The organism is Vibrio sinensis (genome assembly GCF_003605645.1).
In the GTDB taxonomy this organism is placed as follows: domain Bacteria; phylum Pseudomonadota; class Gammaproteobacteria; order Enterobacterales; family Vibrionaceae; genus Vibrio; species Vibrio sinensis.
Genome location: NZ_QVMU01000002.1, coordinates 1 through 230,686 on the forward strand (window position 1 = coordinate 1; position 230,686 = coordinate 230,686).

The following is a 230,686-nucleotide window of genomic DNA, read 5'->3' on the forward strand; positions in this document are numbered from 1 at the left end:
GAGTTGAGGGACAATGGCAAACGGCTAATACTTCCTAAAAAGAGAAAAAGAAAGCCTTACCCCAGAGCTGTGCTAAAAAAAGCGCAAAAATACCCCTCACGCTCTAGAGATAAAAATGCCACTCGCTCTTAAGCGAGTGGCATTAGTCAAATGACAAGCCTTTTTAGTTCAACCTAGTCGATTACCAACCTGTAATCTCACGTAGACCTGCACCGATATCAGCCAGTGATTTCACTGTCTTAACACCCGCTGCTTCTAGTGCTGCAAATTTATCTTCAGCAGTACCTTTACCACCAGAGATAATTGCACCAGCATGGCCCATACGCTTACCAGGGGGCGCAGTAACACCAGCGATATAAGATACAACTGGTTTCGTCACATTTTCTTTGATGAATGCGGCAGCTTCTTCTTCTGCTGTACCACCAATTTCGCCAATCATTACGATAGCTTCAGTTTCTGGATCTTCTTGGAATAGTTTCAAAATGTCGATAAAGTTTGAACCCGGAATAGGGTCACCACCGATACCAACACAAGTCGACTGACCAAAACCTTCGTCCGTTGTTTGTTTAACGGCTTCATACGTCAACGTACCTGAGCGAGAAACAATACCAACTTTACCTTTCTTATGAATGTGACCCGGCATGATGCCAATCTTACATTCATCAGGAGTGATAACACCCGGACAGTTAGGGCCAATCATACGAACGCCCGTTTCTTCCAGCTTCACTTTCACATCGATCATATCGATAGTTGGAATGCCTTCAGTAATGGTAACAATCAACTCGATACCAGCATCGATCGCTTCCAAAATAGCGTCTTTACAAAACGGAGCTGGCACGTAAATAACCGTAGCCGTTGCACCGGTAACTTCCACGGCTTCACGAACAGTGTTAAACACAGGAAGACCTAAATGTGTTTGACCACCTTTGCCAGGGGATACACCACCGACCATATTAGTGCCGTATGCAATCGCCTGCTCTGAGTGGAATGTACCCTGACCGCCAGTAAAACCTTGGCAAATAACTTTCGTATCTTTATTAATTAGTACAGACATTATTTGCCCTCCGCAGCTGCAACAACTTTTTGAGCAGCGTCTGTTAGAGACTCAGCTGCAATGATATCTAGACCAGAATTTGCTAATACACCGCGGCCTAAATCAGCGTTTGTTCCCTCTAGGCGAACAACGACTGGGACAGTAACACCGACTTCTTTAACTGCGCCGATAATCCCCTCAGCAATCATGTCACAACGTACTATGCCACCAAAGATATTAACTAAAACGGCTTTAACATTGTCATCTGACAAAATGATCTTAAAGGCTTCAGCAACTCGTTCTTTTGTCGCGCCACCACCTACATCCAGGAAGTTTGCAGGCTTGCCACCATGAAGATTTACGATATCCATGGTACCCATAGCAAGACCAGCACCGTTAACCATACAGCCCACGTTGCCATCAAGAGCAACATAGTTTAGTTCCCACTGCGCAGCATGTGCTTCACGCTCATCTTCTTGAGATGCATCGTGCATTTCGCGTAGTTTTGGTTGGCGATATAGGGCGTTAGAATCAATATTGATTTTACCGTCTAGGCACAACAAGTTGCCTTCGCCGGTAACCACAAGTGGGTTAATTTCGAGTAGTGCCAAATCATACTGAGCGAACATCGTTGCTAGACCCATAAAGATCTTAACGAACTGCTTAATTTGGTCACCTTGAAGACCAAGCTTAAACGCCAACTCACGACCTTGGTAAGCTTGAGGGCCAACAAGAGGATCGATCGCAGCTTTGTGGATTAGCTCAGGAGTTTCTTCTGCCACTTTTTCAATTTCCACACCGCCTTCTGTCGACGCCATGAAAACAATCTTACGTGTTGCGCGGTCAACAACCGCACCTAGATACAGCTCATTAGCGATGTTAGACGCTTCTTCAACAAGCACTTTTGTAACTGGTTGTCCGTTTGCATCGGTTTGGTAAGTCACTAGATTTTTACCTAGCCACTTTTGTGCAAACTCTTTGACACCTTCTTTTGTCTCATGAAGTTCTACACCGCCCGCTTTACCACGGCCACCTGCGTGAACTTGACATTTAACGACTTTTTTAACGGTAGTAATACGGCCCGCAGCTTCAAATGCCTCTTGTGGAGTGTTACATGCGTAACCCTCTGGTACAGGCAAACCGAACTCTGCAAACAGCTGTTTGGCTTGGTATTCATGCAAATTCATTGTGATATTCCGTTTGTTCTTCCCTGATGGGATTTATAATTTCCATAACGTTGCAGATTGATACTGCTTCCGTCTGTAGGGGGTTCTCAAATAAACCAGCTTGCACATAAACCAAATTGGTTTAGTTGAAGGCTAGACGTGAGCATATCCAGCCTTTAAAAAGCGAATGCCCAGATATAACCAAATATCTGGGCATCTTGCTTTAAACTTCTAAAAGTAAACGAGCAGGATCTTCTAGTAACTCTTTGATCGTCACTAGGAAACCTACTGATTCTCTACCGTCAATCAAACGATGATCGTAAGAGAGAGCGAGATACATCATTGGTAGAATTTCAACTTTGCCATCAACCGCCATTGGACGATCTTGGATTTTATGCATTCCAAGAATTGCCGCTTGTGGTGGGTTAATGATTGGTGTTGACATCAGTGAACCAAATACACCGCCATTAGTGATTGTGAAGTTCCCCCCCATCAATTCATCGACAGTGAGTTTTCCATCACGACCTTTAACTGCTAGATCTTTAATGCCTTTTTCAATATCAGCAAAGCCTAGTGTATCGCAATCTTTTAGAACAGGAGTGACCAGACCACGAGGTGTTGACACTGCCATACTAATATCAAAGTAGTTGTGGTAAACGATGTCATCGCCATCAATAGAAGCGTTCACTTCTGGATAACGTTTTAGAGCTTCCGTCACCGCTTTTACATAAAACGACATGAAACCAAGACGAATACCATGACGCTTTTCGAAGTGCTCTTGGTATTGTTTACGAAGATCCATAATTGGCTTCATATTCACTTCATTAAACGTAGTCAGCATCGCTGTGCTGTTCTTCGCTTGAAGTAGACGGTTAGCTACGGTCTTACGTAGACGAGTCATTGGAACACGTTTTTCACTGCGCGCAGTCGCAAGTGCTGGTACAGCTTCTGCTTCTACAGGCGTTGCTTTAGCATTGTCCAAGTGAGCTTGAATATCTTCACGAGTAATACGACCACCAACACCAGTACCTTTAACTTGATTCGCTTCTAAACCATGTTCAGCAAGAAGGCGACGTACCGCTGGGCTAAGTGCATCGTTTGACTCTTCAGTCAATGCTGCTTTGTGGCGCTTATCTGGAGATGCTTCTGAAGCTACTGTCGTATCAGCCGTAGGTTCACCAGCAACGGCACCCGGTTTTAATTTAGCAATCAACTGTTTTGATAGTACTGTCGCCCCCTCTTCTTCAAGAATGCCTTCCAAGATACCCGCTTCTGGGGCCGGAACTTCAAGTACTACTTTATCCGTTTCGATATCCACCAAAACTTCATCACGCTGAACCATGTCGCCTGGTTTCTTATGCCATGTCGCAACTGTCGCATCTGCAACGGATTCAGGTAGATCTGGAACCAGAATTTCAATCGTCATTTTATCTTTTCCTTATGCTTCTAGTTCTTAATTTGCTTCGTTAGAAACTAGAGTCAGAGCGTCTTCAACTAACGCTTTTTGCTGTTTCAAGTGCACCGACATGTAGCCAACTGCTGGTGAAGCAGAGGCAGGGCGACCCGCGTAATAAAGATCGGCACCATTAGGAATAGCCGCTCTGAAATTATGCTGGCTAGAGTACCAAGCACCTTGGTTCTGTGGCTCTTCCTGACACCATACAAAATCAACCACGTTTGTATATTGAGCAATCGCTTCTTTCACTTCTTCCACTGGGAATGGGTAAAGCTGCTCAATACGAACAATCGCAACGTCTTCTTGCTCATTATTACGGCGCTGTTCAAGTAGGTCGTAATAAACTTTACCGGAACAGAACACAACGCGTTTCACTTTGCTCACTTCCAAATTGTCGATTTCTGGAATCGCGGCTAAGAATGTGCCTTGCGACAAATCTTCTAGCGAAGAAGTACAAAGTGGATGACGTAGTAATGACTTCGGAGACATAACAATCAATGGTCGACGCATCGGTCGTACTACTTGACGACGAATCATGTGATAAACCTGTGCAGGAGTCGATGGAACAACGACTTGCATATTTTGTTCAGCACATAATTGAAGATAACGTTCTAAACGAGCCGATGAGTGCTCTGGGCCTTGACCTTCATAACCATGAGGTAGCAACATGGTTAAACCACATAAACGTGCCCATTTTTGCTCACCAGAAGAGATGAATTGGTCAATAACAACTTGAGCACCGTTGGCGAAATCACCAAACTGAGCTTCCCAAATAGTTAGGCCACCAGGCTCTGCTGTAGCGTAACCATATTCAAATGCCAACACAGCTTCTTCTGATAAAACAGAGTCAAACACTTGGAATGGCCCTTGTTTATCATGAATGTTCGCTAATGGAATATAGGTACTCGCATCGCTTTGGTTGTGTAATACCGAGTGACGGTGGAAAAACGTACCACGGCCTGAATCTTGACCTGAAAGACGAATACGCTTGCCATCATCAACAAGAGTCGCATACGCTAACGTTTCAGCCATACCCCAATCGATCGCTTTCTCACCAGACATCATCGCCGTACGATCATTATAAAGTTTGTTTACACGACTTTGCAGCTTATGACTTTCTGGGTATTGGCAAAGGCGATTGCCGAGTTCAACTAAACGTTTCATCTCATATTGGCTATTCCACTCAACGTCCCAGTCATGACCAAGATAAGGAGACCAGTCTACGGAATGCATCGCCATTGGACGCCACTCTTTAACGACCACTTCACCTTTGTCCAGTGCATCACGGTATTCATTAACGAGTTGTGTCGCCGTTTCGATGTCTGATTCATTCTTATCAATCAATACATCAGCATAAAGTTTACGCGGCGTCGGGTGCTTTTTGATTTTCTGGTACATCAAAGGCTGAGTCGCGTTTGGTTCATCGGCTTCATTATGACCATGACGACGATAACAAACCAAATCAATCACCACATCACGTTTAAATTCATTACGGTAATCAAGTGCAATACGCGTAACGAATGCAACCGCTTCAGGATCATCCGCATTAACGTGGAAGATTGGAGCCTGAACCATTTTTGCGATATCAGTACAATACATGGTTGAACGTGTATCGGTCGGATTAGATGTTGTAAAACCAACTTGGTTATTGACGACAATACGTACCGTTCCGCCCACTTTGAAACCGCGAGCTTGAGACATGTTAAACGTCTCTTGCACAACCCCTTGACCTGCAATAGCAGAGTCACCATGAATCGTAATTGGTAATACTGAACTACCGTCTTTATCATTCAAGCGATCTTGACGAGCTCGCACAGAACCAATAACTACCGGATTTACAATCTCAAGATGTGATGGGTTGAATGCAAGAACTAGGTGAACATCCCCACCTGGAGTGGCAAAATCCGCAGAGAAACCTTGGTGATACTTAACGTCACCAGTTCCCCAAGTATCGTCATGTCGACCAGCAAACTCATCAAATAGATCTTGTGGCTTCTTACCTAATACGTTGACGAGCATGTTCAGACGGCCACGGTGTGCCATTCCGATCACAACTTCACGCATATCGCTGTTACCCGCATGACGAATCATTTCTTTCATCATAGGGATAAGAGCATCACCGCCCTCTAGCGAAAATCGTTTAGCGCCAGGGAACTTCGCACCAAGGTAACGTTCAAGCCCCTCAGCTGCGGTCAGTTCTTCAAGAAAAGTGCGCTTTTCATCTTTATTGAAAGATGGTTGGCCAGTTACTGACTCCAAACGCTGTTGAATCCAACGCTTTTGCTCGGTATCAATAATGTGCATATATTCTGCACCAATCGAACCGCAATAGGTTTTTTTCAGAGCCGAGTAGATATCTTTCAACAGCATAGTTTCTTGGCCAATGGCAAAGGAACCTACGTTAAATGATTCTTCAAAGTCTTCTTCGGTAAGGTTATGAAATGAGGGTTCTAGCTCAGCCACGAATGGGCGTTGCCACAGACCGAGTGGGTCTAATTCAGCTGCTTCATGACCGCGAAAACGGTACGCATTAATAAGCTGAAGTACTTTTACTTGCTTAGCATCGACATCTGGATCACTAACTTGGACATTGTAATGCTTTGTTTCTTGAGCGAGACGACGGAAGTAATCACGGACGCGTGAGTGTGGCTGATCGGCCACTTCTTTTGAGTGCTTAGGCAACTCATCAAATACACGAATCCATTCCTCACTTACCAGATCGGGATCACTTAGATACAGTTCGTAGATATCTTCTACGTATGTTGCATTGGCGCCAGCCAAGTGTGAAGACTCGAGCCATGCCTTCATCACGCCGTTTTGCATATTTTCCCTTAACCAGTAGTTTCACATTAGCTACGGTCTAAGCCGAGCTATAAATAGCCGACCAATAATTTGGCCGGCAATTCTAGTTATTAATTTAAACCGAGCGGTTCACCAACATGGTCTTAATATGACCGATGGCTTTCGTTGGGTTTAGTCCCTTAGGACAAACACTGACACAGTTCATGATTCCGTGACAACGGAAAACACTGAATGCGTCGTCAAGGTTTGATAAACGTTCATCAGTTGCCGTATCGCGGCTATCAATAAGCCAGCGATAGGCTGCAAGCAATCCTGCAGGGCCAATAAATTTATCCGGATTCCACCAAAAAGATGGGCATGAAGTGGTACAACATGCACACATGATACATTCATAAAGACCATCAAGATGGGCACGCTCGTCAGGAGACTGTAAATTCTCACGTGATGGCGGTTGAGCCCCATCTGCAATTAGGAATGGCTTAACTTTCTCATAGTTATCATAGAACTGAGTCATGTCAACGATAAGATCACGTACTACAGGTAAACCAGGCAGCGGACGGATGATAATTTGGTCACCCACCAATGCTGATAACGGAGTAATACACGCTAATCCATTTTTGCCGTTCATGTTTAGGCCATCAGAACCACAAACCCCTTCACGGCAAGAACGACGGAATGCGATTGTCGGATCTTGTTCCTTTAACAGGATCAAAGCATCCAACAGCATCATATCTGAGCCTTCATCTACCTCTAGAATGTAATCCTTCATGTACGGCTTTTGGTCGACATCTGGATTATAACGGTACAAAGAGAAATTCAGTTTCATTGTCTTATCCTCTCCTTAGTACGTACGTGCTTTAGGTGGAAACGCTTCGCGATACACAGGTTCCATATTTACACCACGCTTAGACATGTTTTCTGTCTCAGGGTTGTAAATGGAATGGCATAGCCACTGTTCATCATCACGATCTGGGAAGTCAAAACGGGCATGTGCTCCACGACTTTCTGTACGGTAGTTTGCCGCGACAGCTGTCGCATAAGCCGTTTCCATCAAGTTTTCTAGCTCTAAACACTCGATACGCTGAGTATTAAACTCAGTAGACTTATCCGATAGATGCGCATTCTTTAGACGCTCACGAATCACTTTCAACTCTTCAAGACCTTTAGCCATTGCATCGCCTTCTCTAAATACCGAGAAGTTGTTTTGCATACATTGCTGTAAGTCTTTACGAATTTGAACCGGATCTTCGCCACCAGTACTATTTTCCCAGCGATTATAACGTTCCAGTGAACGTTCAATATCAGCTTCTGTCGCTGGCTTCGCTTCTGCTTGTTTGTTTAGTGTCTCACCAAGGTGTAAACCTGTCGCGCGACCAAAAACAACTAAATCAAGTAGAGAGTTACCGCCTAAACGGTTGGCGCCATGAACGGACACTGAAGCAATCTCACCACAGGCGAACAAGCCCTGAATCTCAACATCGTTGCCGGCATCATCTTGCTTAATCGCTTGACCGGAAACTTGAGTAGGTACACCACCCATCATATAGTGACAAGTTGGAATAACTGGAATTGGTTCTTTAACTGGATCGACGTGAGCAAAGGTACGAGATAACTCACAAACCCCTGGTAAGCGAGATTCTAATGTCTCTTTACCTAGGTGATCTAGTTTCAATTTAATGTGTGGACCCCATGGGCCATCACAACCACGACCTTCACGGATTTCGATCATCATTGAACGAGCAACAACATCACGACCAGCCAAGTCTTTCGCATTAGGAGCATAACGTTCCATGAAACGTTCGCCGTCTTTATTGAGAAGGTAGCCCCCCTCACCACGACAACCTTCCGTCACCAATACGCCAGCTCCGGCAATACCTGTTGGGTGGAACTGCCACATTTCAATGTCTTGCATTGGCACGCCTGCACGAATCGCCATACCGACGCCATCACCAGTATTGATGTGAGCGTTAGTTGTTGAGGCATAAATTCGTCCTGCACCACCCGTTGCTAGAATCGTCGCTTTCGACTTGAAATAGCAAACCTCACCGGTTTCCATGCACAATGCCGTACAGCCTAAAATAGCGCCGTCTTCATTTTTAACTAAATCTAAGGCGTACCATTCAGAGAAAATGGTTGTCTTGTGTTTAATATTTTGCTGATACAGAGTATGTAGCAACGCATGACCTGTACGGTCAGCAGCTGCCGCAGTACGAGCCGCTTGCTCACCGCCAAAATTCTTAGATTGGCCGCCGAATGGACGCTGATAAATTGTGCCATTATCGAAACGAGAAAAAGGCAAGCCCATCTTCTCAAGCTCAATTACAGATTCTGGACCGTTCTTACACATGTATTCAATCGCGTCTTGGTCACCGATATAATCGGAACCTTTAACGGTATCGTACATGTGCTGTTCCCAATGATCTTCATGCGCGTTACCAAGCGCAACTGTAATGCCACCTTGAGCTGATACAGTATGAGAGCGAGTTGGGAAAACTTTTGATAGCAAAGCACATGAAAGGCCTTGCTCTGAGATTTGCAATGCAGCGCGCATACCCGCACCACCAGCACCGATTACTACGGCATCAAATTCGCGAACTGGAATAGACACTTATGCACCCCACAGAATAAATAGACCAGAGAAGAAGTACCCTAGAAGAATAGCGACAACACCAAGTTGTAGACCTGCACGTAATGCAGAGCACTTAATGTAATCGGTTAGCACTTGCCACAAACCAATCCACGCATGGATTAATACTGAAACGAGAGCCAACATAGTGAACACTTTAGTAAATGTGCCACCAAAAAATTGGGTCCAAGATGCATATGAGATATCTGAAAAAGCACAAAAGCTAATCAGATAAATGGTATAAAGCGTCATAATAATCGCTGTGGCACGAATCAATAAAAAGTCATGCACACCATTACGACCAAATGATGAGATATTCTTTACCATACTAAAACCCCCGCCATTAACGACAAGACTGCAGTGGCTGCAAAGGCGACCTTGGCGCTCATTGCACCAGATTCCAGCTCTTCAAAATGACCAAGATCCATCAGCAAATGGCGGATGCCGCCAGCAATATGGTAGGCCAAAGCAGTTAAAATCCCCCACAGAATGAATTTCACGAAGAACCCATCGACGATATCGACAGCTTGTGAAAAACCAAGGGGAGAGGATAGGGATATAGATAGTAACCAAAGCAAAATACCGATCGATACAAACGTAATCACTCCTGATACACGATGCAGGATGGATGCGATTGCAGTGATCGGAAAGCTTATGGTCTGTAAATCTAAATTAACAGGTCTTAACTTTCTTTCTTTCACGGGCTTGCTCACTCAGCTCCATAGAGCATTTATAGTTATCATCGGAATTTGGTAGCAAACCATCTAAAAGTTAACATTTAGTTAACAAATAACTCGTGATTACTCATTTTTATTTGTAAACAACTTGTTAACAACAAGAATTCAAAGGATACCTCAAAATTCTTTCAAACCTTGATTTTAAAGGCTTTTACCAAATTTCACAGCTACACTATACGTCTGGTAACATTCCAATACAATTGATGTAACAATTTTTGCTACACAGACCAGACTTTTAGCGCTAGTTACTCGAAAAATAATAACAAGTGCACACATCAGAGTAGAATAATTGACTTTGTTAACGAACCAACGTACAAAAATGGCACATAAACATCCTGGATGGATTAATAATAAACAAAGGAGATTGTTATGGCAGATAAGAATGCAACCCTTCATATTGAAGGTAAAGCACCGATCGAACTGCCGATTATGGGGGGCAGTATTGGCCCTGAAGTAATCGATGTTCGTAAGCTGGGAGCAAACGGGTTTTTCACTTTTGATCCTGGTTTTCTCGCCACTGCATCCTGTGAATCTCAAATTACCTACATTGATGGTGGTAAAGGCGTGCTATTGCATCGCGGTTTCCCTATCGATCAATTGGCTAATAATGCTGATTACTTAGAAGTTTGTTACATTCTTCTTTATGGTGAAGCCCCTACTCGTGAGCAATACGAAAGATTTAAAACCACAGTAACTCGTCACACTATGGTGCACGAGCAAATTGCGAGCTTCTTCCACGGTTTCCGTCGAGATGCGCACCCAATGGCAGTAATGTGTGGTGTGGTTGGCGCGCTAGCCGCGTTCTATCATGATTCACTTGATATTAATAACGATGTTCACCGTGAGATTGCGGCGTATCGTCTAATATCTAAAATGCCGACACTGGCGGCAATGTGTTACAAATACTCGATCGGCCAGCCGTTCATCTACCCTCGTAACGACCTAAATTACGCAGAAAACTTCCTTCACATGATGTTTGCTAACCCGTGTGAAGAATACGAAGTAAACCCTGTTGTTGCGCGAGCGATGGATAAGATCTTCACTCTACATGCTGACCACGAACAAAATGCATCGACCTCGACTGTGCGTCTTGCAGGCTCATCGGGTGCTAACCCATTTGCATGTATTGCGGCGGGTATCGCATCTTTATGGGGGCCGGCTCATGGTGGCGCCAATGAAGCTTGTTTGCGTATGCTTGAAGAAATCGGCAGTGTCGACAATATTGAAGAGTACGTTGCTAAAGCAAAAGATAAGGATGATCCATTCCGCCTGATGGGCTTTGGTCACCGTGTTTACAAAAATTACGATCCACGCGCAACGGTTATGCGTGAAGCATGTCATGAAGTTTTAACAGAGCTAAACATTCAAGATCCACTATTGGATGTGGCGATGGAACTTGAACGAATTGCGCTCTCAGATGAGTACTTTGTTGAGAAGAAACTCTACCCTAACGTCGACTTCTACTCGGGTATTATTCTAAAAGCGATTGGTATTCCAGTTTCTATGTTTACGGTTATCTTTGCGATGTCTCGTACTATTGGTTGGATCGCTCATTGGAACGAAATGCACAGTGATCCAGACAACCGTATTGGTCGTCCTCGTCAGCTATACACTGGTGAACAGTTACGTGAGTTTAAACCACTGCACGAACGTGAATAACATTAACTAGTTAATGTTTAGATATGAAAAAGGCTTACCACTGGTAAGCCTTTTTAGTTCATTTTTCATGCAGATCATCTATGTTAGACAGGATTGTCGATATCGATGAATGTAACCTCTAGACCATACTCTTGAGCTAACCACTCACCAAGAGCTTTAATGCCATAGCGTTCAGTTGCATGATGGCCAGCAGAAAAGTAGTGAATTCCTAACTCTCGAGCACTATAAGTCGTGCGCTCTGAAATCTCTCCGGAGACAAAGGCATCCAATCCATGCTGCGCCGCCAGTTCAATATAATCTTGACCACCACCGGTACACCAGCCAATCGTTTCAATCATCTTATCAGCTTGATTCGGTGCAATATGCAATGGCTGACGGTCTAATACTTTATTTATGCGATCAGCAAAATCAACACCACTCATTGGCTGAGCTAATCGACCAAACATCGCCACCGATTGTGGATTCCCCTCAAGGCCACCTTCCACATTAATTTCAAGTAAACGAGCTAGCTCAGCGTTATTCCCTAATTCAGGATGAATATCGAGTGGCAGATGGTAACCATAGAGGTTGATATCATTTTTAATCAAAGTACGGATACGCTGACCTTTCATACCGCGAATAGCTTCAGGTTCACCTTTCCAGAAGTATCCGTGGTGAACTAAGATCGCATCAGCGTTTAGTTCGACCGCTTTATCAATCAGATCTTGAGATGCCGTCACTCCAGTGATAATACGTTGAATCTCTTTTTTGCCCTCAACTTGCATACCATTTGGGCAATAATCTTTGATCAGTTGTGGCGATAGTTTTTGATTAAGAACCACTTCCAGTTGTAAATTATTCATTTTGCTAGCTACTCCCAATTTATTGTCAAAGTGTATACCTAACCTCTACGACAATTCCAGTGTAAAGCGGAATTACGCTACAATGAACACAAGCAAAAAAAGGACAATAAATGAATCAGTTGCAACGTTTTTACCAATGGATCGCGACGACACCGTTACTCTTCGAGAACCAAGAACCTTTTGCGTCCATTGCACACTTGCCTACAACGCCTTTAGTCGCCTCAGATGACTATTCGGGTAATCCACGGCTCGGTTTTCTTTATCAATACCTGTGCACAAAATTATTCGAAACAAGTAGTCAGTATGATGTCGTCATCGAAGAAGCGCAGGTAAATGATCATACGGGGAAAACTCTCGGTGCCATCGACCTAATTTTAAAAAACAACCAAACCATGCGGTACGAACATTGGGAAGTCGCCATTAAATTTTACCTGTTACATCAAGGAGTTTGGTACGGACCTAACGCGCATGATCAGTTGGACAAGAAACTTGACCGCATGCTTACCCATCAATTAAAAATGAGTAAAACATCCGAATTTCTCTCCCGTTTCCCTGATTTTAAGGACGTTTCCGAACACCTTTTGCTGCAAGGTCGACTATACATCAACCCATTTATAGACGAAGCAATACCGAATCAATGTTTAGGTTACACTCTCAACCCAAGCCAAATTAGCGGACATTGGTGCTTTCAAAGTCAATTCAACCTGATCAATGAACCCTTATATCCATTAGATAAAACCCATTGGGCCACTGGGCTCACTGCCTTTGATGAACCTCTCACTCAACCAGCCAATAGATTCGTCCATGCTCAAACCAAACAAGGGAAATTCTGGTTCATTGTTCCTGATAGTTGGCCTGCATCAAGCGTCTCTTAATCAAGTCTCTCTTAAATGGCTAAAACTTGGGTTAAATGCTGACATGACATATTATTTTCAATAAAAAAGGCGACCGAATGGCCGCCTCTCTTTCACTACTTCTTGCTGAACATTATAAACCAGCTTGCGCAAACACCTGATTCACGATCTCTTGTGCTTCCACTTCAATCTGCTTCAAATGCTCTTCACCTTTAAAGCTTTCACAATAAATTTTGTAAACATCTTCAGTACCCGATGGGCGAGCTGCAAACCAACCATTATCAGTCGTCACTTTTAAACCACCGATCGCCGCACCATTACCTGGAGCATGAGTTAAACGCGCTGTAATTTCGTCACCAGCTAGTGTCGTTGCCGCAACCATTTCTGGAGATAGCTTTTTCAGTACCTCTTTTTGAGGGCCATTTGCTACCGCTTGAATACGGTTATACTTCGATTCACCATGCTTAGCAGCCAGCTCTTCGTAATACTCTTGAGGGTTTTTACCCGTAACCGCTGTAATCTCAGCCGCTAACAGACACAACAAGATGCCGTCTTTATCCGTTGCCCATGGTGTACCATCTTTGCGAAGGAACGATGCCCCTGCACTTTCTTCACCACCGAAGCCAAAGGTACCGTTATAAAGGCCATCTACAAACCATTTGAATCCTACCGGAACTTCACAAAGCTCACGGCCTAAATCGGCAACCACACGGTCAATTAACGCACTTGATACTAAGGTTTTGCCTACTGCGACTTCCTTAGCCCAACCCTCACGGTGGCGATATAAATAATCAATACAAACAGCAAGGAAGTGGTTCGGATTCATCAGGCCTTTTGGTGTCACAATACCATGACGGTCAAAGTCAGGATCGTTACCAAATGCCAAGTCATATTCGTCTTTTAATGCTAGCAATCCTGCCATCGCATAAGGCGATGAACAGTCCATGCGCACTGCACCATCTTTATCTAATGACATGAACTGGAACGTTGGATCAATCGCTTCGCTAACTAGCGTTAAATTCAATTCATACGTGTTACCAATTTGACGCCAGTATTCAATACCACTGCCACCTAGCGGATCAACCCCTATCTTTAAATTCGACTTTTGAATTGCTTCCATATCGACAACATTAACCAGGTCATCGATATAAGGTTTCACTAAATCTTGTTCAACAAAAAGCTCAGATGCTTTTGCGTGAGCGAGCGGCATACGTTTTACGCCTTGCAGCGCTTCCGCAATAAAGCCATTGGCACGATCTTCAATCGCTTGCGTCACTTCAGCTTCAGCAGGTCCACCATGTGGTGGATTATATTTAATTCCGCCATCCTGTGGTGGGTTATGTGATGGTGTGATAACAATACCATCTGCTTTATCTTGATTCGCAATGTTGTAAGTTAAAATGGCATGAGAAATGCCCGGTGTTGGTGTATAGCCATTATCTTGTTGAACAATGACTTTAACGCCATTAGCGATTAATACTTCCAATACAGTAGAAAAAGCAGGCTCCGACAAAGCGTGTGTATCTTTACCGATAAATAACGGCCCTGTAATACCTTTTTCTGCACGAACGTCAGCAACAGCTTGTGCAATCGCTAATATATGATGCTCATTGAACGTCGACTTGTCAGCAGTACCACGATGACCAGATGTACCAAATTCTACTTTATGTGCAGAGTTGCTTGCGTCGGGTTGGAGTAGGAAATAGTTGGAAACTAGCGCGGGGATATTATGTAAGTCCTGTTGTTGAGCTTTTTGTCCCGCTCGTGGGTGCATAGCCATTTTGACATCCTTTTTAAAATCATGAAAAAATAAAAAACCCCATAGAGCTCGATTAATTGAGAATATGGGGCTTAGCGGAAACTTAGATCGAGTTTGTCACTTTTTCTACAAGATCCGCTGGAAATCCCATCCGACCCATCAATTGATCAACCATTTGACGTTTGCGGCTAGTATTTGAATTCGTGATTACCCAAAACGGAGAAGCTGGAATCGCTTTTGGTTTTGTTGTCGTACCACTTGCTAATAACGTTTGCTCATTATCAGCAAAGTAAACACGCTTACGGCCTTTCACCTGAGTAGCCTCTGAGAAGCTATTCGGGTCAATACGGTGCAAGGTTGACAGTACTAGCATGAATCGATCAATCGCTTTTTTTAGCCCTGCAAATTCATCAGAAATAAGCAGTGAACGCATTTCTTTTACGCTATCGAACTTTTCTTCTTTTACCGCATCTTTGCTAACAATAATGCCTTTAGGCTCAATAATAACTTCCTGTGGTGCTACATAGCTTTTTTGAGCATCAACACTTAGAAGACGACGCAATATGTCTGAAGCACTTTCACCGATATGCTGGGTTTGACTTGCGATGTAACGGTATAGATCCTCATCAACCTCAATTGTTTTCATTCGCTTTTCACAATCTCTATGTTTAAACTCTGGGGGATTATAGCGAGATCTTCTCTGAGACTCTACGTTAAACCAGTCACGAATAAGATAAAATGTCATATCAGCTCAACTACAAACTAGAAGGTGAGGGTCACACCATTGTTCTGATCCACGGCTTGTTCGGTAATCTCGATAATCTCGGAATACTTGCTCGAACATTAAAAGAAGATTATCAGGTACTTAGCGTTGATCTAAGAAATCATGGTCTCTCATTCCATTCGAATTGCCATAACTACGAATCACTCGCTCAAGATGTCGCTGATCTACTGAAAAACCTCAACATCCAGCAGGTCAGTATTGTCGGTCACTCAATGGGTGGCAAGGTTGCAGTTAAATTGAGCGAAATCATCGAAGATCAAGTGGAACGATTGATCGTACTCGATATGGCACCGGTGAAATACCATCAAAATCGACATGACAACGTGTTCGCCGGCTTAAAAGCGGTTGAACAACAAAAACCAGCAAATCGAAAACAAGCGATGGAGATATTGAGTCACCACATTGAGCTTGAAGGGGTTCGTCAATTCCTCGGCAAGTCGTTATATAGTGAGGGGGACTATGTGGCATGGAGATTCAGTGTCACGAACTTGTTCAACAACTACCAAAATATCTTAGACTGGCAGCCAATTAGACGTATTGCTACCCCGACCCTGTTTATTAAAGGTGGTGAGTCCGATTACCTAACAGCCGAACATCAAGCTGATATTCAAAAGCAATTCAGTCAGGCAAAAGCCCATGTCATCGCAAATACAGGGCATTGGTTACATGCAGAAAAACCAGCAGAAGTACTGCGAGCAATTAAAAAGTTCCTGTAATTTATCGGTAGATAAACGCAGTACAGAATGCGATCTCAATAGCGACTCACGCATTAACTTTATCAAATAACAATGGTATAGTTCTGCGCAAGTGATTAGGCATAAAGGGAACATATGCTATACGACTATATGAACACGCTCGAGTCCATTGGTCTCGACTTACTTTTTGCTGCTATCTTCTTCTTAATAGGGATGGCAATAAAAGATGTACTAAAAGCCGGTAATGTACCTGTATTTGGTCGCCGTATCGTATGGTTAGTGCTCTTCTTAGGTTGTGCTGGTTTTATTGCAAAAGGCATTATTCAGCTAACTTGGGAAGGCGGTTTAAGCTGATTCCCTAACACAAAATAAACATCATTAAAGGTAACGAATCTATGGCAAGTGTAGGTATCTTCTTTGGAAGCGACACAGGTAACACTGAAGCTATTGCAAAGATGGTTCAAAAGCAACTAGGTAAAGAGCTAGTTCATGTACAAGATATTGCGAAAAGCAGCAAAGAAGACATCGATAACTTCGATTTATTGCTACTAGGCATCCCAACTTGGTACTACGGTGAAGCACAATGTGATTGGGATGACTTCTTCCCTGAGCTTGAGCAAATCGACTTCTCTGGCAAACTTGTTGCTATCTTCGGCTGCGGCGATCAGGAAGACTACGCGGAATACTTCTGTGATGCGATGGGTACTGTACGTGACATCGTTGAAGAAAAAGGTGCAACGATTCTTGGCCAAACTTCAACAGAAGGCTACGAATTTGAAGCATCTAAAGCACTTGTTGAAGGCGATGATAGCCAATTTATCGGTTTATGCATTGACGAAGACCGTCAGCCTGAACTAACAGAGCAACGTGTAACTAATTGGTGTAAGCAAATTCACGAAGAAATGTGCTTAGCGGAATTAGAAGGCTAATTGCTCTCTATTAAAAAACCTCCAATCGGAGGTTTTTTTATGACTCTCGTTCAACCAAGTCGTCATCATTAACGATATCACGATACTGCGGTTTTTTCCGTACATACAACTTACGTTGTACCTCAGAAACAACCTCACCCTTAGCATTCTTCACATAAATCACAAACTCAGGGAAGCTCTTATCACCATTCATGGTTTCTTGATAAATGGTATCCAGTTGTTGCTGAGTTAAGATAAAATCTGCATATAACTCACTTGTTCCCGGCTTGATAAAATTAATACTTGCCTCTTTATCCCACACATAAAACTGCTCACCTAACACCCCCATCAGCATCAAAGAATAGACAGGATCAGTCAAAGAGAAAATGCTACCGCCATACTGGGTTCGATTTGCATTTTTGTTCCACCAGCGCAGTTTTAACTTCACTTTTACTTCGAGAAAATCATCACTGATCGATTCAATTCGAATACCGGATCCCCAAAAAGGAGGCCACAAATTCAAGGCTCGTCGTACATAATTGGGGCGATAGATCTTCGCTAACCACTGTTCCATATGGGATATTCTCACTTTCTTCAATGTTAACAAATTGTAACTGGTAAGATCTGTTTTATCCGTGACACCCCACAAGTTTATTAAATTTTGAGTAACCCTTTGAAGTTCGGGTTTATTGTTATTCCCTTGTACCCTATAATGAGGACAATATTGAATTCTGTTATTTACTGCAGATCATCAACGGGAAAGTATATGTCAGACAATAACCAAGCATTAAAGGATGCTGGTCTTAAGGTTACCCTACCTAGACTGAAGATTTTAGAAGTATTACAGCAACCAGAATGCCAACACATCAGTGCTGAAGAACTGTACAAAAAATTGATTGATCTTGGTGAAGAGATTGGTCTTGCTACCGTTTACCGTGTACTTAACCAATTTGATGATGCCGGTATTGTGACTCGACACCACTTCGAAGGCGGAAAATCTGTATTCGAATTATCGACTCAACACCACCATGACCACCTAGTCTGTCTTGATTGCGGCGAAGTCATCGAGTTTTCAGACAATGTTATCGAACAGCGCCAAAAAGAGATCGCTGAGAAATACAACGTGACATTGACTAATCACAGCCTTTATCTCTACGGTAAATGTGGTGATGGCAGCTGTAAAAATAATCCAGATGCCCACAAAGCAAAATAAAAAAACGCCCTGCTCAGGGCGTTTTTTTTACTTTGTTCCTGACATAAAAAAGCCAGTCATTCGACTGGCTTTTTACATCACTTGCAAATCGTTAACTCACATGACTACTCAGCGTCGTTTTTAGCCCAAGTATCACGTAAACCAACAGTACGGTTAAATACTAGCGCATCTGCTTTCGAGTCGATGTCAGCACAGAAGTAACCCATACGCTCGAATTGGTAGCCTTGCTCAGCTTGAGCTGATGCTAAGCTTGCTTCAACAAAACCATTGAGTACAACCAGTGACTCAGGGTTAATTGTTTCAGCGAAGTTATCCGCAGCAGCAGGATTTGCTACAGTGAACAAACGGTCGTATAGACGAATTTCAGCGGGAACACCTTTATCAGCTGATACCCAATGAATTACGCCTTTAACTTTACGGCCATCAGCTGGGTTTTTACCTAGCGTATCTGCATCATATGTACAGTAAATAGTCGTAATGTTGCCGTTTTCATCTTTTTCGATGCGCTCAGCTTGGATAACGTAAGCACCGCGTAGACGAACTTCTTTACCAAGTACAAGACGCTTGTACTTTTTGTTTGCTTCTTCACGGAAGTCTTCACGCTCAATCCAAACTTCACGAGTGAATGGAACTTCACGCGCACCCATTTCTGGTTTGTTTGGATGATTTGCAACAGTCAATGTTTCAACTTTGTCTGCGTCAAAGTTCTCAATCACAATCTTAACTGGATCTAAAACAGCCATTGCACGTGGCGCATTTTCATTTAGGTCATCACGAATACAAGACTCAAGAGAGCCGAACTCAATCATGTTGTCTTGTTTCGTCACACCAATGCGCTTACAGAATTCACGGATAGACGCTGAAGTGAAACCACGACGACGTAAACCTGAAATTGTAGGCATACGTGGATCATCCCAACCATTAACTAATTTCTCAGTGACAAGTTGGTTTAGCTTACGCTTAGACATCACTGTGTACTCAAGATTCAAACGGCTGAACTCATACTGATGAGGACGACAGTCGATCGTGATGTTTTCCAATACCCAATCGTAAAGACGACGGTTATCCATAAACTCAAGCGTACAAATTGAATGCGTAATGCCTTCAAGTGCATCTGAAATACAGTGTGTGAAGTCGTACATTGGGTAAATGCACCACTTATCACCCGTTTGGTGGTGAGAAGCAAAACGCACACGGTAAAGTACAGGATCGCGCATAACCATAAATGATGATGCCATATCGATCTTCGCACGAAGACACGCTTTACCTTCTTCAAAACCGCCTGCACGCATTTTTTCAAATAACGCTAGGTTTTCTTCAACACTGCGATCACGGAACGGGCTCAGTTTTCCTGGCTCAGTCAACGTACCACGGTATTCACGAATCTGCTCTGGACTTAGCTCTTCAACATACGCCAAGCCTTTATTAATCAATTCAATTGCATATTCGTAAAGCTTGTCAAAGTAATCTGATGAATAACAAACTTCACCATCCCACTCAAAGCCTAACCAGCTTACATCTGTCTTGATAGACTCAACGTATTCGATGTCTTCTTTTTCAGGGTTAGTATCGTCGAAACGTAGATTACATTTACCCTGATAGTCCTGAGCAATACCAAAGTTCAAACAGATAGATTTTGCATGTCCGATGTGCAGGTAACCATTTGGTTCCGGCGGGAATCGAGTATGCACACTAGTGTGTTTGCCATCCGCTAGATCTTTATCAATGATCTGGCGAATAAAGTTTGATGGACGAGCATCTGCTTCACTCATCTAAAGCACCTCAAATATTAGTATTGTCAGAGAAAAAAAGTGCTCTACGAACTTTTTAATGTTAGTAGAGCAGAATAGTTCTAATAATCCACAATTATCAGGGAATACACAACTAGAACTCCTACTTTATTGCGAATTTATTTCGCCTAGGTACGTTATTCCGACAATTCTTGATTTTACTTGTCACAAAACGAAAGAAAGCCTCCAAAAGGAGGCTTTCTATAACTTCGTTCTAACTATTCGTTATTGAGGAAGTTTTACGTCAGATAGGTCTTCACCTGCACCGATTGCTTTCATTTCACCAGCAACGATTTCAGCTAGAGGGCCTAAGATAACTTGAAGGTTGTTTTCACCAAGTTTAACCACACCTTTTGCACCTAATTTCTTAAGAACAACTTCATCTGCCACTGTACGGTCTTTCAATGTAAGACGTAGACGAGTGATACATGCGTCGATAGACGTTAGGTTATCGTGGCCACCTAGTGCTTTAAGGTATTGACGAGCAAGCTCACCACTCTTCGCTTCACCAGCTGGAGCTGCTGCTACCGCTTCGTCATCATCTTCACGACCTGGCGACTTCAAGTTGAAAGCGCGGATTGCAAAGCTGAATGTTACGAAGTATAGAGCACCGAAACTTAAACCAATCAGTAGAAGAACAAATGGCTTAGTTGCTAGGCCCCAGTTTAGAATGAAGTCAATAAGACCCGCTGAGAAACCAAAGCCGTGTAGCGTACCAAAGTAGTTAGCAACCACTAGAGATAGACCAGTGAACACTGCGTGCATTGCATATAGAGCAGGAGCAAGGAACACGAACATGAATTCTAGAGGCTCTGTAATACCAGTTAGGAATGAACAGAATGCTACTGAGAATAATGCACCACCAACTTGGCTACGTTTTTCAACAGGAGCAGCTAGGTACATTGCTAGTGCTGCACCTGGCAGACCAAACATCATTACAGGGAAGAAACCATTCATGAATACGCCAGCGCCTTTATCGCCACCGAAGTAACGGTGTAGGTCACCAGATTTCAGAGTTTCTGTCACTTCTTTAACAGTTGCTGTGATTTCAGGTGTTACTGAGTTAGCGAATTCAAATGTGTGGCTTTGACCAGCAACAAGAGTTTTAGCAAGCGCAGGGTCTACACAAAGCTGTTGTAGTGATGGTAAAGCTTGACCAGCAGCCTGAGCACCCGTTACAAGCACTTCTTGACACGTACCCATACCGAACCAGAAGTATGAGTTAAGAACGTGGTGAAGACCAACAGGGATAAGCGCACGGTTAAGAGTACCGTATACGAACTGGCCGATGTAACCAGAAGTAGAAACAGCGTGTGCTAGAGCATCTAGACCGCTTTGGATAACTGGCCATACAACACCAGAAACCGCACCAGCAACAAGAGCAAATAGACCAGCCATAATTGGTACTAGACGCTTACCAGCGAAGAATGCTAACCACTCTGGTAGACGGGTCATATGAAAAGCGTTGTACGAGTGACCAGCGATAATACCAGCAATGATACCACCGAAGAATGACATGTTTACGTCAGCATTGATTGTTGCTGCTGTTGCTGTAAGTACAAAGTAAGCGACTGCACCAGCTAGACCAGCAGCACCTTGACCGTCTTTTGAAAGACCAATCGCGATACCTAGACCAAACAATAGTGGCAGTTGACTAAAGATTGCGTTACCAGCAGATGCCATAAATGCAATATCTAGTAGGTCAGGCTGACCTAAACGTAGTAAAAGTGCCGCAACGGGAAGCGTTGCGATAGGTAGCATAAGAGCTTTACCTAGCTTTTGCGCATATCCAAGAATATTCACCTTAAGTTCCCCCTATAGGATTCTGTATTTTTTTTGAACAACTTTTTTTGGTTGCTCAATTTAGTCCTCCTCAGTTTATGATATTAATTTTGCTCCGCAAATTAAAACCTTATCATTTGTGATCATAATCACCAGAAAAGGCCATAAGCCAAGGTTTTTGCTAGCGAGATCATAAAACTTATTTTACAATTAAAAAAAATGCCTTTTTGCGAGTAAAATACAAGGTATTATAAGCTCACGTTAAATTCGATGAACTCTTTCCTATAAAGGCTTGTCTCGTTTTTTAGAGCATCTAAATATTTACGGCCCCTAGAAGCTATCGTTCATCTGTTTTAGGGGATAAGAACGTACTTTTTGTTCGTTTGTTAAACATATTTCACGACCTAATTGAAGCCCACAAATAAAGTCCACAAAAGTGGTCAATAATGCTCCGTTAGGCGGATAAAGATTAAAGACTTTGACTATAAGGATTGGCTAAATCATGTATGCGCTAACTAACTGTAAAATCTACACCGGTAATGACGTACTCGTTAATCACGCCGTTATCATTAAAAACGATCTGATTGAATCTGTATGTCCAATGACTGAGCTTCCAGAGGGTATCGAGACTCGTGATCTCAACGGTGCCAACCTAAGTCCTGGTTTTATCGATTTACAGTTAAACGGCTGTGGCGGAGTGATGTTAAATGACGAAATCACCGCAGACACAATGCAAATCATGCACCTTGCCAACCTAAAATCAGGCTGTACCAGCTTCCTGCCAACCCTGATCACATCATCTGATCAAGATATGCGCCAAGCCGTAGCTGCAGCTCGTGAATACCAAGCGAAATATGATAACCAATCACTAGGCTTACACCTAGAAGGCCCATATTTAAATGTCGCAAAAAAAGGGATTCACAGCGTTGATTACATTCGTCCATCGGATGACAGCATGATCGATTTCATGTGTGACAATGCTGACGTGATTGCTAAAGTAACACTCGCACCAGAACACAACGATGCGGCACACATTACCCGTCTAAAAGAAGCAGGTATCGTAGTTTCAATCGGCCACACTAATGCAACGTACGCTGAAGCTCGTCAAAGTTTTGAAGCGGGCATCACATTCGCTACGCACCTGTTCAATGCCATGACACCAATGGTCGGTCGTGAGCCAGGTGTTGTTGGTGCAATCTATGATACTTCAGATGTTTACGCTGGTATTATTGCTGACGGCTTCCATGTTGATTATGCAAACATCCGAATCGCCCACAAAATTAAAGGTGAAAAATTAGTATTAGTGACGGACGCCACAGCTCCAGCAGGTGCTGAGATGGAATACTTTATTTTTGTTGGTAAGAAAGTATATTACCGTGATGGCAAGTGTGTTGACGAAAATGGCACACTTGGAGGCTCAGCACTTACTATGATTGAAGCAGTACAAAATACTGTTGAGCACGTTGGTATCGCACTGGATGAAGCACTACGCATGGCAACTTTATACCCAGCAAAAGCGATTGGAGTAGACAATAAACTAGGCCGAGTAAAACAAGGCATGGTTGCAAACTTGACTGCTTTCGATCGTGACTTCAACATCCTAGCGAATGTTGTTAATGGACATTACGAGCACATCTAATCATGAATGGCGGACAAATAGGTAACGTAGATTTAGTTAAACAACTAAATGGGGCAGCAGTATATAGACTTATTGATCAGCAAGGTCCTATCTCTAGGATCCAAGTTGCTGACGTAAGCCAACTGGCTCCAGCCAGTGTTACTAAAATCACCCGCCAACTTCTAGAGCGCGGCTTAATTAAAGAAGTCGCGCAACAAGCTTCGACCGGTGGTCGACGCGCTATATCACTCACTACCGAAGTCGAACCTTTCCACTCAGTGGCAGTTCGACTTGGCCGTGATTATATCCAATTCAGCCTTTACGATTTAGGCGGCAAAGAGCTTGCTAGCCAATATCACGAATTTTATTACACCACTCAAGGTGAATTGGTTGATGGCTTACTGACTTTCTTAAAAGGTTTCATCCAAGAAAATCAAAATATTATCAACCAATTAATCGCTATTGGCATCGCCCTACCTGGACTGGTCAACCCAGAGCATGGTGTGGTTGAATACATGCCAAATATCAATGTTGATAACCTCGCTCTCGGAGATCTAATTACCAATACATTCCACGTCGAGTGCTTTGTTGGTAATGACATTCGTGGCATGGCTTTAGCTGAACATTATTTTGGTGCTAGTCGTGATTGCCAAGATTCGATTTTGGTCAGCGTACACCGTGGTACAGGTGCAGGTATCATTGTTAATGGCCAAGTTTTTCTCGGTTACAACCGTAATGTTGGGGAAATCGGTCATATTCAGATTGATCCGCTTGGTGAACAATGTCAGTGCGGTAATTTTGGCTGTCTTGAAACCATCGCTGCGAACCCAGCAATCATTGAACGGGTTAAAAAACTCATCTCGCAAGGTTACGAATCAAGTCTCAGCCGACTTGATAGCATTACTATTCATGATGTGTGTGAGCATGCTAATCTCGGTGATGAGCTTGCTCAACAAAGTTTGATTCGCGTTGGTAATCAGCTAGGTAAAGCCATTGCGATAACCGTTAACCTGTTTAACCCACAAAAAGTGATCATCGCTGGTGACGTGACTCGTAGTGAAGAGATCCTCTTCCCTGCTATCCGTCGAAATGTTGAAAATCAATCTTTGCCAACATTCCATAGCGATCTTCCTATCGTAGCGTCAGAAATGGATAAACGACCAACGATGGGCGCCTTTGCAATGATCAAACGAGCGATGTTAAACGGTGTCCTGTTACAAAAACTGTTAGAAGATTGATCGCTTAATGCGGCAATTGCGTTAATATAACGGGCTATGTGTTTGACACATGGCCCGTTTTAGTAGGAAGAAGCAACCCTCGTATGGAATTAATATTGATCTCAACCGCTTTTCTAGCGGGTTTTATCGCACTAAAGTGCAACCTCCCTCCTCTCGTTGGCTTCTTGCTAGCGGGCTTTGGTCTCAACGCTATGGGTTACGAAAGCAACGAATCTATCGTTTTACTCGCCGACCTTGGGGTCACATTACTGCTATTTTCAATCGGTTTGAAGCTCGATATCAAAACCCTACTTTCAAAAGAAATTTGGGCTGGCGCAACAATACATAACCTCCTTTCAACCGCTATTTTTAGTGTTGCTTTGCTCTGTTTCAAGGTCCTAGGCATCAGTTCACTCGCTGCCATGTCTATCGATCAAATTCTCTTGCTTGGCTTTGCTCTCTCTTTCTCTAGCACTGTATTCGCGGTTAAATCTCTACAAGAAAAAGGGGAATTAAACGCGACGTATGGCACGATTGCGATTGGTATCCTCGTCATGCAGGATATTTTCGCTGTCGTTTTCCTAACCGCATCGACCGGAAAGTTACCTGAATGGTATGCCATCGCACTTTTTGCCCTGCCATTACTTCGACCTTTGTTCTACAAATTACTCGACTGGGTTGGCCATGGAGAAATGCTGGTTCTCTTCGGCATTTTCTTCGCGCTCGTTGTCGGCGCTGGGTTATTTGAATTCGTCGGTATGAAGCCTGATTTGGGCGCTCTTATTCTTGGAATGTTGCTCGCCGGCCATAAAAAAGCCTCTGAGTTATCCAAAGCGTTATTTAATCTAAAGGAGCTATTCTTAGTCTGCTTCTTCTTAAATATCGGTTTGTTAGAGCAGCCAACGATCGCCGGATTTGCTTTAGCTATTTTGTTCTTACTGTTACTTCCGCTAAAAGGCATTCTGTACTTTTTAGTATTAAATACTTTCAAATTCCGTGTACGTACTTCGTTACTAACGACGTTAAGCCTCTTCAATTATAGTGAATTTGGTTTAATCGTCGGTGGCCTCGCATTCAAAATGGGCTGGATGAGTGGGGATATATTGGTCGCACTTGCAATGGCCGTATCCATTTCATTTGTTCTCGCCTCGCCTATCAACAACAAAGGACACGATTTATATCGTCGCTCCAGTCGATGGCTAAAAGAACATGCAGCAGAAAAGCTCAATATTCGCGATCAACTTATCAATCCTGGCAATGCTCAGATCTTAATCCTAGGTATGGGTCGGATCGGCACTGGTGCTTACGATGAACTGAGAACGCGCTATGGCAAAGTAAGCTTAGGGATTGAAGTAAGAGAAGAAGCCGCATTAAAGCATCGAGAACAAGGTAGAAACGTTATCTGCGGTGATGCAACTGACTCAGACTTTTGGGAACGTATTCTTGATACTGATAACGTAAAACTCGTATTGCTTGCGATGCCACACCACCAAGGAAACCAAATTGCCCTTGATCAGTTAAAACAACGTCAATTTAAAGGACAAATAGCGGCCATTGCTGAATATCCTGACCAATTAGAAGCACTTTATCAACTAGGTGTTGATGCTGCATTTAATATCTACAGCGAAGCCGGTAGTGGTTTTGCTCGAAACGTTTGCGATCATTTGCAACCGGAGTTTACTCCGATAAACAATGAGCACGACATAGCTCAATTTGTTGAAACATCGACCAGGATGAACAAAATATAAGCTAAACATGGATTTTATTCACCTAAATGCTAATTTAATTAGATGGCATTCACCAATACATACTATTTGTGATTTTTTTTATCGAGAACTGTTGATTTTTTTAATCATACTGGCAAATTTAAGTTATTGAGTGAGTATAAATATTTAAAAGGAAGTTGTATGTGTTCAGTATTTGGTATTTTAGAGATTAAAAGTGACGCAGCGGCTTTGCGCCCGATTGCATTGGAAATGTCTAAAAAGCTACGCCATCGTGGACCGGACTGGTCTGGAATTTACGCTTCAGACAAAGCGATTTTAGCCCATGAGCGTCTAGCTATTGTTGGTCTAAATAGTGGCGCACAACCTATTTATAGCCCTGATGGCAAACTTGTTCTTGCGGTCAACGGTGAGATTTATAATCACAAAGAAATTCGAGCTCGTTACGAGGGCCGATACGACTTTCAAACCGATTCTGATTGTGAAGTCATTCTTGCGCTTTACCAAGAGTTCGGCGCTGATCTTCTAGAAGAATTGAACGGCATTTTTGCTTTCATTCTTTATGATGAAGAAAAAGATCAATATCTAATCGGTCGTGACCATATTGGGATCATCCCCCTTTATCAAGGTTACGATGAGCATGGTAACTACTATGTTGCTTCGGAAATGAAAGCACTGGTTCCAGTATGTAAAACTGTGAGCGAATTCCCTCCAGGCAGTTACTATGGTTCTGAAGATGCGGAGCCTCAACGTTACTATATTCGCGATTGGAATGAATATGCTGCGGTTAAAGACAACCACAGCAGTAAAGAGGAACTCACAGCAGCATTAGAAGCCGCCATTAAACGTCAGTTGATGACAGACGTACCTTATGGGGTTCTGTTGTCTGGTGGTTTAGATTCTTCTATTACTTCTGCGGTTGCCAAACGCTACGCGGCAATGCGAATTGAAGATGACGAAAAGTCAGCAGCATGGTGGCCTCAGTTACACTCTTTCGCTATTGGCCTTGACGGTGCACCTGATTTAAAAGCCGCTCGTGAAGTTGCTGCTCAAATTGGTACTGTTCACCATGAAATGACCTATACCATCCAAGAGGGTCTCGATGCGATTCGTGATGTTATCTATCACATTGAAACTTATGACGTCACCACGATTCGTGCTTCGACTCCAATGTTCCTATTAGGTCGTAAGATCAAAGCAATGGGCATTAAAATGGTGTTGTCTGGTGAGGGGGCTGATGAAATATTTGGCGGTTACCTTTACTTCCATAAAGCACCAAATGCACAAGAATTTCATGAAGAAACGGTACGTAAACTACTCGCTCTTAACATGTTTGACTGCGCTCGCGCCAACAAATCGCTTGCAGCTTGGGGTGTTGAAGGTCGCGTTCCATTCCTAGATAAAGAGTTTATCGACGTTGCAATGCGCTTGAACCCTGCTGATAAAATGTGTGGCAACGGTAAGATGGAGAAGCATATTCTTCGTGAATGTTTTGAACACTATCTACCGGAATCAATTGCATGGCGTCAAAAAGAGCAGTTCTCAGATGGGGTTGGTTACAGCTGGATTGATACTTTAAAAGCCGTTGCAGAAGAAAAAGTAACGGCTCAGCAAATGGAAACAGCGCAGTTCCGCTTCCCGTATAACACGCCAAGTACTAAAGAAGGCTACGTATACCGCGAGATTTTTGAAGAGCTGTTCCCACTGCCATCAGCTGCTGAATGTGTTCCTGGTGGTCCATCGGTTGCTTGTTCATCAGCAAAAGCTATTGAGTGGGATGAGTCATTTAAAAATTGTGTTGACCCATCAGGCCGTGCGGTTCAAAACGTTCACAACGATTCATATCAGTAGAGTGCGTGTATTTTGATTTAATGTGATTTAACGCAACTGCTTAATCGATATTAAATCCTAGTTCGAATCAGAAATGACATTCAAAGACCAATAAAAAGGGGCATCGAAATCGATGCCCCTTTTCTATTCTTAATCTAAGACTTATTTCAAGTCACGGATAAGTTGTGCGATTGCTTCCCAATCACCTTTGTCCATTAGATCTGTTGGAACCATCCAAGTACCACCACAAGCAACTACAGATTTAATTGCTAGGTACTCTTCAACATTCGCAAGGCTTACACCGCCTGTTGGCATGAAGTTTACTGGGTAAACAGCTGTCAACGCTTTAAGCATTGCAACGCCGCCTGATGGCTCTGCTGGGAAGAACTTCAGCATACGCAAACCCATTTCCATCGCTTGTTCAACCAAACTTGGGTTGTTCACACCCGGTACGATTGGCATATTGCGTTGTTGGCAGTATTTTACTGTCGTAGGGTTAAAACCTGGGCTAACAATGAAATCAACACCTGCATCAATAGCAATGTCTACTTGTTCAGAGGTTAACACCGTACCAGCACCAATCAATAGCTCTGGGTATGCTTGACGCATAACACGAATCGACTCAGCAGCTGCTTCTGTGCGGAATGTAACTTCTGCACATGGCAAACCATTTTCTACCAATACTTTAGCTAATGGCAAAGCTTGAGCGACATCGTTGATAGCGATAACAGGGACGATTTTGATTTCTCTTAATCGTTGTTCAATGGTGTTCATAAATAACCTCTAAAGGAAAAAGCTTAGTGTAGCAACAATGATAAATGCGATACCGCCTAGTAACGTTTCCATTACAGTCCAAGTTTTTAGGGTTGTTTTCTCATCCATATCAAGTAGACGAGAAACTAACCAGAAACCAGAGTCATTGAAGTGAGATAGTACTGTTGCACCACCCGCAATCGCAATTACGATGAAACAAAGGTCTAGTTCACTTAGGCCTGTTGCTGTCGCTACAACTGGAGCAATCAAAGCAGCTGTTGTTGTAAGAGCTACCGTTGCAGAACCTTGAGCAACACGTAGACATGTAGAAATAACAAATGCAGCAACGATGATTGGCATACCTGTATCTGTTAACACACCAGCAAGTGCATCACCAATACCGCTCGCACGTAGAACGCCACCGAACATGCCGCCCGCACCTGTTACTAGAATAACGCCACAGATTGGAGCCAAAGAATCGCCACAAAGCTTCTCAAGCTTCGCCATGCCGTAATCTTTTGCAAAAACCATCAGACACACAAGCAGAGTAATCAGTAGTGCTACTGGTGTTTTACCTAACATACGTAGGAACTCAACTAACGCTGTCTTACCATCAATAACACCAGCAACCGCTAGAGTATTTAGGCCTGTATCTAAACAGATCAAAACAACAGGTAGTACGAGAATCGTCATTACTGTGCTGAATTTTGGTAGCTTCGCTTCGTCAATTACAGTGTCGCTGTTGAAAAATGCTTTAGAAAGAGGAACATCAAATTTCTTACCAGCATACAGACCGAACAAGTATGCACCGAAGTACCATGTTGGGATTGCAACAAGAATACCTACCACTAGTAGAAGACCGATATTTGCGCCTAAGAACTCAGCAGCAGCAACAGGACCAGGGTGTGGAGGAACGAAACCGTGCATTACCGCAAAAGCACCAGCTGATGGCAATGCGTATTTAATTGGAGAGCCACCAAAACGAGCTGCAACACTTAAAATGATTGGCATCATTACTACTAGGCCCGCATCAAAGAAGATAGGGAAACCAAATAGAAGTGATGCTACACCCAGTGCAAATGGTGCACGTTCTTTACCAAAACGGCCGATTAGTGTATCAGCCAGTACTTTAGCACCGCCTGTTACTTCTAAAATTTTACCGATCATGGCACCTAGGCCAACAAGTAGTGCTACCGATGCCAATGTGCCACCGAAGCCGTTCATCATGGTTGGTACAACTTGATCAGACGTAACGCCTGTCGCAATAGCAGTACCTAAACTTACAATAGTTAGAGATGCAAATGCATGAACTTTTAACTTAATAATAAGAACAAGTAACGCGACAATTGCGAGGACCGCAATAGTTAACAAATAGGTCGGGTCAGAAGCTTGGGCTAACTGTTCCATAGATTCACCTTCAATTTTAGTTTGTGTTATAGATCACATTTATTTAAGTTACCGGTAACATGTTACCGATAACACCAATAAGATAAACACATATTTTAAAGTGAATTCCAAAATTGGGATCGTGCGCAAATTTACTAATGAGGATTGGTTATGGCGGGTAGTAGTGTCATCGTTATGGGTGTATGTGCTTGTGGAAAAAGCACGATTGGCGAGCAATTAGCAAAAAAGCTTGGTCGCAAATTTATTGATGGTGATGATCTCCATCCAAGAGCTAACATTCAAAAAATGTCCTCAGGACAGCCGCTCAATGACGAAGACCGCAAGCCATGGCTAGAACGAATTCGAGACGCCTCATACAGCTTAGAAAGCAAAAATGAACACGGCATTATTGTTTGTTCAGCGTTGAAAAAAGTGTATCGCGATCAAATCCGTGAGGGAAATGAGAACGTGACATTCCTATTCCTAGATGGTGACAAACAGCTGATCCTTGATCGCATGAGTAAACGTCAAGGCCACTTCATGAAAGAAAACATGGTTAACAGCCAGTTCGAAACGTTAGAGCGCCCAGATGCTGAACCTCAAACTATTGTGGTGAGCATTGACACAACAATCGAAAATATTATTGAAGAAGCAGCTCAAAAACTGATTGCGCAAAATGAGGCGGTACTATGACCCATCCTATTATTCTAGATGTAACACAACGACTCACCGAGCGTAGTTTAGCGACTCGCAACGAGTTTTTAGCACGCACTCAAGCGCAAGCTGAAATGGGCAAAGGCCGAGCTAACCTGACTTGTGGCAACCTTGCTCACGCAGTAGCGGCTTCTTGTTCAACTGAAAAACAGAACATTCTCGACTTCACTCATTCAAATGTGGCTTTGATCAGTGCATACAATGATATGTTGAGTGCTCACCATCCTTATCAAACCTACCCTGCGCAAATTAAACAAACACTTGCTCAGTATGGTCATACTTCACAAGTTGCTGGTTGTGTTCCGGCGATGTGTGATGGTGTAACTCAAGGCCAAGCGGGTATGGATATGTCTCTGTTCTCCCGTGACCTTATTGCACAATCAACTGCACTGTCATTGAGTCATAACGTATTTGATGCAACGCTACTGCTTGGTATTTGCGATAAAATCGCACCAGGCCAGCTAATGGGCGCACTTGCTTATGCTCACTTGCCGACAGCGTTTGTTCCTGCAGGCTTAATGTCGACGGGTATTAGCAACGATGAAAAAGTCGATGTACGCCAAAAATTTGCTGCTGGTGAAGTCGGCAAAGACGCACTTTTAGATATGGAATGCCGCGCATATCACTCATCTGGTACATGTACATTCTATGGTACAGCGAATACCAACCAGCTTGTTTTCGAAGCGATGGGCTTAATGCTACCGGGTTCGGCATTTATTCACCCTTACTCAGAATTGCGTACAGCATTAACTGATTATGCATCGGTGAAAATCGCATCAATGACGAGTGGTTCAGCAAACTTCCGTCCACTGTCTGAAGTTGTGACAGAAAAGAGCTTAATTAACGGCATTATCGCACTATTGGCTTCGGGTGGTAGTACTAACCACTCAATCCACATGTTAGCGGTCGCACGCGCTGCCGGTATCATGTTGACTTGGCAAGACATCAGCGATCTCTCTGAAGTTGTGCCGCTATTGGCTCGTGTTTATCCAAATGGCCCTGCGGATATGAACGCTTTCCAAGAGGCCGGTGGCGTACCTGCATTACTACATCGCCTTAACGAAGCTGAGTTACTACACCGCGACGTTACACCTGCATTCGGCGAGTTTGCAGACCAAATGACCTTACCAGTTCTAAACCAGGGTCAACTAGAATGGGCTGCATGCAACGGTTCACTTGATAAAGAAGTCATTTCTGATGCTGGTAATGTATTCCAAAGCACGGGTGGTACTCGCATGCTCAAAGGCAACCTAGGTAACGCGGTTGTCAAAGTATCAGCAGTAAAAGAAGACCAACGCATCGTTGAAGCACCTGCTGTGGTGTTCCAATGTCAGCATGAAGTAGAAGCGGCTTATAAACGCGGTGAACTCAACAAAGATTGTATCGTTGTTGTAACTCACAATGGCCCAGCTGCGAATGGTATGCCTGAACTGCACAAACTAATGCCGATTCTAGGTAACATTCAAAAAGCAGGCTTTAAAGTAGCTCTAGTTACTGATGGTCGTCTATCTGGCGCTTCCGGTAAAATTCCATCTGCTATCCACCTTTCACCAGAAGCATTACGTGGTGGTGCGATTGGTTTAGTTCGCGATGGCGATATCATCCGTCTTGACTGTCAAACCGGTGAGTTGAACAATCTAAATGATATGGCTGACCGTCAAGCTATCGATTTTGATACTGAAATTGGCCAGCAAACGTGGGGACGCGGTCTATTTAAAGTCATGCGCCAAAGTGTTTCAAGCGCAGAAGAAGGCGCGAGCTTTATCGTATAACGAAAGCAGAACCATATAACTAAGACGTATACTTAAGACATATAACTAATTGAAAGGTGAGACATTTAAATAAAATGGCTCACCTTTTTTATTTCTCGCTGATATTTTGTTCTAAATTTATTGATATCACTGCGTGTGATCATATTTTGATTACGCAAATATTTCTTCGCTTGTGATAAGAACCATGATTGTTGATACTGTTACACGTAACATTAACAATAATAATCATAATCATGACCTCGAATAATAAAAAGAGTCGCTCGACATTGCAGGATGTCGCAGACCAAGTTGGCGTAACAAAAATGACCGTATCACGCTATATGCGTAATCCGGATTCCGTAGCAGCGAAAACTCGAGAAAAAATTGCTGCTGTGATTGAAGAGATGGGTTACATAGAGAACCGTGCTCCTGCCATGCTCTCTAAGTCGTCCAGTAATGCTATTGGCATCCTACTTCCATCCCTATCTAACCAAATTTTTGCTTCTTTTGTTCAAGGAATAGAGACGGTTACCAATGCTCATGGCTACGAAACATTACTCGCTCACTTTAGCTATGACGAACACGAAGAAGAGCGCAAAATTGCATCATTACTTTCTTATCAAGTGGATGGATTAATCTTAACTGAAAGTCACCACACTCCGCGTACACTGCAGATGATCAAAAACGCAGGCATCCCTGTCGTTGAAACGATGGAGCTTCCTAAAAACCCAATTGATATGGCCGTCGGTCTTAACCATATTGATGCATCGTATGATGTCGTTAAACGCATCATCGCCGCGGGAAAAACCACCATCGCCTATTTTGGTGCGCGTTTAGATACTCGTACACGATTAAGGATGGAGGGGTATGACAAAGCAATGTTAGATGCTGGCCTAGAGCCAATTCATATCCTGACCGGTGAACACTCCAGTTTCTCATTAGCTTCAGACCTACTTGAACGAGCCCTAAATGAATATCCTGATTTAGATGGCATATTCTGTACTAATGATGATATTGCGATTGGTACCCTGCTAGATGCCCAACGTCGTGGTATTAAAGTTCCTCAGCAACTTTCTATCGTCGGTTACAATGCTTTGGATATCGGCCAAACTATCACCCCGAAACTCACCAGTGTGGATACACCTCGTTTTGAGATTGGCGAAAAAAGTGCTCAGCTGCTTATCGCGCGCTTAAAAGGTGAAAAAACAACGCAAAACCTTGTTGATATGGGATACAACATCACTGAAGGTGAGAGTATTTAAGGATAAATCGCGATCGTTAAACGAAAAGCGCATTCCAAAAACTTAATGACGAGAAATCAAAAAATAAAAAGCCGCTTCCTTATATGTACTTATAAAGGAAGCGGCTTCTTTTGATCGATAAAAAACTAAAAACTAGAAACTAGAAACTAGAAACTAAAGGCTAGTTCAAACCTAAATCTTTGTTATCTATACTCATAGGAACATGACGACTGATCATGTTGACCAATAAGATAGAGCGAGTTTCGCCATCTGGTTCTTGATAAATGGCATCAATACCAGCAAATTGACCACTTGCTACACGCAAGATCTGCCCTTTCTCTGGTAAAACAACCTCACTTTTCGGTTCAATCTGAGCTTCGAGCTGTTTTAGGGTAAATATCAAATCACCCTCTATTGGCTGCGGATAGCTACCTTGACGAATAAAATCCACGACACCTCGTGTCGAGCGGATCGTCGTAAAAGATGGCCCCTGTTCATAATCAAACCGAACAAACATATAAGATGGGAATAGCGGCTCTAACTTTTTATGGCGCTTTCCACGCAAGATTTTTTCTACTTCAATTTGAGGATAGTAGCTCTCAACACCTTGGTTCTCTAAGTGCTGTTTTGCTCGCTGCTGTTCCCCTCGTTTACAGTAAAGTAAATACCACTGTTTCATATGCCACTTCAGCCAACTTTTTTTTCCATCCTATCATTAAGTATATCGGCATAAAATTAGAAATATAAAAACGCGAACTTAGATGATTAAAAAACCGCACAACTTGTTGTTTTTTAATCGAAGCACTAAAATTCCCGCACATATATACTTATCACAACAAGGATCTGTGAACGATGAGAACGCTTTCTATCTTCCTCACGTTATTCACCATTCAGCTGTCTACGATTCAACTAGCAAACGCTGAACCTCTCTATTGGAGTGCACAGAAAGGGGCACTCAAACTAATGATTGTCGGTTCTATCCATGTTGGAGATGTTTCTATGTATCCGCTTCCAGCGGAGATCACAGACACACTTGCGCAATCAAATGGTTTAATTGTGGAAGCTGACATACGAAACAATAGTTCACTGACATTCCCCAAACATCAAACCACCACAGAGCAAGAACTCAATAGCCATCAGAGAAAAGAGCTAGCGGGTATCGCCTCACTACTCAATTTAAATATTGATGAGCTATTTCGCATGCCGCCTTGGTCTAGCGCGCTCGCCATACAAATGCGCCAACTCGAATATTTAGGCTATAAGGCTCAAGATGGCGTCGATATGTGGTTACTTATGCAGGCAGCTCGACAAGGAAAACCAATATATGGTCTGGAAACCACACAATTTCAAATTAATCTTCTGACCAGCCAACCGCAGGGCGGAAAAGAGTTACTAGTAAGTGCGCTTGAAGAGTTTGACCATTCAGAAAATGCGATGAATTGTCTAATAAAAAGCTGGAAATCTGGTGATATTAATAAACTCAATGAATTTGCTCAGTTAACCGAAATGTCAGCGGAACTTGAACAACGTTTTCTATTCGATCGGAATCATGATTGGGCAAAGAAACTATCCGATAGGCAGTTTCTACCTAAACAGAGAGGAGAATATGTCGTTGTGGTTGGGACATTACATCTTATTGGACCAGATAATTTAATCAATTTACTGCAATCAAAAGGATTTTCGATTCGTCAATTATCTAAAAGTACCGCGGCTAACTGTGAGTTTAAATATTAGTTTAAAACTCCTGCCAGTTTTTTCTGTACTCATTCGATAGCACTGCAATAGTGCTTCAACTTTAAAAAATACACATACAAAAAAGCCGTAGCATTTCTGCTACGGCTTTCTCTAAGATGGTCGGTGAAGAGGGATTCGAACCCCCGACCCTCTGGTCCCAAACCAGATGCGCTACCAAGCTGCGCTATTCACCGAGATGTTTCATAAGGCTTATTGCCCGTCAACGAGAGCGTATATTACGGATTCTCCGCCTTAACGCAAGCGCTTTTCTACAACTTTTACCTTATTTCACTCCAACCGCTCAAAAGACCATCAATAATGAGTCTCGCACGATCTGGCGCACACAATAACAAACAATTATTACACTAAATATATACAATTGATCCAGATCAGTGATGTTTTGTTATCCATATTTTAACGTAGATAAGTCATCAGAACTTGAGAGGATAAGAATATGGACTTTTGGCTCGACCTTCTATTTGGTAATGCAGTTGGACTATCGTCTATGCTCGTTATATTCAGCGCTCTTGGTCTGATGCTGTTTTACGGCGGCTTCATCCTTTATAAAGTGATGAATGACAAATCTCCTCACTAACATCGCATAGCTCACTATTCGACGAGTCAAGATATACGATTAGGAAAATGCTACGCACCGAAGTAGATAACTTTGTCTGCTTCGGTTTTTTATTGGTTTTTTTTTGTGATGGCACGATTTTTATAAAGAAGCTATTTAACAGAGAAACCATTTTGTAGCGAAACAGCTTTATAACGAAGCTGTTTTATAAAGAAGCAATGTGCACCCATCGATAACTTCAGTATATAATCTTTTCATTGATTGATTTCTCTGAGATGCAGCTATGTCTCAAGACGACGACCTATCCCTCTTCCAAGCGATGATGGGAGATGTAACACCACTTCATAACGATACGGCGACACACAAGAAGCAGCACCAAGTCACCCAAGCGCAATTAGCAAAGCGTGAAGCTGCCATCTGGCTCGGTGATGATAATCCCGAACACCTCTCAATCGACAACGCTCCGATGCTCAAACCCGATGATATTATTGAGTTCAAACGTGATGGGGTCCAAGATGGTGTCTATCGTAAACTTCGCCTCGGTAAATACCCACTTCAAGCACGATTAGACTTACACAAAAGAACGCTCAAAGAAGGGCGTGATGAAGTTGTTAAGTTCCTAAAACAATGTATGAAAATGGATGTGCGCACCGTCATCATCATTCATGGCCGTGGAGAGCGTTCGAATCCACCAGCATTAATGAAAAGCTATGTTGCCCAATGGCTGTCACAGATCAACGATGTACAATGCGCTCATAGTGCGCAGCGTTTTCATGGCGGGACGGGCGCTGTTTACGTGCTATTGAAAAAGAGCCCAGCTAAAAAACATGAAAACTGGGAAAGACACCAAAAACGATTGGGTTAGATTGGTATCGAATGGTACTATTCGCGCCCGCAATTTTTCCTGCGATGGCAAATCAGTTACAAAAGAAACCGGGAACAACCTATATCGTTATTCCATAACTCGATTCCTGCAACTGCCGTTGTGAAACGTTAAGAGAACAAAACAATGACACAAGACTGCGCAAAACGCTTAAATAAATACATTAGTGAAACTGGCTACTGCTCTCGTCGAGAAGCCGACAAACTGATTGATCAAGGACGCGTGACCATCAATGGTCAAATCCCAGAAATGGGTACAAAGGTCCTTCCTGGCGATGATGTTTCTATCGACGGTAAACCTGTCAAAGAAAAAGAAAAACCGATATACATCGCGTTGAACAAGCCGACAGGTATCACATGTACAACAGAAAGAGATATTCCTGGCAATATTGTTGATTTCATCGGGTTGAGGCAGCGTATCTTCCCTATTGGCCGTCTTGATAAACCATCTGATGGTTTAATCTTTTTGACCAATGACGGTGATATCGTGAATAAAATTTTGCGTGCCGGCAATAATCACGAAAAAGAGTACGTTGTTCGCGTCGATAAACCGATCACTGATGAATTCATTCGTCAAATGGGCTCAGGGGTTTCTATTTTAGATACGGTTACCCTGCCTTGTACTGTCACTAAAGAAACCAAGTTCTCTTTTCGCATCGTATTAACACAAGGTTTGAACCGTCAGATCCGCCGTATGTGTGAAGCACTCGGTTACGAAGTCTTTAAACTCCGTCGCGTACGTATTATGAACATTAGCCTTGATGGAATTCCTAATGGTCGATGGCGTTATCTCTCTGATGAAGAAATCACAACGATTCTATCAATGTGTGAAACATCAACGAACTCAGAAAATGCCTCAAAATTAGATCAACAAGGCCGTCAAATTCGCAAAGCAACTGATGCGAAGCTATTCGATAGCCGTGAAGAAAATCAAACATCGACAGCGCGTCGCAACCAAAAGCAACGCACATTTAAAGGCCGCAATGCCGATGAATTCCGTCACGCGCCAAGCTCGAAGAAAGGACGCAGTGGTCAAGCATCAAATAGTAATGGCCGTTCAGAAAACGCCTCTAAGTTCAGTCGTGATCGCTCAGCACCACGCCCAGCAAGCAAACCACGCAGTGGTGGCACTCTCAGCCTAAAAAAATAATCGCGGTTGAATTACGTTGATATTAACTAGGTAACAAAAAAGGGAAGCTAAGCTTCCCTTTTTATATTCTCTTTTAGTCACCAGTCTGCAAACCTCTCGTATTCACGACCGATAAACTAAAATTGGATATTATTTAGTACCGAAGATCTTGTCACCAGCATCACCAAGACCTGGGACGATGTAGCCTTTGTCATTCAGTTTTTCATCGATAGCAGCAGTGTAAAGCTCAACTTCAGGGTGTGCTCTTTCTAGTGCCGCGATACCCTCAGGAGCCGCAACCAATACTAGAACTTTGATTTGCTGACAACCTTTCTCTTTAAGAAGATCGATTGTTGCAATCATAGAACCGCCTGTTGCTAGCATTGGGTCTACAACTAATGCAATACGCTCATCGATATTTGAAGCTAACTTGTTGAAGTAAGGTACTGGCTCAAGTGTTTCTTCATCGCGGTAAATACCAACAACACTGATACGTGCACTTGGCATATGCTCTAGCACACCATCCATCATGCCAAGGCCAGCACGTAGAATAGGCACTACTGTTACTTTTTTACCTTTAATCTGGTCAACTTCAACTGGACCATTCCAACCGTCAATCGTTACTTTCTCTGTCTCAAAGTCCGCGGTTGCTTCATAAGTCAGTAGGCTACCGACTTCAGTTGCTAACTCACGAAAGCGCTTAGTGCTAATGTCACCTTCTCGCATTAGACCAATTTTATGTTTAACAAGAGGGTGTTTCACTTCAACAACTTTCATTTCCATCTCCGGCAATAGGCAATTTTCAAATAAACCCTCAGAGTATAATCGACTTCTCGTTGAAGATCTTGCCATAGATATCATCATCATGTCCGATAGCGCGGAATTTAAGCACTCACCCATGAACGCCAACATTTGACAGCCCAAGGTGATACATCTTAGTTACACAATCAAAACCAGAGTGCTATGTGCCCTACATCACTTTCATCTTTTGCCATTTTGAACAGTCTAAGTTCGCGATTTGTTGTTGTTCATTCACCTTGAAACATTCAGAGACGAAATTAATTTTAGAGCGTGAGATAAAAAGTTACGCAAACGTTTGCTCTTTGCGTTTATCCACTGGTAGAATAGCGCCGTTTTCATATCCAACTAACTAGACTGAGGACTTCCCGTGAGTAGCAATAACACTTCTCTAAGCTATAAAGACGCTGGTGTTGATATCGATGCAGGCAATGCACTGGTTGATCGAATCAAAGGTGCTGTAAAGCGTACTCGTCGCCCTGAAGTTATGGGTGGCATTGGTGGCTTCGGTGCTCTTTGCGAACTACCAACAAAATACAAACAACCCGTTCTCGTTTCTGGTACTGATGGTGTCGGTACTAAGTTACGTTTAGCTCTGGATATGAAAAAGCATGACACTATTGGTATCGACCTCGTCGCCATGTGTGTCAACGACCTAATTGTACAAGGCGCCGAACCTCTTTTCTTCCTAGATTACTACGCAACAGGCAAGCTAGATGTTGATACAGCCGCTGATGTAGTCTCTGGTATTGCTGATGGCTGCGTTCAAGCTGGATGTGCTCTGATCGGCGGTGAAACCGCTGAAATGCCAGGTATGTACGAAGGTGAAGACTATGATGTCGCTGGTTTCTGTGTCGGTGTTGTCGAAAAAGAAGACATTATTGACGGAACCAAAGTAGCGGCAGGTAACGCGTTAATCGCTGTCGGTTCAAGCGGACCTCACTCAAACGGTTACTCTCTCGTACGTAAAATACTTGAAGTGTCTGGCGCAGATAAAAACGAAGAACTTCAAGGCCGTACCATTGGCGAACATTTACTAGAACCAACAAAAATCTACATTAAATCTGCACTAAAAATGATCGAGCAACATGACATTCATGCTATCTCGCACATTACTGGTGGCGGCTTCTGGGAAAACATTCCACGCGTATTGCCGCAAGGAACAAAAGCTGTGATTGATGGCAGTAGTTGGGAATGGCCAATTATCTTTAAGTGGCTTCAAGAAAAAGGCAATGTTACGACACACGAGATGTACCGTACATTTAACTGTGGCGTTGGTCTAATCATTGCTCTTCCACAAGAGCAAGCCGATGCAGCGGTCAAACTACTACAACAAGAAGGCGAAAACGCATGGGTAATCGGTCAGATTGCACTAGCTCAAGCCGAAGAAGAACAAGTAGAGATAAAATAAGTATGAAGAGTATTGTCGTTTTAGTTTCAGGAAATGGAACCAATTTACAGGCCATTATCGATGCTTGTGAAACCAACATCAGCAACGGAAAAGTCACAGCTGTGTTTTCAAACAAAGCGGAGGCTTTTGCCCTAGAGCGTGCGAAAAAAGCTGGTGCCGCAGGTATATTTCTAGATCCTAACGACTTCGATACTCGTGATGCTTTCGATCAAGAGCTAATGCGTCAAATTGATGAGTATGAGCCAACCTTGCTCATTTTAGCCGGCTATATGCGTATTTTAAGTGGCGAATTTGTTCGCCACTATATGGGGCGAATGATCAATATCCACCCATCGCTACTACCAAAGTACCCTGGGTTAAATACTTATCAACGTGCTATCCATGCAGGTGACGAAGAACATGGAACCAGTGTCCATTTCGTCACTGAACAACTCGATGGTGGCCCAGTGATCTTACAAGCTAAAGTACCCATCTTCGATGAAGATACGGTCGAGACTCTTACTCAACGCGTGCAAACTCAAGAGCACCTTATCTACCCTATGGTGACTAAGTGGTTTGTTGAGGGGCGTTTAGAAATGCGAGATGGAAAGAGCGCCTACCTCGATGGTACTTTGCTTAGCATGTATGGCTACGCTGAAGAATAAAGAAAGCATAAATAGTGATGTTTAAAACGAGCCAATTGGCTCGTTTTTTATTTCTCATCGTCCATTAATCCTCTGTTCATCCCCTACTGGCTACACTAGCCAAAAAATAAGGAGATAACGATGGACCTTAAAACACTGCTTAATCAAGCACTCAATTCCGACCTTGTTCGTCAAGGTAAAGAACAGCTAAAACAACACTCAAACAAGACCAGCCACGCTTCTTCAAGCAAGAAGAATCAAAGTGCTCATTCTTTCGGTAATGGTGCTTTAGGAGCGAGTGCATTGGGGGGCGGTCTCATTGGTTTACTCATGGGCTCAAAAAAAAGCAAAGGTATGGGCAAAACCGCACTGAAAGCGGGAGGAGTTGCTGCACTCGGGGCCTTAGCTTACAAAGTTTATAATGACTGGCAGCAATCACAGTCAAACATGACAGCCCAAGCACCAAGTACTTTCAATGAACATGATTCAATCCATAGTGAATTAATCTTCAAAGCAATGATTGCAGCGGCCAAAGCTGATGGGCATGTCGATCCCCAAGAAATGAGTCATATTGAACAAGCGATACAAAAAGCGGGCGCAGATTCACAGCTTCAGCAAATGCTTCATCAAGAACTTAATAAACCATTAGACCCAACGCAAATAGCCAGACTTGCCACAACGCCGCAACAAGCTTCGGAAATTTATTTGGCGTCATTGCTGGTCATCGATGAACAAAACTTCATGGAGAAAGCTTACTTACAAGAACTCGCTAAGCAAATGCAACTCTCACCACAAGTCACTGAACAGTTAGCCAAACAGCTCCACTAGACAAGTTGTTTAAAAATCGACCATGCTATTCATTGGGTTGAGCCAGAACAAACTTACGCCTTTGAGTTTACAATGTGACAGAGGTATAGTTGAGAACAGTTATCAAATTGGAATATTGACATGCAAGTATATGGTTGTTGTGATTTAGTTCGTGAATTTTATGCTCAAATTGGTAGTGGCGATCAAGGCTACATACCTAAAGCGATTTCTTGTGTTGTTAAAACCTTAAACGAGATTGCAGCTGACGAGTCTTTATCAAAAGAGACTCGCGAAAAAGCGGCATTTGCTGCAGCAAATCTACTCATCTCAGATTTCGAGGATAAGGAATGAACTTAACCAATTTTGAGAGTATGGACACCATCATGCTGATGAGCATCGTCAACTTAAAGCTACGTGATGATTTCAACGGTGACCTAAACGAACTCGCTGTATTTTTTGATATTGATAAAGCCGCTTTAGAAAGCAAGCTTGCAACCGCAGGATTTGAGTTTTTACCTGAAGTCGGGCAATTTCGCTAAGCAAACGACATCTTTGCTCAGATAGATATTCAAAACATCGAAATACAAAAAAACCGCCAGTAGGCGGTTTTTTTAAATCTCAGTGCAGTAATTACTCTGCATCATCTTCGAATTCTTCTTCAGCTTCAGCTGCTGCTTCGTAACGAGCACGTCTTTCAGCTGCTTCACGAGCTTGACGCTCTTCGCGTTCTTGGCGCTCTTGACGTTGCTGTCCTTTACGCTCGTTGCGTACAACTTGGTTTTGTACGAAACCTGCTAGCTCTTTTTCAGCCCAAGCTTGTGCCAATTCTGCACTTTCGAAGCCTGCTTCACGCTTTGAAACTACTGTTTTACGAGAAGTAACTTGACGAGTGATTTCTGCTGTCCAAGCGTTACGTTTTTCAGTTACGCGAATAGCAAATTTTTTATTTTTAGACATTTCTAATGTTCCTAAGGGATTACTATACCAATTTAGATAAGTATTTAATTATTGTCGCCAATTAAAGTCGCTTTATCAGTATTGGAGATATTCGATTTAAGCCCATTAGTGACTTGTTCTCCGCCATGATTACCGCGATTTTCTGAATAACACCCTAACTACAGCTTATCCATATTGGTATTAAGGGATAGGTCAACGTGCGTTGAGGATTGTATGCCATCCCTTGGCAAGCGCGGTATTAGAGCACAAATGAATCATTTTTGCTGTACTTTTTTTAGCGAAAATGAGGTTTTTTATTTATGGCTGTAAAACAAAAACCGCCCAAACGTTAGCTCAGGCGGCTTATCTCACTTCGACTCACCTATCGGCAAATATCATGAGGTGTTATCGTTTGACTAACCGAGATGTTTACGCGCATTTTGGAACATACGCATCCAAGGGCCATTTTCCCCCCAACCTTCAGGAGCCCATGAGTTCGCAACCGTACGGAACACTCGTTCTGGATGCGGCATCATGATAGTAACGCGACCATCAGTGGTCGTTAAACCGGTAATGGCATTTGGCGAACCATTTGGGTTGTTCGGGTATTGCTGAGTCGGATTACCTTGGTTATCAACATAACGCAATGCGACAGTACCTGATGCTTCAATCGCATTAAGGTGTTCACTATTGCGTACTTCCACTCGGCCTTCACCGTGAGAAACGGCGATAGGCATACGTGAACCTTGCATACCATTGAAGAAAACCGAATCCGATTTTTGAACTTCAACCAAGCTAAAACGCGCCTCAAAACGTTCAGATTCGTTGCGCACGAATCGTGGCCAATATTCTGCACCAGGGATGAGTTCTCGCAGATTCGACAGCATCTGGCAACCGTTACACACACCTAAAGAGAACGTATCTTGACGTTTAAAGAAACCTTCAAACTGGTCACGTGCTTGTTCGTTGAACAGAATAGACTTCGCCCACCCCTCACCGGCACCTAGCACGTCTCCGTAAGAGAAGCCGCCACAAGCGACAAGGCCGTTATACTCTTCTAACACTGCTTGACCCGTTAAAATATCGCTCATATGGATATCTGTCGCTTCAAAACCAGCTCGGTCAAATGCAGCTGCCATTTCAACATGAGAGTTAACACCTTGCTCACGTAAGATAGCCATCTTAGGTTTCGCGCCAGTGTTTACCATCGCTGCAGCGATGTAAGGCGCCGCAATGTCTTCATGAACATCAAAGCTTAATTTAGCGTTTAAGCCCGGATCTGAGTTATCCGCTTTTGCTTGATGCTCTTGATCAGCACATGCTGGGTTATCACGCAGAGATTGCATCTTATGCGTTGTTTCAGCCCAAATCGTACGTAACTCAGTACGGTTACGCTCTAGCACTACTGTATCACCGGATTTAATGATGATTTCATTGGAATCTTCAACTCTACCTATGACATGCGAACATGCTTCAAGACCATTGACTGCAAGTGTTGACAGTACCGCATCTAAATCTTCATTTCGTACCTGAATCACCGCGCCCAACTCTTCATTAAATAGCGCAGCTAATGAGCCGTTACCATTATCAGAAGAAATCAATTCAGCAATATCGGCATGAACACCACAGTGACCAGCAAATGCCATCTCTGCCAGCGTGACAAATAGGCCGCCATCGCCTTTATCGTGGTAAGCAATCACTTGGTCCTTAGCCACTAGGGTTTGAATCGATTCATAGAAGCCTTTTAACTGCTCTGGACTGTCGACATCCGCCGGCTTATCACCAAGCTGTTTGTAAACTTGAGCTAGAGCTGTCGCACCTAGGCGATTCTTACCATTACCTAGATCGATAAGAACAAGGCTAGTGTCCCCTTTATCAGTTCTTAGCTGAGGCGTCACTGTCTTACGAACATCCTCAATACGAGCAAATGCCGTAATAACAAGAGAGAGCGGCGAAGTCACTTCTTTTTGTTCACCATTCTCTTCCCATTTGGTTTTCATCGACATGGAGTCTTTACCAACTGGGATTGTTAGCCCTAGAGCTGGACATAGCTCTTCACCGACGGCTTTTACTGCTTCATAAAGGCCAGCATCTTCACCGGGGTGACCGGCAGGAGACATCCAGTTCGCCGAGAGTTTGATATGTTTAATATCACCAATGTTTGTTGCAGCAATGTTCGTGATGGCTTCACCAACCGCTAAACGCGCCGATGCACCAAAATCAAGCAGAGCCACTGGGGTGCGTTCGCCCATCGACATAGCTTCACCATGATAAGTATCATAGCTAGCCGCAGTTACCGCACAGTTAGCGACTGGCACCTGCCATGGACCTACCATTTGGTCACGAGCAACAAGACCTGTCACAGAACGATCACCGATGGTGATAAGGAATGTTTTTTCTGCAACCGTTGGCAGACGCAATACGCGCTCAATAGCATCGTTTAGTTCAATGCCACTGCAATCCATTGCTGGGTTATTAACTTTTAACGTCGTTGCATCGCGGTGCATCTTCGGTGTTTTACCTAATAAGATATCCATCGGCATATCAATAGGCGTATTGTCGAAATGTGAATCTTGTAGTTTCAATTCGCGTTCTTCTGTAGCGACACCAACTACAGCATACGGTGCTCGTTCACGCTTACAAATTGCATCAAATGTCGCCATATGTTCTGGCGCAACGGCCATAACATAACGCTCTTGCGACTCATTACACCATATTTCAAGAGGGCTCATGCCCGGCTCATCATTAGGTACGTCACGTAACTGGAAAATACCACCACGTTCGCCATCATCAACAAGTTCAGGAAGCGCATTAGAGATACCACCCGCACCCACATCGTGGATAAATGCAATTGGGTTTGCATCACCTAATTGCCAGCAACGGTCTATAACTTCCTGACAACGACGCTCCATCTCTGGGTTTTCACGTTGAACTGAAGCGAAATCTAAATCTTCAGCTGATTGTCCAGAAGCCATTGAAGAAGCGGCACCGCCACCCAGGCCGATATTCATCGCTGGCCCACCAAGAACGATTAGGCTAGCACCAACTGGGATCTCTTTCTTTTGAACGTGTTCATCACGAATATTCCCCATACCACCAGCAATCATTATTGGCTTGTGGTAACCACGAACTTCTTCACCTGCGTGAGAATTCACTTTCTCTTCGTACGTACGGAAATAACCCAATAAATTTGGACGACCGAATTCATTATTAAATGCAGCGCCACCTAATGGACCATCTAACATAATATCAAGTGCGGTAACGATACGACCTGGTTTACCAAAATCGGTTTCCCAAGGTTGCTCAAAACCAGGAATACGTAAGTTTGATGTTGTAAAACCGACAAGACCCGCTTTTGGTTTACCACCAATACCCGTTGCACCCTCATCTCGGATCTCACCACCAGAACCCGTTGAAGCACCTGGCCATGGAGAAATAGCCGTTGGATGGTTGTGCGTTTCGACTTTCATCAGAATGTGCGTTTTTTCTTGGCTGTAACCATACTGACGAGTTTCAGGATTAGGGAAGAAACGCCCCACCTCAGAACCAACCATCACCGCTGCGTTGTCTTTATAAGCTGACAACACATGATCTGGCGTAACTTCAAAGGTGTTTTTAATCATTTTAAACAATGACTTATCTTGCTTGATGCCATCAATAGTCCAATCAGCATTGAAAATTTTGTGGCGGCAGTGCTCTGAGTTCGCTTGAGCAAACATCATCAATTCAATATCAGTTGGATTGCGTTCAAGCTTAGTAACAAAGCTTTCTAGTAGGTAATCAATCTCATCTTCAGCCAAAGCAAGGCCTAGGGTAACGTTTGCTTTTTCAAGCGCTTTTCGTCCACCAGCAAGAAGATCGACATCTGCAACAGGAGCAGGTTCAGCGACATTAAACAATGCAGAAGCAGTCTCAACATCAGTTATCACAACTTCCATCATGCGATCATGGATTAGAGCTTTCAGTAAGACTAACTGTTCAGACGTTAACTCCGAAGCCAGTTCAACGTAATACGCCGTACCACGCTCTAAGCGCTTCACTTTGTCTAGACCACAGTTTTTTGCGATATCAGTTGATTTAGAAGACCAAGGCGAGATCGTACCCGGGCGTGGCGTCACTAGCAGAAGCAAGCCTTCTGGCTTATGCTCTTCAATGGTTGGGCCGTAAGTCAGCAGTTTCTCTAACTTTTCAAGCTCTAGAGCATCTAGCTCCGACTTAAGATCAGCAAAGTGCATGAACTCAGCGTAAACACCTTTAACAGGCAAATGTTGTTCACGGCAAAGTTCAAGTAGTTTGTTAGTACGAAACTCTGATAGAGCTGGGGAGCCACGCAAAATTCTCATGTGCTTAGGTCTCTTCTGCAATTGGTTAAGGTAATATTGCAATAAATTCAAATGTTTAATTAAAAAACATCAAACTCATACCAATCTTACCTCCTTGCTTTGAGCGCATTATAAAGCATTTATTTTTGTGATGTAACAGCAAATGCAAACGTTTGCGTCATTTTTTTCGTCAAATTTGAAATACAGCAACAATGTGAAAAAATCTATGTGGTAGTCGCGTTGATTTTATTGTGATCTTGCCTTGTCACCTCACTCTGTTATAAATGCCGTACAGATGCATGAGACTCTTAAACATGAATAACTATTATCTCAACCGATTCAAATCCTTTTTCCTACTGCTGACGACCTCTTTTTTATTGTTGGGTTGTCAAATTGAGTCAGAGCCAAAAAGCGATTTAGAACAAATCCGCGAGCGCGGAGTGCTACGTGTTGGCACGTTGAACAACCAACTCTCCTACTATATTGGTCCTGATGGACCAGCAGGGTTGGACTATGAGATTGCGCGCGAATTTGCCGATCAACTCGGCGTACGCTTAGAAATGAAGCCAGCTTATCGTATTTCAAGCCTCTATCCTGCCTTAGAAAAGGGAGAGATTGATATTATTGCGGCGGGGTTAACTCAATCCGCAGAGCGCGTTCGCCGATTCCGAGCAGGGCCAGCTTACTATTATGTAAGCCAACAAATGGTGTATAAAAAAGGACAATGGCGCCCTAGAAACGTAAAACAGCTAGTCGACAGAGAAGCTGAATTGATCAAAGAGAATGATGGTAAGCCCGTTGTAACTATCGTCAGTGATTCACATATCACACAAACTCTGAGAAACATCCAAAATCAATACCCTGAGTTTCAATACAGCGTAGAAGATGATGCCGATGTCCACGATCTGCTGAAGTTGGTTTCTGAGGGAAAAGTGCGCTTTACAGTCGCTGACTCGATTGAAGTATCCCTATCTCAACGCGTCTACCCTGATATTGCTTTAGCGTTTGAATTAACCGAAGACCAACCTATTTCATGGTTCCTTCGCCAATCTGAAGATGAAAGCCTTTACGCTTTAGTGATTGAATTTTTTGGCAACCTAAAACAGTCTGGGCAATTAGCGTCACTTGAGGAAAAATATATTGGTCACATTGGCAGCTTTGATTATGTTGATACCCGCGCATTTATCCGTGCACTCGATAGCAAGCTACCAAAATGGTCTCCTTTATTTAAAGAGTACTCAGAAGAGTTTGACTGGCGTTTGGTGGCCGCTTTAGGTTACCAAGAATCTCACTGGAATCCTTATGCTAAATCACCAACCGGTGTACGTGGCATGATGATGCTAACACTGCCAACCGCAAAAAGTGTTGGCGTAACCAATCGTCTCGACCCTGAACAGTCGGTCAAAGGTGGGGTTGAGTATTTACGACGCATGGTGGCTCGAATTCCAGACTCTGTCGATGAGCATGAGAAGATTTGGTTTGCGCTGGCTTCATATAATGTCGGTTACGGACATTTAATGGATGCGCGCCGTTTAACCAAGAAACAAGGGGCGAACCCAGATTCTTGGGCTGATGTTAAAGATCGCCTTCCTTTACTGCGCCAGAAAAAATACTACTCACAAACTCGCTACGGGTATGCCCGAGGTGATGAAGCGAAAAATTACGTTGAAAACATACGTCGCTATTATCAAAGTATCATTGGCCATGTTGAGCAACAAGCGCCAGACGAGGGTGAAGTCAATATAGAAGAATTGACGGTTATCCAAGTACCTGAAGCGTTATCAGGAGCTGCATCATCGGCTCTACCGACAACACAATCAGGCGCAAAACCAAGTGAGGAAAAAGCTTCTGCTGCAGTTTCAAGTTCTGCGACTACGCAACCTTAAACTTAACCAATCCGAATAAGAAAATTACCTGATGGTAATGAAAAGGAGCACCTACGATAGGAGCTCCTTTTGCTTTCTAGGTGCTCATAATTAGCACTCATAAAAGAAAACAGTGCTGTCGATCAAATATTACAGAATACCATCTTATTAAGCGCACTATTCCCCTTGAAAATATTGTGTACAACCCATATATATTGAACCACTAAGATTTGTTTCATCACACTATTTGTCATCATTCGTATATTCATAAAAATTGCGATCATTGACCAACATCGCGCATGATTTTTACATGCTGATGGGCTCATGGATTCAGTAATATCTTTGCTGACACTAATACCTCGCACTTTTCACTTTTTGTAAAAGAGTCAATTGCCATTGGGCGGTGCACTGTCGCGCTCGAGGTAAAAATAGCGAGATGAGATTTATGGTAGTGGCAGTTTTGCCATAGGTATTTTTCGTATAATTGGAGGTTATTTTATGCGAAGACGTCGATTACAATCTAAACGCTTAACAAAAACGGTTTCAGCGAACCGACGCAAGCGTAAGATCTATAACAATAAGAAAAAAGTGATGGGTCGCCATCGAGCATTCACTCAGTTACATAATTCTGCTAATTAATGCTACATAAGTTCTGAATGAGCAAACATCTGACTATACAGATGTTTGCTAGCAATCTGCGCTGAAAATTAGACCGCCTAAACTCGTCGATCATTTTCCTATCAGCTTATCGCTTCTCTTGAGCGGCAGTGTTCAAATCCCTTTGTGCTTTTATCTCTTTACGACGGCGTTTAAAAAACGCTTGTAGCTGAGTTCGACATTCATCAACCAACAAACCACTCTCTATCACCGCATAGTGATAAGAAGCTTGGCTATCAAATAAATTCAGTACCGTTCCTGCTGCTCCAGCCTTTAAATCTGGGGCGCCATAAACAACACGTTTTACACGGCTATGCAATAAAGCCCCTGCACACATTGGACAAGGCTCAAGGGTGACATATAAGGTCGTATCGAGTAATCGATAGTTCTCTAATTCTTGCCCTGCTTTACGTAACGTCTGAATTTCAGCGTGAGCTGTCGCATCATGTTGACCAATTGATTGATTCCACCCCTCAGCAATAATATGGCCATCTTTGACCAAAACAGCACCAACGGGGACTTCCCCCTCTTGTTCAGCCTGTTCTGCCAACGCCATCGCGCGGCGCATGAATATTTCATCTTGTTCAGTAAATTGAGACTGGGGATGAGACAAGGTTCGCTCCTAAACAAAAAGCAAAAAAATAGGTATGCAGCGAAGCATACCTAATCTTAACCAAAATGAACAACACGCCGTAGGTTACTCGCTGAGTTCCTGCACGATTGGAGTTGCTTTAACACTGACGATGCGGTTATTTTCGACCGAAATAACTTCAAAATGCCACTGCTGACAGTCAATACTTTCACCCTCTTCAGGCAAACGCCCCATTGACCATGTCACCCAACCATTTAAAGTTTGAAAGCCTTCACTTTCCCCATCCATTTCAGAAAGCTCCAAGCGATTTTTCAGTTCACTGATTGGGATTAAACCATCAATAACCAAGCCATCTTCTACTTCTTCAGCCCATAATTCGTTCGGGTTATTCGATAGTTCACCAGCAATCGCTTCCAACACATCGTAATGGGTAACAAGCCCCTGCACATCACCATATTCATCGACGATAAACGCCATCTCGGTTCCTGATTCTTTGAAGTACGTCAGTAACCGTAAACCTTTCATCGATTCGGGGATATAAACCGGCGCTTTAGACAACCCCATAATCACTTGCATACTGAGATTGTTCGCTTGGTTCAAAAGCGCTTTGGCCGATACTGTACCGACAATCTTATTCATGTGCCCTTGGCAAAGTGGGAAGACACTGTGCTTAGTTGAGCGAATGCGTTTTAGAAAGTGCTCAATTGGTTGGTCGATATCCAGAAAATCGATATCACGGCGTGGCGTCATTAAAGAACCAACCAAGCGATCATCAAGTTGCAAAATGTTGCGGATCATCTCTTGTTCACCGCGCTCAATCACACCTGACTCAGAGCCCTCTTTGACTAAGGCATGAATATCATCTTCCGTCACACTATCTTCATGATTACCACGTCCAAGCAATTTTAAAATGCCTTCCGTTGATGCCGAAAGTGCAAAGACGAATGGTGTCGTAATCTTTGAAAGCCAGTAAATAGGCAACGCGACTAAGACTGCGATCGTTTCAGCTTGTGATTGAGCAAATCGTTTAGGCACAAGCTCGCCAATAACAATGGCAAAATAGGTAATACCCACCACCACAACTGCGGTAGAGAGAATATTTGCTTGAGTGGCATCTAAGCCCCAAACTTCCAATTGCGCAGCAAGAGGAACGGATAACGTTGCTTCACCAACAATGCCGCTTAGTAGACCAATAACGGTAATACCAATTTGAATGGTAGAGAGGAAACGAGTGGGATTTTCTTTAAGTTCTAGTGCAACTTGAGCGGCACGATGCTTTTCAGCTAAGCGTTTAAGTCGACTATTTTTGGCTGCGACTAATGCGATTTCAGACATCGCAAATAGACCGTTTAAAACAATTAACCCTACTAAAAGCAGAATTTTCATAGATGGTTATTTTTTCCTAATTGATTACGGTAACAATACAACCGCTGGGCAGAGTGTAATACGTGTCGCAAATAAAAAAAAGCCTACCCAATAGGGTAGGCTTGTAAGCATTTGTATCTATTACATCTAGTCGTTACTTACATTGAGTAAGTGTATGGCGCTTGGATACCTAGAGGAATACCAATCATCCAGTATGCGATTAGGAAGATTGACCAACCAATTAGCATTGCGATAGAGAATGGCATCATCATTGATGCTAGCGTACCGATACCAGTCGACTTAACGTAACGTTGACAGTAAACCACAACAAGTGGGAAGAATACCATCAGTGGAGAAATGATGTTCGATACCGAGTCACCTACACGGTAAGCTGCTTGAGATAGCTCAGGAGAGATACCAACAGCCATTAGCATAGGAACTAGGATAGGACCAATCAGAGCCCATTTCGCTGAAGAAGAACCGATTAGAAGGTTTACAGATGCTGTTAGTAGAATCATACCAACGATCGTTGCTTCACCTGGTAGGTTCATCGCTTTCAGACCTTCAGCACCGTACAGCGCAAGCATAGTACCGATGTTTGACTGAGCAAATACCGATAGGAACTGTGCACAGAAGAACGACATTACAATGTAAGCGCCCATGGTCGACATTGTTGTCGCCATTGCTTTAATGATGTCGTTGCTTGTTTTAAACGTGCCAGCAACTTTACCGTATACGTAACCTGGGATAATGAACAAGATGAAGATCAGCGGAACAATCGACTTCATTACTGGTGCATTAAATGATGTAATTTCACCCTCAGGAGAACGCAATGCTGACGTTTCTGGAATCAGAGCCGCAACCAATAGTGCGATACCCGCTACCATCGCCCAACCCGCAGCGCGGAATGCTTTTGATTCAATCTCAGTAAATGTACCTAGATCTGGTGCACTTTCTGCGTCTGCATCAACAGGCATGTTCGCTAGACGTGGTTCAATGATTTTCTCAGTCACGTACCAACCGATACAGATGATTACTGCTGAAGACAAACCAGTGAAGTAAATGTTCGCTAGTGGGTTAACAATGTACTCTGGATCTAAAACTTGAGCGGCAGATTGCGTGAAGCTTGCCAATAATGGGTCGATACCAGATGGGATAAAGTTTGCAGAGAAACCACCAGATACACCAGCAAATGCTGCTGCAATACCCGCAAGAGGGTGACGACCCGCTGCGTGGAAGATGATACCACCAAGAGGGATTACCAATACGTAACCCGCATCAGCTGCTGTGTGTGATACGATCGCAACCAGAATCAGCATTGGCGTTAATAGTTTCGCAGGTGTGAAGTTCAGCATTTTCTTAAGGCCAGTAGTAATAAAGCCTGAAGAATCCGCTACACCAACACCTAGCATCGCAACCAATACGATACCTAGTGGAGCAAAACCTGTGAACGTTGTTACCATATTCGCTAGAAAGCTAGCTAGAGCTTCACCGGTCAAAAGGTTAGTCACAGAAAGTGCTTCACCGGTGCGAGGGTTAACAAGGTCGAACGATACGTTAGATAAAAGCGCAGATAGCACCCAAGTAATAACGAGAGCCCAGAAGAACAAAATTGCTGGATCTGGAATTTTGTTGCCGGCGCGTTCAATAGCGTTTAAGAAACGATCCATACCACTCGGCTTAGTGGGAGGCGTCTGTTTGACAGCTTGGTTACTCATAGGTAACTCCATAATGTGATGTTGTTGTCGTGGACCAAGTTTAATAATTATAAGGGTCCATATTCGACTGAGCATTTTATTCAAAAGCGAATGGGAAAGCACAACATTCTGCATGAATTTGCATTGTTAGTGACATATTTTGCAAAACCACCAATGAGTAATAACAAAAAACCAACAGAACAGATCTACTAATAAAAACAATTAATACACCTAAATGAAACCTACCCTCAAATTGGCATCGAACGGACAAAGCGTCCTTTATATACTGAGTTAGATATCAAACTCGCTGAAAGCAGAAAGCATGGTCTTCAACCCCACTTCCTGTTCAACATTCAATCGGTCAAGCCAGTACGCTTTAATTTCAATCGCAGCAAGAGAATGGGAAGAAAAAAGCAGCGCCGTACAGGTCAATTGAATCGCTCGTGTAATAGGCTGCTTAATCATTGCATTACAATCTGTATGGACATTAACTAAGAGGTACGGATAAGTAGGAGAAGAGAATCCTCGCTGGCGAAACCATTCGAGTTGAGACTCAGCCAGGTGCAACGCCTCAATGCTCTTTTGAGCAAAATCCGCTTTCTGCTCTACATAGGTTTGTAGCTTAATTAAACTCAAAGCCGCTACCCCAAGAATCACAAAAGCCACCATAACTTCAATCAACGCGATTCCTCGTTGCTTATTGATCATTCCACGATCCTTGCTTCCATTTTATATTTAAGCTTGGAGAGCGTGGATTCGTCACACCACCACCTCCCCCAATTAAAAACTCAATTTCTTTGGTGATTTTGACCGAGCCTGATGTTGCTTGCAGTACATTGGGCTCAGATGGGCTTTCTCCCAATGACTGTAATTCTAACCACTGACAAGCCGTATTCAGGTTGTTCGGAATGACGCTTTCATGGTTATTAACCATAAAACTAAAACCACACTCCAACCCACCCTCTGCTTGCCAATGATCTTGCCTCGCTTGTATCTCATTTTTCGCCACTTTAATTTGATAGAAAACGCCTCGGTAAGCACTGAGTGAATACGCCAATGACACCACGAGTAAAATGGTACTCATCGTCAAAACGGCGAATCCCTCAGGTTTCCGTTCATATCGATACATTGCCTTATGAATCGGCGAGTTTCTTGCCCTACTCACTGCCAGTTCCTTTGCTTAACACTCATTGAAACCGAATGATTAAAACGACCATCACGCAATTCTGCTTCTAAGTAGAAATGAATCATCGCACTTTGAGCTGAGCTGCTAGATAAAGGGACGGTGGATACAGCAAAAGAGGGAACAACAAGCATGTTTTGATCAAACAGATGATGGCAACGAGATAAGCTTGAAAATGACTGGATGGCTGCCGATTTTTTTTCGCAGGTGTAAAGTTGATTACCTAACAGTTTGTATTTCACATGCTGAAACAAAGCTGAATGAGGATCAAAATAGACAAATCCAATACTCGATCCACTGACAGCGATTATTTCACTTTCATCTAGTAGCGTTAAGGAATGACCTAGCCCTCCAGAATAACCTGCCCTTTGAATATCAGATCGCATCATTTGCGTGGTTATCGTTAAATTTTGCAATGTCAGCAGTTCTAAAGTTCGGTTACTGGCTATCCGATAACCTGATAGAAAAATACCAACGATCATTCCAATCACGGTCAAACCCAGTACCGATGCGATCAGAACCTCAACTAACATTGCTCCACCTTGAAAGCGAGGCAGGTTAACACCTTTTATAGCCATACAATGCCTTCTGCGACCCGCAAATCTTAACTCTCCCTGGAGGGTTAGATGTTCTCAACTCCAATTTTTTACTGCTATTTCCTGAGGGGAAAAAGTGGAATGATCCCGACTTAGCCCGCCCACGAACGCCATCGAAAGAAATCTGATCCGATGTATAGGAGTGCCGAACAGTCACGTTCTCAAAACTACTCCCAGTCAAGACACTGATTGTCTTTCCCATTCCAACAACATCTGAATCCGTTAAAGTAATGATCCAATCTGACTTGGTATAATCTATATCTTTCAAAAACGTAAGGTGGGCATACAATGTCTGATTATTTTGCACCGCTTGCGACTTGGCGTAGCTAATAAATCCCTTTATTTCCGTTGCTAACCGCTTCATCTCACCGGTTTCAATGACTCGAATAAAACTTGGAATCACGGCAAGAAACACCCCAACCAACACAGAAAAAGTGACTACCAATTCAAGTAATGAAAACCCACGAAGTGTTTCCCACTTTTTCATGTAATACCCCCTCACGCGCTAAATCAAACTTGCCAGAATGCTAACACCTACCAAAAATGAGTGGAGTATTAAGAAAGGAACAACTCGTTATGATTCGAAGATTTAAATGTAACCGAAAAAATAAAAGCGTATTTGGTATGACGTTAATCGAATTATTACTTGTTACTGTGCTAATTACGCTATTAACTCTTTTCTCTTACCCAAACATCACTCAATACATTTTAAGATCTCACCGAACTGTCGCTCAAACGGATATGTTAAAGCTGCAACTTCAGCTTGAGCACAACTACCATCGTCGTTATGACTGGAATACTCTTGTCTCAGCCGGCATTTGCACTATCTGTGATTCAGACAGAGAAAGGTTCTCTTTTTCTATTTCAAGTTCGGCGCATATGGCTTACAAAATTACCGTCACCGCCCTTCCCAACAAGGCGCAAAGCGAGGACACTTGCTTAGAGCAAGACAAAAAAATGACGCTCAATGTCCACAACGAGACTTCCCCAAGCCCATGCTGGAATTAAAAAGATACCCACGAACCTTAAGCGATCATTCGTTTCCAGATAACTAAGATCTAAAATTTTAAGTCACTGCGATCTAAACAACTAATCTCTAACTAAACAACTAATCTCTAAGCTCTAAGCTCTAAGAAGTCCTAATAAACAAAAAAGCCTGCATAAATGCAGGCTTTCAAAATCAAACGTCAGATTAAAGTGGACGATATTAACTTGTTAAGTCGTCGAAGAATTTTTTAACGCCATTGAAGAAACCTTCAGATTTCGGCTTATGCTTCGTTGCCGCATCACCACCGCATGACTCTTCAAATTCTTTTAGTAACTCTTTTTGGCGAGAGCTCAAGTTAACTGGAGTTTCAACCACCAATTTAACGATCAAGTCACCAACACCACCGCCACGAACACCTTTTACGCCTTTACCGCGCATACGGAACATACGACCAGTTTGCGTTTCTGATGGTACTTTCAAGCTAACGCGACCGTCTAATGTCGGAACTTCAACTTCACCACCCAGTGCCGCCATCGCGAAGCTTACTGGTACTTCACAGTATAGGTTGTTGCCTTCACGTTCAAAGATATGGTGCTCTTTAACATGAACTTGAACATAAAGATCACCTGCTGGTGCCCCCATATCACCCGCTTCGCCTTCCCCAGATAGACGGATACGATCGCCCGTATCAACACCCGCAGGGATTTTAACGTTAAGCGTTTTATTCTTCTGCTTACGACCTTGACCATGACAAGAGTTACATGGTTCTTTAATGATCTTCCCTTTACCATGACAGGTAGGACAAGCTTGCTGAACAGCAAAGAAACCTTGGCGCATTTGAACTTGGCCATGGCCATGACAAGTACCACAAGTATCTGCTGATGTTCCTTTCTTCGCACCGCTGCCATCACAGCTATCACAGTGGACTAAAGTTGGAATTTCAATTTCTTTAGAAACGCCGCGAACGGCTTCTTCTAACGTTAATTCCATGTTGTAGCGTAGATCGGCACCACGTTGTGCACGTTGACCGCCACCACGACGACCACCACCAAAGATATCGCCAAAAACATCACCGAAAATATCGCCAAAGTCAGCACCGCCGCCGCCAAAGCCACCGCCGAAACCGCCACCACCTTGTTCAAAGGCTGCATGACCATATTGGTCATAAGCGGCTTTCTTTTGCGAATCAGTTAATACTTCGTACGCTTCTTTTACTTCTTTAAACTTGTCCGCTGCCGATTCATCACCTTGATTTCGGTCTGGGTGAAATTTCATTGCTAGACGCTTATACGCCTTCTTGATATCGCGCTCAGAGGCATCGCGGCCAACGCCTAATACTTCGTAAAAATCACGTTTTGACATGTTCTAGGTCACCAAAATAATTGCTACTACCGAATGATCGCATCAGTAGTCTGTGTATCAATCTAGATAAAAGTTCTGCCGGTTCGAATACCGAATAAAGCTATTATCTAGATTGACAAGTCTAAATACAAATTTACGGGCGTAAGAGTTACCTCTGACGCCCGTATATTTAGAAATCGAAAAACGACTTTTCTAAGCTAAAACACGTTAGTTCAAGGAGAAAGCACGGAGCTTACGGATGTAAGTGAGCACTTTCGACGTAGAAATCACGTGTTATAGCGACGAAAAATTATTTTTTGTCGTCTTTAACTTCTTCGAACTCTGCGTCTACCACATCGTCGTCTTGCTTAGGTTGTTCGCCAGCTTCACCGCCCTGTTGAGCTTGTGCTTGCTGTTGAGCGATTTCCATTAGCTTTTGAGCTGCAGTCATTAGAGCTTGAACTTTCGCATCAATCGCTTCTTTATCGTCACCTTTGCGAGCAACTTCAAGTTCAGAGATCGCTGCTTCAATCTTCTCTTTCTCGTCTGCTGGAAGCGCTTCACCCGCTTCTTCAATTTGCTTACGAGTACCGTGAATCATTTGGTCAGCTTGGTTACGTGCAGTTGCTAGCTCTTCGAACTTTTTGTCCGCTTCTTTGTTAGCTTCTGCTTCTTGAACCATTTTCTCGATGTCTTCATCGCTTAGACCGCCTGAAGCTTGGATTGTGATCTTCTGCTCTTTACCAGTCTGCTTGTCTTTCGCTGAAACGTGTAGGATACCATCCGCATCTAGGTCGAAAGTTACTTCGATTTGTGGCATACCACGTGGTGCAGCTTGGATGCCTTCTAGGTTAAATTGACCTAGAGACTTGTTGTAAGACGCTTGCTTACGCTCACCTTGTAGAACGTGGATAGTTACCGCGTTTTGGTTATCTTCTGCTGTAGAGAAAACTTGGTTCGCTTTAGTTGGGATAGTCGTATTCTTCTCAACTAGCTTAGTCATTACGCCGCCCATAGTCTCGATACCTAGAGACAGAGGAGTAACGTCTAGTAGTAGAACGTCTTTTACTTCACCAGCTAGTACGCCACCTTGAACTGCAGCACCCATTGCTACTGCTTCATCAGGGTTTACGTCGCGACGAGCTTCTTTACCGAAGAATTCAGCTACTTTAGCTTGAACCATTGGCATACGAGTTTGGCCACCAACTAGGATAACGTCGTTGATGTCGCTTACAGAAAGATCAGCATCTGCTAGAGCAACTTTTAGTGGCTCAAGAGAACGTTGAACTAGATCTTCAACTAGAGATTCCAATTTAGCACGAGTCACTTTGATGTTCATGTGCTTAGGACCAGTTGCATCTGCAGTTACGTAAGGTAGGTTTACGTCTGTTTGAGTAGTAGAAGAAAGCTCAATCTTCGCTTTTTCTGCTGCTTCTTTTACACGCTGCATTGCTAGTGGATCAGTTTTAAGGTTGATACCTTGCTCTTTTTTGAACTCATCTACTAGGTAGTTAATTAGACGGCTATCAAAGTCTTCACCACCAAGGTGAGTATCACCATTAGTTGCTAGAACTTCGAATGTTTTCTCGCCTTCAACTTCATCGATTTCGATGATAGAGATATCGAATGTACCACCACCAAGGTCGTATACTGCGATAGTGCGATCGCCGCCTTTCTTATCAAGACCGTAAGCTAGCGCAGCTGCTGTTGGTTCGTTGATAATACGTTTTACTTCTAGACCTGCGATACGACCAGCATCTTTTGTTGCTTGGCGTTGTGCATCATTAAAGTAAGCAGGAACTGTGATAACTGCACCAGTTACTTCCTCACCTAGGAAGTCTTCTGCAGTTTTCTTCATTTTTTTCAAGATTTCAGCTGAAACCTGAGGAGCTGCCATTTTTTGGCCTTTCGCTTCTACCCAAGCATCACCGTTGTCTGCTTTAACAATTTTGTAAGGCATGATTTCGATATCACGCTGAACTTCTTCGTCTTCAAAGCGACGACCAATAAGACGCTTAATTGCATATAGCGTGTTAGTTGGGTTTGTTACTGCTTGACGTTTCGCTGGTTGACCAACCAATGTTTCACCGTCTGTGTAAGCAATAACTGATGCTGTTGTACGTTCACCCTCAGCATTCTCGATTACGCGAGGTTTGTCACCGTCTAATACAGCAACACATGAGTTAGTAGTACCTAAGTCAATACCAATGATTCTACCCATCAGGCTATCTCCGAATAAATTCTAATTTCGTTTGGTTATACCCACTATGTGGGGGTGGAGAATAGGGATTCAACCCTTGCTTACAAACTAAAATAATCAATGTTTGCTTCTCGTATGCCCCTTAGATAAGGGCGTCAAATGACTTTTCAAGGGGAAAATCAAAAAAAAACCGTTTTTTCCGTATTTCGACGTCATAAATTAGAAAACGAGACCCAAAGGTCTCGCTTTAACATACTTTTATTCTGTTTTAGAACCTAACTCGTTGTTTGTACTAAGTCACGATCGTATCCCTGCTCTCCTTGGGCCAATTCCCCCTCGGATTTCGCCACTATCGTATTCACTGCAGTATCCCCTACTACATTCGAAGATGTACAAAACATATCGTTAATACGGTCAACAGCGGCAACAATCGCTAAGCCCTCTGGTGGCAAGCCAAGTTGGTGAAGTATCACTCCCACCATAACCACACCTCCGCCAGGAACACCACCAGCACCGATAGAAAGAAGCAGAACCGTAAAGCCTAGCGTCACTAACTCCGTCACAGCGATAGGTTGGCCAAATGCGTTGGCACAAAAAACCGCTGCGATCGCAATGTAGATGGAAGCACCGGCCATGTTCATCGTGGCGCCCAGCGGCACACCAAAACCAGCAACGGATTTTGAAACGCCTATTTTGTCTGTCAGCGTACGCATCGTGACAGGAATAGTCGCATTTGAACTGGCGGTTGAAAGAGAGAAAAGAACCTGCTCACGAGTCTTACGCGAAAACTCTCGAGCTGAAATCCCAGTAAATAACTGCACTGCGATTGGATAAACCACAAAAATCCAGAAAACCAGCATCGAAACGACCAACGCAACATAACCCGCGACTGACGCTAGTGTGCCCGCATTGAGTGTCGCACCCAATTGAATCATAAGAGCAAAAACACCATATGGAGCCAAACTCATCACCAAGCCTATCAGCTTCATCATGATTTCGTTGGCCACTTTAAAAGTACGAATCGCCGGCCCGCCTTTAGAATCAAGAGCCTGAATGGCAAGTCCTGTTAAAATCGCCATAAAAATGATTTGCAACATATCGCCGTTAGCAAAGGCTTGAACCGGATTACTCGGGACAATGTTCACCACCATGTCGAAGATATTCGGTGTCTCTGTAGACTTTAACGTAATGGACTCTGAGATCGTCCCCGCTAAGTTAGCACCTGCACCGGGTTGAAGAATCATCGCTACAGTTAGAGCTGCAACAATCGCTATGACGGTATTGAAAATGTATAACGCAAAAGTTTTTCCGCCTAAACGACCAAATGATCGAATGTCTTTCAGTTCGACAATGCCACACACGATAGAAACGTAAACCAATGGCACAACTAACAGTTTAATCAGAGAAACAAACATTCCGCCTGCCCCCTCTGCTGCCCCTAACAGATAAACATCAAATATCGCGATGCCACTAAACAAGTACTGAATTGAAGTTCCTAACAACAAACCAGCAAACAAACCTATAAATATCTTACTTGAGAGTGATTTATCCATCTCATAACTCCAAATTTTGTGTATCACATTCACTTTCACACCAACTTATTCACCAAATAAATTAGCGAACGAAGCAAATAATACACATTTCATTTACATTTTCGAGTTCTTATTTATAGAATTGTTAATTATAATCGAATGGAATTTTCACCTAACAAAGCGTGAATTAGAAGAATAACCCGCCAAATCATTTAGATTACAAATCCTTGGCGTAAAATAGATAGGAGAGATAGTGGGACAAATATAGAGGTGACATAATGGAAAAAAATCGCTGGATATTTCGCGCCCTCAGTGAGGCATACACAACGTTATGAGTATGATTTTCGTAGCAGTAGATTCAAATTCAGTACAAAAAAACGCCCACCTAAATTGGCGAGCGTTACTTTACGAATTGAGTTCAACGATTATTTAGCAACCATAACCATTGCTGGGCGAATAACACGTCCATTTAACTCGTAACCTTTCTGCATCACAAACATAACTGTGTTTGAGTCGTGATCAGCACTTTCTTGAATAGACATCGCTTGATGGAATTCAGGATTAAACTGCTCACCTTCCGGGTTAATTTCTTTTAGACCGAACTTAGAAACCGCACCAACAAATGTTTTGTGCGTCAGTTCTACACCTTCAATGATTGGCTTGATCACTTCATTGTCTACATCTGCAGACTGAATCGCACGCTCTAAGTTATCAATCACTGGCAGCAACTCTTCAGCAAACTTGTTCAGAGCGTATTTACGCGCTTTATCAATTTCACTTTCAGTACGACGGCGCATGTTCTCTACTTCTGCTTTCGCACGTAGAACCGCATCTTGCTGGTCTTTGATTTTAGCTTCGCTTGAAAGCAGAGCTGCTTCTAGTTGAGCAATTTTCGCTTCTTGCTCATCTAGAGCGTTCTCTTCATTCCATTCGATATCAGCATCAGTACCAACCGCTTCAACGTCTTGCTCGACAGTTTCAGGCTGCTGTTTTTGCTCTTCATCTTTGATCTTGTTTTCTTCGTTGTTCATGATATCTCCTGAATTCAACTCAAAATACCTCCGACGAATCACGCTTATAGGTGACCGCAGACATAAAAATTCGCATAAATTACTAACTTGCCATTATTATGGGGATGAAGATTATTGATTCAAGCCTATTTCGTGCGGAAAAACTATGAAAAAACCTTTTGAAGTGATCGCCATCATCGGTAAACCCCGAGATCAACAAGCCATTCAGACCCACAAAGAGCTGTATGTTTGGTTGATGGAACAAGGCTATCGGGTTTTCATTGATGATCGTTTACGTGACATATTGTCCGATATTCCAGATGACCATTTCGCCAGCTTAGTCTCACTAGGGCAACATGCCGATCTCGCCATTGTTGTGGGAGGTGATGGAAACATGCTCGGTGCCGCACGTATTTTGTCCAGATTCAATATCTTTGTCATTGGTGTCAATCGAGGCAACCTTGGGTTCTTAACCGATCTCAATCCAGAAGATTTTAAAACCTCTCTGCAAGCCGTATTAAATGGCGAATACATCGAAGAAGAACGATTTTTGCTTGAGGCTGAAATTCACCGACATGGCCAAATTAAAAGCCACAATGCCGCGCTAAACGAAGCCGTTCTTCACCCTGGGCAGGTCGCCCACATGATCGAATTTGAAGTTTATATCGACGAAAGTTTCGCATTTTCACAGCGTTCTGACGGACTTATTGTTGCGACCCCTACCGGTTCAACTGCCTATTCACTTTCTGGCGGTGGGCCGATTCTTTCGCCAAGCCTAAATGCAATTTCAATCGTACCCATGTTTCCACACACACTTTCAAGCCGCCCTTTAGTGGTGGACAGTAAGCGAAAAATTAAATTAGTCGTTTCGCCAGATAACCGTGGAACACAAGAAGTCAGTTGCGATGGTCAGGTTTCTCTTCCTGTCTCACCTGGCGACGAAATCCACATTTATCAAAGCCCGAATGTGCTCAAACTGATCCACCCAAAAGATTATAGCTACTATCATGTACTTAGAAATAAACTCGGATGGTCAAGCAAACTGTTTTGATTCTGCTCACAAATCAATCTGTTGAATAAAATAATTTACCTGTGCAACTTTACTGTATATCGAAACAGTATATACTGACTACATATACAGTATTGTTCATTTAAACAGGTATCTAAAAATGCTGGCTCATCTAAGCGTTAATAATTTTGCGATTGTTAAATCTTTACAGTTGGAGCTTGCCAAAGGCATGACCACTATCACCGGTGAAACAGGCGCCGGTAAATCGATAGCGATAGATGCACTCGGTCTATGCTTAGGCGGCCGTGCAGAAGCCAGCATGGTAAGACAAGGAGAAGAGAAAACCGAAGTTAGTGCGGCTTTCTCACTCGAAAACAATATTCATGCAACCCGTTGGTTGGAAGATAACGAATTACTCGACAACAACGAGTGTATTTTACGTCGTACCATCGGCAAAGATGGTCGCTCACGCGCTTTTATCAATGGTAGTCCAGTTCCCTTATCTCAGCTTAAAAACCTTGGGCAACTTTTGATCAACATCCACGGTCAGCACGCTCATCACCAACTGATGAAAAGTGACTATCAGATGGCAATGCTTGATCAGTATGCCGGGCATTTAAACTTATTAAAAAATACTCGTCATGCATACCAAGAATGGCGACAATCGGATAATGCCTTAAAGCAACTTCGTGAAAACAGCTCCCAAAATCAAGCTCAAAAACAACTTCTTGAATACCAAATCAAAGAACTAAACGATCTTGCATTAGGGGAAGATGAATTTGAAGAGCTAGATCAAGAACACAAACGCTTATCCAATAGCGGTGAACTAGCACAAACCTGCCAGCACGCTATCGAACTCATTTATGAGGGCGAAGACGTTAATGCACTTGGAATTTTACAATCCGCAAGCCAATCTCTAATTCAACTCGCTGAGCTTGATGATAAATTAGCTGAACTACCGAATATGCTAACTGAAGCCATTATTCAAATTGAAGAAGCCAATAGCGAACTACGTAACTACCTCGACAATATCGATGTCGACCCTGCTCGTATGAACTATGTTGAAGAACGGTTTTCGAAAGTCATGTCGACCGCACGAAAGCATCATGTAATACCCAATGACCTATACCAACACCATCAAGATCTATTGGCGCAGGTTGAAGCTCTAGATTGTTCTGATGAGCGCCTCGACGAGATAGCGCAAGAGGTCGAAGTGAAATACCAACAATTTATCACTCGCTCAGAAAAACTCAGCAAATCGCGCAATCGATACGCAAAAGAGCTGAATAAATTAATCACAGACAGCATGCATGAACTCAGTATGGAAAAAGCGCAATTTTGTATTGAAATCAACAACCAAAATAGCCACCCATCGCCACTGGGTATGGATACGGTTTGTTTCGTGGTTTCAACCAACCCGGGTCAACCAATGCAGCCAATCGCAAAAGTTGCTTCAGGTGGTGAACTTTCACGAATTTCATTAGCTATTCAAGTGATCACCGCTCAAAAAATTGATACTCCGAGTCTTATTTTCGATGAAGTCGACGTCGGCATCAGTGGACCAACGGCCGCTGTTGTCGGAAAAATGCTGCGTAAGTTGGGAGAATCAACCCAAGTGATGTGCGTGACACACTTACCTCAAGTCGCCGGATGTGGGCACCAACAATTGTTCGTTGCTAAACAAACTAAAAATGGAAAAACAGAGACACAAATGCATACGCTTGATAAAGAACAGCGCGTCTCTGAACTTGCTCGTCTTCTTGGCGGCAGTGAAATCACAGAGTCAACCCGTGCTAACGCTCGTGAATTGCTGATAGCTGCTTAAAATCACTCAGCCCAAACTGACCCAGTCAATGCGTTTTGCAGAAAAATAAATTTAGGGTACGAAAATTTGGCTCGACTTTGCAACCAAACTCAAAAATAACGGTCTGAACTAATTCAAAAGGAGATGAGCTTTTTACATTAGCCTCAAGCTTGTTTATTATCAGCCCAGTTTAACAATAAACAGTTACAAGAATTTAAAGTATGCAATTAAGAAAGTGGCTAGTCGCAGTACCACTCGCATTGACGATGCTGACAGGGTGTTCACTGTTAGAGAAATTGGTATACCGCATCGATATCAACCAAGGTAACTATGTTGAGCAAAGTGCAGTGAACCAATTGAAGTTTGGTATGACCAAGGAACAGGTGCGATTCGTACTCGGTTCACCGATGTTAATCGAGAATGGATACCCGAATACGTGGTATTACATCTATTACCACACGGAAGGGCACAATGCTCCGATCCAAAAGAATCTATTCGCTGACTTTAACGATCAAGGTCGTTTAGTGAAAATTACTGGTGACTTCCCTGCCAGTTCTGATTTTTTTGAAGGTATTAACTAAGGTTAATACTGCAAAATAACAGGCAGAAAAAAAGCTCGCAGTGCGAGCTTTTTTATTGTTCTTATCTAACGAACAGACCTTAATCTTTTCTCATCAGATTAGGTTTTCCACCCGTCACCGGATCAGCAACTCCTGATGCTTTAGCCTGCTCTGCACGCTTACGGCGGATTTCTTTTGGATCGGCAAGCAATGGACGATAAATCTCGATACGATCTTTATCTCTGACCGTCGCATCAAGTTTTACATTTCGGCTAAACACACCTACCTTGTTTTTCGCAAGATCGATTTCAGGGTATAGCTCTAACACGCCAGACTGTTTAATAATATCTTCAACGGTCATGCTCTCGTTTACCACTAAAGTAAACACTCTTTGCTCAAGAGGCAGTGCGTAGACCACCTCAACGTGAATCATCGTCGATTCAATACTCATAGCACGTATACACCTGTTTTGCTCGCTTGGTAAACGCATTAACCATGTTACTGGTTAACTCATTAAAAACTTTACCAAAAGCCATTTCTATCATTTTACTTGAGAACTCAAATTCCAATTTAAGTTCAACTTTACATGCCTGCTCGTCTAACACGGTAAAAAACCAGCCGCCTTTCAATGTTTTGAATGGGCCATCTACCAGATGCATCAAAATAGCTTCACCATGATGAAGCTCATTTGATGTCGTAAACGTTTTACTAATACCCGCTTTAGAAACATCGACCGAAGCAATCATGCCAGACTTTGTTGACTCAATGACACGAGAGCCGGAACACCCTGGTAAAAATTCTGGGTAGCGCGCGACATCATTCACTAAATCAAACATCTGTTCTGCACTAAATGACACCAACGCAGAACGGCTTACTTGCTTCATACACACTCCTAAGCTTTTATGGTTTTTATAACAAGGCGCACGACAATTTTACTTTTATTCGCAAAATGCGCAAATAAAAGGATTTCCTATCCGAAAAGGTCGCCGTATAATGGCTCCATTATGGTAAAGAAAAAATCAAAACAAAAAGCGGGTAGCAATACCATTGCGCTTAATAAGAAAGCTCGCCACGAATACTTCATCGATGATGAAATTGAAGCCGGCATGGAGCTACAGGGCTGGGAAGTGAAAGCACTTCGCCAAGGCAAAGCCAATATCGCAGAGAGCTATGTGTTCATGCGAGACGGAGAAGCCTTTGTCAGCGGAATGACGATTACTCCTCTTAATCAGGCATCAACACACGTTGTCGCGAACCCTACACGCGTGCGTAAGCTACTAATGAGCCGCCGCGAACTCGACAACCTAACTGGCAGAATCAACCGTGAAGGTATGACTTTGGCTGCACTAGCGCTTTACTGGTCTCACTCTTGGGTGAAGATTAAGATCGGCGTAGCTAAAGGTAAAAAACTTCATGACAAACGTACTGATCTTAAAGAAAAAGATTGGGCACGTGAAAAAGCGCGCGTAATGAAGAGCTCATTGCGTTAAACTTGACCACTTAGACGCAGAGTACTAGACAGGCCTCGCTTTTCTGTTACTATGCATCAAACACTTGGGGCTGATTTAGGATTCGACGGGAATTCAGAAGTCTGAGGTGCATGCCGAGGTGCGGTAGGCCTCGTTAATAAACCGCAAAAAAATAGTCGCAAACGACGAAAACTACGCACTAGCAGCTTAATAACCTGCCAAGAGCCTCTTTGCCCTAGCTTCCGCTTGTAAGACGGGGAACAACAAAGAGTCAAACCCAAACTAGCTAGATCGGATTCTCCCGCCTGAGAGATGAAGTTCGAATTATAATTCAGGATAGTCATTTACTAGCGTGTCGGTTCGCAGGTGGATGGTGAATTTAAAGATCGACTAAGCATGTAGTACCAATGATGAAAGGTTTTCGGACGCGGGTTCAACTCCCGCCAGCTCCACCAAACGTTTGGAAAGGGCCAACTCGCAAGAGTTGGCCCTTTTTGTATCTATATACCTAGGTTTCGACTATTTGGGTCAAATATAAGCACCAAAAACCGAAATCAACGCTTCTGTTACCAAATCTCCGTTCTTCTCTCTATAAAAGAGAACGACACTCCTTGTTAGCGAAAACTCCAAGCTCACTACATTTATGTTCCTAAACTCCAGCCTCCTGTGCTCAGACTAGGGACAACTATCATAAAAATTAAATTGATAAGAAGAGCTGAATTAAATTCATGTGAAAACGCCTCTATACAAACATTGTCATAGAGGCGATACAAATACATCTTATGCTGGTTGATCGGTTGGCATTACCTGAGGCTTACCACTTGCCAGAGCCAAAATAACACCAAGAGCAACGCCTAAACTTGCCGCAAACACCACTTGGAAAGCAGATGGTAACAAAAAGGTAATGGTATGTGCTGGAATCCAGAACAGTGGAATGGTCTTTTTGAATACAAAACCGTACTGAACATTCCAATCAATTTGGTTAAATTTCTGAGCCATATCGATTGGCTTTAGCAAAGCCATCATCGAACCATTGTGATCAGCAATATGCAAATCGGTAATTTTATGTAACGTCATAAATATTGGCGCAAAAATCAAGTTTAACCCTAGGCTAATAGATAACGCAGTTAGAACCGGTCCTGCTTCTGGTAAAAACTTACTCAATACCACAGGATCACCGACAGCAAACACCACGAAAGCCGCTTTAATCATAACGCCTAATACATACCACACAATCATCTTAGGTATAACGCCAAACCCTTTGATTGACCAAGAACCGGTTCGAATTCGTTGCCCTAATACCTCGCCGAACGTGGCTAAAATCGCGAATTTAACGCCCGACATAGCGAACCCATGTTGATCGGTGACGGTGATAAATGTCTGATAAACTGAGTCAAAAATAAAAAAAGGGCTGAGAAAAGCCAGCACTCCAGCAAGGACTGCTTTATCCATTGTATTCATATTATGTTTCCTTAAGGGTAATGTTTAGGTTGGTCTATGTGTTGGTCATGTCTAAGCTCGCGGTACTTGTTGCCAAACAGTAAAACAACACCGACTGAAGCCGTCATGGCCGCTACTAAAGGGATAGAACTCATGCCAAAAGACGCCGTTACCATGGAGTTAACTACGCCTGAGAGGAAGTTACCGATACCAGCAATCGCCATGAAAATGGTCAATGCCATCGATTTCGAACATTCACCAGAAAGCTGTGCTGCTTGAATTTGTGAACTGGCCATCATAAAGGGCCATGTGCAACGGTTAACAAACACCATACTCAGCACAACAAAGACAAGTTCAGGGTGGTAATCGAACGCACAATAGGCCAATACAATAAAAACCAGTGTTTTGACGGCACTCGAACTTATCAGCACATTATCGGCCCCGAATCGCTCGGTTAATTTACCCACAATAGGGTAGAAACTGAGTGCGATAATCCCACTAATGCTCACAACAAAACTCGAATATTCTGGTGCTATTTGAAAAACTTCACGCATCAATACTGGAAATGGTAAAAATAGAATTTGAGCAGAGAAACACAGTAACCCCCACCCTAACGCCATAATGCCAAACGGAGACAATAGTAGCTTTCTGACTTGTTGAGACTGTTGTTCTTGGTTGCGCTTACGTATGAAAGAACTGTTAAAGTCAGGCACGAGTAACAGTGCGAGTGCACTTGTGATAACCATAACAACGCTCGCACCTACAAATCCCGCACCCGGTGACTCAATGCGTCCGGCAATACCAAAACCAATGACTTCACCAATGATAAATGCCGCGATTAACATGCCCGTTCGTCCATGCCACTCTTTTTCTTCATAGCGTCGCACTATGAGCAAATTAAGAATGGAATAACCAATTGCGTATATCAGCCCTTGAATAAACATGTTGATAAACAAACTCAACACACTGTGTGAGTACTGAACACCAAATGCCAAACATGCATTGATAAGAAATAACCCAGAAAGCCAAGTTTTAGGTGTTCCCCACTTATCAATGTATTTTGAAAACCAAGGCCCAATAAGTGGACCTGCCGTCCAAGCGGCCATAATCAAACCAATTTTAGCGAGGCCTGAATCAAAAGAGGCCACCACAAACTGGGGAACAAGCATGATGCAGAACCCGACGTTAAATGCGCCAAGTACCACCATAAAAAGATACCAAGGTTCTATCTGTCGCCATGATGCACGTAATGTATCCATAACGTAAAACGGGAAGGCATTTCGCCTCCCCGCCTCCCTGCATTAGTTTAAGAAAATATCGTCACCGCCAATGACTGTTCCGACAATACGGATATCTTTCAGGGTTTCGCGTTTCTCTTCCGTTGCTTCTTCTGCCAAGATGGTAAAGTCTGCCCATTTACCCACTTCGATAGAGCCACGAACGTCTTCTTGATGTGCAAGCCATGCATGGTTGTAAGTAATAACGCGCATTGCTTCAGCAACGGTTAGACATTGATCTTCTCCGTAAACCTTGCCACTCAAAGAGCGACGATTTACCGCGCACCATGCAGAGAATAGTGGGCTCACTTCCGTCACCATGTCGTCTGAGTGAACGCCGTGCATTAATCCGTGATTAGTTGCTGAACGACAAGCATCCATGCGTCTTACACCGTGCTCACCCACAGTATATTTCGCATGCACATCGCCCCAGTAGTACAAGTGATTGGTAAATAGGTTTGGTGTAATACCCACTTGTTTCATTCGGTAGAACTGGTTTTCTGTCGCCAATTGGCAGTGCTCTAATGAGTGGCGGAAGCCAAAATTAGGCTTGGTTTTACGAATTTCTTCAATTGCTTGAATTGCGACTTCTGTTGCGCCATTACCATTGGTGTGAATAGAACAAGACATGCCGTGTGATTCACCAATCGAGATCTGTTCAATCAGCTTCTCTTTTGACATCAATAAATGGCCATTTGGCTTACCCTCAGTCACATAGTTTTGACCTGGAAGTAGGTGAGCTGTAAATCCTTGAATAGAACCATCCGTTAGCATTTTGAAGTTGCCAACTGACAAGTATGGGTTTTTCTCGTCACGGATAGCATGAACCGCATCCCAACCCTCTTTGTCGCCGTAAACCCAGCGATCGATCGATGCAAACCAAGGTTCCATATTGACGCGAGTATAAAGACGACCTTGCTCTTGTGCTTTCAACCACCCCTCAGCAGCAACATTGCCCGGAGTTAGTGGGAAGTTCGTGCCTTTATCCGTTACGCTGGTACAACCGTTAATACGTGCAACTTTCGTCGCTAATTCACCTGCGTGGATAATGCCCTCTTCAGAAAAGTCCATTCTTGCCGCACCTTTTGCAAATGCAAATTGCATCATCGCTGGCTCTGCAACGGTGCCGTTTACTTGGCCATTTTCATAACGGAACAAGTTTGGATCTTCCGCCATATTCTCGTAGCCACACAATTCAATCGCGACTGAGTTGATATTGATGACGTGACCAGAAGCGTGGCCCAAACAGATAGGGAATTCTTTGCTTACCTCATCTAAAACATTACGTGTAACATCAGCACCCGCAAGCAATAGTGGATCAAAGCCCCAGCAGTTTAGCCATTGCTCTGAATCTGACTCTAAACGTGCTCGGTCTTTTTCAATCAAGCTTTTCAGATGTTCTGTTAACTGCTCAACTGATTGAATGCCTTTCATCACTGAACCGTCTGCTGCTTTACGATCTACGTAGCCGACGTAATGTGAATCTTTTAAATAAGCGCCCAATACATGTGGGTGCATGTGGTGTTCTGCAAAGCCCGCGTAAATATAGTTTTGCTCAAACGTTTCATTAAATTGCGCTTCAATACGATGAGCACTTAATAGAGAACGAATCGCCTCTAACGTACCAACACCAACAATCACACCATTTTGAACAGCAACCGCTTCCGCTTCTGGTTGTTCAGGATTCATTGTGATCACTTTTTGTGCGGTAAAAACTGTCACAGGTTGTTTAATATCGATTAGACGCATGCATAGAGCTTGATAATTCATAAAATAATCTCTTGTTATTAATTTGTAGGGTTTGCCCTGCTCTTCTGTTTGAAGATGAAATGCGATGAAGAGCAGGGCTGTAGATTTAAATCAGACGATTATGGTTTTTGAGTCCAACCTTGCGTTGGGATCCCCATAAAACCTGGAACATGAAGCAATACAAACAGTGCTAACGCCCAGAATGCATACTGTGCAGATTCGATACGAACCTCTTTGTAGATAGAAAGCGCCGCTTCAGCTTGAGGCATGTCTGCACCAGCTTGCGTTAATTTCTCGAGCAAAGCTTGGTTAGACATAAAGCCATGGACAGGAGTGTCAGCTACATACGTTTTTACGATAGGAGCAACATCACTTTGTTCAATTGATGATTTGTATAGCGATGTAGAGCTAAAGAGTAGTACCGCACCGATGATAGCAACGCCAGCTGCTTGCCAAACGTTACGAGTCGAACATTGAATACCACCTGATTGAGCCGCATCACGAGGGTTAAGAGCTGAAGCAACGATCATGGCTGATTGAGAAGCGTAACCACCTTGACCACAACCTAGTAGCAATAGACCTACATACATAAACATTGGGTCGAAGCCGTCAGCTTGTAGTGAATAAGCCATTGAAAGAGCACCTGTACACACAGCCGCTGTTGAAGCCAATATCACCATACGAGGAGACCAATAGCTGTACTTCTTCGGAATACCCAAAGAGAAAACAATCATTGGAGCAGCCATCGTAGCCATTGCGACACCTGTCGCTGCACCACCTAGTCCTGCTACCACCATAATCCATGATAGTGTTACGAAGAATGCGGATCCAAAGACGGCAAAAATCAGACCGGTTACATATAAACCATTGCGTACTTGGCGAGTTTTAATAAATGATTGTGGAATCAGTGCCGCGCCATGTTTCTTCTCGATCTTCTTTTCGACAATCATAGTCACAACCATGATCGCAATACCAAGAATCGCAAGCGGTAATGCCGGTGACATCCCCATCACAGTAAATGGTGCTGACATTGGCTCAATCAGTCCCCATTCAGAAACTTTTGAACAACCGATAATGAACGCTAGCAGACCAAGCGATGCCATGACCGTACCGACGTAGTCAACGCGCATTTGAGCCGGTTTAATCTCTGGAATAATTCTCCAAGCCGCTACAAATACTAATACAAACCAACCTGACATGGTTGAAAATGCAGCTTGATAACCAGAAGCATCCATAATAATACCAGCGCCAATTGGCATCACGACAGCAGCAACACCTGTCGCCGCACCTACGCCACCAAAAGCAACTGCACGCTCTTTGCCCTCATAAAGAGAAACAATAATACCAAGTACTGATGGAATCATTAGCGCAGCACCGAACCCAGTTAGGGAACGCGCACCCCAGATCAGAATGTCCATATTCGGTGAAATAACTGCCAATGCTTCACCAGCGGCACAAAGTGCAGCACCCGCCATAAAGACTTGTTTAAAGCCTTTCGCAATACCTAGCATGCCACCGAACACCATCAAAGCCCCAGCCAACAAGCTATAAACGATATTAGCTAATTGCACTTGGTTCATCGTTGCGTTCAATTGGAAGATAAATTCGTTGGTTGACATCGATAGCACCGAGTTATCACCCGATGTACCGACCTGTGCGAAACAAACGACGAGTAATGGAAACCACATAGCCATTCCCGTTTTCTTTTGGTTGTTAATTGCTGCATCCATGATTTTTTTCCTTCTAGTATTCTAGAAATATTGAGGGTATTCAGAGAAGAAATAGATAATGCCGATTGACCAAGCATCACCGTAGAACAGACTGTTTTCAGTTGAGTCATGATCAATTCGATATTCAGAGTAGATAGCGAGTTTTTTATCGAAATTTTTAACCACACCAAGGTTAGTAAACTCTGTCGTATAAGCATCTGTTTCTGTGGTCAAACGGTTATAGCCAACAAAGCCTTTCCAACTTTCAGAGAATCGATAGTGTGCGAAAAATTCAATACCATCAGAATCAACGAGATCCGAGGCAACAGGCGCTGCGCCAAATTCTTTTTGGTTATTTCTGCCAAAGGTATAGTTTCCACCTAGCATCCATTTTTCATTGTTATAGAACGCGCCTAAAATCGTCGCGCTGATGACATCATCACCGTCGCTTAACCCGTCTGCATTCGCAGCTTGATGGGCAACACCAAACTGGAATCCACCTTGTGCGTAACGGAGTGAGCCACCATAAGTGGTTCCTACTGTGACGGTTTCGGTAATTTTTTGGTCACTCTGGTCGCCTACAATAGCGCCAAGTAAAACTTTGCCCTCTCCTAAGCCAAACTGGTTGTAGTACTTCACAGAGTTATCAGCACGACCAAACCCTGCCACTTCTGAAGCTGGCGTAAAGAAAGCACCGGTTGCCGTATCTTTATTGCTAAATACGGTGTCTGAATACATGGCGATATCATAAAAAGGAGACCAGACTTTACCGGCTTCAATCGAGCCATATTTCGTGCGCATTCCGATATAACCCAAACGAGTATTGAACTCGGTATCTGTCATATCACTAAATGCAACGGCATATTCCAGTTTGCCAAATGCCGTAATGTCATCATTAATCTTGTTCTCGCCAGCAAAGAACAGACGAGAAGCATTGGAGTTAAAACCAAGATCGTAAGGACTATCGTCAAAGTTGTGACTGTATTCAGTAGCAATCCAACCACCAAATTCCAATGTTGCCGTATCGTATTTGGCAATCTCTATGGCCATACTCGGCGAAGCCAACAAAAGAGCACTAACGGTAAGTAAGTATCGATTTGTTTTCATTTTCTATCTCCGAAAACAACAAATTCGTTGGGCAAAGGCACAAGCTCAACGATGTAATGGCATGAAGCCGATAGAGATAGAATGCGGGGTTAGCGAATAATAGACCTCAAAAAAACCTCAATTTGATGTTTTTATTCTTCCAATCAAGAGAATATTGGTGAATATATCTGAATATTAAAGCTACAAATTCTGTTTTTTATCAAAAATATCTCAAGGTCAAAGTTATTGTGAAGCTTGGCAACGCCTCGCTTTTCGATACCTCGTAAAATAGCGTCGAGATTAATTGAACAGATTGGTTGATAGATGAATTTAGTTTTGCAGAGCGATCATTATCGGTTTGACGGGTTTAGCTACTCGCCGACAGAAGGGGTAATAGTTAGAAGCAACGAACGTATTGTCTTGAAAGCCCGTGAAAACGAATTACTCCATATCCTTATCAAACAACACCCACTGCCAGCAACGCGTGATGCTATTCAGAATGCATTATGGAGTAACTCATACGCCACTGACTCGACGATTAATCAAGCGGTGAAAACGCTAAGAGATGATTTAGTCGATAGCGACAGAACCCTGATTCGCACGATACCAAAAACTGGATATATATTAGGTGCAAGTCCTAAGTTTGTGCAGTACCAAGCAGAACAGTCTAGCCCTGAGGCTAAAATTTCGTTTTATTATCTCCCTCATTTTGTTTTTTGGCTCATTTTTGGACTGTTTTTTCTTGTGGTGGGTTATCAGTTTGGCGCACCCTCTGTAAAAGAGATAACGCACATCAGTCAGCAAACACATTACCTTTTTGAACCCAATGGCGTCGAAAAAGCACGCTTTTCAACCAACACTCCTAATACCGTTCTATTTATAGAAAGAACCAAGAAAGGCTATAGGCTTTGTGAACTAGAACAGGAGAAGATGCTATGCAAAAACGTCATGTAATAACCGTCATCACATTATTAACGACATCATTAGTATTTTTCTGGGCTGGGCATGAGCTCCATAATAGACTGTCAACGCCCATACAAAGTATGGCAGGTGTATGGACCGGACATTCTAAGTTAGAAACCAATACGGGTTCGATCAATTACGAAGTTAATGCGCTCATCCAGAATGAATCAATTACATTGTCATTAGTCGCTCATGCGCAAGACAATACTAAGTTTGCCTTTCGGCTCGATCTGAAATATGAGGAACACACAGGAAGTGAGTACCTCTTTACAGTGAGAGATAGAACCACAACTTGGTTAGAACAGATTAGATCTCAAGAAAAATTAGATATTCCCGTTATTGGGCATTTTCTCGCTGCAACGCTTGTTAAAAAAGGTGATGATCAATTTTTCTTTGCATTCGATTTGGGAGCAGAGTATGTATTCGGCACATTGTTTGAAAAAGGGATTTAGTTCACTCATAGTAAAGGGGTAACATTCAGACAATACGCGATTGTAGTAAGGAATAGCGCGTGTACATTATAAATGGGATTAATTTCAACAGCTTAGAACAAACCATCAGCTACGATGACAAGAGTATTTTACTCAACCCAAAAGCGAATCAGCTGCTACTTTTTATGGTGCAACACCCAAAACAAACACTCTCAAGAGAAGAGATTCTCACTTCGGTTTGGAGTAGAGATTTTGTTAGTGATCACTCACTAACACAAGCAGTCAGCGACTTAAGAAAAGCACTTGCAGAGCTTGGCCAAGAATATAAATCACTCATTGTTACTCGCCCGAAAGCTGGCTATGTCTTTGAAGCGACTGTGACAATACTTCCTCAGCCAGCCACAGTCGGTGATGACTCATCAACGCTCCTAGTTCAACCACGCTCTCATATCAAAGGGCTATTAGGGATCTGCGCTGTTGCGTTCATTGCCGCTATCGTATGTACAACATGGTGGCTAACTCAACGCACTGCTGTTAACAAAAGATCCATTGACCCATATAATATGGTTTTTGTTACTTTTAAAGCAGAGCCTGAATATGAACACCTTGCATTTGGTCTAAGTGACTTAATCAATTATCGAGTTAATCAACAAGGTCGTTACCGCTCATCTTTAGTTTATGAAAAAAGTAGCGAATTATCCGATAGGGCCGCACTGGTTATGTCTGGAGAGATTGATGAAGACAATAACAAGCTAGCTTTAATTTTTTATATTTATGATAACTTGTCGAATAGAAAGGTCTTTCAACAAAAATATGCATTAACGGATGATGTTATCTCAACAGTACCAACCACGATCCTCTCAGATATTGAAAATGCGCTTGAAGTACCATTCGATCATGACATCATCACAAAACTAGATCGTCAATATCCAAAAGATCCCGATATGTTTAATTTAATACATCAAGCTCACTATGCATCAAACATTATTACCGTCCGTTCATTATATTCGGCAATAAAACTCTATGATCAGGTCTTAACTAAAGAGCCAACATTGGAGATTGCAGCAGCTGAGCGTTTTATTTCTGCAACGATTCTAAACTCCATTCAACCCAATGCCATTTTAGAGCCAGAAATGAATCGTTTGTTCGATAGTTTGATGGGGATCGATGATGAACTGCATGCTCCTATTTACTATGAAGCATTGGCTATTCATGCTTTTTTATTAGGTGCCCCTCCAAAGGCCAAAGAATATTTATCTCTTGCACTAGCTACTCGAGAATCATGGACTAGTAATATAATTGCAGGAAAAATATCTCAAGCTGAAAAAAAAGACTATCAAGCTGCAATTTCATATAAACGAGCTTATTCGATGAAACCTGATGAATCGACACTTAAAGTAATAAGTAGCCTATTTTATGCAACCGACCTGAAAAAATTTGGTATGCAGTGACAAATTTCAGAAGTTATCTTCCTTAAGGTTTCAAAATCTCTTCGCCCCCCTACTTTATGGTTATGGTGTGTCCTTTTAATTTCGTTTAATTTGAATGATGTTAATTTCAACCCACGATATCCGATAAGGTTAAGAAGAATGACTAAAAAAACTATTGCGATCATTGGTGCTGGAATTATCGGTGTAACAACAGCCTATTTACTAAAAAGAGCTGGCTATCGCATCATCTTGATCGATGCTGAAGATGGACCCGCTTTAAAGACAAGCTTTGCTAACGGATGCCAACTGAGTTACTCGTACATTGACGCAATATCATCACCAAGTCTGATAAAAAAATTACCCAAGATAATAGCGGGAATGGATCCTGCTTTTCGCATTAAACTTTCACCAGATCCAAATCTAGTGACTTGGGGGAGCCAGTTTGTAATCAATGCCCAGAATCATAAAGAAGAGTTCAATACGCAAACTCTTTTGAGATTGTCACTTTATTCAAGAAGCGTTCTACATTCATTACTAGCAGAGTCTAACTTTGAGTTTGCACATCGCGCTTCTGGAAAATTACTTATTTATACGAACCAAGAAGAGCTAAATAAAGCGACGATACGCGTCAACCAGAAGGCCGAATGGGGTTGCAAACAAGAAGTTCTCAATGATAGCCAATGTCTAGATTTAGAGCCTAGTTTACAGCAATTGTCACAGCCGATAGTCGGTGGCATATATTCATCCATTGATGAAATAGGAAATCCCCATCGTTTATCCTGCGAACTTCTCGAGATAATGAAGGGTGATAAGGAGTTTGAAGCTCATTTTAACTGCCGTGTAAATCGAATTGTAAAACGTGGATATTCTATTCAGAGCCTTGAAACCTCCAATGGCGCTATCCATGCCGATGCTTATGTGTTGGCGACAGGGCCTGAAAGTCTTAATCTTGCCCGCGAAATTGGAATTAAGCTGCCAATTTATCCCATAAAGGGTTACAGCATTACGGTTCCAGCCACTGAGTTTGCCCCCGAAGTTTGCGTGACTGACGTTGATAACAAAGTAGTTATAAGCCGCATTGGCAACCAACTGCGGATAGCAGGTTGCGCCGATATCGTTGGTTATAAGAGCAACATAGATGAAAGTCGCATTGAACATTTGCTCAATATTTGTAAGAAGAACTTTCCCAAAGCAGGTGTTTATAGCGACATAATACATACGTGGACAGGTCTTCGTCCCGTCACCCCCAGTAGTGTGCCTATTATAGGTAAAACAGGTGTAGATAATCTTTTCTTAAACGTTGGTCATGGGGCACTTGGCTGGACATTGGCTTTAGGTTCTGCATCTTTACTAACAGCAATAATCGACCAACAACCCCCTCCTATAGACACAACAGGAATGAGCCCCAAAGATCACGGTATTAGTTAACGCATCCAACAAATACAACTATTGGTAAAAATGGGTTCAAGTCACAAAGGAATGTCACCATCCTCTAAGATTTAGTGCTCTTTCGTTTAAACTGATTCAAATGTAGAACGCTGATTAAAAATCCACTCTATACAGAATGCCACACGCTAAGTATTTGAGGGTAGCCGAAGCATTGTATATCTTGATTCTCAAGTAATACTCAAATAGGCTCAAGCATAGCCACTTTATGTTTATAGAGAAACCGATGAAAATCATCTACTTCGACACGTTTAGTCTACTGTATTCTCACCAATACGTTGCTGCCAATGAAAGTGTTGCATGTGCTATTGAAGCGCATCGATTTAAGCCCGCTCAACTCTTCATACAAAATGTGCAGCCAGATCTAGAGGCAGCGAAAAAGTTAGAAGCATCAGCTTTAAAAAGTGGTTGCTTACTTTTCCCAACTGGAAACTATTACACTAAAGATTTGTTTATCGAAAATAACATATTTTCTGAACAATCCTTCGCTCCAGAAGTTGATTTGAGTCGACGAGTAAAACTCGATGATAGTAACTCTGTTCGACGTTTAATTGCCCATGCTCACCTTTTAGAAGCTGAGTGGTTTGTCTGTGGTGATATCGGCTTCGAGGAGTTACTGTCCGCTTTCCCTCACCGATATTTACGAAGCAAATTTGGTGAGGGGGTTTCCGCAGAGCTTCTTGAAAAAATAGACCAGCTCAAAGATATCTAAATGAATAAAATGAACTGAACCTCCACAGGCAAGTAAAGTCCGAGCGAGTATTAAAGCGTAATCAGTCATAACGAGCCTCCTCGCCTACTCTCTTTTGTCCCCTTTACCAGATGCTTAAAGTGAATTGGTAAAATATTAATCAATTAAACGCGATGTCATCATTTTTGTTGTACATCGCCGATTAACTTCTGTTACTATCCTTAGCACAATATGGAGGGGTTCCCGAGTGGCCAAAGGGAGCAGACTGTAAATCTGCCGGCACTGCCTTCGATGGTTCGAATCCGTCCCCCTCCACCATATTTAGAAGCCAGCTTTTTAGCTGGCTTTTTTCATTCTATACCACTCCAAAAACCCACAAAAAAAAATATATTAATTAAAAACATACGGTTAACTTTAACTGTATTTTCTTTCCTTCTATTATTTTTACGTTGTGGTAGAGTGTGCGGTCAAGAAATGGGGAAATCATATGTTAACTTACGTTAGTTTATTTAGTTCTGCTGGCGTCGGCTGCTTTGGCTTAAAAGAAATTGGTTTTAAGTGTATAGCTACAGCTGAACTTTTAGAAAAACGCATTAAAATTCAACAATATAACCAGAAATGTGAGTACGATTCTGGCTATATATGCGGTGATCTAACTGAGCACAAAACACATGATACCTTGTACAGTGAAATTGCATCTTTCAAAGCCAAAAAGAAAATCAAGGATATAGACCTTGTTGTTGCGACGCCGCCTTGCCAAGGTATGAGTGTGGCAAACCATAAAAAAAACCAAGAGCTTGGAAGAAATTCACTGGTTGTTGAGTCATTACGCATCGTAAAAGACCAACAACCTAAGTTCTTTATCTTTGAGAATGTGAGTGCATTCTTAAAGTCTATCTGTACTGATCTCGATGGTGTTGATAAACCAATCCGAGAAGCGATCCATTCTAACTTGGCACCTGACTATTTGATTGAAAGTAAGGTGATCAATTTAAAAAACTATGGTGCTAATTCTAGTCGAACTCGCACACTTGTTATTGGTGTTCGTCGTGATCAAAAAGGCGTAACTCCACTCGATCTTTACCCAGATTTCCGCCCTGAAAAAACACTGCATGAAGTGATCGGTCACCTACCATCACTAAAAACCATGGGCGAATTTTGTGAAGATGATATCTTCCACTCTTTCCGTCCTTATAAAGAGGATATGTATCCTTGGATTAAGGCTACCCCATATGGCAAAAGCGCCTTTGACAACCCAGAAGACCACTTAAAACCTCACAAAGTCGTGGATGGTGAAATCGTCGTTAACCAAAGTAAAAATGGGGACAAATACCAGCGTCAAGTCTGGGAAAAAGTTGCGCCTTGTATCCATACTCGTAATGATTGTCTGCCAAGCCAAAATACCGTTCACCCGATCGATGATCGCGCGTTTAGTATTAGAGAGCTCATGTTGATGATGTCTATCCCATCAACATTCCAATGGCTACCGAATAGCATGGTGCCAGCAAACTCAGCGGATTATGAGACCAAATTTCAGTTCAGAAAAAAGACCGAATTTACTATTCGTCAATGTTTAGGCGAAGCAGTTCCGACAGCGGTTTTTGGTGAAATTGGTCAGAAAATTCAACAAATTGATGCGCCGAAACTATCGAAAAAACAAATCGATCAGACGATTAAACAACATCACCTTGAACAAATTGATCACCTCTGTGAATTCATTGAATTGAATTGGCGCAATTACACCCGCCAAGACATGTTCAAAATTTGCGAACTCGCTAATGCAGAAAGATTGCATACTGCTGCTTATTACACTGATCAAGAAATCTGTTTCTCGGCCATTTCACCATTGCCTGATATTTCAGCTGAAGAGGTTCGTATTTTAGAACCCTCGGTAGGAGTGGGTAACTTCCTGCATCAGATCGTGAAAAAGTATCAAGGCAAACGTCTCATCATTGATTGTGTCGATATTAATAAAGATTCAATCAAACTGTGCCAACTGCTTGTCGAGAAGTACTTGCCAAGCGATAGCGTGACGTTCAATTTCTATCACGAAGATTTTCTTCTTTGGGATACAAAGAAAAAATATGATGTTGTTATCGGCAACCCGCCATACATGAAAATCAAAGATAGTGAATTACTGTCAATGTATAGACGTGGTTTGTCTAACCAAAATACCAATAACATTTTCTCTTTCTTTATCGAGAAATGTAGCCAATTGGCTAAGCATGTCTCGCTAATTGTACCGAAAGCTCTGTTGAACGCGCCTGAGTATATCAAGACACGAAACCTACTTGAGTCCTACACGTTACTGCACATTAATGATTACAATGAAAAAGCATTCGATGTAAAAATCGAGACAGTATCGATTACTTTTAGCACGATCAAATCGAAGAAAGATAAGAAAGTGACGGTTTATTCTTACCTGAACAAACAGTTTTTCTCACTGGATCAAGAGTACCTAACTCACACGTTCTTCAATAGTTGGCTTTTGTACCGAAATGATTGGTTTGATGAAATCTTCGAAACATTGACGTTTGGAAAATTCAAAGTATTCCGAGACCGCCAGATTACTAAACAACATACGAAAGCCAGTGGTAAATACCGCGTGATAAAATCTCGTAATATTGGTAATGGTGAAATCAAAAATATTGAAGATTACGATTGCTATGTGGATGATATCGGCGATTTTGCTGTTAAGAAATACTTAGATTCTGATGTTATCTTGGTACCTAACTTAACTTACAACCCTCGCGCAGCTCGTTTACCCAAAGGTAGCATCGCAGATGGTTCAGCCGCGATTTTGTATTCGATTGATAAAGTGAGAGATGAAGATATCGAGTACTTTTCAAGTAGCGAGTTTAATCACTTCTATCGTATTGCTCGAAACTACGGAACACGCTCAATGAACATTGACAGCGTCTCTGTAAACTACTTTGGTGTGAAAATATAACAAAATAGGCCGGTTCTACCGGCCTATTTTTTATCGGTATGCGTTTAACTGAGCAATGCTACGTAGGCTCGACGTTCTCACTGGCGCACCTGGTGATGGATAAGATTTGCCGTATGGGGTGATCGTCGTTGGCCGATAATTATCTTGTATATACTTGCCTTCAACAAAGCCGACTGGGAACCATATCTCTGGGTTTTCTCTAATGATCAAACCAAAGACAACCAAGTCATACTTTTCGAGCAAATTAAACTGCCCCTCACTGTACAAACGTCGACCGTATGGTTGATCGTCTCTAATAGTTCTATTTAATATTCTCTCAAAAAACACTTTAGGAACGGTTTCGGTTTTCACATCAATGGATAAGTTATTGAGCTTGAAATCACAATCATCAATGGTTAAGTAGTTTTCTCTGATGTTACTTCGCCAATCAACGCCCATTAATTGGCAAAAAGCAAACTCGCCTAAGAACCCGATATGATTACGTTCCTCAGATGTGAGGTGTTTAACTTCAAAGTGATGCTTAATATACTTCTCTCTCTTTTGCGACTCTCTGGTAGCCGCATCTCTCATCTCTTGTGTAAAACGAACTCCGTCCATGTTGTTTTCCTTTTTAACTGACGTACTCAGTGGCCAAAATGTTTTTCATATCCTGAAAAGACATATTGTTTTTTAGCAGCTCTTTTTCTAAACCCGTATTTACAACATTGACAAATTTACTCTTACTATAAAAGTCATCTTCCCAATATTCAGACTCTTCAATCGAGTCAATCTTACTTAAAAGACAAACAAGCTGATATGGCTTGCTAATTCGTTGAGTATTACCGCCTAAATGTGCATAGGAATAGTGCTGAGATGGCGTTAGTAGAATCAGGTTTTCTAACGTATCTGATAACTCACGAAACTCGCTCTTCATAAAAATATGATGGGCATGAATAGCTGGCTCATGCAGGAATCGATGCGTTTCACTTTTCTGTTTGTGATGTTTTTTAATCTGGCGTTTAGCCTTTTCAACTTGATAAGTTTCAGAGGTTGATTCTTCACCAAGATCGATTAGATAAGCTTTTCTTGGCTGATCTTTTGGCTTTTGTACATCACGAAAGTTAACTCGGTTATAAAACAGTTCCGAGTATTGAATAACACTTTTGGAAATCCGCCCTTTTGACGTACCAAAACTCTTACGGCTAAAAGCCAATGGATTAATGATTTTGGTAAAAATCCGAGAGGTTTCTGTCTCTCCATTAATTGGTGTGTTATCAATAATGAATTGAATGTATTTCTCTTTCAGATTGGCAAAGGAATCTTTGCTTGGCGCATGGAAAAAACCATCAAATAACGCTTTTAAACCACTCGCTTCAATGATGCTTTCTAAATAATTAATTAAAAACTTTAACGCTTTATCATCACTGACTGAGATATATTCAAGCACTTCTCGGTTATTCAGTTGGAACAGCGCGCCTCGATCTCTGGTGCCGATTTCCGAAATAATGCCTGCATAATCAAGTAGCTTGATCGGCTGGGAAAAAACCTTATCGTATTCGCTTCGCGATCCAACATCCGTTGGCGACGGTTTTTGGAATTTATTCACCATCACATCAATAGCAAATTCGCTATTCCAAATCTCTCTAATCGTGAAATCTTGCTTTTGTTCAGTATCAAGATACTCAAGAATCGATTCAGCAACAGAGGAAAGTACGTCTGGGGTACATTTTTGATCAATGAATCTCGCATTGTTGGTTTTCCTAATATCGAGCTCTTGATTCGACAAATGGGTATTAATCGTTGTTATAATATTTTTTAGCATCGTGATACTACTGACCGTTGATTGATAGTGGATTATCGGTTGGCTGTTTTATGTGTCGCTTCTTATATCATTTTGACTAAGTGCTTCTCACTTTAGTCAAGAGCAAGCGTTTCGATAACAAACTAGCATAAAATCCTAGCGGAACCGCACTTCTCTATAGCCATACTCTAACCGCGACCAGCACTTATTGGAACTCCCTCTTTCAAACTCTGTATTTCAAAATACCATTACAAGGTCAACGCAACAGTTCGTCGAAATCCCTTTAGAATCAAACGTTCAACAAACGAAAATTGGAGTATGATTATAGGGAGGAACTTTTGAGGGTAAGATTTTGTTAGAGCACCATATTCGCAATTACATTTCACATAAGCTAACCACCGTAGGCATTAATAGCGATCCCTATGGCATAGAGCTAACCAGTGTGTTTTTAGTCGCAAGCCTCGCTACAGCCGGCATTAGCTATTTGATCGTCCATCATCTAATTGTTCGTTCGGTAAAAAATGTTCTACAAAAAACCAATAAACCACTCTCCGAGAGTTTAGCCAAATACGATTTACTCGGGAAAATATCCTTACTTGTCCCGATCATGATTCTGGATGTTTTGGTTCCAATATCCGTTGGACACTATAGCTTGCTCGCCAATATCCTAGACCGACTATTAAGCATTCTAATTTTGTTTATGATTGTTTGGGTGATATTCGCTCTTTTAGATGCTCTCAACGATATCGCTACATTCAAAGGCATTACACGGAAAATGCCTATCAAGAGTTTCGTACAGCTCATTAAGTTGTTTACCTTTTTCGTTGGCGTGGTGATCTTCATCTCTATTCTCGCTAACGAATCACCGCTGATTTTCTTATCCGGCCTTGGGGTAGCTACCGGTTTTGTCATGTTGGTATTTAAAGACACCATACTTGGGTTTGTGGCGGGCATTCAGCTTTCAGCTAACCGTATGATCAGCCTAAATGACTGGATTCAAATGAGTGCTTATGGCGCAAATGGTACTGTTGAAGAGATATCATTAACGACCGTGAAAGTACGTAACTTTGATAACACCGTTAGCATGTTGCCAGCCTATGCCTTAGTACAAAATGCATTTATTAACTGGCAAGGAATGTCTGACTCCGGTGGTCGACGCATTGAACGCTCCGTCAATATTGATGTCACATCAATCCGTTTTATGAGTGACGATGAGATCGAATCGATGAAAAAAATTCGGATTTTACGCCAATATATCTATGAGAAAATGCGCGAAATTAGTGATTACAATGATGAACTAGACGCAGAGGATCATGGAACGGGCAATCTTCGCCAGATGACAAATCTCGGCCTATTTAGAGCCTATGTGAATGCCTACCTACGTTCAAATAAAGACATTCATCAATATATGTTGATTATGGTTCGCCAACTCCAACCCACGCCAGAGGGGATCCCACTTCAAGTTTATGCTTTTTGTAATAGTGTCGACTGGGCAGTTTATGAGGGAGTACAAGCAGACCTCTTTGATCATATTTATTCGATTATGCCCATGTTTGGCCTACGTCCTTACCAAGCTATCACCAGTAACGACGCAGCGAGTATAGGCATACGACAAATTACCTAGCGTCCTTAGTTATTCTGTCATAGTGGATAAATAATACTCATGATGTCGCGATAAGATGGCAACCTAAGGTTGCCATCTTTTTCACTCTTAACAAGCTCGATTTTGTCATGAGATGGCAAATTAGGATGAATCCAGACCTAAATTAGGATCAAACTTTAACCATATAAAATCAGTTTTATCATTAACACATCTACTCATGAAATATCTATCTGTTCTCACTGAAGTTTCAATAATAAATAGAGGTTAAAGTCACACTTTAGGCCTAATCTCAGGAAAACCTAGTATATGAAACTTATCTTTTATCTTAAGATTGAACGCAATATTACAGTTTGTCGTACGGTTTTTTTGTCACTAAACCGTTTAATAAAGAGATTGAAACAAGGCGAGTAGGATGAACAATCATATAGATTATTATGATGATGAAGTTAATGATTTGCATGATATTTCATATCTATTAGGCCATGCCAAATCTCAAGATGAGATGTTCAAAATTGCTATCGAGCAATCCATTCTTAAATTAAACATTGATCGAATGGCAATATTTTTGATTACCGGCGAGGATTCCGTACAAGGGACATATGGCACAGATACAGAAGGTAATGTCGTCAACGAAAGTTACTTTACTTCAACCATCAAAGAACATGCTTTTGCATGGGAAATGATTCAAGATCGTACCTATATTGGCTTCAATAAGAACACGACTTTACTTCATGACTTTGAACACGTAGGCATTGGCTGGAATGGTTATGTTACGCTCTGGGATGGTAGTGATCCTATCGGGTGGATTGCTTGTGATAATTTACTTTCCAAAGCTCCTTTAACAAACAAACAAGTCAATACATTGAAAATGCTTGGTTTTGTTGTATCGCAACATGTAGTGCGAAGCCGATACCAAGAGAAGCTGATCCGGATTAATGTTGAGTTAGAAGTCAAAACCAAACAGCTGGAATATTTAACCAGTGAATTAGAAGCAATGGCCTTTATCGATCCTTTAACTTTGGTCAAGAACCGACGTGCTCTCGATCTTTATTTAAGAGAAATATGGATTAAATCAAGCACTGAAAATAAACCCGTTTCTGTATTAATGATTGATATTGATAATTTCAAGCTACTCAATGATAGCCATGGCCACCTCGCTGGTGACCGATGCCTACAGACGATCGCGAATTTATTAAATAACCTCGTTTCTGAAAATGATCGTATTTTAGCTCGCTATGGCGGTGAGGAATTTGTTTTTGCTTTTCTCGATATCAATAAAGAAAGGCTGATTGAAATAGCCGCTCTTATTTTAGACAAAGTCAGAGATCTAAAAATCCCCCACCCTTACAACATGATTAATGACTATGTGACTGTGAGCGTTGGTGGAGCATTAATGCAACCAACACCAAACAGACAGTATCTAGAACTAGTCAAAAATGCGGATGTTGCGCTCTATAAAGCCAAAGAAGATGGTAAAAATAGATACTCTATCTTCCCTGAAAGTGATTCGTTTTAACTCCATTGAAAAGATAAACTACGAAAAAAAACTCACACAAGGTGAGCTCTTTATCCTAAATAGCATTTGCTAAGCTTGTCATCGTGTTTTTCTATCAAAGATCACTCGATTAAACCCACTTCACGGTAATACTTCTCTGCGCCAGGGTGCAAGGGTGCAGATAGACCATCTTTAATCATTTCTTCTTTTTTCAAATTAGCAAAGGCTGGGTGAAGCTTCTTAAATGTATCAAAATTCTCAAATACCGATTTAACTATCGCATACACCACATCATCAGGCACTTCGGTTGAAGAAACAAAAGTAGCACCGACACCAAATGTCGCCACATCTTCATCACTACCACGATACATACCTCCGGGAACTGTCGCTGTACGGTAATAACTATTGTCATCTACTAGTTTATCAACCGTTGGCCCTGCTACCGTGATGATTTCGCTGTCACATGAAGTCGTCGCTTCTTTTATCGCACCGCTTGGGTGGCCAACCACATAAACCATGGCATCAATATTGTTATCACAAAGTGCTTTTGATTGCTCGGATGCCTTTAACTCAGAGACCAATTTAAAATCGTCAACAGTCCAGCCATATCGATCCATGAGAACTTCCATCGTTCCTCGCTGACCAGAACCAGGGTTACCGATATTGACTCGTTTTCCTTTGAGATCTTCAAAAGTTTTAATACCGGAATCAGCTCTAGCAACAACGGTAAACGGTTCCGGGTGAATAGAGAATACGGCGCGCATCTCTTTGAATGGGCCGGCTTTCTCAAATTTACTGGTTCCATTGTAACCATGATATTGCCAATCCGACTGCGCAATACCTAAGTCCAATTCACCAGCACGAATCGTGTTGATGTTATAGATAGAACCACCAGTACTTTCTACTGAGCATCGAATGCCATGTTCATCTTTATTTTTATTCACTAAGCGGCAAATCGCCCCTCCTGTGGGATAATAAACTCCAGTAACACCACCGGTTCCTATAGTAACAAACCGATCTTGAGCTGATGCTGCTAATGGAATCCCGATTAAGGTCGCGATGGTAGCGGCCATCAATAAACTCTTTAAACGTATCATGCTTATTCCTTTTCGTTCATGCTGTGTGTCCATTATTAAAAAAGCTAAAATTACCGTAGCTAAATTATATTGGCTGAATTTGGCGTAACCCAAATGAGCTTAACTTGCTCTTATTCAATCAAGTCATGAGTTAACGCTAAGCGAAAACTCGCTGCGTCATGCCACTGAATATTAAGCCGTTCACTGACATCCTTAAGACGAGACACTTGCTCTGCGTTACTTTGCGCCAAGTGTCCGTAACTATTAAGAAGATTATTTTCAAAACCAACTCGAACATCGATACCTAAAAGCATCGCACTCACTAAACACGCTTGCTCTTGCTCTCCAAAAGCGCACATCGCACATCGCACTCGTTCATTAACAAAACGTTCAAGTTGGACATCACGTAAGTTCCAAGGCGAGGGGAGAGAGTGCTCTTGATAACGTCCAAGAACCATCAACGCATGTTGCATTTCTTTAGGCAGCACTTGCTCATGACGTAGGCGGAAATACCGTTGCACATCATGTTGGTCGTACAAAATAATTTGGCTAATGATGTTTTCTTCCACCAGCCAGTGAAAAAAGTCTCTTGCTGATTGATAGCCACTGTCATAGGGAATCAGTTCTCGCAAAGAAAATGACGCCGCTTCAGGGCGGGTTTCTCGAATCAAGCTCATTTGTTCTGTGGCTGTGTATTTCCCAACAGCTTCTGTTGTTAGTTGAACAATAATGCTATCGCCGACCGCCGCTGTTACCGCTTCCAGTAACTGTAAATTGTCATCAATAGCTAGAGTGTGTTGCCCATTTCCATCCCGTGCATGTAAATGAACCATGGCGGCTCCAGCATCACGACATGCGATCACTTCCTCTATAATTTCATGCTCACTAATAGGTAAATGAGGATGATCGTCCTTGGTTTTTCGTGCACCATTTGGCGCAACAATAACGGCCACTTTCGAATCAGATGGAAGAATTAGTGCCATGACAAAGCGGCCTCCTCTAGAGTCAGGGTGAGCTTTGTGACGAGTTCATCAATATGATGAGCTTGAATCGTAAAAGGTGGTGCGAGCAAAATGTGGTGGCCTAAAGTGCCATCTATCGTTCCAGCCATGGGATAGCACATCAATCCATTTCGCATCGCAATCTGTTTTACTTGCTTCGCAGCGAGTGTTTCAATCGCTAGTGGTTGTTTGGTTTCACGATTTTTTACCAATTCCAACCCGAGAAATAAACCTTTTCCGCGGATATCGCCAAGGTAAGGAAACTCTGCTAATGATTCACTCAGTTGCTGCTGCAATTGCCGGCCATACTGCTCAACAGCAAAGAGAAGTTGTTCATTTTCGATAGCTTGTAAAGTCGCCAATCCTGCCGCACAAGCGACAGGATGAGCCATAAAGGTATGTCCGTGTTGAAAGAAACCACTCCCTTGAGCAATAACGTTATATACATCATCACTTACAGCTAAAGCACCAATAGGTTGATAACCTGCCGCTAGCCCTTTTGCCATACAGACTAAATCAGGTTCAATTTGTTCTTGTTCAAAGGCAAACATGGTGCCGCTTCGACCAATGCCACACATCACTTCATCAAGAATCAGTAGTACATTGTATTGAGTACATATCTCTCGAATCCGTCGGAAATACCCTAATGTTGCGGGGACAGCCCCTGCCGTCGCACCCACAATCGGTTCTGCAATAAACGCCATGACGTTTTCTGCACCTAATTGCAGAATTTTCTGTTCGAGTTGATTTGCCGTTCGTAAAGAATAATCGAGTTCACTTTCATCACTAGTTTGGTCACGATAGGCATAGCATGGATCAATATGATGTGAATGAGTCAACAATGGATAATAAGGCGCTCGACGCCACTCATTCCCACCAACAGATAAAGCCCCCAACGTATTACCATGATAGCTTTGTCGACGGGCGATAAATTGCGTTTTCTGCCCTACCCCTTGTTCAACAAAATATTGTCTCGCCATTTTTAAAGCAGATTCCACAGCCTCTGAACCGCCGCTAACAAAATAAATATGGTTGAACTGAGTGGGCAAAGTGGCGCAGATTTTTTCCGCTAGCTGCTCACTCGCTGTATTAGTAAAAAAACCAGTATGAGCAAAAGGTACTTGGCTTATTTGCTCGAGCATGGCTTTTTTTACACCTTGATGATCATGACCAAGATTTGAAACTGCTGCACCACCACAGGCATCAAGGTATGTTTTTCCTGATGTATCGAACAAGTACACGCCCTCTCCCCGAGCAATTGTCGGGAGCGTTTCATGACAATGACGATGGAAGACGTTTGACATTCAAAATAAACTCGATAGCTAACACAATACCCTAATGATAGTCATCGATTTGAGTCATGTTGATATTTTAATCAATTTCAGAATCTCCCCGCTGCTGTATATACAGGTTTTCTGTTGTACTCAGATTTTCTGTTACGCTGAGATAAAACCAATAACGACGGTTTACGCTTGTGAGGGGTGAGGCGCTTAACAAACTCATACTCGCACAGTAAATTAGACATTTAGACGTCTAGACGTTGACATGGCTTATCAATGCGATTAGTCTGCTCATCATTCTTATTTTCTGTGTTATTGATCACATGTCAGATACCAAAAAAACCTCAGCTCCTATCACACCATCAGCATTGGCTCTGCTGCCATTGTTTGTCTTTCTAACATTGTTTATTGGTGTAGGTACTTATCTGACACTTCAAGGCGTCGATTTCGCTTTCTATCAGTTACCTGCACCTATCGCAGCATTACCTGCGGTTGTTGTTGCCATTTTGCTAAGTAAAGACTCGCTAAATCGCTCCATTGAACACTTTATGCGTGGTGTTGGACACCCTGACATTATCGCTATGTGTATGATTTATTTGCTTGCTGGAGCATTTGCTGCGGTCGCTAAAGCGTCTGGTGGCGTTGATGCTACGGTAAACCTAGGCCTAGCGGCTATTCCAACCAGCATGATTTTGCCGGGGATCTTTCTTATCTCGGCGTTTATCGCAACCGCAATGGGTACCTCAATGGGTACCATCGCAGCCGTTGCGCCTGTCGCTCTAGGTATTGCTGAGTCAGCGGGAATGAGCTTACCTTTGACAGCGGGTGTGGTACTAAGTGGTGCGATGTTTGGTGACAACCTTTCTATCATCTCAGATACAACCATTGCTGCTACGCGCTCTCAAGGCTGCGAGATGAAAGATAAATTCCGTGAAAACGTACGTATCGCCATTCCTGCCGCACTATTTGCATTAGTGATCTTTGCATTCAATAGTACGGCGACTCAAATGCCTGAAACAGGACCGATTGAGTGGTTAAAAGTACTTCCTTACGTAACGATTTTGATCCTTGCGGTTTCAGGGATGAATGTATTTGTTGTGCTCTCTATCGGTATTCTTCTAGCAGGCGGAGTGAGCTTAACCTCAATCGACAACTATGCTTTAACCGATTTTGGTAAAGACATTTACGCAGGTTTTGGCAACATGCAAGAAATCTTCTTATTATCAATGCTGATTGGTGGTTTGAGTGAATTGATGCGTCGCCAAGGTGGCCTAGTCTTTTTGACGAATTTGGTCAGCCGTATTATTCGTATTTTCAGTTCAACGCATTCTAAACAAGCAAATGGTCGCGCAAGTGAACTAGGCATTGCTAGCTTAGTCACCATGGTGAACGCTTGTACGGCAAACAACACGGTCGCGATTATTGTTTCAGGTAGTGTCGCTCGTGAAATCGCCGAAGAAAACAGTGTGACGCCACGTCGTTCTGCAAGCTTGCTGGATATTTTCTCTTGTGTCATTCAAGGTACATTACCTTATGGTGCGCAGGTGCTCTTGCTTGGTTCAGTCTTCAATCTGTCACCACTCGATGTGGTTGCGAACTCTTACTACTGTTTCTCGTTGGCGATTGCAGCGATTGTTGCTGTGTTCTTAAAGCACCCAACACGTAAAGCTACCCCACAAACGGATGCCGCACTGTAATTAAACCATTGTAAAAGAAAGTTGAATCGCTATAAAAAAATCGCGATTCATCCATCGTTCTAAAGGAGTTCAATCATGAGCTCCTTTTAATTTTTCACCGCACCTTACAAAGGCCTATCACAACTCGATTCCATCAAAGGGCTCATCTTGATCAGCATTTATCTAGCTGAAAACGAGGATTACTGCACATAAATTCCACAAACCATAACTGGCTTAGCTACAATATTGAAAATAGAATCACTATGATGAGGCATTCAATTAGACCGTTTTCTCCTAAAGTTGAAACTATGGAAGACGCTAAATTCAGCCTCTTGAAGTCACTTGGATATAACTTCGAATTTCAATCCATTCACATCAAGTTGACAAATATTAGCTCAGTGTCATTTTTCACCTATCTAAGCACAGTTGAATTGACGCTTAATGGGAAGAGGTGTATCTAAAACCTCTCATTCAAAGCTTGCTCGAGGAACCCCTTTTGCAACACATCAATCATTTACTCACTGCGATGACACCGCTACTGGAACAGTACGGCTACCTTGCTCTCGTTATTAGTATTTTTCTCGAAGGCATTGGTGTACCCATGCCTGGTCAATCTTTGATGATCGCAGCGTCTATTCTCTCTTCTCAACATGTAATGAATCTAAGTATGGTGATGTTGGCATCATGGTTAGCCTGCTTTATTGGCAATACATGTGGTTACTTGATTGGCTACCACTTTGAAGGCTGGCTCGATAAGAAAGGCTATGTCTCCGGTTCAAAGATGCAAAAACTACAAACGACCATTCAGAAATATGGCCCCGCATGTTTAATCGTTAGCCGCTTCGTTGAGGGGATGAAACAATTTATGCCACTGGCATGTGGCATAGCCAAAATGCCACGAAATGAATTTCTGATTGGCAATGCTCTTGCGACGACCATTTGGGTTTTAGTTTTTAGCCTACTCACCAACTTTGCGTTCGAGCATCTTCATCAGTTAAGTACTTTCTATACTCACCATCAACTTGGTATATGGTTAGTTGCCGCAATGCTTTTTACCGTGTTCCTATTTGCTTTCGTCTGGAAGAGAAAGAGCACTTCCAAAAGCAGCTAGTCGATTTCCAAATGACGAGTGCGTCCAAACATTCGGCTCTTCTTAGTAGGTAACGTACTGATATGACTTGAGAGTGATATGGTATCGCGACCACACTATTTATTACTGTTAGTGCATGAAGATAAGATTCTGCGATAATATGCGAGTGAAGCGTGCTTTGCTTTAAGTAAAAGCTAAGCACTCTCCCCCATTTTAGTAGCATAGTTTCAGCGACATCGTTCCAGTAAAATTTTACCCAGATGCTTAAATGCCCAGATACTTAGATACTTAGATACTTAGATACTTAGATAAGGACTGTTCGTGCAGTACGTAAAAATAAAAGACGCGATTGTCGAACAAATAGAAACCGGGATGTTGTCACCGAGACAGAAGCTCCCTGCCGAACGTAAACTCGCAGAGTCATTTGATACTACACGTGTCACACTACGCGAAGCTTTGTCACTTTTAGAGGCTGATGGGCGCATTTATCGTGAAGATCGCCGAGGATGGTTCATTTCCCCAACACCTTTATGCTATGACCCGAGTCTCCCGTTAAACTTTGCCACCATGGCAACCACGCAAAATCGAAAACCACAGACACAACTGCTCGCCGCGAAAAATACGATTGCAAATAAGCAAGCCACTCAACAACTTCAGTTGCCGCCCTTTTCCGATGTCATACGTATTGACCGAGTTCGCTATCTAGAAGAAAGACCGGTTGCTTACGTTACTCACTACGTACGTCCAACCGTGTGCCCAAATTTACTCGATTTCGATCTTAATGGTTCACTGACCGATATCTACCGAGACCACTTTGGTGTGCAATATCAAAAAGTACACTATCGGATGAGTACCAGTTCAATACTCGGTGAAACGGCTCAAGCCCTGCGAGCAACGTCAGGAACTCCTGCAATGATGATCGAACGAATTACCTATGATGACAATAATGAACGAATTGACTACAGCGTCGAGTGCTGGCGTCACGATGCCATTCGTGTGGAATCCATGGTCGAGTTGCGTAATGCCGATCCTGCCTCCAGATAACTTCGTCTATTTCGCGGAATTCACACATACTTTTGATAAAACTTTGCGATAAAAAAACAGTTTTAATAACTAAATGCTATTTGAAAATTCAAATTTATTGCTCATATCACTTTCATATCCACATTAAACAGCCGAAATAATACGGAATTTAAGCTAAGCAATATTTATTCCTAATAATATTTAAATAAGTAAACAGCCTTTCATTAAAAATCATCATGAAATATTAAAGCACTCTTGATGGTCTCTATTTTTACCTAATCTATCATTACCCTGATTAATATTTACACCATTCGATATTTATACCCAGTAACCTCAAGGTGCTAGGGTATAGGTAAACAAGGAGAACATTATGAAACGTATTATTTCACTGATTAGCTTAACGCTACTTACGACTGTCATGAGTACTGCTTCTTTTGCCGGGTTGTACCAATGGAATAAGGACAACACTAAGATCCATGGTGATATTGTTAGCAGTAAAGAAGCTGCTTATTTGATGGGGCATAATATGATCAAAGAATATAGGGATATGAGCAGTGACCAGCTCACTTCCGAACTGATTCATGCGTACCATCGTACCGATCGTGAATCGGTTTCCATCACCAATACCAAAGTGGTGGTCGATGAATTCCTACAAAGTAATGGTACTATTGCATATCAACCCGTTTTAAATGTGAGTTATAAATATCGTATTCAACAACGCAATGGTCGTTAATTAATTATTAACAGAACGTTACATCCTGTTCTATTCACATAAAATATTAGAGCCTTACTTATATTTCAACACCTATAAGTACTATTTTATTTACCCAATTAGCTGGAATAATAATTTAGCACCTATAAAAAAGGAGGATAATAATATCCTCCTTATATTTCTCTACATTCTCTAGATACGTTTATATCTCTTTTCTATGCGCTCAATGCTTGTTCTAGATCCGCCAGAATATCATCGATGTGCTCGATACCCACTGACAGACGAATCATTTCAGGACTAACTCCTGCACGTTTTTGTTCTTCATCGCTTAACTGACGGTGCGTCGTTGAAGCTGGGTGACAAGCAAGAGATTTCGCATCGCCAATGTTGACCAAGCGTTTAAATATTTGTAATGCATCATAAAAGCGTACACCAGCGTCATAGCCATCTTTCAAACCAAAAGATAGAATTGCCGATGGCTTACCTTGCATGTATTTCTCTGCCAACGGGTAATGTGGTGAAGTAGGCAAACCTGCATAACTCACCCAGCTCACTTGTTCATGTTGATTGAGAAACTCAGCCACTTTCAGCGCATTCTCAGTATGGCGCTCCATTCGAAGAGAAAGCGTTTCTAACCCTTGCATCAGCATAAACGCGTTCATTGGTGACAACGCAGAACCGGTATTACGCAATGGTACCGTACGTGCTCGACCAATAAATGCCGCATCGCCAAAGGCTTCGGTATAAACCACACCATGGTAAGACGCTTCTGGCTGATTGAATACTGGGAAGCGGTCTTTATGCTGAGCCCATGGGAACTTGCCCGAATCAACAATCACACCACCGAGTGTCGTACCATGTCCACCCACGTATTTTGTTAATGAATGCACAACGATATCTGCGCCAAACTCAATCGGCTTACACAAAACAGGCGTCGCAACCGTATTATCAACAATGACAGGCACACCCTGTGCATGAGCAAGTTCAGCAACACGTTCTAGGTCTATGATGTTCCCTGCCGGATTACCGATACTTTCGCAGTAAACCGCTTTGGTTTTTTCATCAATTAACTCCGCTAGGCTTTCTGGTTTATCATCTTTTGCAAAGCGTACTTCAATGCCTTGATTTGGCAACATATGAGCAAATAACGTGTATGTACCACCATACAGCTGAGGGGTAGAGACGATATTATCACCGATACCCGCCAAGGTTTGAATGGCATAATTGATTGCAGCACTACCCGCGCTAACTACTAAACCAGCAATCCCGCCCTCAAGAGCTGCCATACGTTTTTCTAAAACGTCATTGGTCGGATTCATGATTCGAGTATAAATATTACCGGGAACCGCAAGGTTAAAGAGATCTGCACCATGTTGAGCATCATCAAACTCGTAAGCGACGGTTTGATAAATCGGTGTAGCTACTGATTTAGTGGTTGGATCGGTTTCGTAGCCGAAGTGAATCGATAAGGTTTCATCTTTCATAAATCATCCGTGATGTTGTGAGTATACCGCTATGATAATGCCGATTTTTCCCCGGCGAAGAAACCACCAACTGCAAGAGATTTGAAATTCATCAGAGAAGTCGATTTAGGACAAGATATCTTACTGGCCCAAATATTAGTTTTTCCTTGCAGTGATAATGCCTTAACCTTTCGCATTACTTGCGGCGATTTCACTAATCAACCAACAACGAAACGCTTCTGTGCTCTCACTGGGTTCTTGTACTAACAGAAAGTAACCCGCCTGTGCTTCAATCGCATCAAATGGAGCAATGAGCTTTCCATTTTGTATCTCATCAGCAACTAAAGCTTTCCTAGCGAGAGCAATACCGACACCCGCTTCTGCGGCAGACATCGACATGTCAGTACGATTAAAAAAATGGCCATCAGCACTGTTAACTAAAACGCCATTCTGGCGTGCCCAGTATGCCCACTCATGATCCTGTGAGGCATGCTTCCAAGGCATCGCATCATGTAATAAGGTCATCGCGTTCCAATTGCTGGGAAGTGTTTTGTTCATCAACCAAGGATGCTGCTCAACATAGTGCGGACTAGCAACAGCGATCAACTGCTCGGTCATTAATAGCTCCGCCTTCTGATTAGAATAAGTCAGTGGTCCATAATCGATCGCAATATCAAAATCGCCTTTGTCACTATCGACCAAGGCGCCCTCAGCAAATGTTTGAATCTGAATATCAGGATGTAAGCGTTGAAACTGATCGAGCCTAGGCACTAACCATTTAAAAGCAAATGATGGGGTTAACTTCAAACGAATCGATTGTGTCGATGAAGAAGCACAATGCTGCTCGACTACATTTGAAATTGAAGTAAATAATGGCGAAAGTTCAGAAACTAACTGCTGCCCACGTTGTGTTAAGCGGATCCCACGGGAGTGGCGTTCAAATACACTAAAGCCTAACTGCTGCTCGGTAGCTAACAACTGCTGGCTCAATGCGCCTGTTGTCAGGTGTAAAGAACGGGAGGCTCGGCTCAGACTCGTATAGTTACTGAGTAAACAAATCAGTTTTAAACCTGACAACATCGAGTTATTCATCTTATTCCTAGCTAAAAAATACTCATCCACACCCGCGCACTATCGCTTTGCGGTTTTAGTTTTACTAAACGCTGCTATCAATTTAAATCGATTGTTAACCACATGTAAATGAAATTATTCTTGGCGACTCTAAAAGTGAGAGGCGTTCAAATGAAAATAGCAGTATTAGGAAGTGGAGTTATTGGGGTGACATCCGCTTGGTATCTTTCTCAACTAGGCCATGATGTGACTGTCATTGATCGGCAACATCAGGTCGCTGAAGAAACCAGTTTTGCTAATGCTGGGCAAATATCCTATGGCTATTCCTCCCCTTGGGCTGCGCCGGGCATTCCAACCAAAGCCCTCGGTTGGTTGTTTTCCAAGCATGCACCACTAAAAATAAAACCCTCTCTTAGCCCAGAGCTACTTAGCTGGGTGTCTAAGATGTTGGTTAACTGTCAAGCGACACATTATAAGAACAATAAATCACGTATGTTACGACTTGCGATGCATAGCCAGCAGTGCTTAAGTGAGCTTCGCAATACACTCCCTCTTGATTATCAAGGCCGACAGAAAGGCACTTTACAATTATTTCGTACCCCGCAGCAGCTCAAGGCGATAGAAAAAGATCTGCGTTTATTAGAGCAAAGTGGTACACGCCACCAAATGTTAGACGTGGCTCAATGTATCAAGCAAGAGCCGGGTTTATTGCCCGTCGAAGACAAAATAATTGGCGGACTGCATCTACCGGAAGATGAAACTGGCGACTGTTATTTATTTACCCAACAACTCGCACAACATGCTAAGCGGGCCGGCGTTAAATTCATGTTCAATACCCATATTCAAGGGTTAAAGCATCATGACGACACAATTTACGCAGTACAGACGGATCAAGGCGATGTTGAAGCGGACGCATTTGTTGTTGCTCTTGGAAGCTACTCACCCCAATTACTGCGCCCCTTAAATCTCGATCTTCCGATTTATCCAGTGAAAGGTTACTCACTCACCTTACCGATTATTAACCCAGATTTTGCACCTCAATCAACGATTATGGATGAAACCTATAAGGTCGCTCTCACTCGTTTCGACGACCGTATTCGCGTCGCGGGTACTGCCGAATTAGCTGGATTTGATCACTCTTTACCCGATAAACGCTTAGCAACCATCAAACACGTCGTTCAGGATTTATTTCCCAACGGTGTTAACTTTGAACAAGCCGAATATTGGACTGGCTTTCGTCCTATGACCCCCGATGGGACACCGATTGTAGGCAAAACATCGTTTTCAAATCTTTATACGAATACGGGACATGGCACCTTGGGGTGGACAATGGCGTGTGGCTCTGCGCAGTTGCTAGCGGATGTGGTAACGCAGTGTCAGCCCGTCGTAACCCAACATGATGAATTTAATCTGTCACGTTACACACACTGATCCACCTCCCAACAACATTTTATATGGTGGTATCCCGTTCATACAGAGAACTTACCACCTTTATTAGTTTGAATTTAAATGCATTACTCATGAATTAATTGATCATTTTCGTTTAAAACACCAAATGAAATTAATTTAATAAACATTTAAACCAGTGCAATTAAAAACAACAGCATTTTGTGCTCACCATCACGACATTTGAACTCAAAAGATACTTTATTTAACAATTAACTTACATAAAGGTTAATATTTCACCCACATTACAAACACAACAACAGCAACAGGGAAAAACGCTTATGCAGTCTTTCGTTGATTTTATGAATGGAATCATTTGGAGCCCAGCGCTCATCTACCTATGTTTAGGTGCAGGTTTGTTCTATTCCATCACGACTCGATTCGTTCAAATCCGTCACTTTTTCGAAATGTGGCGCCTACTTTTATCTGGAAAAAGCTCGAGCAAGGGTATTTCCTCGTTCCAAGCACTTGCCGTTTCTCTATCTGGCCGTGTAGGTACAGGTAATATCGCTGGTGTTGCTGCCGCAATCGGATTTGGTGGCCCTGGTGCTATTTTCTGGATGTGGACCGTCGCATTTTTCGGTGCGGCTACGGCGTATGCTGAATCAACTCTGGCTCAAATCTACAAAGAAGAAGATGACGGCCAATTCCGCGGTGGTCCAGCTTATTACATTGAAAAAGCGATGGGACAAAAGTGGTATGCGTGGATATTTGCTATCGCGACAATCTTTGCATGTGGTGTCTTACTTCCTGGCGTTCAGTCCAATAGTATCGGTAATGCGGTTGAAGCTGCATTTGGTACTGGCGATATGATCGAAACGGCTATCGGTACATTCAGTTTTGCTAAAATCCTTACCGGTACCGTTATTTGTATTATCCTAGCCTTTATCATTTTTGGTGGTGTAAAGCGTATTGCTAGCTTTACTCAGGTTGTCGTGCCTTTCATGGCTCTAGCTTACATCATTACTGCGTTTATCATCATCCTACTGAATATCGGTGAAATACCACGTATCATCGGAATGATCCTCGATGACGCATTCACGCCTATGGCTGGATTTGGTGCCGCGATTGGTTGGGGTGTGAAACGTGGAGTCTACTCAAATGAAGCGGGTCAAGGTACAGGTCCACATGCAGCTGCAGCAGCTAATGTGGATCACCCAGCCCAGCAAGGCCTCGTACAATCTTTTTCTATCTATATCGATACATTACTCGTTTGTTCTGCGACAGCATTTATGATTTTAATCACAGGTGCATACAATGTTCAGGGAGTAATGGAAGGTGCATTCTTGGTTCAAAACCTGCCACCTGAAATCGGTGCGAATGGCCCTGTATTTACACAGCTTGCGATTGAAAGTGCCCTACCTGGTGTCGGTAAACCATTTATCGCCCTAGCACTATTCTTCTTCTCATTTACCACTATTTTGGCTTACTACTACATTGCTGAAACTAACATTGCGTACATTCGCCGTACATTCAAAGTGAATGGCATGATGTTTATTCTTAAGCTCGTGTTGATTTCAGCCGTCTTTTACGGCGCAGTAAAAACAGCTGATTTAGCTTGGGCAATGGGTGATGTTGGTGTGGGCTTGATGGCTTGGCTAAACATCGTCGGTATCCTAATTATTTTCTTCATGTCGAAGCCTGCACTAAAAGCACTAGCTGATTACGAAGAACAACAAAAACGTGGTGTGACGGAGTTTATTTTCAACCCGGTAAAACTAGGGATTAAAGGTGCGGATTACTGGGAACAGAAATACAAACGTAAGACCGGTAACGAACCTAAAGAAGAAGAAGAAAAAACCAACATCGTCGAACAGCCATCCGCTTAAATAATAAAGCAGTGGTTCTAATGTCTAATTTAGATTTCAACGATTAGGCACAAAGATAAAGAAAAGGGTTAGCTATTGGCTAACCCTTTTCTTTTCATCGTATAACGAACAATAGAGCGATTAAGCTGCTACTTGTTCAGCTGCAACGATTGGCTTGATACGCTTTTCGCCAACAGGCAGTACTACGCGACCGAATTCATTGTTAAGAACTTGAGCCATTGCGAAGTAGATTGCACTTGCGCCACAGAAGATACCTTCGATACCAGCAATAGTACCGATTACAGTGCTACCAGTGAAATCGCGAGCAGCTAGCAGGAAGAATAGGATAGTTAGAGAACCAAACACTACTTGCTTCGCTGTTGGGTAGCATAGTGAACCAATGAACATGAAACCAGTGAAGATACCCCATAATGTTAGGTACCAACCCATGAAGCTGTGTGGGCTTGGTTCTAGACCCATTTTAGGCATTACTAGCAAACCAACAAGAGTTAGCCAGAATAGACCGTAGGAGGTAAACGCTGTTGTACCAAACGTATCACCACGCTTAAAGCACATCATACCTACAAGCACTTGACCTAGGCCACCGTAGAAGATGCCCATAGCCAGAATCATAGAGTCAATTGGGAAAAAGCCTGCGTTATGGATGTTTAGCAGGATGGTTGTCATACCGAAGCCCATTAGACCTAATGGTGCTGGGTTAGCCAGTTTTGTAGACATTGGGGTGTACCTTTTCAAAAAATGTGATAAAAATTACGCGCAGATTTTAAGGGTGGTCAGAATAAACACAACAGCAATTGACTGAAAACTTATATTACATAAATAAACACTTAGTCATATAGACAGGAAAGTGTCGACATTTTTCACGAAAAGCCAATAAACCAACAAGAAAAACCCAGTAAAATTTCAACCTCCCACCCCAGCATTTGCGCGTAAAAACAGCAACTTCCACCCAAATTGCTAACAAAATATACAAAAAAACCAGCCCGAAGGCTGGCTTTACTATTTTAATTTTTACGTCAAATACGCAAACTCATTCCCAAAATAGTTGGAGTTGCAACTAGGCGACAAGCCATTTCAGCCCAATGAGCATAGGTTTACTATGTGATTAGGATGAAATGGATAAATCAACAACGTTGCTACTTCAAATATGACAGGAATATTATTCCCATTCGATCGTCGCTGGTGGCTTACCTGAAATATCGTAAACCACACGTGAGATACCGTTAACTTCGTTAATGATACGGTTAGAAACCTTACCTAGGAAGTCGTATGGTAGGTGCGCCCAGTGAGCAGTCATAAAGTCGATAGTTTCTACCGCACGTAGCGATACAACCCAATCGTATTTACGGCCATCACCCATTACGCCTACAGAGCGTACTGGTAGGAACACGGTGAATGCTTGTGATACTTTGTTGTAAAGATCTGCAGCATGAAGCTCTTCAATGAAGATAGCATCAGCGCGACGTAGCAAGTCACAGTATTCTTTTTTCACTTCACCAAGAACACGAACGCCAAGGCCTGGTCCTGGGAATGGGTGGCGGTAAAGCATGTTGTAAGGTAGGCCAAGTTCTAGACCAATCTTACGTACTTCATCTTTAAATAGCTCACGTAGTGGCTCAACCAAGCCCATTTCCATATCGTCTGGCAATCCGCCTACGTTATGGTGAGATTTGATCACATGTGCTTTGCCTGTTTTAGACGCAGCTGATTCGATAACGTCTGGGTAGATCGTACCTTGTGCTAACCATTTAGCGTTAGTCAGTTTCTTCGACTCTTCATCAAAGATATCTACGAATACGTGACCGATGATCTTACGTTTCGTTTCAGGATCTGACTCGCCTTCTAGCGCTTTAAGGAAGCGCTCTTCTGCGTCAACTTTGATGATGTTTAGACCAAATTGGTCACCAAACATTTCCATCACTTGTTGGCCTTCGTTTAAACGAAGTAGACCGTTATCAACAAATACGCACGTTAGTTTGTCGCCGATTGCACGGTGTGCAAGCATTGCAACAACAGAAGAGTCAACACCGCCAGATAGACCAAGGATTACTTCGTCATCGCCCACTTGCTCTTTAATACGAGCAACAGCATCTTCAATGATAGATTCAGAAGTCCATAGACGCTCACAACCACATACATTTAGTACGAAGTTTTCTAGCATTTTAAGGCCGTTTTTAGTGTGCGTTACTTCTGGGTGGAACTGAACGCCGTAGTATTTTTTCTCTTCATTCGCCATCGCTGCGTACGGACAAGTATCCGTTTGAGCAATTTTGGTAAAATCGGCTGGAATTTCAACGACTTTATCGCCGTGACTCATCCAAACATCTTGTGTAACTTCAAGGTCTGCAAAAAGTGCTGATTCACCTGTCAATTTCACTGCTGCGTAGCCGAATTCACGCTCATCAGAACCAGCAACTTTACCACCTAGTTGCTCAGCCATGGTTTGCATGCCGTAACATACACCGAAGACTGGAACACCTGAATCAAATACATATTGAGGTGCACGTGGAGAATTCGCTTCAGTTACACTTTCAGGGCCACCAGAAAGGATGATGCCGTCTGGATTGAATTCACGAATATCCGCTTCTTCTACATCCCAGCTCCAAAGTTCACAGTAAACGCCAATTTCGCGTACACGGCGTGCTACTAACTGAGTGTATTGAGAACCGAAGTCCAGAATCAGAATACGTTGGTCATGAATATTTTTAGTCATTTTAGGCAATCTTATCGTTAACCTCAGCTAAGCGGTATCGCTTGAGAAGACCCACATTATATGGATGTTCTATCCTGAGCTAAGGTTATAGGTTATGAAATCGAGGCGAGTTTACCCGCCTCTTATCAATGCTTCAAGGAAAAAAGCAAACGTTTACGTCATGGTTCTTTGGCTAAGTAAAGATTAACCGCGACGGTAGTTTGGTGCTTCCTTAGTGATCTGAACGTCGTGTACGTGTGATTCAGCCATGCCCGCACCAGAGATACGAACAAATTCTGCTTTAGTACGCATAACTTCGATCGTTGCTGAGCCAGTTAGACCCATGCTTGAACGAAGACCCCCCATTTGTTGGTGAACGATCTCTTTCAGGTGACCTTTGTATGCGATACGACCTTCAATACCCTCTGGAACCAGCTTGTCTGCTGCGTTGTCAGATTGGAAGTAACGATCTGAAGAACCTTGAGACATTGCACCTAATGAGCCCATGCCACGGTAAGATTTGTATGAACGACCATTGAAAAGAATCACTTCGCCCGGTGCTTCTTCAGTACCTGCGAACATTGAACCAACCATCACACATGATGCGCCAGCTGCGATTGCTTTACAGATATCGCCAGAGAAACGGATACCACCATCAGCGATAACTGGGATACCGTATTGATCTGCTACTTCAACCGCATCAGCAATAGCAGTAACTTGTGGAACACCTACGCCAGTTACGATACGAGTAGTACAGATTGAACCAGGGCCGATACCCACTTTTACAGCGCTTACACCAGCTTCGATAAGAGCTTTAGCGCCCGCACCAGTTGCTACGTTGCCGCCAATGATGTCTAGATCAGGGAATGCTGCGCGCGTTTCGCGAATACGGTTAAGAACACCCTCAGAATGACCGTGAGAAGAGTCGATAAGTAGTACGTCCACACCCGCTTCAACAAGTGCTCTAACACGCTCTTCGTTACCAGCACCTGCACCAACTGCGGCACCAACACGTAAGCGACCTTGCGCATCTTTACACGCGTTTGGTTTCGTTTCTGCTTTATGGAAATCTTTTGCTGTAATCATACCAGTCAGTTGGAACTCATCGTTCACGACCAATACTTTTTCAACACGTGCACTGTGCATCTTCTCTTGAACTTCTTCACGAGATGCACCCTCTTTTACTGAAGCTAAGCGCTCTTTAGGCGTCATAACTGCATTAACTTTCTTAGTTAAGTCAGTTACAAAACGTACGTCACGACCAGTGATGATACCAACAAGCTCATTGCTTTCAGTAACAACTGGGAAACCAGCAAAGCCATGTTTCTTAGTTAATTCAACAACATCAGCAATCGTTGCATCAGGATGTACAGTAACAGGAGCTGAAACCACACCAGCTTCAAAGATTTTCACTAAGTGAACTTGCTCTGCTTGCTGTTCGATAGACATATTCTTGTGGATGAAACCAATGCCGCCTTCTTGTGCAAGTGCAATTGCAAGGCGCGCTTCAGTTACTGTGTCCATAGACGCAGAAATCATTGGGATGTTCAGAGAAATGTTTTTCGTCAGCTGGGTGCGAAGATCAGCTGTATTTGGGAGAACAGTGGAGTGAGCTGGCACGAGTAGTACGTCATCGAATGTCAGCGCTTCTTTGGCAATTCTTAGCATTTGCAATATCTCACAATTAGAGGAGTAAAAAAAAGTAATCCGGTCTCATCGTTTCGCATAATGAGGGTAGCGAGTTGTTTAAACTAAGCTACATTTGGATTAGATATTGCGGTGGGATTATACGGTCAACAGATACGCTTGACCACAAATTTTTTTAATTTTTTTCTTGCATTTACCCCCTTGCTATGTATTATATTGCCGCTAACTTCCATACTCACGCCCACGGAAATTAGCTGTGTCATCTCTGACCAATCAAAACATCTTCACCGTTTCTCGTCTCAATGCAGAAGTTCGCTTATTACTCGAAAACGAAATGGGGATTGTTTGGCTCATGGGTGAGATTTCAAACTTCTCTGCCCCTGTCTCCGGACACTGGTATCTCACGCTAAAAGATTCCCGCGCTCAAGTTAAATGTGCCATGTTCCGTGGCAATAATCATCGTGTTACGTTCAAGCCTCAAAATGGCAATCAAGTGTTAGTTAAAGCTCGTCTATCACTTTATGAACCACGCGGTGACTATCAATTAATCATTGAAAGTATGCAACCTGAGGGTGATGGTCGACTTCAGCAACAGTTTGACGAACTGAAAATGAAGTTAGCTGGAGAGGGACTATTTGCTCAAACCAACAAGAAATTGTTACCGGAGCACCCAAAGTGTGTCGGAGTCATTACCTCTAAAACAGGCGCTGCTCTATTTGATATTCTTGATGTCCTGAAACGACGTGACCCATCATTGCCAGTCATCATCTACCCTACTTTGGTTCAAGGTGAAGATGCGGCAATTCAAATTGCGCAAGCAATTGGCCGAGCAAACACTCGAAATGAGTGTGATGTTCTGATTGTTGGTCGTGGCGGTGGTTCATTAGAAGACTTATGGTGCTTCAACAATGAAATCGTTGCTCGCACTATTGCCGCGAGTCAAATTCCGATTATTAGTGCTGTCGGTCATGAGATCGACGTGACGATCGCCGATTTTGTTGCGGATATGCGTGCACCAACCCCTTCCGCGGCTGCTGAATTGGTCAGCCGTGATAACAGCCATAAAGCGCAATCTATTGGTCACTACCAGCAGAAATTATTTAGTGCTATTCGCTATTATCTTGCAGAGCAGAAACAACACAACGTCGCGCTTTTGCACCGACTAGAACGTCACCATCCTCGCCATCAATTGCAGCGTCAAAATCAACAACTCGATGAATTACAATTGAATCTCGAACGAGCGATGAACCGCTATGTGGCTCGCCATCAACAAAAGTTAGAGCGCCAGCAGTATAAACTTCAGCTCCATTCCCCGGTCAGCAAACTAGCTGAGCGTAAGGTAAGCCTATCTCGCTTAGAGCAGAAGTTACTTGATGCAATGGATCGAAAATTACTCAAGACTCGTCATCAGTTGGCACTTGCCGCTGAGAAACTGGATACGGTCAGTCCGTTAGCGACTCTTAAACGTGGTTATTCAATTAGCCAGACAGAGCAAGGCAAGATCATCACTAACGCTTCTGAGGTAAAAACGGGCGATACCATGATCACCCGCTTATCAACTGGCGAAGTTCACTCCACCGTTCTCTAAATATACGAGCACCATCACCTAGTGATGGTTCATTTCAGTCACTATGCCTGTTTTTGAAATTCAAAACGTACTTTTGACTTTGATTTAAGTTCATTGCAGTGGTTACAGAAATAGTTAGCTGCACCACAAGCTTGTAGCTTTTCAAGCTCAGCCTCACAATCAGGACAATATCCTGTTTTCTTGTAATCTACATTACAATCTTCGCAATGATAGTGTCCATTCCAAATCAACTCGTTTCCACAGCTTGGACATGAGTTTTCGTTCATTTTTCTCTCGTCACTCCATTTATCGTTATCATATTCATGATGACCCATTAAATTTTCGAGTATGTTACTCAATCCACACTGAGCAGTATTGATCTTTATCACAACGCTGCTACGTGATATTCCTATGTTCAATGCTTTCCGATAGCATGATTAAAAGGCAAAAGATCAACTGCGGATCTTCCGCTAAATCCAATTTGATCAGCGATCAGCCTATAAAAGAATATTTATATCACCACACACCGAAAGCATAAGTTACATATGCTGTATATGGATTTTAAACAGATTAATATTCTTACATTAAGCATTAAAATCAGAATTTTCAGCATTTAATGAAAATCTACAAGTGCAACTATGCTCGATTTACATGCGTGTGCATTTCAATGTTCTGTTCATCTACAGCAATCAACGTCATTTCTATATTTTGATATTCAAGCAGTGATGACACATGCGTTCCACCACATGGGATCTCCGCTATCTGCTCCTCTTGTAAATCACATTGCCAGTATCGTGAATCGGTTAATGCCGTACCATGGCAGGAGACTTTAACTTCTGAGCCCAATTGCAGCCATTGGGTTAGCTGCTGATTGACTAATGATGAAATACCGGTCAAGTCGCTCAACATATCGGCACTATTTAAGCCTCGCTTGCGTAAGGTCTTACCTAACCGGTAAGTATCGACGCATTTATCCTCTGTAACAAAACTGGTTACTTGAGCGTAACTATTGAAATCGGCATTCCCATGCGGATCCTGACGATCGGCTGACTTGCGCCAATAGCCTTGATCCACCAGTACCTTATTTAAAGCTAAGTATGCAAGATGGCCAGCACTATGCCCTCGGCTAAGTGCAAGTTGATACTCTTTATCAACGCTAAGCTCAATATTCATACCTACTTCAATATCAACACTAGAATCGGTGAGGCAATGGACGACAACAAAAGCCCAACCTGACTCATCTCGTTTAACTGGAATGGCTTTATCGACATACAAGGTATGACTCGCCAACTCAACAGCTCCAACAAGACAGTTCTCAACAGCGTAAGTTTTACCATTGACGGTTAACGTACCTCGGTCAGCTGGATGATCGGGCCAAATATGACTGACTGGATGAAAAGGCGTCGCTTCAGTCAAGATATAAGTCTGATCGTTGTTGCGACTAACATGCTGTACAACGCTATTTAACGTCCAAATTCCATGACAGAAATGAACATGCGTTGGTGTAATTTGCATAATAATTTCCTTTATTACAGATACAAAAAAGCGCCTTACAATGAAGGCGCTTTAATCAAACTAAATTATATACTACTTTCTACGGTTTTTAACCATACCCATCAAACGCTTACGTTGACGCTCTTGAGAAAGAGTCATCTTATTCGTTTTAGTTTCAAACGGGTTTTCGCTATTTTGGAATTGGATTCGGATTGGTGTACCCATAATTTCCAACGCCTTGCGGTAGTAGTTCATCAAGAATCGCTTGTATGAATCTGGCAATTCTCTCACCTGGTTACCGTGGATCACGATAATTGGTGGGTTATAACCACCTGCGTGCGCATACTTAAGTTTCACACGACGGCCACGGACCATTGGTGGTTGGTGATCATCTGTTGCCATCTTCATAATACGAGTCAGTACAGAGGTACTTACACGCGTTGTTGCTGACTTGTATGCTTCTTGAACAGATTCAAACAAGTGACCAACACCAGTACCATGCAATGCAGAAATAAAGTGAATGCGAGCGAAGTCAACAAAGCCTAGACGACGGTCTAGTTCTTTCTTCACTTGTTCCTTCACATCATTGTCCAAACCATCCCACTTGTTTACAGCAAGTACGATAGAGCGACCAGCGTTTAACGCAAAACCTAGTAGGCTTAGATCTTGATCTGAGATGTTCTCACGAGCATCAACAACCAATAAAATAACGTTTGCATCTTCAATCGCTTTTAGCGTTTTAACTACTGAGAATTTCTCAACAGTTTCGTTAATGCGACGACGACGACGAACACCCGCCGTATCAATCAGTACGTATTCACGACCATCACGTTCCATTGGAATGTAGATTGAGTCGCGTGTTGTTCCTGGCATATCGTAAACAACAACACGTTCTTCACCTAAAATACGGTTAGTTAGTGTTGATTTACCTACGTTAGGACGACCGATAATTGCTAATTTGATTGGCTGATCTTGAAGGCGTTTGAATTCATTTTCCGCTTCTTCTTCGGTAAATTCTACTTGCTCTTCTTCTTGATCAATAAAGTCCGTTAGGTCTTCGATTTCACCTTCGGTTTCTTTTTGCATTTCTTCAGCAATTGGCATTAATGCGCGATCAATCAATGCACTTACACCACGGCCATGCGCCGCAGCAATTTGGTACATATCATCAACGCCCAACTGCCAAAATTCAGCACTTGCTGCATCAGCATCAATGCCGTCAATTTTGTTCACAACTAACATCGCAGTTTTTTCAATACGACGTAAGTGTTGTGCAATTGCTTCATCAGCAACAGTAAGACCAGCACGGCCATCTACAAGGAATAAAACCACATCCGCTTCATCAATCGCTGCAAGCGACTGTTGAGCCATTTTAGTTTCAACACCTTCTTCGCTACCATCAATACCACCGGTATCGATAACGATAAATTCATGCTCACCCAGTTTTGCATGACCGTATTTACGGTCACGAGTTAAACCAGGAAAATCCGCAACTAATGCGTCGCGAGTACGAGTCAATTGGTTGAACAACGTAGACTTACCTACGTTCGGACGTCCAACTAATGCAACAACAGGTACCATAACAACCTCTACAATCTTCTTTTGTTATGTAGTTATAGGTAATGACTTGCCATATCGACAGTTTAGCCAGTGCTTACCTATAACTACAACAATAAACGTTAAACACAAAACGGCTCCTAGCTGTCACCAACCAGGAGCCGAATGTGAATTATATCACGATAATTTAGGGTGTGTTGAGCTTTCGAAACTGTTTTTACCATCACTTACCTATGGGTAAGGGGTAAATGCTAGTGAAAACTCAACCAGACCTACTCAATCACCAGTTTCTTTACATCGCCATCACGCGTAATAACAACATAACCGTCTGGCAAAGCAACAGGTCCAACAGCAAATCCACTGCTGTCTACCTCTTGTTGAGCAACAAATTCACCCGTGTCACGGTCTAACCAATGCATATAACCTTGGCTATCTGCCACAACAAGGTAGCCGGCTATAATCACTGGTGCAGTTAACAAACGGTTTTCGAGCTGTTTGTTGTTCCACAACTCTGTACCACTACGGGCGTCAACCGCCGCTAAATGATCGTTGTCGGTCACAACAAACAAACGGCTACCATCGGTCGCCATATCGCTAGAAGAGGAATATTTACGCTTCCAAGCTGGTTTGCCAGAGCGTAAATCAATTGCCGTTAACTGGCCGTTATAACCTACGATATATAGGTTCGATCCAAGGATTATTGGAGACGCATCCACATCAACTAGTCGATCAATCTCAGTTGCACCTTGCGGGGTTCCGATTGGCTGTTGCCAAATCAATTGACCAGGCTCAACCATTGCTGCCGCTAAACGACCGTTTGCTGTGCCCCAGAAAATACCGCCAGAAATGGTGGCTGGTTTACTCGTACCGCGTAAAGTTAGGTTTGGAACTTCAGTACTGATCTCCCAACTAACTTCACCCGTTGATTGGTCCAGAGCGATCAAAACACCTTTACTGGTATGAACGATCACAAAGTTGCTGTCTGTCACTGGCGTTGATAAAACTTCGCCATTCACATTAGCAGCCCAGTTAAGCTCACCTGTTTCTTGGTTTAGTGCATAAACGTCGCCATTTTCACTACCAACAAAAACTTGGTCATACGCTGCAGAGATACCACCAGAAAGAAGTGCAGATGTATCTTGTTCTAAATCCGTTTCCCAAAGTGTTTTACCATCTTCTGGGTTTAACGCTTTAACAACACCATCACGACTCGCCACAAACAGTTTTTCATAAGCGTATTCAGGAGTTAGCTTCGAGAAGTATTGCCCAACGCCATTACCTACCGAAGTATTCCATTGACTGCTTGGTGTGAACTGATCAGTTACTTGAGGTAACGGAGCCATAATGACTGTGTCATCTTCACTCGCACAACCTGCTAACGCGCCAATAACGACTGCAGTAACTAGTGCTTTATTCAGCATTTTCTTCATGCGCGATCGCCCTTACTTGGCCAAATCATCCAATTTCATTTGTAGCGTTTGACTTGCATCATTCGCCTGTTGCGCTTCTGTATATGCTGCGTAAGCACCCGCTGAATCGCCTTTACGAAGTAGTATGTCACCTTTAAGCTCAGCAACTCGACCAGCCCAACTTGCGTCTTTGATCGTGCTCAACTCAGTAATTGCCGCGTCAAATTGACCAAGCTCTGCTTGTAAACGAGCGATACGGTAAGAGATGAGTGTAGAAAGTGCCGCATCTTTGCTGATTGCTTTTGCGCCCTCAAGTTGCTTCAAAGCGTCTTCAATTTTACCCGCTTCTACTTGAACTTTAGCCAATTGCATTGCAGCTAAAACTGAGTATTCAGTGTCTTTGTTAGTATCAATAAATGACTGTACATCAGTCTGAGCATCGACACCGTTCTGTGCTAATACTTGAACAGTTTGAGTGTACGTTTCAGATGCAGCTTCCTGACCAGCAGTCACTGTATCTTGATAGTAACGCCAACCAAATAAACCACCTAAACCAATGACCGCACCAAAGATCACTGCTTTACCGTTCTCTTTCCACCAATCTTTGATCGCTTCTACTTGTTGTTCTTCAGTATCGTAGAGTTCCACTTCCTGTCCTCTTAAATCATAAAAGTGGTGGCTACTGCCACCACTTAGAAAACATCAATTGATTAAATTAGCTCTGCCAGTTTAGCGGCAACATCCGATTGAGCGTAAGTTTCTTGAGTGCCACCTAGTAGATCTTTTAGTACTACAGTACCATCAGCTACTTCGTTCTCACCCAATACTAGTGCTGCAGCAGCACCCACTTTATCAGCACGCTTAAATTGTTTCTTAAAGTTACCACCACCGAAGTGACTCATCACTCGCAGGCCAGGAACTTGTTCACGCAATTGCTCAGCCAGTTTCATACCAGCCATCATGGTACCCTCACCCGCAGTTACGACGTACACGTCAACGCTGCGGCGAACTTCCGTTAGCTCTAATGTTTCAAGCATTAGAACTAAACGCTCAAGTCCCATCGCAAAACCAACTGCTGGAGTTGGTTTACCACCAAGCTGTTCAACTAGGCCATCGTAGCGACCACCACCACAAACGGTACCTTGAGAGCCCAAGCTTTCAGTGATCCATTCAAATACAGTGCGGTTGTAGTAATCAAGACCACGAACCAGACGCTCGTTAACTTTGTATTCGATACCAGCCGCGTCAAGAAGTTCACACAAGCCCGCAAAATGTTGCGTAGATTCTTCACCTAAGTACTCAGAAAGACGAGGGGCATCACCTAAAATAGCCTGAACGTCAGGGTTCTTCGTATCCAGAACACGCAGTGGGTTAGTGTGCATGCGACGTTTACAATCTTCGTCTAGGACATCGATATGTTGCTCAAGGAATGCAACCAATGCCGTACGGTATTCTGCGCGATCTTCTTGAGAACCGATAGAGTTAAGCTCAAGACGAACATGTTCATTGATACCCAGCTCACGCCATAGACGTGCTGTCATCATAATAAGCTCAGCATCAACATCTGGACCATTTAGGCCAAACACCTCAACACCACACTGGTGGAATTGACGGTAACGACCTTTTTGTGGACGCTCATGGCGGAACATAGGTCCCATGTACCACAGACGCTGTTCGTCACGGTTGATCAGGCTGTTTTGAATACACGCACGTACACAACCTGCAGTACCTTCAGGGCGAAGTGTTAGGCTATCGCCGTTACGATCATCAAAGGTGTACATTTCTTTTGAAACAACGTCTGTCTCTTCACCAACAGCGCGGCTGAATAGGTTTGTTTCTTCAACGATTGGCATACGCACTTCGTTGTAACCGTATGCGCTAACAACATGTTTCACTGTGCCTTCTAGTTTTTGCCACAGTGGAGATTGAGTTGGGAGACAATCGTTCATGCCTCGAATTGCTTGAATAGTTTTTGCCACAATAGTTACCGTAACTGTTATTACTTACCGTAATATTAACCGTAAGGTTCGTTGAGATTAGTCTTGTACTTTAATATCGATACGGTTTTCCGCATCTAATATTGCCGCTTTCGCTCGAATTCTAGCTTCTAGCTGGCTAACGAGATCATCGTTGTCAAAACGCTCTTTTTGACGCTTTCCATCTTCGTAGAACGCACTTTTCTTGTTGCTACCCGCCAAGCCTAAGTGTGAAACTTCTGCTTCACCTGGGCCATTTACGACACAACCGATAATCGATACATCCATTGGCGTAATGATATCTTCAAGGCGTTCTTCAAGTGCATTAACTGTGCTGATGACATCAAATTCTTGACGTGAACAACTTGGGCATGCAATGAAGTTGATACCTCGAGAGCGAATACGCAGTGATTTTAGAATATCAAAGCCAACTTTGATTTCTTCTACTGGGTTCGCAGCTAAAGAGATACGCAATGTATCACCAATGCCTTCCGCAAGTAGCATACCAAGGCCAACTGATGACTTCACAGCACCAGCGCGTGCGCCGCCTGCTTCAGTAATACCAAGGTGTAACGGTTGATCAATTTTGCTCGCCAATAGACGGTAAGAATCTACCGCTAAAAATACGTCAGATGCTTTTACACTGACTTTAAATTGGTCAAAGTTCAGACGATCTAGAATATCGACATGACGCATAGCCGACTCAACCAGCGCTGCTGGTGTAGGCTCGCCATATTTCATCTGGATTTCTTTTTCCAGAGAACCGCCATTAACACCAATGCGAATTGGGATGTTTTTATCGCGGGCGCAATCAACAACAGAACGAATACGCTCTTCGTTACCAATATTGCCAGGGTTAATGCGTAAGCAATCAACGCCATACTCAGCAACTTTAAGCGCAATGCGGTAATCGAAATGAATATCCGCAACAAGAGGAACATTCACTTGTTGTTTGATCAACTTAAACGCTTCTGCAGCGTCCATGGTTGGAACAGACACTCGTACAATGTCTGCACCTACTTTTTCTAATGCTCTGATTTGAGCAACAGTCGCTTCCACGTCTGTTGTTCTGGTGTTTGTCATGGACTGCACAGCAATCGGTGCGCCATCACCAATAGGCACATCACCCACGTAAATACGAGTCGATGGGCGACGTTTAATAGGAGATTCGTATTGCATAGTCATTTCTAAGGTAAGGTGAATCGTGCAACTTTGCCTGAAGTATACCGAGAAAGGTCGACAGGTTCACTTGCTAATGTCATTGAAACGTTTTCTGGAGCGCCCAAAATAACTTTATAAGGCGCGGTTCCCGCTAATTGTAGAGACTCGCCACCTTTTTTAATACCAGTCGCTAGAGTTTTACCCGTTGCATCTTTAACCTGAATCCAGCAATCATCGTTAAATGACATTTCAAGTAAGTTAGCAACTACTGGCTTCTCTACTACTTCAGACGCAATCACCTCTGCCGCAGGTGTTTCTGCGGTAGCTTCAGTCGTTGCAGGAGTGTCTGTTGTATCAGTGGCGGCATTATCTGTTTCTGCTGGCAAAGCTTCTGTGATATTCGCATCAACAGCGAGCTCTGGCTCATTAGAACTGACGGCATCAGATACAGTATCCATATCTGCGGGTTCTTGCACTTCTGTTACTACTTCAGCCACAGTTGAGTCAGCCGGAACGGCAAATTCATCTAAACCGTTTTCTTGGTTCTGCCACCACCACACAGATGAAATCGCGAGGATAACGGCGAAAATGCCCCAAGTAAGAACCATAATTCGATTATCGTGTCGTTCACGTTTGGTTTTTCCAGAAAAGCTCTGCATTGGTTGCTCTTCTAATTGAGCATCGCCACAATCTTCCAACGCACAAAGAACCTCCGCTTCAGGAACACCAACCACTTTTGCGTATGAGCGTAAATAACCGCGCGTAAACGTCGCAACTTGATCACTTTCAAATTGATTATTTTCGATATTCTCAATCATCGATACACGTAAGCGTAAGCGATCGGCAACTTGCTTTTGAGTTAACCCTAATTCAATACGTTTGTTCTTTAAAATGGTGCCCGCAGCTTCAATAGTGGAATGGTCGACGGTGGTGGTTTGCTTTTCTTCACTCATAATCTGATTACTTCTCTCGTTGGGAGTTTTACTCTGCAATTCACTTTTATTGTTTTTCTTTAGTAGCAAATATTGAGGCTAAAACAATTTGGTTCTTCGGAATTTACCCTGCCTAACGTTTGTCGTAGTTTGCACCACGCTACTCACTAGACACATATAATACGTGTGGTAAGAGGTTTAACTATTAATTCTAATAGATATCAAGGATGAAACAACATAGTAAACGTGCATAAATTACAGACAGGTCAACATTTTTCCTGATTTTGACATTACTCATCACTATTTTGCCTCATTTATTCAGACAAAAAAGCCAGAGCAATGCTCTGGCTTCGAAAATTAACAGTCTGAATTTAAACTGCTTTCACATCAATCGTGTCACCTTTTGACGCTTTTAGCATTGCGGTACGCTTAGTTCTATCAATTACGTCACCAACAAGTTGCCCACAAGCAGCATCGATATCATCGCCACGAGTCTTACGAACCGTTACTGTATGATCGTACTTCATCAAGGTTTTTTGGAATCGATCAATACGCGAATTACTTGGTTTTTTGTACGGTGAACCCGGGTATGGGTTAAACGGAATTAAGTTAAACTTACACGGTGTGTCTTTCATCAGAATCGCTAATTCTTCAGCATGTTCTGTACCATCATTTACATGATCTAGCAGTACGTATTCAACGGTTACTTTGCCACGGTTCGCGTTCGATTTCTCGATATAGCGACGAACCCCAGCTAAGAAATCTTGGATATTCCAACGATCGTTAATTGGCATGATTTGGCTGCGCAATTCATCGTTTGGCGCATGCAAAGAGATTGCCAATGCGACATCAATGTTGCCTGTCATCTGATCAAGACCAGAAACAACACCAGATGTTGAAACCGTCACACGACGCTTAGATAGACCAAAACCTAAGTCATCTAGCATGATCTCTAAGGCTGGTAACAGGTTTTTCATGTTCAGTAGCGGCTCACCCATGCCCATCATCACTACGTTAGTGATTGGACGGCGACCGGTTTCTTTTTCCAAACCGACTTCACGTGCTGCACGCCAAACTTGACCGATGATCTCTGACACTTTCAAGTTGCGGTTGAAACCTTGTTGCGCTGTCGAACAGAATTTACATTCTAATGCACAACCTACCTGAGAAGAAACGCACAAGGTCGCACGGTCATCTTCAGGGATATAAACCGTTTCAACGTCTTGATCACCAACACGCATTGCCCATTTGATGGTGCCATCAGAAGAGTGTTGAGCTGCCGATACAATCGGTGCTTTAATTTCGCAACGATCTAACAATTTTGCGCGAAGCACTTTGTTAATGTTGGTCATATTTTCGAAGTTATCAACACCGAAATGGTAGATCCACTTCATTACTTGATCCGCGCGGAATGCCTTTTCTCCTAGTTCTTCAGCGAAGAACTCACGCATACCTTTGCGATCAAAGTCGAGTAGATTGATTTTTTCAGTGCTCATGTGGCCTCTCAAAAGACGGAACATTAATTAAGGGCGCGAATTGTACAGCCTTTACGCAGCTTCAACAAGAGTCTCAAAACCCTGATTTTGCTAAGGCATTAAATTAGCGATGGTTAAATATCAAACAATCCACCAGCCCTTACAAAACATAGGGCTGATGGTTATAATTTCGATTAAGCAGTCAGTTGCTTAATTTGTTCGACAATCGCTTTTAGGCCATTGCCGCGAGAAGGGCTTAGGTGAGCAATCAAACCTAATTGATTGAAGTAGTCATCAATGTCGAATGCTTGAATCTGTTCGCTGGTTTTCCCATCGTATGCCGCCATCACTAACGCAATTAAACCACGTACGATACGAGCATCAGAATCGGCGCAGAAGAACCACACCCCCTCTTTTTGCTCGCTAACCAACCATACCAAACTCTCACATCCTGATACTGTGACCAGTTCCGATTTTAGCTCATCTGGCATAATAGGTAATTTCTTACCCCATTGAATAACCTGACGGTACTTATCTTCCCAGCCACGAAATGCTTGCATCGTCGCAATCATGTCGCTAGTAGTGATCTCTTGCCCAAAAGGACTTTGTGGAAACGCCGACATGTGAAATTCCTACTTACGGTGTTTTTGAATGATTTTTTCAACGATACGTGCAACAGCGACAAAACCAAATGTTGCCGTCACGACGGTTGCTGCGCCAAAACCGCTCGCACAATCCATTCGCTTAGGCCCCTCAGCCGTTGATTTAACCGCACACACCGAGCCATCGGCTTGAGGATATTTCAATTGTTCCGTTGAAAAGACACAATCGATACCAAACTTACGCTGTGGGTTTTTCGGAAAATTATGATGACGACGTAACGTGTCTTTAATTTTCTTTGCTAGAGGATCTTGGATCGTTTTGGTTAAGTCCGCCACTTGGATTTGGGTTGGATCAACCTGACCACCCGCACCGCCTGTCGTAATGACTTTTATTTTATTGCTACGACAATAAGCCAATAGTGCTGCTTTTGCTTTCACACTATCAATCGCATCTAACACATAATCGTAATCTTTTGATAGGTATTCGTGTTGATTATCTGGCGTAATAAAGTCATCAATCAAATTAACCTTACATTCAGGGTTAATTAACTTAACGCGTTCCGCCATCACTTCAATTTTGCTTTTACCTACGGTACCTGTCATGGCGTGAATTTGACGGTTAATATTCGTCACACACACATCATCCATGTCGATCAGCGTAAGCTCACCCACACCCGTTCGAGCCAATGCTTCAACCGCCCATGAACCTACACCACCAATGCCAATAACGCACACATGCGCTGCACGCAAAATATCAACTTCGCTATTGCCGTATAAGCGGCGAGTGCCACCAAAACGTTGGTTATAATTATCTGATGCTGGTGTATCTAATTCACGCATAACTCAAAACCCGTAAATCGGTAGAAAAACAAAGAGTGCGATTTATACGCACTCTTCATTAAAAAGTCTAGACTCGCTCGAACGCGAAACGTATTCGCTGTTATAGCTTTTCTGGTGGTCTAGCCCAAGGAGATTGGGTCGTAGAATTCTCCAAGCCTAACTTCCATACTCGACCAAAGTGCTTGTAGTGACCAGCCTCTAGGCCAGCTCTTGGCCCCATGCCATGATACAAGTCTAAGTGGTTTTGTTTTACGGCACCACCTGTGTCCAACACGACCAATAGGCGTAATTGATGCGCACCACTCCAACTACCATCTGCATTCAGCAAAGGGACTTCCGCCAGAATCGGCGTTCCCATAGGAAAAATAGAGCGATCACCCGCTACTGAAGCCATAGCTAACAGAGGAATACCCGCCGATCCGGTAACGGGAGCGTCTTGTCTAGGAGCAAAGAAGACGTAAGATGGGTTTTGTTCTAACACATCACGAACAGTCGCTTCGTCATTGGCCAATACCCAATCTTTAATCGCTTTCATCGACATTTTTTCACGGGTGACTTCACCGCGCTCAATCAAAACCTTGCCGATGCTCACGTAAGCTTTGTTATTTTTACCACCGTAAGCGAAATACTCTAGTGAATCATCATCTTCAAAATGAACAAAGCCACTACCTTGCACTTCCATCAAAAACGGGTCGATCATATTCATTGCATAGCCAAGTTCCAAGCCTTTGCCATTTAAAGCACCTGAATAAATCTCCGCTCGTGTTGGGCAATTGCTATCACAATCTGGTTTAGCGTAAACCGGGTATTTGAAAGTTTCATTTGCTTGATGACGCAGTTCGATCACTGGTGAAAAATATCCAGTGAAAAGCACGTTACCTTGCTTATCACCACCACCAAGCTGCGCAGTTTGAATACCAAACTGTGATAAATCTGCTGGGTCACCGCTTTGTAAAACCCACTCGTTCAATTTTTCGTAAAGGGGTTGGTAGGTCTTAGCCATCGATGGCGAGTTTGCGATCACTTGCTCGGTTTGTTTGTGAAACTCAGTAAAATCTCTTGGTTTATCCGATGTCACCACATTGACTTCATTCAATGTCGCTGGAAATTCACCATCAAGGTACTGCTGAGCTCGCTCAGTCGGTTGTGCACAGCCAAATAAAATAGAAGCGGCTGCTAAAGGCAGGTATTTTTTAATCACTAATAGAGTCCTCTCACGCAATGGAGTGAGCATGACAAACTCAACGATATTGCGCAATAAAAGAGACGTTAACGGATGTTATTTTGAAACTTTTCTGACATTTGAAAGACGGGTTGGTAACCGGATGACAGTAACATCTTCATTTCGGTTAGATCTTTATTGAGAAATTTAAAACGGCGTAACGTGTCCCCATGTTGGTATTCCAAATATTTACCATCAAAATAAAAATTGGTATCGATAACCCCACCTTCAAAAACAACTCCATCTTGGGTAAAAATAAGCTGCTCTGCGGCGTAAGGAGCCACATCTTTTTCTTGCCACACGCCATAAACTTCTGAATCTGGATGTTGGTTTTCTTGATACGTTTTAGCCAAAAGCGTGGTTACTTTTAACATGCCAACGAATAGCACGATGATAATCAGCCACATAAAAATCTCTTTGATGCTCAATTTATTCCGCGATCTAAAACGGGAGCGAGGCTTTGTCTGACTATTTACTTTTGAAACCATTAAAAAAATCTTACCTAGAACAGAGGCTGATGATACACCCCGCTTCTATACCATTTAGCCAATAGCCCGACAATGTTCTCTTTCAGGATCTTGATGTTGTTTCCAAAAAAACACTTGCCCAATAAAGAATAAAATTGCAATATTTAAACATATAAATTCACTTACATGGATGTTGCTGTGAAAATACGTAGTACTGCTCTCGTCAAAGGTTTTAGGCAATCTGCCCCCTATGTTAATGCACACCGAGGTAGCACCATGGTTGTGATGCTAGGTGGTGAAGCTGTTGCTGATAGCAATTTTACCAACATCATTAGCGATCTCGCGCTCTTACATAGCTTAGGGGTAAAGATCGTTTTAGTGCATGGCGCTCGGCCACAAATTAATACTATTGTGGAACAAAACCAGCACTCAACGGCATACCATAAAGGCATTCGGGTTACTGATGAACGAACGCTTAGCTTAGTTATGCAAGCGGCTGGGCAACTTCAACTTGCTATTACAGCACAGCTTTCGATGAGTTTGAGAAATACACCAATGGCAGGCACTCAATTGAATGTAGTGAGCGGTAACTTTGTCATTTCTCAACCCCTAGGCGTCGATGATGGCGTTGATTACTGTCATAGCGGAAAAATACGTCGTATTGATATCGAGGGAATAAATCGTTCCCTTGATCAAGGTTCGATTGTGCTGTTGGGACCTATCGCGAGCTCAGTAACCGGAGAGTCGTTTAACCTACTTTCAGAAGAAGTCGCCACTCAAGTCGCGATTCGCTTGAAAGCTGACAAATTAATCGGATTTTGTAGCGAGCAGGGCATCATCAATCCCTCTGGAAATGTCATTGCTGAATTAGTCCCTAAAGAAGCGGAAGATATTCTACAAAAACTCGAGCTTGATAACGATCTCGCCAGTGATAATGCCTCAGGAAGCCTGCGATTCTTACGCGCAGCGATTACTGCGTGTCGAGCTGGTGTTCCACGTAGCCACTTGGTTAGCTACAAGGTCGATGGCGCATTAATCCAAGAACTATTTTCTCTTGATGGTATTGGTACTCAAGTCGTACGAGCGATTTCCGAACAAGTTAGAAATGCAAAAATTGATGACATCGGCGGTATTCTTGAACTGATCCGTCCTTTAGAAGAACAGGGCGTTTTAGTTCGTCGTTCAAGAGAACAGCTTGAACAAGAAATCCATCAATTCACTATTATTGAAAAAGATAACCTGATCATCGGCTGCGCTGCGCTCTACCCCTACCTTGAAGAAAGAATGGCTGAGATGGCCTGTGTTGCGATTCACCCAGAGTACCGAGATGGTAACCGTGGATTACAACTGCTTAACTATATGAAAGCGGAATCAAGAGCTCGCAGTATTGATCAGATATTCGTTCTAACAACACATAGCTTGCACTGGTTCCGTGAGCACGGGTTCCATGAAGTCGATGTCGACTCTCTACCCTCACACAAACAAAATCTATACAACTATCAAAGGAATTCAAAAATTTTAGCTGTGAGTTGTCGGTAAACTAGGGTTGACCAAAACGAATTATCAAATATTTAAAGCAAAAACAAAGTCTCAAAAGTGAGACTTTGTTTCATTAATTTACACCAAATACTCGCTTTATTTCATAAAACTTTTTGGTTAATATTTGCGCGCTCCAATTAAAATGGAGGAATGGATTCAGTCACTATTTAGCTTAACTGCGGTATTTGTTTGGCTAAACAGCAAGGATTGCTTTACGTCGTTATCAACGTCATGAAGAGCAAAATACCTATGAAAACCATTATATGTAATTCACTACAAAGCTTTTGGGACATGGCTGACAATGAACTCTTAATCGGCTTAAATGTTCATTGTGTATTCCCTGTAACAGATAGCCTAAAAGACTTTATCCTCAATTACAGCACTCGATACCAAATCCGCGATATTACTTTTTCCGACGCCTTTAACTGATTATCACGGTTACTCAAATAGTTATCTCTCTCCACCAAGGATGGTGAGAATTCTCTACTACCCTACCCTGTTACGACATTAACTTACTGATCAAGCCACTCGCCCTTTCAGTCTTTACCTTAATACCACGGTTAACAACGCGATCTTCCATATACAAAGCTAAGCGTTTTTTAGCACGAGTAATACCCGTATAAATAAGCTCACGGGTTAAAATCGGGCTGTATTCAGGGGGTAAAATCATCAAGGTAAAATCAAATTCACTCCCCTGAGACTTATGGATGGTCATAGCGAATGCAGTCTCATGCTCTGGGACTCGGCTTGGTAAAACTGACTTAACACTGCCATCGGGTAATTCAAAGAAAACCTTTAAACGAGTTTCGTCTCCCTCTCCATCAAGCATACATAAGCCAATATCACCATTATACAAACCCAAGCCGTGATCATTTCGCGTCACCATCACGGGACGTCCGTGATACCAAAGCTCATCTTGAGTTTGAATCAATTTACGAGCCGCTAAAGCGCGTTCAATACGAACATTCAAACCTGCGACACCAAAGTCACCCTCACGAACCGCACACAATAAACGACAGCGGTTAAACAGATCGAGCGCCGCTTTCGCTTGCTGCGCTGAAGTTTCGGTTTGTTCTGTATTAGGGTCTAGCTCTCGACGACGCATGCGCTGCAAATAAGGCGAGTATTCCGAGACTAAGGTTTGAATCATCTGATTATAATTGTGGCTATCAATCGCAAATTTAGCGATATCAGAGAACCCTTTATCCCAAACCGCAGCAACGTGAGTCACCGAACCTGCGTTAATCGCTTTCGCAAGCTGGCCGATACCAGAGCGAGCATCAAAACGGTAGCTCTTTTGCAGCATGCAGAGGCAATCGGCTATATCACTGCTTCTGTTTGAGCTTGGCATCTTTGATGAGGCTAAGCTTTGATAACCCGTTAATTGGGCAACGGCACTTCCTTGCCCAGCACTGAAGCCATACTGATAAAACGAGCAAATATCACCTAATACGGCTCCCGCTTCTACCGAAGCCAGTTGGTCTTTATCGCCCAATAAAATCAAACGAGCATGCTTAGGCAGCGCATCGACCAATTTGTACATCATCGGCAAATCCACCATCGAAGCTTCATCTACAACTAGAATATCAAGGTGCAGAGGATTACTTTGATTGTGTCGGAATTCAGCACTATTAGGTAACGCGCCAAGTAAACGATGAATGGTACTGGAATCGGTAGGAATCGCATTTTTTAGCTCAGGCGAAACCGGTAATTGATCAATAGCCTTACCTATTGATTCTGTCAGACGAGCGGCGGCTTTACCCGTTGGTGCCACCAGCTTGATAGTTGGCGTACCAGAGCTGTTTTGAGCTTGTTCAATTAATGCCGCCAATAGCTTAGTCACCGTGGTGGTTTTACCTGTACCAGGTCCTCCTGAGATAACAGCAAAACGACGAGTCAAAGCAACGGCTGCTGCCACTTTCTGCCAATTGACGCAAGCGACATCAGGAACAAGTAAATCCAACTCATTCAGTTGCTCCATGTTAGTGAGATTGCTGATCAAAGCATTAATCGCTTGCCAATTCAGTTCAGCAGATGGGATAACATCAAGGTGATCGCACACCAGTTGCTGTATCAAACCCGCATTTAAGCCACCGGATTGTTTCGCCTCGTTTAAAGCAGAAAATAGAAATCGATAGTTTCTAGCAAACAAGTGATTAAGCACTTCAGAGAGCATTTGGATCTCTGTAGGCTTTAAGATCATCGGTGACCCAAAGCAATGTAAACGCTCTGCCAACATAGATTCATAGTGCCAGTAACGATGCAGATAGAGGCGTTCTCCATCAAAAATCATCGGCACCGCTTCACCATGTTTTCCAACCAAGTTCGAATCGGTTAAAACTTGTTGCCAGTCGATGGCCATCAAACCTTGGTTAAGCTGAAGAGCTGCGTCACCAAAGAGTCCAACCTTAGCCGCCAAGTCTGTCGACTGCCCTTTTGAATCCCTTAACGGCAAACAAATATGTCCTTTACCCAGCTCAGCACTGACCACGCCTGCTAAAAAAGCTAACGCTTCATTGTGACTATAAGAAAGAATAAAACGAGCGAATTGATAATCCAGCTGACGAATCGACTTTTTATCCGCTAGTGTTTTTAATAACGACAATAGCCTTGGCTGCTCCAAAGCAGCAGCGGTATTCATTGGTGTAACGTCGCTCATAGATCTAGCTCCATTTGACCTGCACTACTCTCTCTAGCTTCTATAGTTTTGCCATCAATCAATTTATCCATCTCATCTAACAACTCAAATGTCGGTCTCGCCGAAAAAATACCATGCTCACTCTCTCCATCCATACCTCGGAGGAATAGATAATAAACGCCACCGAAATGTTGATCGTAATCGTAGTGAGCGAGTCGACTACGTAAGAAACGATGCAGTGCAAGCGCATAGATTTGATATTGCAGATCGTAACGATGATCGGCCATCGCCGATTTTAATGCTTCGCCATGGTAATAGTGGACGTCATCACCTAAATGGTTCGATTTCCAGTCAAGTACGTAATATTTACCTTGATGCTCAAAAACTAAGTCAATGAAACCTTTCAGCATGCCTTGTACAGTATGGAAACCGAGATCACCGGCTTTCGCTGATAATGGGTCATGTCGCTGAGTCACACGATTCAATGCTGAAGAGGCTAAAACTTCAATCGGTAGCAGAAACTCCATTTCAACCAAACGCTGATGGGGTTGAGTTTCATTGAGACGCATCGATTTTCCATCAAGTGGTGTATCAAGAACCGTATCGATCAACTGCTGAAGAATTGGCAACCATTGCTCATCTAATTGTTCACTCTCCATCAAACGCACAATAACTTGAGTATTTTCTTCACTATTAGCGGGTTGAGTAAATTCCACCTCTTCAAATAGACTGTGTAAGAACGTACCCGGACGTGCGCCACGAGGAAAAGTGAAGATAGAGCGTTCTGGCTCAAGCAGTTCCTCACTATCCAGATCATCTGAAGAATCAACATCCAATCGCATGATATCCGTTAGCGCATCATTGCTGTGATGTTGGTTGCCTTGTTTTACTAATCCGGAATAACTGGTGATTCGCCAACTACGATCAATTTCTTGATTGAGCTCACTTGCGGTGAGTACTTGTGCGTCGCTTTGCTCCATTTGCAACAGATCGGTGTGCTCTTGGGGCAACCCCGTCATGAATACACAAGGTAATCCATTAACTTGAGCCTCAATCGCTCGAGTAAGATCGCTGATACTTCCAGCTTGACCATCTTGCAGCAAATACCCCATCGCACTTTGATGAACCCCGGTCGGCTCTTTCGTTGAGCGGCCATTTCTCAGTGGTGCGGTACCAATAAAACAACCGTAAACCGCACGGGTCAAGGCAACATAAATCAAACGCAAGTCTTCCGCTAAACGCTCTTTATCCGCTTGTTCGATGGCGACATCTTGCTTGGTCAAATCGAGAATCGTAGTATCACTTTCAGCATCGTAATACTTGGCTTCACTCGCTTCACGGTAGCTCAGAACAAAGGGTAAAAAGACCAAATCATATTCCAACCCTTTGGATTTATGAATCGTGACGATTTGAACGAGGTTACGTTCTGATTCAAGGCGCTGAATTTGATCATCACTTCCACCTAACCCCTGCTGTGCATCGCTAATTGACTGAGCCAACCAACGCAGTAGACCGTGGTCACTGTCCAACTCTTGACTGGCTTGCTGAAGCAACTCGCCAATATGCATTAGGTCGGTAAGAACTCGTTCACCTAAATCTTCTTCAAGTAGTCGCTCCGCAACATGACGTTTGCTCATCACCGCACGCAGCATAGGAAGCACACCTCGGAGCGTCCAAAGTTTGCGATACTCTTTGAACTCGTTGACCGCATTTTCCCATTCCGTTTCATCGTTGTTCAACGCATCTAAGGCACCAGCATCAAGCGCAAACAGCTCAGAGGCTAAACAAGCACGAAGGGCGCGATCATTTTCAGGAATAAGGACCGCCTGCAACAAGCGCTGAATATCTTGAGCAACGGTAGCTGTAAATACACTGTCTCGGTTAGAGAGATACACACTCGCAATACCTTGTTTCGCAAGGGCTTCTTTTACCATGCGGCCTTCGTTACCGGTACGAACCAACACAGCGATATCACCCGCCTTTATCGCTTGTGGTTCATTTTTACCATCACAGAAGAACGCATCACTGTTTTGTGAAGCGGCAAGGATAGTATGAATTTGATCAGCACACGCTTGCGCCATCGCATCTAGATACTCACCTTTTGACAATGGTTTATCATCCGCCTCTTGCAGCCAATAAGTCAGCGCAGGTTGCTTTTGACTACCCATAGTCCAAGTGCGTTTTTCTGCGTTTGGGCTGTGCGCAACCGGTAGAAATGGAATGTCTTGGTCATAAATAAATGGGCTTGATGGTCGCTCAAATACTTGGTTAACCGAACTGACCATATCAGCGCTCGAACGCCAGTTAGTACCTAAAGTAAAGTGTGATGAAACTTGTTGACGCGCTTTAATATAAGTAAAAATATCTGCGCCACGGAAGCCATAAATAGCCTGCTTCGGGTCACCGATCATAAATAATCCACACTCTGGATTATTCAGATAAATACGGCTGAAAATGCTATATTGAAGCGGGTCGGTATCTTGGAATTCATCGATCATTGCAACAGGGTAAAGGTGACGAATCGTCTCCGCCAATAAACCAGACTCATCTTCATCCATCGATGCCGATAAGTTAGTTAGCAAATCATCGAAAGAGAGCCAATGTTTTTGTTGTTTCGCTTTTGCCAGCATGTCACGACACTGTTCAATCGCATGAGCTAACAAGGGAGCTTTTAAACTGATTGGCTGGGCTAAAAATTCTTCAATTGCGACAAAGACAGGGTGTTGAGGACTCGTTCCCTTAGTCGTTTTACTGTTTAACTCACTTTGAGAAAATTTTTCTAGCTTATCGGGATAGTCATAACCGTTTGTTTCTGTTGCCGCCCAAGCATCTACAGCCCCTAACCATGCAGGTAATGACTTTTTACTGTAGCTGCGTTTATTCACATCTGAGTTTTCAATTAAGCTAAGAAAATCATCTTGGCTTGCACGCCACAACTGCTTGAGTTGATCGATTTTTTCAAGGTTCTGTTGATGTAAATCTTGTAAACTTCCTGACATAGCCGGAACAGATAATTTAACCGGCACTCCGGTTAAATACTGACGGACATCATCAAGCAGCGCTGATGGTGCTCCCCAAATTTGACGCACTTCCCCTGCAAGTTTAATCGGAAGCGAGTAGAAATTTCGACGCCAGTAATCCGCCACGACTTGTGCTTTTAGATGGCTCTCATCAGTGACAAATTCATTGTTAAATCGACTGCCTGATTCAAAAGCGTTTTGCGTTAACATTCGTTGGCAAAAACCATGAATGGTATAAACCGCAGCTTCATCCATTTGACGTTCGGCTTGCAGTAAGATCGCGGCGGCTTGTTGATGATCACTGACAACCTCAAGCAAAGGCTTAATCACAGGATCTTGGCTCTGACCACGGGCAAACGCGATACGCGCATCATGAATACGAGCACGAATCCGGTCACGCAATTCAGCCGTTGCCGCTTCCGTAAATGTCACCACGAGAATTTGATCGACGGTAAGTGGAGTACAGTGTTTCGTTTCAGAATCACCATGCCCGAGCAGTAGCCGTAAATATAGCCCTGCAATTGTGAACGTCTTACCCGTACCAGCCGAAGCTTCGATCAAACGCGCACCATGCAATGGAAAAGTCATGGCATCAAGCGACGTCACCACAGATGTCGAAGTCATAGATTAAAACCCTTTTTTAGCGCAACTATTGCTTAGCTTGGGCCGTTTTTATCCAAGATAAAGTGTGACCCAAGCTTTAATTATCTAGTTATTATTAACAAACCTCATCAATTGAGGTTTTTCTGAGATCCGACTCACGGAACAACATCTCTTAAATCATTAGTATGCGCGTCACGTGTTGAGCAAGACTAACTTGCAATAAACCATACGAATCATGGTCCCTCTGACCTTGTGGCCGTACAGCGAACGCCCTACACAATAATGATTTACTGGCGGCCACCCATCTTCCCAGCCCAATCTTCTGCTTGTTCTGCATGCAATCTTGGCGCTTGAATGACCAAATTGGATAATAGACGAACCTGCTGTGCTAATGCTTCATTCCATTGCGGCCAAATCCGAGCAATATAAACGTTATTCCCCTCTCCACTTGTCATATAGCCATCGTTAAACGTATCGACCATTTTCTTGAGTGACTTTTCTTCATCGTCAACCCAATTACCGCGAGAAAAGCCCGCTTCGATATTCGCTAATGCCGTTTGTGGAAAATAAGCTAATGGCGCAGTCATGCCTTGGTAAAATAAACCAATCAGTTCCGCTAATAAAGATTGAGCATGAGCAGCATCAGCAAGGGGAGGATAAACGAGATGAACGACTCCCTCTTTGCGGTCATAACCAATTAAGTGGGTCGGTTTTGCATGCCCCATTGCGCTCATGGCTAAATGATCGATCCAAGCCGATAGGTAGTCTTGCGCACGTACGCGACCACTGCGAGAACGAATAAGCCCTGAAGCATAGCTGCTAGTAAGCCACCCCACCAATCGCACCGGTTTCGCTTCACCTAACACGTCAAACGTCAACTTCACTTCTAAATCATCAGTTGCACTGCTGCATAAATAAGCCAGCTTATCCGCTAATTCTTCCGCTTGAACTCGGTTGGTTTCAAATTCAATTTCACCAAATGCACCAATAGGTAGCTTGCCTTGTGCCCGTTGTTCTTTTACAAAGCCATCCATCACTAGATCACGAGATACACCTTCAATGTGCTGTTCACGCAAAGCATCGAGCAATGAATCTCGCATTTGATAACTCTCCAAACCATTAAGAACAAAAGGCTCGTCATCTTCCATCACTGGCATTGGCGGTTCAAATTGAACTTTCAAACGTCGATTAAAGAAGTACTGCACAGGTAAGCGCCAAAAACGTTGGAGTTCAACGAGATCTAGCTCAATTGGATAAGTCACATCCAATAAATAATCCGCCAAATCTCGGTTAAATTCACCACTTCTCTGCCCCAAGCGATTAACGACAGGCAACCACTCTTTGGCGTAACTAGGTACTTCTGACAAGAACGCAGAAGCACTAAAAGGGACCATCGCATGATGGGTCACTAAATTATCTAATAGTCGCTTACCCGAATCATCACTCGGTTGGTTCTCATCACCTTCTAAACAATAGTTTTGATGACAATATTCCATCAGTTCCGTGACCAATACTGACGGAACTCGCGCTGTATTATCTTGAATCGAACGACCAACGTAGCTGACATAAAGCGTTTTCTGAGCGGATAATAACGCTTCCAAGAAAAGGTATCGGTCATCATCTCGACGAGAACGGTCACCGGGTTTGGTTCGACCATTCATCAAGTCGAATCCCTCTGGTGGCATAGAGCGAGGATAAACGCCGTCATTCATTCCAAGTAAACAAACTGTTTTAAATGGAATTGAACGCATTGGCATTAGCGTGCAAAAGTTAACTTGCCCAGCTAGGAAACGCTGGCTAATGCGCGTCCCAGAAAGCTTATCTTGTAGATACTGAGCCATAACGGCTGGCGCGAGATCTTGTTCATACGCCGCATCTTGTAACTGCTCTTTTAGAGACGCTAACGTATCGCGTATCGATTTAAGAGCCGCTTCTCCCTCAAGTTCTACTGAGAAAAAATCATCCAGTAAATGAGTAAGCACTTCTCGCCATGCATCTATCGATTGTGTGCGAGTCAGCTTAATTCGATATTCACTGATCGTTTCAATAAACTGCGCCAGTTTTCCAGCCAGTTCAGCCCCCATACCTTGCACTTCGTTGTAAGGCGCAAGCGCCCCATCAGGCAAAGAAAAAAGTCCGGCTGATTCAGGCATGGCATAGCCCAGCAACATACGCTGAATACCAAATTGCCACGTGTTTTGCTGGGTCGCTGGTAGATCAAATTCTGGAGCAGTCGTTTCATCGAGCCCCCAACGAATGCCAGACTCTTCAACCCAGCGTTTCGCCTGCGCAAACTCATCTTGGTTTAACGCAAAGCGTTGTAAAATGGTCGGTGTTTCTAGAAGCTCTAATAATTCCGATGCTAAACAACGTGTGTGGGGTAAATTCACCAGCTGCAAGAATGCCGCAAGAATCGGACTCTCTTGATCCGCCGTTCGGTCTGAAATCGAATAAGGAATAAAACGCTCACCCGGTGCATTACCAAACACCGCCTGAATGGCTGGGCTGTAGGCATTAATATCTGCAACCATCACGATCACATCGCGTGGTTTTAAATTTGGATCGGCATCGAACATGGCAAGAAGCTGATCGTGCAGCACTTCAACTTCACGCATCGCACTGTGGCACGCATGTAAGGTGAACGACTTATCGTTCGAATCGATGGTCTGCTTGTGGTAGCTAGAGTCTAATAAACTATCATCTTGGTGCTCTTCTAGCCCAAGAATATCCGCTTGAAGATGGTGCAATAAACTGTCACGGTCAACATCGACAAAAGCTTCAATTTCATGTGATTCCAGCTGTGACAATAAGTACATATTGTCTCGGCCTAACTTGCCCATTGAAGCCAATAAACTATTGCCGACCACATCAATATGTAACTCGTCAGCGAGATTATCTTCGATACTGCCTTTTAGTTGTTCACTTTCGCCAACAAGCTGAGAATGATCATCTTGCCATACGACTTGCTGACGATGTTTAGCGGCTAGACGCGCCAAATATTTACGATCACGCACGTCGCCCCAATAATAACGACATGGGTTAGTGAACATCAGGTGTACATCGATGTGCTCACCGATCGCTTTCAATGCATCCATGTAACGTGGTGGAAGTGAAGTAATACCAAAAACAAACAATCGTTTAGGGAGATGTTCAAATTGACCGTTAAAACTTTCTAACGTATCAATGAAGTGCTCGTATAAGTTGGCTCGATGATAAGGAGATTGACCAAGCGAAACCGTATGATCATAAAGTGTCTGCCACAAGATAGGCTGCCAAGGGAGTTCTTCCTCTAATTCAGCGATGGTTTCTCCCGCTTCCCAAGCAGCGATCCACTCTGGTCGATACACCAAATAACCATCAAAGATATCCGCGATTTTTTCCGACAATTGATACAACTTAGAGCCGTCATCATCACCAGCTAAATAACGCTGTAATGGCGCAAACTCTTCTTGTTCAAGCTGTGTAGGAAGTAAATGCATAAGCTTCCATGTCATCGCTTCTTTATTGAACGCACTACGTTTAGGCACGTCAGGAAGAACCTGAGTAAACATGTTCCAAATAAAAGTAGCGGGAAGAGGGAATTCTAGGTTGGCGGCAACGCCGAACTCTTTCGCAAGCTCCATCTTCAACCATTGCGACATACCCGGGCTTTGCACCAAGATTTGTTCTTTTTCGAATGGGTTTTCTAAAGGGCTCAGCCGCACAAGTTCAACGAGTAAAGACTTTAAAACATCGACTTGGTTTGAATGGTAGACAGTAAACAAAAGGCACTCACACTAATCTTGTCGCAATGACTGTTGAGATTAGCATAAGTGCCTTTTTTTCTTGAGTGATTGTTGTAAAAACCTATTGGTTTAAACCTAATGTTTTAAAGCATAGGGCTAAGCCCCTAATCTCTTGTTTCACTAGTTATTTATCGTCTGTTACATGCGACGAACTAAAACACGATGTGGTTTATAGAAAGCCAAATAACGAATCGCTACATAGCTCACTACGACTGTTGCAACCAATAGTTCAAAACTCGCTAACCAATGCACTTGGTTTACATAATGGGTTGCAACGCCAATGCTATCCATCCAATGCGCTAATTTGTACAAAGCCGTTGAACCAATCACCATAGGGAAGGTGAACGCCGCATAGCCTGGACTAAATGGAAGACGAAGTAATTTAAAGAAAGCTAAGTAAATAATCGCTGTCATCAATACTGCAATACCAAATAGCACACCAATAATCACAGGTGATGGATCAGATGTCACCGTTAGGTAACCAGCCAAAGAGAGACTCGCTGGCGCAGCTAAAATAGCTAATGTAGGTTTTGCTGCATCTGGAATCTCATGAGTAAAGATAAAGCGGTAAATCATCACTGGCAACAATACTGCATAAGCGATAATACCAAACCAAAGTGCACTTTGAGCGACACCGGCTAACGCTGGAGTACCTGAAAAAGAGACATCCGCAACGATAATGCCAACCGGTGGCACAAACCAACTTGGTACCATGTGGTGCAATTCAAAATTTTGCATACGATGGTAAGCAAAACTCAATAAGAAAATTACATGCATCGCAACAGCAGCAAGCCATAACGTGTCACCGGCAACTGGGAAAAAATGACCTAAAGAATTGGATACGACCATTGTTGCCATGGCAAAAGTAGGAACAACGCTACCAACAACTGGGTGCGCTATATCTTGACGTAATAAGTGACCATGAAAAGCAAATTTGACGGTTAAGATGAACAACAATACTGCGGCAATAGCCGCGCCAGTCCACTGTGCATAACCATGTAATGGCGTAAAGTTTTCCCAGCACCAGCCTAAACTTGCAATCCCTAACGCTAAGCCTGCCATTGGGGTTGGTGCTCCCATTACTTTTGCTTTTGTCGCTTTAATCATGCTTGCCTCTGAATACTTATTTTACTAGGTGTTATCGCCCCCACCGTACTTAAAGTTGTGGGGGAGTCTTCAATAGGAGAAGTTTACGCTTGCACTTCGTTTAATTATATCTAATTATTTAGAACACTTGTTCAGTTTTACTAAACGATTAATTTTCTAGCGCTCGATTGGTTCAAACTGCCTTTAAAAACTATGTCTAAACACGATATTTTGAAAGTGACACTATAAAACTATGGCTGCCAATATTTCTCTTAAGCAACTTAATGTCTTTATCACCATAACAAGGCACGACACTCTCACTGCGGCTGCAGAAGCTCTCTTTCTTTCAAAAGCAGCGGTCAGTATGACTCTCTCTGAACTAGAGAAGCAGATTGGGCATTCCTTGTTTGATCGAGTCAATAATCGACTCATCATCAATCAGGAAGGGCAAAAGCTCTTGCCTGTGGCCGATGAACTTCTCCATCGAGCACAAGATATTGAATCATTGTTTGAGGGGGACCAAGGGCTATCGGGTAAGCTGAGAATTGGCACCAGTGACACGATAGGCAATCAAGTCGCACCTTACTTAATCCGAGACTTTCGCCAACAAACTCAACATAAAGAACAAAGCCTATTTATTTCCAACTCTGCTTTGATCTGCCAAAAAATTGTTGATTACGAGCTCGATATCGCATTAATAGAGGGAAAAACCCTCCACCCCGCTCTGATTTCTACCCAGTTTAGTGAAGATGAAATGTGCATTATCTGCGCCCCCAACCACCCTTATGCCGACAAAGATGGGTTACATGTTGAAGTTCTAGAAAACAGTGAATGGATTTTACGCGAACCGGGCTCTGGCTCGCGGGAGTTTTTTACTCGAGCGATTGCACCACGCATTGAGCATTGGCATGAATCATTTCAGCTAAACACCACTGAAGCCTTAATTAACAGTGTTTCTGCTGGACTGGGGCTGGGATGCTTATCGCGTTTAGCTGCAGAGCCAGCGATTAAAGACGGTCGAGTAAAGCAACTTAAACTACCACTGGACATGAAGCGACGTTTTTGGCTCTTGGTACATAAGGAAAAGTATCAAAACCCATTGCTGAAACGCTTTATTGAATTTTGTCATCAATGGCAAGCGCCAAAACAAGATCAAAAGATACGTTGATATTTTCGACGTAAAGGAGCAAAAGCTCGCCACTTAAATCGCACATTTGATCCATCACCTAGACTTAACTGGTCAAAAACTGTATAACTGTATACATAAACAGTACAATTAATATACTAGAGGACCAACCATGGCTGTAATCGTCAAGTACGTGGTAGAACGCAACGGAGAAGAGAAAATGACTTTTACCTCTAAAGCGGACGCTGATGCATACGACAAAATGCTCGATATGGCAGATGAACTATTTCAACTGCTAGGTAAAAGTGAATTGATCGAAGACGAAGCGAAACAAGAAGATCTAGCAATGTTCTTGGCGCATAACAAAGAAGAATTGCTTTACGCTATTGGTGCTAAGCGCAAACCAGCGCCAAAAAAAGCAAAGAAACTTGAAGCCGTAGAAGACGCTGACGAAGAGCAAGAAGACGCAGCTTAATGCCCGTTTAGATGATGCGAATCATCGCGCTGTTCTATTAAACTTTTTTGCAAATTGTTTCTAAAATCTATTTCTGTAAACCATTTTGCAAGCAATAAAAACCGAGGCCAGCGCCTCGGTTTTTTTATTTCTAGATACCCATCGTTAGTGAGCGCTACGGCTTTTCACATCATGATTTAGTTCTTTGTTCAATTCCGCTTCCACATGACCAGGTGAACGGGTATGCGCTGAAATCAAGCGATACATAGCCGGAATAACAAACAGTGTTACCAAGGTAGCAAAGCCCATCCCAAAGAAAATCACCGTACCCACAGCAACTCGACTTTCATAACCCGCTCCCGTTGATACAATCAGAGGGATTGCGCCAGCCAATGTGGTAAAGGCCGTCATCATAATAGGACGTAGACGACGTGCTGATGCATCGATGATCGCTTTCTCAAACTCAAATCCACGATCGCGTAGCTGGTTAGCAAATTCAACGATAAGGATACCGTTTTTCGTTACCATACCAATCAACATGATCATCCCGATCTGGCTATAGATGTTGAGCCCCTGCCCCATAATGAATAAGCCAAGGAAGCCACCAAATACCCCCATTGGTACTGTGAACATCACCACCAGCGGGTTGATAAAGCTCTCGAACTGCGCAGCAAGAACCAGATAAGCCACCAACAATGCCAAACCAAACACAACCAAGATGCTCGATTGATTCTCTTTGTAATCTTTAGATTCACCAGAGTAGCTCACCGAAATATCACCCGGCAGAATCTCAATCGCTTGTTGATCAAGATAATCTAACGCTTCACCTAAGGTATAACCATCAGATAAGTTCGCTGAAATCGTGACTGATTTTTGCTTATTGTAGTGAGCAAGACGAATTGATGATGCCACTTCTTCAATTTTGGTTACCGCATCTAGTGTTACCAACTCACCCGAATTCGTCCGCATGTAGATTTGGCCGAGATCCGACGCATTATTGAAGCTATTTTCGTCGCCACGCAGGTAAACATCATACTCTTCGCCACGTTCAACAAAGGTCGTTTCACTCTTACCACCCAGCATAATTTCTAATGTATCTGAAATATCAGCCACACTGATGCCAAGCTCAGCAGCACGTTGTTTATCAATGGTAACCACTAATTCTGGCGTTTTCTCAGAATAGTTAATCTCAGCCCCTTCCATCATCGGAGAGTCTTCAGCTAATTGCTGCAGTTTCTCTGACCATTCTCTTAGCTCAGGGTAGTCCGAGCCACCCAGTACAAATTGCACAGGCTCACTTGAACCACCTCTAAAACCAGGGGTAAATGGGAAAACACGGACATCAGGCAAACCTGTTAATGCTTTACGCACTTCACCTAATGCCGCTTGCGCTGTCACTGAGCGATCATTCCAGTCATCCAAAATCATAATAACGAAGCCCGTTTGGTCTCCGGCCATACCACCAAATGCTGGTGACTGGATGCTGAATGATTTAAGGAAACCTTGCCCCAATAACGGCATCAAACGATCTTCAACCAAGTCCATATTAGCTGACATACGGTTGTAACTGGTTGCATCTGCACCACGAACAAAGGCAAAAATAACACCTCGGTCTTCAGATGGCGTCAACTGTGATGGCACTTGCTTCATCAAACCGTAACTACCACCAATACATGACAAAATGATCAATGGAGCAATCCACTTCCACTTCAACGCACCCGCTAACATCTTGCGATAGACTTGCTCAAGGCGAGAGAAAATCTGATCTACGATTTGATTAAAACGATTCGGTTTAACGTTCGCTTTTAAGATCTTACTGCCTAGCATTGGTGTTAGCGTCAGAGCAATCAACGAAGAGAAGATCACAGACATCGCGAGGAGCACCGAAAATTCGGTAAACAACAGACCAACCATACCGTCCATAAAGGAGATCGGTAGGAATACCATTACCAAAACAAGTGTTGTTGCGACCACCGCAAAACCAACTTCTCGCGTCCCTTTATAAGCGGCTAATAGTGGTTTTTCACCATTTTCAATGTGGTGGAATATGTTTTCGACCACCACAATCGCATCATCAACCACCAAACCAATCGATAAGATCAACGCCATTAATGTGATTAAGTTGATGGAAAAGCCAAAGTAATAGGCCGCAATAAAAGAGGAAATCAGTGAAACGGGTACGGTTACTGCCGGAATCAGGGTTGCTCTCGCTTGACCGATGAAAATATACAACACCAAGATCACTAAACCGCCAGTGATAAATAATGTGCTGTAAACTTCCTCAATCGAACGTTCAATGAAAACCGTTGAATCGTAATCAATCGCTAAACGCGTTCCTGTTGGCAAGAATTGTTGAATTTTTTCAACTTCCGCATGAACCGCTTCTGCCACTTCCAATGGGTTTGCATCCGACTGTGGAACAATACCGAGGCTAACGTTAACAACGCCATCGCTCTTAAAAGTCGAGTTTTCGTTCTCGGCGCCAATATAGACATCCGCCACTTCTTTTAAGTAAATCGGTGTGTTGTCTTGGCCACGCTTAACCACTAAATACTGGAAATCTTCTACTTGGTTGTAACTACGCGCGGTACGTACTGACATAACAATTTGGTCATTTCGAACCTCACCGCCCGGGCTTTCCATATTTTCATTACGCAAAGCTTGGGTAATATCAGCGGTTGTCACGCCACGCCCAGCCATTAATTCAGGCTTAAGCTTCACGTACATAACTTTGTAAAGACCACCAGAGACATCCACTGAACTGACACCAGAAATCAAACTGAAACGGTCCAAAAGAACACGCTCTGTGTAGTCCGTTAGCTGAGTTCGGTCCATATCCGAAGAACTCAAGTTGATGTATAACGAGGCTTCACCTGAACCATTGTTTTTATAAACAATCGGATCATCAGCTTCATCAGGTAACGAACGCTGGGCTCGAGCCACCGCATCTCGCACATCACTCACCCCAGTATTAAGGTCATAACCTAATTCAAAGGTAATAGTAATACGCGACATACCATTTCGAGTCGTCGACTCTATCTCATCGATGCCACTAATACCGGAGAGCTGTTCTTCCAATATTGAGGTAATCTGACTTTCAATAATCGTCGCAGAAGCACCGGTGTAACGGGTGCTGACCGATACCACCGGATTTTCAATATCCGGCATTTCACGCACAGCGAGTTTAGAAAAAGAAACAATACCAAATACGCATAGCAATAAGCTTAAAACCAGCGCCGAGACCGGACGCTTAACGGATACGTCGGACAACCACATTAGTTATTGTCCTTCTGCTTTGCACGACCATCGCTACCAAGCTCTGAGACTGATGCCCCATCACGCATGTTAACAATGCCCTGAACAACGATTTTTTGACCTATCTCTAAGCCTTTTTCAATCACAACCTGGTTTTCAACACGAGCGCCCAAAATAACTTCAGTGCGTTTGGCTTTATTATCTTCACCAACCACATAAACAAAGCGTTTCGTACCGGAATACTCCAATGCTTGAACCGGGATAATCGGCGCTTCGATTGGCGCAAAATCCATGTCTGCCGCGACTAACATACCCGGTTTCAACTGGTTATTGCTGTTATCGAAATGAACGCGAACACGCAAGTTCAACGTTTCAGGATTAATACGCGAATCAATGCCAGATACCGTACCGGAAAACGTAACCCCATCCCATGCACTGCTTGTTGCTGTAACAGGCATCCCTTTTTCTACCTTTGAAAGGTAGCGTTCTGGGACTTGCAGATCGAGTTGCATCACTGACAAGTCATCTAAGTTCAAAAGCTCTGCTCCTGAACTAACGATTTTGCCCTCGCTAAAATCAATAAACCCAACCGTGCCAGAAAATGGCGCCGAGATATGCAAATCATTTAACGCTGCTTGAGCCGCATCTAAACGAGCCTGACCAATTTCAACACGTGTTTTCTGTGCATCAATTTCTGTTTGAGTGATCGCATTTCTAGAGACCAAACGCTCAAACTCTTTCAATTTACGCTGCTCATCTTTTAGATAAGCTTTAGCTTCAGCAACCGATGCGAGCGCTTTGTCATCATTCATTTTCACCAATAGCTGTCCTTTACGAACATCTTGGTTTGCTTTCACTGCTATGGTTTCAATTTTTCCTGAAACTTCAGGAGCCACAACCACTGATTGCTCAGCTTCTAATTTACCGATCAAAGAAAGAGATTGAGAAACTTGATGAATTTGAACTTGTTCGGTAATAACAGTGATGGCTTGAGGCCCCATCGACTTTTTCGCTTGTATCATCGGTGATACCGACAAAATGGAAAGCGACAATAAGCTTAAAAGAATTTTGCGTTTCATCTGACTTAACTTCTGTATATATGAACTCCATACATTGTACCTTTTAATACAAAGCCCAAACGTCAAGGAATGTAAATTGTGCTACACAAACTGTAAGTTCTGTTGGTTACAAGTGGTTCGATTTTTCACGTATGTCCGGTTTGTTTTCTTTGCGTTATAGATCGACAGCTCGCTAATCCTCTCAATTACCTAACTAAATGCGTAAATATAAGTATTCAGCCCTCCTTAAATTTCAGTAGGAATAGGATAGTTCTATTAAAAAATAAGCAATTACGACCCTCTTTGCCCAAAAAGACATCAGTCGATTCAAAATCATAAGAAAACTCTTTACAGTACTTATGAGTTTGCTATGATGCGCTCCGACCTTGAGTGATGCGTTGGGAAAACTTCACTTGAGCTTATTTTTAAGAATAAGAAAACACCCTGGAGGGGTTCCCGAGTGGCCAAAGGGAGCAGACTGTAAATCTGCCGGCTCCGCCTTCGATGGTTCGAATCCGTCCCCCTCCACCATATTTCTTCTTATGACACTCTTTGTGAGTGGTTATGAGAAACCACTTGAATGATGTGTTGGGAAAACCTCATTTAAGCTTACTTTGTAAAGAGTAAGAAAACACCCTGGAGGGGTTCCCGAGTGGCCAAAGGGAGCAGACTGTAAATCTGCCGGCTCCGCCTTCGATGGTTCGAATCCGTCCCCCTCCACCATATTATCTTGTGACTATCCTTGGGATATGTTGTGAGAAAACCTTGAAAGATGCGTTGGGAAAACGTTTTTCAAGCTTACTTTTAGAGTAAGAAAATACCCTGGAGGGGTTCCCGAGTGGCCAAAGGGAGCAGACTGTAAATCTGCCGGCTCCGCCTTCGATGGTTCGAATCCGTCCCCCTCCACCATATTATCTTGTGACTATCCTTAGGATATGTTGTGAGAAAACCTTGAAAGATGCGTTGGGAAAACGTTTTTCAAGCTTACTTTTAGAGTAAGAAAACCCCTGGAGGGGTTCCCGAGTGGCCAAAGGGAGCAGACTGTAAATCTGCCGGCTCCGCCTTCGATGGTTCGAATCCGTCCCCCTCCACCATATTCTTGATAAAGAATCGAAAGCCAGCTCATTGAGCTGGCTTTTTTCATATCTATCCTATCTAAACTAAGTAAACTCATAGCGAACATTACCCTTTGCTGAACAGGGAAACATCTCTGCTAACTTTTACCCTATTCTCTACCACTCGCTGCGTTAAAATAATGATATCTTAATTTACTTGAGTAATATCCATGGCTTACCAAATTGAAGTTTGTATCGATAATTTAGAATCTCTTCATCGAGCAATTGCGGGAGGCGCAAATCGTATTGAACTTTGCTCATCACTGGCTCTTGGTGGCCTCACTCCTAGTTTTGGCTTTATGCAAAAAGCGGCACAAATCTCACCAATCCCTGTTTATGCGATGATTCGCCCACGACAAGGTGATTTTATTTATGATCAAGACGATGTTGATGCCATGTTATTGGATATTGAAGCCACAGCCCAAGCAGGTTTGCAAGGCGTGGTCTTAGGCGTACTAACGCCTCAAGGGACCATTAATATGACTCAAGCTGAACTCTTAACAAAAACAGCACACAAGCTCGGATTAGGTACTACATTCCACCGCGCTATCGATCAGTGTAGTGATGTAGAGCAAGCCCTTGAACAAATTGCAGAACTTGGTTGTGAACGAATACTCACTTCAGGCTTAGCGCCCAATGTTGATCAAGGTGTCACAATGCTAGCGCAAATGGTGAAACAAGCGAATGGACGTTTTGCTATTATGGCTGGGGCAGGCTTAACCGCTGATAACGTAAAATCTATTACCCAACAGACTGGTGTTACTCAGGTCCATTTGTCAGGAAAGTCGACACGTAACAGTGAAATGGAAGCCACGTCTGAACAAGTAAAAATGGGGAATAGCTCGATTGATGATTTTATCATCCCTGTTACTGATAGTAACAAGATCGCTGCCGTTAGCCGCATTTTAAGCGAATAGCCATCTATTATTTGCTGATATCTCAGTGCTAGGATAAAGCAAACAAAGGAGAGGATAATGAACAAGGATCTGTTTTACAGCTTAGATTTAAACCTGCTAAGAACGTTTCTCGTCCTTTCTCAAGAGCGTAATATGCGTAAGGCATCCAAACGGTTATTTGTTTCCCAACCGGCAATAAGCCAAGCGTTACAAAAACTACGCCATCACTTTAACGACGAATTATTTGTCAAAGTTCATGGTGGTATCGAACCAACGCCATTTGCCCAAAATCTAGCTGATACCATTACGCCTCACTTGGATGGCCTTGCGAGCAGCTTAAATCAAAGTGAAGAGTTTGATCCACTCAAAATCGATGTTCCGTTACGTATCGCTGTTGCCCCTATTGTACTGACCTGTTTATCCGGTAATCTTTACCAGCGCCTTAACTCTCTCGCTCCTAATTGCAGTATCGAACTACTAAGTTGGAGCAAAAATACTTTTGATGAGATTCAAAATGGTGAGATTTTACTCGGGATTAATTATGATAACGATGCACCAAAACATATCTACTCACGTCAATTAATTGAGCTCACATCACAAGTAATTGTGCGCCAAGGGCATCCCGTCAATAAACCAGTTGTGACCGCTCATGATCTTTCAGGATACGATATCGCTTCTATCATAACTCCAGGCTGGAATGACAACTTTAGCCTTGCTGCAGAAGTGATGAAACGCGAGGGAATTGAAGCCAATGTTAAATTCCGCAGTGAATTTGCGATGGCAGCGGTTGATGTGATCATGCACAGCGATCTGTTTATGCCCCATTCTGATCTATTCCCTATCCAGCAATACCCTCAGCTTAGAGCAATGCTGGCTCATGTGAATGGTCAACCCTTTCATTACCCTATCTATGCTTACCATCACATCAAATATCGTCATAACCCTCTGATTAACTGGCTATACGAGCAAATTTTTCTGGTGCTACAACAACAAATCAATCGTAATTAAGTAGTAAGTCATTAGAAGACTAATAAGTATTGCTTATCATCACTATAACTCCTGACCATTAGAGCTAAAAATTCTTATCAGTATCATAGCCTCTGTTCCCACTGTTTCGTTATGGATGGCGAATAAGGAAAGGCTGAGCGGTCACCATCATAGGTACTCATTTGATTAACCAGTTTGTCAGCTTATTTCTCCCTGCCTTAGGACGAGGCAACGTGATTATTTCTTCTGACTTTAGGTTATGACTATGAAAAAGACTCTCATTGCAGCAACACTACTTAGCTCTTTAGTTCTGGCGGGGTGTTCGTCCTCTGGTGGTTCTGCGCACGATAATGGTACAGAAGCAACACCAGAGCGATTACCTCCAGTCTGGAGCGGTCCCGTTGTCCCGGACGATCAAACGCCTGATCGAACGCCTCCAACATGGGGTGGTGTTGATAATAACATTGACCCAGATTTTGGGGTTCCTGTCGCCCCTGTGCAACCGCCAATCATCGAGGGCGAAGAAACTCCAGATCGACTCCCTCCGACTTGGGGTGGCGTAGATAATAGTGTTGACCCTGACTTTGGTATCCCTACCGATCAAGCCCCAGACCGACCAAGCCCAGACTTTGGTGAAGACATGCCAACTTGGGGTGGTGAGTGTGGCTCAACCGATGGGGGGGCGAACTGCGGCGCTTTACCACCAAAACCGGGAGTTGGAGTACCTGACCGTCCTATTCCGGAAGTCGATAGCATTGACCGTCAATCAGTTCGAGATTCAATTCGCGCACGTCTTAATCGATAACCTACCCTAGCCCTTGGTTAAGTTCAGGGGCTATTTCGGACTGAATTCATGTACAAACTTTCAATAGCAGCCGCCTGCCTCTTATTTACAGGGCACTCTGCGGCGGCAGTAAATTTTTCTATTGAAAAGGACTTCGTTGAAATTGGATTAACGGCTCCGTTGACCGACGAGAGTTATCTATTTATTGGTGCTGATAGTGATGACTGGATAGGAATTGGAGTCGGATATCAGTATCAAACTGCCGCTCATTGGCGACTCAATGCCTATTACGAATATGGGCTTTATGATGATTGGTTTATAGAGGAAGTCACTTCCATCGACGGAATCAAAACCAGTAGCCACATGATTGACCTGTCTGCCTCACTATTCTGGCAAAAATATTCGTTTAAAAGTGGAGTAACGGCTGAACGTATCCGCAATGGCTTTACTTGGATAACCATCGACGACACCAATAAATATTCCGTTTACACCGGAGCCGTTCGTTACTTTGAACACATCTACCTTGCAGCTCGTTATGAACATCACTACGCCACCGATGAATCAGACATGCTCGATTTTAATCAAGGTCACGCGAATGAATGGGAAGTCTCTATCGGCACAATGAAACCAATTTGGCACTTCTATCCCTACGCCAAGGTTGGTTTATTTTCGCCAAACGGCACTTATTTCGGCATGGAAAGTTCACAAGTCACATGGACGATTGGTGGCGCATTCTCTTTTTAAGGTATTCATTTGAAAAAGGTTATAAAAATGGCGCTCAAAAAAACACTTTTCACACTCGGTATGCTGATGAGTAGCTCTGCTTTCGCGGCCCATCTCCATTTTTCTCCAGAGGTTAAAATCGGTCCGTACGCGGGTTCTGGTATTTCAGGTGCAGGTCTACAATTGGGAGTTGCCGACACATTGGGCTTCGATGCCGTTTATCTCAGTTATAGTCATACGTCAGCTGAATTTCTTACCGATAAAGACCGTCTAAAGAGCTATCGTTTAGGCGCTCAATATCAGTTTCCTCAAGCGCCGATGCTCGGGATTCAGTTTGAATTGGGAGCGGTAGAATACGAGGGTTCGCGAACCATTTTTAGTTCAAGATATCGTTCTGGGACAGGTGTCAGTACCGCTGCTAGCTGGGTATTTGCTATCAACGATACTTTGGGTCTTCGAGCTGGACTGGATGTTAATTATATAGATAAGGATAAAACGTTTTTGAGTAGTAATTTATCAGCCACGCTCAATACTGGTATCACACTGCGCTTCTAGCGCAGTGCATCATCAATACTTTGTTCACCTAAATGACGAACATCTTTCCCTTTCACAAAGTAAATGATGTATTCACAGATATTCTGACAACGATCGCCCACACGTTCAATTGCACGAGCTGACCACATGACTTGCATGATGTGAGGAATATTCTCTGGATCTTCCATCATATACGTCATGAGCTGACGTACAACTGCTTCATATTCCGCGTCAAGACGGTCATCCATTTTGTATACCGCCGCTGCTGCATCTACATCCATTCGCGCAAAGGCATCCAATACTTGATGGAGCATATTGACTGCTAGACGACATAATGGTTCAAGAGAAACATGGAATTGGCGCTCTTTTGAGGTCGGCATTTTCAACGCACCTTTCGCAATGCGTGTGGATACATCGCCAATTCTCTCAAGATCAGTAATGGTTTTAATAATCGCCATAATTAAACGCAAATCTTTCGCTGTCGGCTGACGTTTTGCGATAATACGTGTACACGCTTCATCAATGGATACTTCCATTGCGTTTACTTTATGATCGTCACGCACCACTTGCTTCGCTAATTCAATGTCTTCTTTGTGCAACGCCTGCATCGCAAACGATAGCTGTTGTTCAACCAATCCCCCCATGGTTAACACGTGGGTGCGGATTGACTCTAACTCGGCATTAAATTGACCTGATATGTGGCGACCAAAATTCATTTAATTCCTCAACTCCAAATTATCCATATCTACCTGTAATGTAGTCTTCGGTGCGCTTTTTCAATGGTGAGGTGAAAATAGAATCGGTATCTGAGTACTCGATCAGTTTTCCCATATGAATAAAGGCGGTATGGTCGCTCACACGTGCGGCTTGTTGCATGTTATGAGTAACAATAACAACGGTATACTTGGTTTTTAACTCGTTGATCAACTCTTCAATCGTTAAGGTTGAAATAGGATCCAGAGCCGATGTCGGTTCATCGAGCAGTAATACTTCAGGTTCAATCGCTATTGCTCTAGCGATGACTAATCGCTGCTGCTGACCACCAGATAGACCAAACGCGTTTTCATGTAAGCGATGCTTTACTTCATCCCACAGAGCAGCGGCTCGCAGGGCTTGTTCCATCGCATCATCTAATACTCGACTGTTCTTAATCCCTTGTAAACGCAATCCATACACGACATTCTCATAAATCGATTTCGGGAATGGATTGGGACGTTGAAACACCATACCGACTCGTCGGCGTAATGTCGCGACATCCACTTCAGGATCGTAAACGTTAGTACCATGCAGTTTGACTTTCCCCTCAACACGACACCCTTCGACGAGATCATTCATACGATTAATACAGCGTAGCAGTGTTGACTTACCGCAACCAGAAGGGCCAATAAACGCCGTTACTTGCCCTTTGGGAATACGCATCGATATATCGTTTAACGCCTGGCTGTTTTTGTAAAAAAGATTCAGTCCTTCGATAGAAATCGCGGTTTGTTTATCGGTCAGATTATTCACATCAATAGGGTCTTCATAGCCCAAGGTTTGGTTGACTGAAAACATAGTTAATCTTGTCCTAGTGTCCGATACTTTTCACGTAAATTATTACGAATACTGATTGCGGTTAAGTTTAGCCCGACAATCACTGTAACAAGTAAAAAGGCAGTGGCATAAACCAGTGGTCTCGCACTTTCAATATTCGTAGTTTGAAAGCCGACATCGTATATATGGAAGCCTAAATGCATGAACTTACGTTCCAAATGCAAAAATGGAAATTGATCATCTACAGGTAAACTCGATGCTAACTTAACCGCTCCAACTAGCATCAAAGGTGCCACTTCTCCTGCCGCCCGAGCGACCGCCAAAATCAGGCCTGTAATAATCGCAGGGCTTGCCATTGGCAATACAATTCGCCACATGGTTTCAAATTGAGTCGCCCCTAACGCCAATGAACCATGACGTACTGAAGAAGGTATTCGACTCAAGCCCTCTTCCGTTGCCACGATAACAACCGGCAGCGTCAGTACCGCAAGAGTCAATGCAGACCAAAGCAACCCCGGAGTGCCAAACGTTGGAGCAGGTAATCGCTCGGCATAGAAAAGCTGATCGATTGAGTTACCTAAGGTATAAACAAAAAATCCTAAACCAAATACACCGTAAACGATTGATGGCACCCCTGCGAGGTTAATCACTGCAACACGAATAACTCTCGTCAGCGCATTGTTTTTCGCGTATTCATGCAAGTATACCGCCGCAACTACACCAAGTGGCATCACAATCACAGACATGATAATCACCAGCAAAACCGTACCAAACATCGCAGGGAAAACACCCCCCTCCGAATTTGATTCACGAGGATCTTCTGATAAAAACTTCCAAATTTGCTTTGTCCACAAACTGACTTTATCTACCAATGACAAATGGTTTGGGTACCAAATATCCAACATTTGATCGAGAGGAATAAAGGTAACGGCTCCAGTCATATCTCGAACTAGCAAACCTTGCTGCTTGAGCTTATTTCGCAACTCATCGAGCTCATTTTCTGCTTTTGATAGCTTCTGATTTAACGCATTAGTCTGTTGGTCGAAACGCTGATTAAATGCTTCATCTAACTCGGAATTAAGTTTACGTCGGCGCTGTTCAAAGCGTAATTGTTCTGCTTGAGCACTGTACTGGCGGATCTGTTGATTAATAATTTTAGTGATTTCTTCACGAACGCTCGCTGCATACATCAAGCCTTGATCCGTCAGAAGTGTAATTTCATCACTCACGTGCCCATTGGCTTGTTTATATCCGACAGGGTAGCCGTAAAAATCCCCACCGCGAGAACGCTCAATAACGGCCCAACCTTGAGGCTTGCTTCTTTCTAGTACATCTATTTCCAAAATCGACACAAAATCAGCAGGATAGAGATCGCGATTAGCAACTTTAATACTCAGGCGCTTCACCAGCCCTTTTTCAACCACTGCTTCAGGCAGGGTAATATTCATCTCTCTTAGATGACTAATCGGAACATATTCTTGCGCGTAAAGTTGACCAATTAAGATCTCATCTTGATCGGTTTTCCATTGATATAGTGGTGCCGGCCAAAAATAAGATAGCCCTTTCCAGCCAATGAGGAGTAATAGCCCTAGTACAGACAGCAAGCTAATGCTCACCGCCCCACCAGTTAGCCATATCCAAGGCGAACCCGATTTTAGCCAGTTAAACACCTGAATTCGATTCCATCATTTGAATATTACAGTGCACGATATTTGTCTCTTAGTCGTTGGCGTACCCACTCTGCTACTGAGTTAACAGCGAAAGTGAACATCAACAAAATTAATGCGGCTAAAAATAGAATCCGATAATGAGAACTGCCCACTTCCGATTCTGGCATTTCGACAGCGATAGTTGCAGATAATGTCCGCATCCCCTCAAGAATATTCCAATCCATAATTGGCGTATTACCCGTCGCCATTAAAACAATCATGGTTTCACCAACAGCTCGACCTAACCCCATCATAATGGCTGAAAAAATACCGGGACTCGCCGTTAATAACACCACATGGGTTAATGTTTGCCACTGGGTTGCCCCTAAAGCGAGTGACCCATCCGATAAATGTTTTGGTACAGAAAAAATGGCATCTTCAGCGATAGTAAAAATGGTCGGAATGACAGCAAAACCCATCGCAAAACCGACAACTAACGCATTTCGTTGGTCAAAGTCGATACCGTGTTGAGCGAGGAAAACTCGCACATCACCATCAAATAACCAAGATTCGATATTGCCACTTTGACTGATGGTGACCACAGTAACTAAAACCAATACCGGCATTAAAATAGCAGCATGCCAACCGTTAGGTAATCGGCTCAACCAACGACGAGGTAAGCTATGCCAGAAAATACCAACCGCTAACATGGATAAGGGCAGCAAGAAGAATAACGCCACCACAGATGGCAAATGACTTTCGACAATCGGTGCGAACCATAGCCCGGCTAAGAAGCCAATGATCACTGTCGGCAATGCTTCCATCAGTTCTATCGAGGGTTTAACGATACGACGCATTGTCGGCGTCATAAAGTAAGCGGTATAAATCGCACCAAACACGGCGATAGGAATCGCGAATAACATAGCAAAAGCTGCCGCTTTTAAGGTACCGAATGCAATTGGCACTAGGCTAAATTTAGCCTCAAATTCATTGCTAGCGGAAGTGGTTTGCCACACAAATTCCGGTTCTGGATAACTCTCGTACCAGACTTTTTGCCATAACGATGACAATGAAATCTCTGGGTAGGGATTATCTAAATGAGCAAGATTAAGCGTTGAACCTGATAGCGCGAGTAAAAACTGTTCGTTCTTAGACATTGCTGCCATCTGCGGAACTTTTTGATATGCACGCTTAAAAATTACCAATTTTTCACTGGTGGTATAGTGGCTTTGAACCATTCCGTTGGTATAGAAACTATAAAAACCTTTACGATAGGTATCTGGCAGCAAAAATTGTAGCTCTGAGGCTAGTTTAAATTCGCGGATATGCGTTAAGCGACGTTGTCCATCACTCAGCACATCAAACCATTGGGAAACCAGTCCATCATCATGGGTAACCAATAGAGAATACGCCCCTGACAGCAAGTCCATATGCGCGACTTTGTGCTTGCTTTGGCCCAAGCTTAAATCAACAATCTCTCTCACTTCAAATCGTTGCTGTATTTTTTTAGCCACAACCAGTTCTGATGCCGATAGCAGGTACAGCGTTTTGCCATCCGGTGTTAATAGCATCTGATCAAGATGTTCAAACGGCAAAGGGAACTGATAAGACTCTAGCGAGCCATCTTCATTTTCCCAACGAACACGAACTTGCTTATCTTGATAGAAACCCACTAATGTGAGTTGTTGGTCATAAGAAAACTGAAAGCTCACCAAAGAAGATTGAGGTGTACTTAAGTCAAAAGATGGCGAAACATCCACAACTTCAGGCGCAAATGTCCGTCCTTGACCATTCGCAATACTATTGAGCGATGGTTGAAATAAAGTAATTTGACCTTGGGGAGTCGCGAAAGCATACCAACCATTTTCAGGCAAAGATCGGGAAAATAGCGTGTATTCGTTGCCTAAATCCACTGATTCCGTAGGTTGTGTTTCCATGGTATTGAGGTGCCAAAAATCGACCTGACCTTGCTGGGAGATCACGTACGCATGCTCACCATAATCATCAATACCAATCGCAACTGGATCTGGTGTGGAAATCGCTTGTTGAGCGATGTCTGGTGTGAATTTCGCGTCGGAAAAGAGCGGTAGAACCATCATGGCGAGATAGACAAAAATCAGAACTAGGGCCGCTAAAACCCCCACGCCACCAGCAGACACAGCAAATCGAACCAAACGATCTTTCATCAATCGTTTACGATCCCTTTCTTTCAAAGAAAACTCTGCTGTCCCCATCTTAATCCGCTACCTACTTATGCCCGAGCTTATACTATTTCGTTTAGATGACGATTATATTACAAATCGCCGTTCAAACTACCTACACTCCCTTGTTTCCGCGAGATTTTCTGTCTCTTTTGGGGCTGTCGTTACTTTTCGGGCAAAATAGTAACAAAAGTATAAGAATTGTGTTGAGTGGAACACTGTGGCAGAGAAAAACCATAAAAGAAAGAAAAGTATCGATACTCAATTAACAATAGCAATATAACGAGGATCTTACATGGATAACCTTACCAGAGAAGCTCAAGTACATGACGATTCTTAGTCGAAATACAATTAAAGAAGATCCAACTTGCAGCCATGAGAATCCTAACTATTCGTTGACTAAAATACCGACTTTTTCCAATTCATTTTGAGCCAATTCTGGTGAAATCGCGACATAGCCATCTTTCTCAACCATGGCTTGCCCCTGCTTTGAGTAAATAAAACGAATAAATTCCCGTTCAACAGGTGACAACGGCTTAGTTGGATGTTTATCGATATAAACGTAGAGGTAACGAGAGAGTGGGTACTCACCTGATAGAATATTTTCTCGGGTCGCATCCACATAATCCGTTCCGGTTTTCGCGATCGGCAACCGTTTTGCTCCCGAGACTTTATAACCAACCCCTGAATATCCGATAGTGTTAATGGCTGATGCTACAGATTGAACGACCGATGCCGATCCAGGCTGTTCATTCACATCATTTTTAAAATCACCACCACACAAGGCATTTTTCTTAAAGTATCCATATGTCCCTGATACAGAGTTACGGCCAAACATTTGAATGCTACGTTTCGCCCATTGATAGTCTAGGCCAAGCTGAGACCAACTTGTGATCGGTTGTGTTGCACCACAGCGCAAGGTTGAAGAGTAAATCGCATCGAGCTGAATAAAGTTAAGCCCAGAGATTGGGTTATCTCGATGGACAAAAATACCGATCGCATCAATAGCAACGCGCAACGCCGTAGGCTTATAACCATGGCTGCGTTCAAAAGCTTCAATCTCTCGAATACGCATTGGACGGCTCATTGGCCCAAACTGCGCGGTCCCTTCCGTTAAAGCAGGTGGCGCGGTTGATGACCCAGAAGCTTGAACTTGCCCACTAACTCCTGGGTAGAGTTGCTTAAATTCTTCTACCCACAGAGTCGTCATTCCAGCTAGCGTATCAGAGCCTACACTCGTTAAGTTGCCACTGATGCCCGGAACTTTTTGATAAACATCCAGTTCCTCACCAATAGCGACCGATGTCGAAAGTAAAGACATTGAGGTCAAAACAAGAGTAAGCACTAACTTCATTTATTCACCATTATTACAGTATACGGTTATGCCTTTACGGCTCTTGTGACGACTCTGACTTTACTTAACGTCTTTACTTTATGACCGCTGTTTTACGGCTATGACTTTACGACTAAACGTGTTGGCAGAACAAAAGAAAACTTGCTGCCCACTCCCACTTCACTGTGAATATCAAGGTGTGAGTCATGGTGAGTCAGTGCATGTTTTACAATCGCTAATCCGAGTCCACTCCCACCCGTATCCCGAGAACGGGCTTTGTCTACGCGATAGAAGCGCTCAGTTAAACGATGTAAATGCTGAGGTTCAATACCCTCACCGCTATCTTCTACTTCCAGGCAAGCTCCTTGCGAGGTTAAATACCAACGGACACAAACATCGGCACCATCAGGGGTATATTTCACCGCGTTGTACACTAGGTTAGAAATTGCACTGCGTAGCTGATCTTCATCAGCAAACACTTGAAGCTGCGTATCCACATCAAAAGATAATTGATGATTGCCACTGCCACTTAAACTTCGAGCTTCTTTTTCTAAAATTTCCAACATCGCGGGTACGTTCACGACATCTTCAAGCTCATGCATCGGAGCGGCTTCAATTTTAGATAAGGTTAATAGTTGATTCACCAAGCTATTCATACGATTGAGCTGTTCTGTCATCACACCATGGGCTTTTTCCCACATAGGTCCATTAAGCATATCGGGATCTTCAGTCATTTCTAAATAACCTTGTAGAACCGTCATTGGGGTACGTAACTCGTGAGAAACGTTAGCAAAAAAGTTGCGGCGCATACCCTCTAGTTGTTTAACCTGAGTCACATCACGTACTACCATCAGGTGTTCACCCTCGGTATATGGCACGATACGTAACTCCAACATACGTTCGACATTAAGCGGTGAACGCATCTCAAGAGGTTCAGCAAAATCTTGCTTACTTAGATACTTAATAAAGTCAGGCGTACGAACTAAGTTAGAAATGGGCTGACCTGAATCATCTGGCCAATGGAAACCCAAAATATGCTGAGCAAGTTTGTTACACCAAACGATGTTCCCCTCACTACGGAATACGACAACCGCATCGGGTAGTGATTCTGCACCATTGCGGAAACGACGAATCAAGTTTGTCAGCTCTTTGCGCTTTTTACGCTGGCGCTGCTGTAAGCGATAAATCCCATTAAACAAATGCTCCCAGTTTCCGCTACCGGAAGGCGGTGTTAGACGTTTTTCATCCCATAGCCATGCGGCTAAACGCATTTGATTGTGCAGGTGCCAAAATAGCTGCAAAACCGTGGCCACCAAAAGCAACCACGGCATATAGCCAAATATCAAACCAACGATCACCCAAGGGGTGTAAAAAAAAGCCAGTTCCCAGACCAGCTTTTTCCAAGTTAACCTTTCTACCACTTAAATCTCCATAAATGGAAATGCCGATAGCCAATGGCATAGTTCAGATTGAATTATTCGTATCGAATCGTTATATCGAATAACTCAAATCACTCGCCACCAGTATCAAACACACCATTCACGCTTTGCTTGAAAAACGATACCCAGCACCACGAACGGTTTGGATTAATTTATCGTGCCCTTCCACTTCAAGTGCTTTACGCAAACGACGGATATGGACATCAACGGTGCGGTCTTCAACGTAAACGTTGGTACCCCAAATATTATTTAATAGCTGCTCACGGCTATAAACACGCTCTTGATGCGTCATAAAAAAGTGCAGCATTTTGAATTCGGTCGGCCCCATATCTAGAGGCTGATCATTCGCGGTTACACGATGAGAAACAGGATCCAACTTTAAACCTTGCACATCAATCACGTTTTCTAACGCAGTTGGAGTCACACGGCGAATCACAGCTTTCAAACGAGCCACAAGCTCTTTAGGAGAAAAAGGTTTAGTAATGTAATCATCTGCACCCACTTCTAAACCACGAACCTTATCTTCTTCTTCTCCGCGAGCCGTCAACATTACTACTGGAATATTACGGGTAAGTTCTTCGCGCTTCATATGCTTAATGAAATTAATGCCGCTACCACCAGGTAACATCCAATCAAGCAAAACTAAATCAGGGAAAGGTTCCGTCAATTTCGTTACCGCGGTATCGTAATCTTCTGCCTCTACCGCTTGATAACCTTTTTGTTCAAGAACAAAGCACAGCATTTCGCGAATGGGTGCTTCATCTTCAACAACCAGAATCCTTCTAGACATAACTAAAAACCTTATATTCGTGTAGTTTTAAGAGGGCCTTAAACCCTTGCAACAGCAAGCATTATCCCTAGTGATTATGACACTTTTGTGACCTTTGAAAACAAATTTTCATACAACATTCTTGCGACAAGCCTTGATCTTTCACTCGATTTTGCCTCTGTTTCATTAAAAGTAAGCAGAAAAACACCCTCTCTTCCTCTAACCTATGAAATTAATTACGCATATGAAAATACTTTTATATTTAAAAAAGCTATCTATTGATGTCGCGATATCGACCTTGGGTTAAGAGCAAATTACATTCAATAGCGATGTTTCTCTGCACGATTGTGCAATTCAAGTAAGACATCTGCACAAAAATTTCCTATTATTGGCAACCAAACTTCAGGTAAGAGAAAAATTATGTGGTTTAAGAACTGTCTTGTTTATCGCTTCAATCGTGAGATTGAATTCAATGCGGAACAATTAGAAAAACAACTCGATGAGTTTCGTTTCTCCCCTTGTGGCAGCCAAGATAAGCAGAAATTTGGTTGGGTTACAGCAATGGGTAAACACGGCGACATGATGACGCATGTATCTGAAGACCGTATTCTTATCTGTGCTAAAAAAGAAGAAAAAATGCTGCCCGCGTCTGTGATTAAAGACTCGCTAAACGCCAAGATAGAAGCACTTGAAATTCAAGAAGGCCGTCCTCTTAAGAAAAAAGAAAAAGATGGCTTAAAAGAAGACATCATCATTGATCTTTTACCTCGTGCATTCAGTAAAAGCCAACTGACTTTTGTGCTTATTTTGCCGAAAGAAGGTTTTATTTTAGTCGACGCGAGCAGCTACAAAAAAGCAGAAGATGTCTTAGCACTACTACGTAAAACGATGGGCAGCCTACCTGTTGTACCGTCAATTCCAGAACAAGCGGTAGAAACAACGCTAACTGAATGGGTCAAAACCGGTAATACTCCGGCTGGCATCACCATGCTTGACGAAGCTGAGTTAAAATCAGTATTAGAAGAAGGTGGTGTGATCCGCTGTAAAAAGCAAGAACTTACCGCTGACGAAATTCGTAGTCACATCGACGCCGATAAAGTAGTGACCAAGCTTGCGTTAAACTGGCAAGATCGAATCGAATTTATTCTTGCTGATGATTGCAGTATCAAACGATTGAAATTCTCAGATGAACTCAAAGATCAAAACGAAGATATTCCTCGTGAAGATCAAGCGGCACGTTTTGACGCTGATTTCTCTCTGATGTGTGGTGAAATGAGCGCATTTCTACCTAACTTGTACGATGTACTTGGTGGCTTACCACACCCTAATGCTTAATCACTCCCCCAAGATAGCTTGGCGTTATAACAATGCATTGGCAACTTCAAGTCTGTCTGGGGTATTTGGTTTTTAGCGATGATTATTAAAGAGATATATTGATGAACGTGAGTTTTGATACTCGTTGGTTAGAAGACTTCCTTACTCTGGCCGAGGTTCGTAATTTTTCTAAAGCAGCAAAATTACGTCACATAACTCAACCCGCTTTCGGACGTCGCATCAAATCTCTTGAAAATGCGGTCAGCCAACAATTGATTGACCGCAATTCTAATCCAATAAAGCTAACACCAGCAGGCAAGCTATTTCGCCTCACTGCTAAAGCGATGATTCAGCAAATGGAACATGGTGTCGCAGAGTTAAAAAATAATGCTCAGCCGATGCTTTCACCAGTCTCAATTGCTAGCCCACACACCTTATCATCGCCCGCTTTAATTCAATTATTAGACAGCATTCAAGAGCAGCAAATTCCCTACTCGGTCGATGTACTCCGAGTCGATCTCGGTATTAAGGCGCTTAAAGATGGTCAATGCGATTTCTTTATGGGTTTTGACCATATCGCCTTGCTTCAGCCACCTTTTCAAAATCAATTACTAGGACATGGGCACTATCTATTGGTGTCAGTCGCAGACAACGGCCAAGCACGTTATTCGCTCGAAGATAAGTCAGTACCTTATCTTCGTTATACTTGTGAGTCTTACTCCGCCCGTTTACTTGAGCAACATTATTCTCAAGTGCCTGACAATTTCGTCTCCATTTTTGAATCATCCATGTGTCAATTGCATAAAGAAATGGTTTTACTGGGTAAAGGCATCGCTTGGCTTCCCGATTTACTGATTAAGAACGAATTAGATCAAGGCACGATTGTTCCCCTCGACCCACACCAATTTAATATCCCTTTTGCTGTTCGACTTTACCGTTACAACACTAAAATCACCCAAGAAGCTGAACATGTTTGGCAACTCATCGAAGATAAATATTCACTACCAAACCCTTTTTGTACTCCTTGGCTAAACAGTGGCAGTGCGAAAAATAAAGGCTTACAGGAATAACGATGCCGATTCGGCATAGCAAGTGAAAATTTGGCACTTCACAAAGCAAACGATTGCTATGCATAGTGCGCGCAATCGTTTGCTATCAAATTTATCAGAATGAAAACTCGCTCTCTTACCCAATTTTATCAAGATATTCCCAAACTCGATTTGCACTATCACTTATTAGGTGGTGTAAAGCTCAGCACCATGCAAGCTCTTGCAAACAAGTACCAAGTTCCACTTTCTGAGGAAGATGCAAAGTCCTATTACCGCCAATACCAAACCCCTGGCGCGAAAAGAAAAGGGGGAATTGAAGCCCTCACTTTCTTATACCAAATTATGCGTGAAACCGTCGACTATCAAACGGTCGTATTGGAAGTTGCCGAAGCGGCAAAAGTGTCTGGTTTACGTTATATCGAAACCTTTTGGAACCCAAGTGATAGCGCTATTGCTTACGATATATTACACCCTGCACTGGTTGAAGCAGCCGATCTCGCCTACCAAACCTTTGGTGTCATCATTCGTTATATTCCATCCATCAATCGAGAGACAAGCCCTGAAATCGCAGTCGCTATGATTGAAGAAGTTATCCAGCACCCTCACCCTTATGTGCTTGGTGTTGGCATTGACTATAAAGAACAAAATGCACCGGTTGAGAGTTTTTGGAAAACCTACCGTATTGCAGAACTTAATGGCCTGAAAAAAACAGCCCACTGTTCAGAGTTTGGTTTGCATTGGCGAAATGTAGAGACCGGTATTGAACTAATTGGCTGTGACCGAATCGATCATGGCTACTCTATCGTCGACAATCCAGAACTCATGCACAAATACGCTCTTTCAGGCGTCCCATTTACGGTTATTCCATCAAACACCTACTTTCTAATGCAGTGGCCTGATCACAGCGAATGGCAGCAAAAACAGCCGATCCGTCAGATGGCAAAAGCTGGTCTCAACATCATTCCATGCACTGATGATTGGTACATTCACGATACCGACAGTGCCAACTGCTATCGCGTTATGGTGGAAGAACTCGGCTTCGATCTCGATGCGATTCGCCAAATGATTGAAAACAGTATTGATGCAGCTTGGGTTTCTGAGCAGCAGAAAGTGACATGGAAAAAAGAATGGTTAGCTGAGTTTGATCACTTGCGCGCCCAACTCATCGAAGAGCCAACGATAGAAGCGTCTCTTTACACGCCTTACCAAAGATTGAGTAAATAGGAAATTTAGCCATGGAAATCGCAGCACAACAATCACAAAGCAAGATTGCTCAGTTTTTTAAGTTTGAAGAAAATAGCACTAATCTTAAAAAGGAAATCATTGCTGGATTAACTATTTTTACCACAATGGCTTACATCATTGCTGTTGTACCTGGAATGCTCAGCAAAAGTGGTATGCCATTTGATGCTACCTTAACCGCCACGATTTTAATGACGGTAATAACCACTCTAGCTATGGCTTTCTACACCAATCGCCCTTTTGTGCTTGGGCCTGGCTTAGGGAGTGTTGCTATTTTCTCTTACACTTTGCTCGGCAATGGCGTTCCTCTTAGCATAGCTTCTGGCATCGTGTTTATTTCTGGCGTGTTATTTATGCTGGTCTCTTTCCTTGGCGTGCGCGACTTTATTGTAAAAGTGATCCCCCATGGCATTAAAGTTTCAGTCGGGGTGGGTATTGGCCTTTTCATTGCTCTACTTGGCTTCAAGCAAGCTGGTATTATTGTTGCTGACGCACGTAAAAATGTCCTGATCTTTGGCGATTTAACCACACCAGAAACGCTACTTGCGATTGCGAGTTTCTTCTTGGTGCTGTTCTTTACCACTCGCAAAATTCAAGGCGGCATCATTTTATCTATCTTGGTCACGACAATCGTCGCTATTCCAATGGGTATTGCCCATGTTCCAGAGAACATGTTTAGCTTTCCAGCGAGCATCAGTGGCCTTGCATTTGAGCTTGATATTCTTGGGGCATTAGACCCGAAGTATTTACCATTCTTACTGGCGTTCTTTATTCCTGACTTTTTCTCTACTTTAGGCACACTTCTAGGTGTAGGTAGCCAAGCTGGGTACTTAGATAAAGATGGTAACTTACCGGGAATCGACAAAAACTTTCACGTCGACTCATGTGCGACAACATTTGGTGCACTATTCTCTACACCTGTGATGACCACTTACCTAGAAAGTGCCGCAGGTGTTGAAGCGGGTGGCCGCACTGGATTTACTGCAGTGATCACTGCAATTTGTTTTGCAGCAACACTATTTTTAGCGCCATTAGCAGGCATGATCCCAACAGCTGCGACTGCACCAGTACTGATGTTTATTGGCATTACGATGATGAGCTCTATTCGCAAAGTTAACTTCGATGATGTAACAGAGTATCTACCTGCGTTTGTTTGTGTCGTGATCTCTATCTTCTCGTTCAATGCGGGCAACGGTATTGCAGCAGCAATGCTGGTTTACGGTTTCCTAAAAGTTGTGACTGGTCGTTACAAAGAAGACCATTGGTCGGTTTACGTAATTGCGTTACTGATGATCCTCTATTTTTATAACTTAACTATGCACTAATGCATTAATACTCCAATGCACTAATGCTCTAGCGCACTAACTTCAACGTGCGCTAGCTTTTGAGCATGTATTAACTTAGTCGCTTAATCGTATCCAATACTTCATAAAAAATGCCCTTACCTAAAGGGCATTTTTTTTATTATCTAACATACTCAATACTCAGGTAACAGAGGGATAAACGCATATCTACTGGTCAATGATCTCATTTTGACGTAAAATTTGCGCCCCTAATTCCATATGGTGGAATTGGCCTGACTTGAGATCAGATAACAAGAGAATTGAGCAATGACTGAGAAAAAATTCGTACCAGAACTACTATCACCAGCGGGTAGCCTTAAGAACATGCGTTACGCATTTGCCTACGGTGCAGATGCGGTATATGCAGGTCAACCACGTTACAGCCTTCGCGTACGTAACAACGAGTTCAACCACGAGAACCTACAAATTGGTATTAATGAAGCTCATGCTCTAGGCAAGAAGCTTTACGTGGTGTGCAACATTCAACCGCACAACTCAAAACTAAAAACGTTTATTCGCGATCTTAAACCTGTTGTTGAAATGGGCCCTGATGCTCTAATCATGTCAGATCCTGGTCTTATCATGATGGTTCGTGAAGCTTTTCCAGACATGGCAATCCACCTATCGGTTCAAGCGAACGCGGTAAACTGGGCAACCGTTAAATTCTGGGCGGCCTATGGTGTTGAACGCGTTATCGTTTCTCGTGAACTTTCTCTAGAAGAAATCGAAGAAATTCGTGAACACTGCCCTGAGACCGAACTTGAAGTATTCGTTCACGGCGCATTGTGCATGGCTTACTCTGGTCGTTGCCTACTATCTGGCTACATCAATAAGCGCGATCCAAACCAAGGTACTTGTACTAACGCATGCCGTTGGGAATACAAGGTCGAAGAAGCGAAAGAGAACGACGCCGGCCAAATCGTTGAAGCGTTCGATCCAAAAGAAGCACAAGCAATTGAAGTTGCTGATGAGCGTCCTGAAACGACAATTGGTCGCGGCAAGCCTATCGATGACGTGGTACTGCTTTCTGAAAGTCACCGCCCTGAAGAAAAAATGGCAGCGTTTGAAGATGAGCATGGTACTTACATCATGAACTCAAAAGATCTTCGTGCGATTCAACACGTTGAACGTCTGACTCAAATGGGTGTCCACTCTTTGAAGATCGAAGGTCGTACTAAGTCATTCTACTACTGTGCACGTACTGCGCAGGTTTATCGTAAAGCAATTGATGATGCTGTCGCAGGCAAACCGTTTGACGAGAGCCTAATGGGTACGCTGGAAAGCCTAGCGCACCGTGGTTACACCGAAGGTTTCCTACGTCGCCACACACACGATACATACCAAAACTACGACTACGGTTACTCAGTTTCTGATGCTCAACAATTTGTTGGTGAGTTCACTGGCAAACGCCGTGGCGACCTAGTTGAAGTTGAAGTGAAAAACAAATTTGTTGTGGGTGATAGCCTAGAGTTAATGACACCAAAAGGTAACGTTAACTTCACACTAGAAGTGATGGAAAACCGTAAGTCAGAAGTCATTGATGACGCAAAAGGTAATGGCCACTTTGTCTTTATTCCTGTTCCACAAGACATGGATTTAGAATACGGTCTACTGATGCGTAACCTTAACGATGGTCAGGATACTCGTAACCCAACTGGTAAGTAACCTCTGATTTGGTAAGAAAAAATGGCTCTGCTGATAACCGATAAATGCATCAACTGTGATATGTGTGACCCTGAGTGCCCAAATGGCGCTATCACAATGGGGGATTCGATTTTTGAAATTGACCCTATGTTGTGTACTGAATGTAAGGGCCATTACGACAAACCGACTTGCCAGTCAGTTTGTCCAATTACAAAATGCATTATCACCGATCCAAACCACATTGAAAGTGATGATGAACTACTCGAAAAGTTCGTGATCATTCAAGGTTTGACTTAGGCTGTACGCATATTAAAAAGAAAAGGCTCATCACATGATGAGCCTTTTTTTAGCCTGATTTTGCGATTGGGAAAATATTGCAATACAACTCTTTCTCATATTGAAGCTCAAGTTGATCGCGCCAATTTACTGCTTTCCCAACAGGAATAAGGAAAAACTGCTCTCGCGACATATCGGTAACAAACGCTAAGCCATGTTGCATCAATTCATAATGCACATCATGAACAAAACCCAAATCAAAGCGTTGTCGACCTGTTAAATGATTCACATCATCTCGCGATAAAATAATCGCACCTGCATCACTACTAAATCTTTGCTTTAGCCAGTCAGCGAAATCCTTTGCACATACCATAGTCATTGGAGTGTCCTTGTCGTTATATCTACAGAGATTAAGCCTACCCTATAGAATCGTACACCAATTTATCCTCGATGCTTGTGTCTACGCACTAGCTAGCCGGTCGACGAATTCACTATTGTTTTTGTATGACATGTAGAGAAGCGCATCAAGATACATATCAATTGAACTGTCTCTTTAAATCTAGGCAAAGATTTAGATATTCTCCAATGATAATTTTATCGGTAGTTATCAGACCTAAGTTGAAACCTTAATTTGAGCGAGCCAACAACTCACTACACTGCTGAGGTAAAACTTTCTTCGGCTTCGCTTTTACTGGCTTCTCTTTTTTCTTTTTTGAATCCGTTTTCGGCCTCAATTCTTTTACCTTAGAATTTGATTTAGGTTTCCAACTAGCCACTTCGCTACCACAGCCATCTCCTTTTGGTGGAGGGGCTTGAGGAACACAATTCAAATCATCCTTAGGGCAATTTAAACGCACATGCATATGATAATTATGACCCCACCATGGGCGAACTTTTCTTAACCAGCTACGGTCTCGAGTTTCTGTTTGACACAATTTTTCCTTGATAACAGGATGAACAAAAATCCTCGCGACATCAGAATCTTTCGCCGCCATTTTCACCATATTAAAATGTCGAGAATCCCAGTTTTTTTCCATTAACTGGTATTTTGGCATGTTAACCAAGGTGCGAGGTTTAGGGACTTTTAGCTGCCCATCAGAAAGCTTGGTATCCGCTAAACGATACCAAATATCAATATCTAGTCCGGTCTGATGGCTCGAGTGCCCAGAAGAAAATCGCCCTCCTTGGGGTAAAGACATGTCCCCAATCAGCACATGAGTTTTGAGCTCAATTCGTGCCCGATGGGAAAAACGTTCAATAAACTCAATCGTCGCTGGATGACCGTAATAACGCTTATTCTGACTACGTAAAACCTGGTAACCAACCCCTCTTAGTGGCAAGGCTTTAGCACCAATCAAACAACCATTGGCATAACTGCCTACCGACTCTGCTGGATCAATCGATGGGCGCTTTAACGACTCCCAAGGGGAAGCCAAGCTGAAAAACGGGAGTAACCCAAGCCATATCCATTGCCATGGTTGTTTCATTATCAAATCCTTAATTACTTAGCCCTTAATAGTGTTCACCATTGTCATAATAGTCTTGCTTATTTAGCGCACTAAAAATAACTGCGACATCGATATCTTCACCAATCACATCACGTACTTGTCGAGTGATTATTTGCACAACGGCATTTTTAACTTCTTGGCCACGATCAAACCAAAGAATTTCGACGAATGGATAAGCACGAGAAACTTCTCCCTCATGATAGAAAGTGGTGTAAAGGTATTCAAAGGTGAAATCTTCTCGTGGGCAAGCCATATGTGGCTCAAGCTCATCAATAAGCGTTTTTGACAGGGTTTGCACCATTGAGGGTTCAACAGCACGAAAGCGGAGATGTGGCATAACGACGTCCTTGTTATGTTTCGAATCTTTCATCATAACAAGATAGCAAGAGGCTAGAGAATTTGTTCAAAAACCTGAGAGTGTAGCGACAAAAAAACCGCTGACTTGCAGCGGTTTTCTTTCGTTAGTATTAAGTTCTACGGCATTTCGTCGAACTCAGCACCCTCTTTTTCCACTTGTGGTGGCATTAGGTGTTCTTTAGTAATACCCAATCGCAATGCTAGTGCCGAAGCCACATAGATTGACGAATAAGTACCTACAGTAATACCTAATAGTAGAGCTGTCGCGAAACCATGGATCATGGCGCCGCCTTGTGCAAATAGCGCGATAACTACGAAAAGTGTCGTCGCAGAGGTAATCAAGGTACGGCTCAATGTTTGAGTAATTGCACTGTTGATTACTTCCTCTGGATCACCTTTGCGCATTTTACGGAAGTTTTCACGAATACGGTCAAATACTACAATCGTATCGTTGAGCGAGTAACCAACTACGGTCAGCAATGCCGCCACGATCGTCAAGTCAACCTCGATCTGCATCATCGAAAACACGCCGAGTGTAATGATGATATCGTGCGCAAGCGCCATTACAGCACCAGCCGCCAAACGCCATTCAAATCGCACTGAAACATAAAGCAAGATACAGATTAGCGATGCTAAAATCGCCAAACCACCTGCTTCTGTTAGTTCATCCCCCACATTAGGGCCAACAAACTCAATTCGACGCATTTCAACGTTTTCGCCTGTACCCTCTTGGATAGCGGCAATGATTTGGTTGCCTAACGCTTCACCCGACATATTGTCGCGTGGGCGCATACGTACCATAACATCACGAGCACTACCGAAGTTTTGTACAATCGCATCACCAAAACCTTTTGCATCTAGTGCAGTACGAATTTCTTCAAGGTTTGCTGGTTGCTCAAAACCTACTTCGATTAGCGTACCACCCGTAAAATCTAGACCCCAGTTCAACCATTTGGTTGATAGAGTAAAGATCGATGCACCAATCATTAGAATTGAGAAAGCAAAGGCGAATTTTGACCAACGCATAAAGTCGATCGTGCTCTCTGCTTTTAGAATCTGAAACATATTAATTCCCAGCCTTAGATCGACAATTTATCAATGCGTTTGCCACCGTATAGCAAGTTCACGATACAACGTGTTCCGACAATCGCGGTAAACATAGAAGTCAGAATACCGATAGACAGTGTAACGGCAAAGCCTTTCACTGCGCCCGTACCCACAGCAAACAAAATGATTGCGGTGATAAGCGTTGTGATGTTGGCATCAGCGATAGTACTGAATGCATTCGAGTAACCATAGTGAATAGCTTGTTGAGGGTTACGCCCCTCTCGAATCTCTTCACGAATACGCTCGAAAATCAGTACGTTCGCATCAACAGCCATACCGACCGTCAATACGATACCGGCGATCCCTGGTAGCGTCATTGTCGCCCCTGGAATCATCGACATAATACCGATAATAAGTACTAGGTTCGCCATCAATGCCACGTTCGCAATCATGCCAAACTTACGGTAGTAAACGATGGTAAATAGCATTACTGCTAACATACCCCAGATACAAGCCTGAATACCCATGTCGATGTTCTGTTGACCCATTGATGGACCAATCGTACGTTCTTCAACAATTGAGATAGGCGCAATTAAGGCACCAGCACGAAGTAGTAGTGCAAGGTTGTGCGCTTCAGCCGCTGAATCAATACCCGTAATGCGGAAGTTGCGGCCAAGTGCAGACTGAATCGTCGCTTGGTTAATCACTTCTTCATGCTTGGTAAGAATCACTTTGCCTTCAGGTGTTTTGCGACCACTGTCTTTGTACTCAGCAAATACTGTCGCCATTAGCGAGCCAATATTTTTCTTTGAGAACGCTGACATCTTGCTACCACCCTCACTATCAAGTGAGATGTTAACTTGTGGGCGACCGTATTCATCAACACTAGAGCTTGCATCTGTGATGCTTGCACCACTAAGGATGACACGCTTTTTCAACACAACAGGGCGACCATCACGATCCGTTTTGATTTCACTACCGACTGGCGCACGGCCACTTGCAGCCGCTGCTAAATCAGCGCTATCGTCAACTTCACGGAACTCAAGCGTCGCTGTCGCACCCAAAATTTCTTTGGCGCGAGCGGTATCTTGAACACCCGGTAACTCAACAACAATTCGACTTGCGCCTTGGCGCTGAACTAAAGGCTCTGCTACGCCAAGCTCGTTAACACGGTTGCGTAGGATAGTGATGTTTTGTTCAACAGCGTAGTTACGAATTTCTTGTAGACGTTGCTCGGTAAATGTCGCAACCAGAGAAAAGCGACCTTGTGTTTCAGAATCCACAAAGTTCATATCTGGATGATTTTTTTGCAGTAAAGCTTTTGCTTCAGCTAATTGCTCTTCATTACGTAGCAATACTTCTACAGCTTCTTTACCTGACGGACGAATTGCACGGTAACGGATTTTATCTTCACGTAATTCACTACGGAAAGCTTCTTCCTGTTGTCCGACTAATTTTTCCATCGCAGCATCCATGTCCACTTCCATCAAGAAGTGCACACCACCACGCAGGTCAAGACCAAGCTTCATCGGTGACGCACCGATAGACTCAAGCCAATTAGGCGTAGCTGGAGCAAGGTTTAATGCAACAATTTTATCTTTGCCAAGTGCTTCGCTGATAATGTCACGCGCACTAATTTGCGTGTCAGTGTCGTTGAAACGAACAAGAATTGATCCATTTTCGAGAGCAATGGATTTATGAGAGAGGCCTTGGTTATCAAGGGCTTTAGTGACAGAATCCAGCGTTGACATATCTACAGAGGCGCCACGCGCCCCTGTAACTTGAATCGCCGGATCTTCACCGTATATATTTGGAAGTGCGTATAAGGCAGCGACGGCAATCGTCAGCATCACCATTAAATACTTCCATAACGGATAACGGTTTAGCACAGCGAGGATCCTTAAGCTGTCTTATAGAGACTTCAGTGTACCTTTTGGCAGCACTGCAGTAATGAAGTCTTTCTTAAGTACCACTTCATTATTTGTGTTTAGCTCAATTGAGATGTAGTCATTCTCTTCAGAGATCTTAGTGATTTTACCCACTAGACCACCGCTTGTTAGAACTTCATCACCTTTGCCCATGGAAGACATAAGCGTTTTGTGCTCTTTCACACGTTTTGCTTGTGGACGGTAAATCATGAAATAGAAAATCACAGCGAACATCGCAAGCATGATAATCATTTCAAAACCGCCACCAGGTGCGCCTTCAGCTGCTGCGTGAGCTTTAGAAATAAACATTAAAACATCCTCTATTATTTTTTTAGATAATCCAACAAGTTGGGCTCTAATCTTTTAGTTTCAAGTCACAGCGTTCGTAATAGAGATCGCTATCCCAAAAATAATCGATTATTGCCTACTTTATTAGCAAAAGCCTTGAGTACTAACCCCAAGGCTTTAATTTTTATTACTTACCTACTGGTGGAACGTCACGGTCACGACGAGCATAAAACTCTGTCACAAACTGATCAAAACGGTCTTCATCAATCGCTGTACGAATGCTTTCCATTAGGCGTTGGTAGTAACGCAAGTTATGGATAGTATTCAAGCGCGCACCTAAGATTTCGTTACAACGATCTAGATGGTGTAGGTATGACTTGGTGTAATTTTTACAAGTGTAACAGTCACAGTGTGGATCTAATGGTGTTGTATCCGTTTTATGTTTCGCATTACGGATCTTGATCACACCACCAGTCACAAATAGGTGACCATTACGTGCGTTACGCGTTGGCATAACACAGTCAAACATATCGATACCGCGACGTACACCTTCTACTAAATCTTCCGGTTTGCCAACACCCATTAAGTAACGAGGTTTGTCTTCAGGAAGTTGTGGGCAAGTATGCTCAAGGATACGGTGCATATCTTCTTTTGGTTCGCCTACTGCTAGGCCGCCTACTGCGTAGCCATCAAAACCAATGTCAGTTAGACCTTTTACTGATACATCACGTAGATCTTCGTAAACACCACCTTGGATAATACCAAATAGGTTATTTTCGTTTTCTAGCTTATCGAAGTGATCGCGTGAACGCTGAGCCCAACGAAGTGACATTTCCATCGATTTTTTCGCTTCATCGTGTGTCGCCGGGTATGGCGTACACTCGTCAAAGATCATCACGATGTCAGAACCTAGGTCCTTTTGAATTTCCATCGACTTTTCTGCGTCCATGAAAATCTTGTCACCGTTTACCGGGTTACGGAAATGCACACCTTCTTCAGTAATTTTGCGCATGGCACCAAGACTAAATACTTGGAAACCGCCTGAGTCAGTCAAAATAGGACCTTGCCAGTTCATGAAATCGTGCAAGTCACCATGCAATTTCATCACTTCTTGGCCAGGACGTAACCATAGGTGGAAAGTGTTACCAAGCAGAATTTCTGCGCCAGTTTCTTTCACTTCTTCAGGGGTCATACCTTTTACAGTACCGTAAGTACCTACAGGCATGAAAGCCGGTGTTTGAACAGTGCCACGATCGAAGGTCAGCTGACCACGACGTGCAACACCGTCTTTTTTCTTAAGATCAAATTTTAATTTCACGAAGCCTCCAATTGTCAGAGAAACAGTCTGACGATTTAATTTAGGGCAAAGCTGTGCCCTATGAGGAGCGGTCGCAAATTCCATGCGAGAAGTACATCGGGAGCCCCTTTGCACAACCTAGCCTAATGCTAGCACTCGTTAAATAATGTGTTCTTTCATGATGAAAGAAACAAACAGGCCGCCATTCAAAGGCGACCTGATTCAAATCCACGTCATTTTACTCTGAAATGTAATTTTTACGTAGCATTTCAGCGTTTTGATTTTAGTCGGTTTTCTTAGTAATGAACATCGAATCGCCATAACTAAAGAAGCGATACTTGTTGTCCACCGCATGCTGATACGCGTTCATGGTATGATCGTAACCAGCAAATGCGCTCACCAACATAATTAAGGTAGACTCTGGTAAGTGGAAATTAGTAATTAAGCAATCAACTAACTGATACTCATAACCAGGGAAGATGAAAATTTCAGTATCACCAAAAAATGGTTTTAGCTCAGTACCATTTTTTACTGCATCTTGAGCTGCACTTTCTAGTGAACGAACTGACGTTGTACCCACAGCGATAATACGACCACCGCGCGCTTTAGTTGCATTCACCGCATCCACGACTTCTTGAGTCACTTCAACATATTCCGCATGCATATGATGCTCTAGAATATTATCAACCTTAACTGGTTGGAATGTTCCCGCACCAACGTGCAACGTGACATAAGCAAACTCAACGCCTTTTGCTTTCATTTTCTCAAGCAGAGCATCATCAAAGTGCAAACCAGCCGTCGGTGCAGCAACTGCGCCCGGCTTTTGGTTGTATACCGTTTGATAACGTTCTTTGTCTGCATCTTCGTCTGGACGGTCAATATAAGGAGGAAGCGGCATATGACCAATTTCTTCCAAAATTTCTAATACCGTTTTATCTGAGTTGAAACGCAACTCAAACAGAGCATCATGACGAGCGACCATTTCGGCTTGGTAGTTATCACCCTCACCTAGAATGATGGTAGAACCCGGCTTTGGTGATTTAGAACAACGAACATGAGCTAAAATGCTCTTTTCATCGAGCATACGCTCAACGAGCACTTCTAGCTTACCGCCTGATTCTTTACGACCAAACATACGAGCAGGAATAACGCGAGTATTGTTAAACACAACCAAATCACCAGCTTGTACGTGATCTAGAACATTGGTAAACGTGCCATCCACCAGCTCACCGCTATTACCATTGAGCTGTAATAAACGACTCGATGTGCGTTCAGGTTGAGGGTAGCGAGCGATTAGCTCGTCTGGAAGGTCAAAATGGAAATCAGATACTTGCATGCTACTTACTTGTGTCGTTGTCTATAAATATAGAGCGATGAATACTGTGTGATAAATGCTATGCGATGAGTTTTTCGCAGCCGCTTAGTATAGGCTGCCAATGGTCAATAGCAAGGGGAGATATTGTAATCGAATTTTTCATCAATACGAACCACTCAAACTTACTCTTCACCACCCATTATGAAAGAGTGAAATATCCGATAGTTCTTAAGTGGTGAATATCAAGCTTTTCCGAGAAAATTTTGCAGGTTTTCCTACCTAAAACACGTGTTAACAATTCCCTTACTTTTTTAGTGGAGAAAAACGAGTCAGCTCCCAAAATTACCGCCAAAATCTTTCTATAGTTACTAGTAGAAGCAAATGTTCCTGACGTTTTGTCTATCAAGATAATTTATCTGGGAAGCATTTGAGACCAGACATAGGTAAAGGAGGTTACCATGATAAAAGTCGAAGATATGATGACTCGTAACCCGCACACATTGTTGCGTTCACATACACTCGCTGATGCTAAACGCACCATGGAAGCATTGGATATTCGTCATATTCCAGTTGTTGATGCCGACAACCGTTTACTCGGATTAGTCACTCAGCGGGATGTGCTTGCCGCTCAAGATTCTAGCCTACAGAAAGTCCCAGATGAACAATCATTTACTTTAGCGGCGCCGCTATACGAAGTCATGCGTACCGGCGTGATGTCTGTGGCACCTCAAGCTGGCCTTAAAGAAAGCGCAACTTATATGCAAAAGCACAAGGTAGGTTGCTTACCCGTGGTAAGAAAAGGCCATTTAGTTGGAATCATTACTGACAGTGACTTTGTCGGTATTGCGATCAACCTCTTAGAGCTTCAAGAAGAAGTCGAACCTGGAGAGTTGGATTTAGATACTGAGGAGCTAGATGCAAATTGAGGCGACTCATAACAAGCTGCTCGTTAAGACGACCGTGCAAAGCATAGATAAAGCCTAAAGATACAAATGTAATCTAAGCTGCAATCTACAAAAGCTATCCCATAGACAAAGATACTGTCGATAAACTAAAAAAAGAGCGGCCAAGGCCGCTCAAAACATGTCAAAGTTCATACCTAAACTTCTACATAACCCCCTCATCGGCAATGCGAAATTAGGGGGGGATTTATTATCTTCTAGCAGATGAATATCGAATCCAAGACTAGAATTGATCTTCTTCAGTAGAACCTGTCAATGCTGTCACTGACGAGTTACCACCTTGAATAGTATTGGTCATTTTATCAAAGTAACCCGTACCGACTTCTTGTTGGTGAGCAACGAACGTGTAACCTTTATCTGCTGCTTCAAACTCTGGACGCTGTACTTTCTCAACGTAATGACGCATACCCTCACCCTGTGCATAAGAGTGTGCTAGCTCAAACATGTTGAACCACATGTTGTGAATACCCGCTAGAGTGATGAACTGGTACTTGTAGCCCATATCTGAAAGTTCTTGTTGGAACTTCGCGATAGTCTCTGCATCTAGGTTCTTCTCCCAGTTGAAAGACGGTGAGCAGTTATATGCTAACAGTTGATCTGGGTATTCTGCGTGAATCGCTTCTGCAAACTTACGCGCTTCTTCTAGACAAGGTGTCGCTGTCTCACACCAAATTAGGTCGGCATATGGTGCATAAGCAAGACCACGAGAGATTGCTTGGTCGATACCTGCGCGAACACGGTAGAAACCTTCTTGCGTACGCTCACCTTGGATGAAGTCCGCATCATATGAATCACAATCAGAAGTAATTAGGTCTGCTGCGTTCGCATCTGTACGTGCAATAACCAATGTTGTCGTGCCAGATACATCCGCTGCAAGACGTGCTGCAACCAGTTTCTGTACAGCTTCTTGTGTTGGAACAAGAACCTTACCACCCATGTGGCCACATTTTTTAACTGAAGCTAGCTGATCTTCAAAGTGAACTCCTGCCGCACCCGCTTCAATCATTGATTTCATTAGCTCGTAAGCATTTAGAACGCCACCAAAACCGGCTTCTGCGTCAGCAACGATAGGCAGGAAGTAATCGATACCACCTTCGTCTTGTGGTGATTTACCACCAGACCATTGAATTTGGTCAGCACGACGGAAAGAGTTATTGATACGCTTAACCACTGATGGAACTGAATCAACTGGATATAGCGATTGGTCAGGGTACATAGTTGAAGCAGTGTTATTATCTGCTGCTACCTGCCAACCTGATAGGTAGATGGCTTCGATACCCGCTTTTGCTTGTTGAACCGCTTGACCACCAGTTAGAGCACCAAGACAGTTTACGTAGCCTTTCTTCGCATCGCCGTTAACCAGTGACCAAAGTTTATCCGCACCACGTTGGGCAATAGTATTTGCAGGTACCATTGAGCCGCGTAGTTCTACGACTTCATCAGCCGTATATGGACGTTTTACGTTTTTCCAGCGAGGATTGGTTGCCCAATCTTTTTCTAGAGCTTCAATTTGTTGACGGCGAGTTAATGTCATTGGTCTATCCCTCTTTTATTATCAGCACGTTAATGCTTTGATTTATTTTTTTCTCCGGCAGGACATCCTTCTCTGCCTTGAAAATTCATCACGTTGTGGTTGTTTCGTTATTGCTGTGTAGGTTGAAATCTTTAGTCCAAGTAGTCATACCCTGGGACTGTTAAAAAGTTTGTTAGCTCATCACTGGTGGTCAGTTTTGTCATCAGGTCAGCCGCTTCAGTAAAACGACCCGCTTGGTAGCGTTCTTGTCCTACTTCCTGCTTAACGACCTCAATTTCCTCTGTAAGGTATTGAATGAATAATTCATTCGTTACAACCTGACCGTTATCAAGTGCTTTGCCGTGTTGAATCCATTGCCAAATCGATGCGCGGGAAATCTCTGCTGTTGCAGCGTCTTCCATCAAACCGTAGATAGGTACGCAACCGTTGCCTGAAATCCATGCTTCAATGTATTGCAAAGCAACACGGATGTTATGACGCATTCCATTTTCACTACGTTCTCCATCACAAGGGGCGAGAAGCTCTTCAGCTGTGATTGGCGCATCCGTGCTACGGCTTACATCTAATTGATTGGTTCGTTCACCAAGGACTTGATTGAATACGTCCATTGCAGTGTCAGCTAAACCAGGGTGTGCTACCCAAGTACCATCGTGGCCATTTTGCACTTCTAATGACTTATCATTTTGAATTTTGTCTAACACTTGTTGGTTCGCCACCGGGTCTTTTGCTGGGATAAAGGCTGCCATGCCTCCCATTGCAAAAGCACCACGTCGGTGACAAGTTCGAACCAGTAGTCGTGAATAGGCATTAAGGAACGATTTATCCATGGTGACTACTTGGCGGTCTGGCAGAACGCGATCTGGGTGTTTCTTCAATGTTTTGATGTAGCTGAAAATGTAATCCCAACGACCACAGTTCAAACCAACAATATGCTCTTTTAGTGAAAATAGAATTTCATCCATTTCAAATACAGCTGGTAGCGTTTCAATCAATACTGTCGCTTTAATCGTGCCGGTATCTAAACCAAAGTACTCTTCAGTGAAATGGAAGACATCGCTCCACCATTTCGCTTCATGGTGAGACTGTAGTTTTGGTAAGTAGAAGTAAGGACCGCTGCCTTTTTTAAGCAAGGCTTTGTAGTTGTTATAGAAATAAAGGGCAAAATCAAACAGCGCGCCTGGGATAATTTGCTCATCAAAGGTGACATGTTTCTCTTTTAAATGAAGCCCTCTAACGCGGCAAATCAATACTGCCGGGTCATCAGTCAACTGGTAGTGTTTACCATTACCTGGGTTGGTATAACTGATTGTGCCATTTACCGCATCGCGCAAGTTCACTTGACCATCTAGCACTTTACCCCACGCTGGTGACATAGAGTCTTCAAAATCAGCCATAAACACTTTCACATTCGCGTTCAAAGCATTGATGACCATTTTGCGATCTGTCGGGCCCGTAATTTCCACTCTGCGATCTTGTAGGTCTTGAGGAATACCTAGAATTTTCCAACTGCCTTCACGGATATCTTGCGTCTCTTCAAGAAAGTCTGGTAGTTCGCCAGCATCGATACGAGCTTGCTTCGCTTCACGGGTTGATAATAGTTGTTCAATTTGTCCCGCAAAGCGATCGCACAATAGAGATAAGAAAGTTTGGGCTTCCTTTGGAATAATGGCTTGGTGATCAGGTGAAACATGACCATTTACACTAAGCCTAGCTAAAGTTTCTTGGGCTTCGGCTGGTTTCTGTTCTCTATCAGGTGTTTGAGCAAACATGGCTTCTTCCTTAAATTCATTCGGCACTAAAATTACATTTGTAACTATTAAACAACGTCACAGGTTTCCATTCTTTGCGCTGCTTTTCACTACCAAGTGCTGTTCGTCGGTCTACTTTCTCTGACTTGATGATGCTTTTCAATCTAGACATAAGTCTTACAACGTCTGTATTTAACTTATCTCAAGCGGCATCAAAGCTAAACCCCTAGAGTTAAGGAATCGTTAAATTCAAAGGATTATTCGGTAGCCAATAAGTTGTTGATCTAGGCCATAAAAATGAATGTTATTACGTAATTTAATTACAGTGAAATTGACCCTGTAAAAAAAATAACACCCATAAACTTAAGAGGGATATTGATAACTAATTACTTATTGATCAAAAGGTTAAAACAACAAGCAAATCAAAAATTGAATGTGCGATTAGATTTGTTCTGTGAAATTCACACTGTGAAATTTCACAATTTAATGAAAGGTTCATCAAAGAAAGCTTGTAAAATTTTACAAGTCAAAAAAGACGGAAAGCATTAAATGCTAAAAAACACACCATTTGCAGTGTATTTTTTAGGCTAAGTTGGTAGGTTCAACGCTAATACTTATTGCTACAACAGTTCAGAAACTAATTCTGCCAGCTGATTAAATGTTTTCACTCTTGAGGAACTAGGGCGCCAAACAAGACCTATGTCACGATATGCTTGCTGGCCCGGTGGATCAATAATGACTAAATTTTGGTTGTTCAATAAACCATGATCGATCGCCATTTGAGGAATGAATGTCGTGCCTAATCCATTCGCTACCATTTGAACCAAAGTATGCAGGCTAGTTGCAGAGAACGGATTAATCTTCTCTTTTTCAGTCAGCTGACAAGCGGAAACGGCATGCTGCGTTAAACAATGCTCTTTCTCTAATAAGAATACGGATTCATTCGGTAAGTCATCATATTGAATTGGAACTCGGATTCCATCCACTTGCTCACGACTGATCACCATACGAAATGGATCTTGCCCTACAACACAACTCTCCATTCCATCAATTTCAACCGGTAGAGCGAGAATCAATACATCGAGTTCGCCATGACGCAAGGCCGCGAGTAAATTAGTGGTCGTGTCCTCGCGTAGCAGTAAGTTGAGTTTAGGGAAGCGAGAGTTAACTTGTTGGACTAAATCACACAAAAGAAAAGGGGCAATGGTGGGGATACACCCCAAACGTAAGCGCCCTTCCATATCTTCACCCTGGCACAAACGACCAAGCTCCACTAAATCTTGCCCTTTCGCCAGTAATTCTCTGCCTTGCTGAACCACTAGTTCGCCAGCGTGAGTGAATACTAGCGGGCTTTTCTTATCTTTTTTTTCATAGAGTGGGCAACCAATCAACTCTTCTAAGTTTTGAATGCCTTTACTCAATGTAGATTGACTAACAAAGCAGCGCTGTGCGGCTTCACTAAAATGTCGAGTTTCATGCAAGGTGACTAAATAATGTAACTGTTTAAGACTTGGCCATTTATTCATAATTCTATAGGTATCGCTGCCGTTTCTAGTGATCGAGTTTATACTTTTGAGTTAATCGCTTTTCTCGATTAACTTAATCTATTTATTTCGCTTTTTTCAATACTACAATCTGTACTATAGTTTGTCTCGTACAAACACGGACCCAAACCAAAACAATAGAGATGGTTTGGAACTATCAGATATTCTAGGAGCAAAAAAATGGTACTAGTTGGTCGTCAAGCCCCTGATTTCACTGCAGCAGCAGTGCTAGGTAATGGTGAAATCGTTGATAATTTCAACTTTGCAGAATTCACTAAAGGTAAGAAAGCGGTTGTTTTCTTCTACCCGCTAGACTTCACTTTCGTTTGCCCATCAGAGCTAATCGCTTTTGACAATCGCCTAGCTGATTTCCAAGCTAAAGGTGCAGAAGTTATCGGTATCTCTATCGATTCACAATTCTCGCACAACGCATGGCGTAACACTGCTGTCGAAGATGGCGGTATCGGTCAAGTTAAATACCCACTAGTTGCAGACGTTAAGCACGAAATCTGTAAAGCTTACGATGTTGAGCACCCAGAAGAAGGCGTTGCTTTCCGTGGTTCTTTCCTAATTGACGAAGATGGCCTAGTACGTCACCAAGTCGTTAACGACCTACCACTAGGCCGTAACATCGACGAAATGCTACGTATGGTTGACGCTCTAAACTTCCACCAAAAACACGGTGAAGTTTGCCCAGCACAATGGGAAGAAGGCAAAGCAGGTATGGATGCATCACCTAAAGGTGTAGCAGCGTTCCTATCTGAGCACGCTGGTGACCTAGCAAAATAAAACCTTTTAATGCCTGCGCTCAAACAGGTAAATGGTTGGACATATAAAGCATAAGCGCAAAGCGCACACCGCCAATCAGTTAAAAGTAAAGTCCTTATTAAAGCCCAGTGCACCGCACTGGGCTTTTTCTATATGATTTTCAGTACCACAAACTCAGTTCATCCGTTCAAATAAGCTCACTCACAGACCAAGTAAATATAATCTCACCTTTTTTTCACAGCTAAACGAGTATAGCAACGCATTTTTTTAGATAAATACAGTCTAAGTAAGCGGTTGTCGTTCACACTTTTTTGGCGTTATCATGAAAATAAGGTGATGGGGTGCCACCACAAGCGCAAGCTTGGAACCGCGAAAATGCTGATGACTCCTACAGAATCGAAAACAGGTATACCTGTTGGGTATGTGGCTGTATCTATACACCCATATTAGAGATCTGTAGTGAACAACCTACCTCCCAACCCCACCTGTTTTCTCAAAACAATATTGATGATTTCCAATAATCTCTGTAAGCAGAGAGTTTATCTGGCGATCTCACACTGGGAAAACACTATGCAATATTCACATGAAATTCTATCAATGTGCCCTATTCAACGTGGCAACTTGCACTCTTCTGCTCCCATTCCTATTGAAGGGGCCATGATCAATCCTAAAGACGTAATTTCGATTTCTGGTCTTAGTCATGGCGTCGGTGCTTGTGCGCCGCAGCAAGGAGCCGCAAAGCTCACTCTCAATGTGAAAAATGGCATTATTGAAGAAGCACTGATCGAAACCATCGGCTGTTCAGGCATGACACAATCTGCAGCAATGGCGGCAGAAATCCTGACAGGAAAAACCATTTTAGAGGCGCTCAATACGGATTTAGTTTGTGATGCCATCAATGTCGCAATGCGAGAAATCTTTTTACAATTCGTCTATGGACGTACGCAATCTGCATTTTCCGAAGGTGGTTTAGAAATCGGTGCCGCACTCGAAGATTTAGGTCAAACACAACGCAGCCAAGTTGGCACCAGTTACGCAACAAAAGCCAAAGGTGTTCGCTATATGGAGCTTGCTGAGGGCTATGTGACCAAACTTGCCCTCGATGAAAATAGTGAAGTCATCGGTTACGAATATCTCAATCTAGGCAAAATGATGAAAGCCCTCAGTGAGGGGATTATTGCCGATCAAGCACTGATAAGTGCGACGGGTACCTATGGACGTTTTGATGAAGCCGTTCAAACCATTAACCCACGCCAACAGTAATTTTTCGACAACATTACTTCGCACTAGTAGAGGAAAAAGATCATGACAACCCAATCCAACGAATCCGTACTCAGCATATTAAATGAAATGAATTTGACCTCCCTTGAGCAAGCCTATCAATATTGCCTCGAGAGAAATATCAATCCTAAAGCCCTAGTTCTCGATACTCAACCTATTGCCTTTGAAAGCGCAGCCGATGCTTACACATTAGGGACTGCCCTTGCTCTTTACCGCAATGCGGAAAACGCAGAACAAGCAGCAAATATTATTGGTGAAGGTCTACAAGCATTTACTAAATCAGGCAGCGTAGCGCAACAGCGTCAAGTCGGCCTTGGTCATGGTGCTCTAGCCGCCCGTTTACTCAATGAAAGCAGTCGTTGCTTCGCTTTTTTGGCTGGCCATGAATCATTTGCCGCCGCAGAAGGGGCGATTAAAATTGCACTAAACGTTAATAAATCTCGTCAAACACCTCTTAAGGTCATCTTAAACGGTTTAGGTAAAGATGCCGCTTATTTAATCTCTCGTATCAATGGTTTTACTTACGTTCGAACCCAATACAATTACGATACTGGTGAATTAGTCGAAGTGGAACGTCGCCGTTTCTCCCAAGGTTTACGCGGTGATATTCTTTGCTATGGCGCAGATGATGTGCGCGAGGGTGTCGCTATCATGCACAAAGAACAGGTTGACGTCAGCATTACCGGTAACTCGACCAACCCAACCCGCTTCCAACACCCTGTTGCTGGTATTTACAAAACGGAACGTATTCGCCAAGGATTACCTTATTTCTCTGTAGCTTCTGGCGGTGGTACGGGCCGAACACTTCATCCTGATAACGTTGCCGCAGGACCGGCCTCTTATGGGATGACCGATACTATGGGTAGAATGCACGCTGATGCCCAATTTGCAGGTAGCTCTTCGGTTCCCGCGCATGTGGCCATGATGGGCTTTATTGGGATGGGTAATAATCCAATGGTAGGGGCTACCGTTGCTCTTGCCGTTGCAGTCAATGAACAACGAACATCATCAACTTGTCATTAAGGTTGAGCCACGAGTAGAACGAATAATAAGTAAAGATGAGTCACCTTGCTCATCTTTACTTATTAGCTGATTAATCATTGATCGTAATTATTTGAACAGCATTTCTCATAAGACAAATGTATCGCTAAAAAGACAAAGCGTATCCGCCGATAGACTTTATCTCTTCTCCCCCTTTTCACTCCTGTATAGTCTCTTTATGATGTCCATAACCAAGTTACTTGGACAGATAGACTTATTTTAATCTCTTGCCTTTGAGCAAGAGAACCAAGACTCAACACATGGAGATCAACTATGGCTTTCTTTTCTCTAGCCTTTGGTACTGCGACTAAAAATCGTGACGGTAAAATCATCGAAGCATTTTTTCCAAACCCAATTGTTAACCCAACAGACGAACTCGTAAATGCACTTGCTGCAGTTGCAGGTTACGAACAAGGCAACCAAGCTATTGAGATCTCTGCAGCGCAAAGCGCAGAACTTGCTACTGCATTCACTGCAAACGGTGATACTGCTAATGCTTCATTCGCATCAAAAGCGGCAGAATCAGCACAACCTCTTATACTAGTTATTCTCGCCACTGATGAGCAACCTCAATCCGTTGCTGAAGGCTTCCTAAAGCTGCAATTGATCTCTAACCGTCTAGTAAAACCACACGGTACTGTGCTTGATGGTATTTTTGGCTTACTGCATAACATCGCATGGACAAACGAAGGTCCTATCGACCTACCAGAACTTGCTGACCGTCAAATCGAAGCTCGTCTTGCAGGTCGTGCTCTGTCTGTCGATTGTGTCGATAAATTCCCTAAAATGGTGGATTACGTGGTACCAACTGGCGTTCGTATCGCAGATACTTCTCGCGTACGTCTTGGTGCACATGTGGGTGAAGGTACGACAGTTATGCATGAGGGTTTCATTAACTTCAACGCGGGTACGACTGGCGTAAGCATGGTTGAAGGTCGTATTTCTGCGGGTGTTGTTGTAGGCAATGGCTCTGATATCGGCGGCGGCGCTTCTATCATGGGTACACTGTCTGGCGGCGGTAAAGTGATCGTTTCTATCGGTGAGAATTCTCTACTTGGTGCCAATGCTGGCCTTGGTTTCCCACTAGGTGACCGCTGTACTGTTGAATCAGGTCTGTATGTCACTGCAGGTTCAAAAGTACGCATGCTAGATTCAACGGGTCAAGAAGTTGAAATTGCAAAAGCACGCGATCTTGCTGGTGTTTCTGATTTACTGTTCCGTCGCAACTCAGTAACAGGTCAGATTGAATGCCTAGCAAACAAATCAGCAGTAGAACTAAACAGTGAGCTGCATAAGAATAACTAATTATATTAGCTTGCTCTTCACGACTAGAGTCCATCACTGTTCTCAATCGTGATGACTATCCCCCGCAATTATCATGATATTTCATCGATACGCGGGGGATTTTTATTTTTTCATCCAAAGAAAGCTGACCTACATCATATCCACAAAGCAAACCCTGCAACGAAAACCAATGACGTGAAAACCATCACACTCTCAATTATCGCTAAAAGATATTATCTTAAAATTTCGTGACCGCGATGTCGGTAATGCCAAGTTTTAGCGGCTGTTCTCTATGCTCTCTATCGAAGACAATAAAAAAAAGTGGGATTTTTATCAAAAACACCACTGGGTGTCACCTGAGTTTACTCTCTCTCCCGTTCTAAAATCATGGGAACGCTGCACGAAACAATGCAGCCCTTACAACTGGTCAAAGCCACACATTGCGTCTGGTTACACCCTTTCTTCTCTGATTAAGCGTAATGAACGTATCATTGGTTGTGCAACAACCGTTGTGGAAGATACTTACGATCTCCTAAAGGGAGAAGAGCTAGTTCTGTTTGTAACAGATGATAATGGCTGTATTTTATTTAGTATCGGTCATGAATCAACGCAACAGGAAATGAATGATCTCGGCTTTAAGATGGGTGGTTTTCTCTCCGAGGGTAAAATTGGAACAAATGCTGTCAGCCTTTGTATTGATGCCCATACCCCTGTAGAAGTGTTTGGTGCTGAGCATTTCAATCGTCACTTACATGACTACGCTGCTGTCGCCGCCCCTGTTTTTGATACTTTCGGTAAACTACGCGGCACGATTTCAATGATCAAGCGCGCTACTCAATACCACAGAGAAAACCTTGTCATCATAACTTCCTGCGCCAAAGAAATTGCCCTGCAATTGCATATCCAAAGCGAACAAGAAAACATGAACCGCTTGTTGTCAGCACATAATGCGACATTAGAGTGTATGGACGATGGCATATTAGCTTGGAACAATGAAAACCGTATCACTATGCTCAACCATCAAGCTGAACGGTTACTCAGCATCGCTACATCAGAGGTTATCGAGAAAGACGTTTTTTCCACAGTTCGCTTTGCACCACTCATTTTAGAAAATATTGAAACTCGCGAAATTGTGCGGCGCCGACAAACCACAGTTGAAGTCAATGGCGTGTTTATTGAAGCAATCATCACTCTTTATCCTTTAAGTGATGGTTCCAATCTGATGTTCATTCACCCAATCGATAAGATCCGTGAATTAGCCCAACAACAAATCGGTGGTAGTGCCAAATATACGTTCGCAACGTTACCGGCAGTCTCTCGAAAAATGAAGCACATCATAACGGTCGCCAAACGAGCTACAAAATCAAAAGCTCCAATACTCATTACCGGAGAAGAGGGAGTCGGGAAAAGTGACTTGGCCATGGCGGTACACAATGAGAGCGATTATAAAAATGGTCCTTTCATTACCCTCAACTGTCGATCAATTAATACCGACCAAATGGTTCGAGATACATTAGGTTATGATGAGGGCCAAGGTTTACCCTCTAAATTTGAATTAGCACACAATGGCACTTTGTATTTAGAAAAAGTCGAATACTTAAGTGCTGAATTGCAATCGGTGATCCTGAAGCTATTAAAAACAGGATTGATTAGTCGCAGTGATAGCCAACGACTCATTCCGGTCAATATTCAGCTCATCACCAGCAGTTGTGCCGATATTAGTATTTACGTAGCTCAACGTTCTTTTGGTCGCCAACTCTACTACGAAATCTCATCCAATGAACTCAACATTCCACCGCTGAGAAAACGAAAAGAAGACATTGAACATATGATGTTCAAGATCATCAATAACTATGAGAAACGCCACAATGTCGTGATTGCGATGGAAAAGGTAGTCATTGACGCGCTCATGAACTTCGCTTGGCTAGGCAATAATTCAGAATTACGTAACCGTATGGAGCGTATACTCCTCAACCGCAGCTCCAACCTAATAAAGATCGAAGATTTACCTGAGGAGATTCGTCACAACTTGGCGGATAGCAGTCAACTTGAAAACCAAGTGATTCTTTCACTTGAAGAAGTGGAGAAGAAAGCGATCATCCAAGCTTGGAGTTTATGTGATGGAAAAGTCCAAGACATGGCAAAAGCGCTGAAAATTAGTCGTACGACGCTGTGGCGGAAAATGAATAAGTACAATCTAAGTGAAATGATTGAGCTCGTTTGAGTACAACTGAAAGATCAAAGGGTCAATTCTGATATCGACCAATAAGAAAGCCCTCGATATTCCTATCGAAGGCTTTTTGATCATCATAAGTCTAAAGCTATAAGCTAGAACGAGAAGCTTAAGCTTGTACGCTTAAATCGACTGTTCGTACTTGTTCTTTTAATGCAGGAAGCACACTGGCACTGGCACTGAACTTACGTAAACCTAATTGCAGAAGTAAATCTGTCGCCTTAGTATCACCGGCCATTTCGCCGCACATACTGACTGGAATTCCCGCTTTATTTCCTGCAATACACGTTATTTCAATCGCTCGAATAACGGCAGGTTCAAAGTAGTTCACCAATTCTGCAACCGCTGTGTTACCGCGATCGGCAGCCATAACATATTGTGTTAAATCATTGGTACCAATAGAGAAAAAGTCGACTTCTTGCGCGAGTGCATCTGCATTCAAGACCGCAGCAGGGACTTCAATCATAATTCCCACAGGCAAATCTAATGACTGAATACCCAAAACTTTAGCTTCACGCGCAATCAGAGCTTTCACTCGTCGAACTTCTTCCACCATTGCGATCATTGGGATCATCAATTGAATATTACTTTGCTCTTGATGTGCTCTTAGTACCGCTCGAATCTGAGTAACGAATAACTCTTCATGTTGCAAACATAAACGCACGCCACGCAAACCAAGGAACGGGTTTTCCTCTTCAGGCATAGGGTAAGCCGCTAACGGTTTATCCCCACCGACGTCAAGACTGCGAATCGTGAGCGGTTTGTCTCCAAAAGCGTTAGCAATATCTCGGTATACCGTATATTGCTCATCTTCACTTGGTAGCTCATCACTAGTTTGGAACAAGAACTCCGTGCGGAATAAACCGACACCTTCCGCGCCATTTTGCAGTGCAAAACTAACATCTTCAGGGCCACCAATATTGGCGAGAACTTGAATTTCTGTTCCATCACAAGTGATGGCTTGCTGTTGAGCACTTTGCTGCGCAACTTGCTGCGCTTCTAGCCATTCACTGCGTTTTTGTTCTAGCTCAGCTTCAACTTCAGCCGACGGCGCAAACCATAATAAACCGCTAAAACCATCAACTGTGATTACTTGACCTGGCTTCACCTGATCCAAACAACCTTGAACTTTCACAATCGCAGGAATACCCATTGCACGAGCAAGAATAGCACTGTGAGAAGTTTTACCACCCTCACTTAAACAAATCGCTAAAACTTTGTTTTTATCTAAACCAGCCACATCAGATGGCATAAGATCTCGTGCTAACAAAATACTTGGCTGAGAAATTTCTACTGCGGCTGGCTTCTCACCCGTCATTTGAATCATCACTTGACGAGCAATATCAAATACATCCGCTTCACGTTCGCGCATATACACGCTGTCAGCATTGCGGTAATCCGTCGCTAGAGTATTAACCGTGTCCATCCATGCTTGTTCAGCAATCGCGCCTTGTTTAATACCCTCGACAATCGCTTGCCACCACTCTGGGTCAGACAGCATCATCAAATGAGCTTGGAAAATGTCACCATGAGGCAGTTTAGCTTGCGCACTCAGGTGTAATTTTACCAATTCAATCGCTTGCTGAATTCGTGTAATTTCAGCACTTTCTGCTTCAAATTCACGAACTGGAATAGCCGGCATTTCTTGAGCAAACAACACAGCAGGCGCTGAAACAATGCCGCCATTAACGCTTAATCCAGCAATCGCACCTGAAATCCCATGAGCTTCAACTAGCTCTTGCATCGACTCTTGTACATCTTCAGCTTCTTCTTGCACACCTAAGCGAACGGCATCCGCTTCACCGAAATGATCATTCGCCAATTGTGCAAATGCATTAACGGCTGCTTGAGCATCACTACCACTGGCGTAGAAACATACCGAATCTCCGCATCGAACACCCAGTTTGGCGATATTATTCAAGCTTTTAGCGCTAACGCGTTGTTCGCCTTTCTCTAGCCACATATCACAATTAAACGTCGCTAATTGGCCAACAATCGCCGCCGCCGGACGCGCGTGAATACCATGTGGGTTTTGAACATGCCATGTAAAATCAAGTGCATTTTGAAGCGATGACGCATCCATATGAGGCTGGCTCGCATGATTTTCGTCATCACTCATTTCGCCTAAATGTTCACGTTTAACATCTAAAGCACTACGTGCTTCTGCAATGACAGCTTCGATTGGCAGACCAGCCGCTGCCGCAACTGATGCTGCCATCGTACCTTCAACAATTGGCGCTGCGATAAGGGCAATTTTGTCGCGCATCTCGTCGTCGAGTAGCTCAAGAGCCATTTCAGTACTAAGTAATGCACTGCCCAAATCCATCAATACAACGGCGCCTTGCTCATCACACACTTCTTCAAGCGCAGCCATGACCGCAATCGCATCAGTACCAATTGGGTTTTCTGGATCATCAATACCCGCGGCAATCGCTAGATTGACTTTACCCTGCGTCATTTGGATGGCCAATTCGGCCACCCCTTCAGCTAAACGACGACTGTGAGAAACAACAACAATCCCAACCATTTTTAGCTTCCTGTAACTGCCTGACGTAGAGCTTTAATCATCATAAGAGAAGATGTCGCACCTGGGTCTTGGTGACCAATACTGCGTTCGCCAAGGTAGCTTGCGCGGCCTTTTTTCGCTTGCATCTCAATTGTTGAAACCGCACTTTTCTCTGCAATATCAACCATTTCATCCATCAAGTAATCAGGACTTACACCTTGTTCTAATGATGTTTTCATTGATGCTAGTACTGGCAACCAAACATCACACATGGTTTTATCACCCGCTTGTGCTTTACCGCGAGAAACCACGCCATCGACGCCACTTTTCAGGCCATCGATTAACTCTTCAAAAGAAAGTTGCTCACGAGTACCTAATGCTGCTGCTGTTCGGATAAATAGCGTGCCGTACAAAGGACCACTTGCCCCACCAACGCTCGAAAGTAACGTCATACCTGTCGTTTTGAAAATATTGCCGATAGGCTGCTTATCTTCTTTACTTGGCATTTTTTCAACGACTTTCTTAAAGCCACGGTTCATGTTCAAGCCATGGTCTGCATCACCGATATCACGGTCAAGATCGGTTAGATAATCTTGGTTTTCTTCATAAGCCTGAGCACACAGTTCAAGCCAGTTTAGGATATGTTGTTGTTCAATTTGCATTTGTCGTCCCCCGTATTACCACTTGATTGCTGCTGTATCTACTGGTGCGTCAAACAGTTCAATCATTTCTGCGTCTGCTTTCAGTAGAGTGATTGATACGCCTTCCATATTCAAAGACGTGCAGTAGTTACCCACCATGTTACGTGCGATACGGTAACCTGAGTTTTGGCAGTTCTCAGCCAAGCGACGGTAAACGCCATACAGCTCTGATTCTGGAGTCGCACCTAGACCATTTACGATCACGATGTAGTCGTTGTCAGCAGAAAAATCTTCAATAGTTGATTCCACTTCATCCCACATGCTTTCTTCACGGTTCCAAATACGCAAAGTACGAGTGTATGAAATGTTTTCGATGAGCTCAGCAAACATGCGGTCAACAAGTTCATCAGCACCAGTATATTTAGTACGCTCAATGCCTGGTTCACCATGAATACCAACACCAAACTCCACTTCATCATCTGCAAGAATGAACGAAGGCTTACCTGCAGCTGGAACCACACATGCACTCAAAGCAACACCGAATGAACGGCAGTTATTATTGATGCGACGAGCTAGCTCTTCACATTTTTCTAGTGAGTAACCTTTTTGCGCTGCTGCGCCGACAATTTTTTCAACTAAAACGGTACCAGCAACACCGCGACGTCCTGCTGTGTATAGGCTATCTTTTACTGCAACATCATCATCAATAAGAACAGAGCCGACTTTAATGCCATCAGCATCAAGCAGTTCTACTGCTGTTTCAAAATTCAACACATCGCCGGTGTAGTTTTTAATGAAGAACAGAACGCCTTCACCACTGTTGACCTGATTGCCACACTCGTACATTTGGTCTGGTGTTGGTGAAGTGAAAACCTCCCCTGGGCAAGCACCTGTTAACATGCCTTTACCAATAAAACCTGCGTGAAGTGGTTCATGTCCACAACCGCCACCAGAAACTAAGGCAACTTGTCCTGGCGTTTCTTCATGCCACATATAGCGAGGTTCATAGCTAACTTTAAGCTCTGGACGAGACATCGCTAAGCCTTCCATTTGCTGTTTTACAACGTCTTCAACATTATTAATTAATTTTTTCATCGTTCAGATCTCTGTAATTTAAAATCCATAATCGTAGGGCTGAGGTCATATTATGTTGACTCTTCGCCTGCTCAATAAATTTTTTTCAGCGTTCCATTTTGAAACAAAACAACCACCAACAACGTTTCAAAATGGAACATTAATTCCCACCTAAAACCCGAATAGTGATCGGTATTAACAAAATGGGCTATAGCCATTCTCGCAACCTTCACGCTTTGATACCGCCATCAAATATCAGGGGTTTTTATCCGCTTTTTTCTTCACCATTCCTCCCTCGCCTATTTAGGATGGCTTTAACGGTGAAACACAACAAACTCTACTAAAAGGTCTGAATGCATCATGGATAAAATCATTATTAGCCCAAGTAAATATGTACAAGGTGAAAACGTTCTAGGCTCAATCGCGAGCTACGTAAAAACCTTAGGTCTAAACCCTTTAGCGATTGCTGACGAGTTTGTAACTGGCCTAGTAGGCACAACAGTTAAAGAGAGTTTTGCAAAAGAAGAAATGCCTTTGGCGATGGATGTTTTTAACGGTGAATGTTCTCGCGTTGAAATTGATCGCCTAACCGATATTTGTGCAACTCAAAAAAATGACGTCATCATCGGTATCGGCGGTGGTAAAACATTAGATACAGCTAAGTCTGTCGCTTTCTACACTAAAATTCCTGTTGTTGTGGTACCAACTATCGCCTCAACTGATGCTCCAACTTCAGCATTAGCTGTAATCTACACTCCTGAAGGTGAGTTCGCTGAATACCTACTATTCCCTAAAAACCCAGATATGGTCATCATGGATACCGCTGTAATCGCGAAAGCACCAGTTCGTCTATTGGTTGCGGGTATGGGTGATGCGCTATCTACTTACTTTGAAGCTCGTGCAAACATGACTTCTGGTAAAGCAACAATGGCTGGCGGTGCACCTACGCGCTCAGCTCAAGCATTAGCGAAACTATGTTACGAAACACTGCTTGAAGATGGCCTAAAAGCAAAAATTGCAGTTGAAAATGGTGTGAGCTCTAAAGCGGTAGAAAATATTATTGAAGCAAACACTTATCTAAGTGGTATCGGTTTTGAAAGTAGTGGTCTTGCTGGTGCTCACGCGATCCATAACGGTCTAACTAAGCTTGAAGAGTGTCACCACCTTTACCATGGTGAGAAAGTAGCATTTGGTACATTAGTTCAATTGGTACTAGAAAACGCATCTCTTGAAGAAATCAATACTGTACTCGGTTTCTGCCGCTCAGTTGGCCTGCCAACTAACCTATTTGCAATGGGCGTGAAAGAACTGAACCACGAAAAACTTTATGAAGTTGCTCTTGGTGCTACAGCGGAAGGCGAAACTATCCATAACATGCCATTCCCAGTAACAGCAGACAATGTCTACGCAGCGATTTTAACTGCACACCAATTAGGTCAATAATTTCTTAAATTGAATCAAAGGCAAGCATTGGCTTGCCTTTTTTTATGTTTCTTATTCCCCGCTCGTTAATAAAGCTCAACGACTAATACTGCCTTTTTCTCACCCAATGAGCGAAAAGAACATAACGGTAATAAAACAACAAAACAAATATTGATTAAGCTCACAATGCTGATTAAAATTGAGACCAACATCACTATTAATTATTACTTTTTAGTCAGCTTTGGGGTTATTAATGAACAATTCATCAACTGCATCTACACAACCTTTATTTCAAGAAACCAAAATAACCAAACCATCTTGGGTTTCTGAAGCGCTCTCTTTTGCCAAAATGATCGCATTCATGACAGTGACTGTACTTGTTCTTGCATTGCTGTGGGTTTAGTTTCATCAACTCAATTAAACCCTGACGAAAAACGAAACTATCTATATAAAGCTGTCACAAAGTGGCTTCTGCATTAGAAGCCTACACCAAATACCTACACTTATTAGAAATGCTCATCGCCACTCATTCCTGAGTAATAAAGACTACGTATTTACCGTACGAATAAGTTAAAATGCTCGCCTCAATGACTTTCGAAATTCGCTTGTCGCCTTTAATCTATTCCCGATAAATAATAATGAAAGCAAAGTACCTTTTACTTCTTCTGTTGCTTGGCGGCTGCTCCACTGCGCCTCAACAACCTTGCATATGTAGCAATCCGTTACCTCCTGTGACAACAGCCCCTGTCAATCCAAACAACGATAAAGAAAGCGTTAATCAACTGCTGGCTTATATTGCTCAAGTGGCAAAAGACCGCTGGGGAGAAGATGACTTTGTTGAAGCGGGTAAACACCGATACGTAAAATATCTTGATGGTTATACCACTCGTGCTCATATCGACTTTGAAGCGGGTAAGATTTATGTATCGACAATCTCTCAATATCAACCTGAACATAAACTACAAAAAGCGATTGTTCAGACGCTTTTAATGCCAGCAGATCCTGCTAACGCTGAACTCTTTAGTGATAAAGAAGCAATAATAAAAGGTAAACCATTCTTGCTGGGTCAAGTTGTTGATCACGAGGGTAAACCGATTGAATGGGAATGGCGTGCTAATCGCTACGCTGATTACCTAATGGCGAATAAGTTACAATCGAAAAGCATCAAACGTGGCAACGCCTACTACGTGGAAATCACCATGGTGAAAGATCACCTAGAGCAACGTGAATACCAATATGCAGGGCTTATCCGTGATGCGGCTCAACGTTACGGATTATCGGAAGATTTGATCTATTCCATCATCAAAACAGAAAGTAGCTTTAACCCTTACGCAGTTAGCCATGCTGGAGCTTATGGTTTGATGCAGGTTATTCCAAAAACTGCCGGTGCAGATGTATTTAACCTAGTAAAGAAAAAGCCTGGAATTCCAACCAAGGAATACTTATTTGATCCGGCGAGCAACATTGATACAGGCGCTGCTTATTTTTATATATTGAAAAATCGCTATCTAAAAGATGTTAAGCATCCGACATCAATGCACTTTAGTATGATTTCAGCATATAACGGCGGAACTGGTGGTGTGTTATCAACATTTGATAGCGATCGTAAGCGAGCAATGGTCAAGCTAAACAATCTGTCGCCAAATCAAGTGTACGATGCATTAACAACGAAGCACCCTAAAGGGGAAGCTCGTCGCTATTTGCAAAAAGTACTCTACTTCCAGAAAGATTTTAGTGAAGGGAAACTGTAGTCGTTAGCTTATTACGATTCTCTCGTAAGCACTGGCTTATTTGCATAAAAAAGGCTTGGGATTCCCAAGCCTTTTTGCATCTAATTTTTTCCCGTCCTAACGTGTATTAATTTAAATCAAATGATCACATCTCATCCATCAACCGGGATGTCCATCAGCGCGCGGTGTCATCAACATATAACCAAATTTCATCACAAACAAACCGAATGCAAGAATCCAAAGCGCTCCACTGATATTAATAAACATCAGTAAATATTCAGGCCATAATGCGACACCAATACCTCGAACGACCGCTGAAATAATAATTGCTGCAAAAGCAATTCCCATCGTCGGCCCCTGATAGATATTTCGCCCAGTATGCCCCATGGTGACACGAGAGATCATAGCTAAAACCAAACCACCCAGTCCGCCAATAGCAAAGAGATGCAACATATTGTGTGTTGCAAATGGATTATCCCATAAGCCTCGAATCAACAGACTAGCTGGGATGCACAAATAACTCAGATGAAGAGACCACACCAACGGCTCTGACAAAGTACGCCAAGGCTTCCAACGTAACAAACGAACAAGCTGCGCAATCCCGGCGAAGATCATCAACGGCTGACCGATTTCAGAAAACGTAATCGGGAAAAAACTTAGCAAAAATAAGCCGACTAAAGGAAGATTCGCAGCCCATTCTAACCACGCCATAGGCTGCGCTTTTTCAAAGTTAAATCGACGAGCCGTAAAAAATGGAATGACTCGACCTCCCATGACTGAGAGTAATAACGTAAACCACCATAACATCGCCTGCCAAACTGCTGATGACGTAAACGGTGGCATACCTTTTATCGTCGCATAACTGGCAAAGTTAGCCACGATTGCTAATACAAATAATGGAATAAAAAAGAGATTTCTCCACCCTTTCGCTCGAATCACGCGCCAGCCAATCTCATAAGCAGTTAAAGCAAGAAATAACGCTTCAATACTAGAGATAATCCAAAGCGGTGTCTCAGTCCAAAATAACAACCTCGGCAACATCCATAGGGCCACGAGCATAGCTAATCGATATTGCTTCGTCCCATTCACTCCCGTCCAATTTTGAACAGCCGTAAGAACAAAACCCACTACAATTGCCATCGCAAAACCAAACAACATTTCGTGCACATGCCACCACAATGCTGGAACATGTAATTGCGGTGGTTGTCCTGTTTGGAACATCCATACCCACATCGCAATCGCAAAAATTGCGTAGACGGAACCGAGTAAGAAGAAAGGACGAAATCCGAGTCTAAGCACGGCAGGAATGGCTTCTTCCACTTTTTTATCTGTTATATTGAGCAAAACGTAACTCTCCCATAGAATTCTATGTAAGCGTAGAGCATATTTCGTTCCAACTTTTAAAGTTATTTAAATCAATATGTTAAGTTTAGTTATGGATGATAAGAAGTCATTTAGACCTATTACATATAGGTCACTTTGACTCTTTGAGGTCTTTTTAACTAAAGATATTTATTCGTTCTATTGTTATACAGTCATAAATATCATGGCATTCAACACGATACTCACCAAAATAGTTGAGGCCGTGAATCGTAATCTAAACTCAATCAAAGCACTGCGAGAGGAAAATAATGGCAATCTATATTTTTGGTTATGGCAGTTTAATGAACTCCGCTTCTCGCCAACTTACCGGTCAAACATCAGCAGCAGTTCCTAGTATTATCCACGGCTTTCGTCGCTCTTGGGGGAAGATTGATGATAGTTATAGCTTATCTCCTCTTGTTGTTGCTCGAGGTGATGGCCTAGTCAATGGTGTCTTACTCAAAGTTGATCAAAAAGAGTTGATCGAGTTTGACCGCAGAGAACGTGGCTATCATAGAGTTGCCGTCATGACAAAACAGATCGAATCACAGCTCATGATTCAAGATGAAGATGAGGTTTGGGTATACATCAAAAATGATGCTGTACCTCCGTGTGAATTGAGTCCAATTATGCAAACTTATGTCGATACCGTCATAGCGGGATGTTTAGAAATTTCCGAACAGTTCGCTCTCCAGTTCGTCGAACATACCATCGGCTGGCATCACCCATTAGAAAATGATCGTCATGCACCAAAGTATGGCAACCTTGCCGGTGTAACGACTGAGCATCATTCTGCCATTGACCGACTTGTCGCTCCAGTCATCACCAAGTTATAGCTCTCATACCCCCTCATTTTACACTTTCATATTCTCTATCAATTCAAATAAATGGGCAGAAAACAAACAGCTGCCCTTTTATCACTCAATAAGAAAAAGTGTTATACAGATCACATATTGTCTATATAATACGCGACCAACAAACCACCAGCTTTTGTCCTTTTTTTACTCACCTTGGTTGTTTGTTCCCGTACTAACTTCTTTGAGCATCAAACCATGGCATCGCACAATTCAGATCTAGATAAACGCATGAGCATAGTGGCATTAACTTGGCCGCTATTTGTAGAAATAATGCTTCGTACTGCACTAAATACCAGTGACGTATTTATGCTCAGTGGCTATTCAGACAAAGCGGTATCCGCTGTTGGCGTCATTTCACAACTCTCCTTTTTCCTGATCATTATTTCCACTATGGTCAGCAGTGGTACGGGTATCTTAATCGCACAATATAATGGTTCAGGTCGCGCTCAAGATTCAGCGCACGTTGCGATTGCCAGCCTAATCATGTCCGTAATGGTCGGTGCCTTTCTTAGCGTTTTCTCAGTAGTTGCTGCCTATCAGTTTCTCCCATTTTATGGGCTCGAAACTCAGGTTGAACAATATGCTCAGGAGTACCTAGTGATCAGTGGGGCGATGACGTTTAACATAACCATCGGTATCGTACTGACGACTATTTTGCGCAGCCATGGCTTTTCACGTTCACCAATGGTCATTAACTTAATTTCAGGGGTGATTAACATCACCGGTAACTACATCGCTTTATACCAACCATTTGGTATTCCAGTTTTTGGTGTTGCAGGCGTGGCGGTAGCGACAGTCACCAGCCAAGTTATTGGTACGCTACTACTTTGGGTGAAGATTCGAAAAACAACAATTGAATTACCGTTTGGAGAGTGGCGAATCATTCCAAGCACTATTTATAAGCGTATTGTTCGTATCGGTGTAATGAATGCCGGAGAAGCTCTCTCCTACAATGTTGCGCAGATCGTTATCATCTACTTTGTGGTGCAAATGGGAACCGCTTCCTTAGCTGCTTATACTTACGCACAAAATATTGCCCGCTTGTCATTTGCTTTTGCATTGGCCGTGGGTCAAGGCAGCCAAATTCAGACCGGCTATTTTATTGGTAGAGGTTGGATAGACTCAATTTTGAAGCGAGTACAACGCTATTTCGTTGTCGGTTTTATTGTTTCAACATCAGTCACCGTGCTCATTTACTTACTTCGAGACAGCATCATTCCTCTGTTCACGAAAGAACCGGAAATCGCAGCACTCACAGCTAGCCTTATCGCCGGCTCAATTTTGCTTGAATCAGGACGCGTATTTAATTTAATTTTTATCTCCGCGCTCAAGGCCGCTGGTGATATTAAATTTCCAGTTCAGATGGGAATCTTAAGTATGTGGGGACTGGGAGTATGTTTAAGCTACCTATTTGGTGTTCATTGGGGATATGGAGCCTTGGGTGCTTGGCTTGCTATTGCTATGGATGAATGGTTCCGAGGTATCGTTATGGCCTATCGCTGGCGTAGTAAAAAATGGACTCGTTACCAACTAACTTAAAACAAGCCTTTTTTAGGGCGGTAGCTATAAAGTGCTATCGCCTATTTAACCCCATCAACCTCTCATTTGATTCCGAAAATTGACTAATCAGGCGTACTATTAATTACTTGCTCAACTACTTCTCGTAACCAGATATTTTTATCTTCATTGCTGCGACTGGTATGCCAGAGCATAGCGATATCAAAATCAGGCACAATTACTGGTGGTTGAATCGCTATTAACTGATCATCAAACCCCTCAGCTAATGCCATTTTTTCAGGCACAATCGCTATCAAACGGCGGCTTTTTAATAAGTTTCGCACCGTCAAAAAATTACGTGATGCCACGGTTACTTTGCGCTTTAAGCCATGCTCTGCAAGCTTTTTGTCTACTTGTGTCATTAAGCTCCCATCAGGGCTAACCAAGGCTTGTTCTATATCAGCAAACTGCGCTAAAGAAAGAGGTGTGTATTCCTCTGTTACCCACGAGCGGTCACATAAACAAACATGCTTTTCGGTATAAAGAAACTGGCTATCAAAGTTATCATCCAGCACTGGCATACTGCCAATCAACACATCCAACTTTTCTTGCTCGGTTACAGCGATATAGTTACTACGGTTGACGTTGATAAAACTGATTTGAGCATCCGGCGCACGTTGTCTAATCTCATCATAAAGCATCGGCGCAAAAATAAACTCAGCGTAATCAGTTAAACCAATACGGCATACCCCTGTATATTTACTTGGTTCAAACACCGATTTAGTCAGTAAATTGGTCGCGATAGAATCCAATAAAGAATGAACAGTGGGAGCAATATGATGAGCATGCTCAGTAGGTTCCATCCTATGCCCTTTACGTTCAAACAGAGCATCATCAAGTAAAAGACGTAAACGCGCTAGGCTGTGGCTCATTGCTGATTGACTCACAAACGCTTTATCAGCCGCAATGCTCACACTCCGGTATCGGTACAAATAGGAAAAAGAGACAAGTAGGTTTAAATCTACATTTCGCCACGACACGTCTTCTGCCATTTTTTCACCCATATCACACTCATCCCATTTAATTCATAGATAAGATTAAAATTATCAATTTGAATCATTCTAGTGCATTTCATACAGTAACGGCAGTTCTTAACTATTCGTAATGGCTCTACATGTTCAACATTTTTAAAACTTTCTTTTGGTTAGGCTGGATCAGCTTTGGTGGGCCAGCGGCTCATATCGGTTATTTCCGTCAAACATTCGTCGAAAAACTAAAATGGTTGGACGATAGTGATTACGCACAGATTGTCGCGCTGAGCCAATTTTTACCAGGCCCAGGCTCAAGCCAAGTCGGATTTGCCGTTGGTTATAAACGAGGCGGATTACTCGGCGCTTGCGCGGCTTTCCTTGGCTTTACACTACCTTCCATCTTAATCATGCTGGCTCTGGCAATCGTCAGTAGCCAAATCACTGAAACTGAATTATTCCAAAATATTGTTCATGGTTTGAAACTACTCGCGGTGGTTGTCGTTGCAGACGCAATTTTAGGAATGTATAAAAATTTCTGTAAAGAGAAGATCTCTATCAGTTTATGCCTGGTTACTGCGGTTGCTCTACTGGTATTACCGAGTATCGGGACACAAATGGTTGTGCTTGCCATTGCTGCATGTATCGGTGCTCGATTGCTACGAGGAGAAGATGCCAGAGACAATGCCCCCTTTAAACCTAGCATCATGCCATTGGTTTTATTTGCTGTGTTACTACTTGGTATGCCTCTGATTGCTAGTCATTTCCCATTGTTAGCCTTGTTCAACGACTTCTTCCAAGCTGGTAGTTTGGTATTTGGTGGCGGTCATGTCGTTCTACCGTTATTGCAAAACATTGTGGGCGACCAACTTAGTCAGGATGCATTCTTAACTGGGTACGCCGCAGCGCAAGCGGTTCCGGGGCCAATGTTTACTTTTGCTACTTATATTGGTTATGAGTTGCTGCCGCAAACGCCGATTCTTGGAGCATTAGTTGCGACCATCGCCGTGTTTTTACCCGGCTTCCTGTTACTTCTTGGTGTGCTAAAGAATTGGCAATCTTTAGCTCAAAAACCAATGATTTCAGGTGCGGTTAGTGGTGTAAATGCCGCCGTAGTCGGATTATTGATTTCAGCGCTTTACCAACCTGTCTTTACTAGTGCGGTATATCAGCCATTGGATTTTGCATTGATTCTAGTGGGCTTTTACCTACTTAAACAATTGAAGCTGCCTATCATCTGGATGGTTATTTTCTTTATGACAGCTGGCGTTATCAGCGGTTTATAAACAAAAAAGAGACGCTAATCGCGTCTCTTTTTTATTTACACAGGGTTCCAGTTTTTGAGTTTAATGAGCCCCGAACACACGCCTACAGAACACGTTTCACGACCAACTATTTTCCACCGATATGGGTATGGTCATTATCCATCTCCCTGCATCCCCAAGGATTTGTATCCATCATTTTCATACCTCTTAAGTATAGAGTTCTGTTAGCACGCTCACTGATATGAATAAAAATACAACAACATAGATTCCCGAGTTTGAAAAACATGTTATTATTTAACAAATACATAACAAACAACAATAATAATCCTGATTACTAGGTCAATAACATGGAGTTAGAGAATGATTACACCTAACGAGTTAAATCAACCGACCTGCGCTCTCCCGCCACCAAATGAAATGATTTTAAAGTGGGCTAAGGAACGCCCCAATGAAATCTATCTAAAGCAGATTATCAATCGACAATTTGTCGAGTTCACTTACGCTGAAGTGGCCGAACAAGCACTGTCACTAGTCACGGCACTAAGAGAGCTTGGTCTACAACCAAGAGACAAAGTTGCCTTAGTATCCAAAAACTGTGCTGAATGGTTTATTTGTGACTTGGCTATGATGCTAGGTGACTTTATCAGTGTGCCTATTTTTCCTACGGCTGGCGCCGACACGATTGAATATTGTGTTACCCATAGTGAAAGTAAAGCTATCATAGCCGGGAAACTAGATGATCCGATCGCAACTCAACAAGTCATTGATAACCAGCCTCAACTGGTGAGTATTTCATTACCTTATTTGACCGCACCAAAATGTCAGCACGAGTTCACCTCGCTAGTCAAAAATTCTGAACCGAGTCAAGAACGTCCTCAACATTACGATGATAAGCTGATGTCCATTGTGTATACATCAGGGACATCAGGGTTACCGAAAGGAGCCATGCTAACTTTTGGCGCATTTAATTGGTCGGTACAGCAACTCATTAACCATATTGGTATTCAAGAGCAAGACCGTCTCTTCTCTTATCTACCACTGGCGCACATCACTGAGCGTGTTTATATTTTTGGCACATCCGTGATGGGAGGAGTAGAAACGGCGTTCCCAGAATCTTTGGATACTTTTATCGAAGATGTGAAAATGCAGCGCCCAACGTTGTTTATTTCAGTTCCTCGTTTGTGGACACTATTTCAACAACGTATTCAAGACAAACTGCCACAGAAAAAACTCAACTTTTTACTCAAGATTCCATTCGTTAATTCGTTGATTAAGAAGAAACTAGCAGATGGCCTAGGGTTAGATCAAGCTCGAGTGCTTGGCTGCGGATCTGCTCCAGTCTCTCCTGCACTATTAAAGTGGTATCACAGCGTTGGCCTCAATATAACTGAAGCTTGGGGGATGACTGAATCATTTGCCTATAGCACCATTAACTATCCGTTTCGTGCCGATAAAATAGGCTCTGTTGGTAATGCAGGTCCGGGAATAGAACTTCTAATCGCCCCTGATGAAGAGATTATGGTTCGAGGGCAAGGCCTTTTCTCTGGGTACTATAAAAATGATATTGCGACTCAAGAATCTTTCGATAGTGATGGCTGGCTGCATACTGGCGATATCGGCTCAATTGACAGTGATGGCTACTTAACCATCCAAGGACGTAAAAAAGATACATTTAAAACGGCCAAAGGTAAGTTTGTTGCCCCTGTTCCTATTGAGAAAAAACTATTTGAATACAGCCGTGTTGAAATGATGTGTTTGATTGGCTTGGGGCTACCGGGACCTATCCTTTTAGTGGTCCCTCATGACTTCCCTGACTTCGATCACGACCGTTATACACGCACCACTGAGCGTGTCATTGCGCGAATGAACAAAGACTTAGCATCACATGAGCGTATTAAAGGTGTTCTTATGATTAAGGACCCTTGGAGCATAGAAAATGGCGTGCTCACACCAACCCTGAAAATCAAACGTCATGTATTAGAACAACGATACCATGATATTGGCCATAACTGGCCTAAAGACAAATTAGTGGTTTGGGAGGAATAATAACTCCTAACTAAACGATTGAAGTCACAGGCTGATGACAAGCAAATAAATCGACGACTTCAAATGGGCGGTGTTTCGCGATAAGGGATTTTTCTCGATCCCTTATCGCTATTTCAATATGAGAACCTAGCCATAATCATCGAAACTGTTGTTTTACCCTTAGTTAACCTTAAGCTATCAGATTGAGCTATCCATCATAAGCCAACCTTATTCTTTTAGTAATTCGTTCAATACTAGTTTTCACACTCTAGCCCAATATCCTGAAGTAAATATCGATTTAAATATGGTAACTGTTGCGGCGTTTTAACGGATTTATTTTGATAAAACCTCCATGTAAATACCCGTTGGAATAAACTAATCTCGATACTAAATCGCAAATGAGCCCTCATTACGCTCTCCTCCCTAGTTGCACTTTTTTTCTATATGTCTTTATTATGTTCAGTCAATGAACAAGAATTGAACCATTATTTATTCGGCGCTGTATAAGTAGAGATTATGGATAATAGATTACGTCACCTCGCTGGTCTGAGGTATTTTGAAGCTGCAGCAAGGAAAAAAAGTTACAGTAAAGCGGCTGAAGAGCTATTTGTCAGCCAAGCTGCGGTTAGTCAGAAAATCCGCCAACTGGAGCAAGAACTGGATTGTAAACTCTTTGTTCGACAAGGCAGGGATATGCAGTTAACACCGAGCGGTCAAATGCTATTTCAGCAAGTTTCTCTCGGTTTTAATGAGGTAATAAAAGGGCTTAACCATATTCAATCAGAACCCATTGATGGTCTGCTGAAAGTCAGTGCTCCCCCTTCTTTCGCTTCTCGGTGGTTACTTCCTAGGTTATGGAAATTTTCAATGCAATATCCCAATATTCCAATTCAGGTCGATACGACATGTAAGGAGATCAGGCTTAACAATGGGGAAATGGACGTAGCAATTTGGCAAAGTGACACCATGGAAACCAAAGGTGGACTTAATATAGAGTTGTTATTTTCAGAGCCGCTCTACCCATTTTGCTCACCGCTTTTAGCTAACTCATTAAAGCTTACTAGGCCAGAACAGCTATTAGAGTGTTGGCTTATTCACTTCAAATGTGAATCTTTTTCTTGGCAAGATTGGTTTACTCAATCAGGTATATCTATGAACAAAGAGTCCGTTAAGTGGATGGAAGTCGAAACCTTTGACTTAGCAATGAGCGCGGTAATGGCTGGGCATGGAGCATGCTTAGCAACAGATAGTCTAGCTAATGACTTTACCCAAAGAAGCATGTTAGTAAAACCGTTTGATCTGGCTATGCAGCCAGGAATCAGTTTCCACCTACTCACTGAACCCAGCTCTCCGCGACAAGTCCGAATCAAAGCATTCACTCAGTGGCTAAAGACAGAGATCGATTGTCACCAGGAGACTTTGCTACCAAAACGTTCATAATACAGAAAGTTAATCTAATCATTCTGATGAAATAAACCCGTTTAATGGAATCATTAGAATACAAAAAGCCCCACTCGCTTTCGCTCATGGGGCTTTTTTCGTTATAGAGTTAACTTAAAGAATTACTTCTTCTCGTTACGCTCTTTAACTTCAGCAATTACTTGCTCAGCTACGTTGTTTGGACATGGTGCGTAACGTGCGAATTCCATAGAGAATTGGCCACGACCAGATGTCATTGTACGTAGAGTACCGATGTAACCAAACATTTCTGAAAGTGGTACGTCAGCTTTGATACGAACGCCAGTTAGACCAGCCATTTGGTCTTTGATCATGCCACGACGACGGTTAAGGTCACCGATTACATCACCAACGTGATCTTCTGGGCTGAATACGTCTACAGCCATGATTGGCTCTAGAAGTTGTGCACCAGCTTTAGGCATAGATTGACGGAATGCGCCTTTCGCTGCGATTTCAAATGCGATTGCAGATGAATCGACTGCGTGGAAGCCACCGTCAAGTAGTTCTACTTCAACGTCTAGAGTAGGGAAGCCAGCTAGTACGCCGTTTTCCATCATGCTAGCGAAGCCTTTTTCTACTGCAGGCCAGAATTCTTTAGGTACGTTACCGCCAACAACTGAAGACTTAAACGTGAAGCCTGAGTTTGGCTCACCTGGTTTAACACGGTAATCGATCTTACCGAACTGACCAGAACCACCAGACTGTTTCTTATGCGTGTAGCTATCTTCAACTTCTTTAGTGATAGTTTCACGGTAAGCAACCTGTGGTTTACCAACAGCCAAGTCAACACCGTAAGTACGCTTAAGGATGTCTACTTTGATGTCTAGGTGAAGTTCGCCCATACCTTTAAGGATAGTTTCGCCTGAATCTTCGTCAGTCTCAACTTGGAACGTTGGATCTTCTGCAACCATTTTACCGATCGCGATACCCATTTTCTCAGAACCGCCTTTATCTTTTGGCGTTACAGCAATTGAGATTACTGGTTCTGGGAAGATCATTGGCTCAAGAGTACACTCGTGCTTAGGATCACATAGAGTATGACCAGTCTTAACGTTCTTCATACCAACTACAGCGATGATGTCACCAGCTTGTGCAGTTGTTAGTTCAGTACGCTCATCAGCTTGCATCTCAACCATACGGCCGATACGCTCAGTTTTACCTGTCGCTGAGTTAAGAATAGTGTCGCCTTTGTTCATCACACCTGAGTAGATACGGATAAACGTTAGAGCACCGAAACGGTCGTCCATGATTTTGAACGCTAGCGCTTTTAGTGGCTCATCAGCAGAAACAGTTGCAACTTCGCCAGTTGGCTCACCAGTTTCTGGGTTAGTTAGCGGCTGAGGATCTACTTCTGTTGGAGAAGGTAGGTAAGCGATAACTGCGTCAAGAATTAGCTGCATGCCTTTGTTCTTGAACGCTGAACCACAGAACGTTGGGAAGAAAGTACAAGTACGAGTACCAGCACGGATACAACGTTTGATTTCTTCGATAGATGGCTCTGTACCATCCATGTACGCTTCCATTAGATCATCGTCTTGCTCAACAGCAGTTTCGATCATCTCTTCACGGTACATTTCAACGTCATCTACCATGTCTGCTGGAACTTCAGAGACAGTGTAGTTTTCTGGAAGACCAGAATCATCCCAAACGTACGCTTTACGCTCAAGAACGTCTACAACGCCCACGAAGTCATCTTCACGGCCGATTGGTAGAGTCATGATTAGAGGCGTAGCGCCCAGTACTTTCTTAATTTGTTCTACAACATTAAGGAAGTCTGCACCCATACGGTCTAGTTTGTTTACGAAGATGATACGTGCAACTTCTGAGTCGTTCGCATAGCGCCAGTTAGTTTCTGACTGAGGTTCAACACCGCCAGAACCACAGAATACGCCGATACCGCCATCAAGTACTTTTAGAGAACGGTAAACTTCAACTGTGAAGTCAACGTGTCCAGGAGTATCGATAACGTTAAAACGGTGGCCTTTCCAGAAACAGCTTACAGCTGCAGACTGGATAGTAATACCGCGCTCAGCTTCCTGTTCCATGAAGTCAGTAGTAGATTCACCATCGTGAACCTCACCAGTTTTGTGGATTTGACCTGTTAGCTTAAGGATACGTTCAGTGGTCGTAGTCTTACCCGCATCAACGTGCGCGAAAATACCAATGTTTCTGTATTTCGATAAATCTGCCATTGTCTTACTCTGTTAATAGGATATAAAATGCGCGCAGAGTATATCACATTCTGTCAAGACTGATACCCTTGCATGCTGCTATGTAAAAAAAATTTTTGATGGGTGAATTCACCCCAAAATAATAGCCAATTGTAGTATTTAGTAATGGAAAATCCCAGTATTTAACTTCTAATTAAAGTAAATTATTTAGGTTAAATTCACTTAAATCTCGTCAAAAGCTGCCAATGCTTCTGAAAGCTTTTTCACTCCATGAATTTGCATTCCCGAAATTCCACCTTTTGGCATGTTTGCAGCGGGCACAATTGCTCGTTTAAAACCATGCTTAAATGCTTCATTTAATCGTTCTTGACCACTTGGCACCGGACGTATTTCCCCAGCAAGACCAACCTCGCCAAAAACCACGACATCCTTAGGAAGCGGGCGATCTTTAAAACTAGAAAGTAACGCCATCACCAATGCTAAATCCACACTAGTTTCGGTGACTTTAACACCGCCAACTACGTTAACGAAAACATCTTGGTCTGCCATCTGTAAACCACCATGCTTATGTAAAACAGCCAAAAGTAATGATAGTCGGTTCTGCTCGAGACCAACCGCAACTCGGCGCGGGTTCGCTAATTGTGAATAGTCAACAAGAGCCTGTATTTCAACCAAGAGAGGTCGAGTTCCCTCCCAAACCACCATAACTGAACTTCCTGCGGTTTCTTCTTCACCTCGAGATAGGAAAATAGCGGATGGATTACTGACTTCACGTAGCCCTTGTTCTGTCATTGCAAAAACGCCGAGTTCGTTCACCGCTCCGAATCGGTTTTTATGGCTGCGCAGTGTACGAAAGCGACTATCTGTGCTGCCATCTAGTAATACCGAACAGTCAATAATATGCTCAAGTACTTTTGGCCCAGCTAATGTGCCATCTTTGGTCACGTGGCCAACCATGAATACTGCGACATTATTTTGTTTTGCATAGCGCGTTAGCGCCGTCGCTGATTCACGAACCTGAGCGACTGTACCTGGCGAGGATTGAACATCCGACACATGCATCACTTGAATAGAATCGATCACCATGATTTTTGGTTGTTCTTTTTCCGCAATCTGACAAATACGATCGACATTAGTTTCTGACAACATCTTAAGATTATCTTTCGGTAATCCTAATCGTGATGCGCGCATCGCTACCTGCTGGAGGGACTCTTCACCAGTGACGTAAAGTGTTGGCATTTGTGATGCGAGATAACACATGGTTTGCAGTAGCAATGTCGATTTACCCGCCCCCGGATTACCACCAATAAGAATGGCCGCACCAGGAACAACACCACCACCTAACACTCGATCTAATTCCTTAAAACCACTACTAAAACGCGGTACTTCTTGGAGGTTAATCTCTGATAAAGTTTGTACTTGCGTTTCACTAACACCACCAGCATAACCCGCTAAACGTTCATTTCGAGCCGCAGCTGGAGAAGCCGCTAAACGAACTTCACTAATGGTGTTCCAAGCACCACAAGCATTACATTGACCTTGCCAACGTGGGAAATCAGCACCACAGTCGTTACAAACATATGCTCGTTTTACCTTAGCCATAACACCTCTTTTATTTATTAATCACGATCGTTATCTAGTTACGGGTTATTTGAACTTGATTCAACGTTATATATCGCTAAAGATCTGCACTTCGAAGTCGATAATGAGAGCTAAAGGCACTTAAAAACCAAAAGCATGCAACAACCGGAAATTCTATCTATAGTCGAGCGGTTAATTCCCGCTTACCAAGCAGACGATTTTAACTATCTTCTTTCTCAAATGACAGAAGGCGAGCCTCCGTCGGTCAAAATCTTGGTCAAAATTGAACTCAATCGAGTGATGGCTTCTTGCACAAAAAGCATCGACCTACGTGGTCGTGTGCAAGGAGAATGCCGTGAATATCAACTTGATGGGCTGAAACATTGGCTTGATGATGTGGCTTTTAATGCCTATCACAAAAATACTCAAAAATTTGGCAGCTACACCGAAGGTGTATGGGAAGCACTGTGCAACACTCGAAACAACTTCCGAGTAATGAGTCAAAACAATAAAGCATCGTTAAACCACGTGCCTGCAACCAGCACAGAATTTGATGTTGAACCAATAACAATGGGCTACGATCTTAAGCGTAGAGAAAATCGTTTGAGGGTTATTTCTCAAATCGAGATTCAACTCGCCAATGATCAACTTGTTCATGCCGTCACTGTCGACATCTCACCATCTGGTGCTAAATTCAAAGTTCCTACTGCATTTGATTATAAGCTCGGCGAAATCGTTCAAGTCTCATTCATCGAATTAAGTCAAAACTGTCCGATTGCAGAGCTTGCTCAACCTTTCTCATACCGAATTGTTGGCATCGATGAATCTCATGAAAATGACGCGGTTCGATTTCTTCGCTTACTTTGTCTCAATCACTCAACGGTGATCGAAGAAGTGATTACTTATTGTCTAGAAAGTGAAATTAAAAAAACACGTCATGATAATCAAGATAAAGTCATACGTACACGGACACGCGGTTATGAACACGCATATTTAAAGCACACATGTAACCTCCCTATCTTCTTTAGTGGTAATGAACTAAAGATGGTATTAGTTACGGATAACAATCTCCCAATTTGGCAATATTGGCATGATGAACGTAACCAGCCAATGTTAAGTAACCTCTTCAACAAAGAACGAATGAGCATGCTCACCGCACCAGGTATGCGTGGATGTAGCAATGTACTCTATTCCTTTAAGCATGAACACCAAGGGCGAGAACTGTTTTTTTCAATGATGATGCCCGAGGCAGATCGTGAATTACGTCACTTATTTTGGCATGTTGGAGCAAGAAAAAAGAGCTGGAAAGCATTTCGTCTTTCCATTTTTGAACTATCTGACGAAGAAAAAGAACTGCTCGCAGAACAACGTAACGATATTGATGTAGAGACAGATCGTCTAACTCACTGTGGGTTTCTTCAAGAAATTGCGGATTTGAGTGCAAGCAAAGATTATTTGCTGTGTGAAAAACCACGAATAGCGACGAGCGAATTAAATCCATTTCGTCACGCTTTAAAAGCAAGTAGTACACCAGCTTGTGTCTACTTCGATGCTCAGAGCCGTCGTAATGAACCTCGTTTCATTTTTAAGTCTCCAATTGAAGTGATACTCAGCGACCAAGTCATTACTGGCAAAACAATCGATATATCTAAACGTGGTGTCAGTATTCAGCTCGACAAACCTCTATCAATTCGAGCCGGGGAACTATGCCACCTTAACTTTAAAGAGTTGCAACTTTACGATAAGAGCATTCCGTTAAGTAAGATCCCATACCAAGTAGTTCGAGTCAGTTCAGATAATACTCAGATCCAGCTTATGATGGATGGCAATAGCCAGTTACTCAAAACGGTCACCTTTTTTGGACGCCTAATTGAACACAATAAAGAAAAACTGAATCAGAAACATGAGCTACTACCAAGCAATGGTATTCTTGAAAGCTTACACAATATTTTGCTCGATAAAATGGTCAGTACACCGCTCTTTATCGAAAAGCGAGGTGCTAATTTAAGACCTAAGGTCATTGGGGTTAATTATCCTCTTTTGCCTCATTTGATGCTGCTAGCCAAACTCGGACAAGAAAAAAGCTTCTCAATGGATCCTATTTATAAAGGGCGTACTAATACTCTATTAGCGACACCAATGAAGCGCATCGTCGGCTCTGCACCTCAATACCATGAGTTGTATATCTCGGCTGCAAAATTTGGAACTCGTATTCAGTCTCTGGAAACAAAACTCTCGAGCGAATTTGAGTCAACAAAATTACGATTGTTGTTCATAAAAAAAGCGCAGATGATGGGGGAGTTTTACGCTTTACGCATCTGTGGAACACCTGTATTTGATCCGGTCACAGCACTACTTCGCAAAGACTTAGATGAACTGCTTGAAATCAGCCTGTATCAAGCTCGTAGTATCGAAAAAGAGATCACCTCGATTTGTGGTTACGGTGAGATCACAGATATTACCGAGGAAGTTCTCATTCGGTTGGAACTTACACAATAAAAAATAGCGAGATATTCTCGCTATTTTTTATTCTTCTCGATGACGTTAAGCAATTCTGGTTAACGTCATCGATTGATACGCCAACCTGATCATCATTTTTATTGCATTCTCTGATTCGGCTTCGGTGTATAACTTAGTCTTTGCTGCTTAACGAGCATTGCAGATAAGATACATAACACTCCACCTAAACCGCTATATCTCACTGCCGCTTGCGCTTGTTGCTCCACTTTAGGTTTAGCGTGATACGCAATTCCCAACCCAGCAACAGACATCATAGCAAGATCATTCGCCCCATCGCCGACCGCGACGGTATTGTGCGTTTCAATATCATAATGCTCAGCAAGATCTTCTAAAATATCGGCTTTGGTTTGTGCTGAAACGATATCACCAAGTACCTTACCTGTGAGTTTGCCATTGACGATTTCCAATTGGTTTGACTGAGCGTGGTCTAAACCAAGGGTCTCTTTAAGGTAATCAGAAAAATAGGTAAAACCCCCGGACGCGATTGCAGTTTTCCAACCAAGAAGATGCAATGTATTTACCAACTCAACAAGATCAGGCATCAAGGGCAGAGTTTCTCGAACGGTAGCAAGTATAGACTCATCAGCTCCGGCTAACTTCCCAACACGCTGACGTAGGCTCTCCTCGAAATCTAATTCTCCTTGCATTGCTCGTTCCGTCACCTCTGATACTTCATCACCCACTCCAGCTAATTTAGCGATTTCATCAATACACTCTATTTGAATGGCGGTTGAATCCATATCCATCACCACCAAGCCTGGCTTAGTGAGATCTGGAATATCACGTAATCGTGCATAATCGAGTTTCAATGATTGAAGTATTTTCTCCAGTTGAGGAGTTAAGTGACCAGCCATTAATGCGACCTCATATTGGCCTACTTTCCAAGCATCAATCACTGCATTATATTCGCCTGTATAATGATCAATCTCATCAAACTGCTCTGCAAACAGAGAATTAGAAAAGATAATCCAGTTCGCTTTCGCCTTATCTATATTATTGGAAAGGCGTATTTCTGGTAAGCGCTTGGCTAACGTCATGTGTTTGCGAATAGGTAAAATTTTCAACATATCCATGTAATTCATCCCTAAAAAATCTCTCATCACGTTAACCTATTGCAATTTACTAACGCAAGTCTCAATATTCACTATAGCGAAAATAACCTCTTTTAGGTGTTAAATGGACACTTCCCTGTTTTCTTTTCGTAATGCATTACGTGTGTTAGCGATCCTCGCTTTAGTTGCTATGGTTGGTGTCATTGCCGTGAATAGTGTAAAAATCACAAAAGGTAATGAAAAGATTCAAGCCAATCAGTTAGAGACTCTAACTAAAGTTTTAATTTCTCAAGCCGCTCTTTCGGCCAGTGAAATGATCATGCAACAAGATCAGGAGCGACTCCTGAAACTGACCAATCAATTAGCCATCGATAATTTGGTATTTGATACTGCTATATATAACTCTGAAGGCATTCGACTCGCTTCCAGTGATAAAGCCAAATCTGTCCGAGAAATTCTTGGGTTAGATACTCCTCTCGAAACAGCTCGGATCGGCAAACAACAATTAGTTGAACCCGTCTTCCATGATGGTGTAATTATCGGCTTTGTACGTATCACCTTCGAAACCGGTCGTGTCACCGCGGTTTCAGATCACTTTTATCGAAAGAGTGATCGTTATATGTATTCAATGGTGGGCATGAGCTTTATCGCTGGTTTACTGTTGAACCTCGTAGTCAGACGCAGAACAAGAAACAAAGGCGAGAACTTACTGCTCAAGAATGTTTAATTAATCACTTGATTTGCATACCTTAAAGATACAAAAAAGCCCTCAGCATTAATCTGGGGGCTTTTTATTTGAACGCTATATGTGATTCAACGATTAATCGTTGTCACCAATTAATACTGAATCCAATGCGATTAGCATCATTTCGTTGAACGTATTTTGACGCTCTTCTGATGATGTTTGTTCGCCAGTTTTGATGTGGTCAGATACAGTACAAATAGTTAAAGCTTTAGCACCGTACTCAGCAGCTACACCGTAAATACCTGCTGCTTCCATTTCAACACCAACGATACCGTACTTGTCCATTACATCGAACATTTCTGGATCTGGTGTGTAAAACAATTCAGCTGAGAATAGGTTACCTACTTTCACGTCAATACCGCGAGCTTTTGCTGCTTCTTCTGCAGCACGAACCATTTTGTAATCTGCAATTGCAGCAAAATCGTGATCTTTAAAACGAATACGGTTTACTTTAGAGTCAGTACAAGCACCCATACCGATAACAACATCGCGTACTTTGATGTCTTCGCTTACTGCGCCACAACTACCAACACGGATTACTTTCTTAACACCAAAGTCTTTAATTAGCTCAGTAACATAGATCGAGCATGAAGGAATACCCATGCCGTGGCCCATTACAGAGATCTTACGACCTTTGTATGTACCTGTGTAACCAAACATATTACGAACATCACATACTTGAACTACATCTTCTAGGAACGTTTCTGCAATGTACTTGGCACGTAGCGGGTCACCCGGCATTAGTACTACGTCAGCGAAAGCACCCATTTCAGCATTAATATGTGGAGTTGCCATTTGTGTATTCCTTTTCAAAAGATAAATAAGGCGTCACGGCAATCCGTAACGCCATTAAGTAATTTACAAGAAGCTTTTGCCATAATCCATCGGAGATGTAGCAAAGTAACTAGCTAAAGTCTGGCCGATATCAGCAAATGTATCACGCAAGCCTAATGAGCCTGCTGGTACTTTCTGTCCGTAAACAATCACTGGGATATGTTCGCGAGTATGATCAGTACCTTGCCATGTTGGATCGCAACCATGGTCTGCAGTTAGAATCAGAATGTCATCTTCTTGCATCAATTCAAGCACTTCATTGATACGTCCATCGAAGTATTCAAGTGCCGCAGCATAACCTGCAACATCACGGCGGTGGCCGTAAGCAGAGTCAAAATCGACAAAGTTGGTAAATACGATCGTATTGTCACCAGCCTCTTTGATCTGCTCTAGCGTTGCTTCGAATAGTGCTGGAATACCTGTCGCTTTTACTTTCTTGGTGATACCACAATTTGCGTAAATATCAGCAATTTTACCGATAGAAACAACATTACCTTGCTTCTCTTCAACCAGTTTTTGTAAAACGGTTGCCGCTGGCGGCTCAACAGAAAGATCACGACGGTTACCCGTACGTTCGAACTGACCTTTACCAGGGCCAATAAACGGACGTGCAATAACGCGTCCAATGTTGTAATCCGCTAATTCTTCACGCGCAATTTGGCATAGTTCTAGTAGACGATCTAAGCCAAATGTCTCTTCATGACAAGCTATTTGGAACACTGAGTCTGCTGAAGTATAGAAAATTGGCAGACCGGTTTTCATATGTTCTTCACCAAGATCGTCGAGTACTTGTGTACCCGATGCATGACAGTTACCTAAGTAACCATCGAGTCCTGCGCGAGCAAGAATGCGATCAGTCAACTCTTTCGGGAAGCTGTTGGTTTTATCAGTGAAATAACCCCAATCAAACAGCACTGGTACACCTGCAATTTCCCAGTGGCCTGATGGTGTATCTTTACCAGACGATAATTCAGCAGCGTGGCCGTAAGCACCAATGATTTCCACATCACTTTCAAGACCAGCAGCAAAGCTACCCGTTGATTCTTTATGCGCCATCGCAAGGCCTAGCTTAGATAAGTTTGGCAGTTTTAGTGCTCCGCTACGATCAGCATTGTCTGCTAACCCATTTGCACACTGCTCAGCGATATGACCCATGGTGTCTGCGCCAACATCACCAAACTGCGCAGCATCTGCCGTTTCACCAATACCAAATGAATCTAGGACTAAAATAAATGCTCTTTTCATTACTCGTTCCTCAGGCCCACTTGGAATTCGTTGTTATTAAGTAGGCCTTAATTAAATTTAAACGTCTTCAGCGCGAATTTGACAATATACGTTTGGCGTTGGTGTGTACTCTCCGCCAATTTGAATTGCATTGCGCAGTGCTTTCGCCGCTTCTTGCCACTGCTCTTCAGAGCGGGCATGAATCACAGCTAGAGGTTTACTCTCATCAGCGACTTCGCCTAAACGAATAAACTGATCAAAGCCAACAGCGTAATCAATTTCATCAGTCGCAACTCGGCGACCACCACCCATAGAGACAACAGCCATACCAATTGCACGAGTATCCATCGCAGATACAACTCCGCTTTGCTCAGCAAAAACAGGTTTAATGATTTCAGCTTTATCTAGGTAGTTATCGTAATTTGCAACGAAGTCAGCAGGGCCACCAAGACCCGCGACCATCTTACCAAAGCACTCAGCTGCTTTACCGTTGTCCAGTACTTCCATCAGTTTAGCATTAGCTTCTTCGCTATCTTTAGCGAGCTTAGCGAGTACTAACATTTCAGCACAAGAAGCTAGCGTTACTTCAAGCAGGCGAGGATTGCGATATTCGCCAGTCAAGAAGCGAACAGCCTCACGAACTTCAACGGCATTACCCGCAGATGAAGCCAATACTTGGTTCATGTCCGTTAAAATGGCAGTCGTTTTAGTGCCAGCACCGTTAGCAACAGCAACGATCGATTTTGCTAATTCTTCTGATGCTTCGTACGTTGGCATAAATGCGCCAGAGCCGACTTTGACATCCATCACTAGAGATTCAAGGCCTGCCGCCAATTTCTTAGATAGAATGGATGCCGTGATCAACGAGATGTTATCGACGGTTGCTGTAATATCGCGAGTCGCGTAAACACGCTTATCAGCAGGCGCTAAGTCGCCTGTTTGACCAATAATCGCTACGCCTGCGTCTTTCGTCACTTGACCAAAGACGTCGTTGGTTGGGGTAATGTTATAACCAGGAATCGCTTCAAGCTTATCCAGTGTACCGCCAGTGTGGCCAAGACCACGACCTGAGATCATAGGAACAAAACCGCCACATGCTGCCACCATTGGGCCAAGCATTAATGAGGTAACGTCGCCAACACCACCCGTTGAATGTTTATCAACAATTGGACCACCAAAATTCATGTGGCTCCAGTCAATCACCATACCTGAATCACGCATCGCACACGTAAGGGCGATACGTTCTGGCATAGTCATTTCGTTGAAAAAAATTGTCATAGCAAACGCAGCAATCTGACCTTCAGAAACGGTATTGTTTGCTACGCCTTGAATAAAGAAGTTGATCTCGTCAGCGGTTAGCACTTCGCCATCACGCTTTTTACGAATGATCTCTTGAGGTAAATACATTAGATCCTCCCAAACTCATTCCGAGTAAGGTTGTAAGGTAAAGAAGTAGAGACAGGACGGCGTTCTACCGACCTATCTTAATTCAGACATCAACTGATTTGGTCAGTCATACCCTAAATAGTTGGCGTTGCAGCTAGGCGACAAGTAAGTTCATTCCAATGAACATAGACAACTATGTGATTAGGATGAACTTACGAAGTCAACAACGCTGCAGCGTCAAATATGACGGGTATATTAGTAAGCTGTAGGGTCAGCTTTCTCGTCTGTCACTTCTAATGTATTAAGTAAGCTAGTTAGTAGGCTTGATGCACCAAAACGGTAGTGGCGAGCATCAACCCAGTTGTCACCTAAAATATCATCAGCCATTGCTAGGTAAGCTTGTGCGTCTTCAGCAGTACGCACACCACCAGCAGGTTTGAAACCAACAGTTTGAGCAACGCCCATGTCACGAATCACTTCTAGCATCATACGTGCATATTCAGGAGTTGCGTTAACTGGCACTTTACCTGTTGATGTTTTAATAAAGTCAGCACCTGCTTCAATACAGATTTGTGATGCTTGTTTAATAAGTGCTTCTTCTTTTAGCTCACCTGTTTCGATGATGACTTTAAGAAGAACGTTTTCACCACATGCTGCTTTACATTGCTTAACTAACTCAAAGCCAACTTCCGCATTACCTGCGATAAGCGCACGGTATGGGAATACCACGTCCACTTCATCTGCACCGTATGCAACAGCTGCTTTTGTTTCCGCTACTGCGATTTCGATATCATCGTTACCGTGAGGGAAGTTTGTTACTGTCGCGATACGTACTTCTGGCGTACCTTGTTCACGAAGTGTCTTCTTAGCAATAGGAATAAAGCGAGGGTAGATACAGATCGCAGCTGTGTTACCTACTGCCGTTTTTGCATCGTGGCAAAGTGAAATCACTTTCGCGTCTGTGTCGTCATCATTTAGCGTCGTTAAATCCATTAGTTGAAGTGCACGTAACGCTGCTGCTTTTAAATCGCTCATTTCTATCTCCGATCAGTATTCAAAAATGTGACTGTTTCTTTGCCTTTTTAGTATAGGTAGAGAAAGCAGTTATTGATGAACGGACTTGGTTCCTTGAAGACTCGGTGGCAAACAGCGAATCTGCCCCCAATTGCTATCCTTGTCACCGCACAGTACCAGTTTGGCCTATGGCACAACAATCTATGATTGCAGTGTCTTTAATACCATATAGTGAAGTAAAACGCTTGTTCTACTTGCTCTATAAGGTGCTTTGGGTCATTGATTGACCCATCAGTGAAAATCCATCGCGAAGCTGAATTCATTTCAGCCAAAATCGCTTTGATGGCTACTACATTATCGACATTCGCGTTGAAACTGTAGTGCCACAGAGAACGCAAACGGTTTGTATCTCAAAAAAACATGTCGAACTTTTATGCCACTCACCACCAGTAAACAAAGGTGAGGCATTTATGTCAGCTCAAACAAAAATGCCCCGCAGCAATCTTGCTACAGGGCATAATTTTACGTGGCGTCTATATTATCGGGCTCGAATTACATGCCAGATAGGCTTAGACAGAAGCCTGCAATTGTTGCTGCCATCAAGTTAGATAATGTACCAGCAAGAACCGCTTTAAGACCCATACGCGCAATGTCACCGCGACGGCTAGGAGCAAGAGAACCTAGACCACCTAGTAGAATCGCGATAGAAGAAAGGTTCGCGAAACCACACAATGCAAATGAGATGATTGCTACAGTCTTAGCTGATAGCTCACCCATTACTGGAGTGAAGTTCAAGTAAGCAACGAATTCATTGATAACCAGTTTTTGACCGATAAATGAACCAGCTGTAATCGCTTCTTCCCATGGCACACCGATTAGGAATGCAAGTGGAGCAAAAACATAACCCAAGATTAGCTGTAGTGTTAGGTCAGGCATACCGAACCAATCACCGATGCCACCAAGCATACCGTTTACTAGTGCAATTAGACCAACGAATGCAATAAGCATTGCACCTACGTTTAGTGCTAGTTGTAGACCAGCTGCTGCGCCGCCTGCTGCTGCATCGATAACGTTAGCAGGTTTATCATCACCACCAGCAAGAGCATCTTCGATGTCTTCTTGAGGTTTGTCAGTTTCTGGGTAAAGAATCTTAGCGAAAAGTAGGCCACCTGGTGCTGCCATGAATGACGCTGCAACTAGGTACTCTAGAGGAACACCCATTGATGCGTAACCAGCTAGTACACCACCAGCAACTGATGCCAAACCACCACACATTACTGCGAATAGTTCAGATTGAGTCATCTTAGGAACAAACGGGCGAACCACTAGAGGTGCTTCTGTTTGACCTACGAAGATGTTTGCTGCTGCAGACATAGATTCAGCACGAGAAGTGCCTAGTGCTTTTTGAAGAGCACCACCAAGAATGCGAATAACCCATTGCATCGCGCCAATGTAGTAAAGCACCGAGATTAGAGCAGAGAAGAAGATTAGAGTCGGTAGTACTTTGAAAGCAAAAATGAAGCCGATGCCTTCAACCGAGAAGTTAACTAGGTTACCGAATAGGAAAGCGATACCTTCGTTACCGTAGTTGATAACGTTAGAAACACCTTGTGAAAAACCGTTCAAAAGATCACGGCCCCATGGTACGTACAGAACGAATGCACCAAGGATAAATTGGATAGCGAATGCGCCACCCACTGTTCTAATATTGATAGCTTTGCGGTTAGATGAGAATGCGACTGCGATTGCAAGAAGCACGACCATACCGACTAGGCTCATAAACAGGCTCATAGTTTATGACTTCCTTATAAGTTATTTGTTGGCGTGTTACAAAATGGAACTCGAAAAAGCGCCGAGGATTATACAAATCCCCTAGATTAAAAATAGTACCCGATTCACATTTCTAACTAAAGAACATAGGGTGTACACACACTATTGTGACAGCGATCACACATAGCAAACGTTAACGCGTGATTTTAAACATAAAAACAACCAAATAACACTATATTTGCAACGCGTTATAAGTGTTATTTCTCAGTTTCTGCGCAATCGTTTGCTCTGTTTCACTCCGTAATGTGATCAAGGTAGATAGTACCTCATTCAAGAACTTAGGTTCATTAACTGTCCCTTGATAACCATTCAGTGGCATATCTGGCGCATCCGTTTCCAATAATAGACGTTCTAACGGTAAACGGCTCACTGCCATGCGCGTTTTATTGGCTCTTGGATAAGTGATCGTTCCTCCAATGCCTAGCCAGAGACCACATTTAATGAATTCCATCCCTTGCTCATAGCTACCAGAAAAACCGTGTAATACTCCCCCTTTAGGTAAAGGGTGGCGTTTTAATATTTGAATTAATTCATTATGCGCTTTACGAACATGCAAAAGCACTGGTAACTCGAAGCGTTGAGCCATTTTTAATTGAGCTTCCAACACCATGAACTGTAATTTTTCATTTTCCCTCCCCTGATAAAAATCGAGCCCACACTCTCCTATCGCAATACAGCCATGACTATGCAATAACGAATCTTCAATGCGCACTTCTAACTCAGGTAAAGCATCGATACTGTGTGAGTCTATAAACAAAGGATGTATCCCAAAAGTACAATGGACTGGTGGAAACTGTTTTGCCAATTGAGCGACCACTGGCCAATTTTCAGGAGAAACGCCAGGGACGACAAACTGCTCGATACCAACATCCATAGCCGATTTGATCGCGGTATTGATACCCACCCCGCGTTGAGCCATTAAGTCCAAATGACAATGTGTGTCGCAAAGTAACAAACTCTTATTCCTTCCATTATTGTTAATTACAAATACTCAATGTATCCACAACAAACACCCTCGTCACAATTATGACTTAACCTTGAGCAACGGTAACGTTTTCTCTTGATATGTTTCACATTTCTACCCCTCTCACAGGTTTCCATTCGCTTAGGCAAACGATAAAATGAACAATTACTGGTCATACTTGTTTGTCTAAAGTTTGTCCCGCCGTGGTTTATATAGCTAAGGGATGTTTTTCATATTTGTTAACAGCATGAAAACTCAAACGGCTTCTGCTCTCGTATTTAGCACTACTAAGGAACTGATAGTGAAAAAACAAATTCTTCAACTTTCAACATTGGCCATCGCCATTGCTTCATTCAATGTCATCGCTGCAAAACCCGCTGTAGTTTACGATACCGCTGGTAAATTTGATAAATCATTCAATGAGGCGGTTTATCAAAATGGCGTGAAAGTTTACAACGCAGATAAAGGCATTACTGTACGTGAATTTGAACCTCAAAATGAGGCTCAACGTGAGCAAGGCCTACGTCGTTTAGCAAATCGTGGCTTTACCCCTATCGTAGCCGTTGGCTTCAATATGGCTTCAGCGGTCGAAAAAGTCGCGACGGAATTTCCTGATATTCAATTCACTATCATCGACATGGTCGTTGATAAACCAAATGTTCAATCCATTGTATTTAAAGAACATGAGGGATCTTTCCTTGTTGGCGCATTAGCCGCCAAAGCATCAGCAAATGGAAAGGTCGGCTTTATTGGCGGCATGGATATCCCACTGATTCGTAAATTCGAATGTGGCTATCGTCAAGGTGCAAAATACGCCAACCCACAAATTGAAACATTCCAAAATATGACAGGCTCTACGCCAGCAGCCTTTGCCGACCCAGCCAAAGGTTCTGAATTGGCTAAATCACAATTCTCTAAAGGTGTTGATGTTATCTATGCTGCTGCCGGTGGCACTGGTATGGGCGTCTACCAAGCAGCAAAAGATGCGAATAAATTCGCGATTGGTGTGGATTCAAACCAAAACCATCTCCAACCTGGAACCATGTTGACTTCTATGGTTAAGAAAGTAGGCGTCGCTGCATACAACTCTTGGGAAGAAGCTGAAAAAGGAACATGGCAGGCAGGAATCAAAGTTCTAGGCCTTAAAGAGGGTGCGGTTGAATGGTCTTATGATGAATTTAACCAAGATCTCATTAACGAAGAAGCCAAAGCTTACTTAGATAGCATTCAGTCCGACATCATTAACGGAAAAATTGCGGTTCACGATTACATGTCAAATAACTCATGTGATATTTAATCACATCGTCCTTTCCGGATAACACCCGACTTCACTTCGATGTCGGCTATTTCTGCTACTAGACATGCGCCGCTGCTCCAGCAGCGGCGCTTAATTATCTAAATAAGGCGCTATTCCGTGAGACAAGCACAAGTTAATGCAATTGAACTGCACAACATCGATAAACGGTTTGGTCATATTCATGCTAATCGCGATATCGACTTAAAAGTGCCCAAAGGAACAATTCACGGCATTATTGGGGAAAATGGGGCCGGAAAATCGACTCTAATGAGTATTATCTATGGCTTTTATCACGCTGATTCAGGCTCAATGCTGGTCGATGGTACCCCTTACAAGCCGAGCAATTCACAAGAAGCGATTCAAGCTGGGATTGGTATGGTTCACCAACACTTCATGTTAGTGGATACCTTTACTGTTCTGGAGAACATAATTCTAGGCGCTGAAAACGGCTGGAAGCTCAGTGATACGTTATCCCATGCTCGAAAAAAACTGGCTGCGCTTGCCACAGATTACGGACTCGATGTCCCTCTCGATACACAAGTTGGCCGTCTCCCCGTTGGTCTTCAGCAGCGTGTTGAAATTTTAAAAGCGTTATATCGAGGGGCAAAAGTACTAATACTCGATGAGCCCACTGGCGTGCTCACACCACAAGAAGCTGATCACCTATTCCTTATCCTCGATAAACTCCGTGCTCAAGGCACAACCATCATGATCATTACTCACAAGTTACGTGAAGTATTAGCGATTACTGATAATGTTTCCGTTATGCGCCAAGGAGCAATGGTGTCGCATGTCGTGACGGCGAATACAAACAAAGAACAACTTGCAGAATTGATGGTCGGAAGAAAAGTCCGCTTAAAAGTCGATAAGCAAACTGCGAATCCCAAAAAAGAGCTGATTCGTGTGAATGAACTTCAATATTTCGATGCCGCTGGTGTTGAACGGGTCAAAAGTATTAAATTTTCGGTTCATCAAGGGGAAGTCGTCGGTATTGCTGGCGTTTCAGGTAACGGCCAATCTGAAATTCTTGGCTTGCTATCTGGCATCTTAAAACCCTATTCAGGACAAATTCAGCTTAATGGCCACCAGATAGACGCAACTTCACCATTCGACCCACAACAAATTCGAGCCATTGGTATCAGCCATATTCCAGAAGATCGACATAAACAAGGGTTAATCAATAAATTTGAAGCCCAAGAAGCATTCATTCTCGGTCATCACCACTTACCTCAATACAACCATGGCTTACTGCAAAACAAAGCCGCCATTGTAGAAGCCTGTCAACGCAGTATGGATAAATGGGATGTCAGGCCTAACGATCCCACCCTTAAAACCGCTAACTTCTCTGGTGGTAACCAACAGAAATTAGTGATTGCTCGTGAAATGGAACAAAACCCCGACGTGTTACTGGTTGGTCAACCGACACGAGGAGTCGATATTGGTGCTATCGAATACATTCACCAACAGATTATCGCCGCCCGCGATGCCGATAAAGCTGTTTTATTAGTCTCAGTTGAGCTTGATGAAATTCTCAGTCTGTCTGACCGTATCTTGGTGGTATTTGATGGGTCTATCGTTGGCGAAGTCAATATCAACGATGCCGATGAAAAAACGCTGGGCTTGATGATGGCGAATATCATGCCGGAACATTTAACAGGAAAAGATGCACAAGGAGCGCCTCAATGAGCCAAGCAAAAGTGCCCGCTTGGGTAACAATGGCATTATTGCCCGCCATCAATGTGTTAATCGCATTTTTAGTTTCAGCTTTGCTGTTTATCTATATCGATATTAATCCTATCGATGCAGCTAAAGTGATGTGGGTTGGAGCATTTGGCTACGCTGAGGGGTTTGGCTACACGCTCTATTACGCTACCGGTTTTATTTTTACAGGTCTTGCTGTCGCCATTGCCTTTCATGCAGGTCTATTTAACATCGGAGGTGAAGGACAAGCCTATATTGGAGGGTTAGGCGTCGGCTTAGTCTGCTTAACATTAGGTGAATACGCCTCTTGGTGGATTGTTTTTCCTGTCGCCATCCTAGTCGGAGGCCTATTTGGCGCGGCATGGGCATTTATTCCCGCTTACCTGCAAGCAAAGCGTGGTTCGCATATCGTTATCACGACCATCATGTTTAACTTTATCGCCGCCTCTCTCATGGCTTACTTGCTGGTTGATGTGCTCAAACCAGATAACACCATGGCGACAGAAAGCAGAGTCTTTGCAGTGAGTAGCTGGTTACCAAAAATGCATGAAATACTAGCTATATTTGGTATCGAGGTAGCCAAAAGCCCTCTTAATTTAAGCTTCTTTTTTGCTTTATTGTGCTGTCTCTTTGTTTGGTTATTGATGTGGCATTCACGTTGGGGATACGAAATTCGTGCCGTGGGTGCAAACCCATCAGCCGCCAGCTATGCCGGCATCAAATACGTCAAAGTTATTGTACTGACTATGCTGATTTCAGGGATGTTAGCCGGATTCTTTGGACTCAATGTACTGCAAGGCGAATTACACCAAATCAAACTTAATTTCGTTGAGGGCTTTGGCTTTACGGGGATTGCCGTTGCACTTATGGGGCGCAATCATCCCATTGGCGTTCTATTGGCTAGTTTATTATTTGGTTTCCTCTATCAGGGTGGGGCCGAGCTCAGTTTTGAGTATGGGGTCGACCGCAATATTGTCGTGGTATTGCAAGGCTTAGTTATTTTGTTTTCCGGTGCGCTAGAACACATGTTCCGCCCTCACCTTGAACGGGCTTATCTCAAACTATTCAGTCAGCAGCAACAACCTACTGAACAAGGAGCCTAACTATGTTTGAAACCATTATTTTAATGCTTGATGCCACAATTCGTGTCGCGACGCCGCTGATCCTTGCTGCATTAGCCGGTATGTTCTGCGAACGTGCTGGTATTGTAAATATTGCATTGGAGGGGAAATTACTAGCGGCGGCATTTGTCGGCGCAGCAACAGCGCATGTAACCGGCTCTGCTTGGCTAGGCCTGCTTGGGGGAATTGGAATTTCGATTCTACTCTCGCTGCTACATGGTTTTGCCTCAATCACCCATCGAGGCGATCAAGTAGTCAGCGGCATGGCCATCAATATTCTTGCGGTTGGTCTAACCATTACACTAGGAAGACACTGGTTTCATCAGGGTGGCCAGACACCCGCACTCTCAGGTGATGCTCGCTTTGCGCCTATCACCTTGCCCGGTGCAGATGCGCTTGCTGATATCCCTTTCATCGGTTTGATTTATTCTGAACTGATCAGTGGCCACTCCATGCTGGTGTATTTGCTCATCCTCATTGTCCCAGCGACTTGGTATTTAATGTTCAAAACCCGCTTTGGCTTGCGTCTTAGAGCGGTGGGAGAATCACCATCAGCGGTGGATACGGCCGGTATTTCTGTCGCCCGTATGCGCTACTCCGCCGTTATTATTTGTGGAGTTTTAGTTGGTATTGGAGGGGTATATTTATCCGTCGCACATACGGCACAATTCATTCCAAATATGAGTGCTGGTAAAGGTTACATGGCACTGGCCGCACTTATTTTTGGTAAATGGCGTCCATTTACGGCAATGGGGGCCTGTCTGTTATTTGGTTTCTTAGATGCGTTAGCAATTCGCATGCAAGGAGTATCGATTGGTGACTTCCCAATACCAGTTCAAGCGATCGAAGCCATCCCTTATGTTCTCACGGTATTTTTGCTCGCCGGTTTTATCGGGCAAGCCATTGCTCCAAAAGCGATTGGCGTCCCTTATACAAAAGAACGCGAGTAAACTAGGCTATCTAGCCAGAATAAACGCCGTACAACGCTCTCAGCGGCGCTAAAACAAAAAAAGGAAGCAGGTAGTCCTGTTTCCTTTTTTATCGCCGCTAGTAAGCACTCATCAAGTATTTTGTGATCAAAACCTATACTGGGCCTTTATGATTCGTCTTCTCGACGATAAGGCACACAACTTCGTTTTTGTTCAACCGTCAATCCCATCGAATGGCACCACGCATCATATTTTTGAATCCAACGTTTCAAAATGGCAAACATAATCAACCTCGCTGTTCATTGTGTCGGCAAAAACGATCAATTCTGATTATTGCTCTTCTCGTTTAAATACAAGCTCTGTCGGTGACGATTCTTCTTCGACAAAATAGTAACCCGCACTATCAAACTGAGTAAGATCCGCAACACTGTCGATACGGTTTTCAATAATGTACCTGGCCATCATGCCTCGAGCTTTCTTTGCGTAGAAACTGATCACTTTATATTGACCATTTTTACAATCTTTAAAGACTGGCGTGACAATTTGAGCATCTAATAACTTCGGTTTTACCGCTTTAAAATACTCGTTCGATGCTAAGTTTATTAAAACATTATCACCTTGGGCTTCAATCGCTGCATTGAGCTTTTCAGTGATTGTGCTACCCCAAAATTGATAGAGGTTACTCCCCTGCTCGTTCGCCAGTTTTGTACCCATTTCGAGACGATAAGGCTGCATCAAATCGAGAGGCTTAAGTAAGCCATACAATCCAGACAGCATGCGTAAATGTTTTTGCGCATACTCAAAATCAGCATCAGATAAGGTTTGAGCATCTAGCCCAGTATAAACATCACCTTTAAAAGCCAAGATAGCCTGACGAGCATTCTCTGTTGTGAATTCTTCACTCCACTGCTCAAAACGCGCTACATTTAAACTGGCGATCTTATCACTCACTTTCATCAAACTTGCAATATCTGCCGGCGTTAACTGACGGCACACATCAATAAGTTGCTTTGAATAGTCAACCAATTCTGGCTGAGTAAACTTTTGCGTCGCAAGAGGAGATTCATAATCCAGAGTCTTAGCTGGAGAAACAACAATTAACATGGCAGTCACTCAATCCTTTATTTTTTTATCCAAACCATAAACTCTCGACGATACGCACTGAGTTACTTGGTTATATTTTTATAGGGTACAAAAAAAGCCATGCATTGTCTGCATGGCTTTACACATCATACCCATAGGTAAGAACGATTAAGACTTATCTTGGTTATACCAAATGCCTTCTTCAAGCTGAGATTTCAACTCAGGATAATCATTGGCATCAAACGTTGGCACTTTACCCTCAGAAAGCTGACGGTTGTAGTCTTTCGCCAGCTTAATAACTGTCCCGGACAACAAGATAATCGCAATAAGGTTGACGATCGCCATCATACCCATTGATACATCCGCTAACGCCCATACTGTAGGAAGAGACGCTAGGGCACCAAACATAACCATACCAAGCACGATAAAGCGGAAAAGACCAAGGCCTGCTTTATGATTATGCTCTAAGAAAATCAAATTGGTTTCTGCGTATGAGTAGTTGGCAATGATAGAAGTAAAAGCGAAGAAGAAAATCGCCACTGCTACAAAGACACTACCCCAATGACCAACCTGAGAGCTTAACGCAGCTTGGGTCAATTCAATCCCGGTCAATTCACCATGTGGTACGTATTCGCCTGACATTAAAATGATCGCGACAGTAGCCGAACAGATCACGATAGTATCCATAAACACACCTAGCATCTGAACATAGCCTTGAGATGCAGGGTGAGGTGGATACGGTGTTGCTGAAGCTGCAGCATTAGGTGCAGAACCCATACCAGCTTCGTTTGAGAACAAACCACGTTTGATACCGTTAATCATCGCTTGTGCAATCGCATAACCTAAGCCACCAGCAGCCGCTTCTTGTAAACCAAATGCACTTTTGAAAATAAGCATCAAAATAGACGGCAGCTTCTCGATATTCATTACCATCACTGATAACGCAAGTAGCAAGTATGCCAAAGCCATAATAGGTACGATCAATTCAGCGACGCGTGCAATACGCTTAATACCACCAAAAATAACGATCGCCGACATGATAACAACAGCAATACCGACATAAAGATCGCTCCAACCAAATGCATTGTGCATAGCATTAGCGATTGAGTTAGCTTGAACTGCGTTAAATACCAAACCAAAGGCGATGATAAGGAAAATGGAGAATAGAACGCCCATCCAGCGCATACCCAAGCCTTTTTCCATGTAATAAGCTGGGCCACCACGATAGTTGCCATCATCATCTTTGGTTTTGTATAACTGGGCTAATGTACTTTCTGCGAACGACGTTGCCATACCTAGCATCGCAATCAACCACATCCAGAAGATTGCACCCGGACCACCAGCGGTCAGTGCAACCGCAACACCTGCCATGTTACCTGTGCCAACACGGGCTGCAAGGCTGGTACAAAGCGCTTGAAAAGAAGAAATACCAGCGTTATCAGCTTTACGACTGTTTTTTAGCACGGAGAACATATGACCAAAGTGGCGGAACTGGATAAAACCGAGTCGAACCGTAAAGTAAATCCCAACACCGACAAGCAGATAAACTAGAATGGAACCCCAAAGCAGGTCATTCATTAAATTAATTAAGTCTGTCATAACATCCTCATAGTGAGTTTCTGGCTGATCTGTGCTTCCTAGCCATCCATCTAGCTGCCCTACTAAGTGTCAACAAGCTTAGTATTTATGTTCTGATTATGTGCAGCTGAGATCTGTAAAATACGCATCAATGCTTCCATTTTACGTATCAGCACTTTTTTGACCGGCTGGATAATGCAGCGAAGAATAGCAAAAATCAATATGCATTAGGATGCATTTTGATGTTATTTTTCACTATAAAGTCACCAGAAATTAACACACCAACAAACAAAAACACCACACAACCAGCACAATAATATCGAAAGTTAACAACATTCAAAAATCGACAATCGGAATAAAAACAACATACTCTAAATTTGCCGACACACCTTACGCCATCAGCATTTGCTACTAACGAAGACATTACAAATGTCCTAACCATAATGTTAATAGCTAACAGAGCATTGCACACCCTAGGTTACGTAAATTGTTGCTGTTTTTTTATCCACCCAGTTAACATTCAGAAAAACCAAATTTTCTTACTTAACTTCAAACGAATGCTGTTTTTTTAACCTGTAGCACTGCTTTTATGTGAACTCAATTTGCAAATCGCCATGAAAACGTCATCGAATCGCAACAAATGAGAAACGAATCAAAGATACTCTTCTCGTGCAATGGTATTTAATCAACTCCCCCTTTGTTAATTGCCTTAAAGGAGTGAATGGCAGTTTACCCTAAAACTATGGTTGGCTAAGTTGGTGGAGATCAGCGACACCGTTCGATTCTAGAATTGAACACCAATGTAAAACTAAGAATCCACGTTAAGAATCCACGTTGCGTACCTAAAAATGAGCATCATTAGCGGAGCGTGATTTAGCAACAAAATAGATAATTAGAAGAGGTAGCATATGGATGGCTTTAACTATGAAGATATTTTGGAAATGGACACCCGAAAGATACGCGCTAGTCGTTCAAAACCAGTAAAGCGTCGCTGGCGTGAAATAGAAGCAATAAAGGATCGTCAACGCCTTCAACGTGAACTGAAAGATATGGATATCGGCTTAGACGACTTCACTGAATTTGAACTATAAATGAAATTTGATTAAATCAATAAAAAGAGGCTTAAGGCCTCTTTTTTAATGCATTTCTGTCACTAAGAAACTTCATCGTCAGCGATACGAACCCTTTGAGCTAGCTGTATATATTGTTCTGCTATCGTTTCGCCAAAAACAGGATCGTCTTCACTCGCACTATATTGACTCTCAACCGTTTGCCAATCTTCTACGGTAAATTGTTGACATATAAGTGGCAGAACTTTTCTTTCTTCAAGCTGTAAATGCTTTCTCTGGGCACTAAGAAAATCTTCCAATTGATTCAAAAAAAGATCTCTTGGTACGACTGCATCTTTCAAAATCATCTCTACAACATCTAAAAATGCATGAGTTTTGATAGAAAGCTCTTGATGTTCTAATTCGAGGTTCTCAATCTCTTGTTGCTCACCATAATGGGCGAGATAGTAGTGGTAGAGAAGATCTTCTTTAGGGTGATGGACTCGCTCCGAATGATCCCCTAAATAATCGACGATTTCCTTTATAAGGCTGTAGTTGATGCTCTGTCCCTGCTTCAAATTAGCCACTTTATTTTCCAATATAGCCAACAAGCGAATCATGTACCCATGTTCACGTCTAATTCGATCTATCATCATTGCGCTTCTCCTTAAACACCTACACTTTATAAGTGTATATAATCTGGAGTGAAAGCGCCTTGAAACTCATCAGAAAACTAAGATCTTATCGTGACACCATCAAAGGTAGATGCCAATCAATAGGTTTAAGATTTTGTTTTTCAAGACATTGGTTAGCTAAAGAAAAGTGCTTACAACCGAAAAAACCACGATGAGCGGACAATGGCGATGGATGAGGAGCATGTAATATATGATGCTTCGATGTATCGATAAGGCGGCCTTTTTTCTGTGCGTGCGCCCCCCACAATAAAAAAACCACACCAGAGCGATGAGTATTAATCGCCTCAATCATCCTGTCAGTAAAAGTCTCCCAGCCACTCTTAGCATGAGAATGGGCTTTGCCTTGCTCTACCGTCAACACTGTATTTAGCAACAATACCCCTTGTGAGGCCCACTCTTGCAAGTAGCCATGAGTTGGTATCTGAAAACCATCTATATCACTAGCAAGTTCTTTGTACATATTGGCAAGTGAAGGCGGAACCTTTACCCCAGGAAGAACAGAAAAACTTAAACCATGGGCTTGATGAGGACCGTGATACGGATCTTGGCCGAGAATGACAACTTTCGTATCAGAAAAAGCCGTCATTTCAAACGCGGTAAAAACTTCATTTTGTGGCGGAAAGATTGTTTTTCCAGATGCACGCTCTTGCTCAATAAAGCTCAAGGTGCGCTGGAAATATTCTTGCTGTTTTTCTTCGCCAATCAAGGCTTCCCAAGTTAGTGACTGCATTGCTGATAGTTCCATTTCAATAAAGGCGAGAGCTATTCGTCGCTTGATAAAGGAATTGTCGCAAAAAAAAACACTGGAACAAAGTACTAGGAGAGAATCCCCTCCTAATACTTATAATAGTGAGCACTAATCTGGTGGTTAAATAGGATCAGTGCTTTTGAGGTGTTCTATGGTAACCAGGGCCGAGAATATGGCGATTTGGCATAGGTAAACGAACTGGGCGAGCGGGCGTAGAACTATGAGCGTTGAGCATAGGGCATCCTTTTCTTTGATTTAGACAACGTCAATCATGAAATTTTGATGCCACTTTTATATCAGCTCTTGAAAAACGTTTTTCAGACCACCAGCTAGAAACCACAAAATATTAGTGGTTATTTATCTAAGTAGTGATTTTGCTTGCAAAAATCACCACTTATTAGCGATAAAAACTTCAATGCTACATAACATTAGTTTTAGTGATAACTCTAAAGTACCTTTCATGCCCGTAACTGCTCTTACATATCATGTGCTTTACGTCTAACCGCTTTTATACACTATTATTTATGCATCACTATCAGATAGGGCTTGCTGATGAAATTGACGCAATTGCTTGATTTCTTCAGGCCATAACTCCGGTTCAATTGTTTCTAAAATCAGTGGGATACCATCAAAGCGAGGATCTTTCGCTATATATTCAAAACATGCCCAACCTATTTCACCTTTACCTAATGCATGATGACGATCGACACGAGAATCTAACTTCACTTTTGAATCATTGATGTGCATTGCACGCAAATAATGCATTCCAACAATACGGTCAAACTCTGCAAAAGTATGATCACACGCCTCTTTTGTCCGTAAATCATACCCAGCGGAAAAGGTATGGCAGGTATCAAGACATACACCGACACGCTCTTTATCTTCAACTTGCTCAATTATTTCTGCAAGGTGTTCAAATTTCCAACCAAGATTGCTGCCTTGTCCTGCGGTGTTCTCAATAACCGCAATAACATTAGGAACAGCTTTATGCGCGAGATTAATAGACTCTGCGATCGTTGCCAAACATTGCTGTTCGGAAATTTTGTTCAAATGACTGCCCGGGTGAAAGTTCAACAAGGTCAAACCGAGTTGCTCACAACGAGCCATTTCATCAATAAATGCAGCGCGAGATTTAAGCAATTTTTCTTCTTCCGGCGCACCTAAATTGATCAAATAAGAATCATGTGGGAGGATTTGTTCCGTACCAAAACCAAGCATTTGACAGTTTGCTTTAAAAGCACTGATCGTGCTCGCCTCTAAAGGCTTTGCCGCCCATTGACGTTGATTTTTAGTAAATAAGGCAAACGCATTCGCGCCAATTTCTCTGGCTCTCATTGGGGCTTGATCAACGCCACCAGCGGCCGACACATGGGCACCAATAAACTTTATTCTAGATTCATTCTTCATTTTATCTCTTCATATTTTCTGTCATAACACTGAGCACGACCCAGACCAGATTTGATGCTATTTTAACCACTAAATGTTGTAAAATTACAACATTTACCCCTGTTAACTATTTTTTATTTTATCAAATATTTTGTAACTACGATGTTTTCAAACGGTTTATTGATTTAACTCAATAAAATCACCTTGAAAAAAATGCGGTTTTTAGTTGTTTTTTGACCTAAATCAATATTATCATATCGAACATTGGCTATATAATAACTAGCTCAACAAAAATTCGAAAATTAACACCAATAAAACCACTTAAGTGGACTAGGAGATAGTGATGATCCAAGGTATTCAAATTACTAAAGCAGCTAACGACGACCTACTAAACTCAATCTGGCTACTAGATAGCGAGAAAAATGAAGCACGTTGTGTTGCTGCAGCGACTGCTTTCGAAGCAGACCAAGTTGTTGCTATCAGCGACCTAGGCGAATACGAAAGCCGTGAAGTAGCAATTGAAATGGCTCCACGCATTGAAGGTGGTCAACACCTAAACGTGAACGTACTTCGTCGTGAAACTCTAGAAGACGCAGTTAAGCACCCAGAGAACTACCCACAGCTAACAATCCGCGTTTCGGGTTACGCTGTACGTTTTAACTCTCTAACAACAGAACAGCAAAAAGACGTTATCGCACGTACTTTTACTGAGTCTCTATAATTTTAATTGCCGTTAAGGCAACGAAAATTAACTCCTAATTTAGAAAGCAGGCGAATGCCTGCTTTCCCTATTTTTGTCAGCATAAAACTGACGAAATTCTATCCCAAATGGCAATAAAAAAAACAATCCATTGGGATCTCTGATAGTACAGTATGACTTGTGATCTTTAATCCACAGAGCTGTGTTTCACCACTCTTGTCGAAAATAAATCTTGTTCATTACTCGCTCTATTTGTCGCTCAATCACACTTTCGGCAAACCATTTGAAAAAATGGGACGCAAAGCTTCCGGTCTAACGATGGTCATCATCTACGATAGCGGGGCCGCCACTTGCTCATTATCGAACAAGTGTTGTGGATGTTTATCAAGCCAACTTGATAAACAGACTTTCGCATGCGCCGAGGTGGGACTTTTAGTCAACCTTATAAAGGAACATGTGATGAAATCACTGCCAAATAAAACTCTACTGGCGCTTTCTCTGACTGCGCTAAGTACTCAAGTAGCAGCTCACGGCTACGTTTCTGAATTCGACGGTGGTATCGCTGGCAGCCGCGCTGCGCTATGTAAATATCCAACCGCCGATACCAATGAAAAAAACACCAACTGTGGTGCTATTCAATATGAACCACAAAGTGTTGAAGGCCCTGAAGGCTTTCCTGAAGCTGGTCCTGCTGATGGTAAAATAGCGAGTGCACAATCTGCACTTGCGACTGCACTTGATGAGCAAACAGCAGATCGCTGGGTAAAACGCCCGATGACAGCTGGTTTACAAAACTTTGAGTGGACGTTTACCGCAAACCATATCACTCGTGACTGGAAATATTACATTACCAAGCCCAACTGGAACTCTAATCAAGTCCTTTCACGTGACTCTTTTGACCTCAATCCTTTTTGTGTAATCGATGGCAACATGGTGCAACCACCGAAGCAAGTTAGCCACGAATGTAATGTACCTGAACGTGAGGGCTACCATGTGATCCTCGCCGTATGGGATGTGGGCGATACTGCGGCTGCTTTTTACAACGTAATTGACGTTAAGTTTGATGGTCAAGGTCCTGTTGTTCCTGAGTGGAGTCAAGCAGGTCAAATTAATCCGACAATGACTCTTAACATCGGCGATAAAGTGTTTACTCGCGTATTCGACAAAGCGGGTGAAAACAGTACTTACCGCACTGAGTTAACCATTAATAATCAAAGCCTAACGCAAGCGAAAAACTGGTCGCATGCACTGGCAACTAAAATCAACCAAGAGCAAGCTTCAATCAAAGCAGGCCAGTACAACGACGACAAATTTACGCCAGCATACGGTACCAATCCTGTTTATCTTCAAGCGGGCAGCGGTTTAGAGCGTGTTGAAATTGGTTACCAGATTGAAACACCAGAGCCAGAGTACTCTTTAACAGTTGATGGTCTTGAGACTGAGTACACAATGACAGAACAAGCAACCGAACTGAATCTGACGCTAGCAGCAGAAGGTGATATTGAAGCTGAACTTACTGTTTACAATCATGGCCGTGAAGCACTCGCAAGTTGGAATGGTAAACTGACTGATGGTCAATACCTACCAGTATCAATGACATTATCTAAATCAGAGCAAGGTCATCACATTCTGGTAAACCGTATTAAAGATCAAGCTGGTAATCTCATTGATCAGGTTAACTATGATTTCCATCTAGTTAAAGCGCAAACACCGCCACCAGCTGGCGAGTATGAGTTTGTTTTCCCTGAGAATGTTAAGAGCTACACCGCGGGTACAAAAGTATTGGCCAGCGATGGTCAGATCTACCAATGTAAGCCATTCCCGTACTCCGGTTACTGCTCACAATGGACAGAGACAGCAACTCACTACACTCCAGCAACAGGTTCTCACTGGACAATGGCTTGGGACAAAGTGAACTAATACCAATCAGAGTTGTTAACCCAATTTAAGATTGATACATAGCATCAAAACGGCACCCATAATGGGTGCCGTTTTTTATGTGCATTATGTTAAGAGTTGAGTTAGATTGAAATAATCATTCCACTTTGTCATTGATTAGCATGTTATTGGAAGGCATTGAAACACTGATCACTTTAAGCACAGCCAAGACAATGAGCCGAACGGGTAGTTTGCTTTATATCAGTCAGTCAGCTGTAAGCAAGCGAATCACTAATTTAGAAAATAAGCTCGGTAAAAAATTGGTTGAACCAGATGGGCGCCACATAAAACTTACTGCTGATGCACTCGCTTTAATCGAAAATATAGGGCCAAGTTTTAATGAATTACGCGGTTTAATGTTCGACCAGCAAACCTTGCAAGATGATTCAATTATCCGCATTGATTGCTCTGAAACACTGGTTGCTGGCTATTTAAGTGAAGTGATGAGCCACCATTTTCAAATGGACCCTTATATTACTATCACTACCAACCATACTCCTCGAATCGTAGAGCATGTGCAGTCTGGTAAAGCGACGATTGGCTTTTGTGCGGGTCATCTCCCTCCACACCACGGACTACATACTGTACATCTATTTGATGAGCCTTTCTTTGTGATCAGTAAAACACACCTGACTTCCATACCCTCTCACTTGATCACCAACGATCTAAACAACCCAGCCAATACTTATCAATTCGCTATTCTCGAAAAACTCGGAATTGTGCCATTAATGGAAATGGATTCTTACGTAGCAAGTGCTCAGCTCGCGCTCGCTGGCGTCGCACCTGCTATTATTCCAAAATCAATCGTCAACACACTCAACATCGATGCCCAATATTGCTTCGAATTTGTCGAGTTACAACCGTTATTCCGACCAATTCACCTCTGTACTCGGGCCAACACTTCTCGAAATCCTAGAGTTAAAAAATTGATAGCAGCCATTGTTGATGCTGCTCCCAAAGTAATTTCATCGCCATCAACATCGACATCGTGATCACCAATGGGCGAATCCATTTTTGCCCTTTGGTTACGACTACTTTCGCTCCAAACTGTGCTCCAATAAAGCCACCAACCGCCATGACTAGGCCAATTTCCCATATCGGTAAACCCGCGATAATAAAGAAAATCAATGCTGCTATATTGGAAGTAAAATTAAGAACTTTAGTTCTCGCTGTCGCATCGACCAATGAAAAATTTGCAATCGCCACAAAACAGACAGTAAAAATCGAGCCCGTACCTGGACCAAAAAATCCATCATAGAAACCGACACCGCCACCAATACTTAAAGCAAAAGCCGCCTCTGACATTTTAGCTTGATCTTGATTTTTCTTTGTTTGCGGAGCGAGTAAAAAATACGTAGAGATACCGATAAGAAGTAGCGGAATCAAACTGGTTAAAATACTAGCATCAATATGTTGAACCGCTTCTGCACCAATAGCTGAACCAATAAAAGTACAAACAATCGCTAAACGCATCTCTTTTAGGCTTACAATGCCATTGCGAACAAAATACCAACTCGCTGAAAAACTGCCGAACGAACTTTGTAGTTTATTGGTCGCTAAAGCTTGAGTAGGAGGCACACCTGCCGCTAATAATGCAGGAAGAGTCAACAAACCACCGCCACCAGCCATTGCATCAATAAATCCCGCCACGCTCGCGACTGCAAACAAAATTGCTAATATTTCGAAAGAAAGATCCATGTCCTTTCCATATCTAAGTTATTGTTCTGCACAAGCTATCACTATTTTTTTTCAAGAGCTAACGAAAACCAAGACATTAATCTATTCCAATTATTCATCAGTAAAAACACATTTGTTGATGACCATTGTTTGGGTTACTTCAACTCTCAATAGATAAAAAAACCCACTCATTAGAGTGGGCTTCGTTATTTTCATGATTTTTCACTACAGTGTAAGTGTCGAATCAAGCACTACTTCGACTTACACGTAGATCTAAGTAAGTTCTTAGTTATGCTTCTAAGCTTGCTTTCACTTTTGCATGCAATTCTTGAACAGAAGTTACTGTTGTTTTTGCATCCGCAGTGTGAGCCATACAAGTAGCAAATGCCGCATTTAGCGTTGTGGTGTAGTTCACTTTCTCAGCAAGAGCACCACGACGAAGTACTTTTGAATCTTCGATTGCTTGACGACCTGCAGCTGTATTTACAATGTAGGTGTACTCATTGTTTTTGATTCGGTCAAGAATATGAGGACGACCTTCATGTACCTTGTTAACCAAGCGTGGGTTGATACCCGCTTCACCAAGGATAACGGCTGTACCGTGAGTCGCATCTAACTGGTAACCAAGCTTAATTAGCTTAGAAGCCAAATCAACAACACGCTCTTTATCACCTTCGCGAACAGAGAGTAATGCTCGACCACCTTCTGGGTAAACATGGCCACAACCTAGTTCTGCTTTTGCATACGCTTCAGCAAACGTGGCACCAACACCCATTACCTCACCTGTAGAACGCATTTCTGGGCCTAACAGAGGGTCAACACCAGGGAACTTATTAAATGGCAACACCACTTCTTTCACTGAGTAATAAGGTGGAATAATCTCTTTGGTAAAGCCTTGCGACTCTAGAGATTGACCAGCCATTACACGCGCTGCGATTTTCGCAATTGGAGCACCTGTTGCTTTTGATACAAATGGAACCGTACGAGCAGCACGAGGGTTAACTTCAATTAGGTATACTTGATTATCTTTAACCGCAAACTGCGTATTCATCAAACCACGAACACCCAGTTCGAATGCCAGTTTCTCAACTTGCTCACGCATCACATCTTGAATTTCTTGACTTAGCGTATAAGCAGGAAGAGAACATGCTGAATCACCAGAGTGAACACCCGCTTGCTCAATATGCTCCATGATGCCGCCGATAACGACACGTTCACCGTCACAAATTGCATCAACATCCACTTCAATTGCATCATCTAAGAAGCTATCGAGTAGTACTGGGGATTCATTTGATACGCTTACAGCTTCATTGAAGTAACGACGTAAGTCTTGCTCATCGTAAACGATTTCCATCGCACGACCACCAAGAACATAAGATGGACGTACAACAAGTGGGAAGCCAATTTCACGAGATTTCTCGATAGCTTGTTCCATTGTCGTTACTGTCGCGTTTTGTGGTTGTAACAGACCTAAACGGTCAACTGCAACTTGGAAACGCTCACGGTCTTCTGCACGGTCAATCGCATCTGGACTCGTACCAATGATTGGTACACCAGCCGCTTCTAGTGCGCGCGCCAGTTTAAGAGGTGTTTGACCACCGTACTGAACGATAACGCCTTTTGGCTTCTCTACACGTGCAATCGCAAGTACATCTTCCAGAGTTACTGGCTCAAAGTACAAACGGTCAGACGTATCGTAGTCTGTAGAAACAGTCTCAGGGTTACAGTTTACCATGATGGTTTCATAACCATCTTCACGAAGTGCTAGTGAAGCGTGAACACAACAGTAGTCAAATTCAATACCTTGGCCGATACGGTTTGGACCGCCACCTAGGATCATGATTTTTTCTTTGTCTGTTGGGTTTGCTTCACACTCTTCATCGTACGTTGAGTACATGTAAGCTGTATCTGAAGAGAACTCAGCTGCACAAGTATCTACACGCTTGTACACTGGGTGAATATCGAATTGGTCACGTAGACGACGAATTTCACTTTCAGCTACACCAAGAATCTTAGATAAACGCGCATCGGCAAAACCTTTACGCTTAAGCTTATTCAATACATCTTTGTTTAAGCCAGCAAAACCGTTTGCTCTAACTTCTTCTTCTAACTTAACGATATCTTCAATTTGAACAAGGAACCAACGGTCGATTTGCGTTAAGTTGAATACACCATCAACTGACATTCCCGCACGGAATGCGTCAGCGATATACCAAATACGCTCTGAACCTGCTTCTTTCAATTCATGACGAATCTTAGTCAAAGCATCTGGCGCATCTAGGTCAACCATCTCATCAAAACCAGTCGCACCCACTTCTAAACCGCGTAATGCTTTTTGCAATGATTCTTGTTGGTTACGACCAATAGCCATCACTTCGCCAACCGATTTCATTTGCGTAGTTAGACGATCGTTAGCACCAACAAATTTCTCGAAGTTAAAACGAGGAATCTTTGTCACAACGTAGTCGATAGTTGGTTCAAATGATGCTGGAGTTGCGCCACCTGTGATGTCATTCATTAGCTCATCAAGAGTAAAGCCAACCGCCAGTTTCGCTGCCACTTTAGCAATAGGGAAACCTGTTGCTTTTGATGCCAAAGCAGAAGAGCGAGATACACGAGGGTTCATCTCGATGATAACCATACGGCCATCTTTCGGGTTAATACCAAACTGTACGTTCGAACCACCTGTCTCAACACCGATTTCACGTAGCACAGCTAGCGATGCGTTACGCATCAATTGGTATTCTTTATCTGTCAGCGTTTGCGCTGGAGCCACTGTGATAGAGTCACCAGTGTGAATACCCATCGGGTCAAAGTTTTCAATCGCACAGACGATGATGCAGTTGTCGTTTTTGTCACGAACAACTTCCATCTCGTACTCTTTCC

190 protein-coding genes, 6 tRNA genes, 1 other RNA gene and 2 riboswitches (1 of these 199 cut by a window edge) are annotated in these 230,686 nt (G+C 43.0%); of the genes, 89 read left to right on the forward strand and 108 right to left on the reverse strand.

The genetic code is table 11. From position 1 onward, the window contains the following. Positions 1-181: 181 nt before the first annotated feature. The 8 genes from sucD to sdhC all read right to left on the reverse strand — a co-directional run bounded on the left by sucD (position 182) and on the right by sdhC (position 9,796). Positions 182-1,054, reverse strand: a complete 873-nt coding sequence (gene sucD / locus DZ860_RS03550) for a succinate--CoA ligase subunit alpha (protein ID WP_120029554.1) — start codon at positions 1,052-1,054, stop codon at positions 182-184. Next, entirely contained in the window at positions 1,054-2,220 is a 1,167-nt protein-coding gene (gene sucC / locus DZ860_RS03555; protein ID WP_120029555.1) for an ADP-forming succinate--CoA ligase subunit beta, read from the reverse strand. Before sucC ends, sucD begins: the two co-directional genes overlap by 1 nt. Before the next feature lie 202 nt (positions 2,221-2,422). Further along, positions 2,423-3,625: a 2-oxoglutarate dehydrogenase complex dihydrolipoyllysine-residue succinyltransferase gene (gene odhB, locus DZ860_RS03560; protein WP_120029556.1), complete on the reverse strand. Its 1,203-nt coding sequence runs from the start codon at positions 3,623-3,625 to the stop codon at positions 2,423-2,425. Between the two features lie 27 nt (positions 3,626-3,652). Further along, positions 3,653-6,478, reverse strand: coding sequence for a 2-oxoglutarate dehydrogenase E1 component (sucA, locus tag DZ860_RS03565; RefSeq protein WP_120029557.1), 2,826 nt, complete (start codon positions 6,476-6,478; stop codon positions 3,653-3,655). A 94-nt stretch (positions 6,479-6,572) separates the two neighbouring features. Beyond that, a complete protein-coding gene (locus DZ860_RS03570; protein WP_120029558.1) occupies positions 6,573-7,283 on the reverse strand; it encodes a succinate dehydrogenase iron-sulfur subunit in 711 nt (236 codons plus the stop codon). 15 nt (positions 7,284-7,298) lie between these two features. Continuing rightward, positions 7,299-9,065, reverse strand: coding sequence for a succinate dehydrogenase flavoprotein subunit (gene sdhA, locus DZ860_RS03575; RefSeq protein WP_120029559.1), 1,767 nt, complete (start codon positions 9,063-9,065; stop codon positions 7,299-7,301). Beyond that, positions 9,066-9,410, reverse strand: a complete 345-nt coding sequence (sdhD, locus tag DZ860_RS03580) for a succinate dehydrogenase, hydrophobic membrane anchor protein (protein WP_120029560.1) — start codon at positions 9,408-9,410, stop codon at positions 9,066-9,068. Next, positions 9,404-9,796 (reverse strand): succinate dehydrogenase cytochrome b556 subunit, encoded by a 393-nt coding sequence (gene sdhC / locus DZ860_RS03585; protein ID WP_120029561.1) that lies wholly within the window; start codon positions 9,794-9,796, stop codon positions 9,404-9,406. The genes sdhD and sdhC overlap by 7 nt, the downstream gene beginning before the upstream one ends. 393 nt (positions 9,797-10,189) lie before the next feature. Between sdhC and DZ860_RS03590 the strand changes: the two genes are divergently transcribed. Next, positions 10,190-11,479: a citrate synthase gene (locus tag DZ860_RS03590; protein ID WP_120029562.1), complete on the forward strand. Its 1,290-nt coding sequence runs from the start codon at positions 10,190-10,192 to the stop codon at positions 11,477-11,479. An 83-nt stretch (positions 11,480-11,562) separates the two neighbouring features. Here DZ860_RS03590 and DZ860_RS03595 read toward each other — a convergent pair whose 3' ends face one another. Then, the gene (locus tag DZ860_RS03595) at positions 11,563-12,321 is read right to left on the reverse strand and encodes a Nif3-like dinuclear metal center hexameric protein (RefSeq protein ID WP_120029563.1); all 759 of its coding nucleotides are present in this window, start codon (positions 12,319-12,321) and stop codon (positions 11,563-11,565) included. Positions 12,322-12,431: 110 nt separating this feature from the next. Between DZ860_RS03595 and DZ860_RS03600 the strand changes: the two genes are divergently transcribed. Continuing rightward, positions 12,432-13,196: a DUF1853 family protein gene (locus tag DZ860_RS03600; protein WP_120029564.1), complete on the forward strand. Its 765-nt coding sequence runs from the start codon at positions 12,432-12,434 to the stop codon at positions 13,194-13,196. 112 nt (positions 13,197-13,308) lie between these two features. Here the strand turns inward: DZ860_RS03600 and pgm are convergent, their stop codons facing one another. Further along, complete coding sequence (gene pgm / locus DZ860_RS03605; protein ID WP_120029565.1) at positions 13,309-14,955, reverse strand: phosphoglucomutase (alpha-D-glucose-1,6-bisphosphate-dependent); 1,647 nt, start codon at positions 14,953-14,955, stop codon at positions 13,309-13,311. An 82-nt stretch (positions 14,956-15,037) separates the two neighbouring features. After that, positions 15,038-15,580, reverse strand: coding sequence for a replication initiation negative regulator SeqA (gene seqA / locus DZ860_RS03610; RefSeq protein ID WP_120029566.1), 543 nt, complete (start codon positions 15,578-15,580; stop codon positions 15,038-15,040). Between the two features lie 92 nt (positions 15,581-15,672). On the opposite strand from seqA, the gene DZ860_RS03615 reads away from it, so the two are divergent. The 3 genes from DZ860_RS03615 to fldA all read left to right on the forward strand — a co-directional run bounded on the left by DZ860_RS03615 (position 15,673) and on the right by fldA (position 17,342). Next, positions 15,673-16,434, forward strand: coding sequence for an alpha/beta fold hydrolase (locus tag DZ860_RS03615; RefSeq protein WP_120029567.1), 762 nt, complete (start codon positions 15,673-15,675; stop codon positions 16,432-16,434). Between the two features lie 114 nt (positions 16,435-16,548). Beyond that, complete coding sequence (locus DZ860_RS03620; RefSeq protein WP_120029568.1) at positions 16,549-16,767, forward strand: DUF2788 domain-containing protein; 219 nt, start codon at positions 16,549-16,551, stop codon at positions 16,765-16,767. 41 nt (positions 16,768-16,808) lie between these two features. After that, a complete protein-coding gene (gene fldA / locus DZ860_RS03625; protein WP_120029569.1) occupies positions 16,809-17,342 on the forward strand; it encodes a flavodoxin FldA in 534 nt (177 codons plus the stop codon). A 37-nt stretch (positions 17,343-17,379) separates the two neighbouring features. Here the strand turns inward: fldA and DZ860_RS03630 are convergent, their stop codons facing one another. Further along, entirely contained in the window at positions 17,380-17,895 is a 516-nt protein-coding gene (locus DZ860_RS03630) for a DUF4442 domain-containing protein (RefSeq protein ID WP_120029570.1), read from the reverse strand. Between the two features lie 192 nt (positions 17,896-18,087). Between DZ860_RS03630 and fcrX the strand changes: the two genes are divergently transcribed. Beyond that, positions 18,088-18,534, forward strand: a complete 447-nt coding sequence (gene fcrX / locus DZ860_RS03635) for a ferric iron uptake transcriptional regulator FcrX (protein WP_120029571.1) — start codon at positions 18,088-18,090, stop codon at positions 18,532-18,534. A 104-nt stretch (positions 18,535-18,638) separates the two neighbouring features. Here fcrX and glnS read toward each other — a convergent pair whose 3' ends face one another. After that, positions 18,639-20,306 (reverse strand): glutamine--tRNA ligase, encoded by a 1,668-nt coding sequence (glnS, locus tag DZ860_RS03640; RefSeq protein ID WP_120029572.1) that lies wholly within the window; start codon positions 20,304-20,306, stop codon positions 18,639-18,641. 243 nt (positions 20,307-20,549) lie between these two features. Continuing rightward, a complete protein-coding gene (gene nagE / locus DZ860_RS03645) occupies positions 20,550-22,127 on the reverse strand; it encodes an N-acetylglucosamine-specific PTS transporter subunit IIBC (protein ID WP_120029573.1) in 1,578 nt (525 codons plus the stop codon). A 481-nt stretch (positions 22,128-22,608) separates the two neighbouring features. On the opposite strand from nagE, the gene nagA reads away from it, so the two are divergent. The 4 genes from nagA to asnB all read left to right on the forward strand — a co-directional run bounded on the left by nagA (position 22,609) and on the right by asnB (position 28,516). Continuing rightward, positions 22,609-23,745 (forward strand): N-acetylglucosamine-6-phosphate deacetylase, encoded by a 1,137-nt coding sequence (gene nagA / locus DZ860_RS03650; protein WP_120029574.1) that lies wholly within the window; start codon positions 22,609-22,611, stop codon positions 23,743-23,745. A gap of 2 nt (positions 23,746-23,747) precedes the next feature. Next, the gene (nagC, locus tag DZ860_RS03655) at positions 23,748-24,962 is read left to right on the forward strand and encodes a DNA-binding transcriptional regulator NagC (protein WP_120029575.1); all 1,215 of its coding nucleotides are present in this window, start codon (positions 23,748-23,750) and stop codon (positions 24,960-24,962) included. An 83-nt stretch (positions 24,963-25,045) separates the two neighbouring features. Beyond that, positions 25,046-26,689 carry a cation:proton antiporter domain-containing protein gene (locus tag DZ860_RS03660; protein ID WP_120029576.1) on the forward strand — a complete coding sequence of 548 codons (1,644 nt, stop codon included), beginning with the start codon at positions 25,046-25,048 and terminating at the stop codon, positions 26,687-26,689. A gap of 159 nt (positions 26,690-26,848) precedes the next feature. Further along, a complete protein-coding gene (asnB, locus tag DZ860_RS03665; protein WP_120029577.1) occupies positions 26,849-28,516 on the forward strand; it encodes an asparagine synthase B in 1,668 nt (555 codons plus the stop codon). Positions 28,517-28,657: 141 nt separating this feature from the next. Here the strand turns inward: asnB and DZ860_RS03670 are convergent, their stop codons facing one another. Together DZ860_RS03670 and DZ860_RS03675 are read right to left on the reverse strand one after the other, a co-directional pair. Then, a complete protein-coding gene (locus DZ860_RS03670; protein WP_120029578.1) occupies positions 28,658-29,269 on the reverse strand; it encodes a bifunctional 4-hydroxy-2-oxoglutarate aldolase/2-dehydro-3-deoxy-phosphogluconate aldolase in 612 nt (203 codons plus the stop codon). Positions 29,270-29,278: 9 nt separating this feature from the next. Next, complete coding sequence (locus tag DZ860_RS03675; RefSeq protein ID WP_120029579.1) at positions 29,279-30,655, reverse strand: GntP family permease; 1,377 nt, start codon at positions 30,653-30,655, stop codon at positions 29,279-29,281. Between the two features lie 150 nt (positions 30,656-30,805). Between DZ860_RS03675 and DZ860_RS03680 the strand changes: the two genes are divergently transcribed. The 3 genes from DZ860_RS03680 (at position 30,806) to DZ860_RS03690 (ending at position 34,361) form a co-directional block, all read left to right on the forward strand. Beyond that, positions 30,806-31,327, forward strand: a complete 522-nt coding sequence (locus DZ860_RS03680; protein ID WP_120029580.1) for a gluconokinase — start codon at positions 30,806-30,808, stop codon at positions 31,325-31,327. After that, on the forward strand, positions 31,324-33,120 hold the full coding sequence (gene edd / locus DZ860_RS03685) for a phosphogluconate dehydratase (RefSeq protein WP_120029581.1): 1,797 nt from the start codon (positions 31,324-31,326) through the stop codon (positions 33,118-33,120). Before DZ860_RS03680 ends, edd begins: the two co-directional genes overlap by 4 nt. Positions 33,121-33,353: 233 nt before the next feature. Continuing rightward, positions 33,354-34,361 carry a substrate-binding domain-containing protein gene (locus DZ860_RS03690; protein WP_120029582.1) on the forward strand — a complete coding sequence of 336 codons (1,008 nt, stop codon included), beginning with the start codon at positions 33,354-33,356 and terminating at the stop codon, positions 34,359-34,361. A 160-nt stretch (positions 34,362-34,521) separates the two neighbouring features. Here the strand turns inward: DZ860_RS03690 and rfaH are convergent, their stop codons facing one another. Next, complete coding sequence (rfaH, locus tag DZ860_RS03695; RefSeq protein WP_120029583.1) at positions 34,522-35,019, reverse strand: transcription/translation regulatory transformer protein RfaH; 498 nt, start codon at positions 35,017-35,019, stop codon at positions 34,522-34,524. A gap of 173 nt (positions 35,020-35,192) precedes the next feature. Between rfaH and DZ860_RS03700 the strand changes: the two genes are divergently transcribed. Continuing rightward, positions 35,193-36,074, forward strand: coding sequence for a TraB/GumN family protein (locus DZ860_RS03700; protein ID WP_120029584.1), 882 nt, complete (start codon positions 35,193-35,195; stop codon positions 36,072-36,074). Positions 36,075-36,191: 117 nt separating this feature from the next. On the opposite strand, the gene DZ860_RS03705 is transcribed toward DZ860_RS03700, so the two are convergent. Then, positions 36,192-36,268 (reverse strand) — tRNA-Pro (locus DZ860_RS03705). 260 nt (positions 36,269-36,528) lie between these two features. Here DZ860_RS03705 and DZ860_RS03710 point away from each other — a divergent pair. From DZ860_RS03710 to rluF, 3 genes are all read left to right on the forward strand, one after another. Beyond that, positions 36,529-36,669, forward strand: a complete 141-nt coding sequence (locus tag DZ860_RS03710) for a DUF3149 domain-containing protein (RefSeq protein ID WP_120029585.1) — start codon at positions 36,529-36,531, stop codon at positions 36,667-36,669. A gap of 262 nt (positions 36,670-36,931) precedes the next feature. Beyond that, complete coding sequence (gene smrA, locus DZ860_RS03715; RefSeq protein ID WP_120029586.1) at positions 36,932-37,513, forward strand: DNA endonuclease SmrA; 582 nt, start codon at positions 36,932-36,934, stop codon at positions 37,511-37,513. 144 nt (positions 37,514-37,657) lie between these two features. Next, positions 37,658-38,680 carry a 23S rRNA pseudouridine(2604) synthase RluF gene (gene rluF, locus DZ860_RS03720; RefSeq protein ID WP_120029587.1) on the forward strand — a complete coding sequence of 341 codons (1,023 nt, stop codon included), beginning with the start codon at positions 37,658-37,660 and terminating at the stop codon, positions 38,678-38,680. A 129-nt stretch (positions 38,681-38,809) separates the two neighbouring features. Here the strand turns inward: rluF and upp are convergent, their stop codons facing one another. After that, complete coding sequence (gene upp / locus DZ860_RS03725; RefSeq protein WP_120029588.1) at positions 38,810-39,436, reverse strand: uracil phosphoribosyltransferase; 627 nt, start codon at positions 39,434-39,436, stop codon at positions 38,810-38,812. A 391-nt stretch (positions 39,437-39,827) separates the two neighbouring features. Here upp and purM point away from each other — a divergent pair, with 391 nt between their 5' ends. The 5 genes from purM (at position 39,828) to DZ860_RS03750 (ending at position 42,837) form a co-directional block, all read left to right on the forward strand. Further along, positions 39,828-40,868, forward strand: a complete 1,041-nt coding sequence (purM, locus tag DZ860_RS03730) for a phosphoribosylformylglycinamidine cyclo-ligase (protein WP_120029589.1) — start codon at positions 39,828-39,830, stop codon at positions 40,866-40,868. A 2-nt stretch (positions 40,869-40,870) separates the two neighbouring features. Then, a complete protein-coding gene (gene purN, locus DZ860_RS03735; RefSeq protein ID WP_120029590.1) occupies positions 40,871-41,512 on the forward strand; it encodes a phosphoribosylglycinamide formyltransferase in 642 nt (213 codons plus the stop codon). A gap of 120 nt (positions 41,513-41,632) precedes the next feature. After that, positions 41,633-42,319 carry a tellurite resistance TerB family protein gene (locus DZ860_RS03740; protein WP_120029591.1) on the forward strand — a complete coding sequence of 229 codons (687 nt, stop codon included), beginning with the start codon at positions 41,633-41,635 and terminating at the stop codon, positions 42,317-42,319. Positions 42,320-42,439: 120 nt separating this feature from the next. Next, positions 42,440-42,649 carry a YaeP family protein gene (locus DZ860_RS03745; RefSeq protein ID WP_120029592.1) on the forward strand — a complete coding sequence of 70 codons (210 nt, stop codon included), beginning with the start codon at positions 42,440-42,442 and terminating at the stop codon, positions 42,647-42,649. Continuing rightward, complete coding sequence (locus DZ860_RS03750; protein WP_120029593.1) at positions 42,646-42,837, forward strand: DUF4250 domain-containing protein; 192 nt, start codon at positions 42,646-42,648, stop codon at positions 42,835-42,837. The genes DZ860_RS03745 and DZ860_RS03750 overlap by 4 nt, the downstream gene beginning before the upstream one ends. Positions 42,838-42,928: 91 nt before the next feature. Here DZ860_RS03750 and DZ860_RS03755 read toward each other — a convergent pair whose 3' ends face one another. Together DZ860_RS03755 and purL are read right to left on the reverse strand one after the other, a co-directional pair. Further along, positions 42,929-43,255 carry a DUF3622 domain-containing protein gene (locus DZ860_RS03755; RefSeq protein WP_120029594.1) on the reverse strand — a complete coding sequence of 109 codons (327 nt, stop codon included), beginning with the start codon at positions 43,253-43,255 and terminating at the stop codon, positions 42,929-42,931. 395 nt (positions 43,256-43,650) lie between these two features. Beyond that, the gene (purL, locus tag DZ860_RS03760) at positions 43,651-47,577 is read right to left on the reverse strand and encodes a phosphoribosylformylglycinamidine synthase (protein ID WP_120029595.1); all 3,927 of its coding nucleotides are present in this window, start codon (positions 47,575-47,577) and stop codon (positions 43,651-43,653) included. 293 nt (positions 47,578-47,870) lie between these two features. Between purL and mltF the strand changes: the two genes are divergently transcribed. Continuing rightward, entirely contained in the window at positions 47,871-49,442 is a 1,572-nt protein-coding gene (gene mltF, locus DZ860_RS03765; protein WP_120029596.1) for a membrane-bound lytic murein transglycosylase MltF, read from the forward strand. Positions 49,443-49,919: 477 nt separating this feature from the next. Further along, the gene (locus DZ860_RS24370; protein WP_165862844.1) at positions 49,920-50,060 is read left to right on the forward strand and encodes a hypothetical protein; all 141 of its coding nucleotides are present in this window, start codon (positions 49,920-49,922) and stop codon (positions 50,058-50,060) included. 106 nt (positions 50,061-50,166) lie between these two features. Here DZ860_RS24370 and tadA read toward each other — a convergent pair whose 3' ends face one another. The 7 genes from tadA to DZ860_RS03800 all read right to left on the reverse strand — a co-directional run bounded on the left by tadA (position 50,167) and on the right by DZ860_RS03800 (position 55,998). Beyond that, positions 50,167-50,691: a tRNA adenosine(34) deaminase TadA gene (tadA, locus tag DZ860_RS03770; protein WP_279386827.1), complete on the reverse strand. Its 525-nt coding sequence runs from the start codon at positions 50,689-50,691 to the stop codon at positions 50,167-50,169. A gap of 84 nt (positions 50,692-50,775) precedes the next feature. Then, entirely contained in the window at positions 50,776-52,056 is a 1,281-nt protein-coding gene (locus DZ860_RS03775) for a hemolysin family protein (RefSeq protein WP_120029597.1), read from the reverse strand. 137 nt (positions 52,057-52,193) lie between these two features. Continuing rightward, positions 52,194-53,753 (reverse strand): AbgT family transporter, encoded by a 1,560-nt coding sequence (locus tag DZ860_RS03780; protein ID WP_120029598.1) that lies wholly within the window; start codon positions 53,751-53,753, stop codon positions 52,194-52,196. Positions 53,754-54,023: 270 nt separating this feature from the next. Further along, positions 54,024-54,440, reverse strand: coding sequence for a type IV pilus modification PilV family protein (locus tag DZ860_RS03785; RefSeq protein ID WP_120029599.1), 417 nt, complete (start codon positions 54,438-54,440; stop codon positions 54,024-54,026). Then, on the reverse strand, positions 54,430-54,897 hold the full coding sequence (locus tag DZ860_RS03790; RefSeq protein WP_133305437.1) for a hypothetical protein: 468 nt from the start codon (positions 54,895-54,897) through the stop codon (positions 54,430-54,432). Before DZ860_RS03790 ends, DZ860_RS03785 begins: the two co-directional genes overlap by 11 nt. Then, entirely contained in the window at positions 54,894-55,493 is a 600-nt protein-coding gene (locus DZ860_RS03795) for a PilW family protein (RefSeq protein WP_120029601.1), read from the reverse strand. Before DZ860_RS03795 ends, DZ860_RS03790 begins: the two co-directional genes overlap by 4 nt. Continuing rightward, positions 55,474-55,998, reverse strand: a complete 525-nt coding sequence (locus tag DZ860_RS03800) for a pilus assembly FimT family protein (RefSeq protein WP_120029602.1) — start codon at positions 55,996-55,998, stop codon at positions 55,474-55,476. The genes DZ860_RS03795 and DZ860_RS03800 overlap by 20 nt, the downstream gene beginning before the upstream one ends. An 89-nt stretch (positions 55,999-56,087) precedes the next feature. Between DZ860_RS03800 and DZ860_RS03805 the strand changes: the two genes are divergently transcribed. After that, positions 56,088-56,519: a type IV pilin protein gene (locus DZ860_RS03805; protein WP_120029603.1), complete on the forward strand. Its 432-nt coding sequence runs from the start codon at positions 56,088-56,090 to the stop codon at positions 56,517-56,519. Between the two features lie 199 nt (positions 56,520-56,718). Here DZ860_RS03805 and dnaJ read toward each other — a convergent pair whose 3' ends face one another. From dnaJ to grpE, 4 genes are all read right to left on the reverse strand, one after another. Then, a complete protein-coding gene (gene dnaJ, locus DZ860_RS03810; protein WP_120029604.1) occupies positions 56,719-57,861 on the reverse strand; it encodes a molecular chaperone DnaJ in 1,143 nt (380 codons plus the stop codon). Between the two features lie 289 nt (positions 57,862-58,150). Further along, positions 58,151-60,061 carry a molecular chaperone DnaK gene (gene dnaK / locus DZ860_RS03815; RefSeq protein ID WP_120029605.1) on the reverse strand — a complete coding sequence of 637 codons (1,911 nt, stop codon included), beginning with the start codon at positions 60,059-60,061 and terminating at the stop codon, positions 58,151-58,153. Positions 60,062-60,315: 254 nt separating this feature from the next. Beyond that, a complete protein-coding gene (locus DZ860_RS03820) occupies positions 60,316-61,593 on the reverse strand; it encodes a dicarboxylate/amino acid:cation symporter (RefSeq protein ID WP_120029606.1) in 1,278 nt (425 codons plus the stop codon). 404 nt (positions 61,594-61,997) lie between these two features. Continuing rightward, complete coding sequence (grpE, locus tag DZ860_RS03825) at positions 61,998-62,603, reverse strand: nucleotide exchange factor GrpE (protein ID WP_120029607.1); 606 nt, start codon at positions 62,601-62,603, stop codon at positions 61,998-62,000. Between the two features lie 145 nt (positions 62,604-62,748). On the opposite strand from grpE, the gene nadK reads away from it, so the two are divergent. The 3 genes from nadK (at position 62,749) to bamE (ending at position 65,976) form a co-directional block, all read left to right on the forward strand. Then, a complete protein-coding gene (gene nadK, locus DZ860_RS03830; protein WP_120029608.1) occupies positions 62,749-63,633 on the forward strand; it encodes an NAD(+) kinase in 885 nt (294 codons plus the stop codon). Between the two features lie 118 nt (positions 63,634-63,751). Beyond that, positions 63,752-65,416, forward strand: coding sequence for a DNA repair protein RecN (gene recN / locus DZ860_RS03835; protein WP_120029609.1), 1,665 nt, complete (start codon positions 63,752-63,754; stop codon positions 65,414-65,416). Between the two features lie 200 nt (positions 65,417-65,616). Further along, positions 65,617-65,976 (forward strand): outer membrane protein assembly factor BamE, encoded by a 360-nt coding sequence (gene bamE, locus DZ860_RS03840; protein WP_120029610.1) that lies wholly within the window; start codon positions 65,617-65,619, stop codon positions 65,974-65,976. 79 nt (positions 65,977-66,055) lie between these two features. Here bamE and DZ860_RS03845 read toward each other — a convergent pair whose 3' ends face one another. Next, complete coding sequence (locus tag DZ860_RS03845; RefSeq protein WP_120029611.1) at positions 66,056-66,406, reverse strand: RnfH family protein; 351 nt, start codon at positions 66,404-66,406, stop codon at positions 66,056-66,058. After that, positions 66,396-66,839 carry an SRPBCC family protein gene (locus DZ860_RS03850; RefSeq protein WP_120029612.1) on the reverse strand — a complete coding sequence of 148 codons (444 nt, stop codon included), beginning with the start codon at positions 66,837-66,839 and terminating at the stop codon, positions 66,396-66,398. The genes DZ860_RS03845 and DZ860_RS03850 overlap by 11 nt, the downstream gene beginning before the upstream one ends. Before the next feature lie 120 nt (positions 66,840-66,959). On the opposite strand from DZ860_RS03850, the gene smpB reads away from it, so the two are divergent. Then, entirely contained in the window at positions 66,960-67,445 is a 486-nt protein-coding gene (gene smpB / locus DZ860_RS03855) for an SsrA-binding protein SmpB (RefSeq protein WP_120029613.1), read from the forward strand. A gap of 66 nt (positions 67,446-67,511) precedes the next feature. After that, positions 67,512-67,879, forward strand: a transfer-messenger RNA (tmRNA) gene (ssrA, locus tag DZ860_RS03860). A 325-nt stretch (positions 67,880-68,204) separates the two neighbouring features. Here the strand turns inward: ssrA and DZ860_RS03865 are convergent. The 5 genes from DZ860_RS03865 to DZ860_RS03885 all read right to left on the reverse strand — a co-directional run bounded on the left by DZ860_RS03865 (position 68,205) and on the right by DZ860_RS03885 (position 74,706). After that, a complete protein-coding gene (locus DZ860_RS03865; RefSeq protein WP_120029614.1) occupies positions 68,205-68,885 on the reverse strand; it encodes a hypothetical protein in 681 nt (226 codons plus the stop codon). A gap of 11 nt (positions 68,886-68,896) precedes the next feature. Beyond that, positions 68,897-70,123 (reverse strand): MFS transporter, encoded by a 1,227-nt coding sequence (locus tag DZ860_RS03870; protein ID WP_120029615.1) that lies wholly within the window; start codon positions 70,121-70,123, stop codon positions 68,897-68,899. A gap of 42 nt (positions 70,124-70,165) precedes the next feature. Next, positions 70,166-71,911, reverse strand: a complete 1,746-nt coding sequence (locus DZ860_RS03875) for an amidohydrolase (protein WP_120029616.1) — start codon at positions 71,909-71,911, stop codon at positions 70,166-70,168. A gap of 98 nt (positions 71,912-72,009) precedes the next feature. Continuing rightward, positions 72,010-73,620, reverse strand: coding sequence for an MFS transporter (locus DZ860_RS03880; protein WP_120029617.1), 1,611 nt, complete (start codon positions 73,618-73,620; stop codon positions 72,010-72,012). A gap of 21 nt (positions 73,621-73,641) precedes the next feature. Then, the gene (locus DZ860_RS03885; RefSeq protein ID WP_120029618.1) at positions 73,642-74,706 is read right to left on the reverse strand and encodes a porin; all 1,065 of its coding nucleotides are present in this window, start codon (positions 74,704-74,706) and stop codon (positions 73,642-73,644) included. 303 nt (positions 74,707-75,009) lie between these two features. Between DZ860_RS03885 and DZ860_RS03890 the strand changes: the two genes are divergently transcribed. The 7 genes from DZ860_RS03890 (at position 75,010) to DZ860_RS03920 (ending at position 82,596) form a co-directional block, all read left to right on the forward strand. Further along, entirely contained in the window at positions 75,010-75,639 is a 630-nt protein-coding gene (locus DZ860_RS03890; protein WP_120029619.1) for a winged helix-turn-helix domain-containing protein, read from the forward strand. Next, positions 75,621-76,100 carry a hypothetical protein gene (locus DZ860_RS03895; protein WP_120029620.1) on the forward strand — a complete coding sequence of 160 codons (480 nt, stop codon included), beginning with the start codon at positions 75,621-75,623 and terminating at the stop codon, positions 76,098-76,100. The genes DZ860_RS03890 and DZ860_RS03895 overlap by 19 nt, the downstream gene beginning before the upstream one ends. 59 nt (positions 76,101-76,159) lie before the next feature. Then, positions 76,160-77,530, forward strand: coding sequence for a winged helix-turn-helix domain-containing protein (locus DZ860_RS03900; RefSeq protein WP_120029621.1), 1,371 nt, complete (start codon positions 76,160-76,162; stop codon positions 77,528-77,530). A gap of 138 nt (positions 77,531-77,668) precedes the next feature. Then, the gene (locus tag DZ860_RS03905; RefSeq protein WP_120029622.1) at positions 77,669-78,937 is read left to right on the forward strand and encodes a D-amino acid dehydrogenase; all 1,269 of its coding nucleotides are present in this window, start codon (positions 77,669-77,671) and stop codon (positions 78,935-78,937) included. A gap of 244 nt (positions 78,938-79,181) precedes the next feature. Next, positions 79,182-79,667, forward strand: a complete 486-nt coding sequence (locus DZ860_RS03910; RefSeq protein WP_120029623.1) for a hypothetical protein — start codon at positions 79,182-79,184, stop codon at positions 79,665-79,667. A 212-nt stretch (positions 79,668-79,879) separates the two neighbouring features. After that, positions 79,880-79,964: transfer RNA gene (locus DZ860_RS03915), tRNA-Tyr, on the forward strand. 169 nt (positions 79,965-80,133) lie between these two features. Further along, complete coding sequence (locus DZ860_RS03920; protein ID WP_120029624.1) at positions 80,134-82,596, forward strand: DNA cytosine methyltransferase; 2,463 nt, start codon at positions 80,134-80,136, stop codon at positions 82,594-82,596. A 30-nt stretch (positions 82,597-82,626) separates the two neighbouring features. On the opposite strand, the gene DZ860_RS03925 is transcribed toward DZ860_RS03920, so the two are convergent. Then, positions 82,627-83,193 (reverse strand): hypothetical protein, encoded by a 567-nt coding sequence (locus DZ860_RS03925; RefSeq protein ID WP_120029625.1) that lies wholly within the window; start codon positions 83,191-83,193, stop codon positions 82,627-82,629. A 13-nt stretch (positions 83,194-83,206) separates the two neighbouring features. After that, positions 83,207-84,397 carry a hypothetical protein gene (locus DZ860_RS03930; RefSeq protein WP_120029626.1) on the reverse strand — a complete coding sequence of 397 codons (1,191 nt, stop codon included), beginning with the start codon at positions 84,395-84,397 and terminating at the stop codon, positions 83,207-83,209. 331 nt (positions 84,398-84,728) lie between these two features. Between DZ860_RS03930 and DZ860_RS03935 the strand changes: the two genes are divergently transcribed. Both DZ860_RS03935 and DZ860_RS03940 read left to right on the forward strand, forming a co-directional pair. After that, complete coding sequence (locus tag DZ860_RS03935) at positions 84,729-86,000, forward strand: mechanosensitive ion channel family protein (RefSeq protein WP_120029627.1); 1,272 nt, start codon at positions 84,729-84,731, stop codon at positions 85,998-86,000. 391 nt (positions 86,001-86,391) lie between these two features. Beyond that, a complete protein-coding gene (locus DZ860_RS03940) occupies positions 86,392-87,495 on the forward strand; it encodes a diguanylate cyclase (protein WP_120029628.1) in 1,104 nt (367 codons plus the stop codon). 101 nt (positions 87,496-87,596) lie between these two features. Here the strand turns inward: DZ860_RS03940 and DZ860_RS03945 are convergent, their stop codons facing one another. The 3 genes from DZ860_RS03945 to DZ860_RS03955 form a co-directional block, all read right to left on the reverse strand. Next, positions 87,597-88,571, reverse strand: coding sequence for a TAXI family TRAP transporter solute-binding subunit (locus DZ860_RS03945; RefSeq protein ID WP_120029629.1), 975 nt, complete (start codon positions 88,569-88,571; stop codon positions 87,597-87,599). A 110-nt stretch (positions 88,572-88,681) separates the two neighbouring features. Next, a complete protein-coding gene (locus DZ860_RS03950; RefSeq protein WP_120029630.1) occupies positions 88,682-89,533 on the reverse strand; it encodes a beta-keto acid cleavage family enzyme in 852 nt (283 codons plus the stop codon). Next, complete coding sequence (locus DZ860_RS03955; protein WP_120029631.1) at positions 89,524-90,855, reverse strand: aspartate aminotransferase family protein; 1,332 nt, start codon at positions 90,853-90,855, stop codon at positions 89,524-89,526. The genes DZ860_RS03950 and DZ860_RS03955 overlap by 10 nt, the downstream gene beginning before the upstream one ends. A gap of 299 nt (positions 90,856-91,154) precedes the next feature. Between DZ860_RS03955 and DZ860_RS03960 the strand changes: the two genes are divergently transcribed. The 4 genes from DZ860_RS03960 to DZ860_RS03975 all read left to right on the forward strand — a co-directional run bounded on the left by DZ860_RS03960 (position 91,155) and on the right by DZ860_RS03975 (position 95,353). Beyond that, positions 91,155-92,528: a Na+/H+ antiporter NhaC family protein gene (locus DZ860_RS03960; protein ID WP_120029632.1), complete on the forward strand. Its 1,374-nt coding sequence runs from the start codon at positions 91,155-91,157 to the stop codon at positions 92,526-92,528. 475 nt (positions 92,529-93,003) lie between these two features. Next, complete coding sequence (locus tag DZ860_RS03965) at positions 93,004-93,618, forward strand: DedA family protein (RefSeq protein ID WP_207890598.1); 615 nt, start codon at positions 93,004-93,006, stop codon at positions 93,616-93,618. 300 nt (positions 93,619-93,918) lie between these two features. Further along, positions 93,919-94,641, forward strand: coding sequence for a phosphonate utilization transcriptional regulator PhnR (gene phnR, locus DZ860_RS03970; RefSeq protein WP_120029633.1), 723 nt, complete (start codon positions 93,919-93,921; stop codon positions 94,639-94,641). Between the two features lie 349 nt (positions 94,642-94,990). Next, positions 94,991-95,353: a DUF3316 domain-containing protein gene (locus DZ860_RS03975; protein ID WP_120029634.1), complete on the forward strand. Its 363-nt coding sequence runs from the start codon at positions 94,991-94,993 to the stop codon at positions 95,351-95,353. A gap of 194 nt (positions 95,354-95,547) precedes the next feature. On the opposite strand, the gene DZ860_RS03980 is transcribed toward DZ860_RS03975, so the two are convergent. Then, positions 95,548-96,816 carry an O-acetylhomoserine aminocarboxypropyltransferase/cysteine synthase family protein gene (locus DZ860_RS03980; protein ID WP_120029635.1) on the reverse strand — a complete coding sequence of 423 codons (1,269 nt, stop codon included), beginning with the start codon at positions 96,814-96,816 and terminating at the stop codon, positions 95,548-95,550. Positions 96,817-96,978: 162 nt separating this feature from the next. Next, positions 96,979-97,887 (reverse strand): LysR substrate-binding domain-containing protein, encoded by a 909-nt coding sequence (locus tag DZ860_RS03985; protein WP_120029636.1) that lies wholly within the window; start codon positions 97,885-97,887, stop codon positions 96,979-96,981. A 108-nt stretch (positions 97,888-97,995) separates the two neighbouring features. On the opposite strand from DZ860_RS03985, the gene DZ860_RS03990 reads away from it, so the two are divergent. Both DZ860_RS03990 and DZ860_RS03995 read left to right on the forward strand, forming a co-directional pair. Further along, positions 97,996-99,297, forward strand: coding sequence for a D-amino acid dehydrogenase (locus tag DZ860_RS03990; RefSeq protein WP_120029637.1), 1,302 nt, complete (start codon positions 97,996-97,998; stop codon positions 99,295-99,297). A 296-nt stretch (positions 99,298-99,593) separates the two neighbouring features. Then, positions 99,594-101,141, forward strand: a complete 1,548-nt coding sequence (locus tag DZ860_RS03995; RefSeq protein WP_120029638.1) for an alanine/glycine:cation symporter family protein — start codon at positions 99,594-99,596, stop codon at positions 101,139-101,141. Between the two features lie 120 nt (positions 101,142-101,261). On the opposite strand, the gene DZ860_RS04000 is transcribed toward DZ860_RS03995, so the two are convergent. The 3 genes from DZ860_RS04000 to guaB form a co-directional block, all read right to left on the reverse strand. Beyond that, positions 101,262-101,858, reverse strand: a complete 597-nt coding sequence (locus DZ860_RS04000) for an acetate uptake transporter (RefSeq protein ID WP_120029639.1) — start codon at positions 101,856-101,858, stop codon at positions 101,262-101,264. A gap of 442 nt (positions 101,859-102,300) precedes the next feature. Beyond that, complete coding sequence (gene guaA, locus DZ860_RS04005) at positions 102,301-103,854, reverse strand: glutamine-hydrolyzing GMP synthase (protein ID WP_120029640.1); 1,554 nt, start codon at positions 103,852-103,854, stop codon at positions 102,301-102,303. Positions 103,855-104,037: 183 nt separating this feature from the next. Beyond that, complete coding sequence (guaB, locus tag DZ860_RS04010) at positions 104,038-105,501, reverse strand: IMP dehydrogenase (protein ID WP_120029641.1); 1,464 nt, start codon at positions 105,499-105,501, stop codon at positions 104,038-104,040. Between the two features lie 235 nt (positions 105,502-105,736). Between guaB and xseA the strand changes: the two genes are divergently transcribed. Next, positions 105,737-107,068 (forward strand): exodeoxyribonuclease VII large subunit, encoded by a 1,332-nt coding sequence (xseA, locus tag DZ860_RS04015; protein ID WP_120029642.1) that lies wholly within the window; start codon positions 105,737-105,739, stop codon positions 107,066-107,068. 41 nt (positions 107,069-107,109) lie between these two features. Here xseA and DZ860_RS04020 read toward each other — a convergent pair whose 3' ends face one another. The 13 genes from DZ860_RS04020 to DZ860_RS04080 form a co-directional block, all read right to left on the reverse strand. Beyond that, a complete protein-coding gene (locus tag DZ860_RS04020) occupies positions 107,110-107,334 on the reverse strand; it encodes a zinc ribbon domain-containing protein (protein ID WP_120029830.1) in 225 nt (74 codons plus the stop codon). 349 nt (positions 107,335-107,683) lie between these two features. Beyond that, a complete protein-coding gene (locus tag DZ860_RS04025) occupies positions 107,684-108,562 on the reverse strand; it encodes an alanyl-tRNA editing protein (RefSeq protein ID WP_120029643.1) in 879 nt (292 codons plus the stop codon). Positions 108,563-108,634: 72 nt separating this feature from the next. Then, positions 108,635-110,122 carry a ribosome biogenesis GTPase Der gene (gene der / locus DZ860_RS04030; RefSeq protein ID WP_120029644.1) on the reverse strand — a complete coding sequence of 496 codons (1,488 nt, stop codon included), beginning with the start codon at positions 110,120-110,122 and terminating at the stop codon, positions 108,635-108,637. Positions 110,123-110,370: 248 nt separating this feature from the next. Beyond that, entirely contained in the window at positions 110,371-111,528 is a 1,158-nt protein-coding gene (bamB, locus tag DZ860_RS04035; protein WP_120029645.1) for an outer membrane protein assembly factor BamB, read from the reverse strand. A gap of 12 nt (positions 111,529-111,540) precedes the next feature. After that, a complete protein-coding gene (locus tag DZ860_RS04040) occupies positions 111,541-112,155 on the reverse strand; it encodes a YfgM family protein (protein WP_120029646.1) in 615 nt (204 codons plus the stop codon). A 62-nt stretch (positions 112,156-112,217) separates the two neighbouring features. Continuing rightward, entirely contained in the window at positions 112,218-113,486 is a 1,269-nt protein-coding gene (hisS, locus tag DZ860_RS04045; protein WP_120029647.1) for a histidine--tRNA ligase, read from the reverse strand. Positions 113,487-113,543: 57 nt separating this feature from the next. Continuing rightward, positions 113,544-114,662, reverse strand: coding sequence for a flavodoxin-dependent (E)-4-hydroxy-3-methylbut-2-enyl-diphosphate synthase (gene ispG, locus DZ860_RS04050; protein ID WP_120029648.1), 1,119 nt, complete (start codon positions 114,660-114,662; stop codon positions 113,544-113,546). A gap of 8 nt (positions 114,663-114,670) precedes the next feature. Then, complete coding sequence (locus DZ860_RS04055; protein WP_120029649.1) at positions 114,671-115,597, reverse strand: RodZ domain-containing protein; 927 nt, start codon at positions 115,595-115,597, stop codon at positions 114,671-114,673. A 350-nt stretch (positions 115,598-115,947) separates the two neighbouring features. After that, a complete protein-coding gene (gene rlmN, locus DZ860_RS04060; RefSeq protein WP_120029650.1) occupies positions 115,948-117,072 on the reverse strand; it encodes a dual-specificity RNA methyltransferase RlmN in 1,125 nt (374 codons plus the stop codon). Positions 117,073-117,245: 173 nt separating this feature from the next. Continuing rightward, positions 117,246-117,674 carry a cysteine desulfurase sulfur acceptor subunit CsdE gene (gene csdE, locus DZ860_RS04065; RefSeq protein ID WP_120029651.1) on the reverse strand — a complete coding sequence of 143 codons (429 nt, stop codon included), beginning with the start codon at positions 117,672-117,674 and terminating at the stop codon, positions 117,246-117,248. A 9-nt stretch (positions 117,675-117,683) separates the two neighbouring features. Continuing rightward, positions 117,684-118,493: a tRNA cyclic N6-threonylcarbamoyladenosine(37) synthase TcdA gene (tcdA, locus tag DZ860_RS04070; protein WP_120029652.1), complete on the reverse strand. Its 810-nt coding sequence runs from the start codon at positions 118,491-118,493 to the stop codon at positions 117,684-117,686. A 100-nt stretch (positions 118,494-118,593) separates the two neighbouring features. Beyond that, a complete protein-coding gene (gene mltA / locus DZ860_RS04075; RefSeq protein ID WP_120029831.1) occupies positions 118,594-119,694 on the reverse strand; it encodes a murein transglycosylase A in 1,101 nt (366 codons plus the stop codon). 68 nt (positions 119,695-119,762) lie between these two features. After that, positions 119,763-120,122: a DUF2850 domain-containing protein gene (locus tag DZ860_RS04080; RefSeq protein WP_165862845.1), complete on the reverse strand. Its 360-nt coding sequence runs from the start codon at positions 120,120-120,122 to the stop codon at positions 119,763-119,765. A gap of 258 nt (positions 120,123-120,380) precedes the next feature. Here DZ860_RS04080 and argA point away from each other — a divergent pair, with 258 nt between their 5' ends. Together argA and DZ860_RS04090 are read left to right on the forward strand one after the other, a co-directional pair. Next, complete coding sequence (gene argA / locus DZ860_RS04085; RefSeq protein WP_120029654.1) at positions 120,381-121,721, forward strand: amino-acid N-acetyltransferase; 1,341 nt, start codon at positions 120,381-120,383, stop codon at positions 121,719-121,721. Positions 121,722-121,970: 249 nt separating this feature from the next. Further along, on the forward strand, positions 121,971-122,150 hold the full coding sequence (locus DZ860_RS04090; RefSeq protein WP_120029832.1) for a hypothetical protein: 180 nt from the start codon (positions 121,971-121,973) through the stop codon (positions 122,148-122,150). Positions 122,151-122,220: 70 nt separating this feature from the next. On the opposite strand, the gene recD is transcribed toward DZ860_RS04090, so the two are convergent. The 4 genes from recD to DZ860_RS04110 form a co-directional block, all read right to left on the reverse strand. Continuing rightward, positions 122,221-124,380 (reverse strand): exodeoxyribonuclease V subunit alpha, encoded by a 2,160-nt coding sequence (gene recD, locus DZ860_RS04095; protein WP_243641803.1) that lies wholly within the window; start codon positions 124,378-124,380, stop codon positions 122,221-122,223. Next, entirely contained in the window at positions 124,377-128,003 is a 3,627-nt protein-coding gene (gene recB / locus DZ860_RS04100) for an exodeoxyribonuclease V subunit beta (RefSeq protein WP_120029655.1), read from the reverse strand. The genes recD and recB overlap by 4 nt, the downstream gene beginning before the upstream one ends. A 266-nt stretch (positions 128,004-128,269) precedes the next feature. Beyond that, the gene (gene recC / locus DZ860_RS04105; protein WP_120029656.1) at positions 128,270-131,746 is read right to left on the reverse strand and encodes an exodeoxyribonuclease V subunit gamma; all 3,477 of its coding nucleotides are present in this window, start codon (positions 131,744-131,746) and stop codon (positions 128,270-128,272) included. Positions 131,747-131,905: 159 nt separating this feature from the next. Continuing rightward, the gene (locus tag DZ860_RS04110; RefSeq protein ID WP_120029657.1) at positions 131,906-132,874 is read right to left on the reverse strand and encodes a TDT family transporter; all 969 of its coding nucleotides are present in this window, start codon (positions 132,872-132,874) and stop codon (positions 131,906-131,908) included. Positions 132,875-133,106: 232 nt separating this feature from the next. Here DZ860_RS04110 and DZ860_RS04115 point away from each other — a divergent pair, with 232 nt between their 5' ends. Together DZ860_RS04115 and DZ860_RS04120 are read left to right on the forward strand one after the other, a co-directional pair. Continuing rightward, complete coding sequence (locus DZ860_RS04115; protein WP_120029658.1) at positions 133,107-134,021, forward strand: LysR family transcriptional regulator; 915 nt, start codon at positions 133,107-133,109, stop codon at positions 134,019-134,021. A 130-nt stretch (positions 134,022-134,151) separates the two neighbouring features. Further along, on the forward strand, positions 134,152-134,454 hold the full coding sequence (locus DZ860_RS04120; RefSeq protein WP_120029659.1) for a YebG family protein: 303 nt from the start codon (positions 134,152-134,154) through the stop codon (positions 134,452-134,454). 144 nt (positions 134,455-134,598) lie between these two features. Here DZ860_RS04120 and vexH read toward each other — a convergent pair whose 3' ends face one another. Together vexH and DZ860_RS04130 are read right to left on the reverse strand one after the other, a co-directional pair. Beyond that, positions 134,599-137,709, reverse strand: coding sequence for a vibriobactin export RND transporter permease subunit VexH (gene vexH / locus DZ860_RS04125; RefSeq protein WP_120029660.1), 3,111 nt, complete (start codon positions 137,707-137,709; stop codon positions 134,599-134,601). Then, positions 137,709-138,767: an efflux RND transporter periplasmic adaptor subunit gene (locus tag DZ860_RS04130; protein WP_120029661.1), complete on the reverse strand. Its 1,059-nt coding sequence runs from the start codon at positions 138,765-138,767 to the stop codon at positions 137,709-137,711. The genes vexH and DZ860_RS04130 overlap by 1 nt, the downstream gene beginning before the upstream one ends. Positions 138,768-139,192: 425 nt before the next feature. Here DZ860_RS04130 and DZ860_RS04135 point away from each other — a divergent pair. The 9 genes from DZ860_RS04135 to DZ860_RS04175 all read left to right on the forward strand — a co-directional run bounded on the left by DZ860_RS04135 (position 139,193) and on the right by DZ860_RS04175 (position 143,806). Then, positions 139,193-139,277 (forward strand) — tRNA-Tyr (locus tag DZ860_RS04135). Between the two features lie 107 nt (positions 139,278-139,384). Then, positions 139,385-139,469 (forward strand) — tRNA-Tyr (locus DZ860_RS04140). A gap of 101 nt (positions 139,470-139,570) precedes the next feature. Continuing rightward, positions 139,571-139,655 (forward strand) — tRNA-Tyr (locus tag DZ860_RS04145). 100 nt (positions 139,656-139,755) lie between these two features. Continuing rightward, a tRNA-Tyr gene (locus tag DZ860_RS04150) sits at positions 139,756-139,840 on the forward strand. A 191-nt stretch (positions 139,841-140,031) separates the two neighbouring features. Further along, a complete protein-coding gene (locus DZ860_RS04155) occupies positions 140,032-140,778 on the forward strand; it encodes a copper homeostasis protein CutC (RefSeq protein WP_120029662.1) in 747 nt (248 codons plus the stop codon). 57 nt (positions 140,779-140,835) lie between these two features. Beyond that, positions 140,836-141,765, forward strand: a complete 930-nt coding sequence (locus DZ860_RS04160; protein WP_120029663.1) for a LysR family transcriptional regulator — start codon at positions 140,836-140,838, stop codon at positions 141,763-141,765. A 244-nt stretch (positions 141,766-142,009) separates the two neighbouring features. Continuing rightward, on the forward strand, positions 142,010-142,549 hold the full coding sequence (locus DZ860_RS04165) for a hypothetical protein (protein ID WP_120029664.1): 540 nt from the start codon (positions 142,010-142,012) through the stop codon (positions 142,547-142,549). 48 nt (positions 142,550-142,597) lie between these two features. After that, a complete protein-coding gene (locus tag DZ860_RS04170) occupies positions 142,598-143,272 on the forward strand; it encodes a hypothetical protein (RefSeq protein ID WP_120029665.1) in 675 nt (224 codons plus the stop codon). A 27-nt stretch (positions 143,273-143,299) separates the two neighbouring features. Then, positions 143,300-143,806: a hypothetical protein gene (locus DZ860_RS04175; protein ID WP_120029666.1), complete on the forward strand. Its 507-nt coding sequence runs from the start codon at positions 143,300-143,302 to the stop codon at positions 143,804-143,806. Here DZ860_RS04175 and phoU read toward each other — a convergent pair. The 7 genes from phoU to phoB all read right to left on the reverse strand — a co-directional run bounded on the left by phoU (position 143,803) and on the right by phoB (position 152,730). Beyond that, a complete protein-coding gene (phoU, locus tag DZ860_RS04180; RefSeq protein WP_120029667.1) occupies positions 143,803-144,501 on the reverse strand; it encodes a phosphate signaling complex protein PhoU in 699 nt (232 codons plus the stop codon). The two genes, DZ860_RS04175 and phoU, sit on opposite strands and share 4 nt — an antisense overlap. A gap of 19 nt (positions 144,502-144,520) precedes the next feature. After that, positions 144,521-145,339 (reverse strand): phosphate ABC transporter ATP-binding protein PstB, encoded by an 819-nt coding sequence (gene pstB / locus DZ860_RS04185; RefSeq protein WP_120029668.1) that lies wholly within the window; start codon positions 145,337-145,339, stop codon positions 144,521-144,523. A gap of 2 nt (positions 145,340-145,341) precedes the next feature. After that, entirely contained in the window at positions 145,342-146,988 is a 1,647-nt protein-coding gene (gene pstA, locus DZ860_RS04190; RefSeq protein ID WP_120029669.1) for a phosphate ABC transporter permease PstA, read from the reverse strand. A 26-nt stretch (positions 146,989-147,014) separates the two neighbouring features. Next, entirely contained in the window at positions 147,015-149,201 is a 2,187-nt protein-coding gene (locus DZ860_RS04195) for an ABC transporter permease subunit (RefSeq protein ID WP_120029670.1), read from the reverse strand. A gap of 355 nt (positions 149,202-149,556) precedes the next feature. Further along, positions 149,557-150,522 (reverse strand): PstS family phosphate ABC transporter substrate-binding protein, encoded by a 966-nt coding sequence (locus tag DZ860_RS04200; protein WP_120029671.1) that lies wholly within the window; start codon positions 150,520-150,522, stop codon positions 149,557-149,559. A 98-nt stretch (positions 150,523-150,620) separates the two neighbouring features. After that, entirely contained in the window at positions 150,621-151,922 is a 1,302-nt protein-coding gene (phoR, locus tag DZ860_RS04205) for a phosphate regulon sensor histidine kinase PhoR (RefSeq protein ID WP_120029672.1), read from the reverse strand. Between the two features lie 118 nt (positions 151,923-152,040). Further along, positions 152,041-152,730 carry a phosphate regulon transcriptional regulator PhoB gene (phoB, locus tag DZ860_RS04210; protein ID WP_120029673.1) on the reverse strand — a complete coding sequence of 230 codons (690 nt, stop codon included), beginning with the start codon at positions 152,728-152,730 and terminating at the stop codon, positions 152,041-152,043. Positions 152,731-153,129: 399 nt separating this feature from the next. Between phoB and rdgC the strand changes: the two genes are divergently transcribed. The 6 genes from rdgC (at position 153,130) to DZ860_RS04240 (ending at position 159,598) form a co-directional block, all read left to right on the forward strand. After that, a complete protein-coding gene (rdgC, locus tag DZ860_RS04215) occupies positions 153,130-154,044 on the forward strand; it encodes a recombination-associated protein RdgC (protein WP_120029674.1) in 915 nt (304 codons plus the stop codon). A gap of 101 nt (positions 154,045-154,145) precedes the next feature. Beyond that, positions 154,146-155,093, forward strand: coding sequence for a LysR family transcriptional regulator (locus DZ860_RS04220; RefSeq protein ID WP_243641804.1), 948 nt, complete (start codon positions 154,146-154,148; stop codon positions 155,091-155,093). Between the two features lie 99 nt (positions 155,094-155,192). Further along, positions 155,193-156,296, forward strand: coding sequence for an adenosine deaminase family protein (locus DZ860_RS04225; protein ID WP_120029675.1), 1,104 nt, complete (start codon positions 155,193-155,195; stop codon positions 156,294-156,296). An 11-nt stretch (positions 156,297-156,307) separates the two neighbouring features. Continuing rightward, a complete protein-coding gene (locus DZ860_RS04230; RefSeq protein WP_120029676.1) occupies positions 156,308-157,639 on the forward strand; it encodes an NCS2 family permease in 1,332 nt (443 codons plus the stop codon). A 285-nt stretch (positions 157,640-157,924) separates the two neighbouring features. After that, positions 157,925-159,322, forward strand: coding sequence for a prephenate-dependent tRNA uridine(34) hydroxylase TrhP (trhP, locus tag DZ860_RS04235; RefSeq protein WP_120029677.1), 1,398 nt, complete (start codon positions 157,925-157,927; stop codon positions 159,320-159,322). 21 nt (positions 159,323-159,343) lie between these two features. Then, positions 159,344-159,598 carry a YfhL family 4Fe-4S dicluster ferredoxin gene (locus DZ860_RS04240; RefSeq protein ID WP_120029678.1) on the forward strand — a complete coding sequence of 85 codons (255 nt, stop codon included), beginning with the start codon at positions 159,344-159,346 and terminating at the stop codon, positions 159,596-159,598. Between the two features lie 49 nt (positions 159,599-159,647). Here DZ860_RS04240 and DZ860_RS04245 read toward each other — a convergent pair whose 3' ends face one another. The 8 genes from DZ860_RS04245 to queA form a co-directional block, all read right to left on the reverse strand. Then, positions 159,648-159,956 (reverse strand): hypothetical protein, encoded by a 309-nt coding sequence (locus tag DZ860_RS04245; protein WP_120029679.1) that lies wholly within the window; start codon positions 159,954-159,956, stop codon positions 159,648-159,650. A 247-nt stretch (positions 159,957-160,203) separates the two neighbouring features. Beyond that, on the reverse strand, positions 160,204-161,064 hold the full coding sequence (mepA, locus tag DZ860_RS04250) for a penicillin-insensitive murein endopeptidase (RefSeq protein WP_120029680.1): 861 nt from the start codon (positions 161,062-161,064) through the stop codon (positions 160,204-160,206). A 25-nt stretch (positions 161,065-161,089) separates the two neighbouring features. Next, positions 161,090-161,422: a DUF1904 domain-containing protein gene (locus DZ860_RS04255; RefSeq protein ID WP_120029681.1), complete on the reverse strand. Its 333-nt coding sequence runs from the start codon at positions 161,420-161,422 to the stop codon at positions 161,090-161,092. 137 nt (positions 161,423-161,559) lie between these two features. Then, a complete protein-coding gene (secF, locus tag DZ860_RS04260) occupies positions 161,560-162,507 on the reverse strand; it encodes a protein translocase subunit SecF (protein ID WP_120029682.1) in 948 nt (315 codons plus the stop codon). A 14-nt stretch (positions 162,508-162,521) separates the two neighbouring features. Next, positions 162,522-164,378 carry a protein translocase subunit SecD gene (gene secD / locus DZ860_RS04265; RefSeq protein WP_120029683.1) on the reverse strand — a complete coding sequence of 619 codons (1,857 nt, stop codon included), beginning with the start codon at positions 164,376-164,378 and terminating at the stop codon, positions 162,522-162,524. A gap of 21 nt (positions 164,379-164,399) precedes the next feature. Continuing rightward, the gene (gene yajC / locus DZ860_RS04270; protein WP_120029684.1) at positions 164,400-164,726 is read right to left on the reverse strand and encodes a preprotein translocase subunit YajC; all 327 of its coding nucleotides are present in this window, start codon (positions 164,724-164,726) and stop codon (positions 164,400-164,402) included. Between the two features lie 166 nt (positions 164,727-164,892). Next, positions 164,893-166,023, reverse strand: a complete 1,131-nt coding sequence (gene tgt / locus DZ860_RS04275) for a tRNA guanosine(34) transglycosylase Tgt (protein WP_120029835.1) — start codon at positions 166,021-166,023, stop codon at positions 164,893-164,895. 262 nt (positions 166,024-166,285) lie between these two features. After that, positions 166,286-167,338 carry a tRNA preQ1(34) S-adenosylmethionine ribosyltransferase-isomerase QueA gene (gene queA, locus DZ860_RS04280; protein WP_120029685.1) on the reverse strand — a complete coding sequence of 351 codons (1,053 nt, stop codon included), beginning with the start codon at positions 167,336-167,338 and terminating at the stop codon, positions 166,286-166,288. A gap of 437 nt (positions 167,339-167,775) precedes the next feature. Here queA and DZ860_RS04285 point away from each other — a divergent pair, with 437 nt between their 5' ends. Continuing rightward, positions 167,776-168,243 (forward strand): CBS domain-containing protein, encoded by a 468-nt coding sequence (locus tag DZ860_RS04285; RefSeq protein WP_120029686.1) that lies wholly within the window; start codon positions 167,776-167,778, stop codon positions 168,241-168,243. Positions 168,244-168,502: 259 nt separating this feature from the next. On the opposite strand, the gene aceA is transcribed toward DZ860_RS04285, so the two are convergent. The 3 genes from aceA to DZ860_RS04300 all read right to left on the reverse strand — a co-directional run bounded on the left by aceA (position 168,503) and on the right by DZ860_RS04300 (position 173,087). After that, the gene (aceA, locus tag DZ860_RS04290; protein ID WP_120029687.1) at positions 168,503-169,813 is read right to left on the reverse strand and encodes an isocitrate lyase; all 1,311 of its coding nucleotides are present in this window, start codon (positions 169,811-169,813) and stop codon (positions 168,503-168,505) included. 131 nt (positions 169,814-169,944) lie between these two features. After that, positions 169,945-171,582, reverse strand: a complete 1,638-nt coding sequence (gene aceB, locus DZ860_RS04295) for a malate synthase A (protein WP_120029688.1) — start codon at positions 171,580-171,582, stop codon at positions 169,945-169,947. Between the two features lie 599 nt (positions 171,583-172,181). Further along, positions 172,182-173,087: a hydrogen peroxide-inducible genes activator gene (locus DZ860_RS04300; protein WP_120029689.1), complete on the reverse strand. Its 906-nt coding sequence runs from the start codon at positions 173,085-173,087 to the stop codon at positions 172,182-172,184. 198 nt (positions 173,088-173,285) lie between these two features. Between DZ860_RS04300 and DZ860_RS04305 the strand changes: the two genes are divergently transcribed. The 5 genes from DZ860_RS04305 to dhaR all read left to right on the forward strand — a co-directional run bounded on the left by DZ860_RS04305 (position 173,286) and on the right by dhaR (position 179,703). Further along, complete coding sequence (locus DZ860_RS04305; RefSeq protein WP_120029690.1) at positions 173,286-173,894, forward strand: peroxiredoxin C; 609 nt, start codon at positions 173,286-173,288, stop codon at positions 173,892-173,894. A gap of 302 nt (positions 173,895-174,196) precedes the next feature. After that, positions 174,197-174,271: riboswitch (Fluoride riboswitch) on the forward strand. A 172-nt stretch (positions 174,272-174,443) separates the two neighbouring features. Then, positions 174,444-175,136 (forward strand): iron-sulfur cluster assembly scaffold protein, encoded by a 693-nt coding sequence (locus DZ860_RS04310; protein ID WP_120029691.1) that lies wholly within the window; start codon positions 174,444-174,446, stop codon positions 175,134-175,136. A 42-nt stretch (positions 175,137-175,178) separates the two neighbouring features. Next, positions 175,179-176,177, forward strand: a complete 999-nt coding sequence (locus tag DZ860_RS04315) for a GGGtGRT protein (protein WP_120029692.1) — start codon at positions 175,179-175,181, stop codon at positions 176,175-176,177. Positions 176,178-176,468: 291 nt separating this feature from the next. Next, positions 176,469-177,500 carry a 2,3,4,5-tetrahydropyridine-2,6-dicarboxylate N-succinyltransferase gene (gene dapD, locus DZ860_RS04320; protein ID WP_120029693.1) on the forward strand — a complete coding sequence of 344 codons (1,032 nt, stop codon included), beginning with the start codon at positions 176,469-176,471 and terminating at the stop codon, positions 177,498-177,500. A gap of 271 nt (positions 177,501-177,771) precedes the next feature. Beyond that, positions 177,772-179,703: a dihydroxyacetone kinase operon transcriptional regulator DhaR gene (dhaR, locus tag DZ860_RS04325; RefSeq protein ID WP_120029694.1), complete on the forward strand. Its 1,932-nt coding sequence runs from the start codon at positions 177,772-177,774 to the stop codon at positions 179,701-179,703. 118 nt (positions 179,704-179,821) lie between these two features. On the opposite strand, the gene ptsP is transcribed toward dhaR, so the two are convergent. From ptsP to dhaK, 3 genes are read right to left on the reverse strand one after another with little or no spacing between them, the layout of a single operon-like run. Beyond that, complete coding sequence (gene ptsP / locus DZ860_RS04330) at positions 179,822-182,239, reverse strand: phosphoenolpyruvate--protein phosphotransferase (protein WP_120029695.1); 2,418 nt, start codon at positions 182,237-182,239, stop codon at positions 179,822-179,824. Positions 182,240-182,241: 2 nt separating this feature from the next. Further along, complete coding sequence (dhaL, locus tag DZ860_RS04335) at positions 182,242-182,880, reverse strand: dihydroxyacetone kinase subunit DhaL (protein ID WP_120029696.1); 639 nt, start codon at positions 182,878-182,880, stop codon at positions 182,242-182,244. A gap of 15 nt (positions 182,881-182,895) precedes the next feature. Continuing rightward, a complete protein-coding gene (gene dhaK / locus DZ860_RS04340; protein WP_120029697.1) occupies positions 182,896-183,954 on the reverse strand; it encodes a dihydroxyacetone kinase subunit DhaK in 1,059 nt (352 codons plus the stop codon). A 339-nt stretch (positions 183,955-184,293) separates the two neighbouring features. Between dhaK and DZ860_RS04345 the strand changes: the two genes are divergently transcribed. The 3 genes from DZ860_RS04345 to mltC all read left to right on the forward strand — a co-directional run bounded on the left by DZ860_RS04345 (position 184,294) and on the right by mltC (position 187,106). Beyond that, positions 184,294-185,376, forward strand: a complete 1,083-nt coding sequence (locus tag DZ860_RS04345; RefSeq protein WP_120029698.1) for a glycerol dehydrogenase — start codon at positions 184,294-184,296, stop codon at positions 185,374-185,376. A 232-nt stretch (positions 185,377-185,608) separates the two neighbouring features. Continuing rightward, the gene (locus tag DZ860_RS24375; RefSeq protein WP_165862846.1) at positions 185,609-185,758 is read left to right on the forward strand and encodes a hypothetical protein; all 150 of its coding nucleotides are present in this window, start codon (positions 185,609-185,611) and stop codon (positions 185,756-185,758) included. 235 nt (positions 185,759-185,993) lie between these two features. Further along, positions 185,994-187,106, forward strand: a complete 1,113-nt coding sequence (gene mltC, locus DZ860_RS04350) for a membrane-bound lytic murein transglycosylase MltC (protein ID WP_120029699.1) — start codon at positions 185,994-185,996, stop codon at positions 187,104-187,106. A 138-nt stretch (positions 187,107-187,244) separates the two neighbouring features. On the opposite strand, the gene DZ860_RS04355 is transcribed toward mltC, so the two are convergent. Further along, positions 187,245-188,429: an NnrS family protein gene (locus DZ860_RS04355; RefSeq protein WP_120029700.1), complete on the reverse strand. Its 1,185-nt coding sequence runs from the start codon at positions 188,427-188,429 to the stop codon at positions 187,245-187,247. Between the two features lie 293 nt (positions 188,430-188,722). Between DZ860_RS04355 and DZ860_RS04360 the strand changes: the two genes are divergently transcribed. Together DZ860_RS04360 and DZ860_RS04365 are read left to right on the forward strand one after the other, a co-directional pair. Further along, on the forward strand, positions 188,723-189,283 hold the full coding sequence (locus DZ860_RS04360) for a gamma-glutamylcyclotransferase family protein (protein ID WP_207890600.1): 561 nt from the start codon (positions 188,723-188,725) through the stop codon (positions 189,281-189,283). Positions 189,284-189,499: 216 nt separating this feature from the next. Beyond that, positions 189,500-190,843, forward strand: coding sequence for an MATE family efflux transporter (locus tag DZ860_RS04365; protein ID WP_120029702.1), 1,344 nt, complete (start codon positions 189,500-189,502; stop codon positions 190,841-190,843). An 83-nt stretch (positions 190,844-190,926) separates the two neighbouring features. On the opposite strand, the gene DZ860_RS04370 is transcribed toward DZ860_RS04365, so the two are convergent. Further along, positions 190,927-191,853: a LysR family transcriptional regulator gene (locus DZ860_RS04370; protein WP_120029836.1), complete on the reverse strand. Its 927-nt coding sequence runs from the start codon at positions 191,851-191,853 to the stop codon at positions 190,927-190,929. Between the two features lie 122 nt (positions 191,854-191,975). Here DZ860_RS04370 and chrA point away from each other — a divergent pair, with 122 nt between their 5' ends. The 3 genes from chrA (at position 191,976) to DZ860_RS04385 (ending at position 196,559) form a co-directional block, all read left to right on the forward strand. Then, the gene (gene chrA, locus DZ860_RS04375; protein ID WP_120029703.1) at positions 191,976-193,115 is read left to right on the forward strand and encodes a chromate efflux transporter; all 1,140 of its coding nucleotides are present in this window, start codon (positions 191,976-191,978) and stop codon (positions 193,113-193,115) included. A 339-nt stretch (positions 193,116-193,454) separates the two neighbouring features. Continuing rightward, on the forward strand, positions 193,455-195,140 hold the full coding sequence (locus DZ860_RS04380; protein ID WP_120029704.1) for an AMP-binding protein: 1,686 nt from the start codon (positions 193,455-193,457) through the stop codon (positions 195,138-195,140). Positions 195,141-195,635: 495 nt separating this feature from the next. Then, complete coding sequence (locus tag DZ860_RS04385) at positions 195,636-196,559, forward strand: LysR substrate-binding domain-containing protein (RefSeq protein WP_120029705.1); 924 nt, start codon at positions 195,636-195,638, stop codon at positions 196,557-196,559. 122 nt (positions 196,560-196,681) lie between these two features. On the opposite strand, the gene fusA is transcribed toward DZ860_RS04385, so the two are convergent. Continuing rightward, positions 196,682-198,769 (reverse strand): elongation factor G, encoded by a 2,088-nt coding sequence (fusA, locus tag DZ860_RS04390; protein ID WP_120029706.1) that lies wholly within the window; start codon positions 198,767-198,769, stop codon positions 196,682-196,684. A 201-nt stretch (positions 198,770-198,970) separates the two neighbouring features. After that, positions 198,971-200,350, reverse strand: coding sequence for a DNA repair protein RadA (radA, locus tag DZ860_RS04395; protein ID WP_120029707.1), 1,380 nt, complete (start codon positions 200,348-200,350; stop codon positions 198,971-198,973). A gap of 135 nt (positions 200,351-200,485) precedes the next feature. On the opposite strand from radA, the gene DZ860_RS04400 reads away from it, so the two are divergent. Beyond that, positions 200,486-202,828, forward strand: a complete 2,343-nt coding sequence (locus DZ860_RS04400) for a PilZ domain-containing protein (protein ID WP_120029708.1) — start codon at positions 200,486-200,488, stop codon at positions 202,826-202,828. A gap of 98 nt (positions 202,829-202,926) precedes the next feature. On the opposite strand, the gene serB is transcribed toward DZ860_RS04400, so the two are convergent. Next, a complete protein-coding gene (gene serB, locus DZ860_RS04405) occupies positions 202,927-203,922 on the reverse strand; it encodes a phosphoserine phosphatase (protein WP_120029709.1) in 996 nt (331 codons plus the stop codon). A gap of 103 nt (positions 203,923-204,025) precedes the next feature. Here serB and DZ860_RS04410 point away from each other — a divergent pair, with 103 nt between their 5' ends. Next, positions 204,026-204,628, forward strand: coding sequence for a YtjB family periplasmic protein (locus tag DZ860_RS04410; protein WP_120029710.1), 603 nt, complete (start codon positions 204,026-204,028; stop codon positions 204,626-204,628). 93 nt (positions 204,629-204,721) lie between these two features. Here the strand turns inward: DZ860_RS04410 and deoD are convergent, their stop codons facing one another. The 6 genes from deoD to DZ860_RS04440 form a co-directional block, all read right to left on the reverse strand. Beyond that, the gene (gene deoD / locus DZ860_RS04415) at positions 204,722-205,441 is read right to left on the reverse strand and encodes a purine-nucleoside phosphorylase (protein ID WP_120029711.1); all 720 of its coding nucleotides are present in this window, start codon (positions 205,439-205,441) and stop codon (positions 204,722-204,724) included. 63 nt (positions 205,442-205,504) lie between these two features. Then, entirely contained in the window at positions 205,505-206,725 is a 1,221-nt protein-coding gene (locus DZ860_RS04420; protein ID WP_120029712.1) for a phosphopentomutase, read from the reverse strand. 57 nt (positions 206,726-206,782) lie between these two features. Continuing rightward, entirely contained in the window at positions 206,783-208,111 is a 1,329-nt protein-coding gene (gene deoA / locus DZ860_RS04425; RefSeq protein WP_120029713.1) for a thymidine phosphorylase, read from the reverse strand. Between the two features lie 234 nt (positions 208,112-208,345). Beyond that, positions 208,346-209,125 carry a deoxyribose-phosphate aldolase gene (deoC, locus tag DZ860_RS04430; protein WP_120029714.1) on the reverse strand — a complete coding sequence of 260 codons (780 nt, stop codon included), beginning with the start codon at positions 209,123-209,125 and terminating at the stop codon, positions 208,346-208,348. A gap of 531 nt (positions 209,126-209,656) precedes the next feature. Then, complete coding sequence (locus tag DZ860_RS04435; protein ID WP_120029715.1) at positions 209,657-210,895, reverse strand: NupC/NupG family nucleoside CNT transporter; 1,239 nt, start codon at positions 210,893-210,895, stop codon at positions 209,657-209,659. A 211-nt stretch (positions 210,896-211,106) separates the two neighbouring features. Further along, complete coding sequence (locus DZ860_RS04440) at positions 211,107-211,916, reverse strand: TatD family hydrolase (RefSeq protein WP_279386828.1); 810 nt, start codon at positions 211,914-211,916, stop codon at positions 211,107-211,109. A 283-nt stretch (positions 211,917-212,199) separates the two neighbouring features. On the opposite strand from DZ860_RS04440, the gene DZ860_RS04445 reads away from it, so the two are divergent. From DZ860_RS04445 to DZ860_RS04460, 4 genes are all read left to right on the forward strand, one after another. After that, entirely contained in the window at positions 212,200-213,195 is a 996-nt protein-coding gene (locus DZ860_RS04445) for a BMP family lipoprotein (protein ID WP_243641805.1), read from the forward strand. Between the two features lie 117 nt (positions 213,196-213,312). Next, positions 213,313-214,881, forward strand: a complete 1,569-nt coding sequence (locus DZ860_RS04450; protein ID WP_120029718.1) for an ABC transporter ATP-binding protein — start codon at positions 213,313-213,315, stop codon at positions 214,879-214,881. After that, complete coding sequence (locus DZ860_RS04455) at positions 214,878-215,999, forward strand: ABC transporter permease (RefSeq protein WP_120029719.1); 1,122 nt, start codon at positions 214,878-214,880, stop codon at positions 215,997-215,999. The genes DZ860_RS04450 and DZ860_RS04455 overlap by 4 nt, the downstream gene beginning before the upstream one ends. Before the next feature lie 2 nt (positions 216,000-216,001). Then, positions 216,002-216,967 carry an ABC transporter permease gene (locus DZ860_RS04460; RefSeq protein ID WP_120029720.1) on the forward strand — a complete coding sequence of 322 codons (966 nt, stop codon included), beginning with the start codon at positions 216,002-216,004 and terminating at the stop codon, positions 216,965-216,967. A 146-nt stretch (positions 216,968-217,113) separates the two neighbouring features. Here the strand turns inward: DZ860_RS04460 and DZ860_RS24380 are convergent, their stop codons facing one another. The 3 genes from DZ860_RS24380 to DZ860_RS04470 all read right to left on the reverse strand — a co-directional run bounded on the left by DZ860_RS24380 (position 217,114) and on the right by DZ860_RS04470 (position 219,628). Next, positions 217,114-217,230 carry a DUF5363 family protein gene (locus DZ860_RS24380; RefSeq protein WP_165862847.1) on the reverse strand — a complete coding sequence of 39 codons (117 nt, stop codon included), beginning with the start codon at positions 217,228-217,230 and terminating at the stop codon, positions 217,114-217,116. A gap of 46 nt (positions 217,231-217,276) precedes the next feature. Next, entirely contained in the window at positions 217,277-218,050 is a 774-nt protein-coding gene (gene yaaA, locus DZ860_RS04465) for a peroxide stress protein YaaA (protein ID WP_120029721.1), read from the reverse strand. Between the two features lie 147 nt (positions 218,051-218,197). Beyond that, a complete protein-coding gene (locus tag DZ860_RS04470; protein ID WP_120029722.1) occupies positions 218,198-219,628 on the reverse strand; it encodes an alanine/glycine:cation symporter family protein in 1,431 nt (476 codons plus the stop codon). Positions 219,629-220,515: 887 nt separating this feature from the next. Here DZ860_RS04470 and DZ860_RS04475 point away from each other — a divergent pair. Next, a complete protein-coding gene (locus DZ860_RS04475; protein WP_120029723.1) occupies positions 220,516-220,698 on the forward strand; it encodes a DUF3545 family protein in 183 nt (60 codons plus the stop codon). A 62-nt stretch (positions 220,699-220,760) separates the two neighbouring features. Here the strand turns inward: DZ860_RS04475 and DZ860_RS04480 are convergent, their stop codons facing one another. From DZ860_RS04480 to nfo, 3 genes are all read right to left on the reverse strand, one after another. Continuing rightward, entirely contained in the window at positions 220,761-221,312 is a 552-nt protein-coding gene (locus DZ860_RS04480) for a hemerythrin domain-containing protein (RefSeq protein WP_120029724.1), read from the reverse strand. Between the two features lie 85 nt (positions 221,313-221,397). Further along, positions 221,398-222,081: a uracil-DNA glycosylase gene (gene ung / locus DZ860_RS04485; protein ID WP_120029725.1), complete on the reverse strand. Its 684-nt coding sequence runs from the start codon at positions 222,079-222,081 to the stop codon at positions 221,398-221,400. Positions 222,082-222,621: 540 nt separating this feature from the next. Then, positions 222,622-223,506 (reverse strand): deoxyribonuclease IV, encoded by an 885-nt coding sequence (gene nfo, locus DZ860_RS04490; RefSeq protein ID WP_120029726.1) that lies wholly within the window; start codon positions 223,504-223,506, stop codon positions 222,622-222,624. A gap of 322 nt (positions 223,507-223,828) precedes the next feature. On the opposite strand from nfo, the gene grcA reads away from it, so the two are divergent. The 3 genes from grcA (at position 223,829) to DZ860_RS04505 (ending at position 227,115) form a co-directional block, all read left to right on the forward strand. Beyond that, entirely contained in the window at positions 223,829-224,206 is a 378-nt protein-coding gene (grcA, locus tag DZ860_RS04495; RefSeq protein ID WP_120029727.1) for an autonomous glycyl radical cofactor GrcA, read from the forward strand. 242 nt (positions 224,207-224,448) lie between these two features. Continuing rightward, a riboswitch (cyclic di-GMP riboswitch) is annotated at positions 224,449-224,536 on the forward strand. 108 nt (positions 224,537-224,644) lie between these two features. After that, positions 224,645-226,105 carry an N-acetylglucosamine-binding protein GbpA gene (gene gbpA, locus DZ860_RS04500; protein ID WP_120029728.1) on the forward strand — a complete coding sequence of 487 codons (1,461 nt, stop codon included), beginning with the start codon at positions 224,645-224,647 and terminating at the stop codon, positions 226,103-226,105. Positions 226,106-226,245: 140 nt separating this feature from the next. Continuing rightward, entirely contained in the window at positions 226,246-227,115 is an 870-nt protein-coding gene (locus DZ860_RS04505; RefSeq protein WP_120029729.1) for a LysR family transcriptional regulator, read from the forward strand. Here DZ860_RS04505 and DZ860_RS04510 read toward each other — a convergent pair. Together DZ860_RS04510 and carB are read right to left on the reverse strand one after the other, a co-directional pair. After that, entirely contained in the window at positions 227,042-227,821 is a 780-nt protein-coding gene (locus DZ860_RS04510; protein ID WP_120029730.1) for a TSUP family transporter, read from the reverse strand. The two genes, DZ860_RS04505 and DZ860_RS04510, sit on opposite strands and share 74 nt — an antisense overlap. A gap of 268 nt (positions 227,822-228,089) precedes the next feature. Continuing rightward, positions 228,090-230,686, reverse strand: partial view of a carbamoyl-phosphate synthase large subunit gene (gene carB, locus DZ860_RS04515; protein ID WP_120029731.1) — the 3' portion only. The gene runs 637 nt beyond the window's last position; the window shows 2,597 of its 3,234 coding nt (coding positions 638-3,234); the start codon falls outside the window, past its right edge; the stop codon is at positions 228,090-228,092.

What these genes read in the sequence shown, in the direction of transcription:
- guaA (WP_120029640.1), bottom strand. Translation starts at nt 103,854, where the DNA reads ATGACTAAAAATATTCATGACCAACGTATTCTGATTCTGGACTTCGGT.
- DZ860_RS03880 (WP_120029617.1), bottom strand. Translation starts at nt 73,620, where the DNA reads ATGGATGCAGCAATTAACAACCAAAAGAAAACGGGAATGGCTATGTGG.
- DZ860_RS03995 (WP_120029638.1), top strand. Translation starts at nt 99,594, where the DNA reads ATGCAGTCTTTCGTTGATTTTATGAATGGAATCATTTGGAGCCCAGCG.
- DZ860_RS04175 (WP_120029666.1), top strand. Translation starts at nt 143,300, where the DNA reads ATGGCGCTCAAAAAAACACTTTTCACACTCGGTATGCTGATGAGTAGC.
- seqA (WP_120029566.1), bottom strand. Translation starts at nt 15,580, where the DNA reads ATGAAAACAATTGAGGTTGATGAGGATCTATACCGTTACATCGCAAGT.
- DZ860_RS04315 (WP_120029692.1), top strand. Translation starts at nt 175,179, where the DNA reads ATGACAACCCAATCCAACGAATCCGTACTCAGCATATTAAATGAAATG.
- DZ860_RS03675 (WP_120029579.1), bottom strand. Translation starts at nt 30,655, where the DNA reads ATGGAACAGTTAGCCCAAGCTTCTGACCCGACCTATTTGTTAACTATT.
- DZ860_RS03940 (WP_120029628.1), top strand. Translation starts at nt 86,392, where the DNA reads ATGAACAATCATATAGATTATTATGATGATGAAGTTAATGATTTGCAT.
- DZ860_RS04240 (WP_120029678.1), top strand. Translation starts at nt 159,344, where the DNA reads ATGGCTCTGCTGATAACCGATAAATGCATCAACTGTGATATGTGTGAC.
- DZ860_RS03620 (WP_120029568.1), top strand. Translation starts at nt 16,549, where the DNA reads ATGCTATACGACTATATGAACACGCTCGAGTCCATTGGTCTCGACTTA.
- DZ860_RS03700 (WP_120029584.1), top strand. Translation starts at nt 35,193, where the DNA reads ATGAGAACGCTTTCTATCTTCCTCACGTTATTCACCATTCAGCTGTCT.
- DZ860_RS03670 (WP_120029578.1), bottom strand. Translation starts at nt 29,269, where the DNA reads ATGAACACCATTGAACAACGATTAAGAGAAATCAAAATCGTCCCTGTT.
- DZ860_RS04510 (WP_120029730.1), bottom strand. Translation starts at nt 227,821, where the DNA reads ATGGATCTTTCTTTCGAAATATTAGCAATTTTGTTTGCAGTCGCGAGC.
- der (WP_120029644.1), bottom strand. Translation starts at nt 110,122, where the DNA reads ATGGTACCTGTTGTTGCATTAGTTGGACGTCCGAACGTAGGTAAGTCT.
- grcA (WP_120029727.1), top strand. Translation starts at nt 223,829, where the DNA reads ATGATCCAAGGTATTCAAATTACTAAAGCAGCTAACGACGACCTACTA.
- deoC (WP_120029714.1), bottom strand. Translation starts at nt 209,125, where the DNA reads ATGAGCGATTTAAAAGCAGCAGCGTTACGTGCACTTCAACTAATGGAT.
- guaB (WP_120029641.1), bottom strand. Translation starts at nt 105,501, where the DNA reads ATGCTAAGAATTGCCAAAGAAGCGCTGACATTCGATGACGTACTACTC.
- ptsP (WP_120029695.1), bottom strand. Translation starts at nt 182,239, where the DNA reads ATGGTTGGGATTGTTGTTGTTTCTCACAGTCGTCGTTTAGCTGAAGGG.
- rfaH (WP_120029583.1), bottom strand. Translation starts at nt 35,019, where the DNA reads ATGAAACAGTGGTATTTACTTTACTGTAAACGAGGGGAACAGCAGCGA.
- ung (WP_120029725.1), bottom strand. Translation starts at nt 222,081, where the DNA reads ATGCAGTCACTAACTTGGGAAGCCTTGATTGGCGAAGAAAAACAGCAA.
- DZ860_RS03960 (WP_120029632.1), top strand. Translation starts at nt 91,155, where the DNA reads ATGTCAGATACCAAAAAAACCTCAGCTCCTATCACACCATCAGCATTG.
- ispG (WP_120029648.1), bottom strand. Translation starts at nt 114,662, where the DNA reads ATGCAATACGAATCTCCTATTAAACGTCGCCCATCGACTCGTATTTAC.
- DZ860_RS04435 (WP_120029715.1), bottom strand. Translation starts at nt 210,895, where the DNA reads ATGAGCCTGTTTATGAGCCTAGTCGGTATGGTCGTGCTTCTTGCAATC.
- dapD (WP_120029693.1), top strand. Translation starts at nt 176,469, where the DNA reads ATGGCTTTCTTTTCTCTAGCCTTTGGTACTGCGACTAAAAATCGTGAC.
- rluF (WP_120029587.1), top strand. Translation starts at nt 37,658, where the DNA reads ATGACACAAGACTGCGCAAAACGCTTAAATAAATACATTAGTGAAACT.
- DZ860_RS03680 (WP_120029580.1), top strand. Translation starts at nt 30,806, where the DNA reads ATGGCGGGTAGTAGTGTCATCGTTATGGGTGTATGTGCTTGTGGAAAA.
- phoB (WP_120029673.1), bottom strand. Translation starts at nt 152,730, where the DNA reads ATGTCTAGAAGGATTCTGGTTGTTGAAGATGAAGCACCCATTCGCGAA.
- DZ860_RS04380 (WP_120029704.1), top strand. Translation starts at nt 193,455, where the DNA reads ATGATTACACCTAACGAGTTAAATCAACCGACCTGCGCTCTCCCGCCA.
- sdhD (WP_120029560.1), bottom strand. Translation starts at nt 9,410, where the DNA reads ATGGTAAAGAATATCTCATCATTTGGTCGTAATGGTGTGCATGACTTT.
- DZ860_RS03945 (WP_120029629.1), bottom strand. Translation starts at nt 88,571, where the DNA reads ATGATACGTTTAAAGAGTTTATTGATGGCCGCTACCATCGCGACCTTA.
- DZ860_RS03870 (WP_120029615.1), bottom strand. Translation starts at nt 70,123, where the DNA reads ATGGATACATTACGTGCATCATGGCGACAGATAGAACCTTGGTATCTT.
- DZ860_RS03930 (WP_120029626.1), bottom strand. Translation starts at nt 84,397, where the DNA reads ATGCTAAAAAATATTATAACAACGATTAATACCCATTTGTCGAATCAA.
- DZ860_RS03785 (WP_120029599.1), bottom strand. Translation starts at nt 54,440, where the DNA reads ATGATCAATAAGCAACGAGGAATCGCGTTGATTGAAGTTATGGTGGCT.
- DZ860_RS03750 (WP_120029593.1), top strand. Translation starts at nt 42,646, where the DNA reads ATGAACTTAACCAATTTTGAGAGTATGGACACCATCATGCTGATGAGC.
- DZ860_RS03980 (WP_120029635.1), bottom strand. Translation starts at nt 96,816, where the DNA reads ATGAAAGATGAAACCTTATCGATTCACTTCGGCTACGAAACCGATCCA.
- sucC (WP_120029555.1), bottom strand. Translation starts at nt 2,220, where the DNA reads ATGAATTTGCATGAATACCAAGCCAAACAGCTGTTTGCAGAGTTCGGT.
- DZ860_RS04470 (WP_120029722.1), bottom strand. Translation starts at nt 219,628, where the DNA reads ATGACAGACTTAATTAATTTAATGAATGACCTGCTTTGGGGTTCCATT.
- DZ860_RS04460 (WP_120029720.1), top strand. Translation starts at nt 216,002, where the DNA reads ATGTTTGAAACCATTATTTTAATGCTTGATGCCACAATTCGTGTCGCG.
- glnS (WP_120029572.1), bottom strand. Translation starts at nt 20,306, where the DNA reads ATGAGTGAAGCAGATGCTCGTCCATCAAACTTTATTCGCCAGATCATT.
- DZ860_RS03955 (WP_120029631.1), bottom strand. Translation starts at nt 90,855, where the DNA reads ATGTCAAACGTCTTCCATCGTCATTGTCATGAAACGCTCCCGACAATT.
- DZ860_RS03595 (WP_120029563.1), bottom strand. Translation starts at nt 12,321, where the DNA reads ATGAATAATTTACAACTGGAAGTGGTTCTTAATCAAAAACTATCGCCA.
- aceB (WP_120029688.1), bottom strand. Translation starts at nt 171,582, where the DNA reads ATGTTTGCTCAAACACCTGATAGAGAACAGAAACCAGCCGAAGCCCAA.
- DZ860_RS04300 (WP_120029689.1), bottom strand. Translation starts at nt 173,087, where the DNA reads ATGAATAAATGGCCAAGTCTTAAACAGTTACATTATTTAGTCACCTTG.
- DZ860_RS04225 (WP_120029675.1), top strand. Translation starts at nt 155,193, where the DNA reads ATGAAAACTCGCTCTCTTACCCAATTTTATCAAGATATTCCCAAACTC.
- DZ860_RS03795 (WP_120029601.1), bottom strand. Translation starts at nt 55,493, where the DNA reads ATGGCTATAAAAGGTGTTAACCTGCCTCGCTTTCAAGGTGGAGCAATG.
- DZ860_RS03985 (WP_120029636.1), bottom strand. Translation starts at nt 97,887, where the DNA reads ATGAATAACTCGATGTTGTCAGGTTTAAAACTGATTTGTTTACTCAGT.
- serB (WP_120029709.1), bottom strand. Translation starts at nt 203,922, where the DNA reads ATGGATATGTTGAAAATTTTACCTATTCGCAAACACATGACGTTAGCC.
- recD (WP_243641803.1), bottom strand. Translation starts at nt 124,380, where the DNA reads ATGAGCGACGTTACACCAATGAATACCGCTGCTGCTTTGGAGCAGCCA.
- rlmN (WP_120029650.1), bottom strand. Translation starts at nt 117,072, where the DNA reads ATGAGCACTGAAAAAATCAATCTACTCGACTTTGATCGCAAAGGTATG.
- bamE (WP_120029610.1), top strand. Translation starts at nt 65,617, where the DNA reads ATGCAATTAAGAAAGTGGCTAGTCGCAGTACCACTCGCATTGACGATG.
- DZ860_RS03600 (WP_120029564.1), top strand. Translation starts at nt 12,432, where the DNA reads ATGAATCAGTTGCAACGTTTTTACCAATGGATCGCGACGACACCGTTA.
- DZ860_RS03775 (WP_120029597.1), bottom strand. Translation starts at nt 52,056, where the DNA reads ATGAAAATTCTGCTTTTAGTAGGGTTAATTGTTTTAAACGGTCTATTT.
- DZ860_RS04420 (WP_120029712.1), bottom strand. Translation starts at nt 206,725, where the DNA reads ATGAAAAGAGCATTTATTTTAGTCCTAGATTCATTTGGTATTGGTGAA.
- DZ860_RS04245 (WP_120029679.1), bottom strand. Translation starts at nt 159,956, where the DNA reads ATGACTATGGTATGTGCAAAGGATTTCGCTGACTGGCTAAAGCAAAGA.
- DZ860_RS03950 (WP_120029630.1), bottom strand. Translation starts at nt 89,533, where the DNA reads ATGGCACTAATTCTTCCATCTGATTCGAAAGTGGCCGTTATTGTTGCG.
- DZ860_RS03820 (WP_120029606.1), bottom strand. Translation starts at nt 61,593, where the DNA reads ATGGATAAATCACTCTCAAGTAAGATATTTATAGGTTTGTTTGCTGGT.
- upp (WP_120029588.1), bottom strand. Translation starts at nt 39,436, where the DNA reads ATGAAAGTTGTTGAAGTGAAACACCCTCTTGTTAAACATAAAATTGGT.
- aceA (WP_120029687.1), bottom strand. Translation starts at nt 169,813, where the DNA reads ATGACATTAACTCGCCGTCAACAAATTGAAGCTCTAGAAAAAGATTGG.
- DZ860_RS03755 (WP_120029594.1), bottom strand. Translation starts at nt 43,255, where the DNA reads ATGTCTAAAAATAAAAAATTTGCTATTCGCGTAACTGAAAAACGTAAC.
- DZ860_RS04025 (WP_120029643.1), bottom strand. Translation starts at nt 108,562, where the DNA reads ATGCAAATTACACCAACGCATGTTCATTTCTGTCATGGAATTTGGACG.
- DZ860_RS03890 (WP_120029619.1), top strand. Translation starts at nt 75,010, where the DNA reads ATGAATTTAGTTTTGCAGAGCGATCATTATCGGTTTGACGGGTTTAGC.
- fusA (WP_120029706.1), bottom strand. Translation starts at nt 198,769, where the DNA reads ATGGCAGATTTATCGAAATACAGAAACATTGGTATTTTCGCGCACGTT.
- DZ860_RS03850 (WP_120029612.1), bottom strand. Translation starts at nt 66,839, where the DNA reads ATGAAGCAAGTAAGCCGTTCTGCGTTGGTGTCATTTAGTGCAGAACAG.
- DZ860_RS04285 (WP_120029686.1), top strand. Translation starts at nt 167,776, where the DNA reads ATGATAAAAGTCGAAGATATGATGACTCGTAACCCGCACACATTGTTG.
- DZ860_RS03925 (WP_120029625.1), bottom strand. Translation starts at nt 83,193, where the DNA reads ATGGACGGAGTTCGTTTTACACAAGAGATGAGAGATGCGGCTACCAGA.
- deoA (WP_120029713.1), bottom strand. Translation starts at nt 208,111, where the DNA reads ATGTATTTACCTCAAGAGATCATTCGTAAAAAGCGTGATGGCGAAGTG.
- bamB (WP_120029645.1), bottom strand. Translation starts at nt 111,528, where the DNA reads ATGAAGAAAATGCTGAATAAAGCACTAGTTACTGCAGTCGTTATTGGC.
- DZ860_RS04195 (WP_120029670.1), bottom strand. Translation starts at nt 149,201, where the DNA reads ATGGGGACAGCAGAGTTTTCTTTGAAAGAAAGGGATCGTAAACGATTG.
- DZ860_RS03885 (WP_120029618.1), bottom strand. Translation starts at nt 74,706, where the DNA reads ATGAAAACAAATCGATACTTACTTACCGTTAGTGCTCTTTTGTTGGCT.
- DZ860_RS04480 (WP_120029724.1), bottom strand. Translation starts at nt 221,312, where the DNA reads ATGATGATAGATCGAATTAGACGTGAACATGGGTACATGATTCGCTTG.
- DZ860_RS24380 (WP_165862847.1), bottom strand. Translation starts at nt 217,230, where the DNA reads ATGTTTGCCATTTTGAAACGTTGGATTCAAAAATATGATGCGTGGTGC.
- DZ860_RS03780 (WP_120029598.1), bottom strand. Translation starts at nt 53,753, where the DNA reads ATGAGTAACCAAGCTGTCAAACAGACGCCTCCCACTAAGCCGAGTGGT.
- nagA (WP_120029574.1), top strand. Translation starts at nt 22,609, where the DNA reads ATGTATGCGCTAACTAACTGTAAAATCTACACCGGTAATGACGTACTC.
- DZ860_RS04505 (WP_120029729.1), top strand. Translation starts at nt 226,246, where the DNA reads ATGTTATTGGAAGGCATTGAAACACTGATCACTTTAAGCACAGCCAAG.
- DZ860_RS04170 (WP_120029665.1), top strand. Translation starts at nt 142,598, where the DNA reads ATGTACAAACTTTCAATAGCAGCCGCCTGCCTCTTATTTACAGGGCAC.
- purL (WP_120029595.1), bottom strand. Translation starts at nt 47,577, where the DNA reads ATGAGAATTTTGCGTGGCTCCCCAGCTCTATCAGAGTTTCGTACTAAC.
- fcrX (WP_120029571.1), top strand. Translation starts at nt 18,088, where the DNA reads ATGTCAGACAATAACCAAGCATTAAAGGATGCTGGTCTTAAGGTTACC.
- DZ860_RS04115 (WP_120029658.1), top strand. Translation starts at nt 133,107, where the DNA reads ATGGCTGCCAATATTTCTCTTAAGCAACTTAATGTCTTTATCACCATA.
- pstB (WP_120029668.1), bottom strand. Translation starts at nt 145,339, where the DNA reads ATGTTTTCAGTCAACCAAACCTTGGGCTATGAAGACCCTATTGATGTG.
- DZ860_RS04130 (WP_120029661.1), bottom strand. Translation starts at nt 138,767, where the DNA reads ATGAAACGCAAAATTCTTTTAAGCTTATTGTCGCTTTCCATTTTGTCG.
- DZ860_RS03875 (WP_120029616.1), bottom strand. Translation starts at nt 71,911, where the DNA reads ATGAATTATCAAGCTCTATGCATGCGTCTAATCGATATTAAACAACCT.
- DZ860_RS04400 (WP_120029708.1), top strand. Translation starts at nt 200,486, where the DNA reads ATGCAACAACCGGAAATTCTATCTATAGTCGAGCGGTTAATTCCCGCT.
- DZ860_RS04410 (WP_120029710.1), top strand. Translation starts at nt 204,026, where the DNA reads ATGGACACTTCCCTGTTTTCTTTTCGTAATGCATTACGTGTGTTAGCG.
- DZ860_RS04155 (WP_120029662.1), top strand. Translation starts at nt 140,032, where the DNA reads ATGGCTTACCAAATTGAAGTTTGTATCGATAATTTAGAATCTCTTCAT.
- sucA (WP_120029557.1), bottom strand. Translation starts at nt 6,478, where the DNA reads ATGCAAAACGGCGTGATGAAGGCATGGCTCGAGTCTTCACACTTGGCT.
- fldA (WP_120029569.1), top strand. Translation starts at nt 16,809, where the DNA reads ATGGCAAGTGTAGGTATCTTCTTTGGAAGCGACACAGGTAACACTGAA.
- DZ860_RS24375 (WP_165862846.1), top strand. Translation starts at nt 185,609, where the DNA reads ATGAACAATTCATCAACTGCATCTACACAACCTTTATTTCAAGAAACC.
- trhP (WP_120029677.1), top strand. Translation starts at nt 157,925, where the DNA reads ATGACTGAGAAAAAATTCGTACCAGAACTACTATCACCAGCGGGTAGC.
- DZ860_RS03740 (WP_120029591.1), top strand. Translation starts at nt 41,633, where the DNA reads ATGGACCTTAAAACACTGCTTAATCAAGCACTCAATTCCGACCTTGTT.
- DZ860_RS04165 (WP_120029664.1), top strand. Translation starts at nt 142,010, where the DNA reads ATGAAAAAGACTCTCATTGCAGCAACACTACTTAGCTCTTTAGTTCTG.
- DZ860_RS03990 (WP_120029637.1), top strand. Translation starts at nt 97,996, where the DNA reads ATGAAATTATTCTTGGCGACTCTAAAAGTGAGAGGCGTTCAAATGAAA.
- DZ860_RS04365 (WP_120029702.1), top strand. Translation starts at nt 189,500, where the DNA reads ATGGCATCGCACAATTCAGATCTAGATAAACGCATGAGCATAGTGGCA.
- phoU (WP_120029667.1), bottom strand. Translation starts at nt 144,501, where the DNA reads ATGAATTTTGGTCGCCACATATCAGGTCAATTTAATGCCGAGTTAGAG.
- nfo (WP_120029726.1), bottom strand. Translation starts at nt 223,506, where the DNA reads ATGAAGAATGAATCTAGAATAAAGTTTATTGGTGCCCATGTGTCGGCC.
- DZ860_RS04000 (WP_120029639.1), bottom strand. Translation starts at nt 101,858, where the DNA reads ATGTCTACAAAACTGGCTAACCCAGCACCATTAGGTCTAATGGGCTTC.
- recN (WP_120029609.1), top strand. Translation starts at nt 63,752, where the DNA reads ATGCTGGCTCATCTAAGCGTTAATAATTTTGCGATTGTTAAATCTTTA.
- DZ860_RS04120 (WP_120029659.1), top strand. Translation starts at nt 134,152, where the DNA reads ATGGCTGTAATCGTCAAGTACGTGGTAGAACGCAACGGAGAAGAGAAA.
- edd (WP_120029581.1), top strand. Translation starts at nt 31,324, where the DNA reads ATGACCCATCCTATTATTCTAGATGTAACACAACGACTCACCGAGCGT.
- DZ860_RS03845 (WP_120029611.1), bottom strand. Translation starts at nt 66,406, where the DNA reads ATGAGTATTGAATCGACGATGATTCACGTTGAGGTGGTCTACGCACTG.
- tcdA (WP_120029652.1), bottom strand. Translation starts at nt 118,493, where the DNA reads ATGCGTGAATTAGATACACCAGCATCAGATAATTATAACCAACGTTTT.
- DZ860_RS04055 (WP_120029649.1), bottom strand. Translation starts at nt 115,597, where the DNA reads ATGAGTGAAGAAAAGCAAACCACCACCGTCGACCATTCCACTATTGAA.
- DZ860_RS04370 (WP_120029836.1), bottom strand. Translation starts at nt 191,853, where the DNA reads ATGGCAGAAGACGTGTCGTGGCGAAATGTAGATTTAAACCTACTTGTC.
- asnB (WP_120029577.1), top strand. Translation starts at nt 26,849, where the DNA reads ATGTGTTCAGTATTTGGTATTTTAGAGATTAAAAGTGACGCAGCGGCT.
- dnaK (WP_120029605.1), bottom strand. Translation starts at nt 60,061, where the DNA reads ATGGGTAGAATCATTGGTATTGACTTAGGTACTACTAACTCATGTGTT.
- DZ860_RS04305 (WP_120029690.1), top strand. Translation starts at nt 173,286, where the DNA reads ATGGTACTAGTTGGTCGTCAAGCCCCTGATTTCACTGCAGCAGCAGTG.
- DZ860_RS04455 (WP_120029719.1), top strand. Translation starts at nt 214,878, where the DNA reads ATGAGCCAAGCAAAAGTGCCCGCTTGGGTAACAATGGCATTATTGCCC.
- DZ860_RS03895 (WP_120029620.1), top strand. Translation starts at nt 75,621, where the DNA reads ATGCAAAAACGTCATGTAATAACCGTCATCACATTATTAACGACATCA.
- yajC (WP_120029684.1), bottom strand. Translation starts at nt 164,726, where the DNA reads ATGTTTATTTCTAAAGCTCACGCAGCAGCTGAAGGCGCACCTGGTGGC.
- DZ860_RS03910 (WP_120029623.1), top strand. Translation starts at nt 79,182, where the DNA reads ATGAAAATCATCTACTTCGACACGTTTAGTCTACTGTATTCTCACCAA.
- DZ860_RS03690 (WP_120029582.1), top strand. Translation starts at nt 33,354, where the DNA reads ATGACCTCGAATAATAAAAAGAGTCGCTCGACATTGCAGGATGTCGCA.
- chrA (WP_120029703.1), top strand. Translation starts at nt 191,976, where the DNA reads ATGTTCAACATTTTTAAAACTTTCTTTTGGTTAGGCTGGATCAGCTTT.
- DZ860_RS03590 (WP_120029562.1), top strand. Translation starts at nt 10,190, where the DNA reads ATGGCAGATAAGAATGCAACCCTTCATATTGAAGGTAAAGCACCGATC.
- purN (WP_120029590.1), top strand. Translation starts at nt 40,871, where the DNA reads ATGAAGAGTATTGTCGTTTTAGTTTCAGGAAATGGAACCAATTTACAG.
- mepA (WP_120029680.1), bottom strand. Translation starts at nt 161,064, where the DNA reads ATGAAACAACCATGGCAATGGATATGGCTTGGGTTACTCCCGTTTTTC.
- DZ860_RS04020 (WP_120029830.1), bottom strand. Translation starts at nt 107,334, where the DNA reads ATGAACGAAAACTCATGTCCAAGCTGTGGAAACGAGTTGATTTGGAAT.
- gbpA (WP_120029728.1), top strand. Translation starts at nt 224,645, where the DNA reads ATGAAATCACTGCCAAATAAAACTCTACTGGCGCTTTCTCTGACTGCG.
- deoD (WP_120029711.1), bottom strand. Translation starts at nt 205,441, where the DNA reads ATGGCAACTCCACATATTAATGCTGAAATGGGTGCTTTCGCTGACGTA.
- DZ860_RS03800 (WP_120029602.1), bottom strand. Translation starts at nt 55,998, where the DNA reads ATGAAAAAGTGGGAAACACTTCGTGGGTTTTCATTACTTGAATTGGTA.
- DZ860_RS04255 (WP_120029681.1), bottom strand. Translation starts at nt 161,422, where the DNA reads ATGCCACATCTCCGCTTTCGTGCTGTTGAACCCTCAATGGTGCAAACC.
- DZ860_RS03975 (WP_120029634.1), top strand. Translation starts at nt 94,991, where the DNA reads ATGAAACGTATTATTTCACTGATTAGCTTAACGCTACTTACGACTGTC.
- vexH (WP_120029660.1), bottom strand. Translation starts at nt 137,709, where the DNA reads ATGTGGTTGTCCGACGTATCCGTTAAGCGTCCGGTCTCGGCGCTGGTT.
- DZ860_RS04385 (WP_120029705.1), top strand. Translation starts at nt 195,636, where the DNA reads ATGGATAATAGATTACGTCACCTCGCTGGTCTGAGGTATTTTGAAGCT.
- yaaA (WP_120029721.1), bottom strand. Translation starts at nt 218,050, where the DNA reads ATGTTAATTGTTGTTTCTCCAGCTAAGACTCTGGATTATGAATCTCCT.
- DZ860_RS04220 (WP_243641804.1), top strand. Translation starts at nt 154,146, where the DNA reads ATGAACGTGAGTTTTGATACTCGTTGGTTAGAAGACTTCCTTACTCTG.
- grpE (WP_120029607.1), bottom strand. Translation starts at nt 62,603, where the DNA reads ATGAACAACGAAGAAAACAAGATCAAAGATGAAGAGCAAAAACAGCAG.
- dhaR (WP_120029694.1), top strand. Translation starts at nt 177,772, where the DNA reads ATGCTCTCTATCGAAGACAATAAAAAAAAGTGGGATTTTTATCAAAAA.
- nagC (WP_120029575.1), top strand. Translation starts at nt 23,748, where the DNA reads ATGAATGGCGGACAAATAGGTAACGTAGATTTAGTTAAACAACTAAAT.
- DZ860_RS04080 (WP_165862845.1), bottom strand. Translation starts at nt 120,122, where the DNA reads ATGTGGCTGATTATCATCGTGCTATTCGTTGGCATGTTAAAAGTAACC.
- smrA (WP_120029586.1), top strand. Translation starts at nt 36,932, where the DNA reads ATGTCTCAAGACGACGACCTATCCCTCTTCCAAGCGATGATGGGAGAT.
- dhaL (WP_120029696.1), bottom strand. Translation starts at nt 182,880, where the DNA reads ATGCAAATTGAACAACAACATATCCTAAACTGGCTTGAACTGTGTGCT.
- queA (WP_120029685.1), bottom strand. Translation starts at nt 167,338, where the DNA reads ATGCAAGTATCTGATTTCCATTTTGACCTTCCAGACGAGCTAATCGCT.
- dnaJ (WP_120029604.1), bottom strand. Translation starts at nt 57,861, where the DNA reads ATGTCAAAACGTGATTTTTACGAAGTATTAGGCGTTGGCCGCGATGCC.
- mltC (WP_120029699.1), top strand. Translation starts at nt 185,994, where the DNA reads ATGAAAGCAAAGTACCTTTTACTTCTTCTGTTGCTTGGCGGCTGCTCC.
- DZ860_RS03710 (WP_120029585.1), top strand. Translation starts at nt 36,529, where the DNA reads ATGGACTTTTGGCTCGACCTTCTATTTGGTAATGCAGTTGGACTATCG.
- DZ860_RS03905 (WP_120029622.1), top strand. Translation starts at nt 77,669, where the DNA reads ATGACTAAAAAAACTATTGCGATCATTGGTGCTGGAATTATCGGTGTA.
- DZ860_RS03615 (WP_120029567.1), top strand. Translation starts at nt 15,673, where the DNA reads ATGTCATATCAGCTCAACTACAAACTAGAAGGTGAGGGTCACACCATT.
- DZ860_RS04310 (WP_120029691.1), top strand. Translation starts at nt 174,444, where the DNA reads ATGCAATATTCACATGAAATTCTATCAATGTGCCCTATTCAACGTGGC.
- DZ860_RS04475 (WP_120029723.1), top strand. Translation starts at nt 220,516, where the DNA reads ATGGATGGCTTTAACTATGAAGATATTTTGGAAATGGACACCCGAAAG.
- DZ860_RS03660 (WP_120029576.1), top strand. Translation starts at nt 25,046, where the DNA reads ATGGAATTAATATTGATCTCAACCGCTTTTCTAGCGGGTTTTATCGCA.
- DZ860_RS04345 (WP_120029698.1), top strand. Translation starts at nt 184,294, where the DNA reads ATGGATAAAATCATTATTAGCCCAAGTAAATATGTACAAGGTGAAAAC.
- odhB (WP_120029556.1), bottom strand. Translation starts at nt 3,625, where the DNA reads ATGACGATTGAAATTCTGGTTCCAGATCTACCTGAATCCGTTGCAGAT.
- DZ860_RS03805 (WP_120029603.1), top strand. Translation starts at nt 56,088, where the DNA reads ATGATTCGAAGATTTAAATGTAACCGAAAAAATAAAAGCGTATTTGGT.
- DZ860_RS03865 (WP_120029614.1), bottom strand. Translation starts at nt 68,885, where the DNA reads ATGAATACAATGGATAAAGCAGTCCTTGCTGGAGTGCTGGCTTTTCTC.
- sucD (WP_120029554.1), bottom strand. Translation starts at nt 1,054, where the DNA reads ATGTCTGTACTAATTAATAAAGATACGAAAGTTATTTGCCAAGGTTTT.
- DZ860_RS24370 (WP_165862844.1), top strand. Translation starts at nt 49,920, where the DNA reads ATGCGAAGACGTCGATTACAATCTAAACGCTTAACAAAAACGGTTTCA.
- rdgC (WP_120029674.1), top strand. Translation starts at nt 153,130, where the DNA reads ATGTGGTTTAAGAACTGTCTTGTTTATCGCTTCAATCGTGAGATTGAA.
- DZ860_RS04110 (WP_120029657.1), bottom strand. Translation starts at nt 132,874, where the DNA reads ATGATTAAAGCGACAAAAGCAAAAGTAATGGGAGCACCAACCCCAATG.
- DZ860_RS03570 (WP_120029558.1), bottom strand. Translation starts at nt 7,283, where the DNA reads ATGAAACTGAATTTCTCTTTGTACCGTTATAATCCAGATGTCGACCAA.
- dhaK (WP_120029697.1), bottom strand. Translation starts at nt 183,954, where the DNA reads ATGAAAAAATTAATTAATAATGTTGAAGACGTTGTAAAACAGCAAATG.
- mltF (WP_120029596.1), top strand. Translation starts at nt 47,871, where the DNA reads ATGAATAACTATTATCTCAACCGATTCAAATCCTTTTTCCTACTGCTG.
- secF (WP_120029682.1), bottom strand. Translation starts at nt 162,507, where the DNA reads ATGTTTCAGATTCTAAAAGCAGAGAGCACGATCGACTTTATGCGTTGG.
- DZ860_RS04230 (WP_120029676.1), top strand. Translation starts at nt 156,308, where the DNA reads ATGGAAATCGCAGCACAACAATCACAAAGCAAGATTGCTCAGTTTTTT.
- nadK (WP_120029608.1), top strand. Translation starts at nt 62,749, where the DNA reads ATGAAAAAACCTTTTGAAGTGATCGCCATCATCGGTAAACCCCGAGAT.
- recB (WP_120029655.1), bottom strand. Translation starts at nt 128,003, where the DNA reads ATGACTTCGACATCTGTGGTGACGTCGCTTGATGCCATGACTTTTCCA.
- DZ860_RS03920 (WP_120029624.1), top strand. Translation starts at nt 80,134, where the DNA reads ATGTTAACTTACGTTAGTTTATTTAGTTCTGCTGGCGTCGGCTGCTTT.
- csdE (WP_120029651.1), bottom strand. Translation starts at nt 117,674, where the DNA reads ATGTCGGCGTTTCCACAAAGTCCTTTTGGGCAAGAGATCACTACTAGC.
- radA (WP_120029707.1), bottom strand. Translation starts at nt 200,350, where the DNA reads ATGGCTAAGGTAAAACGAGCATATGTTTGTAACGACTGTGGTGCTGAT.
- DZ860_RS04200 (WP_120029671.1), bottom strand. Translation starts at nt 150,522, where the DNA reads ATGAAGTTAGTGCTTACTCTTGTTTTGACCTCAATGTCTTTACTTTCG.
- DZ860_RS04090 (WP_120029832.1), top strand. Translation starts at nt 121,971, where the DNA reads ATGAAAACCATTATATGTAATTCACTACAAAGCTTTTGGGACATGGCT.
- pgm (WP_120029565.1), bottom strand. Translation starts at nt 14,955, where the DNA reads ATGGCTATGCACCCACGAGCGGGACAAAAAGCTCAACAACAGGACTTA.
- DZ860_RS03630 (WP_120029570.1), bottom strand. Translation starts at nt 17,895, where the DNA reads ATGGAACAGTGGTTAGCGAAGATCTATCGCCCCAATTATGTACGACGA.
- DZ860_RS03745 (WP_120029592.1), top strand. Translation starts at nt 42,440, where the DNA reads ATGCAAGTATATGGTTGTTGTGATTTAGTTCGTGAATTTTATGCTCAA.
- smpB (WP_120029613.1), top strand. Translation starts at nt 66,960, where the DNA reads ATGGTAAAGAAAAAATCAAAACAAAAAGCGGGTAGCAATACCATTGCG.
- DZ860_RS04160 (WP_120029663.1), top strand. Translation starts at nt 140,836, where the DNA reads ATGAACAAGGATCTGTTTTACAGCTTAGATTTAAACCTGCTAAGAACG.